Origin of the sequence: Pseudomonas fragi (assembly GCF_025426255.1) — a bacterium.
GTDB lineage: Bacteria > Pseudomonadota > Gammaproteobacteria > Pseudomonadales > Pseudomonadaceae > Aquipseudomonas > Aquipseudomonas kulmbachensis.
Genome location: NZ_CP104861.1, coordinates 1,603,016 through 1,833,701, shown reverse-complemented (window position 1 = coordinate 1,833,701; position 230,686 = coordinate 1,603,016). Strand labels below are relative to the sequence as shown.

198 protein-coding genes, 1 other RNA gene and 3 pseudogenes (1 of these 202 only partly in view) are annotated in these 230,686 nt (G+C 56.8%); 102 read left to right on the top strand and 100 right to left on the bottom strand.

Annotated features, from left to right (window positions below):
- The 3 genes in view from N7D90_RS08510 to N7D90_RS08500 are tightly spaced (each overlapping or abutting the next) and all read left to right on the top strand, a layout consistent with a single transcriptional unit that may run on beyond the window.
- Positions 1-273: the end of a metal ABC transporter ATP-binding protein gene (locus N7D90_RS08510; protein ID WP_261741741.1), read on the top strand. 480 nt of this gene lie to the left of the window's left edge; 273 of the gene's 753 nt are visible here — the last part of the coding sequence; the start codon falls outside the window, past its left edge; it ends in the stop codon at positions 271-273.
- Positions 273-1,172 carry a metal ABC transporter permease gene (locus tag N7D90_RS08505; RefSeq protein WP_086796244.1) on the top strand — a complete coding sequence of 300 codons (900 nt, stop codon included), beginning with the start codon at positions 273-275 and terminating at the stop codon, positions 1,170-1,172. The genes N7D90_RS08510 and N7D90_RS08505 overlap by 1 nt, the downstream gene beginning before the upstream one ends.
- A complete protein-coding gene (locus N7D90_RS08500; protein ID WP_261741740.1) occupies positions 1,173-2,084 on the top strand; it encodes a metal ABC transporter solute-binding protein, Zn/Mn family in 912 nt (303 codons plus the stop codon).
- Between the two features lie 61 nt (positions 2,085-2,145).
- Here N7D90_RS08500 and N7D90_RS08495 read toward each other — a convergent pair whose 3' ends face one another.
- The 5 genes from N7D90_RS08495 to N7D90_RS08475 all read right to left on the bottom strand — a co-directional run bounded on the left by N7D90_RS08495 (position 2,146) and on the right by N7D90_RS08475 (position 7,642).
- A complete protein-coding gene (locus N7D90_RS08495) occupies positions 2,146-2,367 on the bottom strand; it encodes an MbtH family protein (RefSeq protein WP_261741739.1) in 222 nt (73 codons plus the stop codon).
- Positions 2,368-2,426: 59 nt separating this feature from the next.
- Complete coding sequence (locus tag N7D90_RS08490) at positions 2,427-3,815, bottom strand: aspartate aminotransferase family protein (protein WP_261741738.1); 1,389 nt, start codon at positions 3,813-3,815, stop codon at positions 2,427-2,429.
- Between the two features lie 90 nt (positions 3,816-3,905).
- On the bottom strand, positions 3,906-5,315 hold the full coding sequence (cycA, locus tag N7D90_RS08485; protein ID WP_261741737.1) for a D-serine/D-alanine/glycine transporter: 1,410 nt from the start codon (positions 5,313-5,315) through the stop codon (positions 3,906-3,908).
- A gap of 318 nt (positions 5,316-5,633) precedes the next feature.
- Positions 5,634-6,962, bottom strand: coding sequence for an ATP-binding protein (locus N7D90_RS08480; RefSeq protein ID WP_261742403.1), 1,329 nt, complete (start codon positions 6,960-6,962; stop codon positions 5,634-5,636).
- Positions 6,962-7,642, bottom strand: a complete 681-nt coding sequence (locus tag N7D90_RS08475; RefSeq protein ID WP_261741736.1) for a response regulator — start codon at positions 7,640-7,642, stop codon at positions 6,962-6,964. Before N7D90_RS08475 ends, N7D90_RS08480 begins: the two co-directional genes overlap by 1 nt.
- A gap of 146 nt (positions 7,643-7,788) precedes the next feature.
- Between N7D90_RS08475 and dsbD the strand changes: the two genes are divergently transcribed.
- The 3 genes from dsbD to dsbG are packed head-to-tail and all read left to right on the top strand — an operon-like array spanning position 7,789 to position 11,156.
- Positions 7,789-9,531, top strand: coding sequence for a protein-disulfide reductase DsbD (dsbD, locus tag N7D90_RS08470; RefSeq protein WP_261741735.1), 1,743 nt, complete (start codon positions 7,789-7,791; stop codon positions 9,529-9,531).
- Complete coding sequence (locus tag N7D90_RS08465; protein ID WP_261741734.1) at positions 9,532-10,404, top strand: TlpA disulfide reductase family protein; 873 nt, start codon at positions 9,532-9,534, stop codon at positions 10,402-10,404.
- Entirely contained in the window at positions 10,383-11,156 is a 774-nt protein-coding gene (dsbG, locus tag N7D90_RS08460; protein ID WP_261741733.1) for a thiol:disulfide interchange protein DsbG, read from the top strand. Before N7D90_RS08465 ends, dsbG begins: the two co-directional genes overlap by 22 nt.
- Before the next feature lie 121 nt (positions 11,157-11,277).
- Here dsbG and N7D90_RS08455 read toward each other — a convergent pair whose 3' ends face one another.
- Together N7D90_RS08455 and N7D90_RS08450 are read right to left on the bottom strand one after the other, a co-directional pair.
- Positions 11,278-24,252 carry a non-ribosomal peptide synthetase gene (locus N7D90_RS08455; RefSeq protein WP_261741732.1) on the bottom strand — a complete coding sequence of 4,325 codons (12,975 nt, stop codon included), beginning with the start codon at positions 24,250-24,252 and terminating at the stop codon, positions 11,278-11,280.
- Positions 24,253-24,323: 71 nt separating this feature from the next.
- Entirely contained in the window at positions 24,324-25,073 is a 750-nt protein-coding gene (locus N7D90_RS08450) for a thioesterase II family protein (RefSeq protein WP_261741731.1), read from the bottom strand.
- A 326-nt stretch (positions 25,074-25,399) separates the two neighbouring features.
- On the opposite strand from N7D90_RS08450, the gene N7D90_RS08445 reads away from it, so the two are divergent.
- On the top strand, positions 25,400-25,948 hold the full coding sequence (locus N7D90_RS08445; RefSeq protein WP_261741730.1) for an RNA polymerase factor sigma-70: 549 nt from the start codon (positions 25,400-25,402) through the stop codon (positions 25,946-25,948).
- A 76-nt stretch (positions 25,949-26,024) separates the two neighbouring features.
- On the opposite strand, the pseudogene N7D90_RS08440 reads toward N7D90_RS08445, so the two are convergent.
- Both N7D90_RS08440 and N7D90_RS08435 read right to left on the bottom strand, forming a co-directional pair.
- Positions 26,025-26,636, bottom strand: a pseudogene (locus N7D90_RS08440) (GNAT family N-acetyltransferase); the annotation flags it as partial.
- A 101-nt stretch (positions 26,637-26,737) separates the two neighbouring features.
- Positions 26,738-27,538 (bottom strand): substrate-binding periplasmic protein, encoded by an 801-nt coding sequence (locus N7D90_RS08435; protein WP_395247246.1) that lies wholly within the window; start codon positions 27,536-27,538, stop codon positions 26,738-26,740.
- A gap of 189 nt (positions 27,539-27,727) precedes the next feature.
- On the opposite strand from N7D90_RS08435, the gene N7D90_RS08430 reads away from it, so the two are divergent.
- Both N7D90_RS08430 and N7D90_RS08425 read left to right on the top strand, forming a co-directional pair.
- A complete protein-coding gene (locus tag N7D90_RS08430) occupies positions 27,728-28,270 on the top strand; it encodes an exonuclease domain-containing protein (protein WP_261741729.1) in 543 nt (180 codons plus the stop codon).
- 79 nt (positions 28,271-28,349) lie between these two features.
- A complete protein-coding gene (locus tag N7D90_RS08425) occupies positions 28,350-28,631 on the top strand; it encodes a pyrimidine/purine nucleoside phosphorylase (RefSeq protein ID WP_261741728.1) in 282 nt (93 codons plus the stop codon).
- A gap of 102 nt (positions 28,632-28,733) precedes the next feature.
- Here the strand turns inward: N7D90_RS08425 and N7D90_RS08420 are convergent, their stop codons facing one another.
- Positions 28,734-30,491: an ABC transporter transmembrane domain-containing protein gene (locus N7D90_RS08420; RefSeq protein ID WP_261741727.1), complete on the bottom strand. Its 1,758-nt coding sequence runs from the start codon at positions 30,489-30,491 to the stop codon at positions 28,734-28,736.
- A gap of 249 nt (positions 30,492-30,740) precedes the next feature.
- Between N7D90_RS08420 and N7D90_RS08415 the strand changes: the two genes are divergently transcribed.
- Positions 30,741-30,917, top strand: a complete 177-nt coding sequence (locus N7D90_RS08415; protein ID WP_261741726.1) for a PA1571 family protein — start codon at positions 30,741-30,743, stop codon at positions 30,915-30,917.
- 92 nt (positions 30,918-31,009) lie between these two features.
- Here N7D90_RS08415 and pdxB read toward each other — a convergent pair whose 3' ends face one another.
- On the bottom strand, positions 31,010-32,152 hold the full coding sequence (pdxB, locus tag N7D90_RS08410; RefSeq protein ID WP_261741725.1) for a 4-phosphoerythronate dehydrogenase PdxB: 1,143 nt from the start codon (positions 32,150-32,152) through the stop codon (positions 31,010-31,012).
- Between the two features lie 175 nt (positions 32,153-32,327).
- Between pdxB and N7D90_RS08405 the strand changes: the two genes are divergently transcribed.
- On the top strand, positions 32,328-33,728 hold the full coding sequence (locus tag N7D90_RS08405) for an MATE family efflux transporter (protein ID WP_261741724.1): 1,401 nt from the start codon (positions 32,328-32,330) through the stop codon (positions 33,726-33,728).
- A gap of 155 nt (positions 33,729-33,883) precedes the next feature.
- Here N7D90_RS08405 and tusA read toward each other — a convergent pair whose 3' ends face one another.
- On the bottom strand, positions 33,884-34,132 hold the full coding sequence (gene tusA, locus N7D90_RS08400; protein ID WP_261741723.1) for a sulfurtransferase TusA: 249 nt from the start codon (positions 34,130-34,132) through the stop codon (positions 33,884-33,886).
- A gap of 14 nt (positions 34,133-34,146) precedes the next feature.
- On the bottom strand, positions 34,147-35,223 hold the full coding sequence (rlmM, locus tag N7D90_RS08395) for a 23S rRNA (cytidine(2498)-2'-O)-methyltransferase RlmM (RefSeq protein ID WP_261741722.1): 1,077 nt from the start codon (positions 35,221-35,223) through the stop codon (positions 34,147-34,149).
- Between the two features lie 204 nt (positions 35,224-35,427).
- Here rlmM and acnA point away from each other — a divergent pair, with 204 nt between their 5' ends.
- The 3 genes from acnA (at position 35,428) to N7D90_RS08380 (ending at position 40,878) form a co-directional block, all read left to right on the top strand.
- Positions 35,428-38,172, top strand: a complete 2,745-nt coding sequence (acnA, locus tag N7D90_RS08390; RefSeq protein WP_261741721.1) for an aconitate hydratase AcnA — start codon at positions 35,428-35,430, stop codon at positions 38,170-38,172.
- A 235-nt stretch (positions 38,173-38,407) separates the two neighbouring features.
- Positions 38,408-39,199: a CPBP family intramembrane glutamic endopeptidase gene (locus N7D90_RS08385; RefSeq protein ID WP_261741720.1), complete on the top strand. Its 792-nt coding sequence runs from the start codon at positions 38,408-38,410 to the stop codon at positions 39,197-39,199.
- A 113-nt stretch (positions 39,200-39,312) separates the two neighbouring features.
- Complete coding sequence (locus tag N7D90_RS08380; RefSeq protein WP_261741719.1) at positions 39,313-40,878, top strand: methyl-accepting chemotaxis protein; 1,566 nt, start codon at positions 39,313-39,315, stop codon at positions 40,876-40,878.
- Between the two features lie 46 nt (positions 40,879-40,924).
- Here N7D90_RS08380 and N7D90_RS08375 read toward each other — a convergent pair whose 3' ends face one another.
- Positions 40,925-43,258: an autotransporter outer membrane beta-barrel domain-containing protein gene (locus N7D90_RS08375; protein WP_261741718.1), complete on the bottom strand. Its 2,334-nt coding sequence runs from the start codon at positions 43,256-43,258 to the stop codon at positions 40,925-40,927.
- A gap of 480 nt (positions 43,259-43,738) precedes the next feature.
- Complete coding sequence (locus N7D90_RS08370) at positions 43,739-44,434, bottom strand: alpha/beta family hydrolase (protein WP_261741717.1); 696 nt, start codon at positions 44,432-44,434, stop codon at positions 43,739-43,741.
- Positions 44,435-44,507: 73 nt separating this feature from the next.
- On the opposite strand from N7D90_RS08370, the gene ccoN (N7D90_RS08365) reads away from it, so the two are divergent.
- From ccoN (N7D90_RS08365) to N7D90_RS08280, 18 genes are all read left to right on the top strand, one after another.
- Positions 44,508-45,932, top strand: a complete 1,425-nt coding sequence (gene ccoN, locus N7D90_RS08365; protein WP_019826669.1) for a cytochrome-c oxidase, cbb3-type subunit I — start codon at positions 44,508-44,510, stop codon at positions 45,930-45,932.
- A 10-nt stretch (positions 45,933-45,942) separates the two neighbouring features.
- Positions 45,943-46,551, top strand: coding sequence for a cytochrome-c oxidase, cbb3-type subunit II (gene ccoO / locus N7D90_RS08360; RefSeq protein WP_261741716.1), 609 nt, complete (start codon positions 45,943-45,945; stop codon positions 46,549-46,551).
- A 15-nt stretch (positions 46,552-46,566) separates the two neighbouring features.
- On the top strand, positions 46,567-46,758 hold the full coding sequence (locus N7D90_RS08355; protein WP_019826673.1) for a cbb3-type cytochrome oxidase subunit 3: 192 nt from the start codon (positions 46,567-46,569) through the stop codon (positions 46,756-46,758).
- Positions 46,755-47,693: a cytochrome-c oxidase, cbb3-type subunit III gene (gene ccoP, locus N7D90_RS08350; protein WP_261741715.1), complete on the top strand. Its 939-nt coding sequence runs from the start codon at positions 46,755-46,757 to the stop codon at positions 47,691-47,693. Before N7D90_RS08355 ends, ccoP (N7D90_RS08350) begins: the two co-directional genes overlap by 4 nt.
- 479 nt (positions 47,694-48,172) lie before the next feature.
- The gene (gene ccoN, locus N7D90_RS08345) at positions 48,173-49,615 is read left to right on the top strand and encodes a cytochrome-c oxidase, cbb3-type subunit I (protein WP_261741714.1); all 1,443 of its coding nucleotides are present in this window, start codon (positions 48,173-48,175) and stop codon (positions 49,613-49,615) included.
- Positions 49,615-50,226, top strand: a complete 612-nt coding sequence (gene ccoO / locus N7D90_RS08340) for a cytochrome-c oxidase, cbb3-type subunit II (RefSeq protein WP_261741713.1) — start codon at positions 49,615-49,617, stop codon at positions 50,224-50,226. Before ccoN (N7D90_RS08345) ends, ccoO (N7D90_RS08340) begins: the two co-directional genes overlap by 1 nt.
- A 5-nt stretch (positions 50,227-50,231) precedes the next feature.
- Entirely contained in the window at positions 50,232-50,423 is a 192-nt protein-coding gene (locus N7D90_RS08335; protein ID WP_003447209.1) for a CcoQ/FixQ family Cbb3-type cytochrome c oxidase assembly chaperone, read from the top strand.
- Positions 50,420-51,397, top strand: coding sequence for a cytochrome-c oxidase, cbb3-type subunit III (gene ccoP, locus N7D90_RS08330; RefSeq protein ID WP_261741712.1), 978 nt, complete (start codon positions 50,420-50,422; stop codon positions 51,395-51,397). Before N7D90_RS08335 ends, ccoP (N7D90_RS08330) begins: the two co-directional genes overlap by 4 nt.
- Positions 51,398-51,538: 141 nt before the next feature.
- Positions 51,539-51,790: a type II toxin-antitoxin system Phd/YefM family antitoxin gene (locus tag N7D90_RS08325; protein WP_261741711.1), complete on the top strand. Its 252-nt coding sequence runs from the start codon at positions 51,539-51,541 to the stop codon at positions 51,788-51,790.
- Positions 51,790-52,200 carry a type II toxin-antitoxin system VapC family toxin gene (locus tag N7D90_RS08320; protein ID WP_261741710.1) on the top strand — a complete coding sequence of 137 codons (411 nt, stop codon included), beginning with the start codon at positions 51,790-51,792 and terminating at the stop codon, positions 52,198-52,200. The genes N7D90_RS08325 and N7D90_RS08320 overlap by 1 nt, the downstream gene beginning before the upstream one ends.
- A gap of 215 nt (positions 52,201-52,415) precedes the next feature.
- Positions 52,416-53,831: a cytochrome c oxidase accessory protein CcoG gene (gene ccoG, locus N7D90_RS08315; RefSeq protein WP_261741709.1), complete on the top strand. Its 1,416-nt coding sequence runs from the start codon at positions 52,416-52,418 to the stop codon at positions 53,829-53,831.
- Positions 53,832-53,842: 11 nt separating this feature from the next.
- Positions 53,843-54,385: a FixH family protein gene (locus N7D90_RS08310; RefSeq protein ID WP_261741708.1), complete on the top strand. Its 543-nt coding sequence runs from the start codon at positions 53,843-53,845 to the stop codon at positions 54,383-54,385.
- A gap of 80 nt (positions 54,386-54,465) precedes the next feature.
- Positions 54,466-56,916: a heavy metal translocating P-type ATPase gene (locus N7D90_RS08305; RefSeq protein WP_261741707.1), complete on the top strand. Its 2,451-nt coding sequence runs from the start codon at positions 54,466-54,468 to the stop codon at positions 56,914-56,916.
- A gap of 20 nt (positions 56,917-56,936) precedes the next feature.
- Positions 56,937-57,167, top strand: a complete 231-nt coding sequence (gene ccoS, locus N7D90_RS08300; protein ID WP_261741706.1) for a cbb3-type cytochrome oxidase assembly protein CcoS — start codon at positions 56,937-56,939, stop codon at positions 57,165-57,167.
- Positions 57,160-57,843 (top strand): sulfite exporter TauE/SafE family protein, encoded by a 684-nt coding sequence (locus tag N7D90_RS08295; protein ID WP_261741705.1) that lies wholly within the window; start codon positions 57,160-57,162, stop codon positions 57,841-57,843. The genes ccoS and N7D90_RS08295 overlap by 8 nt, the downstream gene beginning before the upstream one ends.
- A gap of 190 nt (positions 57,844-58,033) precedes the next feature.
- Entirely contained in the window at positions 58,034-59,416 is a 1,383-nt protein-coding gene (gene hemN, locus N7D90_RS08290; protein ID WP_261741704.1) for an oxygen-independent coproporphyrinogen III oxidase, read from the top strand.
- Between the two features lie 119 nt (positions 59,417-59,535).
- Positions 59,536-60,270, top strand: a complete 735-nt coding sequence (gene fnr / locus N7D90_RS08285; RefSeq protein ID WP_261741703.1) for a fumarate/nitrate reduction transcriptional regulator Fnr — start codon at positions 59,536-59,538, stop codon at positions 60,268-60,270.
- A gap of 53 nt (positions 60,271-60,323) precedes the next feature.
- Positions 60,324-60,869 (top strand): adenine phosphoribosyltransferase, encoded by a 546-nt coding sequence (locus tag N7D90_RS08280; RefSeq protein WP_261741702.1) that lies wholly within the window; start codon positions 60,324-60,326, stop codon positions 60,867-60,869.
- Between the two features lie 94 nt (positions 60,870-60,963).
- On the opposite strand, the gene recR is transcribed toward N7D90_RS08280, so the two are convergent.
- From recR to N7D90_RS08240, 8 genes are all read right to left on the bottom strand, one after another.
- A complete protein-coding gene (gene recR, locus N7D90_RS08275) occupies positions 60,964-61,566 on the bottom strand; it encodes a recombination mediator RecR (RefSeq protein WP_261741701.1) in 603 nt (200 codons plus the stop codon).
- 118 nt (positions 61,567-61,684) lie between these two features.
- Positions 61,685-62,023, bottom strand: a complete 339-nt coding sequence (locus tag N7D90_RS08270) for a YbaB/EbfC family nucleoid-associated protein (RefSeq protein WP_019826710.1) — start codon at positions 62,021-62,023, stop codon at positions 61,685-61,687.
- Positions 62,024-62,103: 80 nt separating this feature from the next.
- The gene (dnaX, locus tag N7D90_RS08265) at positions 62,104-64,155 is read right to left on the bottom strand and encodes a DNA polymerase III subunit gamma/tau (protein ID WP_261741700.1); all 2,052 of its coding nucleotides are present in this window, start codon (positions 64,153-64,155) and stop codon (positions 62,104-62,106) included.
- A 224-nt stretch (positions 64,156-64,379) separates the two neighbouring features.
- Positions 64,380-64,476: signal recognition particle sRNA small type (gene ffs / locus N7D90_RS08260), an RNA gene on the bottom strand.
- Positions 64,477-64,733: 257 nt separating this feature from the next.
- Positions 64,734-67,091: an NAD-dependent DNA ligase LigA gene (ligA, locus tag N7D90_RS08255; protein ID WP_261741699.1), complete on the bottom strand. Its 2,358-nt coding sequence runs from the start codon at positions 67,089-67,091 to the stop codon at positions 64,734-64,736.
- 94 nt (positions 67,092-67,185) lie between these two features.
- The gene (gene zipA, locus N7D90_RS08250) at positions 67,186-68,064 is read right to left on the bottom strand and encodes a cell division protein ZipA (RefSeq protein WP_261741698.1); all 879 of its coding nucleotides are present in this window, start codon (positions 68,062-68,064) and stop codon (positions 67,186-67,188) included.
- 258 nt (positions 68,065-68,322) lie between these two features.
- Positions 68,323-71,811: a chromosome segregation protein SMC gene (smc, locus tag N7D90_RS08245; RefSeq protein ID WP_261741697.1), complete on the bottom strand. Its 3,489-nt coding sequence runs from the start codon at positions 71,809-71,811 to the stop codon at positions 68,323-68,325.
- A 2-nt stretch (positions 71,812-71,813) separates the two neighbouring features.
- Positions 71,814-72,473, bottom strand: a complete 660-nt coding sequence (locus tag N7D90_RS08240; protein WP_261741696.1) for a GntR family transcriptional regulator — start codon at positions 72,471-72,473, stop codon at positions 71,814-71,816.
- A 224-nt stretch (positions 72,474-72,697) separates the two neighbouring features.
- Here N7D90_RS08240 and xdhA point away from each other — a divergent pair, with 224 nt between their 5' ends.
- From xdhA to guaD, 4 genes are read left to right on the top strand one after another with little or no spacing between them, the layout of a single operon-like run.
- Entirely contained in the window at positions 72,698-74,155 is a 1,458-nt protein-coding gene (gene xdhA, locus N7D90_RS08235) for a xanthine dehydrogenase small subunit (protein WP_261741695.1), read from the top strand.
- Positions 74,148-76,598, top strand: a complete 2,451-nt coding sequence (xdhB, locus tag N7D90_RS08230) for a xanthine dehydrogenase molybdopterin binding subunit (RefSeq protein WP_261741694.1) — start codon at positions 74,148-74,150, stop codon at positions 76,596-76,598. The genes xdhA and xdhB overlap by 8 nt, the downstream gene beginning before the upstream one ends.
- Complete coding sequence (xdhC, locus tag N7D90_RS08225; RefSeq protein ID WP_261741693.1) at positions 76,591-77,448, top strand: xanthine dehydrogenase accessory protein XdhC; 858 nt, start codon at positions 76,591-76,593, stop codon at positions 77,446-77,448. The genes xdhB and xdhC overlap by 8 nt, the downstream gene beginning before the upstream one ends.
- Positions 77,449-77,456: 8 nt before the next feature.
- The gene (guaD, locus tag N7D90_RS08220; RefSeq protein ID WP_261741692.1) at positions 77,457-78,755 is read left to right on the top strand and encodes a guanine deaminase; all 1,299 of its coding nucleotides are present in this window, start codon (positions 77,457-77,459) and stop codon (positions 78,753-78,755) included.
- A gap of 197 nt (positions 78,756-78,952) precedes the next feature.
- On the opposite strand, the gene N7D90_RS08215 is transcribed toward guaD, so the two are convergent.
- Positions 78,953-79,720, bottom strand: coding sequence for a GntR family transcriptional regulator (locus N7D90_RS08215; protein WP_261741691.1), 768 nt, complete (start codon positions 79,718-79,720; stop codon positions 78,953-78,955).
- 228 nt (positions 79,721-79,948) lie between these two features.
- Between N7D90_RS08215 and N7D90_RS08210 the strand changes: the two genes are divergently transcribed.
- Complete coding sequence (locus tag N7D90_RS08210) at positions 79,949-81,139, top strand: benzoate/H(+) symporter BenE family transporter (protein WP_261741690.1); 1,191 nt, start codon at positions 79,949-79,951, stop codon at positions 81,137-81,139.
- 4 nt (positions 81,140-81,143) lie between these two features.
- On the opposite strand, the gene N7D90_RS08205 is transcribed toward N7D90_RS08210, so the two are convergent.
- On the bottom strand, positions 81,144-81,905 hold the full coding sequence (locus N7D90_RS08205; protein ID WP_261741689.1) for an SDR family oxidoreductase: 762 nt from the start codon (positions 81,903-81,905) through the stop codon (positions 81,144-81,146).
- A 195-nt stretch (positions 81,906-82,100) separates the two neighbouring features.
- On the opposite strand from N7D90_RS08205, the gene N7D90_RS08200 reads away from it, so the two are divergent.
- Positions 82,101-83,105: an NADP-dependent oxidoreductase gene (locus tag N7D90_RS08200; protein ID WP_261741688.1), complete on the top strand. Its 1,005-nt coding sequence runs from the start codon at positions 82,101-82,103 to the stop codon at positions 83,103-83,105.
- A gap of 48 nt (positions 83,106-83,153) precedes the next feature.
- Here N7D90_RS08200 and pyrF read toward each other — a convergent pair whose 3' ends face one another.
- On the bottom strand, positions 83,154-83,852 hold the full coding sequence (pyrF, locus tag N7D90_RS08195) for an orotidine-5'-phosphate decarboxylase (protein WP_261742401.1): 699 nt from the start codon (positions 83,850-83,852) through the stop codon (positions 83,154-83,156).
- A 228-nt stretch (positions 83,853-84,080) separates the two neighbouring features.
- Here pyrF and N7D90_RS08190 point away from each other — a divergent pair, with 228 nt between their 5' ends.
- Together N7D90_RS08190 and N7D90_RS08185 are read left to right on the top strand one after the other, a co-directional pair.
- Positions 84,081-84,248 (top strand): DUF2897 family protein, encoded by a 168-nt coding sequence (locus N7D90_RS08190; RefSeq protein WP_019826736.1) that lies wholly within the window; start codon positions 84,081-84,083, stop codon positions 84,246-84,248.
- 139 nt (positions 84,249-84,387) lie between these two features.
- A complete protein-coding gene (locus N7D90_RS08185; RefSeq protein ID WP_261741687.1) occupies positions 84,388-84,951 on the top strand; it encodes a TetR/AcrR family transcriptional regulator in 564 nt (187 codons plus the stop codon).
- Positions 84,952-85,018: 67 nt separating this feature from the next.
- Here N7D90_RS08185 and N7D90_RS08180 read toward each other — a convergent pair whose 3' ends face one another.
- From N7D90_RS08180 to mtnA, 24 genes are all read right to left on the bottom strand, one after another.
- A complete protein-coding gene (locus tag N7D90_RS08180; protein ID WP_261741686.1) occupies positions 85,019-85,348 on the bottom strand; it encodes a ComEA family DNA-binding protein in 330 nt (109 codons plus the stop codon).
- 109 nt (positions 85,349-85,457) lie between these two features.
- Entirely contained in the window at positions 85,458-87,449 is a 1,992-nt protein-coding gene (locus N7D90_RS08175; RefSeq protein WP_261741685.1) for a polysaccharide biosynthesis protein, read from the bottom strand.
- 120 nt (positions 87,450-87,569) lie between these two features.
- Positions 87,570-88,586, bottom strand: coding sequence for an MraY family glycosyltransferase (locus N7D90_RS08170; RefSeq protein WP_261741684.1), 1,017 nt, complete (start codon positions 88,584-88,586; stop codon positions 87,570-87,572).
- Positions 88,580-89,569, bottom strand: a complete 990-nt coding sequence (locus N7D90_RS08165) for a UDP-glucose 4-epimerase family protein (protein ID WP_261741683.1) — start codon at positions 89,567-89,569, stop codon at positions 88,580-88,582. The genes N7D90_RS08170 and N7D90_RS08165 overlap by 7 nt, the downstream gene beginning before the upstream one ends.
- A complete protein-coding gene (locus N7D90_RS08160; RefSeq protein ID WP_261741682.1) occupies positions 89,566-90,726 on the bottom strand; it encodes a glycosyltransferase family 4 protein in 1,161 nt (386 codons plus the stop codon). Before N7D90_RS08160 ends, N7D90_RS08165 begins: the two co-directional genes overlap by 4 nt.
- 2 nt (positions 90,727-90,728) lie before the next feature.
- Positions 90,729-91,943, bottom strand: coding sequence for a hypothetical protein (locus N7D90_RS08155; protein WP_261741681.1), 1,215 nt, complete (start codon positions 91,941-91,943; stop codon positions 90,729-90,731).
- A 5-nt stretch (positions 91,944-91,948) separates the two neighbouring features.
- Positions 91,949-92,857: a glycosyltransferase gene (locus N7D90_RS08150; RefSeq protein WP_261741680.1), complete on the bottom strand. Its 909-nt coding sequence runs from the start codon at positions 92,855-92,857 to the stop codon at positions 91,949-91,951.
- Entirely contained in the window at positions 92,848-94,137 is a 1,290-nt protein-coding gene (locus N7D90_RS08145) for an O-antigen translocase (protein ID WP_261741679.1), read from the bottom strand. The genes N7D90_RS08150 and N7D90_RS08145 overlap by 10 nt, the downstream gene beginning before the upstream one ends.
- Positions 94,138-94,141: 4 nt before the next feature.
- On the bottom strand, positions 94,142-95,290 hold the full coding sequence (rffA, locus tag N7D90_RS08140; RefSeq protein WP_261741678.1) for a dTDP-4-amino-4,6-dideoxygalactose transaminase: 1,149 nt from the start codon (positions 95,288-95,290) through the stop codon (positions 94,142-94,144).
- Positions 95,287-95,850: an acyltransferase gene (locus tag N7D90_RS08135; protein ID WP_261741677.1), complete on the bottom strand. Its 564-nt coding sequence runs from the start codon at positions 95,848-95,850 to the stop codon at positions 95,287-95,289. The genes rffA and N7D90_RS08135 overlap by 4 nt, the downstream gene beginning before the upstream one ends.
- A gap of 157 nt (positions 95,851-96,007) precedes the next feature.
- Positions 96,008-96,568 (bottom strand): dTDP-4-dehydrorhamnose 3,5-epimerase, encoded by a 561-nt coding sequence (rfbC, locus tag N7D90_RS08130; protein ID WP_261741676.1) that lies wholly within the window; start codon positions 96,566-96,568, stop codon positions 96,008-96,010.
- Entirely contained in the window at positions 96,565-97,461 is an 897-nt protein-coding gene (gene rfbA / locus N7D90_RS08125) for a glucose-1-phosphate thymidylyltransferase RfbA (RefSeq protein ID WP_261741675.1), read from the bottom strand. The genes rfbC and rfbA overlap by 4 nt, the downstream gene beginning before the upstream one ends.
- Before the next feature lie 161 nt (positions 97,462-97,622).
- The gene (gene rfaH / locus N7D90_RS08120; RefSeq protein ID WP_261741674.1) at positions 97,623-98,150 is read right to left on the bottom strand and encodes a transcription/translation regulatory transformer protein RfaH; all 528 of its coding nucleotides are present in this window, start codon (positions 98,148-98,150) and stop codon (positions 97,623-97,625) included.
- Between the two features lie 108 nt (positions 98,151-98,258).
- A complete protein-coding gene (locus tag N7D90_RS08115; protein ID WP_261741673.1) occupies positions 98,259-99,716 on the bottom strand; it encodes an MBL fold metallo-hydrolase in 1,458 nt (485 codons plus the stop codon).
- A 530-nt stretch (positions 99,717-100,246) separates the two neighbouring features.
- A complete protein-coding gene (locus N7D90_RS08110) occupies positions 100,247-100,498 on the bottom strand; it encodes a LapA family protein (protein WP_261741672.1) in 252 nt (83 codons plus the stop codon).
- Between the two features lie 24 nt (positions 100,499-100,522).
- The gene (gene ihfB / locus N7D90_RS08105) at positions 100,523-100,819 is read right to left on the bottom strand and encodes an integration host factor subunit beta (protein ID WP_003447108.1); all 297 of its coding nucleotides are present in this window, start codon (positions 100,817-100,819) and stop codon (positions 100,523-100,525) included.
- A 325-nt stretch (positions 100,820-101,144) separates the two neighbouring features.
- Positions 101,145-102,839, bottom strand: a complete 1,695-nt coding sequence (gene rpsA, locus N7D90_RS08100) for a 30S ribosomal protein S1 (RefSeq protein WP_019826775.1) — start codon at positions 102,837-102,839, stop codon at positions 101,145-101,147.
- 123 nt (positions 102,840-102,962) lie between these two features.
- Entirely contained in the window at positions 102,963-103,649 is a 687-nt protein-coding gene (cmk, locus tag N7D90_RS08095) for a (d)CMP kinase (protein ID WP_395247222.1), read from the bottom strand.
- Positions 103,649-105,880: a bifunctional prephenate dehydrogenase/3-phosphoshikimate 1-carboxyvinyltransferase gene (locus N7D90_RS08090; RefSeq protein WP_261741670.1), complete on the bottom strand. Its 2,232-nt coding sequence runs from the start codon at positions 105,878-105,880 to the stop codon at positions 103,649-103,651. Before N7D90_RS08090 ends, cmk begins: the two co-directional genes overlap by 1 nt.
- A gap of 4 nt (positions 105,881-105,884) precedes the next feature.
- Positions 105,885-106,997, bottom strand: a complete 1,113-nt coding sequence (gene hisC, locus N7D90_RS08085; RefSeq protein WP_261741669.1) for a histidinol-phosphate transaminase — start codon at positions 106,995-106,997, stop codon at positions 105,885-105,887.
- Positions 106,998-107,008: 11 nt separating this feature from the next.
- The gene (gene pheA / locus N7D90_RS08080) at positions 107,009-108,103 is read right to left on the bottom strand and encodes a prephenate dehydratase (RefSeq protein ID WP_016780245.1); all 1,095 of its coding nucleotides are present in this window, start codon (positions 108,101-108,103) and stop codon (positions 107,009-107,011) included.
- Entirely contained in the window at positions 108,103-109,188 is a 1,086-nt protein-coding gene (serC, locus tag N7D90_RS08075; RefSeq protein WP_261741668.1) for a 3-phosphoserine/phosphohydroxythreonine transaminase, read from the bottom strand. Before serC ends, pheA begins: the two co-directional genes overlap by 1 nt.
- 203 nt (positions 109,189-109,391) lie before the next feature.
- The gene (gyrA, locus tag N7D90_RS08070) at positions 109,392-112,055 is read right to left on the bottom strand and encodes a DNA gyrase subunit A (RefSeq protein WP_261741667.1); all 2,664 of its coding nucleotides are present in this window, start codon (positions 112,053-112,055) and stop codon (positions 109,392-109,394) included.
- A gap of 343 nt (positions 112,056-112,398) precedes the next feature.
- Positions 112,399-113,475, bottom strand: a complete 1,077-nt coding sequence (gene mtnA / locus N7D90_RS08065) for an S-methyl-5-thioribose-1-phosphate isomerase (protein ID WP_261741666.1) — start codon at positions 113,473-113,475, stop codon at positions 112,399-112,401.
- Between the two features lie 107 nt (positions 113,476-113,582).
- On the opposite strand from mtnA, the gene N7D90_RS08060 reads away from it, so the two are divergent.
- The 4 genes from N7D90_RS08060 to N7D90_RS08045 all read left to right on the top strand — a co-directional run bounded on the left by N7D90_RS08060 (position 113,583) and on the right by N7D90_RS08045 (position 117,134).
- On the top strand, positions 113,583-114,914 hold the full coding sequence (locus tag N7D90_RS08060) for a TRZ/ATZ family hydrolase (RefSeq protein WP_261741665.1): 1,332 nt from the start codon (positions 113,583-113,585) through the stop codon (positions 114,912-114,914).
- A gap of 63 nt (positions 114,915-114,977) precedes the next feature.
- Complete coding sequence (ubiG, locus tag N7D90_RS08055) at positions 114,978-115,676, top strand: bifunctional 2-polyprenyl-6-hydroxyphenol methylase/3-demethylubiquinol 3-O-methyltransferase UbiG (protein ID WP_261741664.1); 699 nt, start codon at positions 114,978-114,980, stop codon at positions 115,674-115,676.
- 3 nt (positions 115,677-115,679) lie between these two features.
- Entirely contained in the window at positions 115,680-116,351 is a 672-nt protein-coding gene (gene mupP / locus N7D90_RS08050; protein WP_261741663.1) for an N-acetylmuramic acid 6-phosphate phosphatase MupP, read from the top strand.
- A 42-nt stretch (positions 116,352-116,393) separates the two neighbouring features.
- Positions 116,394-117,134 carry a YciK family oxidoreductase gene (locus N7D90_RS08045; RefSeq protein WP_261741662.1) on the top strand — a complete coding sequence of 247 codons (741 nt, stop codon included), beginning with the start codon at positions 116,394-116,396 and terminating at the stop codon, positions 117,132-117,134.
- An 82-nt stretch (positions 117,135-117,216) separates the two neighbouring features.
- On the opposite strand, the gene N7D90_RS08040 is transcribed toward N7D90_RS08045, so the two are convergent.
- The 7 genes from N7D90_RS08040 to N7D90_RS08010 all read right to left on the bottom strand — a co-directional run bounded on the left by N7D90_RS08040 (position 117,217) and on the right by N7D90_RS08010 (position 124,969).
- A complete protein-coding gene (locus N7D90_RS08040) occupies positions 117,217-118,002 on the bottom strand; it encodes a TenA family transcriptional regulator (RefSeq protein WP_261741661.1) in 786 nt (261 codons plus the stop codon).
- Positions 118,003-118,048: 46 nt separating this feature from the next.
- Positions 118,049-120,508: an EAL domain-containing protein gene (locus tag N7D90_RS08035; RefSeq protein WP_261741660.1), complete on the bottom strand. Its 2,460-nt coding sequence runs from the start codon at positions 120,506-120,508 to the stop codon at positions 118,049-118,051.
- 155 nt (positions 120,509-120,663) lie between these two features.
- Complete coding sequence (locus N7D90_RS08030) at positions 120,664-122,460, bottom strand: ABC transporter ATP-binding protein (protein WP_261742400.1); 1,797 nt, start codon at positions 122,458-122,460, stop codon at positions 120,664-120,666.
- A gap of 10 nt (positions 122,461-122,470) precedes the next feature.
- Positions 122,471-123,106: a DsbA family protein gene (locus N7D90_RS08025; protein ID WP_261741659.1), complete on the bottom strand. Its 636-nt coding sequence runs from the start codon at positions 123,104-123,106 to the stop codon at positions 122,471-122,473.
- A gap of 1 nt (position 123,107) precedes the next feature.
- On the bottom strand, positions 123,108-124,046 hold the full coding sequence (locus tag N7D90_RS08020) for a rhodanese-related sulfurtransferase (RefSeq protein WP_261741658.1): 939 nt from the start codon (positions 124,044-124,046) through the stop codon (positions 123,108-123,110).
- A 99-nt stretch (positions 124,047-124,145) separates the two neighbouring features.
- Complete coding sequence (locus tag N7D90_RS08015; RefSeq protein WP_261741657.1) at positions 124,146-124,442, bottom strand: BolA family protein; 297 nt, start codon at positions 124,440-124,442, stop codon at positions 124,146-124,148.
- Between the two features lie 11 nt (positions 124,443-124,453).
- Positions 124,454-124,969 (bottom strand): DUF2059 domain-containing protein, encoded by a 516-nt coding sequence (locus tag N7D90_RS08010; RefSeq protein ID WP_261741656.1) that lies wholly within the window; start codon positions 124,967-124,969, stop codon positions 124,454-124,456.
- Between the two features lie 192 nt (positions 124,970-125,161).
- Between N7D90_RS08010 and N7D90_RS08005 the strand changes: the two genes are divergently transcribed.
- Positions 125,162-126,553 (top strand): class II fumarate hydratase, encoded by a 1,392-nt coding sequence (locus tag N7D90_RS08005; RefSeq protein WP_261741655.1) that lies wholly within the window; start codon positions 125,162-125,164, stop codon positions 126,551-126,553.
- 173 nt (positions 126,554-126,726) lie between these two features.
- Here N7D90_RS08005 and pap read toward each other — a convergent pair whose 3' ends face one another.
- Positions 126,727-128,232 carry a polyphosphate:AMP phosphotransferase gene (gene pap / locus N7D90_RS08000; RefSeq protein ID WP_261741654.1) on the bottom strand — a complete coding sequence of 502 codons (1,506 nt, stop codon included), beginning with the start codon at positions 128,230-128,232 and terminating at the stop codon, positions 126,727-126,729.
- A 139-nt stretch (positions 128,233-128,371) separates the two neighbouring features.
- On the opposite strand from pap, the gene mnmC reads away from it, so the two are divergent.
- Entirely contained in the window at positions 128,372-130,351 is a 1,980-nt protein-coding gene (gene mnmC / locus N7D90_RS07995) for a bifunctional tRNA (5-methylaminomethyl-2-thiouridine)(34)-methyltransferase MnmD/FAD-dependent 5-carboxymethylaminomethyl-2-thiouridine(34) oxidoreductase MnmC (protein ID WP_261741653.1), read from the top strand.
- A gap of 74 nt (positions 130,352-130,425) precedes the next feature.
- Here the strand turns inward: mnmC and N7D90_RS24680 are convergent, their stop codons facing one another.
- The 24 genes and pseudogenes from N7D90_RS24680 to N7D90_RS07890 form a co-directional block, all read right to left on the bottom strand.
- Positions 130,426-130,557 (bottom strand): hypothetical protein, encoded by a 132-nt coding sequence (locus N7D90_RS24680; protein WP_410012150.1) that lies wholly within the window; start codon positions 130,555-130,557, stop codon positions 130,426-130,428.
- The gene (locus N7D90_RS07990; protein ID WP_261741652.1) at positions 130,526-130,840 is read right to left on the bottom strand and encodes a protein phosphatase 1 regulatory subunit 42; all 315 of its coding nucleotides are present in this window, start codon (positions 130,838-130,840) and stop codon (positions 130,526-130,528) included. The genes N7D90_RS24680 and N7D90_RS07990 overlap by 32 nt, the downstream gene beginning before the upstream one ends.
- Before the next feature lie 228 nt (positions 130,841-131,068).
- A complete protein-coding gene (locus N7D90_RS07985; RefSeq protein WP_261741651.1) occupies positions 131,069-132,925 on the bottom strand; it encodes an NEL-type E3 ubiquitin ligase domain-containing protein in 1,857 nt (618 codons plus the stop codon).
- An 850-nt stretch (positions 132,926-133,775) separates the two neighbouring features.
- Positions 133,776-135,761 (bottom strand): DUF3732 domain-containing protein, encoded by a 1,986-nt coding sequence (locus N7D90_RS07980; protein WP_261741650.1) that lies wholly within the window; start codon positions 135,759-135,761, stop codon positions 133,776-133,778.
- On the bottom strand, positions 135,761-136,255 hold the full coding sequence (locus N7D90_RS07975) for a three component ABC system middle component (protein WP_261741649.1): 495 nt from the start codon (positions 136,253-136,255) through the stop codon (positions 135,761-135,763). Before N7D90_RS07975 ends, N7D90_RS07980 begins: the two co-directional genes overlap by 1 nt.
- A 41-nt stretch (positions 136,256-136,296) precedes the next feature.
- Positions 136,297-137,469 (bottom strand): ABC-three component system protein, encoded by a 1,173-nt coding sequence (locus N7D90_RS07970; protein ID WP_261741648.1) that lies wholly within the window; start codon positions 137,467-137,469, stop codon positions 136,297-136,299.
- A 302-nt stretch (positions 137,470-137,771) separates the two neighbouring features.
- Complete coding sequence (locus tag N7D90_RS24675) at positions 137,772-137,879, bottom strand: hypothetical protein (protein WP_410012149.1); 108 nt, start codon at positions 137,877-137,879, stop codon at positions 137,772-137,774.
- Between the two features lie 436 nt (positions 137,880-138,315).
- Positions 138,316-138,606 carry a hypothetical protein gene (locus tag N7D90_RS07965; protein WP_261741647.1) on the bottom strand — a complete coding sequence of 97 codons (291 nt, stop codon included), beginning with the start codon at positions 138,604-138,606 and terminating at the stop codon, positions 138,316-138,318.
- 177 nt (positions 138,607-138,783) lie between these two features.
- Complete coding sequence (locus N7D90_RS07960) at positions 138,784-139,680, bottom strand: hypothetical protein (protein WP_261741646.1); 897 nt, start codon at positions 139,678-139,680, stop codon at positions 138,784-138,786.
- Between the two features lie 73 nt (positions 139,681-139,753).
- Positions 139,754-140,278: a lysis protein gene (locus tag N7D90_RS07955; RefSeq protein WP_261741645.1), complete on the bottom strand. Its 525-nt coding sequence runs from the start codon at positions 140,276-140,278 to the stop codon at positions 139,754-139,756.
- A complete protein-coding gene (locus N7D90_RS07950; RefSeq protein WP_261741644.1) occupies positions 140,275-140,820 on the bottom strand; it encodes a glycoside hydrolase family 19 protein in 546 nt (181 codons plus the stop codon). The genes N7D90_RS07955 and N7D90_RS07950 overlap by 4 nt, the downstream gene beginning before the upstream one ends.
- Before the next feature lie 326 nt (positions 140,821-141,146).
- Positions 141,147-142,182 (bottom strand): annotated as a pseudogene (locus N7D90_RS07945) (phage late control D family protein).
- A gap of 2 nt (positions 142,183-142,184) precedes the next feature.
- Positions 142,185-142,388 carry a hypothetical protein gene (locus tag N7D90_RS07940; protein WP_261741643.1) on the bottom strand — a complete coding sequence of 68 codons (204 nt, stop codon included), beginning with the start codon at positions 142,386-142,388 and terminating at the stop codon, positions 142,185-142,187.
- Between the two features lie 110 nt (positions 142,389-142,498).
- Positions 142,499-142,684, bottom strand: coding sequence for a hypothetical protein (locus N7D90_RS24670; protein WP_410012352.1), 186 nt, complete (start codon positions 142,682-142,684; stop codon positions 142,499-142,501).
- Positions 142,685-142,796: 112 nt separating this feature from the next.
- Positions 142,797-143,555, bottom strand: a pseudogene (locus tag N7D90_RS24665) (phage portal protein); the annotation flags it as partial.
- A complete protein-coding gene (locus N7D90_RS07930; RefSeq protein WP_261742399.1) occupies positions 143,501-143,731 on the bottom strand; it encodes a hypothetical protein in 231 nt (76 codons plus the stop codon). The pseudogene N7D90_RS24665 and the gene N7D90_RS07930, both read right to left, overlap by 55 nt.
- A 279-nt stretch (positions 143,732-144,010) precedes the next feature.
- The gene (locus N7D90_RS07925; protein WP_261741642.1) at positions 144,011-144,574 is read right to left on the bottom strand and encodes a hypothetical protein; all 564 of its coding nucleotides are present in this window, start codon (positions 144,572-144,574) and stop codon (positions 144,011-144,013) included.
- Between the two features lie 57 nt (positions 144,575-144,631).
- Complete coding sequence (locus N7D90_RS07920) at positions 144,632-145,957, bottom strand: site-specific integrase (protein WP_261741641.1); 1,326 nt, start codon at positions 145,955-145,957, stop codon at positions 144,632-144,634.
- Complete coding sequence (locus tag N7D90_RS07915) at positions 145,954-146,172, bottom strand: DUF3310 domain-containing protein (RefSeq protein WP_261741640.1); 219 nt, start codon at positions 146,170-146,172, stop codon at positions 145,954-145,956. Before N7D90_RS07915 ends, N7D90_RS07920 begins: the two co-directional genes overlap by 4 nt.
- On the bottom strand, positions 146,172-146,672 hold the full coding sequence (locus N7D90_RS07910; protein WP_261741639.1) for a hypothetical protein: 501 nt from the start codon (positions 146,670-146,672) through the stop codon (positions 146,172-146,174). The genes N7D90_RS07915 and N7D90_RS07910 overlap by 1 nt, the downstream gene beginning before the upstream one ends.
- Positions 146,665-147,360, bottom strand: coding sequence for a replication protein P (locus tag N7D90_RS07905; RefSeq protein WP_261741638.1), 696 nt, complete (start codon positions 147,358-147,360; stop codon positions 146,665-146,667). The genes N7D90_RS07910 and N7D90_RS07905 overlap by 8 nt, the downstream gene beginning before the upstream one ends.
- Positions 147,357-148,130, bottom strand: coding sequence for a DnaT-like ssDNA-binding domain-containing protein (locus N7D90_RS07900; RefSeq protein ID WP_261741637.1), 774 nt, complete (start codon positions 148,128-148,130; stop codon positions 147,357-147,359). The genes N7D90_RS07905 and N7D90_RS07900 overlap by 4 nt, the downstream gene beginning before the upstream one ends.
- 154 nt (positions 148,131-148,284) lie before the next feature.
- A complete protein-coding gene (locus N7D90_RS07895; RefSeq protein WP_261741636.1) occupies positions 148,285-148,707 on the bottom strand; it encodes a phage regulatory CII family protein in 423 nt (140 codons plus the stop codon).
- Positions 148,708-148,785: 78 nt separating this feature from the next.
- Entirely contained in the window at positions 148,786-149,028 is a 243-nt protein-coding gene (locus N7D90_RS07890; RefSeq protein ID WP_261741635.1) for a transcriptional regulator, read from the bottom strand.
- Between the two features lie 98 nt (positions 149,029-149,126).
- On the opposite strand from N7D90_RS07890, the gene N7D90_RS07885 reads away from it, so the two are divergent.
- The 9 genes from N7D90_RS07885 to yejK all read left to right on the top strand — a co-directional run bounded on the left by N7D90_RS07885 (position 149,127) and on the right by yejK (position 154,403).
- A complete protein-coding gene (locus N7D90_RS07885) occupies positions 149,127-149,843 on the top strand; it encodes a LexA family transcriptional regulator (RefSeq protein ID WP_261741634.1) in 717 nt (238 codons plus the stop codon).
- Between the two features lie 364 nt (positions 149,844-150,207).
- Positions 150,208-150,435 carry a hypothetical protein gene (locus N7D90_RS07880; protein ID WP_261741633.1) on the top strand — a complete coding sequence of 76 codons (228 nt, stop codon included), beginning with the start codon at positions 150,208-150,210 and terminating at the stop codon, positions 150,433-150,435.
- A gap of 28 nt (positions 150,436-150,463) precedes the next feature.
- Entirely contained in the window at positions 150,464-150,691 is a 228-nt protein-coding gene (locus N7D90_RS07875; protein ID WP_261741632.1) for a hypothetical protein, read from the top strand.
- A 39-nt stretch (positions 150,692-150,730) separates the two neighbouring features.
- Positions 150,731-151,063 carry a hypothetical protein gene (locus N7D90_RS07870; RefSeq protein WP_261741631.1) on the top strand — a complete coding sequence of 111 codons (333 nt, stop codon included), beginning with the start codon at positions 150,731-150,733 and terminating at the stop codon, positions 151,061-151,063.
- Positions 151,056-151,397, top strand: a complete 342-nt coding sequence (locus N7D90_RS07865; RefSeq protein WP_261741630.1) for a hypothetical protein — start codon at positions 151,056-151,058, stop codon at positions 151,395-151,397. The genes N7D90_RS07870 and N7D90_RS07865 overlap by 8 nt, the downstream gene beginning before the upstream one ends.
- Positions 151,398-152,065: 668 nt before the next feature.
- Complete coding sequence (gene csrA, locus N7D90_RS07860) at positions 152,066-152,251, top strand: carbon storage regulator CsrA (RefSeq protein ID WP_261741629.1); 186 nt, start codon at positions 152,066-152,068, stop codon at positions 152,249-152,251.
- Between the two features lie 397 nt (positions 152,252-152,648).
- A complete protein-coding gene (locus N7D90_RS07855; protein WP_261741628.1) occupies positions 152,649-152,987 on the top strand; it encodes a hypothetical protein in 339 nt (112 codons plus the stop codon).
- Positions 152,988-153,068: 81 nt separating this feature from the next.
- Complete coding sequence (locus N7D90_RS07850; protein ID WP_261741627.1) at positions 153,069-153,317, top strand: hypothetical protein; 249 nt, start codon at positions 153,069-153,071, stop codon at positions 153,315-153,317.
- Between the two features lie 81 nt (positions 153,318-153,398).
- Positions 153,399-154,403: a nucleoid-associated protein YejK gene (gene yejK / locus N7D90_RS07845; protein ID WP_261741626.1), complete on the top strand. Its 1,005-nt coding sequence runs from the start codon at positions 153,399-153,401 to the stop codon at positions 154,401-154,403.
- A gap of 5 nt (positions 154,404-154,408) precedes the next feature.
- Here the strand turns inward: yejK and N7D90_RS07840 are convergent, their stop codons facing one another.
- Both N7D90_RS07840 and N7D90_RS07835 read right to left on the bottom strand, forming a co-directional pair.
- Positions 154,409-154,615 carry a hypothetical protein gene (locus N7D90_RS07840; protein WP_261741625.1) on the bottom strand — a complete coding sequence of 69 codons (207 nt, stop codon included), beginning with the start codon at positions 154,613-154,615 and terminating at the stop codon, positions 154,409-154,411.
- Between the two features lie 107 nt (positions 154,616-154,722).
- On the bottom strand, positions 154,723-155,670 hold the full coding sequence (locus tag N7D90_RS07835; protein WP_261741624.1) for a HEPN domain-containing protein: 948 nt from the start codon (positions 155,668-155,670) through the stop codon (positions 154,723-154,725).
- Between the two features lie 98 nt (positions 155,671-155,768).
- Between N7D90_RS07835 and N7D90_RS07830 the strand changes: the two genes are divergently transcribed.
- The 7 genes from N7D90_RS07830 to N7D90_RS07800 all read left to right on the top strand — a co-directional run bounded on the left by N7D90_RS07830 (position 155,769) and on the right by N7D90_RS07800 (position 163,000).
- Complete coding sequence (locus N7D90_RS07830; protein WP_261741623.1) at positions 155,769-156,158, top strand: hypothetical protein; 390 nt, start codon at positions 155,769-155,771, stop codon at positions 156,156-156,158.
- Between the two features lie 64 nt (positions 156,159-156,222).
- A complete protein-coding gene (locus N7D90_RS07825; RefSeq protein WP_261742537.1) occupies positions 156,223-156,378 on the top strand; it encodes a hypothetical protein in 156 nt (51 codons plus the stop codon).
- A gap of 22 nt (positions 156,379-156,400) precedes the next feature.
- Positions 156,401-156,793, top strand: a complete 393-nt coding sequence (locus tag N7D90_RS07820; RefSeq protein ID WP_261741622.1) for a hypothetical protein — start codon at positions 156,401-156,403, stop codon at positions 156,791-156,793.
- A 254-nt stretch (positions 156,794-157,047) separates the two neighbouring features.
- Positions 157,048-158,232 (top strand): tyrosine-type recombinase/integrase, encoded by a 1,185-nt coding sequence (locus tag N7D90_RS07815; protein ID WP_261741621.1) that lies wholly within the window; start codon positions 157,048-157,050, stop codon positions 158,230-158,232.
- A 35-nt stretch (positions 158,233-158,267) separates the two neighbouring features.
- Positions 158,268-160,040: an N-acetylglutaminylglutamine amidotransferase gene (locus N7D90_RS07810; RefSeq protein WP_261741620.1), complete on the top strand. Its 1,773-nt coding sequence runs from the start codon at positions 158,268-158,270 to the stop codon at positions 160,038-160,040.
- A 3-nt stretch (positions 160,041-160,043) separates the two neighbouring features.
- Positions 160,044-161,789, top strand: a complete 1,746-nt coding sequence (gene ngg / locus N7D90_RS07805; protein WP_261741619.1) for an N-acetylglutaminylglutamine synthetase — start codon at positions 160,044-160,046, stop codon at positions 161,787-161,789.
- Between the two features lie 23 nt (positions 161,790-161,812).
- Positions 161,813-163,000, top strand: a complete 1,188-nt coding sequence (locus N7D90_RS07800) for an osmoprotectant NAGGN system M42 family peptidase (protein WP_261741618.1) — start codon at positions 161,813-161,815, stop codon at positions 162,998-163,000.
- Between the two features lie 110 nt (positions 163,001-163,110).
- Here N7D90_RS07800 and cysG read toward each other — a convergent pair whose 3' ends face one another.
- The 6 genes from cysG to ftsK are packed head-to-tail and all read right to left on the bottom strand — an operon-like array spanning position 163,111 to position 170,643.
- Complete coding sequence (gene cysG / locus N7D90_RS07795; RefSeq protein ID WP_261741617.1) at positions 163,111-164,505, bottom strand: siroheme synthase CysG; 1,395 nt, start codon at positions 164,503-164,505, stop codon at positions 163,111-163,113.
- On the bottom strand, positions 164,506-165,786 hold the full coding sequence (gene serS, locus N7D90_RS07790; protein ID WP_261741616.1) for a serine--tRNA ligase: 1,281 nt from the start codon (positions 165,784-165,786) through the stop codon (positions 164,506-164,508). It abuts the gene before it with no gap.
- A 16-nt stretch (positions 165,787-165,802) separates the two neighbouring features.
- On the bottom strand, positions 165,803-166,177 hold the full coding sequence (crcB, locus tag N7D90_RS07785; protein WP_261741615.1) for a fluoride efflux transporter CrcB: 375 nt from the start codon (positions 166,175-166,177) through the stop codon (positions 165,803-165,805).
- Positions 166,174-167,499 (bottom strand): replication-associated recombination protein A, encoded by a 1,326-nt coding sequence (locus N7D90_RS07780; RefSeq protein WP_261741614.1) that lies wholly within the window; start codon positions 167,497-167,499, stop codon positions 166,174-166,176. The genes crcB and N7D90_RS07780 overlap by 4 nt, the downstream gene beginning before the upstream one ends.
- Before the next feature lie 28 nt (positions 167,500-167,527).
- A complete protein-coding gene (gene lolA / locus N7D90_RS07775; protein WP_133078174.1) occupies positions 167,528-168,148 on the bottom strand; it encodes an outer membrane lipoprotein chaperone LolA in 621 nt (206 codons plus the stop codon).
- A gap of 50 nt (positions 168,149-168,198) precedes the next feature.
- Positions 168,199-170,643: a DNA translocase FtsK gene (gene ftsK, locus N7D90_RS07770; RefSeq protein ID WP_410012272.1), complete on the bottom strand. Its 2,445-nt coding sequence runs from the start codon at positions 170,641-170,643 to the stop codon at positions 168,199-168,201.
- A 351-nt stretch (positions 170,644-170,994) separates the two neighbouring features.
- Here ftsK and aat point away from each other — a divergent pair, with 351 nt between their 5' ends.
- The 6 genes from aat (at position 170,995) to N7D90_RS07740 (ending at position 178,215) form a co-directional block, all read left to right on the top strand.
- Positions 170,995-171,675: a leucyl/phenylalanyl-tRNA--protein transferase gene (gene aat, locus N7D90_RS07765; RefSeq protein ID WP_261741612.1), complete on the top strand. Its 681-nt coding sequence runs from the start codon at positions 170,995-170,997 to the stop codon at positions 171,673-171,675.
- A 54-nt stretch (positions 171,676-171,729) separates the two neighbouring features.
- Entirely contained in the window at positions 171,730-172,437 is a 708-nt protein-coding gene (locus tag N7D90_RS07760; RefSeq protein WP_261741611.1) for an arginyltransferase, read from the top strand.
- A 98-nt stretch (positions 172,438-172,535) separates the two neighbouring features.
- Positions 172,536-172,754, top strand: coding sequence for a translation initiation factor IF-1 (gene infA, locus N7D90_RS07755; RefSeq protein ID WP_002553999.1), 219 nt, complete (start codon positions 172,536-172,538; stop codon positions 172,752-172,754).
- A gap of 536 nt (positions 172,755-173,290) precedes the next feature.
- Positions 173,291-173,530, top strand: coding sequence for a hypothetical protein (locus N7D90_RS07750; RefSeq protein WP_261741610.1), 240 nt, complete (start codon positions 173,291-173,293; stop codon positions 173,528-173,530).
- Positions 173,531-173,758: 228 nt separating this feature from the next.
- Positions 173,759-176,473, top strand: coding sequence for a magnesium-translocating P-type ATPase (gene mgtA / locus N7D90_RS07745; protein WP_261741609.1), 2,715 nt, complete (start codon positions 173,759-173,761; stop codon positions 176,471-176,473).
- A gap of 95 nt (positions 176,474-176,568) precedes the next feature.
- Entirely contained in the window at positions 176,569-178,215 is a 1,647-nt protein-coding gene (locus N7D90_RS07740; protein ID WP_261741608.1) for a Na/Pi cotransporter family protein, read from the top strand.
- Positions 178,216-178,267: 52 nt separating this feature from the next.
- Here N7D90_RS07740 and clpA read toward each other — a convergent pair whose 3' ends face one another.
- Complete coding sequence (gene clpA / locus N7D90_RS07735) at positions 178,268-180,538, bottom strand: ATP-dependent Clp protease ATP-binding subunit ClpA (RefSeq protein WP_261741607.1); 2,271 nt, start codon at positions 180,536-180,538, stop codon at positions 178,268-178,270.
- Between the two features lie 29 nt (positions 180,539-180,567).
- Complete coding sequence (gene clpS / locus N7D90_RS07730; RefSeq protein WP_261741606.1) at positions 180,568-180,930, bottom strand: ATP-dependent Clp protease adapter ClpS; 363 nt, start codon at positions 180,928-180,930, stop codon at positions 180,568-180,570.
- Positions 180,931-181,156: 226 nt separating this feature from the next.
- Here clpS and N7D90_RS07725 point away from each other — a divergent pair, with 226 nt between their 5' ends.
- On the top strand, positions 181,157-181,435 hold the full coding sequence (locus N7D90_RS07725; protein WP_261741605.1) for a cold shock domain-containing protein: 279 nt from the start codon (positions 181,157-181,159) through the stop codon (positions 181,433-181,435).
- 75 nt (positions 181,436-181,510) lie between these two features.
- Here the strand turns inward: N7D90_RS07725 and icd are convergent, their stop codons facing one another.
- Positions 181,511-182,767, bottom strand: a complete 1,257-nt coding sequence (icd, locus tag N7D90_RS07720; protein WP_261742398.1) for an NADP-dependent isocitrate dehydrogenase — start codon at positions 182,765-182,767, stop codon at positions 181,511-181,513.
- A 463-nt stretch (positions 182,768-183,230) separates the two neighbouring features.
- Between icd and N7D90_RS07715 the strand changes: the two genes are divergently transcribed.
- The 22 genes from N7D90_RS07715 (at position 183,231) to nuoN (ending at position 209,197) form a co-directional block, all read left to right on the top strand.
- Complete coding sequence (locus N7D90_RS07715; RefSeq protein ID WP_261741604.1) at positions 183,231-185,456, top strand: NADP-dependent isocitrate dehydrogenase; 2,226 nt, start codon at positions 183,231-183,233, stop codon at positions 185,454-185,456.
- Between the two features lie 196 nt (positions 185,457-185,652).
- Positions 185,653-186,099, top strand: a complete 447-nt coding sequence (locus N7D90_RS07710) for an NUDIX hydrolase (protein ID WP_261741603.1) — start codon at positions 185,653-185,655, stop codon at positions 186,097-186,099.
- A gap of 59 nt (positions 186,100-186,158) precedes the next feature.
- The gene (mnmA, locus tag N7D90_RS07705; protein WP_261741602.1) at positions 186,159-187,292 is read left to right on the top strand and encodes a tRNA 2-thiouridine(34) synthase MnmA; all 1,134 of its coding nucleotides are present in this window, start codon (positions 186,159-186,161) and stop codon (positions 187,290-187,292) included.
- Entirely contained in the window at positions 187,289-187,912 is a 624-nt protein-coding gene (gene hflD, locus N7D90_RS07700) for a high frequency lysogenization protein HflD (protein ID WP_261741601.1), read from the top strand. Before mnmA ends, hflD begins: the two co-directional genes overlap by 4 nt.
- Before the next feature lie 126 nt (positions 187,913-188,038).
- The gene (gene purB / locus N7D90_RS07695) at positions 188,039-189,409 is read left to right on the top strand and encodes an adenylosuccinate lyase (RefSeq protein ID WP_261741600.1); all 1,371 of its coding nucleotides are present in this window, start codon (positions 188,039-188,041) and stop codon (positions 189,407-189,409) included.
- A gap of 83 nt (positions 189,410-189,492) precedes the next feature.
- Positions 189,493-190,659 (top strand): cupin domain-containing protein, encoded by a 1,167-nt coding sequence (locus tag N7D90_RS07690; protein ID WP_261741599.1) that lies wholly within the window; start codon positions 189,493-189,495, stop codon positions 190,657-190,659.
- A complete protein-coding gene (locus tag N7D90_RS07685; RefSeq protein ID WP_261741598.1) occupies positions 190,652-191,074 on the top strand; it encodes a GNAT family N-acetyltransferase in 423 nt (140 codons plus the stop codon). Before N7D90_RS07690 ends, N7D90_RS07685 begins: the two co-directional genes overlap by 8 nt.
- A gap of 207 nt (positions 191,075-191,281) precedes the next feature.
- Entirely contained in the window at positions 191,282-192,025 is a 744-nt protein-coding gene (locus N7D90_RS07680; protein ID WP_261741597.1) for a secretin N-terminal domain-containing protein, read from the top strand.
- 231 nt (positions 192,026-192,256) lie between these two features.
- On the top strand, positions 192,257-193,582 hold the full coding sequence (gene aceA / locus N7D90_RS07675) for an isocitrate lyase (protein ID WP_003446991.1): 1,326 nt from the start codon (positions 192,257-192,259) through the stop codon (positions 193,580-193,582).
- A 673-nt stretch (positions 193,583-194,255) separates the two neighbouring features.
- Positions 194,256-194,669 (top strand): NADH-quinone oxidoreductase subunit A, encoded by a 414-nt coding sequence (locus N7D90_RS07670; protein WP_003446990.1) that lies wholly within the window; start codon positions 194,256-194,258, stop codon positions 194,667-194,669.
- 10 nt (positions 194,670-194,679) lie between these two features.
- Entirely contained in the window at positions 194,680-195,354 is a 675-nt protein-coding gene (locus tag N7D90_RS07665; RefSeq protein WP_019828514.1) for a NuoB/complex I 20 kDa subunit family protein, read from the top strand.
- A gap of 73 nt (positions 195,355-195,427) precedes the next feature.
- Positions 195,428-197,212 carry an NADH-quinone oxidoreductase subunit C/D gene (nuoC, locus tag N7D90_RS07660; protein ID WP_261741596.1) on the top strand — a complete coding sequence of 595 codons (1,785 nt, stop codon included), beginning with the start codon at positions 195,428-195,430 and terminating at the stop codon, positions 197,210-197,212.
- Positions 197,213-197,214: 2 nt separating this feature from the next.
- Positions 197,215-197,712 (top strand): NADH-quinone oxidoreductase subunit NuoE, encoded by a 498-nt coding sequence (nuoE, locus tag N7D90_RS07655; protein WP_261741595.1) that lies wholly within the window; start codon positions 197,215-197,217, stop codon positions 197,710-197,712.
- Positions 197,709-199,064: an NADH-quinone oxidoreductase subunit NuoF gene (nuoF, locus tag N7D90_RS07650; RefSeq protein WP_261741594.1), complete on the top strand. Its 1,356-nt coding sequence runs from the start codon at positions 197,709-197,711 to the stop codon at positions 199,062-199,064. The genes nuoE and nuoF overlap by 4 nt, the downstream gene beginning before the upstream one ends.
- 132 nt (positions 199,065-199,196) lie before the next feature.
- Positions 199,197-201,911: an NADH-quinone oxidoreductase subunit NuoG gene (nuoG, locus tag N7D90_RS07645; protein WP_261741593.1), complete on the top strand. Its 2,715-nt coding sequence runs from the start codon at positions 199,197-199,199 to the stop codon at positions 201,909-201,911.
- Positions 201,908-202,915 (top strand): NADH-quinone oxidoreductase subunit NuoH, encoded by a 1,008-nt coding sequence (gene nuoH / locus N7D90_RS07640; protein ID WP_060691357.1) that lies wholly within the window; start codon positions 201,908-201,910, stop codon positions 202,913-202,915. Before nuoG ends, nuoH begins: the two co-directional genes overlap by 4 nt.
- A gap of 12 nt (positions 202,916-202,927) precedes the next feature.
- On the top strand, positions 202,928-203,476 hold the full coding sequence (gene nuoI / locus N7D90_RS07635; protein ID WP_016780194.1) for an NADH-quinone oxidoreductase subunit NuoI: 549 nt from the start codon (positions 202,928-202,930) through the stop codon (positions 203,474-203,476).
- Positions 203,477-203,485: 9 nt separating this feature from the next.
- Positions 203,486-203,989 (top strand): NADH-quinone oxidoreductase subunit J, encoded by a 504-nt coding sequence (nuoJ, locus tag N7D90_RS07630; protein WP_261741592.1) that lies wholly within the window; start codon positions 203,486-203,488, stop codon positions 203,987-203,989.
- 1 nt (position 203,990) lies between these two features.
- Positions 203,991-204,299 (top strand): NADH-quinone oxidoreductase subunit NuoK, encoded by a 309-nt coding sequence (nuoK, locus tag N7D90_RS07625; protein ID WP_019412103.1) that lies wholly within the window; start codon positions 203,991-203,993, stop codon positions 204,297-204,299.
- Positions 204,296-206,149, top strand: a complete 1,854-nt coding sequence (gene nuoL / locus N7D90_RS07620; RefSeq protein ID WP_261741591.1) for an NADH-quinone oxidoreductase subunit L — start codon at positions 204,296-204,298, stop codon at positions 206,147-206,149. The genes nuoK and nuoL overlap by 4 nt, the downstream gene beginning before the upstream one ends.
- Positions 206,150-206,187: 38 nt before the next feature.
- Positions 206,188-207,720 (top strand): NADH-quinone oxidoreductase subunit M, encoded by a 1,533-nt coding sequence (nuoM, locus tag N7D90_RS07615; RefSeq protein ID WP_261741590.1) that lies wholly within the window; start codon positions 206,188-206,190, stop codon positions 207,718-207,720.
- Positions 207,721-207,727: 7 nt separating this feature from the next.
- Positions 207,728-209,197, top strand: a complete 1,470-nt coding sequence (nuoN, locus tag N7D90_RS07610) for an NADH-quinone oxidoreductase subunit NuoN (RefSeq protein WP_261741589.1) — start codon at positions 207,728-207,730, stop codon at positions 209,195-209,197.
- Between the two features lie 548 nt (positions 209,198-209,745).
- Here nuoN and N7D90_RS07605 read toward each other — a convergent pair.
- Positions 209,746-210,015 carry a short-chain dehydrogenase gene (locus N7D90_RS07605; protein ID WP_261741588.1) on the bottom strand — a complete coding sequence of 90 codons (270 nt, stop codon included), beginning with the start codon at positions 210,013-210,015 and terminating at the stop codon, positions 209,746-209,748.
- A 433-nt stretch (positions 210,016-210,448) separates the two neighbouring features.
- Between N7D90_RS07605 and N7D90_RS07600 the strand changes: the two genes are divergently transcribed.
- Positions 210,449-212,566 carry a TonB-dependent receptor family protein gene (locus N7D90_RS07600; protein ID WP_261741587.1) on the top strand — a complete coding sequence of 706 codons (2,118 nt, stop codon included), beginning with the start codon at positions 210,449-210,451 and terminating at the stop codon, positions 212,564-212,566.
- Here the strand turns inward: N7D90_RS07600 and N7D90_RS07595 are convergent.
- The gene (locus N7D90_RS07595; RefSeq protein ID WP_261741586.1) at positions 212,563-213,645 is read right to left on the bottom strand and encodes an AI-2E family transporter; all 1,083 of its coding nucleotides are present in this window, start codon (positions 213,643-213,645) and stop codon (positions 212,563-212,565) included. The two genes, N7D90_RS07600 and N7D90_RS07595, sit on opposite strands and share 4 nt — an antisense overlap.
- A 180-nt stretch (positions 213,646-213,825) precedes the next feature.
- Between N7D90_RS07595 and N7D90_RS07590 the strand changes: the two genes are divergently transcribed.
- From N7D90_RS07590 to yegQ, 9 genes are all read left to right on the top strand, one after another.
- Positions 213,826-215,121: an OprD family porin gene (locus tag N7D90_RS07590; RefSeq protein ID WP_261741585.1), complete on the top strand. Its 1,296-nt coding sequence runs from the start codon at positions 213,826-213,828 to the stop codon at positions 215,119-215,121.
- A gap of 178 nt (positions 215,122-215,299) precedes the next feature.
- Complete coding sequence (locus tag N7D90_RS07585; protein ID WP_261741584.1) at positions 215,300-216,127, top strand: NAD-dependent epimerase/dehydratase family protein; 828 nt, start codon at positions 215,300-215,302, stop codon at positions 216,125-216,127.
- A gap of 48 nt (positions 216,128-216,175) precedes the next feature.
- The gene (locus N7D90_RS07580) at positions 216,176-217,063 is read left to right on the top strand and encodes a glucurono-1,5-lactonase (protein WP_261741583.1); all 888 of its coding nucleotides are present in this window, start codon (positions 216,176-216,178) and stop codon (positions 217,061-217,063) included.
- Positions 217,064-217,126: 63 nt separating this feature from the next.
- On the top strand, positions 217,127-218,110 hold the full coding sequence (locus N7D90_RS07575; protein ID WP_261741582.1) for a TRAP transporter substrate-binding protein: 984 nt from the start codon (positions 217,127-217,129) through the stop codon (positions 218,108-218,110).
- Between the two features lie 61 nt (positions 218,111-218,171).
- Positions 218,172-218,699 carry a TRAP transporter small permease gene (locus N7D90_RS07570; RefSeq protein ID WP_261741581.1) on the top strand — a complete coding sequence of 176 codons (528 nt, stop codon included), beginning with the start codon at positions 218,172-218,174 and terminating at the stop codon, positions 218,697-218,699.
- Positions 218,700-219,980, top strand: a complete 1,281-nt coding sequence (locus N7D90_RS07565) for a TRAP transporter large permease (RefSeq protein WP_261741580.1) — start codon at positions 218,700-218,702, stop codon at positions 219,978-219,980.
- Between the two features lie 147 nt (positions 219,981-220,127).
- Positions 220,128-221,042 (top strand): EamA family transporter, encoded by a 915-nt coding sequence (locus N7D90_RS07560; protein ID WP_261741579.1) that lies wholly within the window; start codon positions 220,128-220,130, stop codon positions 221,040-221,042.
- A 26-nt stretch (positions 221,043-221,068) separates the two neighbouring features.
- Positions 221,069-221,935, top strand: a complete 867-nt coding sequence (locus N7D90_RS07555; protein ID WP_261741578.1) for an aldose 1-epimerase — start codon at positions 221,069-221,071, stop codon at positions 221,933-221,935.
- 65 nt (positions 221,936-222,000) lie between these two features.
- Entirely contained in the window at positions 222,001-223,341 is a 1,341-nt protein-coding gene (gene yegQ, locus N7D90_RS07550) for a tRNA 5-hydroxyuridine modification protein YegQ (RefSeq protein ID WP_261741577.1), read from the top strand.
- 157 nt (positions 223,342-223,498) lie between these two features.
- On the opposite strand, the gene N7D90_RS07545 is transcribed toward yegQ, so the two are convergent.
- On the bottom strand, positions 223,499-224,227 hold the full coding sequence (locus N7D90_RS07545; RefSeq protein WP_261741576.1) for a dienelactone hydrolase family protein: 729 nt from the start codon (positions 224,225-224,227) through the stop codon (positions 223,499-223,501).
- Between the two features lie 58 nt (positions 224,228-224,285).
- The gene (gene htpG, locus N7D90_RS07540; RefSeq protein ID WP_261741575.1) at positions 224,286-226,190 is read right to left on the bottom strand and encodes a molecular chaperone HtpG; all 1,905 of its coding nucleotides are present in this window, start codon (positions 226,188-226,190) and stop codon (positions 224,286-224,288) included.
- 233 nt (positions 226,191-226,423) lie between these two features.
- Here htpG and N7D90_RS07535 point away from each other — a divergent pair, with 233 nt between their 5' ends.
- Complete coding sequence (locus N7D90_RS07535) at positions 226,424-226,693, top strand: hypothetical protein (RefSeq protein ID WP_261742397.1); 270 nt, start codon at positions 226,424-226,426, stop codon at positions 226,691-226,693.
- A gap of 140 nt (positions 226,694-226,833) precedes the next feature.
- Here N7D90_RS07535 and brnQ read toward each other — a convergent pair whose 3' ends face one another.
- The 3 genes from brnQ to sucC all read right to left on the bottom strand — a co-directional run bounded on the left by brnQ (position 226,834) and on the right by sucC (position 230,562).
- Positions 226,834-228,147, bottom strand: a complete 1,314-nt coding sequence (gene brnQ, locus N7D90_RS07530; RefSeq protein WP_261741574.1) for a branched-chain amino acid transport system II carrier protein — start codon at positions 228,145-228,147, stop codon at positions 226,834-226,836.
- Positions 228,148-228,514: 367 nt separating this feature from the next.
- Positions 228,515-229,396 carry a succinate--CoA ligase subunit alpha gene (gene sucD, locus N7D90_RS07525; RefSeq protein ID WP_048358600.1) on the bottom strand — a complete coding sequence of 294 codons (882 nt, stop codon included), beginning with the start codon at positions 229,394-229,396 and terminating at the stop codon, positions 228,515-228,517.
- The gene (sucC, locus tag N7D90_RS07520) at positions 229,396-230,562 is read right to left on the bottom strand and encodes an ADP-forming succinate--CoA ligase subunit beta (protein WP_261741573.1); all 1,167 of its coding nucleotides are present in this window, start codon (positions 230,560-230,562) and stop codon (positions 229,396-229,398) included. Before sucC ends, sucD begins: the two co-directional genes overlap by 1 nt.
- Positions 230,563-230,686 lie beyond the last annotated feature (124 nt).

Below are 230,686 nucleotides of genomic sequence, written 5' to 3'. Positions count from 1 at the left end.
GCACCGCAATTGCTGGTGCTGGATGAGCCCATGTCGGCGCTGGACGAGGCCGGGGCGCGGGTATTCGAACGCTTGCTGACCGACTGGAGCCAGGCCGGGGTCACTGTGGTCTGGATCGAGCACGACCTGGCAGCCGTCAAGCGGTTGGCCGAACGCGTTACCGGGCTCAACCGTCAGGTACTGTTCGACGGCCCGCCTGAGCAGACCCTGAGTCCCGAGCGTTTGCTGACGCTGTTCTCAACCCATCCCAAGGCTCACGGGAGCGCCCTTTAATGAGTTACGAAGCGTTCCGTTTGATGGTTCAGGGCTGGGCTTCTGCGGGCTATTTGCCCGAAGTGCTGGCTTACGGTTTTGTGGTCAATGCCCTGCTCGCAGGGCTGCTGATTGGCCCGGTGCTGGGCGGGTTGGGCACGCTGGTGGTGGTCAAGCGTTTTGCGTTTTTCTCTGAAGCCGTGGGCCACGCCGCACTGACTGGCGTAGCTATCGGCATCCTGCTGGGTGAACCCTACACCGGGCCTTATGGCAGCCTCTTCGGCTATTGCTTGCTGTTCGGGATCTCGCTCAATTACCTGCGCAACCGTACCGGGCTGGCACCGGATACGTTAATCGGGGTTTTTCTGTCGGTGTCATTGGCCCTGGGTGCCAGCCTGCTGCTGATTCTGGCGGGCAAGATCAACGTGCATATCCTCGAAAACGTACTGTTCGGCTCGGTGTTGACGGTCAACGGCAACGACTTGCTGGTGCTGGCGGTGGTCGGTGCGCTGGTACTGGGCCTCAGTTTGCCGCTGTACAACCGCATCATGCTGGCCAGTTTCAATCCACAACTGGCCGCGGTCCGCGGGGTTGCGGTGAAGTCACTGGATTACCTGTTTGTAATTCTGGTTACGCTGATCACCGTGGCGGCAGTCAAGGTCATCGGTGCAATTCTGGTCGGCGCGCTGCTGGTGATTCCAGCAGCGGCGGCACGCTTGCTCAGCCAGTCACTGAAGGGCTTTTTCTGGATTTCGGTGTTGATCGCAACAGTCAGCACCTTGTGCGGCATCCTGCTGCCCATTGTGTTTGACCTGCCGATTCCGTCCGGCGCCGCAATCATTCTGATGGCCGGTATCGCCTTCGCTCTTGCCGCCATCGCCCGGGGCGTAGTCCCCAGCCTGAAAGGGAATATTGGATAAATGTTCACTCTGCGCAAACTCTCGCTAACCCTGGCCATCACCGGGCTGCTCGGCACTTCAGTACTGGCCGCCGATTCAGCAACGCAACCGGTACGCATCCTCGCCAGCCTGCCGATCACTTACGGGCTGGGCGAGTTACTGCTCAAGGACAGCAACGTGACTCTGGAGCGCGCAGCAGCCGCCAACCTGCCCGGCAGTCGGCAAAGCGCCTACTTCAGTGGCCGCGGCGCCCCGGCCCTGCATAAGCTGGCCACAAACGCAGACGCGGTGATTGGTCTGCGCTCGGTCTGGAGTGACGACCCGCTGTACCCGATGGCGCGGCGCAGCAATATCCGCATTGTTGAAGTGGACGCGGCGCGCCCCGTGGACGGCAGCCTGCCGGGGATTGCCGTGCAGCCAGGCGCGCACATCGATGGCCTGAACAGCCAGCCCTGGCTGACCAGTAACAATATGGGGCGCATGGCAGATGTAATCGCCGCCGATCTGGTACGCCTGGCGCCGCAAGCCAAGGGCACAATCGAAACCAATCTGGCGACCCTCAAACAGCGCCTGCTCAAACTCAGTGCTGACAGCGAAGCGCAGTTGGCCAAGGCTGACAACTTGAGTGTGGTCAGCTTGTCGGACCGGCTGGATTATCTGATTGGCGGGTTGAATCTGGAACGGGTCGAGGTGGATCACAAAGGTGATGAGCGCTGGACGCCCGAGTCACTGCAAGCACTGACCCAAACCCTCAAGGACAATGACGTGGCCCTGGTGCTGGACCATCGTGAACCGGCTGCGCCAGTGAAGGCAGCGATTGCCGAAGGTGGCAGTGAACTGGTGGTGATCGGTGCTGAAGGCGCCGATCCGGTGGCTGAATTGCAGGGCAATATCGACGCTATCGTCAAGGTTCTGAACAAGAGCCAAGGGTAATATCGGTCTTTATGAGAACCACAAAAAGCCAACCGAGTGTTGGCTTTTTTCTCTGTGATTGTCAGTGCGTCGTTACTGCATCCATTTTCTGACGCAGGCTCAAGGGCCGCATATCGGTCCAGACTTCTTCGATATAGGCCAGGCATTCAGGCTTGAGGCCACTTTTGCCCACGGCGCGCCAACCTTCGGGAATGGCCTTGTAATCGGGCCAGATCGAATATTGGTCTTCGTGGTTAACCACCACTTGGAAGAGGATGTCATCGCGGTCAAATACTGAACTCATGTCCGGGTCTCCGTGCAGTTAAGGAATACAAGAAACAAACGATTGGTCGCGGCCCGGAATTACAAACGGGTGATGGCTGCCGCCATGGCATTGCCGAAAATGGCCGCCACTTGATCGATTTCAGCGGCGGTGATGATCAACGGAGGCAAGAAGCGCACCACGGCGCCCTGACGTCCGCCCAGCTCCAGAATCAACCCGCGCTTTAGGCATTCGCGTTGCACCAATGGCGCCAGGCGCCCAAAGGCCGGTGGATGGCCCTGCGCATCAAGCTTGCCAGCCGGGTCAACCAGTTCCACACCCAGCATCAGCCCGCGCCCGCGAATATCGCCCAACTGCGCGAAGTCACGCTGCAGGATGTGCAGGTGTTCGCTCAGGCGCTCACCCATGGCCGTCGCGTGAGCAGCAACGTTGTGCTCCTGCAGGTAGCGCATCACCGCCGAGCCTGCGGCCATCGCCATCTGGTTGCCACGGAAGGTCCCGGCATGGGCACCCGGCAACCAGGTGTCGAGCCATTCGCGGTACACCACGACGGCCAGCGGCAAGCTGCCGCCGATGGCTTTGGACAACACCACGACATCGGGAACAATGCCAGCATGCTCAAAGGCAAACATCTTGCCGGTGCGGGCAAAGCCGCTCTGGATTTCATCGACGATCAGCGCCACACCAGCCTGTTCGGTGATGCGCCGCAAACCGCGCAACCAGTCAAGGTCGGCCGGAATCACGCCGCCCTCGCCCTGCACCACTTCAACAATCACCGCAGCCGGTAACTGCACCCCGGCTTCGGGGTCGGCGAAGAGGTTTTCCAGATAGTGCAAATTGGCCTGCACCCCCGCCTTGCCGCCCAACCCGAACGGGCAACGGTAATCGTAGGGGTACGGCATGAACTGCACGCCGTTGCCGAGCAAGGCAGCCAAGGGCTTTTTCGGCCCCAAGCTGCCCATCAGGCTCAGCGCGCCCTGGCTCATGCCGTGATAAGCGCCCGAAAACGAGATCACGGTATTGCGCCCAGTGGCGGTGCGCACCAGTTTCAAGGCGGCTTCTACCGCATCGGTGCCGGTGGGGCCGCAAAACTGGATTTTCGCTTCACAGGCCAAGGCTGGCGGCAGCAGACCGAACAGGTCCTGGACAAACTGGTCTTTGACCGGGGTGGTCAGGTCGAGGGTATGCAGCGGCAACTCATCGGCCAGCACCTGTTGAATGGCGGCAATGACCACCGGGTGGTTGTGCCCCAGCGCAAGGGTCCCGGCACCCGCCAGGCAGTCGATAAAACGGCGGCCTTCGACGTCTTCGACATACAGACCCCTGGCCCGCTTCAGGGCCAGTGGAATGCGTCGAGGGTAACTGCGGGCATTGGACTCCTGACGGCTCTGACGGGCCAGCAGCGCTGACTCTTCAAACTCGTAAAGCGCCTGGGGCTGTTGTTCGACAAGACTGATAGCAACTGACATTTCTGGGACCCTCAATACGCAGATGAGATTGACCAAAACTTCCTGCCTTGGAAACGCATCAGCGCAGTGAGGATTTACATCGAAAGCGGATTAATCTGCCTCACAGGCCAGGTTCGCCACCTCCAGTTTGTTGCGGCGCACCAAGCGATACCCCACGGCCAACAGCACAAACCAGACCGGCACCAGGTACAACGCCTGACGGGTATCGGTTTCCAGGGCCAGCAATACAAGGATAAACACGAAGAAGGTCAGGCAGACCCAGACCATGAACTTGCCACCAGGCATTTTGTATTTCGAGGCACGGTGCAGGTGATCGCGTTTCTTGCGATACGCCAGGTAGGACAGCAGGATCATGGTCCAGACAAACATGAACAAGGTCGCCGAGACCGTGGTGATCAGGGTGAATGCCTCCATCAGGTTCGGCACTACGTAAATCACCAGCGCCCCCGCCAGCAGACAGATACAGGAGAAGATCAGGCCATTGGAGGGCACTGCGCGCCGGGACAGGTTCTTGAACTTGCTCGGAGCGTCACCATCCATCGCCAATCCGAACAGCATGCGGCTGGTTGAGAACACGCCGCTGTTGGCCGAAGACGCCGCAGAGGTCAGCACCACAAAGTTGATGATGCCAGCGGCGGCGGGCAAGCCTGCGAGCATGAAGAGCTCAACGAAGGGGCTCTTGTCAGCCACCACATCGCGCCACGGGGTAACGGCCAGGATCGCAATCAGCGCGAACACGTAGAACATGATGATGCGCAACGGAATCGAGTTGATCGCCCGTGGCAGGTTACGTTCCGGGTTTTTGGTTTCTGCGGCGGTAGTGCCCACCAGCTCAATGCCGACAAAGGCAAAGACTGCAATCTGGAAACCAGCGAAGAAGCCCATCACCCCGTGGGGAAACATCCCGCCGTCATTCCACAGGTTGGTCAGCGATGCCGAGTTGCCGGTCGGGGACTGGAAAGCGGTGGTCACCATATAGAGCCCTGTACAGACCAGCGCGCAAATGGCCACGATCTTGATCATGGCAAACCAGAACTCCAGCTCGCCGAACATTTTCACCGTGATCAGGTTCAGCGACAGCAACAGCGCCACGCAACCGATTGCCGGGAGCCACAGCGGGATATCAGGGAACCAGAAGTGGGTATAACCGGAGATGGCAATCACATCGGCGATGCCGGTCACGATCCAGCAAAACCAGTAGGTCCACCCGGTAAAGTAACCGGCCATGGGACCCAGCAGGTCGGCCGCGAAATCGATAAAGGACTTGTACTTGAGGTTGGATAACAGCAGCTCGCCCATGGCGCGCATCACGAAAAACAGCATAAAACCAATGATCATGTAGACAAAAATGATCGAAGGGCCTGCCAGGCTGATGGTCTTGCCCGAGCCCATGAACAGCCCCGTACCGATGGCACCGCCAATGGCGATCAGCTGTATATGGCGATTGGAAAGGCTGCGCTTGAGTTCTGGTTCTTCTGTGACAGGTCGGTGATTTTGCATGAATCATCCTTTTATTGTTCTTGTACGGGGTCCTTAAACCAGACAAACATCATGCTCATCCGGTGCGGATCAAGGACAGCAGCACGTTCTGTGCCAGTCCCGTACAAGCGATCAAGTGGGCCGTTTATGCGCCGTGGAGTCTGTTTAACTGGAATGGAATCACTCCACAAAAAGCCTTCTGTGGGTGGTTCAATAGAGCGCGGTTACTGTAGACCATGGCCCAACTGAAGCTGTAACGAAATCAGTCCACTGGAGCGTATTCGCACCGGCTGCCGCATCGGGAACAGGTGGGAGCAGGCTTGCCCTGCTCCCACAGGGTCAGGCAACTGTGCCTTTCAACGGCATCCGCAACTCAACCCGCAAGCCATCGGGCTGGCTGTCGAAGATCAGTTCGCAGCCGCAGCGCTCGACTATCGCCTGCACAATTGCCAAGCCCAGACCACAGCCATTGCTGTTGCCATTGCGCCAGAAGCGCTGGGTCATATGCTGCAGGGTTTCAGGAGGAATGCCGGGGCCGTGGTCGCGCACCACGAAGCGTACCTGCGGACCTTCAACGGCAACCGTCAACTCGACCTGAGTGCCCGCCGGGGTATGGCGCAAGGCGTTGTCCAGCAGGTTGCGCAGAGCAGCAATGGCCAATACCGACGGGACCTCAAGCGCCGTGGCCGGCAAGTCTTCCGGCAGGTGCAAACGGATGCACTCATCAGCGTCACCGGCCGCATCATGGATCGCCAGGCGCGCCACTTGCTCGGCCGAGCAATTGACCCCGTCGTCAAACGACAGGCTGCCTTCAACCCGCGCCAGCAGCAGTAATTGTTCGAGGGTACGGTGCAAACGGTCGGCGCCGGCCTCGGCATGGGCCAGTGACTGTTCGCGGGCTTCGCCATCGGTCATGCGCGCTACTTGCAGGTGGGTTTTGATCGCGGTCAGGGGGCTGCGCAGTTCGTGTGCGGCATCACCGGTGAGCCGTCGCTCGCGCTCAATAGCCTTGGCGATGCGCGCAAACAGCTGGTTCTGCGAATCGAGCAATGGCTTCAGTTCGCTGGGCAGTGGCGCGATTTGCAGCGGTTGCAATGAGTCGGCATCACGGCGCATCAAGGCATCGCGCATCCGGTTGAGCGGCGCCAGGCCCTGGCCGATGCCCAGCCACAGCAGCAGCAAACAGACCATCAGCGCCATACCCACAGGCACCGATGCGGCTAACAATACCGAAAGGTTCAAGGCCTCGCGTTCGATCTGACGGTCAGCTGTGGTGATACGCAGATCACCACGATCCAGGGTAAAGGTGCGCCAGGCGGCGCCGTCGATGATCTGGTCGTGGAAACCCGCCGCTTGCGACTGCATCGGCTGGTCCGGATTATTGTGGCTGCGGGCCAGAATCTCACCGCGCAGCGAACTGACCTGGCAAGCCATGCCGCCGGGAATGGTCAGTTTTTCGGCACTGAAATGGGTACCCGCGCCTTTTACCGGCAATTGCGGCAATTGCTCCAGTAACCCTGCGACCATGCGCGCCGAAGCCACCAGGCGCTGATCGAGGGAAAACATCATTTGCTGACGCAAATCGCTGAGCATCCAGGCCGCAGCCAGAGCCCAGACCAGAACAAACGCCGAGCCAATGGTCAGGCTCAAGCGCAGGCGCAGGCTCATCATGCCTCGGACTCTGCGCCATCGGCATGGCCCAGGCGATACCCCAGGCCACGCACGGTTTCAACAATACCGTTGCCCAATTTACGCCGCAGGTGATGGATATGTACGTTCAGGGCATTACTCTCCAGTTCGTCGCCGAAGCCGTAGATGCTGTCCTTCAGTTGCTCACTGGACAGCACCCGCCCGCGGTTATGCAGCAAGGCTTGCAGCAGCGCCTGCTCGCGGCGGGACAAGTCGACCGGTTGGCCCGCGAGCAGAGTCACGCGACTGCTCGGGTCGTAGCTCAAGGGCCCATGTTCGATCAGGTTGACGCTGCGCCCTGCCACTCTGCGCAGCAACGTGTGCAGGCGGGCAGCGAGTTCGCGCAGGTCAAAAGGCTTGAGCAGGTAATCATCGGCACCGGCTTGCAGACCGTCGACACGGTCGGTCACCGAGTCGCGGGCAGTCAGAATCAGCACGGGCAACTCCAGCCCCTGCTGACGCAACTGTTGCAACAGTTTGAGGCCATCTTCATCGGGCAGACCCAGATCAAGCACCATCACATCGAACTCGGCGGCCTTGAGCATCGCCCGCGCCGCACTGGCCGTACCCACATGCTCGACCGTCAGGCCCTGGGCCGTCAGCCCGGCCTTGATGCCGCTGGCGATCAGTTCGTCGTCTTCGCAAACCAGTACATGCATGCTGATACCCGCGTAAATGAGCCAATTAAAAGGTCATGGGATTAAGGGCCGATTATGCCGTGTACACCGCGATATGCATCGGTTAATGATCGGTTAATCGCAGGAACACACTGTAGCGGTACTTGAACTTGCCCAAGGCTTTATCCATGCGTTTGCTGCTGTCCTTGCTATTGATGTGTTTGGTCGGTGTGGCCCAGGCCCAGACCGCGAACAATCCATTCGCACAGCCCGACTTTCTGCCGGTCAACAAGGCCTTTGTATTCAGTGCCGAGCCATTGCCCTCAGGCGAAACCCGCCTGCAGTGGAAAATAGCCGACACCTACTATCTGTATCAAAAACGTTTCAAGTTTGACGGGCTGGATCCAGCAAAAAACCCTGTATTGCCGCAAGGGCTGGAACACAGCGACGAGTTTTTTGGCGCCACCCAGGTCTACCGCGATAGCGTTGCGATAGTCATCCCGGCAGGCACCAGCGGTCAGGTCAAGGTCAGTTGGCAAGGCTGCGCCGATGCGGGGCTGTGCTACCCGCCGCAAAGCCAGACGGTTGACTTGGGCGGTGCACAGCCAATGGCCGCACAAGATCAGGCACAGGACCAGTCACTGGCCGCGAGTTTGCAGCAGCGCTCGCTGGGCTGGAGTTTGCTGCTGTTCTTCGGCCTCGGGCTGCTGCTGGCCTTTACCCCTTGCTCTCTGCCAATGTTGCCGATTCTGGCCGGGCTGGTCGTGGGCAGTGGTGCCACTGCCGGACGCGGTTTCGCCGTGGCCGGCAGTTATGTGATCAGCATGGCGCTGGTGTATGCCGGGCTGGGCGTATTGGCGGCCCTGCTGGGCGCCAACTTGCAGGCGTTGCTGCAACAACCCTGGCTGCTGGGCAGTTTTGCGGCATTGTTTGTGGTGCTGGCACTGCCGATGTTCGGTTTTTTTGAACTGCAATTGCCCGCTGGCTTGCGTGACCGCCTGGAAAGCGCCGGGCGTGGACGCAAGGGCGGCAGCCTGATCGGCGCGGGTATTCTTGGCGCCCTGTCCGGCTTGCTGGTTGGGCCCTGCATGACGGCGCCGCTGGCCGGTGCCTTGCTGTATATCGCGCAAAGCGGCAATGCGCTTGAAGGTGGCCTGGTGCTGTTTGTGATGGGCCTGGGGATCGGCGTGCCGCTGTTGCTGCTGGTTACCGTGGGCAGCCGCTTCCTGCCCAAGCCCGGCGCCTGGATGAACCTGATGAAAGGCCTGTTTGGCTTTCTGTTCCTGGGCACCGCGTTGTTGCTGGTCCGCCCGGTACTCGATGAGTCCTTGTGGATCGGTCTGTGGGGTGTCCTGCAGATCATTCTGGGATGCAGCCTGTGGCAGCAGGCGCAGACATTTCTGCGCGCCAAAGCGCTGTTCAATCCACTAAGCCTGCTGGCCGGTTTGTGGGGCTGTCTGTTACTGGTGGGTGCTGCCGGTGGCAGCACCGAGCTGTGGCAACCCTTGCAGGTGTATACCGCAAAAACAGTGGCGGGCAGCAGTTCCGCAAGCACTGCCCACGACGCCTTTATCACCATCAAGGACCCCACCAGTCTGGACCGTGAACTGGCCAGCGCCAAGGCTGACGGGCAGTGGGTCATGCTCGATTACTACGCCGACTGGTGCGTATCGTGCAAGGTTATGGAAAAGCAGGTATTCGCTAAACCCCAAGTGTTGGATGCCTTACAAGGCGTGCGCCTGTTGCGTCTTGACGTGACCGCCGATAATGTCGCCAGCCGCGAGCTGCTCAGCCGCTATCAGGTACCGGGCCCGCCCAGCTTTGTCTGGATCGGCCCCAATGGCGTTGAGCGTCGCGGGCAACGTATCACTGGCGAAGTCAACGCCCAGACCTTTTTGAATAACTGGAACGCCACCCGGGAACTCCTATAAATGCTTACCCTGACCATCGGTTCGTTTGCGCTGGCCATCAACCACTTGCTGCTGATCCTGGCCCTTGCCCTGGCGACACTGGTGGGTTGGCGCGTAGCCAAACGCGGTGGCGAAAACCCCGAGTCCGTATTGTTCACCTTGTTTTTGCTGGGTTTGCTTACCGCGCGCATCGGTTTTGTCCTCAGCTACTGGCGCTATTTCAAGGACGACCCGCTGCAGGTCCTCGATTTGCGCGACGGCGGGTTTTTGCTATGGCCGGGGCTGGCGGCGGTACTGGTCGGTGCGGTCATTTTCAGCTCGCGCCGCGTCGGGTTGCGCCGCCCATTGGGCTGGGGACTGGGTAGCGGGCTGGCGTTCTGGCTGCTGGCCAGTCTTTCGTCCAGCCTTTACGAACAGGGCACGCGCCTCCCGGAGTTGGTGTTGCGTAACGCCAACGGCGAATCAGTGCAGTTGAGCAGCTATCAGGGCGGCCCGCTGGTGATCAACCTGTGGGCCACCTGGTGCCCGCCTTGCCGACGCGAAATGCCGGTACTGCAAAACGCCCAGCATCAGCATCAGAACGTGACCTTCCTGTTCGTCAATCAGGGCGAAAGCATGCAGAGCGTCAGCACCTTTCTTGAAACCCAGGGCCTGAACCTGAGCAACGTGCTGTTCGACAGCGGCGGCCAACTGGCACAAAAAGTCGGCTCAATGGCACTGCCGACTACCCTGTTCTATAACGCTGAAGGCCGTCTGCTGGGCAGTCATCTGGGCGAGCTGTCGCAAGCCAGTCTGGCCCGGGCCATGGAGCCCTTCAATCTGAACAATTCAATGTCGGCCCAACAGGCCGACCCTGCAAGGAATCAGCAAAAATGTTTAACCGCAAACTGCTAACCCTGAGCATGACCGCCCTGCTGGGCGCGGCGCTCTTGCAATCCCCTGTGTTGCAGGCCGAAGAGTTACCACCGGCAATCAAGAAGATTGAAGCCAAGGGCGCAAAGATCATCGGCAGCTTTGACGCTCCCGGCGGTTTGCGTGGTTATGCCGCCCAGTACCAGAACCGTGGCATGGCGCTGTACCTGACCAAGGACGGCAACGTGCTGGTGGGCAATTTGTATGACGCCGACGGCAAGGACCTGAGCCTGGCCCCGTTGCAAAAGCTGGTGTACGAGCCGATGGCCAAGCAGGTCTGGACAGAGATGGAAAAGAGCAACTGGATTGCCGATGGCAAAAAGGATGCACCGCGCACCGTTTACCTGTTCAGTGACCCGAACTGCCCGTACTGCAACATGTTCTGGGAACAGGCTCGTCCTTGGGTCGACTCGGGCAAAGTGCAATTGCGCCACATCATGGTAGGGATCATCCGCGAAGACAGCCCGGCCAAATCTGCCGCCCTGCTGGGTGCCAAGAACCCGCAGCAAGCCCTGCACGAGCATGAGAAAGCCGGCAAGGCCAGCACCCTCAAGCCATTGAGCAAAATCCCGGCGGACATCCAGGCCAAACTGGATGCCAACGCGAAGTTGATGGAAGAACTGGATGTTGCCGCGACTCCGGCGATTTTCTATCTGGACGAACAAGGCAACTTGCAACAACAGCAAGGTGCTCCGTCGCCAGAAAAACTGGTGCAGATTCTGGGGCCAAAGTAGGTGACAGGCGCCAGGGGTTATTTGCGATGCTGAGACGCGGCAGCTCAGATTCACAGTGGCGCTAACAACGCGATCAAGCCCACTCCTGCATTGACTGCGGGAGCGGGCTTCACATCACCGCCTACAACCCCTCCAGCTCTGCCATCAGGTCACTCAGGCGATCGACTTTTTCTTCGTTGATTTCGCTGCTCTCCAGCCCTTCGATATACAGCGCCAGTTGTTCAACACAACTGCATTCGAACATCGCTCGCAGCGGCACGTTGCGCTGCAATACTTTTTGCACCCGTGAGGCGATTTGCGTCGCCAACAGTGAATGCCCGCCCAGTTCGAAGAAATTGTCACTCACCCCGACCTGCTCCAGGTTCAGCACCTGTGCCCAGATATCAGCCAGAGTCTGTTCCAGCTCAGTGCGCGGGGCGACGAAGTTTTCGCGCTGCAATTGACCAATTTCAATCGGCGGTAACGCCTTGCGGTCCAGTTTGCCGTTGGCGTTCAAGGGCAATCGCTCCATCCACAACCAGTGCAGCGGCACCATGTACTCGGGGAGTTCAGCGCGCAGGTGCTGTTTGATCTGCTCCAGTTGTTCGCTTTGAGCAAGGGCCGAAGGCGCCCCCACCAGGTAGCCCACCAGATACTTTCCGTTAACACCTTGCTGGACGCTGACCGCCGCGTCTCGGACATGTGCCTGTTCGTGCAGACGTGCCTCGATTTCACCCAGCTCGATACGGTAACCGCGAATTTTCACCTGATGGTCGATCCGACCCACGTACTCCAGCACGCCATCCTTGCGCCACCGTGCCAGGTCACCGGTGCGGTACAAACGCTCGCCCGGCGCGCCAAACGGGTTGGGCACAAAGACCGTCGCGGTACGCAACGGGTCACTGATATAACCGCGGCCCACTCCGGTGCCCGCCACGCACAACTCACCCACGGCGCCCAACGGAACCAGTTGCAAGGCGCCATCCAGCAGATACAGACGGTTGTTGTCGGTCGGGGTGCCAATCGGCAAATAACTGCCCTGGGTCGAAGCATGGTCGACACAAAAGAAGGCCACGTCATCCGAACATTCCGCCGGGCCATAGGCATTCACCAGGCCGATATCGGGGTAGCGCAGCAGCCATTGCAAAGCAAGCTCGGGGGGCATGGCCTCCCCGGTCGGTAGCAGCCAGCGCAGACCGTCGAGTTGCACCGGGGCCTCGGCCAGCATGCCCTGGATCAGTGACGGCACGCTTTCCAGCACCGTAATGCCCTGCGCATTGACCTGCGCCAGCAACGCCTGCGGATCATGGGCCACGGTATTGGGGACAATATCGACCCGAGCGCCAAACAGCGGCGCCGCAAGGAACTGCCACACAGAAATATCAAAGCTTTGCGAGGCGGTCTGAGCAATCACATCGTGCTCGGTCAGTTGCAGATACGGCACTTTGCTCAACTGGTTATTGAGCATGCCGCGCTGCTCCACCATCACGCCCTTGGGCAGTCCGGTAGAGCCCGAGGTGTAAATCACATAGGCCAGGTTATCCGGCTGGCTGTACACCTGCGGGTCATGTTCTGCCAACCCGGCCGCTTGCACCGACTCCCAAACCAGCAGGCGCGGACGCACTGCGCACCCGGCGGCGTCGAGCAACGCCTCGGCTTGCTCGCGGCAAGCTTCGGTACACACCAGCAACGGCGTGCGGCTCAGTTCGATAATGCGCAGCAGACGTGAGCCGGGCAGCTCCGGGTCCAGCGGCAGGTAACCTGCCCCAGCCTTGAAGCTGCCGATAATCATGCCCAGCAAGTCCAGCCCGCGCCCGGCCAGCAACGCCACCGGTTGATCTGGCCCCACACCTGCCGCGATCAGAGCATGCCCCAGGCGGTTGCTGCGCTGGTTGAGTTCACTGTAAGTCCAGCGCTGTTCGAGGCAACTGGCGGCGATGCGCTGCGGATGCGCTGCAACCTGCGCTTCAAACAGCTCGGCGTAGCTCTGTTGCAGCGGGTATTGGCGCTGGCTGCGGTTGCAGTTGTCGAGCAAAAATTGCTGTTCCAATTCGCCCAACAACGGTAACTCGCTCATGTCGCCATCGAGGCCGTCCATCAAGGCCAACAGCAGGCGCTTGAACTCCCCAAGCATCTGTTCAACGCTGCCATGCTCGAAAAAGCGCTGGTCATAGGACAGGTGCAAGCCCAGGTCATCACCTGGATAACACACCGCAGTCAGCGGAAAGTTGGTGTGAGTACGGCCCGAATCGGAGGTCGCATTAAGGTGCTGGGCGCGGGTCATGACCGACATATCCACTGGCGCGTTTTCGAACACGAACAGGCTGTCGAACAGTGGCTGGCCCTTGGGCAGTTCACTGCGCTCCTGGATCGTCACCAGCGGCAGGTATTCGTATTCGCGCAGTTCGATATTGTGTTCAAGCAAGGCTCTGAGCCATTGAGCAACCCCCAGCGGCTGGCCGTCCTGGGGCATTTGCACACGCAGCGCCACACTGTTGATAAACAGCCCGACGGTCTGTTGCATATGCGCCAGCTCCACCGGCCGCCCGGCCACAGTGACCCCAAATACCAGGTCGCGCTCACCGCTGAAGCGACGCAGCACCAGAGCCCACGCCGCCTGGGCGAAGGTGTTGATGGTCAGTTGGTGCTGCTGCGCCAGTTCACGCAAACGCACACCATCGCGTGCCTCAAGGCGAGTGTAACAGTCACCCACCAGCATGCCGCCGCTTTGGCCCGCATGCTCACGCAGGAACGGACGATCACTGGGGATATGGGTGGTCTGCTCAAAGCCTTGCAGGTTGCGTTGCCACCAGTTTTTGGCCTGTTCCAGATTTTGCTGTTGCAGCCAGCCGATATAGTCGCGATAACGGGGTGCCGCGCTCAGTAGCGGGGTTCGGGCCTCGCCCAGGGCGCTGTAGATTTCAAAAAAGTCGCTCATCAGCAGTGAGCGGCACCAGGCATCGATCAGAATGTGGTGGTTGCTCATCATGAACCAGTAACGGGCCTCGCCCAAGCGGATCAGGCGCAGGTGGAACGGTGCCCGATTGAGCAAATCAAAGCCGGTTTCGCGCTCGCGTTTGTGCAGTGCCTGCAAGCGCGCTTCATGGTCGTCTTCGGGCTCGGCGCTCCAGTCCAGATAGTCGATTGGCGCAGCACCGGGACGATGGATAATTTGCAGCATCTGCTCGCCGACGTTCCAGCAGAACGAGGCACGCAGTGCTTCGTGGCGAGCAATCACCGCCTGCCAGGCATCGGCAAAACGCTGCGGGTCAAGGGCACTGTTGATCCGATAACGGTCCTGCATGTAGTACAAGCCGGTGCCCGGTTCCAGCAGCGTATGCAGCAACATGCCCTCTTGCATCGGAGTCATCGGGTACAGATCTTCAATCAGCTCGGCAGCAACCGGCAAGGCATCAAGCTGGACCTGATCGAGCCTGGCCAGGGGGAAATCCGACGGCGTAAAACCGCCCGCGGGGGTACTCAGGCAATGGCCAATCAGGTCTTGCAGTTCGCTGACATAGGCATGCGCCAATTGCTCGATGATCTGCGGGGTATAACGCTCGGCGCTGAAGGTCCAGCGCAGCAATAATTCACCGCCATACACCTGGCTGTCGATACTCAGCTCGTTCGCCAACGGTGCCAGCGGGTCATGGGCCGCACCCGTCGGCTCGTCCAGAGGGTGGAACAGCGCATCATCGGCAAAGCTCTGGTCGAACTGACCGAGGTAGTTGAAGGTGACCGCAGCCTCAGGCAAGGCGGCCAATGCCTCACGGGTCGCGCTATCGGTCAGATAGCGCAGCACGCCATAGCCCAGCCCCTTGTGCGGCACGCTGCGCAGTTGCTCCTTGATCGCCTTGATCGAGGCGCCCGGCCCTGCGCTGGAGGGTGTCAGCCGAAGTGGATAGGCACTGGTGAACCAACCCACGGTGCGGCTCAGGTCGATCTCGTCAAACAGGGTTTCGCGACCGTGGCCTTCGAGCTGTACCAGGGCCGAGGGTTGCCCGGTCCATCGGCACAGTACGCGTGCCAGAGCGGTCAAGAGCAGGTCGTTGACCTGGGTCCGATAGGCACTCGGTGCCTGTTGCAGCAGTTGGCGGGTGTGCTCGCAACCGAGGCCCACGCTGACGGTATGGGCGTGCAGATTTTGCCGCCCGCCCTGCGGGTTGGCACACGGTAATTCGACCCGCGGGCCGTTCAGTTGCCGTTGCCACAGGCTCAGTTCTTCGCGCAGCGAATCGCTACCAGCATAGGCTTGCAGACGTGCCGCCCAGGCACTTGAGGCGCTGGTTTTGCCCGGCAATTGCAGCGCTTGTTGCGCAGCTGCTTGCCGATAGAGGGTTTGCAGGTCTTCGAGCAGAACGCGCCAGGACACGCCATCCACCGCCAGGTGATGGATCACCAGCAGCAAGCGTTGCTCGCCATCCGGACCATCTACCAGTACCGCACGCAGCAGCGGGCCCTGTTGCAGATCGAGACTGCGCTGGGCATCAGCGAACAGCCCAATGCATTGCTGCATATGCGCAACTGTCTCGTGCCACAGCAACGGCTGATCGAACTCGGTGCGGTATTCGGCCCGCCATTGCCCGGCCCTTTCACCAAAGCTCAAACGCAAGGCGTCATGCTGTTCCAACAATGCAGCCAGCGCGCGGGCCAGTGGCTGCGGCTCAAGACGAAGGGTTGGCGCCAGCAGCAGCGACTGGTTCCAGTGCTCGCGGTTGGGCATGTCGGTGTCGAAGAACCAGTGCTGGATCGGCGTCAACGCCGACTCGCCGCGAAGCAGTCCTTGCTCGGCGCGATTCTGTTCAGTACGCGAGGCGACATTGGCCAGCGCCTGCACGGTCTGATGCTGGAACAGGTCCCGGGGGCTGAAGTGAATCCCCAATTGCCGGGCGCGGCTGACCACTTGAATCGACAGAATCGAGTCGCCGCCCAGCTCAAAAAAGTTATCGTCCAGGCCCACCTGTTTCAGGTTCAGTACGTCGCACCAGACCGCCGCCAGGCTTTGTTGCAGCGGGTCGCTCGGGGCCACGTATTGCTGGCGCTCAAGCTCAGGGTCCGGGCTTGGCAAGGCACGGCGGTCGAGCTTGCCGTTGGCCGTCAGCGGCATGCTGGCCAGCAGGATAAAGTGGCTGGGCACCATGTAGTCCGGTAGTTGCGCCTTGAGTGCTGCGCGCAATTGCGCCCGATCCTGCTTCGCGGTATCTACTACCAGATACGCTGCCAGTTGCTTGCCAGCGGGCAGATCCAGCGCCAGAACCACGGCTTCACGCACGCCGGGCTGTTGCAGCAGGCGAGTTTCGATTTCCCCCAGTTCGATACGGAAACCGCGGATTTTCACTTGCTGGTCGATACGCCCCAGGTACTCGACCAGACCATCGACGCGCTGGCGCACCAGATCGCCGGTGCGGTACAGGCGCCCACCGTTGCATGCAAACGGATCGGCGACAAAGCGCTCGGCCGTCATGCCCGGACGCCGGTGATAACCCTGCGCCAGCCCCGCCCCGCCAATGTACAACTCGCCGGTGGCACCTTGCGGCACCAAGGCCAGTCCAGCGTCGAGGATATACCCCAGCCGTGCGCCAATTACCTGGCCAATGGGTACGCTGGCTGCGCCCTCTTCGAGATGTTGCGGAGCCAGACAGGCCAGCGGCATAACCACGGTTTCGGTCGGGCCATAGGCATTGAAAAACACATCCGGCTGGAATGCATCGCGAATGCGTTGCAGATGCTCGCCCGTCAGTGCCTCGCCACCGGTGATACACATGCGCACTGGCAGGGTCCGCTGTTGGGTCTCCAGCCATTGCGCCAATTGGCTGCCATAACTGGGGGTAAAGCCCAGAATACTGACCTGCTGCTGTGCTATCAGTTGGCAGATTTCCTGCGCATCCCACTGCCCTTGGGCGCGTAACACCACCCGCGCGCCGCACAGCAGGGGTGCCAGCAAGCGCTCGGTGGCGGCGTCGAAGTTGATCGAATAAAAATGCAACTCGCAGTCATCCGGACGCATGCCAAAACGCTCGATAACCGCGCGGCAATGCATGGCAATTTCACCGTGGGACACCACCACGCCCTTGGGCTGGCCGGTAGAGCCCGAGGTGTAGATCAGGTACGCCTGATGCTGCGCCATGGTGATGAACGGCAGTTCGCTGCACGGATAAGCCGCCAGTTGCGGGCTGTCGTCTTCCAGGCTCCAGCGAGCCACGCCCTCGGGCAACTCGCCCAGTTCGGCAAATAGGGTGCGGTGACTCAACAGCAAACCAATGCCACTGTCTTCAATCATGTAGTGCAGGCGCTCCAGCGGGTACTCCGGGTCCAGTGGCACGTAGGCGCCACCAGCCTTGAGAATCGCCAGCAGGCCGATCACCATCTCCAGTGAGCGCTCCAGCGCCAGCCCTACACGCACCTGCGGACCGACCCCAAGTTCGCGCAGCCGCCAGGCCAACCGGTTGGCGCGGCCATTGAGCTGGGCATAGCTCAAGTGCTCCCCGCCAAAAGTCAGGGCAATGGCATCGGGACGTACCAGCGCCTGTTCGGTGAACAGGCTGTGGATGCACGACTCAAGGTTGTACTCGGCCTCTGGCGGCGCCATGCCAGCCAGCAGCCGCTGTTGTTCCAGGGCGTGCAACAGCGGCAATTCGCTCAGACGCTGCTCGGGATCGCCCAACAGTGCCTCCAGCAGGTTGCGCCAGTGCCCGGCCATGCTCGCGATACGCGGTTCGTCGAACAGGTCCGTGCTGTAAGTCAGGCAGCAGCCCAGGCGGTGGTCCAGGTCAGTGACTTCCAGGTTGAGGTCGAACTTGGTCGCCCTGGCATCATTGGCCAGGTACTCGACCGTCATGCCCGCCAGCTCGCGGCTTTGCTGGAATTCCCAGCGCTGCACGTTGCACATCACCTGAAACAGCGGGTTGTAGGCTGCACTGCGTGGCGGTTGCAGCGCTTCGACCAGATGGTCGAACGGCAAGTCCTGGTGCGACTGGCCTTCGATCACGGTCTGGCGCACTTGTTCGATCAATTCTCCAACGCGCATCGCCCCGTCCAGTTGGCAGCGCAGCACCTGGGTATTGAGAAACGCACCAATCAGCCCTTCGCTTTCCGGGCGAATGCGGTTGGCCACCGGTGCGCCGATGCGCAGGTCGGTCTGGCTGCTGTAGCGATAGAGCAACACCGCCAGGGTTGCGGTCATGGTCATAAACAGGGTCAAACCGTGCTCTGCATTGAACGCCCGCACCCGTGCCGCCAGTTCGGCGCTGAGATCAAAACGGTACAGCTCGCCCCGATGGCTTTGCACCGAAGGCCGCACACGGTCGGCGGGGAGCTCCAGCAGCGGGTGTTCGTTGCCGAGCTTGGCGGTCCAGTAATCGAGCTGGCGCTGGCGCTCGCCTGACTCCAGCCACTGGCGCTGCCATACGCTGTAGTCGAGGTATTGCACGGCCAGCGGCGTCAGTGGCGACAAACGATCATCGACAAACGCTTCGTACAGCACGCCCAGTTCACGGGCAAAAATATCCATCGCCCAGCCTTCGGTAACGATGTGATGCAAGGTCAGTACAAAGTAGTGTTCGCGGTCAGCGGCCTTGACCATGCACGCGCGCAGCAGCGGGCCGCGTTCAAGATCAAACGGTCGATGCGCTTCACTGTCGGCCAGCGCTTGCAGACGCTGCTGGCGGGTGGCTTCGTCCAGCAGACTGAGGTCCAGCCAGGCCATGTTCAGCAGGGTTTCACGGTGGACTTGCTGACAGGCCACGCCATCCACACTGGGGAAGCGGGTGCGCAGGGTTTCGTGGCGCTGGATCAGGGCCTGCAAAGCGGCTTCGAAGCGCTCGACATCCAGCACGCCTTTAAGTCGCGCCATGCCACCGACGTTGTACGCCGGGCTGTCAGGCTCCATTTGCCAGAGGAACCACATGCGCTGTTGCGAATACGACAGTGCCACCGGCTGGTTACGGTCGACCAGGGCGATGGGCAATTGCGTGTTGCGCTGGCCTGCCGCCTGAATCGCCTGCACCTGGGCGACAAACTCACCCAGTTCACTGGCTTCAAACAGAGTGCGCAAGGCCAGTTCCACATCACAGGCCTGACGCACCCGCGAGACAATCTGCGTGGCCAGCAGCGAGTGCCCGCCCAGGGCGAAGAAATCATCGCGCAAACCAATGCGCTCCAGCCCCAGGACTGCACTCCAGATTGCCGCTATTTGCTGCTCAAGTTCGGTCTGCGGTGCGATGTGTTCACGGGCTTGCCACACGGGCTCGGGCAAGGCCCGGCGATCCAGTTTGCCGCTGGGGCTCAAGGGCATGGCGTCCAGCCGCAGCAGTTGCGCAGGTACCATGTACTCCGGTAATTGCTCAGCCAGTGCGGCCTTGAGCTGGTCTTCGCACGCCGCCCCCGGCAGCGCCGTGTAGTAGCCGATCAACTGCGGCCCGGCGGCCGTCTCGCGGATCATTACCGCCGCTTGCGCCACAGCGGGTTGGGCCAGCAAGCAGGCCTCGATTTCCTGCGGTTCGACGCGAAAGCCACGCAGCTTGACCTGCTGGTCGAAACGCCCGAGGTATTCCAGCACCCCGTGCGCGTTCCAGCGCACCTGATCACCGGTGCGATACAGACGGGCACCCGGCTCGCCCAGGGGGTCGGCAACAAAGCGTTCTGCGGTCAACCCAGGCCGGTCGAGATAACCCCGCGCCAGACCGCTACCGCCAATACACAGCTCGCCTGGCACTCCAGCCGGCAGCGGGTTGAGTTCGCTGTCGAGTACCCGGCACAGCACGTTGGCCAATGGCCGACCGATGGGCGAACGCTCGCCATCTGCCAGGTTGCATTGCCAATGGGTGACGTTGATCGCGGTTTCGGTCGGGCCATAGCGGTTGTGCAACTGCACCGCAGGCAACTGTTGCAACACATGATTGCGCAACTCGGCGGGCAAGGCCTCGCCGCCCGCAAACAGCCGGCGCAAACTGCTGCACTGCCGGGTTTGCGGCTCGTCGACAAACAGGCGCAACAGCGCGGGCACAAAGTGCAGGGTGGTGACGCCAAATTGCTCCACCAACTGTGCAATACGTTGCGGGTCGCGGTGCTCGCCGGGCCCTGCCAGGACCAGACGGCAACCGGTTATCAGCGGCCAGAAGCACTCCCACACCGACACATCGAAGCTGATCGGAGCTTTTTGCATCAGTACATCGTCGACCTGCAACGCGTAGGTGGCCTGCATCCACTGCAAACGCTCGGCGAGTGCCGCATGGGTATTGCCCACGCCCTTGGGCTGGCCGGTGGAGCCGGATGTGTAGATCACATAGGCGAGGTTATCACCGTGCAAATGCAAGCCCGGCGCATGGCTTGGCCAGTTGTCCAGCTTGAGGCTGTCCATGGCAATCACGCTGAGGGTTTTACCAGCGGGTAGCCTGCCCAGCAGATGGCTCTGGCTGAGCAGGATTGTCGCGCCGCAATCTTGCAGCATGTAGGCCAGACGCTCCGGCGGGTAGTCCGGATCCAGTGGCACATAGGCGCCACCGGCCTTGATAATCGCCAGCAAACCGATCAGCAACTGCGGCGAACGCTCGACAGCAATCGCCACCGGTACATCCGGGCCAACGCCTTTGTCGCGCAGGTAATGCGCCAGGCGATTGGCCTGGGCATGCAAGCTGGCCAGGTCGAGGCTACCACCGTCCCACATCAAGGCGATGGCGTCCGGCGCCTGCTGAACCTGCTGCTCCAGCAACTCGGGCAACCAGCGTTCGGCAGGGGCACAGGGGGCGGCGCTCCACTGCTGCTGCTCGCGCACCTGCTGTGCATTGAGCAGTTGCAGATCGCCGAGGGGCCGGGTGCTGCAGGCGGTGACCTGCTCCAGCAGGCTGACATAGTGCTCGGCCAACCGCGCAATGGTGCCAGCGTCAAACAGTTCATCAGCGTAGTCGAACGCCAGAGTCAGGCGCCCATGACGGTCCTCTTCACTGTGCAATTGCAGGTCGAACTTGGCTTCGCGGCTGTGCCATTGCAGCTCTTCGGCAAGCAAGCCCGGCAGACGGCGCAAGGCGCCAAGATCACGCTGCTGGTGGTTGAACATGATCTGAAACAGGCCCTGCTCACGGGCTTGCGGGAAGGCTTCGAGCAGTTGCTCGAACGGCAGGTCCTGATGCCCCTGGGCATCGAGGGTAGCTTGACGGGTCTGATGCAGCAGGTCAGCAAATGCCAGGCGCCCATCCAGCTCGGCGCGCAGCACCAGGGTGTTGATAAAGAAGCCGATCAGACCGTGGGTTTCCTGTCGCGGGCGATTGGCACTGGGGACGCCGATGCGAATATCACGCTGGCCGGTGTAACGATGAAGCAGAGTCTGCAAGCTCGCCAGCAACAGCATAAATGGCGTGCACTCGTGGGCCTGCGCCGTTTGCCGGATGGCGCTGCCAAGGGCCGCATCGAGCTTCAGACTGTAACGCGCAGCGCTGTGTTTACGCTGCGCCGAGCGCGGGTGATCGGTACTCAGGCTGAGGCTCGGGTGCTGATCGCCCAACTGCTGCTTCCAGTAGTTGAGCTGACGCTCGGCCTCGCCTTGCGCCAGCCATTGGCGCTGCCAACTGCCGTAGTCGGCGTATTGCAGTGTCAGCGGCGCCAGCTCCAGCGGCTGGCCCAGGCATGCTGCCGCGTAGAACCGGGAAAATTCGTCGATCAACAGGTTCAACGACCAGCCGTCCGCGATGATGTGGTGCAATGTCAGTAACAGCTGATGCTCTTGATCATCGAGCTTGACCAGCGTGACCTGAAATAGCGGGCCGTGCTCCAGGTCGAATCGGGTGCGGGCTTGCTCCTCACGAACTTGCTGTGCCCGGGCTTCACGCTCAGGGCTCGCCAAGGTGCTGAGGTCGACCACTTGCAGAGCAAAGTCGCTCGCGGCATCAACGCACTGCAAGGCCTGGCCATCGCGTTCATAAAAACGTGTACGCAAAGCTTCATGACGTTCGATCAAGCGCGCAAAGCTGCTGCGCAACGCCGCTTCGTCCAGTTCACCGCGCAAACGCAAGCCACCCGGGATGGTATAGGCGCTGCTCTGCGGGTCGAGCTGCCACATAAACCACAGACGGTTCTGCGCCAGCGACTGGGGCAATTCCTGATCGCGGGGCAAGGTTGCAATTGCGCCCTGGGCCAGCCCGCCATCCTGCTGCAAGGCGCCTACCCCGGCTGCGAAAGCGCTCAGGGTCGGGGACTCGAACAACAGGCGCAGATTCAGCTCAAGCTTGAGTTCCTGGCGCAGATGGGCGATGACTTGGGTGGCTAGAATCGAGTTGCCGCCCAACAGAAAAAAGTGATCGTCTGGCGCCACTTGCTCAACCTGCAAATGCTCACACCAGACCCAGGCGATCAGGGCCTCCAGCTCGCTCCCACGCTGCACCGCATCGGCCGAGGCTGGCGCGCCGTGCTCAGGGGGGAACTGCGCATAGCTATCGAGGCTGCCAGCGGCCAACCGGCTACGACAGGCCGAACGCTGCAGTTTGCCACTGGAGGTTTTCGGCAGTGCTCCAGGATTGAGCAGTACCACCAGGCTCGGGGCTTGCTGAGTAGCTTCAGCCACCGCCTGGCGAATCCTGTTGATCAACGTTTCCGGGGGCAGGACTTTTTGCACGCTGCGGCTGATTTCAGCGGCAACGCCTATCCCCTCCTCGCCTTTGGCGTTGACCGCGAATACCGCGACCCGGCCTTTGCGCACCACTTCGACCTCACGCTCGATGGTTTTTTCGATGTCCTGTGGGTAGAGGTTGTGGCCGCGGACGATCAGCAGGTCCTTCAGCCGACCTGTGATAAACAGCTCGCCGTCACGCATAAAGCCCAGGTCGCCGGTACGCAGCCAGATACCGCCTTGAAAATCGACAAAGGTGCTGGCGCTGGCCTCGGGGTTGCGCCAGTAACCGTGGGCGATGCTCGGGCCGCTGGCCCAGACTTCACCAACGCAATTGTCAGGCAGAACCTCAAGGCTTTTCGGGTCGACAATAAGCACTGCGTGTTCGGGTTGACTGAAGCCACAACTCATCACCGGACTACCGTCGCCCGCCACGATCCGGTTGTTGGCCAATGCCAGGTCATCCAGGCACAGAGCCGGGATGCCTTGACCGCGCTGACTGCCAGTGACAAACAGCGTGGCTTCGGCCAAACCGTAGGAAGCAAAGTAGCTGTCTGGGCTGAAGCCACAAGGCGCAAATTTATCCGCAAAGTGCTCAAGGGTGTCTTGCCGAATCGGCTCGGACCCCGAATAGGCGACGCGCCAGCGGCTCAGGTCCAGCGCAGCCAAGGCCGTGTCGCTGACCCGCTCACTGCATAGCCGATAGGCGAAGTCCGGCCCGCCGCTGATGGTGCCACCGTACTCACTGATGGCCTCCAGCCAACGCAACGGTCGGGTCAAAAAATAGGCCGGTGACATCAGCACACAGGGCACGCCGCTGAACACCGGTTGCAGCAAACCACCAATCAGGCCCATGTCGTGATACAGCGGCAACCAGCTGACAATCACGTCATCCGGGTTGAGGTCGATACCAAATCCGCGGCGGATCAACATCTCATTGGCAACCAGATTGCCGTGGGTCACCTGCACGCCTTTGGGCAACGCAGTGGAGCCTGAGGTGTACTGCAAAAAGGCAATATCGTCGGCCTGCAAGGCAACCGGCTGCCAAGCGCTGGCCTGGTGCGGGTCGAGACTGTCGACGCAGAGCAATTGCGGCGCATCAGCGCCAACCAGTTCGCTCATTTGCAGCAAGGGCTCGCGCAGAGCGCCGCTGGTCAATAGCAGGCGCGGCTCGGCATCGGCCAGAATCGACAACAAGCGTTCTTGATGATGACGGCGTGCCGACTCCGGTGGATAGGCCGGCACGGCAATCACCCCGGCATACAAACAGCCAAAAAATGCCGCGACGTAATCCGGGCCACTGGGGAACAGCAAGACCGCTCGCTCGCCCACGCCAGCATTGGCCTGCAAGGCGGCGGCAATGGTGCGCGCACGCAGATCCAGCTCACCATAACTGAGCACCACCGCGTCCAGCGGGTCGTCGGCGAGGAACCGTAGCGCCAGTCGATCCGGGGTCTTTGCTGCACGCAGTTGAAGGGCTTGGGCCAAGTTACCGGGGAGTTCGAACGCGTCCATCATGGGGTTTCCTGCCTGGGGTCGGCTTGAAAGAAAATCGGTGTGCTTGAAATACGAGGCAACAGCGCGCGGCTTTACCCGCCAGGCTGTCGGGCCTGCTGATTGCGCCAGCGTGTCAGATGCTCTTCGGCGTAACGGCGAACGCTGCGCAACAACTCAACTTCCTGCTGCACCAGAAAGAAGTGATGGCCCTCAAACATGTCGAGGGAAAACCTGTTGCAGGTATCGGTTTGCCAATCGAGCAGTTGTTCGGTGCGTACACTGTCCTGCTTGCCGCCGAACACGTGGATGGGAATGGGCAACGGCGAACGCTGGCCATAGCTGAAACTGCCACATAACAGGAAATCGGCGCGCAGGATCGGCAGCATCAACTGCATCAGTTCGGTATTGGCCAGCAGCTCTTCGCCGGTGCCTTTAAGCTCGCGCAAACGGGCAATCAACTGTTCATCGGTTTTCGCCACGGTGTATTCGCTGACATCGCGCCGGGCAGGCCCGGCCGTGGCCGAAGCAAATAACGCGAGCGGTGCAGGCAGGCCGCGCTCACGCAGGGCATGGGCCAGCTCGAAAGCCAGCAGCCCGCCCAGGCTGTGCCCAAACAAGGCATAAGGACGGTCGAGTTCGGCACTGATTTCATCGGCCAACTGGCAGGCCAGACGGCGTATATCGCTTTGCAGCGGTTCGTCCATCCGCATGCCGCGCCCCGGCAGTTCCAGTGGGCGCACTTGCAACCATTCGGGCATGGAACGGCGCCAGCGGCTATAGCTCATTGCACTGGCGCCCGAGTAAGGCAGGCAGAACAGACGCAACTTGATCACGTCGCTCATGCCAGGCTGCCATTGCGTAGAAATAACGACGGTTTACGCTCAAAAAACATCTCGCCCTCCTGCCTCAAACCATTCATTGCCGGCCTCTGTATCCGGCGTTCATGCATTGAAAACGGTTGAGCCAGGCAATTAATTAGCCATTGCAGTGATGGCCTTTTAAAGTCATTCGCGGGCGTTGTGAGACATGTCTCAGTCTGTCGTCTGAATCGGTATTAATTCTGTTTCTCAATTGACAATCATTATCATTAAGCCTAATTTGTGACCAGCTGTGTAGGTCGCCTCCCTTGCCGTGGCCCTCACTCATTCAATCGCATCAGGTGATCTCCATGACGGAACAAATGTCCACAAGCAAGTGCGACTCACCCTTACTTCAAGCTTTCGTCGATAACCGACTTATCCTGGTCAAGATCGCAGCACGCATCACCGGTTGTCGATCCAGGGCTGAAGATGTGGTGCAGGATGCCTACTTCCGCTTGCAGTCCGCGCCGCAGATCACCTCTTCATTCAAGGCGCAGCTGAGTTATCTGTTCCAGATCGTGCGCAACCTGGCAATCGATCACTACCGCAAGCAGGCGCTCGAGCAGAAGTACTCGGGCACGGAAGAGGAAGGCTTGAATGTGGTCATTCACGGCGCGTCTCCGGAAACCTCGCATATCAATTTCTCGACCCTGGAACACATCGCTACGGCGCTGACTGAGCTGCCGAGCCGTACCCGCTATGCGTTTGAGATGTATCGCCTGCACGGCGTGCAGCAAAAGGACATTGCCAAGGAGTTGGGCGTGTCGCCAACCCTGGTCAACTTCATGATTCGCGATGCGCTGGTGCATTGCCGCAAGGTATCGGGAACGCAAGCCGATACCTTTGCCCGACGCTGAGCTCGCACGACCTCTGGGGGCGGCGCTGATGCCATCGCGAGCGGGCTCGCTCCAACAAAGATTTGCTTAGCGTGCGTCAGACCAACTCCCGCCCTGCAAAAAACTGCTCCCGGCTCTGCATCATCAGGGCCGCTCGCTTGTGCGGAAAGTCGAACTCTTTCAAGCGGTGATAGCCCTGACTCTGCATGTAGCCGATCATTTTCGCGTTGTCGGCCCGGGGTTCAGCCACTACGCGCTGAGTGCGCGGATCATCCAGAAACAGGTAATGGGTCAGCGCTGCCAGCCAGCTGGCAACCTTGTGCGGCCCACGATGCGCCTGCTCTCCCACCAGCATGTGAATCCCACGATCGTAGTCATCCACGTCGTAGAACGGCGCAATTCGGTCTTCCCTGGCCCAGTAGGCCTCGAAATAGGCAAATGGCTGATCATCGAAGCAACCGATCAGGGTCAGGGTATGCGGGTCTGCCGCGAGTTTCTCCAGGTACTGGCGATGCTTTTCCAGGGTGCCGCCCTCTTCCCAGAAATCCATCACCCGCGGAGTGTTTTGCCAGCGGCTGAAACGCTCAAGGTCGATTTCGATGTCCAGCGCCCGCAATGAAATCCAGGCGCCAAGCTGCGCATCGAAACGTCGATAGACTTCACCTTGGGGTTTTGGCGCTCGCAGCGGATGGCGAGTGCCTGCGGTGATGGTCATCGCCGGTGGAGTCGGGGTAATTGCAGTCATGGTTCGGGCTCACGTTTATCGTCAACAGTTACGCAGAGAACGTGAACCGTGGCGAAAAATTTAGCCTAGGAAGGCTCGACCGCGACTACTGCAATTTTGTAAGGTGCAAAAATAGCCATCAACTGACCATTGTCACGAAGCTTTTGCATCATTTGGGCAAAATGCTGACTCTGGATCGGTGCTTGCGGGCGCAGCAGCGCGTAGTGACGATAGGTCTGATCGATACGCTGGGACACGATCAGCTCCGACTTGGCCTGCGGGGCGTAGCGCAGCATGTCGATAAGATTGGAGCGGGTCATCAATGCAATATCTGCCCGCCCGCGCAAGACCATCAACAGGTTGCTCTCGTGGGAGTAGGTCAGCATTGCGTTGTACGATTCGGTGAGAAATTTGGGCGTGGGGTTGAACCCGGCAAAGGCGTAGTGATAACCGCTGAATAGCGCCAGACGTTTACCCTTGAGGTCGTCGAAATAGTTTTGTTGGCGATCAGGGTACTGCTTGGCGACAAACACTTCAGCGTCTTCAAGGCCCATGTCGACAGCAATGTAAGAGAGCCCCTGCCAACCCCAGGCGGGGTTTTCAAACATCATCATGTCCACCCGCCCGCGCTCGAAATCGCGCACCCGGCGCGGTATGGAGCTAGGCACGAGGACAAAACGGTAGTCGCTCTGCAACTGGTTGAGGGCGTTGAGCAATTGTGACAACAGGCCAATATCGGCGCCGCGTTCCGGGCGCACGGTATACGGCGGAAAGTGTGCGGCACCGACCCTGATTTCCTGGACGGCCCAAACCGGTGTCAACCAGACCATGCCAAGGACCAGCAGCAGGCTGTGGACCACCTGCATTGGCAAACACTTCAAAACCATACACATCTGGCGGCGCCCATGGCTGGAACTTATTGATCGACACACGACCTGAGATCGAGCACGCACACAATTAAAGCGTATATAGACTAGCAAGCAAGCAGTTGACTGGCCCACTACAAATTTAGTCTCAGGGCCTGTGCTTTAGCTACGCTGCAACCTCAACGCCGATGCTGTTCAAGGAAGCTGCACATGCCTCACTGGCTGGTAATTGACCTGGAAGCCACGACCGATGATGGCGGCTGGCCTCTGGAAGAAATGGAAGTGATTGAAATCGGCGCCAGTGTGGTCACCCGCACGGGCCGCGAAGTGGGCCATTTTCAGCGTTTTATTCGCCCGCAACGGCGCCCGTTGTTGACGCCTTTTTGTCGGCAGCTAACCCGGATCACCCAGGCCAATATTGATGCCGGGGCGCCCATGGTGCAGGTCTGGGAACAGTTCGAACGCTGGTTGGGCCAGCATCTGCCCAGGCTTGAAGGCTGGGCCAGTTGGGGCGACTACGACCGCAAACAGCTGGAGCAGGAGTGGCGCCAAAACCAGCTGGACAGTGCCCTGCTGCAATTGCCGCACATGAACCTCAAGCAGCAATTCGCCCAGGCCCGCCAGCTAAAGCGTCCGCTGGGGCTTAACAGCGCGCTGCAACTGGCCGGGATGCAGTTCAACGGGCAACAACACCGGGCCCTGGAAGATGCGCGAAATACAGCCCGTTTATTGCCGCTGGTGTTGAAGGGTTAGCGCCCATAAAAGGGCGTGACGGGATAAAACCGCTTCTGCATACTGGCCAGCCATTTTTAGCCCACTCCGAGGAATCGCCATGTTTAAAGTCAACGAATACTTCGACGGCACCGTCAAGTCGATTGCCTTCACACAAACCGAAGGCAAGGCCACCATTGGCGTCATGGCTGCGGGTGAATACGAGTTCGGTACGGCCGAGCGTGAAATCATGCACGTGGTGTCGGGTGAGCTGAGCGTCAAACTGCCGGGCAGTAGCGAGTATGAAACCTTCAAGACCGGTAGCCAGTTCAATGTACCGGCCAACAGCAAGTTCCAGCTCAAGGTTGCAGTAGATACTGCTTACCTGTGTGAGTACCGCTAAATCCGGCACCCCTGCTCTGTAGCCGCGGAGGAGCGGAGCGAGGCTGCGAGGTGTTTGAGTCGCAGCCTTCGTTCCTCATCAGCGGCTACAGAACATCAGACCTCACCCCCCCACATTGAACTGCAACGCCGCCAACCGCGCATACAGCGGATTGCTGGCGATCAACTGGGCGTGGGTGCCGATGGCAACCAACTTGCCCTGATCCATCACCGCAATCCGATCGGCGTTTTGTACGGTGGCCAGGCGGTGGGCAATCACCAGCGTCGTGCGACCTTGCATCAGGCTGGGCAAGGCCTGCTGGATCAAATACTCGCTCTGGGCATCAAGCGCACTGGTGGCTTCATCCAGCAACAGGATCGGCGCATCGACCAGCAACGCCCGGGCAATCGCCAAACGCTGGCGCTGACCGCCCGATAACCCCAGACCGCCGTCCCCCAAATGGGTTTTATAGCCCTCGGGCATTTGCAGGATAAAGTCGTGGGCATGGGCAATGCGCGCCGCAGCTTCAACTTGCGCATCACTAGCCTGGGCATTGCCATAACGGATGTTGTCTTCGATGGTGCCGAAAAACAGTGCCGGGGTTTGCGACACCAGGGCAAAGCAACGGCGCAGGTCTTGCGGGTCAAGCTGAGTGATCGGCTGCCCCTCAAGCAGAATCTGCCCTTGCTGCGGATCGTAAAAGCGCAGTAACAAGTCAAACAATGTCGACTTGCCCGCCCCTGATGGCCCCACCAGGGCCAGGGTCTCGCCCGCCTTGACCGACAGGCTCAGGCCGTCAATTGCATAGCTTTCAGGCCGTGACGGGTAGGAAAAATGCAGGTTTTCAAGCTGCAAATTACCCTCAACCCGCGTAGGCAACACGCGCAACCCCGTGCTCGGCGCCAAAATCAGGCTTTTCGCCTGCAGCAGTTCGGCAATACGCTCTGCCGCACCCGCTGCCTGTTGCAACTCGCCAATCACTTCACTCAGGGTGCCAAACGCGCTGCCGACGACGAGGCTGTAAAACACAAACGCCGCCAACTCGCCGCCGGTGATACGCCCTGCGATCACGTCCATGCCGCCAACCCACAGCATCACCCCCACTGCCCCTAGAACCAGCAAGATAACCAAGGTAATCAGCCAGGCCCGTTGCAGGATGCGTTTGCGCGCGGTAGCAAAGGCCTGCTCCACAGTGCTGGCAAAGCGCTGCTGATCTTGCTGTTGATGGTTGTAGGCCTGAACCGTTTTGATCTGCCCCAAGGCTTCGGCGACATAACTGCCAACATCGGCGATTCGGTCCTGGCTCTGACGCGACAAACTGCGCACCCGGCGACCAAAGAACAGGATGGGCACCAGCACCAGTGGCAGGGCAACCACCACGATACTGGTGAGCTTGGGGTTGGTGACAAACAACAACACCACACCGCCAATCACCATCAGGCTGTTGCGCAAGAACAAGGACAGCGAAGAGCCGATGACCGATTGCAGCAAAGTGGTGTCGGTGGTCAGGCGTGACTGGATTTCCGAGCTGCGGTTGTTTTCATAAAACCCCGGATGCAAGCCGATCAGGTGATTGAACACCTGGCGCCGAATGTCGGCGACCACCCGCTCACCGATCCATGACACCAGGTAAAAACGCACAAAGGTGCCCACTGACAATCCCAGCACCAGCACCAGAAAAAAACCGATCGACTGGTTGAGCAAATGCGGTGACTGAGTCATGAAGCCCTTGTCGACCAACAGGCGAATGCCCTGCCCCATCGACAAGGTGATGCCCGCCGTAACAATCAGCGCCAGCAGTGCACCAAAGGCCTGCCAACGATATGGCGCAAGAAAATGGGTGGCCAAACGAATGGCCCGACGGTGCCGGGAAGAAAGCATGCGAGGGTATCCAGAAAGAGGACAAGGGTGAAAAGCCACCAGCCTACAACGAAGTTCGGTTTAAACCGGTAAACCTTTCTCAGTCGTTTTGAATATGACCAAGATCTACAAGGCCTAGGCTGTAAAGTTCTAAAGTGAGGCTGGAAGTTTCAGAATATTTCTGTTGGACTGGGATGGACACTGTGTTTGTAACAGCTCAGTCATTAAACGGATCTACAGTAGCGCTACCCCCTGATGAGGAGACAGGCCATGGATTTGCAACAGAACGCTCAAGCCGTACCCGTAATTCGCACCCAGACACACCAGTCTCTGGGGTGCGCAATCATCGATGAAAATGGTCAGGAAATTTCGATCACCGAAGAGATGATTCAGGACGCTTGCCACGAGCTGGAGCAACGTCTGGTCAAACCTTCACGCAAGGACTGATCCCTGCATACAAGACTTTCCCGATGATCAAACAGCTTTCGCTTCACTGACCGGCCTTACTGCGTAAGGCCGGTTTTTTTATCTGCGCAGGCTTATACCAGCACAGCGCCCAGGGCCTTTACCAGTTGCTTCAAAGCTACGGACTCGCCTTCGATGTGGACCGGCAAACCTTCGATTTCGCGGCGCAGCGGGTAATGCTTGCGCAAACCGTCGAATGCCAGCTTCTGCTCCTGGACACTGCCAATCAGGCTGCGGCGAAAGTCAGCATCGTCACGGCGCGGGTCGTACACACCACGACAAAGCATGCCCAGGGCCCAGGCGGGATCGGTGTCGGCACTCAATTCGACCTTCGCCAGCCAAGGCGCCGGCAGCAGGTCGGCGAGCTGCACCTGCGGGGTATGGCCAAGAAAATCACACAGCGCCTGATAAATCTGCGCGGTGCCCCGCTGTTTGCCATCCAGGCTGTAGCCAGCGATATGCGGGGTGGCCAGCACGCACAAGTCAGCCAGCTCAACGTCCACTTGCGGCTCGCCTTCCCACACATCCAGCACTGCTTGCAGGTCATCGCGACGGGTCAGCACGTCGCGCAGTGCGGCATTGTCGATCACCGGGCCACGGCTGGCGTTGATCAGCCAGGTGCCCGATTGCAGTTGCTCCAGGCGCTGCTGATCGAGCAGGTGCCAAGTCGGGAAGTCGCCGGTCTTGCTCAGCGGGGTGTGCAGGCTGAGTACATCGCACTGCTCGATGATCTGCTCGAGGCTGACGTAATCGCCACCTTCTGACGCTTCACGCACGGGGTCGCAAACCAGCACATTGAAGCCCAGCGAGCGCAGCACGTTAATCAGTCGCCCGCCCACTTCACCGGCGCCAATCACGCCATAGGTGCGCTGCGTCAGATCGGCACCTTCAATTTCGGCCAGGGTCAGCAGGCTGCCGAGCACGTAATCGACCACACCCCTGGCATTGCAGCCGGGGGCGCTGGACCACTGGATACCGGCTTGCTGAAAGTAGTCCAGCGCCAGGTGATCGGTGCCGATGGTGCATGTACCGACAAACCGCACCGCGCTGCCCTCGAGCAAGTCGCGGTCTACTTTAGTCACCGAGCGTACCAGCAGGATATCGGCGTCATGTACGTCTGCGCGGTTGATCTGGCGCCCCGGCAAGCGGCGTATTTCACCGAAGTCAGCAAAAAATTCTTCGATCAACGGAATATTTTCGTCAGCAACAATCAACATGGCAGGCTCCTTTCGCGGAGAGGCAGTGTAGGCGTTGTTGCGATGAATGGGCCAGCCGGGTGTGGAAGGTACTCACAGTCACGCTTACAAACATCCTACAACTCAGTGTTTTCTGACCATTTGGTCAGGCGTACAATCTCCGGCTTTGCGCGTTAAACACTGTGGATGCACGACTGTGAACTCTGTAACTCATGACTCTCCCCCTATCGCTGTCAGCCGCCCGGCCCGGGTTCGCACAGAAGTTCGCGCGCTGCTGACGCTGGCGTTTCCGATCATCATTTCGCAGATCGCCACCACGGCCATGGGTTTTGTCGATGCGGTGATGGCTGGGCGCGTCGGGCCGCGAGACCTGGCTGCCGTGGCGCTGGGCAACTCGATCTGGGTGCCGGTGTTTTTGCTGATGTCAGGCATTTTGTTGGCAACCACGCCCAAAGTCGCACAACGCTTTGGCGCAGATGCTCACGCCGAAATCGGCCCCATCGTTCGCCAGGCGCTGTGGCTGGCACTGATAACCGGCGTGTGTGCGGCCCTGATCCTGATCGCTGCCGAACCGCTGCTGTATTTGATGAAAGTCGATCCTGACCTGATCGAACCGAGCATGGGGTACTTGCACGGGATCGCCAGTGGCATGCCTGCTGTAGGGCTGTATTGCGTATTGCGCAATTTCAGCGATGGCCTGGGCAAAACCCGGCCAAGCATGGTGCTGGGGCTGTGCGCCCTGGCGCTCAATATCCCGATCAACTACATCTTCATTTACGGCCACTTTGGCGTTCCGGCCATGGGCGGCGTGGGCTGTGGCTGGGCCACGGCGATTGTGATGTGGTTTATGGCCCTCGGCATGGTGGTCTGGACCTATCGCGGGGCGATCTACCGGTCGAGCAAGGTCTACAGCCATTTTGAATGGCCACAATGGGCGATTCTCAAGCGTTTGCTCAGCGTGGGTTTGCCCATCGGGATCGCGGTATTTGCCGAGTCGAGCATTTTTGCGGTGATTGCCCTGTTGATTGGCAGCCTGGGCGCAACCGTGGTGGCGGGTCATCAAATTGCCCTGAACTTCAGCTCGCTGGTGTTCATGATCCCGTATTCGCTGGGTATGGCGATTACCGTACGCGTGGGGCAGGCACTGGGCCGTCAGCAACCAAGGGAAGCACGGTTTGTGGCGGGCGTTGGGATGGGCACCGCACTGATTTGGGCCGCGATTTCCGCCAGCCTGATCCTGCTGCTGCGCGAGCAGATCGCGACCGTCTACACCGCAGACCCAATGGTGATCGAGGTGGCGACCATGTTGCTGATGTTTGCCGCGCTGTATCAGTTTTCGGATGTGATCCAGGTGACTGCAGCCGGTGCACTGCGCGGCTATCAGGACACGCGGGTGACGATGATTCTGACCTTGTTTGCTTACTGGGGGATTGGTTTGCCGGTGGGTTATGCCTTGGGGCTGACCGACTGGTTCGGCGCAGCCAATGGCCCGAGCGGGCTATGGCAAGGTTTGATCGTGGGCTTGACCTGCGCCGCGCTGATGCTCGGCGTACGGCTGGCGCGTAGTGCGAAAAAGCATATTCGCCGCGCCGGGTAACCTGTAGCAGCTGCCGAAGGAACGAGGCTGCGTTCGGCGGCGCAGCCGTCGTAAAACCTGAGTCCGCAGTTTAACTGACAGACCGTGGACTCAGGTTTTACGATCGCTTCGCAATCGAACGCAGCCTCGCTCCTTCGGCAGCGGCTACACAAATTTCAATCCAGCTTTTTACGGATCCAGTACAGGTACTTGCCCGCCTCTTCCTGCTGCCCCACCAGTTCATGGTCCAGAAACACGCAGAACTTGGGAATGTCGCGGCGGGTCGAAGGGTCTGTGGCAATGACTTTCAGCAAGCCGCCCGGCGCCAGGTCGCGAATGTGCTGGTGCAACATCATCACCGGCTCAGGGCAGTTGAGGCCGGTGGCGTCCAGAGTGCCGTCAACCGGCAGGTCAGTAAAACTCATCAGTAACTCCCGAATCAGCGAGATTTAGGTTTTTTAACGTCCAGTCGACGCAGATGACAGGTCACTTCTTCACGGTCGTGGTACAGCTGCTTACAGCCGATTTCAACCTGGATGCCCCGCGCCTTGAAGCCGTCAGCGATGCGATCAAGCAAACGTCGCACTTCGGCATAGCGCTGTTTCATCGGCAATTTCAAGTTAACCACCGCTTCACGGCAATGGCCTTCGCCGATCCACTCTTCCAGCATCGCCGCATTGCGCGCCGGTTTCTCGACGATATCGCAGACCATCCAGTCCACTGGCTGCTTGGGCTTGAAGGTAAAGCCGTCGGCCATCAAGTGCTGCACCAGACCAGTATCCATCAGGCTTTCAGCCATCGGGCCGTTGTCGATGGCGGTCACGATCATGCCGCGATTGACCAACTGCCAGGTCCAGCCACCCGGGGCGGCGCCCAGGTCAACGCCGGTCATGTCACTGTGCAAGCGCTCATCCCATTGATCACGGGGGATAAAGTGATGCCAGGCTTCTTCGAGCTTGAGGGTCGAGCGGCTCGGCGCTTCGCGCGGGAACTTCAGGCGCGGGATGCCCATGGGCCACATGGCACAGTTATCGGACTCCGCCAGGCCGAGGAACACTTCGCGGCCGCTTTTAAAGGTCAGCAGCAGACGCGGCTTGTGCGCGTCGTCTTCAACCAGTTTGCCAGCCTTGATCAACGCCTTGCGCAAATGCGCTTCGAACTTCTTGCAGAAGTTGGACAGCTCTTTGCCATCGTTGGTGTCGACGATTTCCAGCCACAGACTGCCACACACCGGAAAATCGGCCATGTGCTCAAGGATGACGCTGATCCGGTCGGTTTCCGGCAGATCGACAAAGCTGCCCCGGGCCCATTGGCGCGGAAAGATCAGCTCGGCAAATCGCAAATTGTTCATAAGGCGTGCAGTGCCGCCTTCTTCGGTGCACACAAACTCGGCGCAGGCAGTGCTCGGCTTGGCCTTGGCATAGCCAGACACGTTAAGGCGAGCGGCATGCTCGGCGATTTCCGAGCAGACTTCGCCTTCAAAACCGGGGCGGCAGTGCATAAAAAGGGTGTTCATTGAATTACTCCTGGGCAACTGGCGGGAATTGGCCTGCTGCGCAACCTTGCTTTGGAGCAAGGCGTGTCACGAAAAGGCGGGCATGATAACTGACTTCGGAACCTTGAACCCGCATAGACAGTCCAGTTATTAGCCACAGCCCGGAATCAGAGCTAGGTTAGAAGCTCTGCTTTAACCCCGTGATCCGTCTAAAGGAGTCATTTCATGTCCTCCCTCGATAGCCTGAACACTCTGGCCACACTAAAAGTCGACGATAAGACTTATCACTATTTCAGCCTGCCGCTCGCCGCCAAGTCACTGGGCGATTTGAGCAAGTTGCCGATGTCGCTCAAAGTACTGCTGGAAAACCTGCTGCGCTGGGAGGACGGTAAAACGGTCACCGAGCCCGACCTAAAGGCCCTGGCCGCTTGGCTCAAGGAACGGAGCAGCGACCGGGAAATCCAGTACCGCCCGGCCCGGGTACTGATGCAGGATTTTACCGGAGTACCGGCCGTGGTCGACCTGGCGGCCATGCGCGCCGCGATGGCCAAGGCAGGCGGCGACCCGCAGCGGATTAACCCGCTGTCCCCCGTGGATCTGGTGATTGACCACTCGGTGATGGTCGACCGGTTCGGCAGCGCCAGCGCTTTTGAACAAAACGTCGATATCGAGATGGAACGCAACGGCGAACGCTATGCGTTCTTGCGTTGGGGGCAGAATGCCTTCGACAACTTCAGCGTCGTACCGCCCGGCACCGGGATTTGCCATCAGGTAAACCTGGAATACCTGGGCCGTACGGTCTGGACCAAGGATGAAGACGGCCGCACCTATGCCTTCCCCGACACTCTGGTAGGCACCGACTCCCACACCACCATGATCAATGGTCTTGGTGTATTGGGCTGGGGCGTGGGTGGGATTGAAGCCGAAGCCGCAATGCTCGGCCAGCCGGTGTCGATGCTGATCCCGGAAGTCGTGGGGTTCAAACTCAGCGGCAAGCTTAAAGAAGGCATTACCGCCACAGACCTGGTGCTGACGGTCACGCAAATGCTGCGCAGCAAGGGGGTAGTCGGCAAGTTCGTTGAGTTTTATGGCGATGGTCTCGCGGATTTGCCGCTGGCAGACCGTGCCACGATTGCCAACATGGCTCCGGAATATGGCGCGACCTGCGGCTTTTTCCCAGTTGATGACATCACCCTGGACTACCTGCGTTTGTCCGGGCGCCCTGACGCCACCGTGAAACTGGTCGAGGCCTATTGCAAAGCCCAGGGCCTGTGGCGCAACGCAGGCCAGGAGCCGATCTTTACCGAAACCCTGGCACTCGACATGGGCACGGTCGAAGCCAGTCTGGCCGGACCAAAACGTCCGCAGGACCGAGTTTCGCTACCCAACGTGGCGCAAGCCTTCGAAGACTTTCTCAGTTTGCAGTTCCAGCCGAGCAACAAGAAAGAAGTAGGCCGACTTGAGAGTGAAGGCGGTGGCGGCGTGGCCGTGGGCAATGCGGACTTGATCGGCGAAGCGGACTACAGTTTTGAAGGCCATACCTATCGCCTGAAAAACGGTGCGGTGGTCATTGCTGCCATCACCTCGTGCACCAACACTTCCAACCCCAGCGTGATGATGGCCGCCGGACTGGTGGCAAAAAAAGCCGTCGAGAAGGGCCTTACGCGCCAGCCTTGGGTCAAGACCTCACTGGCACCGGGCTCCAAGGTGGTGACTGATTATTACAAGGCCGCAGGTCTGACCCAGTACCTCGACCAATTGGGCTTTGCCCTGGTGGGCTACGGTTGCACCACGTGCATCGGCAACTCGGGGCCACTGCCTGAGCCGATTGAAAAGGCCATTACCCAATCCGACCTGACCGTGGCTTCAGTGCTGTCGGGCAACCGCAACTTTGAAGGTCGCGTACACCCCCTGGTGAAAACCAACTGGCTGGCCTCCCCGCCGCTGGTGGTGGCCTATGCCTTGGCTGGCACGGTACGCATTGATATCAGCCGAGATCCGCTGGGCACAGGTAAAGACGGACAGCCTGTATACCTGCGTGATATCTGGCCAAGCCAGAAAGAGATCGCCGACGCCGTGGCACAAGTCACCACCGGAATGTTCCACAAGGAATACGCCGAAGTGTTTGCCGGTGACGAACAGTGGCAAGCCATCGAGGTGCCGCAAGCTGCAACCTATGTCTGGCAGGAAGACTCGACCTACATCCAGCATCCGCCGTTCTTTGATCAAATCAGCGGGCCGCTGCCGGTGATTGCTGACGTTAAAGGCGCGAATATTCTGGCGCTGTTGGGCGACTCGGTGACCACAGACCACATCTCCCCGGCCGGCAACATCAAGGCCGACAGCCCTGCCGGGCGCTACCTGCGCGAAAAAGGCGTCGAACCACGGGATTTCAACTCTTACGGCTCACGTCGCGGCAACCATGAAGTAATGATGCGGGGCACCTTTGCCAATATCCGCATTCGCAACGAAATGCTCGGCGGCGAAGAAGGCGGCAATACGATCTACATCCCTAGTGGCGAAAAACTGCCGATTTACGATGCGGCCATGCGCTATCAGGCATCCGGTACGCCACTGGTGGTGATTGCCGGTCAGGAATACGGCACCGGTTCAAGCCGTGACTGGGCGGCCAAAGGCACCAATCTGCTGGGGGTCAAGGCAGTGATTGCCGAGAGCTTCGAGCGCATCCACCGTTCAAACCTGGTGGGCATGGGCGTTCTGCCATTGCAGTTCAAGCTGGATCAGAACCGCAAGAGCCTGAACCTTACAGGCAAGGAAACCCTGGGTATCCTCGGGTTAACGGATGCCGAGCTGCAACCACGGATGAATCTGACACTGGTGATCACTCGCGAGAATGGCAGCCAGGAGAAAGTCGAGGTGCTGTGCAGGATCGACACTCTCAACGAGGTGGAATACTTCAAGGCGGGGGGAATTTTGCACTATGTGTTGCGTCAGCTGATTGCTTCTTAGCCATAAGCTGTTTTTTGTAGCCGCTGCCGCAGGCTGCGATGGGGTGCGAAGCAGCCCCGAACCTTGACCGGGAGCGAAGGTCCTGCGGCCCTTATCGCAGCCTTCGGCAGCGGCTACAGGTTGCAGGATGAAGACAACCGTCGTTCCCACAAGAACCCGTGGATTCATTCGAATCGTTATACTTGCGCACCCTGGACTGAATCCGGGGTGCTTTTTAACGATTCAAAGGATTTTCATGATTGCTTTGCCATGGCCTTATTTGGCACTTCTGACCCTCGGCTACGGCCTTGCCCTGAGTTACGGGCAATTGGGCCTGCAAACCCTGATCGCGCTCGCCCTGCTGACTGTCAGCGGGCTCGCCGTACTCCAGCGTAAAACCCATTACCTGCGTTATGCCGGCCACGGATTGTTTGTACTGCTGGCCCTCGCACTTGCACTGCATTGGCTACCCGGTTTCCATAACGGTCGAGCCATCAGTCCTACCTGGCTGACACCGGATGCCGTGCCGTTCTCTATGTACTTCAACCTGGACAAGCCGCTGATTGGTTTTTGGCTGCTGCTGGTGTGCCCGTGGATCGCCCCCCGGTTTGCCTGGCGCGCATCGCTTGGTGCCACTGTAATGGGGCTGGGACTGGCCGCCATTGTGGCGCTGGGCGGGGCGATGCTGCTGGGCATGATTGCCTGGGCGCCGAAATGGCCGCACCAGAGCACAATCTGGTTGTTGAATAATCTGCTGCTGGTGACCCTGGTTGAAGAAGCACTGTTTCGCGGCTATATCCAGGGCGGCCTGAGTCGCAGGCTCAAGTTATTGCCCTATGGCCAGACCATTGCGCTGGTGACCGCCTCGCTGCTGTTCGGCCTGGCCCATGCCGCAGCGGGCTGGCAATGGATGTTGCTGGCCGGGTTGGCGGGGGTCGGCTATGGCCTGGCGTACCGCTTTGGCGGTCTAGGTGCGGCAATTGCCACACACTTTGGGCTCAACGTGCTGCACTTCGTGTTCTTCACCTATCCGATGCTCGCCCCCTAAAGCGCTACATCTCTTCGCCGGGCTGTGCAGTGCCAGCCCGGCATCTGAAATATAAATTAAACAATTCCTTACGTGTGCCGAAAGCCTGTCAAAGTCTTGCGGATTGAAACGACATGCGTAATAACCAGCCCATCACTCAACGCGAACGCACATTTCCTGCGCAACAACGGTTGATTTCCACAACCGATGCCAAAGGCGTTATTTCCTACTGCAACGATGCTTTTATCGAAATCAGCGGGTTCTCGGGTGAGGAGCTGATACGCGCACCGCACAACCTTGTGCGCCATCCTGATGTGCCGTCCGCAGTGTTTGAGCACATGTGGAGCACCCTGAAAAAGGGCGCGCCATGGATGGGTATCGTGAAAAACCGCTGCAAGAACGGCGACCATTATTGGGTCAATGCGTACGTAACCCCGATCTTCGAGAACGAGCGCGTGGTGGGGTATGAGTCGGTACGGGTCAAACCGACCGCTGAACAAATCCGTCGTGCCGAAGCCCTGTACTCACGCATCAATAGCGGCAAATCGCCAGTGCCTCAGCGGGACAAGTGGCTGCCGGTGATGCAGGATTGGCTGCCCTTTATTCTGGTCAGCCAGTTGAGCTTCACCATTGGCGCCCTGCTCAATTCCAGCTGGGGTTTTGCCCTCGCCGCCTTGCTGTCGGTTCCGCTGGGGCTGCTTGGCTTGAGCTGGCAACAACGCGGAATCAAGCGCCTGTTGCGCCTGGCCGAGCAAACCACCTCCGACCCGTTGATCGCACAGATGTACACCGACAGTCGTGGCCCGCAAGCGCGTCTGGAAATGTCCATCCTCAGTCAGGAAGCCCGCCTGAAAACCTGCCTGACACGCCTGCAGGACACCGCTGAGCACCTGAGCGAACAGGCTCGTCAATCGGACATCCTGGCGCACAAGAGTTCTACCGGGCTGGAACGCCAGCGCGTCGAAACCGAGCAGGTGGCAACTGCGGTCAACCAGATGGCCGCGACCACTCAAGAAGTTGCCAGCCATGTGCAACGCACTGCGGACGCCACCCAAGAGGCCAATCGCCTGACCAGCCGTGGTCGCGATATTGCCGGGGAAACCCGTGAAGCCATTGAACGCCTGTCGGTGGTGGTAGGAGAAACCGGGGCCACGGTTACGCAACTGGCCAAGGACAGTGATGAGATCGGCGGCGTGGTTGATGTGATCAAGGGCATTGCCGATCAGACCAACCTTCTGGCCCTGAACGCGGCGATCGAAGCGGCGCGGGCCGGTGAAATGGGCCGTGGCTTCGCCGTGGTGGCTGATGAAGTGCGCCAACTGGCACAACGCACCAGCACCTCGACCGGGCAGATTCACAGCCTGATTGCCAAGCTGCAACAGACTGCCGCCACTGCCGTGCAGACCATGAACGCCGGGCACCGTCAGGCCGAAGAAGGTGTGGCGCGCGTACTGGAAGCCGATCAGGCGCTGGTGGGCATCAGCGAAGCGGTGGCCAACATTACCGACATGACCACCCAGATCGCAGCGGCGACCGAAGAGCAAAGTGCGGTGGCAGAAGAAGTCAGCCGTAACATCAGCACCATCGCCGACCTGGCGGACCAAACCTCGGAACAGGCGCAGCACTCCGCGCAGTTGAGCGAAGAACTGACCCAGACCGTGAATATCCAGTACTCGTTGGTGGAGCGGTTTAACCGCTGATGTAAAAAAGCCAGCGAGCAACTCGCTGGCTTTTTAGTTTTATCCTTCAGTCAAACGCGTATCGAAGACCGACATTTGCGCCCCAAGGCTGTTCAATACTTTGACCATTCATGTATTCGAAGTCAGCGTGTAATTGCAAATTACTAGCAACTGACAGGGCCAGGCCAACACCCAACTCACCCCGAGTACCATGCAGGTCATTCTTGAAGCGGTTGCCATTGACCTTGATTTCATTGTCACGGGCAAATTCCTGGGCCAGCGCAACCTTGATGTAAGGGCTCGCCCATTCGTTACGATGCTCAAGGGTCATGCCCACTTTGCCGAGCAAAGAGCGGGTCATCGCATTCTCGGCCTGCAGTTCGGAGTCCAGACTGAAAGACTTGCCTTGCACCGCGACTACGGAAGCTTGAGCGAAAGGCTCGACGAACAGGTGTTCTGTCAGCTGAATAGTGCGACCCACCTCCAGCGAAGCACCTACACCATAATTGCGATAATTGCCTCTGGCCTTGCTGAAGTCGCTCATCACGACGTGCGCCCGGTTCTGGAATTGGTTAAGTTTGAGCACGCCATCGACGTAGTAGCCGTCGTCACGCATCCAGGTGCCGTAAGTCCCGACATAAAAGCTATCGACAGTGCCCGACGAACCTCGCGACTGCGACAAGTCAGATTTGCTGTAGCCCGCGAGCAGGCCGACCAAAAGCACGCCATCGGCACTCACCAGCGGCGCATCAACGCCCAGTGACAGACCTGTTTGATTTTGCCGATAGCCCAGCCCGTCGCTGCCCGAAACCTGATATTTGTTACCGTAACTGCGCATCCAGCTTCCGCCCTGCCCACTGCTACGTACCTCGCCCATTCGGCTGCGCAACGTGCTCATCTCGCCATACCATACGGTCGGCGCACTATTGAACAAAGCTTGAACGCTTCGGGTTGCCGGGCTTACTTCACGGTTTGAGCTGGTCAGGAACCAGTCGTCGCCCTCGCGTTCCATCGCATAAGAAAACGCACCAAGGTCAACACGCCCTCCCAACAGGGCAAAGTTCGCATTGCCACCTTCGGTATGGATAACCTGCAAAGGATCAAAACCCGGCGCTGGCTCAGCGCCTGTATTTTGAACACGAACAATATGGCTGCCACTGGCTTGACCATTTACATCCAGGAAGTCGATCTGGCGGTTGTTTATGTCGAGCTTCAAACCAAACGAACCATTGCCCGACAACTCGCCCATGGCTAGCCGATGAAAGTATTCGGAACCAGCGAAATCGACCGTGCCACCATTGAGCACCAGTGAGCCGGCACTGCTGTCGCCAGTGATGTTCCAGTTAACGTCCGAATCGAGCTGCAATTTCTCGATATCAGTCATCTGGCCAGTAAAGGAAGTGCCATTTTGCAAGCGGACATTCACCAGACCGCCCTCAGGAACAGTCAGGCTACCGTGCAGAAAACTGCCATCAATCACCAGATCCAGCACGCTGTCAGACTGCACATCAAGCAACTCGCCCTTACCGTCGCCAGCTGACAGGGTAGAGCCGTTGCTCACGGCAATGATTGCCTCGGCACCGGCATCTACCTTGATCGCGGGTCCATTGGTGCTCCCGATGTAAGCGCCGTCGATGTCGACTGTGTTGCCTGAGCCACTGATACTCAATGCCGCCGCATCGTGAGATTGTATTGAGCCGCCAGTGATAGCCAGGCTACCGCCGCTAAGCAGCGCCCCGACAGCACCCGCGCCATGGGCTTTTACGTGGGAATCCTTAAGCTCGATTTGGCCCTTGCCTCCTGCCTGTATCCCCGCCGCCCCTGCCCCGTAAGTGTTAATCGAGCTGGCGCGCAGATCAATCGCCGAGCCACTGACGGCCAAGATACCAATAGCGCCTGCGCCCTCGGTTCGAATCGCCAGATCATTGCCGTTGACAATGCCATTCCAACCTCGAATGCCATAGCTTTTATCTCCCGTGGTGGTGATTGATCCTCCACCCAGGTTGATCGTTACCAGGCTATCCGCGTCGACCCCATGGGCCGTTTGACCACTCGTGGCAATCTTGACTTTTTCCACACTGGCCTTGCCATCAATATGCACCTTGAGTCCGGCCGCGCCTTCGCCTGATGTCGTCACAGTTAGCTCATCGGTACCGTTGAACTGCGAACCGAAACCGTAGACCAACACCCCGTGGGCAAGTTTACCGGAGGTCGTTGCACTCACCCCCGAGGCCTCGATTTTACCGCCGGAATCAGCATTCATTGCCGCTACACCGTCACCGGTGGTTTCGATATGTCTGTCACTGATCGTGATATTTGCGCTCTGTGCGATCACGGCATCTGCGTCTGCCGCTTGTACTTGCACGCACGAGAAGAGCAACGCCTGACTGACAGCCAGCATAAGAGCTGACTGACGCGATAAAGGGAAATGTGGCATCAAGATGAGAACTCTGCTGTTGAATTCTGAAGCTGAACTCAACCCCATTGCTGAGCCCATCTACGGAAAATGGCACTCATCTTGAAAGTAACCATCACAGGAAAATATCGAAAAAGTCATCCGTATACGTAGGAATAAACTTACGTTGACGCCAGAAAAATTACCGGTGCTTTCTGGTGACGAACACTGCAGTTAAGCGAAGAACTGACCCAGGCTGTGAATTTCCAGTACTCACTGGTTGAGCGGTTTAACCGCTAAGCAGAACCAAATAATGGCCCCTGTAGCAGCTGCCGAAGGAACGAGGCTGCGTTCGGCGGCGAAGCCGTCGTAAATCCTGAGAGCCGGGTTTAACTGGCACACCGTAGTGGCTGACTTTGCGACGACTACGTCGCCGAACGCAGCCTCGTCCCTTCGGCAGCTGCGGAGCTTCTTAAGCACCAAGGGTCAGTGTTGTAACAACCACCCCGCAATCCTGTCCGCCGCCGCCTCCAGATGCTGCTCATGGGTAAACCCCGATACCTTGAGCGGCTTGAGGTCATGATCCCCTGATACCAGCCAGAACACCTCAATGCCCGGCGCCAGCGTGTAGGCTTCTACCGCTTCGCGGTTGCCCAGAGCATCGCGTTCGCCTTGCACGATCAAGGTCGGAGTTTGCAGTTCAGCCAAGTGCGCCACACGGGGCTTTTCCGGTTTACCGGACGCGTAGAACGGATAACCCAGGCACACCAGTGCATCAGCCCCCAGTTCATCAGCCAGCAAGCTGGCCATGCGCCCACCCATTGATTTGCCACCAATGGCCAATGGCCCAGCGACATAGCGTCGCACCTCAGTAAACACTTCACCCCAGCAATCGAGCAATTTGGCCTGTTGATTTGGCGGCCTTTTGCCACCATCCAATCGCCGTTGAGCCATGTATGGGAACTCGAAGCGCAACACGCTCACCCCGCGTGTCGCAAGGCGCTCAGCCATGCCTGTCATCCAGTGACTGTCCATGGGAGCACCGGCACCGTGGGCCAGTATCAGGGTGCACGCTTGATCGCCCTGGGCCCCGCTGGTGGCAGGATTCCACAGCCAGCCCCGTGCCTGCACGCACTGCGCCCATTGATCCCTGTCAATACCGACACTGCCTGTTACACCCATGCTTGCCTCGCTTTTAGTCTGCCTATAACTCCAGGCGTGCATGTGTATGCGCCTGAACCGTGGATGGGGAACCATGAACACTTCTACAAGTACCGCCTACAACTACAAGGTGGTCCGCCAATTTGCCATTATGACGGTGGTTTGGGGCATCGTCGGCATGGGGCTCGGCGTTTTTCTCGCCGCGCAGTTGGTCTGGCCAGAACTCAACTTCAATTTGCCTTGGACCAGTTTCGGGCGCCTGCGCCCATTGCACACCAACGCCGTGATTTTCGCCTTCGGCGGCTGCGCTCTGTTCGCCGCCTCGTTCTACTCGGTGCAACGCACCTGCCAGGCCACACTGTTTTCGCCGAAAATCGCGGCGTTTACCTTCTGGGGCTGGCAACTGGTGATTGTGCTGGCGGCCATCAGCCTGCCGCTGGGCTACACCAGCTCCAAGGAGTACGCCGAGCTGGAATGGCCGATCGACATTTTGATCACCATCGTCTGGGTCGCATACGCCATCGTGTTCTTCGGCACGATCATGAAGCGCAAGACCAAGCACATTTACGTGGGCAACTGGTTCTTCGGCGCATTTATCGTGACCGTGGCCATTTTGCACATCGTCAACAACCTGGAAATCCCGGTCAGCTTCACCAAGTCGTACTCACTCTACGGTGGCGCCACTGACGCCATGGTCCAGTGGTGGTACGGACATAACGCTGTGGGCTTTTTCCTGACGGCGGGCTTTTTGGGGATGATGTACTACTTCGTGCCGAAACAGGCCGAACGTCCGATCTACTCCTATCGCCTGTCCATCGTGCACTTCTGGGCGCTGATCACCCTGTACATCTGGGCCGGCCCTCACCACTTGCACTACACCGCACTGCCGGACTGGGCTCAGTCGCTGGGCATGGTGATGTCACTGATTCTGCTGGCGCCAAGCTGGGGCGGCATGATCAACGGCATGATGACGCTCTCGGGCGCCTGGCATAAGTTGCGCAGCGACCCGATTCTGCGCTTCCTCGTGGTGTCCCTGGCTTTCTACGGCATGTCGACCTTCGAAGGCCCGATGATGGCGATCAAGACCGTGAACGCCCTCTCCCACTACACCGACTGGACCATCGGCCACGTACACGCCGGGGCGCTGGGTTGGGTAGCGATGATTTCGATTGGTGCGCTGTACCACATGATCCCGAAAATTTTCGGCCGCCCGCAGATGTACAGCCTGGGCCTGATCAACGCGCACTTCTGGCTGGCCACCATTGGCACCGTGCTTTACATCGCCTCGATGTGGGTCAACGGCATCGCTCAAGGCCTGATGTGGCGCGCAGTCAACGAAGACGGCACGCTGACCTACTCCTTCGTCGAAACCTTGGTGGCTAGCCATCCAGGCTATGTCGTGCGACTGGTTGGTGGTGCGATCTTCTTCAGCGGCATGTTGCTGATGGCTTACAACACTTGGCGCACCGTGCGTAACGCCGAGCCCGCTGAAGTCGTAGCCGCCGCGCAGATGGCCTGAGGAGTTGGCAATGAAACACGAAGTCGTTGAAAAAAATATCGGCCTGATGCTGTTGCTGATGATTCTGTGCGTGAGTGTTGGCGGCCTGACGCAAATCGTCCCGCTGTTCTTTGAAGACGTGACCAACACTCCGGTAGAGGGCATGAAGCCTTACACCGCGCTGCAACTGGAAGGTCGCGACATCTACATTCGGGAAGGCTGCGTGCAGTGTCACTCGCAGATGATCCGCCCATTCCGCGCCGAGACCGAGCGTTATGGTCACTACTCGGTAGCCGGTGAAAGCGTGTGGGATCACCCGTTTCTGTGGGGTTCCAAGCGTACCGGGCCAGACCTGGCCCGCGTCGGTGGTCGCTACTCGGATGACTGGCACCGTGCGCACTTGTACAACCCGCGCAACGTAGTGCCCGAGTCAAAAATGCCAGCGTATCCATGGCTGGTTGCAACCCCGGTAGATGACAGCCACACCGTGAAAAAACTCGAGGTGATGCGCACCCTGGGCGTGCCGTACACCGACGAAGACATCGCCAACGCCAAGCAGTCGGTACAAGGCAAGACCGAAATGGACGCGCTGGTGGCCTACCTGCAAGTGCTGGGCACTGCCATCAAGAGCAAGAGGTGAGTCATGGTCTTCGAGATGAGTAGTGGAATGATTCGCGGCCTGGGCACCGTGGTGGTGGCCGTGGCGTTTATCGGTCTGGCGCTGTGGGTGTTCAGCCCACGGCGCAAGTCGGAATTTGAAGACGCGACCTTACTGCCATTCAAGGACGATCCAGAGGCGATTCAACACGTCGAGCAAGAACAAGCGTCTAGGAGTAACAAAGCATGACCACCTTCTGGAGTCTCTATATATGCGTGCTGACCATTGGCACGCTGATCGGCCTGACCTGGCTGCTGGTCGGTACGCGCAAGGGTGAAACCAAGAGCGACACCGTCGAGACCATGGGCCACAGCTTCGATGGCATCGAGGAGTACGACAACCCGCTGCCACAGTGGTGGTTCATGCTGTTCGTTGGCACGCTGGTGTTTTCGGTGGGGTACTTGATCCTTTACCCGGGTTTGGGCAACTGGAAAGGCCTGCTGCCCGGCTATGAAAATGGCTGGACCGGGGTTCATGAGTGGGAAAAGGAGATGGACAAGGCTGACGCCAAGTTCGGACCGATCTTCGCCAAATATGCCGCCATGCCTGTGGAACAAGTAGCGCAAGACCCGGCCGCACTGAAAATGGGCGGTCGCCTGTTTGCCTCCAACTGCTCGGTGTGCCACGGCTCGGATGCCAAGGGTGCTTTCGGCTTCCCGAACCTCGCCGACAACACCTGGCGTTGGGGCGGTGATGCCGACACCATCAAGACCACCATCATGGGCGGCCGCATCGCGGCAATGCCAGCCTGGGGTGAGGTGCTGGGCGAAGCCGGGGTCAAAAACGTCGCAGCTTATGTGCGTCATGGCCTAGCGGGACTGCCATTGCCACAGGACACCACGGTGGATCTGGCTGCTGGCAAGCAAGCCTTTGATACCACCTGCGTGGCGTGCCACGGCGCCGAAGGTAAAGGCATGCCCATGATGGGCGCGCCGGATCTGACGCAACCTGCCGGTTTTATCTACGGCACCAGCCTGGCCCAATTGCAGCAAACCATCCGCCATGGTCGCCAGGGCCATATGCCTGCGCAAAACGAGTTGCTGGGCAACGACAAGGTGCAACTGCTTGCGGCCTACGTGTTCAGCTTGTCGCACGGTAATCAAGAGGAAAACACAACCGAATAATTACCGGACATTTCCTGCCGCATCATTTTGGTGCGGCAGTTCCCGCCTCAAAGCGCGACCAAGTGTCGCACCTCTTTTTAGTCCCTCATTGCTCTCCCGCTATTCAGGGCTAAGCTCTTCTCTTGCGCGATCCGGATTTTCTCGGGCTCACGTCAAGTGAAATTAATCGGTAAGTTGAAGGGCACTGTTACGGGCCACACTAGTGGGTTTACACCGGCTATCGTCCATTGCGATCTTCGCCATGCTCTTGCCATGCCTTGCCCCCACCTGAATTTGCCCGCATCACCCCCTCCGGTTTTGCCCCCCATGCGGCATTTTTGTCGAGGTCACTTTGACCTTACTTCCCGCATGGAAAGGCCGCAGAATAAGCCTTGGAAAGCATTGACCGGGGTCATGCTTCGTTGCAATAGCCCTACGCTTTATACATACTTGCGACCGATTTTTATCCTAATAAAACACCTAAACCGTGGAACCTTAGAATGAGCACAGCAATCAGTCCGACTGCTTATAACTATAAGGTAGTCCGCCAGTTCGCCATCATGACGGTGGTCTGGGGGATCCTTGGCATGGGGCTCGGGGTTTTCATCGCGTCACAGCTTGTGTGGCCTGAATTGAACCTTGGCCTTGAATGGACGACCTTCGGCCGTCTGCGCCCCTTGCATACCAACCTTGTGATCTTTGCCTTTGGTGGCTGTGCATTGTTTGGCACCTCTTATTACGTCGTACAGCGCACCTGCCAAACGCGACTGATCTCCGACACGTTGGCCTCGTTTACCTTTTGGGGTTGGCAGGCCGTCATCGTCGGCGCGATCATCACGTTGCCGCTGGGCTACACCACGACCAAAGAATACGCAGAGCTGGAATGGCCTTTGGCTATTCTGCTGGCCATCGTCTGGGTGACCTACGGCATTGTGTTCTTCGGGACCATTACCAAGCGTAAAACCAAGCACATCTATGTAGGTAACTGGTTCTACGGTGCGTTCATTGTCGTGACGGCAATGCTGCACATCGTCAACCACGCGTCCCTGCCGGTGAGCTTCTTCAAGTCCTACTCGGCTTACGCCGGTGCGACAGATGCCATGATTCAGTGGTGGTACGGCCACAACGCGGTAGGTTTCTTCCTGACTACTGGCTTCCTGGGCATGATGTACTACTTCGTACCCAAGCAGGCCGAGCGTCCGATCTACTCGTATCGCCTGTCTATCGTGCACTTCTGGGCGCTGATCACCCTGTATATCTGGGCCGGTCCGCACCACTTGCACTACACCGCTCTGCCGGACTGGGCTCAGTCGCTGGGCATGGCAATGTCGATCATCCTGCTGGCTCCAAGCTGGGGCGGCATGATCAACGGCATGATGACCCTGTCGGGCGCCTGGCATAAATTGCGCACCGACCCGATCCTGCGCTTCCTCGTTGTGTCTCTGGCCTTCTACGGCATGTCGACCTTCGAAGGCCCGATGATGGCAATCAAGACCGTCAACTCGCTGTCGCACTACACCGACTGGACCATCGGCCACGTACACGCCGGTGCACTGGGTTGGGTTGCGATGATTTCGATCGGCGCCATGTACCACATGATCCCGAAAGTCTATGGCCAAAAGCAGATGTACAGCACCAGCCTGATCAACGTGCACTTCTGGCTGGCGACTATTGGTACTGTGCTTTATATCGCTTCGATGTGGGTCAACGGCATCACCCAGGGCCTGATGTGGCGTGCAATCAACGACGACGGCACTCTGACCTACTCGTTCGTGGAAGCTCTGCAAGCCAGCCACCCGGGCTTTATCGTTCGCGCCCTTGGCGGTGCAATTTTCGCCAGCGGCATGCTGTTCATGGCCTACAACGTGTTCCGCACCGTGCGTGCCTCGAACCCGGTAGAAGCTGAAGCGGCGACCAAGATCGCTGTAGTTGGAGCCCACTGATGATCAAGCACGAAACAATCGAGAAGAATATTGGCCTCATGGCCTTCTTCATGGTGATCGCCGTCAGTATTGGCGGCCTGACTCAAATCGTTCCGCTGTTCTTCCAGGACGTGACCAACACCCCGGTCGAAGGCATGAAGCCGCGTAACGCGCTGGAACTGGAAGGCCGTGACATCTACATCGCCAATGGCTGTGTGCAATGCCACTCGCAGATGATCCGTCCGTTCCGCGCCGAAACCGAACGCTATGGCCACTACTCGGTCGCCGGTGAAAGCGTGTGGGACCACCCGTTCCTGTGGGGTTCCAAGCGTACCGGCCCGGATCTGGCCCGTGTTGGCGGCCGTTACTCCGATGACTGGCACCGTGCGCACCTATACAACCCGCGCAACGTGGTTCCCGAGTCGATCATGCCAGCGTACCCGTTCCTCGTAGAGCGCAAGCTGGACGGCAAGGACACCGCGAAAAAAATGGAAGTCTTGCGCGTGCTCGGCGTCCCTTATACCGACGAAGACATCGCCGGTGCCAAGGATGCTGTGAAGGGCAAAACTGAAATGGACGCACTGGTGGCTTACCTCCAGGGCTTGGGCACCATCATCAAAAGCAAACGGTGATCTGGATGGATATCGGGATGATTCGTGGCCTGGGCACTGTCGTCGTGATGGTGGCTTTTATCGGTTTGGCATTGTGGGTATTCAGCCCGCGACGCAAGTCAGAATTTGACGACGCTACCTTGTTGCCATTCAAGGATGATCCCGAAGCCATCAAGCACGTCGAGCAAGAGCAAGCTTCTAGGAGTAACAAAGAATGACTACGTTCTGGAGTCTGTACGTTACAGTCCTCACTCTGGGTACCATCTTCGCCTTGACCTGGCTGTTGCTGGCCACCCGCAAGGGCCAGCGCAGCGAGCAGACCGACCAAACAGTCGGTCACGCTTTCGACGGGATCGAAGAGTACGACAACCCAATGCCGAAATGGTGGTTCATGCTGTTTGTGGGCACCGTCATTTTCGCCCTCGGCTACCTGGTTCTGTACCCGGGCCTGGGCAACTGGAAAGGCCTGCTGCCGGGCTACCAGTACCTGGACACCAAAGAGCAAACCCCGTTTGCCAATGGCCAGACAGGCTGGACCGGGGTTCACGAGTGGGAAAAGGAAATGGCCAAATCGGACGCCAAGTTTGGTCCGATCTTCGCCAAATTCGCAGCCATGCCGATTGAAGAAGTAGCCAAGGACCCGCAAGCACTGAAAATGGGTGGCCGTCTGTTCGCGTCCAACTGTTCGGTGTGCCACGGTTCCGACGCCAAGGGCGCTTACGGCTTCCCGAACCTGACCGACGCCGACTGGCGCTGGGGTGGTACGCCAGCAGACATCAAGACCACCATCATGGCCGGCCGTCACGCCGTCATGCCGGGCTGGTCTGAAGTGATCGGCGAGCAAGGTGTCAGCGACGTAGCTGCCTACGTACTGACCAGTCTCGATGGCCGTAAATTGCCGGAAGGCGCAAAGGCCGACCCTGCCAAGGGCAAGGAGCTTTTCGCTACCAACTGTGCGGTTTGCCACGGGCCTGAAGGTAAGGGTAACCCGCTGATGGGCGCACCGAACCTGACTCACCCGGGAGCGTTCATCTACGGATCGAGCTTCGCTCAACTGCAGCAGACCATCCGCTACGGCCGTCAGGGCCAGATGCCTGCACAGGCCGACCTGCAAGGGAACGACAAGGTTCACTTGCTGGCCGCCTACGTTTACAGCCTGTCCCATGGCGATGACGCCAAGGCAGACGAGTAACGCAGTCGTCTGAAAGCTACAAAAAATGGCCCCGCCAACGAAAGTTGGCGGGGCCATTTTGTTTCAGTCGGTGTTTTAAATTGCCGGGAGCCAGCCAAAAGTAGTAACGTTTCTACATTGAATATCGGGAGGATCATCCCTATGACCATCACCACTATTTCCAGCCGTGAATTCAACCAGGACACAAGCGGTGCCAAAAAAGCATCGCAACAAGGGCCTGTTTACATCACTGACCGTGGCCGCCCAGCCCATGTACTGCTATGCATGGAGGAGTACCAACGGCTGACCGGCCTGAACACCAGCATTGTCGACCTGCTCGTCATGCCCGAAACAACGCCGGTTGAATTCGAACCCGAACGCGCAGTCATCACGCCGCGCCCAGTGGATTTCTAATGTTCCTGCTCGATACCAACGTGGTTTCAGAACTGCGCAAAGCCCAGGCCGACCCTGCAGTGGTAGCCTGGGCTCGCAGCGTCCCCGCCTACAGGCTGTATATCTCGGCCATTACCCTGCTTGAAATCGAAACCGGGATCCTGCGCCTTGAGCGCCGCGACCCCGAGCAAGCCTCACCACTGCGCAACTGGCTCGAAGCCCATGTGATACCCGCCTTTGCCGGGCGCGTCCTGTCAATTGACGGCGCCGTTGCCAGGCGCTGTGCCCGCCTGCATGTGCCTGACCGCAGCAATGAATGCGACGCGCTGATCGCAGCCACCGCACTGGTGCATGACATGACCGTAGTTACCCGCAATACCCGGGATTTTGCCTTTAGCGGCGCCCCTGTGCTCAATCCCTGGGAGCTTTGACTCAGGCAGAACACAACTGACCTGAGCGCTTAAGTCAATTGATCCATGTCATGAGTTGTTACAACTCTTATACCAACTTCTTCTTTTCCGGAACGCGACCAAAGGTCGCACCCTTGAGCTAGAGTCACAGGCGTATCATTACGCCACTGCTACACCTTCTGACCGCGGTCGGCATGTACTGACCGAGGCATTTTCCACTGCCGTGGGACGCACTAATGAGCAATCAGATTCCTGTACACAACGTTACGCCACCTGCCAAAAAACCCACTGAAAGTACCGATTTGTACGCAGCCCGGGAAAAAATCTACACCCGTGCCTTTACCGGACTTTTCCGCAACCTGCGTATCGCAGGCGGCGCGGTGTTGTTCCTGCTGTATTTCGGTACGGTGTGGCTCAACTGGGGCGGGCACCAGGCCGTCTGGTGGAATCTTCCCGAGCGTAAATTCTTTATTTTTGGCGCCACCTTCTGGCCACAGGATTTCATCCTGCTGTCCGGGCTGCTGATCGTGGCCGCTTTTGGCCTGTTCTTTATTACGGTGTATGCCGGGCGCGTGTGGTGCGGCTACACCTGCCCGCAAAGCGTCTGGACCTGGGTGTTCATGTGGTGCGAAAAAGTCACCGAAGGTGATCGCAACCAGCGCATCAAGCTCGACAAGGCGCCAATGAGCGCCAACAAGTTCCTGCGCAAACTCAGTAAGCACTCCTTGTGGCTATTGATCGGCTTTGTCACCGGCATGACCTTTGTCGGCTACTTTTCACCGATTCGAGAACTGGTCATCGACTTCTTTACCGGCCAGGCTGATGGCTGGGCCTATTTCTGGGTCGGCTTCTTCACCCTCGCCACTTACGGTAACGCTGGCTGGCTGCGCGAACAGGTATGCATTTACATGTGTCCGTATGCGCGCTTCCAGAGCGTGATGTTTGATAAAGACACCCTGATCGTGTCGTACGACCCGCGCCGCGGCGAAGTCCGTGGCCCGCGTAAAAAAGATGCAGACTACAAGGCTCAAGGCCTGGGCGACTGCATTGACTGCACCATGTGCGTACAAGTGTGCCCGACCGGCATTGATATCCGCGACGGCCTGCAGATCGAGTGCATTGGCTGCGCCGCATGTATCGATGCCTGCGACAGCATCATGGACAAGATGAACTACCCTCGCGGCCTGATCAGCTACACCACCGAGCACAACCTCTCGGGCCAGGTCACCCACAAACTGCGCCCGCGCCTGATTGGCTATGCGCTGGTGTTGCTGACCATGATGGGACTGCTGGCAGCCGCATTCTTTACCCGCCCCCTGGTCGGTTTCGACGTCAGCAAAGACCGCGTGCTCTACCGCGAAAACGCTGAGGGCCGGATTGAAAACGTCTACAGCCTGAAGATCATGAACAAGGACCAGCAAGACCACACCTACGTGCTGGACGCCACTGGCCTGCCGGACCTCAAGCTGCAGGGCAAACGCGAAATCAAGGTTGCAGCAGGCGATATCGTCAGCCTGCCGGTCGAGCTGTCGATTGCCCCCGAGAAGCTGCCGTCGAGCACCAACGAGGTGTTCTTTATCCTCAAGGATGCCGACAACAACGACATTAATGTTAAAGCCAAGAGCCGATTCATCGGCCCACAAATCAGATAAGAGAGCCAGCCATGCCCGCAGCAAACGCCTCCAGCCCTTGGTACAAGCATCTTTGGCCATGGATCATCATTGCTATCCTGGCCTGCTCGGTGACCTTGACCCTGTCCATGGTCACCATTGCCGTAAAGAACCCGGACAACCTGGTTAACGACAACTACTACGAGGCTGGCAAAGGTATCAACCGCGCGCTGGACCGTGAGCTGCTGGGCCAGACTCTGCAATTGAAAGCCAAGCTGCGTCTGGACGAGATGACCGGCGAAGTTGTGCTGCTGCTGGAGGGCAACAGCAAGCCGCAAGCTTTGGAGCTCAACCTGATCTCCCCGACCCAACCTGAAAAAGACCGTAAAGTCAGCCTGAGCCAAAGCGCATCGGAACCAGGGCGCTACATCGGCCAACTGGATGACAAGATCGAAGGCCGCCGCTTTGTCGAATTGCTGGGCGTTGAAGACGGCAAGACCTGGCGCCTTTTCGAAGAGGAACTGGTCGGCCACGACAAGGACCTGCTACTGGGCGACGAGCCGATTCAAGGCGCTGAAGACCACAACAAGAAGTAACCTTGTCGCGAGCAAGCCTGCTCCTCATTCGTGGGAGCGGGCTTGCTCGCGATGGCGTACTTCCATCGCGATAGATCTCCATGACCTCTCCCGTACCCTGCTATCACTGCGCCCTGCCCGTCCCGCCTGGCAGCCGGTTCACCGCCGTTGTTCTGGGCGAGGTTCGCGAGTTCTGCTGCCCAGGCTGCCAGGCGGTGGCCGAAGCCATCGTGGCCGGCGGCCTCGAAAGCTATTACCAGCATCGCAGTGAACCTTGTGCCAACCCTGAAGCACTGCCCGTGCAACTGGTTGAGGAGTTGGCGCTGTATGACCGCCCTGACGTACAAAAACCCTTTGTCCGACACGAAGGCGAACAAGCCGAAACCACCCTGTTGATCGAAGGCATCAGTTGCGCGGCCTGTGGCTGGCTGATTGAGAAAGACCTGCGCCGCCTGCCTGCCGTGAGCGAAGCACGGCTCAACCTGTCCAACCATCGCTTGCACGTGCGCTGGGACGACAGCCAGTTGCCGTTAAGCGAAATCCTCAGTGAGCTGCGCCACATCGGTTATGCCGCGCACCCCTACCAGGCCGATCGCGCCACCGAACAACTGGCCAGCGAAAACCGTCTGGCCTTGCGCCAGCTTGGAGTTGCCGGGCTGTTGTGGTTTCAGGCAATGATGGCAACCATGGCCACCTGGCCCGAATTCAATATCGACCTCAGCCCCGAGATGCACACCATCCTGCGCTGGGTCGCGCTGTTCCTGACCACCCCAATCGTGTTCTACAGTTGCGCACCCTTTTTCAAGGGCGCCATGCGCGACCTGCGCACCCGCCACCTGACCATGGACGTATCGGTGTCTCTGGCCATCGGCGGCGCTTATATTGCCGGGATCTGGACTGCCATCACTGGGATCGGCGAGCTGTACTTCGATGCTGTCGGCATGTTTGCCCTGTTTTTGCTGGCCGGGCGCTACCTCGAACGCCGCGCCCGCGAGCGCACGGCTGCAGCTACCGCGCAGTTGGTCAATCTGCTGCCTGCCTCCTGCCTGCGCCTGAGTGCCGACGGCCAAAGCGAACGTATCCTGCTGACCGAGCTTAAAGTCGGCGACCACGTGTTGGTCCACCCCGGTGCAATCCTTCCGGCGGACGGCAAGATACTTGATGGCCAGTCAAGCATCGATGAGTCCCTTTTGACCGGCGAGTATCTGCCACAACCACGCCGCATCGGCGACGCAGTAACGGCAGGCACCCTGAATGTCGAAGGCGCGCTGACCATTGAAGTCATGGCGCTGGGCCAGGATACCCGCCTGTCCGCCATCGTGCGCTTGCTCGACCGCGCGCAAACTGAAAAGCCACGCTTGGCGGAAATTGCCGACAAGGCCGCGCAATGGTTCTTGCTGTTCTCGCTGATCGCGGCCGCCGGGATCGGCTTGTTGTGGTGGCAACTTGACCCATCACGGGCGTTCTGGATTGTCCTGGCGATGTTGGTGGCCACCTGCCCTTGCGCACTGTCTCTGGCGACGCCTACCGCACTCACCGCCGCCACCGGCACCCTGCACAAGCTGGGCTTGCTTCTGACTCGCGGCCACGTGATCGAGGGCCTGAACCAGATCGACACGGTGATCTTCGACAAGACCGGCACCTTGACCGAAGGTCGTCTGGCCCTGCGCGCCATTCGCCCGTTGCGCGACCTGGACAGCGATCAGTGCCTGGCCCTCGCCGCGGCGCTCGAAAACCGCTCCGAGCACCCAATTGCCCGTGCATTTGGTCGCGCCCCACAAGCCGCAGAGGAAGTCCACAGTACTCCGGGGCTGGGCCTTGAAGGCCTGGTCGGCACGCAACGTGTGCGCATTGGTCAGCCGGGATTTGTCTGCGAGCTGAGCCAGTGTCAAATCCCCCACATGCCGGACGAACCCGGCCAATGGCTGCTATTGGGCGACACCACGGGCGTACTGGCCTGGTTTGTTCTGGATGACCGCCTTCGCGACGATGCTCCCGCGTTGCTCGCCGCCTGCAGGGCTCGCGGCTGGCGCACTCTGCTGCTCTCGGGCGACAGCTCGCCAATGGTCGCCAGCGTGGCCGCCGAACTGGGAATTGATGAAGCTCAGGGTGGCTTGCGCCCGGATGACAAACTGCGGGTCTTGCAACAATTGCACGCACAGGGGCGCAAGGTGCTGATGCTGGGTGACGGGGTCAACGATGTCCCGGTACTCGCCGCCGCCGATATCAGCGTGGCAATGGGCTCGGCCACTGACCTGGCGAAAACCAGTGCCGATGCCGTGCTGCTGTCCAATCGCCTGGATGCCCTGGTACAAGCCTTTGGCCTGGCACGCCGAACCCGGCGAGTGATCATCGAAAATCTGCTGTGGGCCGGTCTGTACAATGGCCTTATGCTGCCATTTGCCGCGCTGGGCTGGATCACGCCGATCTGGGCCGCCATCGGCATGTCGATCAGCTCATTGACCGTGGTGCTCAATGCCTTGCGCCTGACTCGCATGCCCCATCAGGCGCATACTCCAGTCATGCCACACACCCGCCCGCTGCCGGTCTGAACCGGTCGCCTGGAGCCCATATGCCAGCGCTATACGTCATGATTCCTGCGGCCCTGCTGATTGTCGCCATCTGCATTTTCATTTTCTTTTGGGCGGTCGACAGTGGCCAGTACGACGACCTGGACAGCCCTGCCCACAGCATCCTGTTCGACGATCAAGACCCACAGCACACCGCTGCCGTCGAAGAAGCCAAGAGCCAACACCCGGAGTCGATTACCGACACCGACACCAAAAACCCTCCCCATGCTTGAGCTAGCGCCACTGCTGGTTTCCGCCGTGATTTTAGGCCTGCTCGGAGGCGGGCATTGCCTGGGCATGTGTGGTGGCCTGATGGGCGCGCTGACTCTGGCCATCCCAAAAGAGCAACGCAGCCGACGCTTCAGGCTGCTGCTGGCTTACAACCTCGGCAGAATACTCAGCTATGCCACGGCGGGATTACTGCTGGGGCTGGCAGGCTGGGCCGTGGCCAACAGCCCCGGCGCCATGTACATGCGCATTCTGGCCGGGTTATTGCTAATTTGCATGGGCCTGTACCTGGCGGGCTGGTGGAGCGGTCTGACCCGTATTGAAAGCCTGGGCCGCGGGCTGTGGCGGCATATCCAGCCCGTAGCCAACCGCCTGCTGCCGGTGTCGAGCCTGCCCCGCGCCTTGCTGCTGGGCGCGCTCTGGGGCTGGCTGCCATGCGGGTTGGTGTACAGCACGCTGATCTGGTCCGCCAGCCAGGGCAGCGCCATCGACAGCGCATTGCTGATGCTGGCGTTTGGTCTTGGCACCTGGCCCGTATTGCTGGCTACCGGCCTCGCTGCCGAACGTGTCACTGCACTGCTGCGCAAACGTAGCGTGCGCATGGCCGGAGGACTGCTGGTGATCCTGTTCGGCATCTGGACCCTGCCCGGCCCGCATCAGCATTGGCTGATGGGGCATTAGACTTAATACTTAGTAGCAGCTGCCGAAGGAACGAGGCTGCTGCTACGAGGATTTGCGGACCCCGCTTGAGCGGGAACAGTGTATCTACCAAAAATGCTGCCAATCATAGCCGTTGATGCAAATCAAGATGCCACAACGCCCCACCCCCTAGACTCCTGCGCATTGCCAGCCATCCCAGGGGAATGCCCGCATGCTCGACGCCATTCGTTGGGACCCAGACTTGATCCGCCGCTACGACTTGGCCGGACCACGCTACACCTCGTATCCCACAGCGATGCAGTTCAACAGTCAGGTCAGCCCGTTCGACCTGTTGCACGCCCTGCGCGAAAGCCGCAAGGCGCAGCGTCCGTTGTCGCTATACGTCCACGTGCCGTTCTGCGCAAATATTTGCTACTACTGCGCCTGCAACAAAGTCATCACCAAAGACCGTGGCCGAGCACAGCCTTATTTGCAAAAGCTCGAGCAGGAAATCCAGATGATTGCCTGCCACCTCGATCCGAAGCAAAAGGTCGAGCAATTGCACTTCGGGGGCGGCACACCGACTTTTCTCAGTCACGATGAACTGCGCCAATTGATGGCCAAGCTGCGCCAGCACTTCAACCTGTTGGACGACGACTCAGGCGATTACGGGATCGAAATCGACCCGCGGGAAGCCGACTGGTCGACTATGGGCCTATTACGTGAACTGGGTTTCAACCGTGTCAGCATAGGCCTGCAGGACCTCGACCCAGACGTACAGCGGGCGGTCAATCGGATGCAAAGCCTGGAGGAAACTCGGGCGGTGATCGACGCGGCACGCACCCTGCAATTTCGCTCGATCAATATCGACCTGATCTACGGCTTGCCCAAGCAAACCCCGGAGGCCTTTGCGCGCACCATTGACGAAGTGATCAGCTTGCAGCCGGACCGGTTGTCAGTGTTCAACTACGCCCACTTGCCTGAACGCTTTATGCCTCAACGCCGGATCAACACCAACGAACTCCCCTCGCCTGCCGCCAAATTGCAGATGCTGGAGCGCACCATCGAACAACTGACCGGCGCGGGCTATCGCTATATCGGCATGGACCACTTCGCACTGCCGGACGACGAACTGGCGATCGCCCAGGAAGAATCCACCCTGCAACGCAATTTTCAGGGCTACACCACCCACGGCCATTGCGACCTGATCGGTCTTGGCGTCTCGGCCATCAGCCAGATTGGCGACCTGTACTGCCAGAACGACAGCGACCTGGCGAGCTACCAGCGCACCCTGGCCAGCGGCCAGCTCGCCACCGGCCGCGGCCTGTTGTGCAATCAGGACGATCGTATCCGCCGCGAGGTTATCCAGCAGATCATTTGCAATTTACATGTGCCGTTTGCATGCATAGAGCAGGCGTTCAATATCGACTTCTGCGGGTATTTTGCCCCGCAGTGGCCAATGCTCAAGACCATGGCCGCCGACGGCCTGATTGCCCTGGACGACCAGCAGTTGACCGTACTGCCTGCCGGACGGTTACTGGTGCGCTCTGTGTGCATGGTGTTCGATGCCTATCTGGAGCAACAAACCCGCCAGCGTTATTCGCGGGTAATTTAAGGCCTCAGACACGGCCTCTAGAGCATGAGATGCGTGCACTGGCGTGGTGCGGCTGGCCTAGCCCTCCGCGCTGGGTTACCCTTGCATCTTATGTGTGTTTTCTCACAAGGATTTAAGAAATGTCCGAGCCAGTAAAAGTGCGCGCTCACAATCAGGCGCAGTGCAAGGATTGCAGTCTGGCGCCTCTCTGTTTGCCACTTTCGTTGAACCTGGAAGACATGGATGCGCTGGAAGAAATCGTCAAGCGCGGTCGCCCACTGAAAAAAGGCGAGTTCCTGTTCCGTCAGGGCGACACCTTTGGCTCGGTTTACGCCGTACGCTCTGGCGCGCTGAAAACGTTCAGCCTAAGCGACAACGGTGAAGAGCAAATTACCGGTTTCCATCTGCCGAGCGAACTGGTCGGCCTCTCCGGGATGGACACAGAGACTTACCCGGTGTCAGCCCAAGCGCTGGAAACTACACCTGTGTGCGAAATTCCTTTCGAGCGTCTCGACGAACTCTCTGTGCAACTGCCACAGCTTCGCCGCCAGCTGATGCGCGTGATGAGCCGTGAAATTCGTGACGACCAACAAATGATGCTGCTGCTGTCGAAAAAAACGGCTGACGAGCGTATTGCAACTTTTCTGGTCAACCTGTCTGCACGCTTTCGCGCTCGCGGTTTTTCGGCCAATCAATACCGCCTGAGCATGTCGCGCAACGAGATCGGCAATTATCTGGGCCTGGCCGTTGAGACGGTGTCCAGGGTCTTTACCCGCCTGCAGGAAAACCAGTTGATCACAGCTGAAGGCAAGGAAGTGCATATCCTTGACCCCATCAAGTTGTGCGCCCTGGCCGGTGGTTCGCTGGAAGTCTAAGACGGCTTACCGGGTTATACTGGCGCGCTTAACGCACGCCAGGACAGCCCGATATGGTCTCCGACAATTTTTGCCTCAAATCCCTGATCCGCCCGGTCATTGACTTCCCCAAGCCGGGAGTCATCTTTCGCGATATCACCCCCCTGTATCAATCGCCCCGCGCCATGCGCGTGATCGCCGACAGCTTTATCGAGCGCTATGTCGAGGCCGACTTCAGCCACATCGGTGCCATGGATGCCCGGGGCTTTTTGATTGGCTCGGTACTGGCACATCAGCTAAACAAACCACTGATCCTGTTTCGCAAACAAGGCAAATTGCCCGCTGACGTTTTGGCCGAAGGCTATCAGACGGAATATGGCGAAGCGTTTCTGGAAGTTCACGCCGACAGCCTGTGTGAAGGTGATTCATTGCTGATCGTCGATGACTTGATCGCCACCGGCGGCACGCTGATCGCCGCGGCCAACCTGGTACGACGCATGGGCGCCCAGGTATTTGAAGCGGCTGCGATCATTGACCTGCCCGAGCTGGGTGGCTCAAAGCGCTTGCAAGACTTGGGGGTGCCTACCTTCTGCCTGACCGAGTTTTCGCTGACAGAGTAATCATCTCATTGTGTAGCCGCTGCCGCAGGCTGCGATGGACTGCGCAGCAGGCCCGCCACTTTGAAAGACCTGCGGCAGCGACTACAGACTGGGCTTACAAAATAATCGGCCGACGCCCAGAGAACGAATGAGCCAGAGTGCCACCATCGACCAGCTCCAGCTCACCCCCCAGCGGCACACCATGAGCGATCCGTGAAGCGATCAGGCCTTTATTGCTGAGCAGTTGAGCAATGTAATGCGCAGTGGCCTCACCCTCAACCGTAGGGTTGGTCGCCAAGATCACCTCTGTAAAAGTGCCCTGTTCGGCAATACGCGTCATCAATTGCGGAATGCCAATCGCCTCAGGCCCCAGACCATCAAGCGGCGACAAGTGCCCCTTGAGCACGAAATAACGCCCGCGATAGCCCGTCTGCTCGACGGCATACACATCCATCGGCCCCTCGACCACACAGAGCAAGGTGTCATCACGGCGCACGTCGGCACACTGCGGGCACAAGTCGTCTTCCGTCAGGGTTCTGCACAGACGGCAATGTCCCACGCCCTCCATCGCCTGAGTCAAGGCCAAAGCCAAGCGCGAACCGCCACTGCGATCACGTTCAAGCAGTTGCAGAGCCATGCGCTGCGCGGTCTTTTGACCCACACCCGGCAAGGTACGCAAGGCATCGATCAGTTGGCGAATCAGGGGGCTGAAGCTCATAGGGAAAGGTCCGACAAAACAACGAGACGCGGTTTATACCCGCGGTGTGGGGTGGCGTCAAATGCCCGTAAAACAGGCAAAAAAATGCCAGGCTCAAGGCCTGGCATTTTTGAGCGCCTTAGAACGGCAGCTTCATGCCCGGCGGCAGTTGCATGCCGGCAGTCACGCCCGACATTTTGTCCTGGCTGTTGGCTTCGATCTTGCGAACGGCGTCGTTGACAGCAGCGGCAAACAGATCTTCCAGCACTTCGCGGTCATCTTCACTGACGCCTTCAAGCAGAGCCGGATCAATGCTCACACGCTTGATGTCGTGACGGCCAGTCATGACCACGGTGACCATATCGCCACCCGCCTTGCCGGTGACTTCTGCATTGGCCAGTTCTTCCTGCATCTTGGCCATTTTTTCCTGCATCTGCTGCGCCTGCTTCATCAGGCCGGCCATGCCACCTTTCATCATGGGAATCACCTCAAACGTTATTTGGACAATGCTCCCGGGATCAAAACGGCCCCGGACTGTAAGTTTCTATCCTGGCGCTGCTAAGCCTGGGCTTCAACAACGTCTACAGGTTGAATCGAATCTTCGCGGACTGCCGCGCCGAACTGCTCGATCATGTGCTGGATCAGCGGATCAGCATGGATCGACTCCTCGGCCAGCCGCTGGCGCTCTGCACGAAAGCGCGAAGCAGCCTGGGCCGGGGTTTCCTGTTCCGGCTTGACCAGCTCAATGGTTACTTTGAGTGTGCGCTGAGTGTACTGGTTCAGTGCATCGTTGAGTCGGCGCTGCTGGGTCAGGTTAAACAGTGCGCTGTGCGCCGGGTCCAGGTGCAACAGCCAGTCATCACCGTCAACCGCAATCAAGGTGCAGTTGGCACCAATACTGGCGGTCATGCCCGATACCGGTAATTTGGGGAACATGTTCAGCCATTCAAGGGCTAACCCGGTCGCCGGCATTGCAGCAGGCAACGGCTCGGGTTCCGGAGCAGGCTCGGCCGCATGCTCACTGGCCAGCTCGTCGAGGTAGCTGTAGGCCGCCGAGTCCATGTCCGGTTCGATGTAGTCTTCATCCAGCGGCGGCTCGTCATCGCGATCCATGCCCGACAAAGCGGCATCCACCTGTTCAACGGTAGGCTCGGGGATTGGCGCCGCTGCCCACTGCGGTGCATCCGGCACAACGCTGTCTGGCGTCGGCAAAGGCATCGGCGGCAGCTCGGGCGGCTCGCCAACGGTATCCAGCACCGGCTCAGGTACAGCCTCGTCCTCGATTACCGGGACAGACGGCGCATTCCAGGGCAAGTCCTTTTCTGGCACTGCAGGCGCCTTGGGGGCCTCTACAGGCGCAGGGACAGCCTCGACTACCGGTTCTTCAACAACCGGAACCGGTACGGCAACAGGTGCAACTACTACTGGCGCTACAGAAGCAGCGTCAGCCACGGTTGGGGCGGAATCAACTGTGGCCTGGCTGATCCCCACTGGCTTTAGCGGCTGACTCGGTGCGTTAACGGTATCTGCCGGGCGGAAAGCCAGCATTCGCAGCATGACCATTTCAAAGCCACCACGCGGGTCTGGCGCTAGCGGCAAGTCGCGCCGGCCAATCAGGCCCATCTGGTAATAAAACTGTACGTCTTCGGCGGGCAACGCCTTGGCCAGGGCCAACACGCGGTCGCGGTCACCGTGACCGTTGTCGACACCATCCGGCAACGCCTGGGCAATGGCAACCCGGTGAAACACATTGAGGATCTCGGACAGCACGCCGCTCCAGTCCGGACCTTGCTCGGCCAGATGGCGCACCGCTTCAAGCAGCGCACGGGCATCGCCTTCGATCAAGGCGTGCAACAGGTCAAACACCTGGCCATGGTCGAGGGTGCCGAGCATCGCCCGCACGTCGCCAGCCAGCACCTTGCCTTCGCCGAAAGCGATCGCCTGATCGGTGAGGCTCATGGCATCACGCATCGAACCATCGGCCGCACGGCCCAACAGCCACAGTGCGTCGTCTTCAAACGGCACGTTCTCGACACTGAGCACATGGCTCAAATGCTCGACCACACGCTCAGGTGTCATGTTTTTCAGCGAAAACTGCAGGCAGCGCGACAGGATCGTGGCCGGCAATTTCTGCGGATCAGTGGTTGCCAGGATGAATTTGACGTAGGGCGGCGGCTCTTCGAGGGTCTTGAGCAGCGCATTGAACGAATGGCTGGAGAGCATGTGCACTTCGTCGATCAGGTAGACCTTGAAGCGCCCACGGCTCGGGGCGTACTGCACGTTGTCGAGCAGTTCACGGGTGTCCTCGACCTTGGTACGGCTGGCGGCGTCGATCTCGATCAGGTCGACAAAACGCCCTTCATCGATTTCGCGACACACCGAACACTCGCCGCACGGGGTCGAGGTGATACCTGTTTCACAGTTCAGGCATTTGGCGATGATCCGCGCGATGGTGGTCTTGCCGACGCCACGAGTACCGGTAAACAGGTAGGCGTGGTGCAGGCGCTGACTGTCCAGGGCATTGATCAGAGCCTTGAGCACATGGGTCTGGCCGACCATTTCGCGGAACGAGCGCGGACGCCATTTACGTGCAAGAACCTGATAACTCATTGATAACCGTCGCGTCTGAAAAGCGGAAGGGGCTAATGCTAGCGGAGCAAGGCCAAAATTGCATCCGATGCGCACTTTAAACTGCTCGGCACCGCTGCAATCCAGGTTTTATCCAGGCACGGCGATACGCCGACAGTTCAGTTGAACGTCGAAAAACGATTTGAACACTGGATTTTGATTTTGACTAAACCCGACAGAACTGCGGGTTTTAAAAATGGAGGCAACCCCACCAGCCACACCCCGGCACACAATGTTCCCGCTGTGGCTGCTTCCTTCCGGATCTGACCAGGTTAACGGGTAATCGTTGCGGAGGGACCGATAGGGTCACCATAACAACATCCGCCTAGCAGCGAACGGCGCCATTGTACCTGTCTGAGAAAAACTTACAACCGCTGTTGCAAGAATAAAAAAATGAATGGGCTCAAGCACTTGGATTGAGAAGAACAATAACGCCCGCTAGCCGCTACTGCGGGCTGCAGAGATACTTCAGCCGTGGGAGCGAGCCTGCTCGCGAAGATTATTCGCGAGTAGGCTCGCTCCCACCAGGGGCTGACCTGGAACAGAGTATCTACAGGGAACTAGATCAAAATGCCCTGCTCTTTCAAAAACACCACAAAGGCTTCTTCATCCAGCACCTTGAGCCCCAGCTCATTGGCCTTGACCAACTTGGAACCCGCTCCCGGCCCCGCCACCACGCAATGGGTCTTGCCGGAAACCGAGCCCGAGACCTTGGCTCCCAGGCTCTCCAGCTTGTCCTTGGCGACATCGCGGCTCATCAACTCCAGCGACCCGGTCAGCACCCAGGTCTGACCAGCCAGTGGCAAGCCTTCGACAGCCTTTTTCTCGCTCTGCCAGTGCATGCCGAAGTCGCGTAGCTGGGCTTCGATTTCCAGCGCTATACGGGCATTTTCAGAACTGTCGAAAAATTCGCGCACCGCCTTGGCCTGCTTCTCGGGCAAGGCCTGGCGCATATCGAGCCAGTCTGCATCGATCACGCCTGCAAGCGAGCCAAATTTCTCGGCCAGCTTCTGCGCCCCGCCCGGCCCTACCGACGGGATGTGCAACTTGTCGATCAGCCCGCCCAATGTGGTGCTGGCCGCAAACTCGGCACCCAGCTCGCCCTGATCCTGCAACTCCAGGCCACGCTCCAGCAGTTGTGCAATCACCTGCTGGTTGTGCGCATCACTAAAGAAGCTGTGAATCTCGTGCGCCACTTCCAGCCCGACGTCAGGCAAGTAGGTGAGCACTTGCGGCAAGGCACGCTGCACGCGCTCCAGCGAGGCCAGGGAACGCGCCAGCACCTTGGCAGTCTCTTCGCCTACATCAGGAATCCCCAATGCATAGATAAAACGGGCCAAGGTCGGACGCTTGCTGTCGGCAATAGCCTGCAGCAGGTTCTTGCTCGACAGTTCGGCAAAGCCTTCGAGGTCGACGATCTGCTCAAACGCCAGGGTATAAAGATCGGCTGGTGAACTCACCAGGCCCTCGTCCACCAGCTGTTCGACGCTTTTCTCGCCCAGGCCTTCAATGTCCATCGCTCGGCGCGACACAAAATGAATAATCGCCTGTTTAAGCTGGGCTCCGCAGGCCAAACGCCCGACACAGCGATACACCGCGCCTTCGGTGATGGTTTCGCGGCCCTTGCTGCGCTTGATCAGTTGCGTGCGCTCGACATGGGAGCCGCACACCGGACAGTTTTGCGGGATCTGCACCGGGCGCGCATCTGCAGGACGGCGCTCCAGCACTACTTGCACCACTTGCGGAATTACATCGCCAGCACGACGAATAATCACCGTATCGCCAATCATCAGGCCCAGACGCGCCACTTCGTCCATGTTGTGCAAGGTCGCGTTGGACACGGTCACACCGGCTACCTTGACCGGCTTAAGGCGCGCCACAGGGGTTACTGCACCGGTACGTCCGACCTGAAACTCGACATCCAGCAGCTCGGTCAGCTCTTCCATCGCCGGAAACTTGTGAGCGATGGCCCAGCGCGGCTCGCGAGCCCGAAAGCCCAACTCGCGCTGCGAAGCCAGGTTATTAACCTTGAACACTACGCCGTCGATTTCATACGGCAGCGAGGCTCGGCGCTCGCCAATATCACGGTAGTAGTCCAGGCATTCGGCAATCCCCTTGGCCAGTTTCAGCTCGTGACTGATCGGCATGCCCCATTGCTGCAGCTGCTTGAGATTGCCGATATGGGTATCCGAGAATTCCTCGGATACCTGCCCCAGGCCGTAGCAGCAAAACTCCAGCGGGCGGCTGGCGGTAATCTTCGAATCCAACTGGCGTAAGCTGCCCGCAGCCGCGTTTCGCGGATTTGCAAAGGTCTTGCCACCGGCGGCAAGCTGAGTCTCATTGAGACGCTCAAAACCGGCCTTGGACATAAACACCTCGCCGCGCACTTCCAGCACGGCGGGCCAGCCGCTGCCATGCAGCTTGAGCGGGATATTGCGCACGGTACGCACGTTGACGCTGATGTCTTCGCCCGTGGTGCCATCACCTCGGGTAGCGCCACGCACCAAATTACCGTCCTGATACAGCAAACTCACCGCCAGCCCATCGAGCTTGGGCTCGCAGCTGTATTCAACTTCGGCGCCGCCACCGAACAGATCACCTGCGGGCAAATCCAGACCCTCACTGACACGGCGATCAAACTCGCGCATATCGGTTTCGTCGAAAGCATTACCCAGGCTCAGCATGGGTACTTCGTGACGCACCTGGGTGAAGGCTGACAACGCCGCGCTACCAACGCGCTGGGTCGGTGAATCAGCAGTAACCAGCTCTGGATGTTCGGCTTCGAGCGCTTTCAACTCGTGAAACAGGCGGTCGTACTCGGCGTCCGGAATACTCGGCTCGTCGAGTACGTGGTAGCGATAGTTATGCTGATCCAGTTCAGCGCGCAGCTCTAGAATGCGGGTATTGGCGGCGGTCATGGGGTGTTCTCTCACAAAGCAAAAGAGCAGCCGTGGCTGCTCAATGTGTTAAATCGTTTTGCACTGCGCGGGAGCAAGCCTGCTCCCGGCATTTTTAACGTTTTTGGGTCAGGGCACGACGCTCGAACTCAACGATGCGCTGACGGTAGTGTTCGATGGTCTGGGCCGTCAAAACACTGCGCTGATCATCCTTGAGCTCGCCATTGAGTTCCTGGGACAGCTTGCGTGCAGCGGCAACCATCACATCGAAAGCCTGCTTGGGATAACGCGGGCCCGGCAAACCAAGGAAGAAGCTGACGGCAGGGGTGCTGAACAGGTCAATATCGTCCAGATCAAACACACCCGGCTTGACCGCGTTGGCCATGGAAAACAGGACTTCGCCATTGCCGGCCATGCTTTCGTGGCGATGGAAAATATCCATCTCGCCAAAACGCAAACCGCTTTCCAGGATGTTCTGCAACAGTGCCGGGCCTTTGAACCCGGCCGGGTCACGACAAATTACGCTGATCACCAGGACTTCTTCAGCGGCCGGTTGTGGTTGCTGCTCTTTCACCTCAACCGCAGCCACGCTCGCAGCTGAACGCCCACGCGGCTTGGCTTGCGCTACAAAATCATCATCACGGGCGCTGATGCTCGGGCCGTCATCCAGATCAAGATTGAGATTCAGGTCGCCCTGACTTGGCTCACCACCACGCTTGCCGCGCTTGGAGCCCTTGTCACGTGCCGGCATGCTCACGGATGGCAGGTCCTGCTCATCAAGCTGGGGCTCTTTATGGGTTGGCGTATCCAGTACCCGTGAAGGGCCCAGCAACTCAGGGCTGCTTTCGTCGTCAGGGGCGTTGGAAAAGCTGCGATCAAGACGAAACTTGAGCTTGCCTTTACCACCGCGCATGCGGCGCCAGCCATCAAAAAGAATACCGGCGATGACCACTATGCCGATGACGATCAGCCACTCGCGCAGACCGATTTCCATGTAATCCCGTGCCCCTAAAAAATGATTCTATGAAGAAGAGCCTAAAGCCCTTTAAAACGTGGCGCCAACTCTATGTTCTGAATGGCGTTTTACCCACGTACAAAAAAATTAGACGTTAAATTAACACGACCAAAGATAACTTTACACCGTCTGTCGCATTGAGTTATGCCCATGTAGCCTTCGACCTACGTGTGATATCGGTCAAATCCTAGATATTTTTCTTACAAGAAGAAAAAACTAGCCCTACATGCTTATAGCTCAAGCATCGACCATTGCCATTGCCTCCTCAACATCAACCGCCACCAGACGTGAACAACCGGGCTCATGCATCGTCACGCCCATCAACTGATCCGCCATCTCCATGGCGATTTTGTTGTGGGTGATGTAGATAAACTGCACAGTTTGCGACATCTCTTTAACCAAGCGCGCATAGCGGCCTACGTTGGCATCATCCAGCGGCGCATCGACTTCATCGAGCATGCAAAACGGCGCAGGATTGAGTTTGAAAATGGCAAAAACCAATGCCAGAGCCGTCAATGCTTTCTCGCCACCGGACAGCAAATGAATGGTGCTGTTCTTCTTGCCCGGCGGCCGCGCCATAATTGTTACTCCTGTATCGAGTAAATCTTCGCCCGTCAGTTCCAGGTAAGCGCTGCCTCCACCGAAAACTTTTGGGAAAAGTGCCTGTAATCCACCATTTATCTGATCAAAGGTGTCTTTAAAGCGGCTGCGGGTCTCTTTGTCGATCTTGCGAATAACGTTTTCCAGGGTATCGAGCGCTTCGACCAGATCAGCATCCTGAGCATCCAGATAACGCTTGCGCTCAGATTGCTGCTGATACTCATCGATAGCCGCGAGGTTGATCGCGCCCAGACGTTGAATCCGCGCCGCAATACGCTCCAGTTCCTCTTCGGCCTGCTGCTCATTGACCTCGGTGCTCAAGGTGGCAAGCACCCCGTGCAAGTCATAGCCGTCTGCCAGCAATTGATCCTGTAATGCCGTACGACGCACGGTCAGCGCTTGCCACTCCATGCGCTGCTGTTCCAGTTGACCGCGAATCAGCTGCGATTGTTGCTCAGCCTGATTACGCCGCTTTTCAGCCTCACGCAATTCGCGATCTGCATCTTCAAGTGCGGTCTGGGCAATCTTGAGCTCCTCGTCCACGCTCAGGCGCTTGTCGAGCAGCTCTTCGAGCTTCAGGCGCAGCTCTTCAAGAGGGGCTTCACCCTCCTCCAGATTGAGATTCAATTGCTCGCGTTTTTCAGCCAGCCGCTCGGCCTGCATTTCAAGACGCTCAAGCGCCTGACGAGTCGAGTCGTGCTGCGCTTTAAGCGAGCCCAGACGAACCGCCAACTGGTGTGCGTGATCCTTGTGCTGGCGAGCATCCTGGCGGACCCGGTCCAGTTGCTCACGCAAATTGTCGCGCCGAGCCAATAGCAACTCACGCTGCTCGGTGTCGGTGGCCATGGTGTCCAGCGCATCTTGCAAGAGCAGGCGTGCTTCGCCCACTTGCTCATGCTCAAGCGCACGCTGTTCGCCCAACTCGGCCAGCTCTTCATCCAGGCGCCGACGGCGCAGGGTCAATTGCTCGACCTTGGCCTTGCTGGCAGATAGTTTGGCCTTGATCTCGCCCTGCTGACGGGCTTCGTCTTGCAAGCGACGTCGAACCTGCTCACGCGAGTCTTCTTGGGTAAGCTGTTGCTCGCGCAGACGTTGCAGTTGTTCTTCCAGCGTCGCAAGGGTGGCCTCACGCTCTTCGCGCTCAAGCCCAAGGCGCTGGATTTCCTGACCACGGGCCAGAACGCCACTTTCAGCTTCACTGGCGCGGCGAACACGCAAGAAGTTGCGCCCGACCCAATAGCCATCACGGCTGATCAGGCTTTGGCCATCCACCAGTTGCCCGCGCAAGGCCAGCGCCTGCTCCAGAGTCTCTACCGGTTTGACCTGACCCAGCCAGGGCGCCAGGTCAAAGTCGGCCTCGACCTTGTCGAGCAGGCTGCCCGCCAAACGGGATCCCTGGGCTGCGCCACTGAACAGGCGCAAATCGCCCTGGGCAAAACCGGCCAGGTCCAGCTGTGAAAAATCGTCGACCAATACCGCCTGTAAATCGGCGCCCAGCACGGTCTCGACGGCCAACTCCCAGCCTGCTTCAACGCGCAGGCCTTCGGCCAGCCGCGGCTGCTCGGCAAGTTGCTGTTCGCGCAACCATTCGCCTGCACCGGTGCCAGGATCGAGCGCAGCCTGTTGCAAGGCCTCAAGCGAGGCCAGACGACCGTTAAGTCGCTGCAGTTCGCCCTGGGCCTGCTGCTGGTTCTGCGTCGCCTGTTGCAAGTCATGACGCACCTGCTCCAGGCGCTCGACCAGTAGTTCTTCGCTGGCCTGCAGTTCTTCCTGGGTCAACTCGCTGGTGGCCAACTGCTCACTCAGCTCGAGAATGGCCGCGTCTTCAGGGTCCGCCGCCAACAAGGCGCGTTCTTCAGCCAAACGCCGCTGACGCTCGGCCACGCGTTCCATGCTGGTTTCCAGCTGTTGGATACGGGCCTGCAAGACTTCGGACTGGCGCTGCGGCTCGGCCGAGCGCTGGTTGAAACTGTCCCACTGCTCTTGCCAGCCGTGCATGGTGTGCTCGGAAGTCTCAAGCGCGGCGCCCGCCTCTTCGGCGGAGGCGCTGGCCAGCTCCTGCTCTGGCTCAAGCATTTGCAGCTCTTCGCCCAAGGTCGCAAGCATGGTGCGGTCATGGCCCAGGTGCGACTCGGTTTCGAGACGCGAGCGCTCGGCCTCGCGCAGGTCATCCTGCAACTGCCGCAAACGCTGCTGGCCGTGCTGAATGCTCTGCTCGACGCGGGCAATATCACCGCCTACGGAGTAGAAACGACCTTGCTCCAAATTGAAGCGTTCTGACAGATCATGGTGCCCGTCACGCAAGCGTTCGATGCTGGCATCGGCGTTTCGCTGCTCGGCCACCAGGGCTTCGAAGCTGACTTCCTGGTTGCCAATGACCGCTTCGCGCTGGCCCACCTGTTCGTTCAGCGCCTGCCAGCGCAAGGCCGACAGCTGGGCCTTGAGCTGACGCTCCTCAGCCTTGTATTCCTGATACTTTTCAGCGGCCTGAGCCTGGCGGTGCAAGCGTTCAAGCTGGCGCCCCAACTCGTCTCGCAAGTCCGTCAGGCGGGCGAGGTTTTCGTGAGTCCGGCGAATTCGGTTTTCGGTCTCGCGGCGCCGCTCCTTGTACTTGGAGATGCCCGCCGCTTCCTCGATAAAGTTACGCAGGTCTTCAGGCTTGGATTCAATCAGCTTGGAGATCATGCCCTGCTCGATAATCGAGTAGCTGCGTGGTCCAAGGCCAGTGCCGAGGAAGATATCGGTAATGTCACGCCGACGGCACTTGGTGCCGTTGAGGTAATAGGTGGTCTGGCTGTCACGGGTGACTTTACGGCGGATGGAGATCTCGGCGTAGGCCGCGTACTCACCCAGCAGCGTGCCGTCAGAGTTGTCGAAAACCAGCTCGATGCTGGCCTGGCTCACTGGCTTGCGCGTGGTGGAGCCATTAAAGATGACGTCTGTCATCGATTCGCCGCGCAGGTTTTTCGCCGAACTTTCGCCCATTACCCAGCGCACGGCGTCGATGATATTGGACTTTCCGCAGCCGTTAGGGCCTACAACCGCCGCCATATTGCTCGGAAAGTTAACCGTGGTCGGATCGACGAAAGACTTGAAGCCAGCCAGCTTGATGCACGTCAGGCGCACGCTCAGGCAACCGTCAAGGCAGATAGCACCAGAGCACAACTGCGCTGGGCATAACTGCTCAGCACTACACGAATTTGCGCCAGGTCTCGCGCCAGCACGGCTTCGAGCAACTGCGCAAACAGGGCCAGAAATTCGCTCATCTCAGTCTTGCGCTGATCCAGCGCCAGGTAATAGGCACGGCTCATGGACGGATGCAGGTTCTCGACGGTTTCCTGCAAATACGGATTGTCGGCAAACGGGTACGCCGCACGCATCACATTGAAGCTGTCTTCAACGAAGGTGCTGATGTCCTGTCGCTCGAAGCTTGCGATCAGGCGCTGCTGGATTTGCAGGAACGGCCCCAGATCGGCCGGCACAGCCCAACGCTGCGCAACCGCATTGCCAAGCAGGATGTACATCTCGCTCATCAGCGTGCACAGGCTCTGCACCTTGTGCGGCGTGAGCTCGGTCACATGGGCGCCACGGCGCGGCAGGATGGCGATCAGATGTCGGCGCTCAAGGATCAACAACGCTTCGCGCACAGAGCCGCGACTGACATTTAGCGCCAGCGTCACTTTCTGTTCTTGAATGCGTTCCCCAGGCTTTAGCTCGCCGCGAATGATGCGTTCGGCGAGGTGGTGAGCGATTTGCTCGGCGAGGCTGTCCGGCGCCTTGAACGTCATGTTTTACCTTCAAAATCTTTGATCAGTACAAGCGGCGCAGTGTAACGCACTTGATGTGCGCTCGCGCAGAGCCCAGAGAGCTGAATATGGCACGAAATAAGCAAATAAATCCCTCGAAGATCAATCACAGGGATGGCTGATCTCTATTTCTTGACCCCAAGGTCAGCTTTAGCTAAATTCAGTACATCCCGCGTTACAACAATAATGATTATGCGAGGCCTTCCGTGATCCAGTTTCTACTCAATCAGACGCTACGCAGCGAGCACACGCTGGACCCGAATTTGACTGTGCTCAATTATTTGCGCGAACACCTGCACAAACCCGGCACCAAAGAAGGTTGCGCCAGTGGCGACTGTGGCGCCTGCACGGTGGTGGTCGGTGAACTGCACACGGACGATCAAGGCGTTGAACGCCTGCGCTATCGCAGCATCAACTCGTGCCTGACCTTTGTTTCTGCGCTGCACGGCAAACAGCTGATCAGTATCGAAGACTTGAAGCACCAGGGCCAATTGCACAGCGTGCAGCGCGCAATGGTCGATTGCCACGGCTCACAGTGCGGCTTCTGCACCCCGGGTTTTGTGATGTCGCTGTTTGCCTTGCAAAAAAACAGCACAGGGTCGCATAACGGCCATCAGGCCCATGAAGCGCTGGCGGGCAACCTGTGTCGTTGCACCGGTTACCGACCGATTCTGGCCGCCGCCGAACAAGCTTGCGGCGCCCCCCGGCAAGATCAGTTTGATGCGCTCCAGGGTGAGACCATCGCCCTGCTCAAAGCTATCGCTCCAACGCAGACCGGTGAACTCAACAGCGGCGACAAGCGTTGCTTGCTGCCCTTGACCATCAGCGATCTGGCCGAAATATATGAGTCCCATCCCCAGGCCCGCCTGCTGGCTGGCGGCACCGACCTGGCGCTGGAAGTCACCCAATTTCACCGCCCATTGCCGGTCATGATCTACGTCGGCAACGTGGCCGAAATGAAGCGTATAGAACACTTCGATGATCGACTTGAAATAGGCGCAGCGGTTTCACTGACAGACGCCTACGGCACACTCAAGGCTGAGTACCCGGACTTCGGCGAATTGCTGCAACGCTTCGCCTCGCTGCAAATCCGCAATCAGGGAACCCTGGGCGGCAATATTGGCAATGCATCGCCAATCGGTGACTCGCCGCCGCTGCTGATTGCCCTCGGTGCACAGCTGGTCCTGCGTAAGGGCGAAACCCGCCGTACGTTGGCGATTGAGGACTACTTCATCGATTACCGGGTGACGGCTCGCCAGGAAGGCGAATTTATCGAAAAGATCCTCATCCCCCGAGCGGACGCCAAGCATTTATTTCGCGCCTATAAAATCTCCAAGCGCCTGGATGACGACATCAGCGCCGTGTGTGCGGCGTTCAATCTGCGCATTGACAACGCCGTAGTGACCGAGGCACGCGTGGCATTCGGCGGCATGGCAGCTACCTCCAAACGCGCCAAGGCGTGCGAAACCGCCCTGCTCGGCTCCGACTGGAACAGCGCCAGCATTGAGCGTGCCTGTGCGGCATTGGCGGCAGACTTCACACCGCTCTCGGATTTTCGTGCCAGCAAGGAATACCGCCTGCTGAGTGCGCAAAACCTGCTGCGCAAATATTTCATTGAACTGCAAACGCCACACCTTGAGACGCGGGTAACTGCTTATGTCTAACCATCACAAGATTGAGCCGACCCAGGCCGAGCTGACCGCCCTCTTCCAGCAAGACCTGAAGACCGGAGTGGGTCGCAGCGTCAAGCATGACAGTGCCGAAAAGCACGTCTCGGGCGAAGCGCAGTACATCGATGACCGACTGGAATTCCCCAACCAGCTGCATCTTTATGCACGCCTGTCCGACCGCGCCCATGCCAAAATCATCCGGGTCGACACCGCGCCCTGCTACGCCTTTGAGGGCGTGCGTCTGGTCATCACCCACAAAGACATTCCTGGCCTCAAGGATATCGGCCCATTGCTGCCCGGCGACCCGCTGCTGGCCATCGACAAGGTCGAGTTTGTCGGCCAACCGGTGCTGGCCGTTGCCGCCCGTGACCTGGACACCGCGCGCAAGGCGGCGATGGCCGCTATTATCGAATACGAAGATCTGGAGCCGGTGCTGGACGTGGTTCAGGCACTGCGCCAAAAACACTTTGTGCTCGACACCCATACCCATCAACGCGGCGACTCGACCGGCGCGCTGGCCGGCGCCGAGCATCGCCTGCAAGGTAGCCTGCATATCGGCGGCCAAGAGCACTTCTATCTGGAAACCCAGATTTCATCGGTAATGCCCACCGAAGATGGCGGGATGATCGTTTACTGCTCCACGCAGAACCCCACCGAAGTGCAGAAACTGGTGGCTGAAGTGCTCGATGTGTCGATGAACAAAATCGTCGTCGATATGCGTCGCATGGGGGGTGGCTTTGGCGGCAAGGAGACCCAGGCCGCAAGCCCCGCGTGCATGTGTGCAGTGGTGGCGCGCCTGACCGGGCAACCGACCAAGATGCGCCTGCCACGGGTCGAAGACATGTTGATGACCGGCAAGCGCCACCCGTTTTACATCGAGTACGACGTCGGCTTCGATGCCAGTGGCCGACTGCAGGGCATCCAGTTGGACCTGGCGGGCAACTGCGGCTGCTCGCCGGACTTGTCCAACTCCATCGTCGACCGAGCCATGTTCCATGCCGACAACGCCTATTACCTGGGCGATGCAACGATCAATGGCTATCGCTGCAAAACCAACACCGCGTCGAATACCGCCTATCGCGGTTTCGGCGGCCCGCAAGGCATGGTCGCCATCGAAGAAGTCATGGACCATATCGCCCGCCACTTGGGCCTCGACCCGCTGGCTGTGCGCAAGGCCAACTACTACGGCAAAACCGAACGCAACGTGACCCACTATTACCAGACCGTGGAGCACAACCTACTGGAAGAAATGACTGCCGACCTGGAACTCAGCAGCCAGTACGCCGAGCGCCGCGAAGCGATCAAGGTATTCAACTCCACGAGCCCGATCCTGAAGAAAGGCCTGGCGCTGACCCCGGTCAAATTCGGTATTTCCTTTACCGCCAGCTTCCTCAATCAGGCCGGAGCACTGATTCACATCTACACCGATGGCAGCATCCACCTTAACCACGGCGGCACCGAGATGGGCCAGGGCTTGAACATCAAGGTCGCGCAAGTGGTGGCCGAAGTGTTTCAGGTTGAAATCAGCCGGGTACAGATCACTGCCACCAACACCGACAAGGTGCCCAACACCTCACCTACCGCGGCCTCCAGCGGAGCGGATCTGAATGGCAAGGCTGCACAAAACGCGGCTGAAACCATCAAGCAACGACTTGTGGAGTTCGCTGCCGACAAGTATCAGGTCGAACCACAGAGCGTGGTTTTCCATAACGGCCAAGTGCGGGTGGGCGAACAGATCATCAGTTTTGAAAGCCTGATCCAGCAGGCGTATTTCGGCCAGGTTTCACTGTCGAGTACCGGTTACTACAAAACCCCGAAAATCTTTTATGACCGCACTCAGGCACGCGGACGGCCGTTCTACTACTTTGCCTTTGGCGCTGCTTGCGCCGAGGTCATCGTCGACACCTTGACCGGTGAATACAAGATGCTGCGCACAGACATCCTCCATGACGTCGGCGCCTCATTGAACCCGGCCATTGATATCGGACAGGTCGAGGGCGGTTATATCCAAGGTGCCGGGTGGCTGACCATGGAAGAACTGGTGTGGAATGCCAAAGGCAAGCTGATGACCAACGGCCCGGCCAGCTACAAAATTCCGGCGGTGGCTGACATGCCACTGGATCTGCGCGTGACCTTGGTGGAAAACCGCAAAAACCCCGAAGACACCGTGTTCCACTCCAAGGCAGTCGGCGAGCCACCGTTTATGCTCGGCATTGCCGCCTGGTGCGCGATCAAGGACGCTGTGGCGAGTTTGGCCGACTACCGCGTGCAACCTGCCATCGACGCACCGGCCACTCCGGAACGAGTGCTGTGGGGCTGTGAGCAAATGCGCAAACTCTCTGTAGCCGTTGCCACAGACTGCGATGAATTGCGCAGCAACCCGTTATTTGAAGGCCTGGCCGCGGTTACAAAAAACCTGGGGCACAGCCATGAATAACTGGATCAGCGCCCTGGCCGAGTTGCAGCAACAAGGACAACCTTGCGTGCTGGTCACCATCATCGAAGAGCAAGGTTCAACTCCACGCAATGCTGGCTCAAAGATGGTGATCTGCGCCGACCAAATATTCGACACTATCGGCGGCGGTCACCTGGAATACAAAGCGATGGAGATTGCCCGACAGATGCTCAGCAGCGGCAAACACGACACTCATCTGCAACGCTTCAGCCTCGGCGCCAGCCTGGGCCAGTGCTGCGGCGGCGTGGCCGTGTTGCTGTTTGAACCCATGGGCCAGGTGCAGGCGCAAATCGCCGTATTTGGCGCCGGGCATGTGGCCCGGGCCCTGGTGCCGCTGCTCGCCAGCCTGCCGTGTCGCGTGCGCTGGATCGACTCACGGGAACAGGAGTTTCCCGCGCTCATGCCCCAAGGCGTGCAAAAAATCGTCACCGATGAACCCGTCGACGAGGTAGATGCACTGCCCGTGGGTTGCTACTGCATCGTCATGACGCATAATCACGCCCTGGACCTTGAACTCAGCGCTGCCCTGCTCAAACGCAACGACTTCACTTACTTCGGCTTGATTGGCTCAAAAACCAAACGCGTGAAGTTCGAACATCGTCTGCGTGAGCGGGGTATCAGTGCGTCACATTTACAGCGCATGCGCTGCCCGATGGGCTTGAGCGAAGTCAAAGGCAAACTGCCTGTCGAAATCGCGATTTCCATCGCAGGCGAAATTATCGCCACTTACAACACCCACTTCGGCCAGCACATCGCCGGTGCCGAAAGCGCCTCATCTGACACCATTAAACAATTGCTGCCGTCTTCACGACGCAGCCATGCCACACATTGAGAATTGCCATGACCTGTAAAGCCTATCGCGCCGCCATTTTGCACAGCATCGCCGACCCCGCCGAAGTCGGGATCGAGGCTTCCTATGAGTATTTCGAAGACGGCTTGCTGGTCGTCGACAACGGCCAGATCAAAGCCGTGGGGCCTGCCAGCGAACTGCTCGCAACACTGGCCACCGACATTGAAGTCACCGAGTACCAGAATGCGCTGATCACCCCCGGGTTTATCGATACGCACATCCACTTTCCGCAAACCGGGATGATTGGTGCCTACGGCGAGCAACTGCTCGACTGGCTCAACACCTACACCTTCCCGTGTGAAAACCAGTTCGCCGACAAGGCCCATGCGGACGAAGTCGCCGATATTTTCCTGAAAGAACTGCTACGCAATGGCACCACCACTGCCCTGGTGTTTGGCAGCGTGCACCCGCAATCGGTTGATGCCTTGTTCGAAGCCGCACAGCGCCTGGACCTGCGCCTGATCGCCGGCAAGGTAATGATGGACCGCAACGCACCCGATTATCTGACAGACACCGCCGAAACCGGCTACAGCGAGAGCAAGGCGCTGATTGAACGCTGGCACGGCAAAGGTCGCTTGCATTACGCCGTCACCCCGCGCTTCGCACCGACCAGCACCCCGGAACAATTGACTCTGGCGGGCAAGTTGCTGGGCGAATACCCGGATGTGTATCTGCATACCCATATCAGCGAGAACCTTCAGGAAATCGAGTGGGTCAAGTCGCTGTTCCCAGAGCGCAAAGGCTATCTGGATGTGTACGACCACTACCAGTTACTGGGCGAACGCTCAGTGTTTGCCCACGGTGTGCATCTGTGTGACGAGGAATGTGCGCGACTGGCTGAGACAGGCTCGGCAGTAGCATTCTGCCCGACTTCCAACCTGTTCCTGGGTAGCGGCCTGTTTAACCTGCCGATGGCCGAGAAACACAAACTCAATGTCGGCCTGGGAACGGACGTTGGCGCGGGGACCAGCTTCTCGCTGCTTAACACCCTGAACGAAGCCTACAAGGTCATGCAGTTGCAAGGCGCACGCCTTGATCCGTTCAAGTCGTTGTATCTGGCCACATTGGGCGGCGCGCGGGCACTGCGTCTGGAAGACAAAATCGGCAATCTGCAGCCGGGCAGCGACGCAGACTTCCTGGTGCTTGATTACAACGCCACACCGCTGATGAGCTATCGCCTCAAACAGTCAAAAAACATCGCCGAAACGTTGTTTGTCTTGATGACTCTGGGCGATGACCGAACCGTTCAGCAGACCTATGCGGCGGGCAATCTGGTGCACCAGCGCTGAGAAAATCTCGTAGCAGCTGCCGAAGGAACGAGGCTGCGTTCGACGATGCAATCGTCGTAAACCCGGTAAGCGTGTTGTATCTGAAACACCCAGGCTGAATGGTTTTACGACTGCTGCGCAGCCGGACGCAGCCTCGCGCTGCTCCTCAGCTGCTACAGGGATTTGGCTCGCCTTGCAGCCACATGACCACGCAAATGTTAAAGCTTGGCTGAAGGCCGAGTGCTTTTGCCTTTGGTTTGCAGCAAGTGCGAAAACACTGCGTGCAAATCATCTGAGGCGCTTTCTTCGTCGAGGTTGAGCTTGCTGTCGATGTGATCCATGTGATGCATCATCAAGTGCACCGCCTGGGTCGCATCACGCGCTTCAATGGCATCGATCAACTGCATGTGTTCGTCATAGGAGCAATGCGAACGGTTGCCGCTCTCGTACTGGGCAATGATCAACGAAGTTTGCGACACCAGACTGCGCTGAAAACTGATCAACGGCGCATTTTTTGCCGCCTCAGCCAGCTTCAGGTGGAACTCGCCTGATAGCCGGATCCCGGCACCACGATCACCGCGCGAAAAGCTGTCGCGCTCGTCCTGCACCATCTTGCGCAACTGCAGCAAGTCTTCAGCCGTGGCATGCACCACCGCCAACTCGGTAATGGCTTTTTCAACCAATCGCCGGGCCAGGAATACCTGGCGCGCTTCTTCTACGCTCGGACTCGCAACCACGGCACCACGATTGGGGCGCAACAGCACAACCCCTTCGTGGGCCAGGCGCGACAATGCACGACGAATGATGGTGCGACTCACACCGAAAATTTCGCCCAGAGCCTCTTCACTCAACTTTGTGCCCGGCGCCAGACGCTGTTCGAGGATCGCCTCAAAAATATGCGCGTAGACGATATCGTCCTGGGTCCCACTGCGGCCGGCCTTGCCTGCGCGGGTTTGTTTCTTGAGAGGCTGCAACTGTTCGTTCATGGGCACTCGTGTGGGAAGCGGCGGCGAATAAGGCGTTACGTAAATACGTAAACGGGCGTCGCTGACTGGTAATTAAAGCAAAAAAACAGGTCGCATTGTACACAAGCCAGAGTGCCAGTACGACTGTACGGTCATATACGAGCCCGTCTGTATCGCAATGAAATGTAACCTTTCCGTTTAGGCTTGCGCCTTGCTCGAACTCTTATCAAAACCAAGGAAGACCATTCCATGACCGACGCCACGCAGACGCGCTTGCACCCACTGGCAGACACCTCTCCCTCAGCTGTAGTCGCAGGCTTTATCGCCATGATGACCGGCTATACCAGCTCCCTGGTCCTGATGTTTCAGGCGGGCCAGGCTGCAGGGCTTACCAACGGGCAGATTTCTTCGTGGATTTGGGCGCTGTCGATCGGCATGGCTGTTTGCAGCATAGGCTTGTCTTTACGTTACCGCACACCGATTACCATCGCCTGGTCAACACCTGGCGCCGCGCTGCTGATTACAAGCCTGGGCGGTGTCAGCTACGGCGAGGCCATTGGTGCCTATATCACCTGTGCGGTACTGGTGATTATCTGCGGCGTGACCGGCAGTTTTGAACGTCTGGTCAAACGCATCCCCTCGTCACTGGCTGCCGCCTTGCTGGCGGGCATCCTGTTCAAGATCGGCAGCGAAATCTTCGTCGCCGCGCAGCATCGTACCGGCTTGGTCCTCGGGATGTTTTTCACCTACCTGATCGTCAAACGCCTGTTGCCACGCTATGCCGTACTGGCGGCGTTACTGATTGGCACTCTGCTTTCAGGCATGCTCGGGTTATTGGACTTCAGCGGTTTCGCCCTTGAACTGGCCGTCCCGGTGTGGACTACGCCTTCATTCTCACTGGCTGCGACCATCAGCATCGGCATCCCTCTGTTTGTGGTCGCCATGACCTCGCAGAACATGCCGGGAATCGCCGTACTGCGCGCCGATGGCTATAACGTCCCGGCTTCGCCACTGATCACCACCACCGGCGTGGCCTCATTGCTGCTGGCCCCTTTCGGATCCCACGGGATTAACCTTGCCGCGATCAGTGCCGCCATCTGCACCGGCCCGCATGCTCACGAAGATCCGAAGAAACGCTACACCGCAGCTATGTGGTGCGGGATTTTCTATGGTATTGCCGGGGTTTTTGGCGCCACCTTGGCCGCGTTGTTTGCAGCCTTGCCCAAAGAACTGGTGCTGTCGATTGCGGCACTGGCACTGTTCGGCTCGATCATGAACGGCTTGAGCATTGCCATGAGCGAAGCCAAGGAGCGTGAAGCAGCCTTGGTCACCTTTATGGTCACCGCATCGGGCATGACCCTGTTCTCGATTGGCTCGGCCTTTTGGGGAATTGTGGCCGGCGTGCTCACCTTGATGATCTTGAATTTCAAAGCACGCTAACCGATCAAATCGCCAGCGCCCCTCCATCCACAGCCAGCGCATGGCCGGTGGTAAACGCGGCGCCGTCCGAGCACAGGTACAGGACGGCGCTGGCTACTTCTTCGACCTTACCGATACGCCCCACAGGGTGCATCGCTGCGGCAAACTCGGCCTTGCGCGGATCGGCCTCATAGGCTCGGCGAAACATATCGGTATCGATCACCCCAGGGCATACGGCATTCACCCGAATATGCTTCTTGGCATATTCAATGGCAGCAGATTTAGTCAGTCCAATCACCGCATGCTTGGACGCCGAATAAATACTCATCTTCGGCGCGGCGCCCAGCCCCGCTACGGACGCCGTATTGACGATCGCCCCGCCACCCTGGGCCAGCATCAATGGCAACTGATACTTCATACATAACCAGACGCCTTTGACGTTTACCCCCATGATCGCGTCAAACTCGTCTTGCGTGCCGTCAGCCAGTCGACCTTGTTCGATTTCTATCCCAGCATTATTGAAGGCATAGTCCAGACGACCGTAGGTGCTGATCGTCATCTCCATCAGATGTTTTACCTGAGTTTCAATAGTGACATCGCAGCGTACGAAAACTGCGGATCCACCTGCTGCTTCAATTTGTTCAACGGTGCCTTCGCCGCTTGTCACATCCAGATCAGCCACCACCACTTTCAAGCCCTCGCCAGCAAACGCCAGAGCCGTGGCCCGGCCGATCCCTGCACCAGCACCCGTGACCACTGCCACTTGCCCAGCAAACGTGATGCCCATTGTTGTAATCCTCAGGTGAGTGCAACTGCGCCCGGAACAGTTCAGGCACGGCATTCTGCTTATTTATCGCAGTGATAAAAGACTGCCTACAACCATCACCAAAAATGATAAAAGCCTATTCGTGAAGGCTCATTCACTTGCTCTAAAACGCAAGAAGGACTATCAACAGTCATCCATTTGAAAAGAGTTACTGCAATGACTGACCAGACAAACCGCCAATTCCTGCTCGCTAAACGTCCAGTCGGCGCAGCAACCCGCGACGCCTTTACCTTTCAGCAAGTCCCGGTCGTACAACCGGAAGACGGCCAAATCCTGGTCAAGAACGAGTACCTGTCCCTCGACCCGGCTATGCGTGGCTGGATGAATGAAGGCAAATCCTACATCCCGCCAGTGGCGCTTGGCGAGGTGATGCGCGCCTTGGGTGTCGGCAAAGTCATAGCGTCTGCTCACCCAGGCTTTGCTGTCGGTGATTACGTGAACGGTGCACTGGGTGTACAGGATTACTTCGTCGGTGAACCACGCGGTTTCTACAAGGTAGATCCGAAACTGGTGCCTTTGCCTGTGTATTTATCCGCGCTGGGCATGACCGGCATGACCGCCTACTTCGCATTGCTGGAAGTAGGCGCACCGAAAGCCGGTGATACCGTAGTGATTTCGGGTGCAGCCGGAGCGGTGGGCAGCATTGCCGGTCAAATTGCCAAGCTTAAAGGTTGTCGTGTTGTCGGTATTGCAGGCGGGAAAGAGAAGTGCGCATTGCTCACCGAAGAGCTGGGCTTTGACGGCGCGATTGACTACAAAAGCGAGGATGTAATCGCGGGGCTTAAACGTGAATGCCCTAAAGGCGTGGATGTGTTTTTCGACAACGTTGGCGGCGATATTCTCGACGCAGTACTTAGCCGTCTAAATTTTAAAGCCCGGGTCATTATTTGCGGTGCAATTAGCCAGTACAACAACAAGGAAGCCGTGAAAGGCCCATCCAACTACTTGTCACTGCTGGTCAATCGCGCACGTATGGAAGGTTTTGTAGTGATGGACTATGCCGATCGCTATGCAGCGGCAGGTCAAGAAATGGCGGGATGGCTGGCCAAAGGCCAACTCAAAAGCAAAGAGCATATTGTCGAAGGGCTTGAAACTTTCCCGGAAAGCTTGATGAAACTGTTTAACGGGGAAAACCACGGCAAGCTGGTTTTGAAGGTCTAACACTTGAACATTCTGTGGGAGCTGACAGAGCAGCTCCCACAGATCGCTTTAAGCCAGCTCAGCGACCACAGCAGCCAGGGCTTTGGCCGGATCAGCCGCTTGGCTGATTGGACGACCGATCACCAGATAATCAGAACCCGCATCCAACGCCTGGCGCGGAGTCAAAATACGGCGCTGGTCATCCAGAGCGCTGCCGGCTGGACGAATACCCGGGGTTACCAATTTCAGAGTCGGGTGGGCCGCTTTCAGCGCTTGCGCCTCCAGAGCGGAACACACTAACCCATCCATCCCGGCCTTCTGCGCCAAGGCTGCCAGGCGCAACACCTGCTCCTGGGGCTCGATATCCAGGCCAATGGCGGCAAGGTCTTCGCGCTCCATGCTGGTCAACACAGTGACGCCAATCAGCAGCGGCTGCGGGCCACTACGCTTGTCGAGCACTTCGCGGCAGGCAGCCATCATGCGCAAACCGCCCGAACAGTGAACGTTAACCATCCACACGCCCATTTCAGCAGCAGCTTTAACCGCCATTGCTGTGGTATTGGGAATATCGTGGAACTTGAGATCCAGGAACACCTCGAAGCCTTTGTCACGCAGAGTGCCGACAATTTCCGAAGCACAGCTGGTGAACAGCTCTTTGCCCACTTTCACGCGGCACAACTTGGGGTCCAACTGATCAGCCAGTTTCAGTGCGGCGTCACGCGTTGGGAAATCCAGGGCGACGATAATAGGAGTCTGGCAGTCGGACATTAGCGGGTTCTCAGGCTGGTCGAAATCGGCGCGCATTGTAGCGGAACCAGCCGCTCACCGGCACCCGATGATCGTAAATTCACGTTTTTAGTCAATCCCAAGGGAATAACGCGCGCTACGGGATAACCGTCCTACAATGGAAGCAATGAAACAGACTCACTCAATATGATTCACGGCAACCCACTACGCAAATCCTGCCCCGTGAGTTTCCAAGTTCAGGAGAACACTATGCCCTGGTATGCCTGGTTAATTCTTATCGTCGCTATTGGCGCCATCGTGGGTGGGCTGATGACCCTGCGCGACACGGCTAACAAGGTTGAGCTGACCGACGAGCAACGTAAACGCGTAGCCGAGCGCAACGCAGAAATGGACGCCAAGGAATCCAAGGACAGGTAATCAGCTCAGCAGTTGGGGCCAGCGTTCCGAAAGGATGAGTTCCCAAGGGTAAATGCCTACACGTTTTTGAACAAATCACCCCATGCATATCCTTGGAACTCACCGTTATGATGGCCCATTACACATAGAGACACCTGCCATGCGCTACTCACAAGATCATAAAGCCAATACCCATCAGCGCATCGTTAAAGAAGCATCCGGGCTGTTTAGACGGGATGGCATTGGCGCAACGGGCCTACAGCCCCTGATGAAATCCCTGGGCCTGACACACGGTGGTTTCTACGCTCATTTCTCATCCAAGAACGACTTGGTAGAAAAGGCACTGCAACACGCCGCAGGCGAAGTTGACGGCCTCTGCGCAGAACTGTTCAGTCAGCCACAACCGCTGCATGCCTTTATTGACGCCTACTTATCTGACTGGCACCTCAATTCTCCCCATGAAGGCTGTCCCTTGCCGACCATGTCTAGCGAGATGGCGCAACAAGGGCAAGCCAGCGCGACCACTGACTACGTAATCGATGCCAGGCTCAAACAGATCCAGGCCACACTAGAAGGGCCAGACGCAGACGACCAAAGTGTTGTGATATTCGCAACCCTGGTTGGGGCACTGGTTCTTGCGCGTGCAGCAGAAAGCACAGAACTCAAAGAAAAAATACTCAACGCAACGCGTGACGTTTTAAAGCAAGCGGCAGTAGAGGCTTGAATATTCCCGCTGGATAAAAAACAAAAAAGCCAGTCAATGACTGGCTTTTTGCGCTCAACTGCTCGGCTTAGTTAACCGCTAACTTATTCCGATTTTTCTCAAAAATAACTTTCCCTATGCCTTTGACCTCAAGCAGTTCATCGGCCGAAGTGAAGCTACCATTGGCTTCACGGTACGCCACAATCGCCTTGGCTTTAGCCGCACCGACTCCAGAGAGTTCACGCTGAAGCGTCGCCTCATCTGCAGTATTGAGGTTGATTGTCATCACCGGCACATCTGGCGCAACCTGCGCAGCCACCACCGGTGCAGCTGGTGTGGTTGAGGGCGCAGCGTGAGCCACGCTGGAAACACCTGCCATCAAAGCCAAAAAAATCGAAGAAAGAAAGGCAATACGCATAAGTGACACTCCAATACATCGTTAAGTGGAAACAGCTTTCCTGAGCTGTATTCCAAACGTAGGCGATGGGTATCGAGTGTCAAAAATCAGTACATTGCAGCGTGTGTAGTCAAGATGGCTCAGCACGACGTTGTTGATAGATCCAGTCCACAATTTCGCCCTCGGGGGCATAGCCACTGACCGTCTCGCGTAGCAATTGGCGAACCCGGACGTAATCGTCCTTATCAACGGCATCAAGCAGTTGCGACAACCGCTGCTTAAGTTCATCCCAAGACAACATGTCTTCATTCGCACACATGATCATCGGGTGTTGCGTAGCCACTACGTTGTCACCAATCAGCAACTCTTCGTAAAGCTTTTCGCCGGGCCGCAAGCCCGTAAATTCGATCTCAATATCACCATGCAGGTTTTTTTCGGAGCGAACACTCAAGCCGGAGAGGTGGATCATCTTCTCTGCCAACTCGACAATGCGCACAGGCTCCCCCATATCGAGAACAAACACATCGCCGCCCTGCCCCATCGACCCGGCCTGAATCACTAGCTGAGCCGCCTCAGGAATAGTCATGAAGTAACGGGTGATCTTGGGATGAGTCACTGTCAGCGGCCCACCGGCCTTGATCTGTTTGTGAAACAACGGAATCACAGACCCGGAAGAACCCAGTACATTGCCAAAACGAACCATGGTGAATCGGGTTTTATTAACCCGCGACACATTGGCTGCATCATCAAACAGTACTGGCGCTACTTCGCGACTGAGAGCTTGAAGCGTCATCTCGGCCAGACGTTTAGTGCTGCCCATTACATTGGTCGGCCGCACAGCCTTGTCGGTGGAAATCAGAACGAAGTTTGCGACACCCGCCTGCAACGCGGCCTGAGCGGTATTGAGCGTGCCTATAACGTTGTTCAGCACACCTTCGGCAACATTGTGCTCAACCATGGGGACGTGCTTATAGGCTGCCGCGTGGTACACCGTGTTGACATGCCAGGTCTTCATCACATCCAGCAATTTGTGTGAATTACGCACCGAACCCAAAATCGGCAAGACCTTCACCGAAAGCGACTCGCGATTAACTCGCTGCTCCAGCTCACCAAGAATGTTGTAAAGATTAAATTCGCTATGTTCGAACAGCAGTAACGTAGTCGGTCTCAGAGCCAGGATCTGACGGCACAGTTCTGAACCAATAGACCCACCTGCCCCCGTCACCAGCACACACTGGCCTTTAATGCAGTGCTCCAGCAACTCACCTTGCGCAGGTACCGGATCACGGCCTAACAAATCGGCAATATCCACTTCCTGAATATCGTCAACCTTGACCCGGCCACTGGCCAAATCCATAAAGCCTGGAACACTGCGAACGTGGAGCGGATAACCTTCAAGCAAACCCAGGATTTCACGACGACGGCCACGGGACGAGGAAGGAATCGCCAACAGTACTTCCTGCGCGCCCGTACGACCAATCATCTGCTGAATGTGTTCGGGCTTGAATACCTGCAAGCCAGAGATGATGCGATCAGAAATATTTTCATCATCATCAATAAACGCCACAGGCCGCATGACGCGCCCCATGCGCAAGGCTGCGACCAACTGATTACCTGCGGCGCCGGCACCGTATATGGCAACGCGCGGCAAGCCATCGTCGCGACTGGTAAAGGGCACATGCTGAACGGCGGTAAACCAGTCGCCCAAAAAGTATTGACGCATGGCAAGCCGCAAACCACCGAGCATGACCAGGCTCAACCACCAGTAATTGAAAATGATCGAGCGCGGGACGACATTCGCAGGCGTGCTGTACCAGTACATCACCACGGCCAAAACCAACGAAGAAAGGCTAACGGCCTTGATAATTGCGATCAGCGCATCGTTGCCAAAATACCGCATCACCGCGCGGTACATGCCGAAACGGATGAAAAAGGGGATGGCTACTATTGGAGCTGCTACAAATAGCCAAAAGTGCTGTTTAACGAGGCCCAGCACATCGTCAATGCCCAGGCGCACCACGAACGCCAGCCACAGGGCAGCCCAGACCAGCACTACATCCGTTGCAACCTGTATCAGCCTTTTTTGCCGCCGAGGAAGTTGGAGTAACCATTGGCGAAGCATTTAAATATCCTTTTCAAATAAAGCGAGCAACGCGTTCAAAACTTAAGCGTTGCATACCAAAAACCTTAAAGAACGCATTTATCTCCATAGCAACATAAAAATGGAGTGAGAACGCGCTGATTAACTCTCGCGTTGACCGGCCTTGAAACGCAACGCCAAGAGAATCAGCGGTACATAGGCTACCAATAAACCGGTAAAGCCATCGATTTTCCCCAAAGCCACCACGACAGCAATCGGTAACAGCCAAACCACATTTATACCCGTCACTGCCCAACTGACAACTGAATGGCTACGGTATTGACGTGACGCAAACTGGTATGCATGGCTGCGATGAGCCTCGTAAACCCTGTCACCTTTGAACAATCGGACAAGCAAGGTACAGGTTGCGTCGACAATGAACACACCCAACAAAATCAACCAGCCCCAGAGCAATTCAGGGCTGACCCACGCGGCTTGTAACGACAGAAAACCCAGAGTGATGCCCAGAAAGCCACTGCCTGCGTCTCCCATAAAAATACGGGCTGGCGGGAAGTTCCAATACAGGAAACCAGCAACTGCGAAGGCCAGAGTGACAGGTCCCCATACAAAACTGGTGTACCCGCAAAGAGCGTAAAGAAGCGCACCACCAAGGCAAACAAAAATTGCCTGCATACTGGCAAGCCCGTCGATCCCGTCCATGAAATTATACAAGTTCAACAACCAGACCAGATACACGCTGCCCAGCAAGTAACCCGCCCAGCCGAAATCGACAGCCATACCGAAGAAATGAATCGCCGGTAACCCATTGAGGAGGCTCATGGCGATTATCGCAGCAGTAAAATGCCCTAATAACCGCCAGCGTGCGGGAATATGACCATGATCATCGAGAAAGCCAACTACTGCCACCAGTGCACCCGGAACAACAATACCCCAGGTTACGCGCCATTCAACAAACCCCATCAAGGCCAAGACGAGCACGCCAAACAGGTATGAAAAAACAATGGCAACGCCTCCCCCCCTTGGGGTGGGAAGTACATGGGAGCTTCGAGCATTGGGAATATCAATCAAACTATTGGACAGAGCATACCGTCGCAATCCCGCAGTGCCGATCAGAGCCCCCAGCAAAACTAATGGTAAAAACCAATACAAACTCAACATGAGTGACATCCCAGGAATTCTTCGGCGGTTCTATTCAAAGCATCGTCTACTGAGACTGGAGGAGACCAACCGAGAACTGACTGAGTCTTTTGAGGGTCAACTTGTAATGAACCACACAGCCTTTGTGACAATGAGCGACGCCCGGTAATAATCGCACAGGCAATCAATAATCGAGCAGGAACGGGGATCAAACGGCTTTTCACACCTAGCGCTGCAGCCGTTTTCCTTAGCAGTTCCGTGGTCGATAGATCAACACCGTCGCTGGCCAGAAAAACTTCACCGGCCGCTTTGGGGTGGCTCAAACAAACAGTGATCAAACTGACAAGATTATCGATGGCTACCAGACTGCGCTTGTTATGAATAGCTCCAAAAGGCAGGGGAACACCTTTCTTGATCCAGCCCATCATGCTTCGAAAATTTGCCTTCACACCGGGTCCGTATACCAACGTCGGGCGTATTATGACGACTTCCATCCCCGTTTCAGCTGAAACAACTCGCAGGGCTTCTTCTGCCTCTTGTTTGGAAACACCGTACGGGTCAGAGGGAGCAGGCAAATCTTCCGCGGTGAAAGGGCGGCCGCCGTCAGTGCTCTCACCATTCACTTTTACAGAGCTGATAAATACGAAACGCCGGACCCCGGCTTCAGCGGCCTGACGCGCAAGGCGAAGAGTGCCGGCAACATTAACCTTTCGGAATTCGGCCAACGCATCCGAAGCAACCTCGTTCATGACATGAACTCGTGCGGCAGTGTGGACGACCACAGCACAATCCTTTAAACCATCACGCCAGTCGGTTGTAGAGGATAAATCCGAAATATAAAAAGTCCCTGCACTGGACTCACAGCCCTGTGCTTTTGACCGCACCACTGAAAGCGGGACATAGCGCACATCATTATCCAGGGCCTTGACCAATGCAGAGCCTACAAAACCCGTAGCTCCGGTAATCAGGACACGCAGAGCCTCAGGACTTGTTTCGATAGTCAATTAAAAAACCTCTTGTATTCTTTGATCAGCAATTCAGAACAGATGTTCGATCCAAAATCGCGAATTGCACGATCTCGAGCAGCAGCACCCATTGCAGAAAGCCGTTGGGCGTCGCTCAACACTGCAAGAATTCCTGCTTTAAGCGCGGCAGAATCTTTCACGGGTACTAAAACCCCCGTTTCACCATTCACAATCGCATCGGACAACCCATAAATATCGGTACCTATCGCAGGGGTTCCCATTGCCGCGGCTTCAATAACTACAGTGCCGAATCCTTCGCGATAGCTGGGCAGGCAAAGCAAGTCCGCAAGTGCCATATACTTCTCCGGCTCGCTGGAGAAACCCACTGTTTTTATCCTGTCACGCACTTGAGCATCATTGACCTGATTGACAATACTTTCCCCTACAGACTCAAAGGGACCGACCAGAACCAGAAAAACCTCATGATTCTCCTTGACGATGGCACTGAACGCCGAGATCAGTTCGTGGACACCTTTATCAGGTGTAATTCGCCCGACAAATAACAATATTTTTCCAGTCTCTGGAATATTCAAATCAGCCCGCAGTGTCTGTAACTCATCCGCGCTGTATCGCTGTGGATCGAATCGCTCAAGGTCAATCCCCGCCAATGAACCTGCACCGATAACGGATATCTTCTCAGCCTTGATAATCCCACTGGACACCAAAAACTCTCTCTGACTCGCACTGTCTGCATAACAATGCGTGTTCAAGCGGGCAATAACTTTGTCGCAGAACTTCAAGATGGAGCGTTTAACCCCGGTTGTTGTCACCCAGGGCTGGCCCGTAAATGTGTGTAGCCTGACAGGTGTCCTTGCAACACAACCGGCTATTGCACTAAGCAGTCCGGCCTTGGGCGTTGTTGAATGGACAATATCAAATTTGCATTTTTTAAAAACACGACTCAACGCCAGCAAGCTGAAAAAGTCTTTTGATAAGTTGATGGCGCGTTCAATATTAACAGGGCGGTACGTGAAACTTTTATCCAACGCTAATTTATCACTCATCTCATCAAGGCTGGTTATTACAGTCACAGCCATACCAGACGAACTCAGCGCTTCGATTTGCGCTTTCAACTGAGTCAAAACAAAAAACGGAACAGTTGAAACTCGAGCAATTTTAAGCTTATCGATCTGCACCCTCAATCTCCCTGAAGACATGTATTGGATTTTTGAGCGGAAGCATAAAAATAGAACACAAACCCAAAAATCGGCATCACTTGCAAACCTTTAAAATTAACCACTAGAAAAATACAGACGAGCGCCAAGGCAAAGGCTCTTATATTATAGCTACCGGGATAGCGATGAGAAATCATGAGCCCTACAAGCCCAAATATATTAAGAGCCATAAAAACAAAAACAGATCCCACACCAGAATAATACAGCAACCGCAAGTATCCTACATCGGTCCCCATATAATACCTTAATCCGGATACGCCAGAGTCAAAATACTGCCCCACACCCAGCACATAGACTTTCAGACTATCAGGAAGCACATACATACTTGCCAATGCGTCGACGCTGGCACTATGAAAACTGCCACGACTTAAAAAATTTCGAAAAATCTCAGTTGCTTCATAGAGTGGTCCACTGTTGACAAGCACACTCAACACACACATAACCAACATCGAAATAGCAAGATATATTTTTGACTTCACCCCTTGCTTTAACACACCCAACACCAAATACGGAATAATGGCGCTTCTGGCCACAGCCATTGATATGGGCAATATCAGCAAGAGCAGTAACATTCTAGAAAACGAATTCTGCACAATCAGTAAATAATAAAAAGTGGCAGTGACAAGCGTCAGCGCGCCACCAACATGAAACAGCCCAAACCCTATAGCTCTGAGTCCAAAAATATGCTGGAACACATCCGCTGATCGTGGCGAGATAAAGCCAAGTAAAAAACTGTAAATATCAGCACTCAGCATTGAAGCGCAGATAATTAAAAGCTGGACCAACAACCATAGAAGCAATGCAGCACTTTGCTCCCTTACGACCACATACACCACATAGCCAAAAAAAACATTAAGCAAAATTTTAGCAGAAACAATAAAATGGAAAGCAAGATCCTTTGTTGTCCCGTCCCCCATTAAAAATGCAACTACTCCACCTAGCAACCAACAACTGAACAGCGTTACAAAAACCAAGGAAAAAAATAAATTCTTCGCTTGAAATCGCAAGAACCCCATCAAGTAGAATGGTACAAGCAGTATCGCCATCGGTACTTCAGTCGCATAGATGCGCGGAAAACCTATTACGACGAGCAATACAAAAACTGCTACTAGAGTGGCGCTGCCTTTAGCACGTGTATCAGACGCCCCTAGGTCGACCTCGACACTAACACTTTTCAATATTATTACCTTATGCTTTCCTTGGGACCGACCTTTACTCTAACTTTAAAAGTCTCGATAAAGATTTTCGGCCTAAAGTATTTAACGTTTTTGAAAAGAAAACAGGCTACACTCCACGGTAAAGTGCGCACAGACTTACACATTGCAAGTGCTGTCACTAAAAAATTGGCATACAAGTCCTTTCGCAAGCTTTTATCATCATCAAAATACTCACAAACATCAGAAAAATATAAGTTATACGCTTTGATTTTCCCATTTCGGCTTGAAAGATATGATGCCCCATTAGCATTGCACCTGTATTTAACATATGCCTTGTTCAAAAATACGCCTCTACCACCTCCTATCAATGAGTCCATAGCAAAAAACCATTCCATGAACTCACGATCGATCATAGCTTTACGAGAGGATCGTCGATATGCATATGAGCCATGCACAGCAATAGTCCCCCATCGCGCCAATTCAGAAAGACCAAAGAAAAATAATTCATTAACAGGTTTATCTGGAAACTGTGTTTCCGAGTAGTATTGTCCATCATCGGAAAAATAAATAGCTTTATGCATTACTATATTGACGTCAGGATAGCCCACAAAAACATCAAACTGTTTCTGCAATTTACCAGGCAACATTACATCATCACCATCGAAGTGAAAAACGATATCTCCTTTGGCCATCTTATGGAGCCCATGATAATTTGCCGCAGCCCCTACGTTTTCAGTCCTCAATAAAAGATTGACTTTAGAGTCATTAATATAACGATAGTCTTGCAACGCTTTCTGCGTGCCGTCAGTGGAGCAATCATCAGATATAATTAACTCATAGAGAAAATCAACTTCTTGAGACAAAATACTATCCAAACATTCGACAATGTAATCTTTCTGATTATAACAAGAGACCACAACACTAACTAATTGCACTTCCCACTCCCTACACGATAATTTAAATACACAAAAAAGCCTACCATGGACATAACAAAATAAATCACATTCATTATGATGTGAGCCATGAAGACCCCTTTCAAAGACATGCCTTGACTCAAGAACAAGCTACTCAAGCTCATGAACAGCAATCCTTGAACCACCTCAGAAAACAGATATACCTTCAAGGAAGATCTTGCGATAACAACAAACCCTATTACATAAGAAGAAACCCTGAAAAAATCCCCTACCAATTGATATTTGATCAATTCCTCCAGCGCGGAAAAGTTACTCGATAGCAGTAAAGGAATAAATGTTACCCTACATAAATAAAGCGCTGACGCTCCAACCAAGAAGACCGTCATAACAATTGCTATAAATCTAATAACCGTAGAGGATATTTCTTTTTTTCCATCCAGCTTTACAATAAGCGGCATGAAGTAGACAGCTAAGAAAACAGTGAAAAAACCCATGTAAGCGCTGGATAACTTGATAGAACCCTGCCAAATACCCGCAGCGTCCAAACCAGCATTACTTATCAACTGCGCCCTAACTATAATTTCAACCAGCGGCACACTGACAGCCCCAACACAAGCCATTATTGTATATATAGACAGGCGACTTACATTCGCACGCAAGGAACTGAAGAGCAGTGTCCTGTTAAAAAATACGGACTTTCTATAAAAATAATAGGCTGGCAATGTGTACGAAAAATAAAACAATACAATTGACAGCGCCGCTCCCGCAAAATGTAACTTTGACACCAACACCCAGGCAATTGGAAGCACTAGCAAGTTTCCGCTTACTTGGATAAGTGCATAGCTTCTGGTGTCCATCAAACCATTTGCGACACCTGTCACCAGATTTGTAAATCCAAACCCCATCTGGGCCAAAGCCAAAACAATGATCAACCAATATTTTGAAGAATCACCGAATATATAGAACGCTATTTTTTCAGATAAAAGACAACCCGCCACCGCAATAAAAAAACTAAAAACAAAGGAATAAACCTTGACCGAAGATACAAATATCAGCAGCTTTTTTCTTTCATTTTTTAGTGCAGCTACATATTTTATCACACCATTTACAACGCCTCCTCCCGCAATCAAGGAAAGAATTGTAACCACACTCATAAAATTACCAATCTGACCCAGACCTTCTGGACCTAAATACACCGCAATCAACTTTAAAAGTAAAAAACCTCCCCCTATTTTTGATAACTGCGCAGCCGTTGTAAGTACGGCGCCATAAAAAATATTACGCCCGCTAAAACTGGCCACACATTCAATCCTTCTTACAGTAGGTTTCACGTATTGCAGTGCGAACACAGCCAACAACGCGCTGTACTTCTTCTATTGTCATGCCAAACCAGATAGGAAGTCTAATCAACCTTTCGCTATCCCTCGTCGTGAATGTGTCTACTCCATTAAAACGACCTAAGCTTTTACCCGCCGGCGAAGAGTGCAAGGGAATATAATGAAAGACCGCACCTATTTTTACAGAACTCAAGTATTCAAGCACGGCAGTACGTATTTTTATATCAGGCAACTTCAGATAAAACATATGAGCATTTCCGGTGCAGGACTCCGGAATAAATGGCAGTTCAATATACTCTGGAGCAAGATCCTTCAAACTTTCAAAATAGGTGTCCCAAATTTTGTTTCTAGCGACATTAATCTCGTCCACTCGCTCGAGTTGGCCGTATAAATATGCTGCTTGGAGTTCACTTGGCAGATAGCTGCTACCAATATCGACCCACGTATACTTATCAATCATGCCTCTGAAGAACTGACTTCTATTAGTCCCCTTCTCCCTTACTATTTCTGCGCGACTGACAAATTGCGAATCATTTATAATCAAAAGCCCGCCTTCACCCCCGCTGGTATAATTCTTGGTTTCATGAAAACTATAAGCTGCCATGTGCCCTATAGAACCCAGCGGCTTTCCTTTATAAAAAGACTGCATGCCTTGGGCAGCATCCTCAATCACAAAGATATTTTTCCGCTGCGCAACGTCCATTATTTTATCCATCTCGCAGGAAATACCCGCATAATGTACCACGACAATAGCTACAGTTTTATCCGTTATTGCAGCTTCAACAAGTTCCTCATTCATGTTCATCGTATCAGGGCGAACATCGACAAAAACAACTTTAGCTCCTCGCAACACAAAAGCATTGGCAGTACTTACAAATGTAAAACTAGGCATTATTACTTCATCGCCCTCTTTCACATCTAGAAGAATTGCTGCCATTTCTAAAGCCTGTGTACAGGAAGGGGTTAGAAGAGCTTTTGCACACGACAGTTTACTTTCGAACCATGCTTGACACTTAAGTGTAAACTCCCCATCTCCTGACATTTTATGGCTGCGCATGGCTGCCAGAACATATTGATCTTCATTACCTGTATAAGGTGGCTTATTAAAAGGAATCATGACATTTGCTCATTTAAAAATTCGGCCTCTAATACTAAAAGATCTTTTTTCCGGTCTTTGATACGCTTTGCCGGGACACCAACGTATATCCCCCACGGCTCAGTACTTACAGTAACCAATGCCATCGCACCAATCGAACATCCCTCGGCAACTGTCACACCAGGAAAGATAACGGAATTCGCACCCACAATCACATGACGTTCAAGATTGACTGCGGAGAAATATTCATTCTTGAACTTTTTGGGTACCAAAGAATTAGTCAACGTTTCGCCTGTATAGTCATCAGACTGCGCAAACACTTTTACACCATAAGCCAAGGTGCAAAAATCTCCGAAAACAATACCTGGAAGACCTCCTGCGACCAGACACATGGGGGTAATATGATTATATCTACCAATCACCACGCGGCCCGAAATAATGCAAAAGTCATCAATGCGTGAATAATCTCCTACCTCAATTTTCTCTGCATCATATATGCTAGCTTTATCGCTAATTTTCACTCCCCTACCAAGCTTTTTAAAGCCTACCCCCTGAAGCTCAGCATCTGTCAAATATGACATTTTTACTCCACAACAATAATAATGAACACTTCAAATACCTTGACAGGCTTGAGGGCACTTCCAGCACCTTGCAACCAACCCTTTAACAATAACCAAAATATTGCATACTTAACACAACACAACTATCTACTTTTTATATCCAAACAACACCAAAAGCCTACTCAACAAAACCCACTGACAACCGTGGCGCCTCCAGATCTTTAGTGCTGATATAATATTTATCTGAACTTGGCCACTCAACCCCAATTACTGGGTCATTCCAAAACAAACTACGCTCCGAATCTTTATTGTAGAAATCAGTAGTTTTATAACTAAAGTACGTTTTATCTTCCAACGCAAGAAATCCATGCGCAAACCCCGCAGGAATCCACAACATTTTTTTATTTGTAGCGTTTAACTCAATACCCAACCATTTGCCAAATGTAGGAGAGCCAGTTCTGAGATCCACCGCAACATCAAAAGCTGCACCCTGACTCACACTGACAAGCTTGCCTTGCGCGAAAGGCTCCAGTTGATAGTGCAACCCCCGGAGTACCCCTTTTTTTGAACACGACTGGTTATCTTGTACAAAGGGCTTCGGAATGGGCTGTCCAAGGCTCTGTAATCCCTCCTCAAATCGCTTTTGATTAAAGCTTTCCATGAACCAGCCACGTTCATCTTCATAAACGTCCGGCTCAATGATCACGACACCTGGAAGTTGAGCTTCAGTAAATTTCATGGTCCGACTCGCTCAGTCGACAACAGCTTGGCAAGGTATTGCCCATACCCTGTTTTCTTCAACTTTTCAGCCTGCTCTCCCAAGATCTCAGGTGAAATCCAGCCGCTGTTAAAAGCTATTTCTTCCAGGCAAGCCACTTTCAAGCCTTGGCGCTGCTCGATGGTATGCACAAAATGACTGGCTTCCAGCAAGGACTCATGGGTGCCTGTGTCCAGCCAGGCAAAACCGCGGCCCAACATTTCAACAGTTAGAGTCTTTTGCTCAAGATAGGCTCGATTGACATCGGTGATTTCAAGTTCTCCTCGATCGGATGGCTTGATATTTTTTGCAATTTCAACCACCTGATTGTCATAGAAATACAAACCGGTCACTGCATAGTTGGATTTTGGCTTTGCGGGTTTTTCTTCAATACTCAACGCGCGCCCACTGCCATCGAACTCAACCACACCAAAACGCTCAGGGTCTGAGACGTGATAACCAAAAACAGTGGCACCTTTCTCTTGAGACATGGCTGAGCGCAAGTTGTCCGAGAAGTGTTGACCATAAAAGATGTTGTCGCCAAGGATCAGGCAGACCGGGTCTTTGCCAATGAACTCTTCGCCAATGATAAAGGCTTGCGCCAGTCCATCGGGGCTAGGCTGTTCAGCGTAGCTCAACTCAATGCCGTACTGGCTGCCGTCACCCAGCAGTTTTTTGAAGCAAGGCAAGTCTTCTGGCGTTGAGATAATCAAAATTTCGCGCATCCCCGCCAGCATCAATACTGACAGCGGGTAGAAGATCATGGGCTTGTCGTAGATTGGCAGCATCTGCTTGGATACGCCCAGCGTGAGGGGATGCAAGCGTGTTCCCGAACCGCCAGCGAGGATGATGCCTTTACGTTTGAAGGGGGTCATGTTTCAAGCACTTCCTTAACTATTGGGGTGCATCACCCACAACGTCGGCCGGTGATGGCTGAATTCTATTTTAATCAGACACGCTACCGCCCCAGGATTCATCGTCAATTTCCTGAGAACGCGGTTTGCTTTTGTCGCTCTGGCCGTGACCAGAGTTTTACTTAACGATTGGTGATACTCGCCAAAGGCAAACTGATCTCTTGCTGGCGATTCATTAAATTGATAAGCAGAATGACTCTTTCTTCGCCGTCCATGGTCATGAAAATGGACTCAATACCTGCGAAGCCTTGATCAAGGATGGTGACTTTTTCGCCGGGCTTAAACGCAGTGACGATGTGGGTGTCAGCACGAGCCTGGAGTTGCGCTACCAGTTCATGACTGACTGCCAGTGGACGCCCCCCAAAGGCCACAACCCTTGCTACGCCACGAGTTGAGCGCAAAGGAGCCCAATTGGCACCTTGTGGCATGTGTATAAACAGATAGCCCGGAAACAGGGATTCCTGTACATGCTGCATCTGGCCGCGCAGCAGTCGCTCGCGTCGACACGCTGGCCGTGCGCACTCATAACCCTGGCGCAGGAGGTTTTCCTCTGCACGCTCGTCCTGTCTTGGCTTGCATTGCACCAAGTACCAGTCACCGGACTTCGATGCGCCTGGTTCCTGGGTGTCTGAGCCGCTTGTTATGTGCATGGGTAGTTCATTTATAGGTTCGTCCGTGTTTTGCCATCGCGCTACGCATGCGCCAATGGCAGCAATTGGGTTCGATCGTAGCTGCTATATAGAGTCGCAGCGGGGCTATTAGTCCGCAGGTATTAGTACCTCGACAGATCTATTGTGTGCTTGATACAGCCCCAGTAGCTTTTTCGCTAATACTCGTTTCGCCTCTATATCGCCATGCACCAAACATATTTGTTCAGGCCAGTGCGCCATACCCGAAACGAAGTTGAGCAAGTCCTGTTGATCAGCATGGGCCGAATAACCGCCCAAAGTGCTAACGCCAGCGCGAATGATACAGCGCTCCCCCTCCATTTCAACAAAACCGCCTTGCGGACCGTACTTTTGTATTGCCGCGCCCGGCGTTCCTCGGGCCTGATAACCGGTAAAAAGCACATTATGCCTTCGGTCACCCAGCAGGGCCTTGAGGTAGTTGACTATGCGACCACTGGCGCACATCCCACCGGCAGCAATTACAATCGCAGGACGGCCTGTACTGGCGAGATAACGTACCGTTTGCATGTGTTGCACATGACTGTCTATGGTGATCATCTGCTTGAAGTGCAGTGGCTTGCGCCCACCTTGAAGGCGACTTTGCGCTGGAGCATCCCAGTAGTCATCCAGTTCACGATAGACACCGGTGAGTCTGCCGGCCAAGGGAGAGTCCAGGATAATCGGCAACTGCGGCCAGTTAACCGGCAACACCTGATCCTTGACGGACAGACCAGGTGGAGGACCCGCAAGCGCCTTGCGATGAAGAATGTCTTCGATTTCGTAGAGCAATTCCTGGGTTCTACCAATGCTGAAGGCTGGAATCAGCAGCGTGCCGTGATCCGCCAGTGCTTTATCAATGGCGTGCTCAAGCCGTGCCTGACGGGTCGTGCGATCTTCATGCACACGATCACCATAGGTGCTTTCAAGGATCAGTACATCGGCACGCTCAGGAGAAACAGGGGCTGGCAACAAGGGCGTATGTGGAGCGCCCAGATCCCCCGAGAAAACGATTCGGCGGTTCAAGCCCTTTTGCGGGTAGTCAAGATCGCACTCCACATATGCGCTACCCAGTATGTGCCCTGCCCTTTGCAAGCGGACGCGTGCATGCAGCGTTTCGGTTTGCTCAATACGAAACCAATGATCAAACGGTAGCGCAATCAGCTGCCGCTTTAAACGCTGCAAGTAGAGTTCGATATGTTTCTTCTCGCGGCTTAACTCAAGCTTGAATGCATCCTCCAGCACCAACGGCAATAACTTTGCAGTCGGCTCACTGCATAAGATCGGCCCTTTAAAGCCAGCAGCAAGCAAATAGGGAATACGGCCAACATGATCCGCATGGGAATGAGTGACGAGCAGAGCTTTAATGCCGCCAAGCGAAAAGTTGATTTCAGGATGCAGGGCGCCAATGGTGCCTTTAGCCGTCAGCTCACTGCCCTGAAACAGTCCACAATCGATTAAAAGGCTGCTATGGGCATTCATCTGTAATTGATGGCATGAACCAGTGACGCCGCTCACGGCGCCATGGTGAATGATGCGGGGATAAGACACCGCCAACTCTCGCTACAGCTCCGTGAGGAAGCTATTAGCCCATAACTCTGGACAGGACAGCACCCCATCATTCGTCAAATTGGCGCCGATTACTTTGCAAGGTTTTTCCGCACTATCTCAGAGCTATCACCCTGTGCGACCCCAACCGCGACACATGGCCAAATACAATCAGAACTACAGCACCGTAATCGCAATATATTTCGGCGTGAACATGAGCGTTACTGCTTGGTAAGCGGGCATGTCTTATAAAGAAGCACAGAAATCTACTTACACAGGCACCTGTTGATTCCAGCCATTAGACGTTACATCAATACACACCCGAAAAAGCACTAAATAACGGGCAAAGCAAATTGCCAGCTTTATGCCATCACGGTAAAAAATCCAAGCTTTCAACTTGTGGGAATTATCCTGAATCACAAGTAAATTTTGATAGCGTACTTTGATTTATCTAGAACACGCATCGCAATCTGGCTGCGCTCTCGTATGGACAGAGGAGGCCTTTCAAATAAACCCAAGAAAGGCCGCCTATCTTAAGACTCGGCCAGCAACTTACGCTTGAGCCTGGCTGCTTTGCGCCTGTAGGCCACAAAACCCATGACAGGTCCAATCGCCATGCCAACCAATAAAGCAGCTATGAGAAACAACGATTCCGGCAGTTCGGGGGAGCGCCAGCCCAAAAATATCAATGCGGTGGGCTGCTGGTTTTCGAGGATAAAAATCACGATCCCGAAAATGACGATCAGAGCAAACACCACTAACACTGCACGTTTGATGCTATGCATCGGCAACTCCTGTTCCCTGAAGGATTAAATGTCGTCTTCCTCATCTTCATTCACTCGGTCCCGCAGCTCTTTGCCCGGTTTGAAATGAGGAACGAATTTTCCATCAAGACTGACCGACTGGCCTGTCTTGGGATTGCGACCTACCCGAGGGGCACGGTAATGCAGCGAGAAACTGCCAAAACCACGGATTTCGATTCGATCTCCGGTCGCCAGACATTGAGACATTTGTTCAAGCATAGTCTTGATGGCCAACTCTACATCCTTGGATGAAAGTAGCCCTTGATGGGTGACAATTCGTTCGATCAACTCCGACTTCGTCATATTTTTCCCTTCTTTTTCAAGCAGCTAGATCAGCGCTCCAAAGGTTTTAGCATGATCGAAAGAATTTGAACAGCCCAGGGATTGACTTATATTTACGAGTCTCCCTACCAGGCAATACACCGTAGAGACGTGATGATAATCACGACCAGCAGGCAGCAGGCATCCACGAGCTCGCTCAGAGATAATGAGCGCTCTGGCGCAGGCTTGGTATCTCGCAACATGAAGCACAAGCAAGCGCGCAACACAGGCGCTTTGCCGCCCCACTCAAATTGCAGGCACAAAAAAGGGCGACCGAAGTCGCCCTTTTTCTATGGTCAATCAGAACTTAGTTCTGTTTTTCCATTTGTGCACGCAGCAGGTCGCCCAAAGTGGTCGGACCAGCAGCGATCTCAGAGGTAGCTGGCTTGTCGCGCAGGCTCTGGATTGCTTCTTTCTCGTCTTCAACGTCTTTCGACTTGATGGACAATTGGATTACGCGGCTTTTACGATCAACGCTGATGATCTTGGCTTCTACTTCTTCGCCTTCTTTCAGAACGTTACGTGCATCTTCGATGCGGTCACGGCTGATTTCGGACGCTTTCAGAGTAGCTTCGATATCGTTGGCCAGAGTGATGATGGCGCCTTTAGCGTCAACTTCTTTCACGATGCCCTTAACGATTGCGCCTTTGTCGTTCTCTTGTACGTACTCGGAGAACGGATCGCTTTCCAGCTGCTTGATACCCAGGGAGATGCGCTCACGCTCTGGATCAACAGACAGGATAACGGTGTCAAGCTCGTCGCCCTTCTTGAAACGACGTACGGCTTCTTCGCCAACTTCGTTCCAGGAAATGTCGGACAGGTGAACCAGGCCGTCGATGCCGCCGTCCAGACCAATGAAGATACCGAAATCGGTGATCGACTTGATGGTGCCGGAGATTTTATCGCCCTTGTTGAACTGGCCAGAGAAATCTTCCCATGGGTTAGATTTGCACTGCTTGATGCCCAGGGAGATACGACGACGCTCTTCGTCGATGTCCAGAACCATAACTTCCACTTCGTCGCCGACTTGTACGACTTTCGAAGGGTGGATGTTTTTGTTGGTCCAGTCCATTTCGGAAACGTGTACCAAACCTTCAACGCCTTCTTCCAGCTCAGCGAAGCAGCCGTAGTCGGTCAGGTTGGTTACACGAGCGGTAACGCGAGTGCTTTCTGGGTAACGGGCTTTGATAGCAACCCATGGATCTTCGCCCAGTTGCTTGAGGCCCAGGGAAACACGATTGCGTTCGCGATCGTACTTCAGAACCTTGACATCGATCTCGTCGCCAACGTTGACGATTTCGGAAGGATGCTTGATACGCTTCCAAGCCATGTCGGTAATGTGCAGCAGGCCATCGACGCCACCCAGATCGACGAATGCGCCGTAATCGGTGAGGTTTTTGACGATACCTTTGACTTGCTGGCCTTCTTGCAGGGATTCCAGCAGAGCTTCACGCTCAGCCGAGTTCTCTGCTTCAAGAACGCTGCGACGCGAAACAACAACGTTGTTGCGCTTCTGGTCAAGTTTGATGACCTTGAATTCCAGCTCTTTGCCTTCCAGGTGCGTGGTGTCGCGCACTGGACGAACGTCAACCAGAGAACCTGGCAGGAACGCACGGATGCCGTTAACGTCGACAGTGAAGCCGCCTTTAACCTTACCGTTGATAACGCCCTTGACCACTTCTTCTGCTGCGAAGGCTGCTTCCAGAACGATCCAGCATTCAGCGCGCTTGGCTTTTTCACGGGACAGTTTGGTTTCGCCAAAGCCGTCTTCGACCGCGTCCAGCGCAACGTGAACTTCATCACCGATGTTGATGTTCAGTTCGCCAGCGTCGTTGTGGAACTGCTCCAGCGGGATGAGGCCTTCAGACTTCAAACCAGCGTGAACGGTAACCCAACCAGCTTGGTAATCGATATCAACGATGATCGCGGTGATGATCGAGCCAGCCTGAAGATTCAGGGTTTTTAGGCTTTCTTCAAAGAGTTCTGCAAAGCTTTCGCTCATTTTAATTCCTGTTAATCAAGGGCGAAGGAATACGCCCATCTGCCACATTCCAGACAATGTGGGTTACGTTCATATAAAAGAAGGCATGCAGGACTATTTCTGGTCTCCTGCACGCTTTCTTGGTCATCCAGCAATATCGCGAAGCGCGATTTCACTCATGATGCGTTCAAGCACCTGGTCGATGGACAACTCCGTAGAGTCCAGCTGTATGGCATCAGCCGCCGGTTTGAGCGGGGCTATTGCACGCTGCGTGTCACGTTCATCACGGGCACGAATCTCATCTAGCAGACCCGAGAGACTAACATCATCGCCCTTGGCCTTCAACTGCAAGTAACGGCGGCGGGCCCTTTCCTCGGCGCTAGCCGTCAGAAATACCTTCAACGGAGCCTCAGGAAATACCACCGTGCCCATATCACGACCGTCCGCAACCAGGCCCGGCGACTCCTGAAATGCACGCTGACGCTGCAGCAAAGCATCACGAACAGCTGGCAAAGCCGCGACTTTCGAGGCTCCAGCAGCCACACCCTCACTGCGGATGGCGTGAGTCACTTCGTCGCCTTCCAGAATAATGCGCGCAGACTTGCCATCCGTCGCCCCGATGAACTGCACATCAAGATGCGCAGCCAATTTTGCCAGCAAGGCTTCGTTATCCAGAGCAACACCATGGTTAACCGCCGCGAAAGCCAGCAAACGGTACAAAGCACCGGAGTCCAGCAAATTCCATCCCAGACTCTTGGCCAGGATGCCCGCAACGGTGCCTTTCCCGGAACCGCTAGGACCATCGATGGTAATAACCGGCGCTGAAATCATCACGAGTTAACCTCTTGAGCAACGCGCATGCCCACTTGCTTGCACAATGCCAGGAAGTTCGGAAACGATGTCGCTACGTTGGCGCAATCGTGAATACGGATCGGAGCAGTTGCCCGCAACGAAGCCACACTGAAAGCCATCGCAATACGGTGGTCGCCGTGCCCATGGACTTCACCACCGCCAATCGTGCCGCCATCAATGATGATGCCGTCCGGTGTCGGCTCGCACTTGACGCCAAGTGCCAACAAGCCGTCAGCCATCACCTGAATCCGGTCAGACTCCTTCACACGCAGCTCTTCTGCACCACGCAGGATCGTACGACCCTCAGCCACAGCTGCCGCCACGAACAGTACCGGGAACTCGTCAATTGCCAATGGCACCAGCTCTTCGGGAATCTCGATACCCTTGAGTTTGGCAGCCCGCACACGCAAGTCAGCCACCGGCTCGCCGCCCACTTCGCGCTGGTTCTCAAGGGTGATATCCGCCCCCATCAAACGCAAAATATCGATAACGCCAGTACGGGTCGGGTTGATACCCACATGCTCAAGCAGCAGATCCGAACCTTCAGCGATCGAAGCCGCGACCAGGAAGAACGCCGACGAAGAAATATCGCCCGGCACTTCAATATGAGTCGCAGTCAGCTTGTGACCCGACTCAACCGAAGCTGTAGGCCCCTCAACTGTAACCGGGTAGCCAAAGCCTTGCAGCATGCGCTCGGTGTGATCGCGGGTCGGTGCAGGCTCGGTGACCGAGGTCTTGCCTTGTGCATACAAGCCCGCCAGCAACAGACAGGACTTAACCTGAGCACTGGCCATCGGCAAGGTGTAGCTCATGCCTTTAAGCGTGTGACCACCGCGAATGGTCATCGGCGGGCGACCTTCAGCAGCGGTCTCAATCACAGCACCCATTTCGCGTAGCGGATTGGCCACACGATTCATCGGGCGCTTGGTCAGGGAAGCGTCGCCGGTCAACGTGGTATCGAAGCTCTGCGCGGCCAACAGGCCAGACAACAGACGCATCGAAGTCCCCGAGTTACCCAGGTAAATAGGACCCGGTGGCGCCTTCAAACCATGCAAACCAACACCATGAATGGTCACGCGACCATGATGCGGGCCTTCAATCACAACGCCCATATCACGGAATGCTTGCAAGGTTGCCAGAGCGTCTTCGCCCTCAAGGAAACCTTCCACCTCGGTCGTGCCTTCGGCCAATGACCCCAGCATGATCGAACGGTGAGAAATGGATTTGTCGCCTGGTACGCGAATTCGGCCAGTTACTTGACCACCAGGATTTGCCAAAAAAATCAGATCGTTGGAATTCATAGTGTCCACATATGCCCGGCGGGCCAGGATTTTACTGAAATGCTCGCGGGCAACCCGGGCGCGCGTAAAGACGCCCAGCAATTGATGCCCATCCCCTGCATCGACCGCGTCGCGCAAAGCGTCGAGATCGCTGCGAAATGTATCCAATGTGCGCAGCACCGCCTCACGATTCGCAAGAAAAATGTCATGCCACATTACCGGGTCGCTGCCAGCGATTCTTGTGAAATCACGGAAGCCACCCGCAGCGTAACGGAAGATATCCAGATTCTCGTTGCGCTTGGCAAGAGAGTCCACCAACCCGAAAGCCAGCAGATGAGGCAAATGGCTGGTTGCAGCCAACACCTCGTCATGGCGTTCGACCTGCATGTGCTCGACGTCTGCGCCCAGGGCGCGCCACATCGCATCAACCAGGGCCAACGCGTCGGCATCAGTTTCAGCCACCGGGGTCAAAATGACCTTGTGCCGTTCGAACAAACTGGCATTCGATGCCTCGACACCGCTTTGCTCAGATCCGGCAATGGGATGCCCCGGCACAAAGCGCGCGGGCATACCACCAAAGGCCTGCGCCGCAGCACGCACGACATTGCCTTTGGCGCTACCCACATCCGTCAACACTGCCGAGCCAAGAGCCATGCCCGCCAGAAGGCCGAGCATTTTCTCCATGGCCAGAATCGGCACTGCCAACTGAATCAAATCAGCGCCTTCACAGGCCACTGCCAGATCGGCTTCGCAGCGATCAACCACACCCAATTCCACAGCCAAAGCACAGGAATCGGGATCAAGGTCAACACCTACCACTTCCGCACACAGACCGCTTTGGCGCATCCCCTTGGCGAAAGAGCCGCCAATCAGGCCCAGCCCGACAACGACCAAACGACCGATAACCGGTTTTACAGAGTGCACAGACATCACATCAACCACGAGCAAGAACCTTGGTCAGCGCCTCAAGCAGGCGAGTATTTTCCGCCGGCAAACCAATAGTGATACGCAGATGGTTCGGCATCCCGTAGTTGGCCACCGGACGCACGATTACGCCTTCACGCAACAACCCCTGATAGACCGGAGCCGCCACTTGACCGAGGTCCAGCGCAATAAAGTTGCCCTTGGACGCAATCCAGCCCAGGCCCAACTCTCGAAAGCCGTCCTGCAACTGCTGCATCCCGACCTCATTAAGGCGCCGGCTTTGAGCCAGGTAATCCGTATCTTTCAGCGCCGCACAAGCAGCAGCCAAGGCCAGGCTGTTGACGTTGAATGGCTGGCGAACACGATTCAACACATCCGCAACCACTGCCGTCGACAGGCCGTAACCCACGCGCAAGGCCGCTAAGCCGTAGGCCTTGGAGAACGTGCGCGAAACCAGCAGATTAGGATAAGCCGACAGGAACTCCAGCCCATCGGGCAGCTCACCGCCCTCGGCATACTCGATATAGGCTTCATCCAGCACGACCAGCACGTGCTCCGGAACATCCTGCAAGAACTCGTTCAGCGCATCGACGCCAAACCAGGTCCCGGTAGGATTGTTTGGGTTAGCAATGAAAACCACACGAGTATTGCTGTCGATGGCCTCAAGCATGGCAGGCAGGTCATGCCCCCAGTCCTTGGCCGGCACTACCCGCGCCTGCGCGCCCACAGCCTGGGTGACAATCGGATAAACCGCAAACGCATGCTCACTGAACACGGCATTCAGGCCTGGCGCCAGATAGGCACGCGCCACCAGTTCCAGAATGTCGTTAGAACCGTTACCCAACGTCACCTGATCCAGCTGCACAGCGCACTGTTCAGCCAGCAGACTTTTAAGCGCGAAACCATTGCCGTCCGGATAGCGCGTCAGCTCAGCCAGCTCGGCACGAATGGCTTCCAGCGCCTTGGGGCTCGCACCCAAAGGGTTTTCGTTGCTGGCCAGCTTCACGATCATGGCCGGATCCAGATCCAGCTCGCGCGCCAGTTCGTCCACAGGCTTGCCCGGGACGTAAGGCGAAAGTTGTTGCACGCCCGGCTGCGCCAGGGCGAGAAAGTCACCGCTCATGTTTTATCGCCTCAGAGAACCGCTTTCGGGTATGAGCCCAATACTTTAAGTGCTACGGCTTCTTGACTGATTTGCTCCAGGACACTTTTGACCAACGGGTCGCGGTGATGGCCAGCAAAGTCGATGAAAAACACATAGGTCCATTTACCGCTACGCGAGGGACGCGTCTCGATGCGCGTCAGATCGATCCCGTTTTCATGGAACGGCACCAGCAACTCATGCAATGCACCAGGACGGTTGCTCATGGAAACAATGATCGAGGTCTTGTCATCACCGGTCGGCGGCACTTCCTGGCTGCCAATCATCAAGAACCGCGTGGAGTTGTCCGGACGGTCTTCAATTTTCTCGGCCAGTCGGGTCAAACCGTACAAGCCTGCAGCCATATCACCGGCAATGGCGGCAGAGTTCCACTCACCCTTGACCCGCTTGGCGGCCTCGGCATTGCTCGATACGGCAATACGCTCGACGTTCGGGTAATGCGCATCCAGCCACTTGCGGCACTGGGCCAGCGACTGCGCGTGGGAGTAGATACGGCTGATACTGTCAGTCTTGGTGTTTTCACCCACCAGCAGGTGATGGTGGATACGCAGCTCAACTTCGCCACAGATCACCATGTCATGCTCGAGGAAGCTGTCGAGCGTATGGTTGACCGCGCCTTCGGTGGAGTTCTCCACTGGCACCACACCAAAATTCACCGCACCCGCTGCAACTTCACGGAACACTTCGTCAATCGCAGCCATTGGCTTGCTGATGACGGCGTGACCGAAGTGCTTCATGGCAGCCGCTTGGGTGAAGGTGCCTTCCGGGCCGAGGTAAGCCACTTTCAGCGGCTGCTCCAGCGCCAGGCAGGAAGACATGATTTCGCGGAACAACCGCGCCATCTCTTCGTTCCCCAACGGGCCTTTATTGCGCTCCATAACGCGCTTGAGCACCTGAGCCTCACGCTCAGGCCGGTAAAATACCGGCACTTCGCCTTCAGCCAGCGAAGCCATTTTGACTCGCGCCACTTCCTGGGCGCAGCGCGCCCGCTCACTGATCAGCTCCAGGACCTTTTCGTCCAGACTGTCGATACGCAGACGCAGCGCCTTGAGCTCTTGTTCGGACATTAGCCGTGTTCCTTTTCGAACTCTGCCATGTAAGCCACCAGCGCGTTGACCGCATTGATGTCTACCGCGTTATAGATCGAAGCCCGCATGCCGCCCACCGAGCGATGCCCTTTGAGGTTCAGCAGCCCACGCGCTTCGGCTCCTGCCAGGAATGGCTTGTCGAGACGATCGTCCGCCAGACGGAACGGTACGTTCATCCAGGAGCGGTCAGAAATATTGATCGGGTTGCTGTACAAGCCGCTGGCGTCAATAAAGTCGTACAAGGTACGTTTCTTGACTTCATTGAGCTTGCCAATAGCCTCAACGCCGCCCTGCTCTTTCAGCCACTCGAACACCAGGCCAGACAAATACCAGGCCAGCGTCGGCGGCGTGTTGTACATCGAGCCATTATCGGCCGCGACTTTGTAATCCAGCATGGTCGGGCAAATCGAACGTGCCCGGCCCAGCAGGTCTTCACGAATGATGTTGACCACGATACCGCTCGGACCGATGTTTTTCTGGGCGCCGGCGTAGATCATGCCGAAGCGGGAAACATCAACCGGACGCGACAGAATGTCCGAGGACATGTCAGCGATCAGCGGCACATCGCCAGTTTGCGGAATCCAGTCGAACTCCAGGCCACCGATGGTTTCATTTGGCGCGTAATGAACGTAGGCCGCATCTTTCGACAGGTTCCACTCATTCTGACCAGGAATTGCAAAGTAATCGTAGGGCTTGGCGGTAGCTGCCACGTTGATGTGACCGAAACGCGAACCTTCTTCAATAGCCTTCTGCGACCAGATACCGGTATCGATGTAATCCGCCTTGCCATTTTCAGGCAGCAGATTCAGCGGGATCTGAGCAAATTGCTGGCTTGCGCCGCCTTGCAGAAACAGGACTTTGTAGTTCGAGGGAATAGACAGCAGGTCACGCAAATCCTGCTCAGCCTTGGTCGCTATGGACACGAACTCATCGCTGCGATGGCTCATCTCCATGACCGAGAGGCCCTTGCCATGCCAGTCGAGCAACTCGGACTGGGCACGCAACAGGACAGCTTCAGGTAGCGCAGCAGGACCTGCGCAGAAGTTATAGGCTCGTTTGCTCACTTCCACTCTCACTCTGATTTGGTGGTCACGCAATAAAACAACACTCGACACGTTCTTGGCTTGCATCGCAATGCGGGCAGCAAGGTCTATCTGATATACCGTGCTGACGCCATCGCGAGCAGGCTCGCTCCCACAGTGTCGCAAACTTTCATACCGGACATACAACAAGGGGGCGAATTCTCATCCGCCCCCTCTGTGTCCGCTTATTCCTGCGGTTCTTCTTCGTCAGCGCCAGCCTCTAGCGGTTGCTCGCCGTCGCCACCATCAATGATGGCCTCGTCGTTGAGCTCTGCACCGCCTTCGCCCTCACCTTCGAGTTCCTCGCCTTCAACTTCCGAAGGCTCCTGAACCCGCTCAAGTCCGACCAGCGTTTCATCGCTGGCAAGCTTGATCAAGGTAACGCCCTGGGTGTTACGGCCCAAGCTCGAGACTTCGTCGACACGGGTACGCACCAGAGTGCCCTGATCCGAAATCAACATGATCTCTTCGCCGTCCTGCACCTGGACTGCTCCGACCAGACGACCGTTACGCTCGTTGCTGACCATGGCGATAACGCCCTGACCGCCACGCTTGTACTCAGGGAACTCACTGATTGCCGTACGCTTGCCATATCCACGCGCCGAAGCGGTAAGGATCTCGCTGCCTTCTTCAGGGATCAGCATCGAAATCAGCTTCTGACCTTCTGGCAGACGCATGCCGCGCACGCCGCGAGCAGTACGACCCATGGCACGCACATCGGACTCTTTAAAGCGGGTTACTTTGCCGCCATCGGAGAACAACATCACTTCGCGTTCGCCATCGGTGATCGCGGCGCTGATCAATACGTCGCCTTCGTCCAGCTCCAGCGCGATCAAACCTACGCTGCGCTGACGACTGAAGGATTCCAGCGGGGTCTTCTTCACGGTGCCGTTGGCAGTTGCCATGAAGATGAAGTGACCTTCGGTGTATTCCTCGACCGGCAGCATGGTGGTGATGTATTCACCCTCACCCAGCGGCAACAGGTTCACCAGTGGGCGACCACGGGCAGCGCGGGACGCTTCAGGGATTTCATAAGTCTTGAGCCAGTACACCTTGCCCTTGCTGGAGAACAGCAGCAGCGTGGTGTGGCTGTTGGCAACCAGCAGGTGAGCAATGTAGTCCTCATCCTTGACGCCAGTAGCCGATTTACCTTTACCACCACGACGCTGGGCCTGGTACGCAGCCAAAGGCTGGGTCTTGGCATAGCCACCGTGGGAGATGGTCACAACGCGTTCTTCTTCCGGGATCATGTCACCCAGCGTCAGATCAAGGCGGTGATCCAGGATTTCAGTACGACGCACATCACCGTATTCGGCACGAATGACTTCCAGTTCCTCGCGGATCACTTCCATCAAGCGCTCAGCGCTGTTGAGGATGCGGATCAGCTCACCAATCTGGTTGAGGATTTCCTGGTACTCGGCCAGCAGCTTCTCGTGCTCAAGACCGGTCAAACGGTGCAAGCGCAATTCAAGAATGGCTTGCGCCTGTTCTGGCGACAGGAAGTACTTGCCCTCGCGCAGACCGTACTGCGGATCAAGGTTGTCCGGGCGGCACGAATCGGCACCGGCACGTTCAACCATCGCCACTACTGCACTGGACTCCCAAGGGGTGCTGATCAGCGCTTCCTTGGCTTCCGACGGCGTTGGCGAGGCCTTGATCAACGCGATAACCGGGTCGATGTTGGACAGGGCAACTGCCTGGCCTTCAAGGATGTGACCACGTTCACGGGCTTTACGCAGTTCGAAAACGGTGCGACGGGTAACCACTTCACGGCGGTGACGAACGAAGGCTTCCAGCAGATCCTTGAGGTTCAGGATACGTGGACGACCGTCGATCAACGCAACGATGTTGATACCGAAAACGCTTTGCAGCTGGGTCTGGGCGTACAGGTTATTAAGAATAACCTCCGGCACTTCACCACGGCGCAGTTCGATCACCACGCGCATACCGTCTTTATCAGACTCGTCGCGCAGTTCAGTGATGCCTTCGAGCTTCTTCTCTTTAACCAGCTCGGCGATCTTTTCGATCAGACGCGCCTTGTTCAACTGGTAAGGAAGCTCGGTGATGACGATCTGCTGACGACCACCGACCTTGTCGATGTCTTCGATCATGGAGCGGGCGCGCATGTAAATACGGCCACGACCGGTACGATAGGCTTCGATGATGCCTGCGCGACCGTTGATGATCGCAGCAGTAGGGAAGTCCGGGCCCGGGATGAACTGCATCAGTTCATCGATGCTCAGCTCCGGGTTTTCGATCAGCGCCAGGCAACCATCGATGACTTCACCCAGGTTGTGCGGCGGGATATTGGTGGCCATGCCCACAGCGATACCGCTGGAGCCGTTGACCAACAAGTTGGGAATTCGTGTCGGCATGACGGCCGGGATCATTTCCGTGCCGTCGTAGTTCGGCACCCAGTCCACGGTCTCTTTGTGCAAGTCGGCCAGCAGTTCGTGGGCCAGCTTGGTCATGCGAACTTCGGTGTATCGCATGGCAGCAGCGTTGTCGCCGTCGACCGAACCGAAGTTACCCTGACCGTCTACCAGCAGGTAGCGCAGAGAGAATGGCTGAGCCATTCGAACGATGGTGTCGTAAACAGCGGTATCACCATGCGGGTGATACTTACCGATTACGTCACCGACCACACGGGCAGATTTCTTGTACGGCTTGTTCCAGTCGTTGTTCAGTTCGCTCATCGCAAACAGCACACGCCGGTGCACGGGCTTCAAGCCATCGCGTGCATCAGGCAGTGCCCGCCCGACAATTACGCTCATCGCGTAGTCGAGGTAGGACTGTTTCAGCTCGTCTTCGATATTGACCGGGAGGATTTCTTTGGCCAGTTCGCCCATGAGAAGCCTGATTCCTTTTTCGGGTGAAACTTCGCCACATCCATTCGGGACGAACGAAGCTCGTCGCCGCTGGCCACGTGCCATGCAACGACTTACGACAAATCAACAAGTTATGTCACGGATTTGCGCAGTAAGGGCAACCTTTGCGGGCCACCCTGGAAACCGCCGAATGTTATCACAATCGCCGCCACGCACCTATCCCTCAGATGCGCAAGGCACATAGTAATTGGGTCAGTGATCGGCCTGAGCGTGTTCAGGAGGGCTCTGAGCGCAAATCGAGGACTGCAGGACAGACTGAATCCGGCATAAAACCTGCGCGATCCGAGTCAGCGCAGCACAACTTTTAATGCAATCGCTTGCGACACATCAATTGAGCCAGTTTTGCCGCATCCGGACGTTCAATCACACCCTTCTCGGTCACGATTACGTCAATCAGGTCGGCCGGGGTTACATCAAAGACCGGATTAAACACCTGCACATCGGCACCCACCCGCTTGCCGCCCACTTCCAGTAACTCGCGACCGTCGCGCTCTTCAATCGGAATGTCATCGCCCGTGGCCAAGTCCATATCAATGGTCGAACTCGGGGCCACCACCATAAAGCGCACGCCGTGGTGCATGGCGTTTACCGCCAACTGGTACGTCCCGATCTTGTTCGCCACATCGCCATTGGCGGTGATTCGGTCAGCCCCCACGATCACCCAGGTCACGCCCTTAGTTTTCATGATGTGTGCCGCTGCCGAGTCGACATTAAGCACCACCGGGATACCTTCATTGGCCAGCTCCCACGCAGTCAGGCGCGAGCCCTGCAGCCAAGGACGGGTTTCGTCGACATAGACTTGCTCGATCATGCCCTCCAGCCAGGCGGCACGAATAACGCCCAACGCCGTACCAAAGCCACCTGTGGCCAGCGCTCCAGTGTTGCAGTGGGTCAGTACGGCCTGAGCGTTGCCCTGGTGGCGGCGGATTACATCAACCCCCAATTGCGCCATCGTCATATTGGCCTCACGATCACTCTCATGAATAGCCACAGCCTCAGCTTCAAGCACCTGTAAAACATCAGCCCGAGTCTTGCTTCGGGCCAATCGATCTCGCATGCGATTCAAAGCCCAAAACAGATTCACCGCCGTTGGGCGCGAACCTGCCAGCAGGGTGAAGTCCTCCTCCAGCGCCGCTACCCAGTCGCCGCCAACAGCTTTGCGCGCACGTGCGGCCAGCACCACACCATAAGCCGCCGTGATACCGATCGCCGGAGCACCCCGCACGACCATATCGCGGATCGCTTGAGCCACATCTTCGGCGCGGGTGTAAGCCAGCCATGTTTCCTCAAGGGGCAAGCTGCGCTGATCCAGCAGGTATAGGGCGTCATCCCGCCAATCGATGGCCTTAACTTTTTCCGCAGCCAACAGTCGATCGCGCATGCCTTCCCCTATTACCCAGAAACAAAGCTGCCGATTATAGCGAGCCCACCCTTAAGACGCTCGGGTATACTTCGCCTCCTTTTAAAACGCACTGGAAACTGTTTTCGATGCCGATCCCGACCGTGCCCCTGGACTTATTGCTGCTACCCACCTGGCTGGTGCCTGTCGAACCGGCCGGTGTCGTACTCAAGGATCATGGGGTTGGCATTCGCGACGGTCGCATTGTATTCATTGGGTCTCGCCAGCAAGCCCTGAAGCTGGCTGCCAGCGAAACCCGCGAGTTGCCAGACATGCTGCTCAGCCCCGGGCTGATCAATGCCCACGGCCATGCTGCGATGACATTGTTCCGCGGCATGGCCGATGATCTGCCATTGATGACCTGGCTGGAGCAGCACATCTGGCCCGCTGAGGCCAAGTGGGTCGATGAAGACTTCGTGCGCGACGGCACCAATCTGGCGATCGCCGAACAGCTCAAGGGCGGCATCACCTGTTTCAGCGACATGTACTTCTTCCCCAAGGTCGCCAGTGAGTGCGTCCACAACAGCGGCATTCGCGCTCAGATCGCGATTCCCGTTCTCGACTTTCCGATTCCCGGCGCCAGCAGCGCAGATGAATCCCTGCGTCAGGCCATCGAGCTTTTCGCTGATCTGAAGTACCACCCGCGGATCAAAATCGCCTTTGGGCCCCATGCGCCTTACACTGTCGGCGACGATAACCTGGAAAAAATCCGGGTAATCGCCGATGAGTTAGATGCAGCTATTCATATGCACGTACACGAAACCGCTTTCGAGGTGCATCAGGCTGTCGAGCAACATGGCGAGCGGCCCGTCGCCCGTCTCGCGCGCCTGGGCCTGCTAGGCCCGCGTTTCCAGGCCGTGCACATGACCCAGATCAGCGATGACGACCTGACAATGCTGGTAGAAAGCAACTCCAGCGTGATTCATTGCCCGGAGTCCAACCTGAAACTGGCCAGCGGTTTCTGCCCGGTGGAGCGTTTGTGGCAAGCCGGAGTCAATGTAGCGGTCGGCACCGACGGTGCCGCCAGCAACAATGACCTCGACCTGCTAGGCGAAACCCGCACCGCAGCCTTGCTGGCCAAAGCCGTTGCTGGCTCTGCCACCGCGCTGGACGCCCACCGCGCGCTGCGCATGGCAACGCTCAATGGCGCCCGCGCCCTGGGCATTGAAAGTGACACCGGCTCGATTGAAATCGGTAAAGCCGCCGACATGGTTGCATTTGACCTCAGCGGACTGGCCCAGCAACCGGTCTACGACCCCGTCTCACAGCTGATCTACGCCACCGGCCGCGATTGCGTGAAGCACCTGTGGGTTGCAGGCAAGCAACTGCTCGATGATCGATGCCTGACCCGCATGGACGAGCAACAGCTCAGCGCCACAGCCAAGGCCTGGGGTGAACGCATAAGCGGCCATACTCATTGATTCAGCACCTTCGGGCCTGAGCCCGGAGTTTCACCAGATTATTAAGCTTTAGAGGATTTACCCATGAGCAACGTTGACCACGCCGAGATCGCTAAATTCGAAGCGCTAGCCCATCGCTGGTGGGACCGTGAAAGCGAATTCAAGCCGCTACACGACATCAACCCACTGCGCGTCAACTGGATTGACGAGCGCGTGCAACTGGCTGGCAAAAAAGTCCTCGACGTCGGATGCGGCGGCGGCATTCTCAGCGAGTCAATGGCTCAACGCGGCGCCACCGTCATGGGCATCGACATGGGCGAAGCACCGCTGGCCGTGGCACAACTGCATCAGCTTGAGTCCGGCGTGAGTGTTGAATACCGCCAGATCACCGCCGAAGACCTGGCAGACGAAATGCCCGAGCAATTCGATGTGGTGACCTGTCTTGAGATGCTGGAGCACGTACCTGATCCAGCTTCCGTGATTCGCGCCTGCTATCGCATGGTCAAACCCGGCGGCCAGGTGTTCTTCTCGACCATCAACCGCAACCCAAAATCCTATCTGTTCGCGATTATCGGCGCTGAATACATCATGAAGCTGATCCCGCGCGGGACCCATGACTTCAAGAAGTTCATCCGCCCTTCCGAACTCGGTGCCTGGAGCCGCCAGGCCGGTCTGAGCGTTAAAGACATCATCGGCCTGACTTACAACCCGCTGACCAAACACTACAAACTGGCCAGCGATGTAGACGTCAATTACATGATCCAGACCCTTCGCGAGGAGTAACGCATGCGTTTAAGAGCAGTTCTTTTTGACATGGACGGCACCCTGCTCGATACCGCGCCGGACTTTATTGCCATCTGCCAGGCCATGCGCGCCGATCGTGATCTGCCGCCCATTGGCGACAAACTGATCCGCGATGAAATTTCCGGCGGTGCCCGCGCCATGGTGGCCGCGACTTTCAGCATGGACCCGGACGCACCCGGCTTTGAAGAACTGCGCCAGGAGTTCCTGGAGCGCTACCAGCGTGATTGCGCAGTACACACCAAGCTGTTTGATGGCATGGAAGAGTTGCTGGCCGATATCGAAAAAGCCCATCTGGTATGGGGCGTCGTCACCAACAAGCCAGTGCGCTTCGCACAGCCGATCATGGAGCGCCTGGGCCTGGCCGAACGCTCGGCGCTGCTGATCTGCCCGGACCACGTAACCAACAGCAAGCCTGATCCCGAGCCGTTGATTCTGGCCTGCAAGATGCTTGACCTGGACCCGGCCAGCGTCCTGTTTGTAGGCGATGACCTGCGCGACATCGAGTCCGGCCGAGACGCCGGGACTAAAACCGCAGCCGTGCGTTTTGGCTACATACACCCCGACGACAACCCTGATCACTGGGGTGCCGACGTGGTGGTCGATCACCCGGGCGAACTGCGCAAAGTGCTGGATAACGCAATGTGCAGCTGCTGACAAACGTCCGCTAACGATCTTCGATTTTTGTTGAGGTTTTTTATGTTTGATTATTCCGCCCGCCCCAACCTGCTTCAGGACCGGGTCATTCTGGTCACCGGCGCCGGTCGCGGCATCGGCGCTGCGGCTGCCAAGACCTATGCCGCCCACGGCGCAACCGTACTGCTGCTGGGCAAGACCGAGGCCAACCTGAGCCAGGTTTACGACGAAATCGAAGCCGCCGGTCATCCGCAACCGGCCGTCATCCCGTTCAATCTCGAGACCGCCCTGCCGCATCAATACGATGAACTGGCTGCCATGATCGAAACCGAGTTCGGCCATCTTGACGGACTGCTGCACAACGCCTCGATCATTGGCCCGCGTACGCCTCTGGAGCAGTTGTCAGGCGAGAATTTCATGCGCGTGATGCAGATCAACGTCAATGCCACGTTCATGCTCACCAGCACCCTGCTGCCCCTGCTCAAACTGTCGCAGGACGCCTCGGTGATCTTCACCTCCAGCAGCGTCGGACGCAAAGGTCGCGCCTACTGGGGCGCTTATGGCGTATCGAAATTCGCAACCGAAGGCCTGATGCAAACCCTGGCCGATGAAGTCGACAGCGTCTCTGCAGTACGCTCCAACAGCATCAACCCAGGCGCGACTCGCACCAGCATGCGCGCCCTGGCATATCCGGGTGAAAACCCCGAGAGCAATCCAGAGCCGGACGCGATCATGCCGGTTTACCTGTACCTGATGGGCCCGGACAGCACCGGAATTAACGGCCAAGCCTTCGACGCCCAGTAACATAGCGACAAACAAAAACCGCAGCCTGCATGTGAATGCAGCCTGCGGTTTTTTATGCGCTCAAAAAACGGCTAGCGGCGCTTCAGCTCTCAACCAGCTCCCTGCGCTCACGCACAACGGGGGCCTTGTCGAGCTGCAAGCAGCTTTGTAAAAACAAGTACATGTAATCGTAGCTCTTGCAAATTGCCTTGCGCAGCTCGGCAATCAGCTCCTGGCTCGGGTTCATCCCCGCCAGGGTACACACGATTTCCAGCGCTTCCCAAGGATGCTCATCATCATACTGAGCATGCATCTTCAGCCACTTCATCGTGCGTTTACGCCCCTCCAGCGGGAACGACTCTTCGTAGACAGTTTTTGAACACACCGCAGCCGCCCACTCACCCACGGCACCTTCAATCGCGTAGTTGGTAGCTGCCATGGCCACAGCCAGTGAGTCCGTCGCACAGGTATGCCAGCACCAATCGTTCAATGCCTGAAATTCCGCAGGTATGTCCTGTGCGTTCAACTCTTCAAGGCTCACGCCATGTGCCCGGGCCCAATATACCCAGTAGTCGGCATGGTTAAGTTCAACCCGGATATTGCGAATCAGCCAGCGGCGCGCCATGTCTTCACCCGGATGTTGCCCATAACGGGTTTTGCCAAGGTTACGACCCATATACAGCGAAAACTGCTCAACCACCGGCCAGCCGCCAATCAGGTACGCTCGCATGGCTCTGGGGCTTAGCGTGTTATCCCGCATGCGCCTGTAAATTTCGTGCCCGACTGCCCGGCGCTTGCTCTCGCTGCAGTCGCGAATCAGTTGCTGAGCCCACTGCGGGTAACTCGTCTCCTCCATTAGAGGCCCAGTACGGTTAAATACATCAATCACAATCCAAGTCCTTTTCGAGAGATGACTTTAAAGAATATGTAACCTGTCAACGCAGATTACCCGGCGACCTCAACGTCAAGGCTCTGGACCGTTTGGGCCGGTGCAACAAACTATCAAAGGTAAACGGCTGTGGGCGTTGAACTATATAGCCTTGCGCATAATCAACCCCGATCTCGATCAATGCCTGTTCAATTTGTATCGTTTCCACAAACTCGGCAATTGTGCGTTTTCCCATCACATGGCCAATATGATTAATAACTTCAACCATAGCCCGATTGATCGGGTCGTCCAGCATATCCTTGACGAAGCTCCCATCAATCTTCAAAAAATCGACAGGAAGATGTTTTAAGTATGCAAACGAAGACATGCCGGCACAAAAGTCATCCAAAGAGAACATACAACCCAATGACTTGAGATCATTGATAAACCGAATAGCACTGCCCAGGTTAGCGATCGCGCTGGTTTCGGTAATTTCAAAGCAGATCAGTTTGGGCGAGACGCCATAACACTTGAACTGCTCATGCAAAAATTCCAGGAAATCATCATCACCAATGGTCGATCCTGACAAGTTGATGGCACACATGGCCATCGGCTGCGCCCCTACCTGGGCCGTACACTCAGAAATGATTTTGAACACGTTTTCGACCACCCAGCGGTCTATCGAACTCATCAACCCATACCGCTCAGCAGCCGGAATAAAGCTGTCTGGATAAACCATTCGCCCGCTCTCATCCTGCAACCGCAACAGAATTTCGATGTGCCCGCCCCCCTCCGGCTCAGCCCCCAAGGGGGTGATTTCCTGCGAGTAGAGACAAAAACGGTTTTCTTCCAGCGCTACATGCAGACGCTGCACCCAAGCCATTTCACCAAATCTCAATGACAGTTCCGTGTCATCCAGATGATAGACCTGCACCCGGTTGCGCCCCTTTTCCTTGGCCATATAGCAGGCCATGTCCGCTGCACGCATCAGCGACTCAAGGGTTACCGGGGTTTGATGGATATGTACAAGACCAATACTGATGGTGCTCATGAACGGCCGCCCTTTCCAGGCGAAATGCAGGTTTTGCACCGCCTGACGCAGGCCTCCGGCGATTCTCTCGGCCATATCCACCGGGCAGTTTTCCAGCAGGATTCCGAACTCATCGCCTCCCAGGCGAGCTAACGTATCGCCTTCGCGCAACCCGGTTCGCAGCAGCACACAAACATGGCGCAACAGCTCATCACCCGCCGCGTGACCGCAAGTGTCATTCACCAGTTTGAACTGATCCAGATCGAGGAACATCAATGCATGCCGACCCTGTTGTCGCCCCAGGTTCTTCAGCACTGTCTCCAGGCGATATTCAAATTCGCGACGATTGGCCAGGCCCGTCAGTGCATCATGGGTCGCCTGCCAGGACAGATTGGCAATGTACCGGCGCTCTTGGGTCATGTCATGCAGCACCAACACCGCCCCACTCACCTCTCCAGCATGGACAATCGGCGCGCCCACCAACGTGACAGCAACCGTACTGCCATCCATGCGCTGGATCTGTCGTGAGTGATCGCGGCTATTACCCAATTGGCCACTGAGAAGCCGATCAATCAGTTTGAAGCCATCATCCTGGTCATTGTCGTCGAGCAACTTGAACAACGCCGCCAGAGTAACGCCGTGGGCCTGCTCGGACTTCCATTGAGTCAGTTGCTCGGCCGCCGGGTTCATGTAAGCAATCGCGCCCTTCTCGTCGGTCGTTATAACGCCGTCGCCAATAGACGCAAGAGTGATTTGTGCCCGTTCTTTTTCCAACTGCAAGGCTTGGGCAAATGCACGACTCTGGGCCAGAACTTTATGAGTACGCTTGAGCACCAGAAGAATCAGCCCCAGCGCCGTGACCAGGTTGATAACAACCAGTAACCGCCAAACAAAGCGTGAGCCTTCTCCCAGGGCATCACTGAAGGCCTTGGCTGCAGGCGCAATACCTTCATTGATGGCAAAAATACCGTCCGCCCAGCGTTTTGAGTCCGCATCAGTGACGTGACCGCCAAGCAGTGTACGGTGCATCTCTTGAGCCAGATTATCGAGCTGAACCAGGTAAGCATCGCCCACGGACCACTTCTCAATGGCCGTTTCCATATAACTTACGTGACGAAAGTAGCGATAAAACCAAATAATGCTGTCGGCATCTTCCGGGCTGTTGCCGCCTTGCAAAATACCTTCGCGAGCAGCTACCTCATCAGAGGGGGACTGATCCATCGCCAGACGCAACTTGTGATCGCCCTGAGGGATGCTTCTAGCCTGCTGATATTTATCGAAATAAGCTGGATCATGCGTATCGGAATACACATAGAGGAAGTAGATAGCGTCTTTTTGGGCCTTGGACCACAAACTTTCGCCCCCGACATAACTTCTTACTGCCGAGAGCATATACAGACTCACGCACCCCAATAACGCCTGGAAAAGCACGACTGCAATAAAGGGCCAAACAATACCCAACAAGCGTGGTGTCCCGTGGGGGTGTTTTGATTTCATGAGTTTCCTTGCTTCATGGCGTCAGATGAAAACCAGAGAGAAAATCTCACTACAGCTCAGCCTAGGCCAATTTTCGACGGCTTGAGCAACCACACATGCTCAACATCGTCAAAAAGCCTTCGCCCGAGCAATTCACCTCACTTAATACAAACCCATCAAGTTTGCTGAAGGTGCCCGTAGAGTTTGGCGTAAAGCCCGCCGTCTGCAATCAACTGCTGGTGATCACCCTCTTCGGCAATACGCCCGCCATCAAACACCAACACTCTGTCTGCCTGTTTTACCGCAGACAAGCGGTGGGCAATGATTAAAGTTGTACGCCCGCTCAAAAATTTTCCCAAAGCGTGATGCAGGTTGTATTCGGTGGCTGCATCCAGGGCACTGGTGGCCTCGTCGAGGATCACTACCTTGGGTTCGGCCAGTACCATCCGCGCAATTGCCAGGCGCTGACGCTGGCCACCCGACAAACGCACACCTGAACGTCCGACAATACTGTCCAGGCCCTGCGCCAGCGCACGAATGGTGCCATCCAGCTGTGCGATTTCCAGAGCATGCCAGCACGCTTCATCGGTCCGCTCACGGCCCATGGTCAAGTTAGCGCGCACGGTATCGTTGAACAGCGCCGGGTGCTGCAGCACCACCGCAACATGCTCGCGTATGGTTTGCAGGCCAATCTCGGGCTGGCTCGCGCCGGCAAAGCGGATGCTTCCCGACTGGGGCGTATACAACCCCAGCAGAAGTTGCACCAGCGTGCTTTTACCGCCGCCACTGGTGCCCACAATGGCCACTTTTTCCCCCGGCGCAATGGTCAGGTTCAAATGATCCAGGACCTTTTCCTCACCATAACTGAAGCTCAGGTCACGCACTTCAATACCGACTGTCTGGTTCCCGACAAACGGATTGGCTCCACCGGGATATTGCGGCTCGTCGCTTCGCGCCAATAGTTGGTTGATCCGGGTCACGGCACCATCGGCGGCATAGAAGGCATATTGCAAATTAAGCAACTGCTCGACCGGTCCAATCATGAACCACAGGTAACTGAACACCGCGAGCATTTGGCCAATCGACAGGTCCGAAAACAGCACTGTCAGCATCGCCGCAGCGCGAAAAATATCGATACCGAACTGGAACAACAAACCGCTGGCACGATTTGATGCATCGGTCTTCCATTGCGAGGCCACAGCAAAGTCTCGAACTTCTCGCGCCCGCAGCCCCAAACGACCAAGGAAAAAACCCTGGCGATTACCTGCACGAACTTCCTGAATCGCGTCCAGGGTCTCGGTCAGGGCTTGGGTAAAACGCGCAGTGCTATCGTTTTCGAGTTTTTTAAGGTGTTTGACCCGCTTGCCCAGTTGCACCGTGGCGTAGATCACCAGCGGGTTAAACAGCAAGATCAACAGTGCCAACTGCCAGTGCATCCACAGCAAAATCGCCGAAGTCCCCACCAGTGTCAGCATCGCCACCAAAAACCGGCTCAGGGTTTCACCGACAAACTTGTCCAGCGTTTCGAGATCGGTGACCAGATGCGTGGTCACGGTGCCGCTGCCAAGGTTTTCATACTCGGCCAGCGAAATTCGCTTCAAGCGCTCAATCAAGCGCAAGCGGATGCGAAACACAATGTCCTTGGCCAACCGCGAGAACAGCCGAGCTTGCAGCACGTTAAACAACAGCGCCCCGCAACGCAGCATCAAGGTAATCACCAACATCAGGCCAATGTAGCCCGCTGCACTTTGCCAGGCAGCCGGTAGCCAGTGATTCATGATTTTCAGCGCGGCATCACCGTTGCCCAGCAACACTTCGTCCACCAGCAAGGGCAGGAGCAGGGGAATAGGGACACTGCACAGCGTAGCCAGCACGGCCACGCCGTTGGCAATCCACAGGGCTTTTTTATGACGCAGGGCCAGGCGACGTATCTCGGCCCACGTCAGACGGTCCGCCTTGGGGCCGGGCGGCACAGCAGCAGGATCAAACACGCGTGGCGCGTTCTAGCCAGCGAGCGAGCAGGTCAGATAACGGCTCAAGCGGCTGATAGCCATTAGTCAGCAACGCCAGTTGACCATTGCGCTCGGCGAGCAAGGTCGGAAACCCGGCAATCCCCAGGTCTTGCACCCAGGTAAAGTCGGCGGCGGTCGCTGCATGCTGCTGCGCCGTGTCAAACACGGCAGAAAACTCGATACGCGGTAACCCTGCTGTCTCAGCCAGTTCAACCAGCACACTGGCTTGGGTGACATCACGCCCCTGCTCATAGAAAGCCTGTTGAATCAGCTTCACCAGCTTCCAGGCGCAATCGGGGGCCAAGCTGCGAGCCGCCACCACGGCCCGACAGGCGGGCTCGGTGTCATAGACAAAACCGTCAGGCAAGGCGCCGTCGAACTTGAATGGCTGCCCGGTGGCTTCTGTAACTGCCTGCCAGTGTTCGAGGATATAGCGCCGGGTAGCAGGCTCAAGCGCCGAGCCACTGCCGGTGCGCAAACCGCCCACCACCAGATGCAACTCAACGCCTGCGGCCTGCGCCTGCTCAACCAGCGCCTCGGCGATGGGCGAGAAACCCCAGCACCATGAGCACATCGGATCCATCACATAGAGCAGACGTGCACTCATCTCAAACCTCGGCAGGTTTACGGTAGTTGTGGCCAATCGGGTGCGGCTGGTTACGCGCCTTGGCCAGATCGATCTGCTTTTGACGATCAATGGCGCTGCGACGGGTTTTTTCGCTCAAGGTGTCCCAGCAATGCGGACAGCTGATACCGGCCTGATAGTGTTCCGACTCGCGGTCCGCGATGCTGATCGGGGTGCGGCACGCATGGCACTGGTCGTACTCACCGGCAGTCAGATCGTGGCGTACGGTAACCCGGTTATCGAATACAAAGCAGTCGCCCTGCCACTTGGTTTCTTCCTGCGGCACCTCCTCGAGGTACTTCAGGATGCCGCCCTTGAGGTGGTAAACCTCGTCAAAACCCTGGCTGAGCATATAGCTCGAAGCCTTTTCACAGCGAATACCGCCGGTGCAGAACATTGCGACTTTCTTGTGCTTGGCCGGGTCGAAATTGGCTTTGATGTAGTCAGGAAATTCGCGGAAGCTGGTTGTTTTCGGGTCAATAGCGCCCTCAAACGTGCCGATCGATACTTCATAGTCGTTACGGGTGTCGATCAACAACACCTCCGGATCGCTGATCAGCGCATTCCAGTTCTCGGGGTCGACATAGGTTCCGACTTTCTTGTTCGGGTCTACGCCTTCTACGCCAAGGGTAACGATTTCTTTCTTGAGCTTGACCTTGGTCCGATAGAACGGCTGGTCATCGCAGTAGGATTCTTTATGGTCGATATCAACCATGCGTGGATCGGTCTTGAGCCAGGCCATCAGCCCGTCAATGCCTTCACGGCTACCGGAAACCGTGCCGTTAATCCCCTCTTCGGCAATCAGCAACGTGCCTTTGATGCCGTTATCGACCATTGCCGCGAGCAACGGCTCACGCAGGGCTACGTAATCTTCAAGGGTGACGAATTTGTACAGTGCAGCTACAACAACAGGCGCAGTCATCGTGTTTCTCCAGGTGGCTACCCTCGTAAAGGGTGAACCGGATGCAAAAAAAAACGCGCCGACTATGCGGCGCGCTGCGGATTCTAGCAAAAAGACGACTTAGTGCCCACCGCCGGCACAGGTCGGCGAAGCCGGGGCCGTGCCGATTTTTGCCCATTCATCAGGCGTATACGTGTGCAAAGCCAGCGCATGGAACTCGCCCATCAGATCACCCAAAGTGGCGTAAACCTTCTGGTGACGCTTGACGCTGTTGAGCCCGGCAAATTGCTCGCTGACCACCACTGCCTTGAAGTGGGTCTGTAACCCGCGACTGTGCATATGGCTTTCGTCCAACACGCTCAAGTGCTCGGGTTGCAATGCGCCAAGCGCCGATTCAATACGGTGTTGCATGCTCATTCAGGCTCCGCTTACTTCTTCTTGGCCGGGGCCGCTTTTGGCTCCAGCTCGGTAGTCATGTCTTCCAGCAGCTTGTTGACCACCGGCACTGCGCTTTCCAGCTTGGCCTGGGTCATTTGCGCCGATTGCTGAGTCAGCTGCGGCATTTTTTCCAGGACTTTCTTGCCCAGTGGCGACTGGTAAAACGCTACCAGATCCTTGAGTTCGGATTCGCTGAAGTTGGTGGTGTACAGCTTGACCATATCAGGCTTCAGCTTGTCCCAGCCAATGGCTTGGTCCAGAGCAGTGTTGGCCTTGGCCTGGTAGGTTTCCAGCAGGGCTTTCTTGGAGGCTGGCGCTTTGGTTTGCTCAAAACGCTGGGCAAACATCTGCTGTACTTGCATGTAAACCGGGGTACCCAGCTTGTCGGCATGAGCCAGTTTGAGGAACGTTTCAGCACTGGCAGCGTGACTGGCGGTATCGGCGAAAACCTGGCCGCTGGCGCAAACCAGAGCAACCGCTGTACAGATGGCGCGAAGACGGGTCATCGAGTTTCCTTTTCTAGCAAGCGAGGTTGAACCCCAAGGGCGGCCATTCTGCGCCTATTAAAGTCTGTCACTCAACCCCGAGTCTGATAGACGTTCTCATCATCTGACCAAAAGCATTAAAAACACCAGATTGAACCCCGGACGCAAACCAGCGCCTAAGCTGTCTGGTCAGACCTTTAGGAGAAAGAGCCGATGAGCCGTATCGAAACCGACAGCCTGGGTGAAGTCAGCGTGGCCGACGAGGCCTATTGGGGGGCGCAAACCCAACGATCGTTGATCAACTTCGCCATCGGCAATGAAAAGATGCCGTTGGCCGTGTTGCACGCTCTGGTACTGATCAAAAAAGCTGCTGCCCGGGTCAACAACCGCAATGGTGACCTGCCCGCTGATATTGCCCGCCTGATCGAGCAGGCCGCCGATGAGGTGCTTGATGGGCAGTACGACGATCAATTTCCGCTGGTGGTATGGCAGACCGGCAGTGGCACGCAAAGCAACATGAACGCTAACGAAGTTATCGCCGGGCGCGCCAACGAACTGGCAGGCAAAGGTCGTGGCGGCAAATCGCCCGTCCACCCAAACGACCACGTCAACCGTTCACAAAGCTCCAACGACTGTTTCCCGACCGCCATGCATATCGCCGCCGCCAAAGCGGTGCATGAACACTTGCTGCCAGCAATTAGTGAGTTGGCTGGCGGATTGGCAGAGCTGTCGGCCCAGCACATGAAACTGGTCAAGACCGGCCGCACCCACATGATGGACGCGACTCCGATCACATTTGGCCAGGAACTGTCGGCCTATATCGCGCAACTCGATTACGCCGAGCAAGCCATACGCTCGGCCATACCGGCGGTATGCGAACTGGCCCAGGGCGGCACGGCCGTAGGGACCGGGCTCAACGCGCCCCACGGTTTCGCAGAAGCGATAGCGGCTGAAATCGCGGCATTGTCGGGCTTGCCATTTGTCACGGCGCCGAACAAATTTGCTGCGCTGTCAGGTCACGAACCATTGACCACCCTCTCGGGTGCACTCAAAACCCTGGCCGTTACCTTGATGAAACTGGCCAATGACTTCCGCCTGCTGGGCTCTGGCCCACGTGCCGGGTTGGCCGAAATCAAACTGCCAGCCAATGAGCCGGGCAGCTCGATCATGCCAGGCAAGGTCAACCCGACCCAATGCGAAGCGCTGTCGATGCTGGCCTGCCAGGTAATGGGCAATGATGTCGCCATCGGCTTTGCCGCAAGCCAGGGCCACTTGCAACTGAACGTCTACAAACCGGTGATCATTCATAACCTGTTGCAGTCGATCAAGTTGCTGGGCGACGGTTGCAGCAACTTCCAAAAACACTGCGTGACCGGCCTTGAGGTTGACGCCGAAAAAATGGCCGAGCACCTGGAGCGCGGCCTGATGCTGGTGACTGCACTCAACCCGCACATTGGCTACGACAAGTCTGCCGAGATCGCCAAAAAGGCTTATGCAGAAGGTCTGACCCTGCGCGAAGCCGCATTGGAACTGGGTTATCTGACCGATGCAGAATTTGATCAGTGGGTACGCCCGGAGAACATGCTGGGGCCTGGCAAGCACTAAGAAAACTGTAGCAGTTGCCGAAGGAACGAGGCTGCGTTCGGCGGCGAAGCCGTCGTAAAACCTAAACTGGCGTTCTATCGGCTAAACCGCAGACTCAGGTTTTACGATTGCTTCGCAATCGGACGCAGCCTCGTTCCTTCGGCAGCTGCTACGCAAGATGAGAAGGTCTTTGTTTACTTCTTGTGCTTTTTGTCGCTCTTCTCGAAGGCGGCTTCCAGCGCTTCGTTGATGGTGCGCAACACCTTTACCCGCGCCCAGCGTTTGTCATTGGCTTCTACCAGCGTCCAGGGTGCAATCTCGGTGCTGGTACGGTCCACCATGTCGCACACCGCCTTGCGATACACATCCCACTTTTCGCGGTTACGCCAGTCTTCTTCGGTGATTTTGAAGCGTTTGAACGGAATCTCTTCGCGTTCATGAAAGCGTTCAAGCTGTACATCTTTATCAATCGCCAGCCAGAACTTGACGACAATCACCCCCGCATCGCGCAACTGTTCCTCGAAGTCATTGATTTCACCGTAGGCGCGCATCCAGTCAGCCGGAGTACAAAAGCCTTCAACCCGCTCAACCAGCACCCGCCCGTACCATGAACGGTCAAAAATGGTGAACTTGCCGCGCCCCGGAATCTGTCGCCAGAAGCGCCACAGATAAGGCTGTGCACGCTCATCTTCAGAAGGTGCAGCAATCGGCACGATACTGTACTGACGCGGGTCGAGTGCCGCCGCCACGCGCTTGATCGAACCGCCCTTGCCTGCCGCATCATTGCCTTCAAACACCGATACCAACGCATGGCGGCGCATCCGTTTGTCGCGCATCAACCCCGACAGGCGTGCCTGCTCGGTAATCAACTGCTCCTGGTAATCGTCTTTTTCCAGCTGCTGTGTCATATCCAGACAATCGAGCAGGCTCAAACCGTCCTGGACTTCAGCCAACGGCGCGACATGAGTGGCCCGGACTTTGGTCTTGGGCTCATTCAGCGCGGCTTGCAGACCTTCGAGCAAGATCTTGCCCACTGTCAGACTGCGGTAGTACGGATCGACACCCTCCACGATGCTCCAGGGAGCGTAGTCACGGCTGGTTCGACGAATCACACGCTCGCCAAATCGCACAAAGCGATCGTAAGTTTCTGACTGCTGCCAATCCAATGGACTGATACGCCAGCTATGCAACGGGTCATCCTTGAGTGCCTTTAGCCGGGCTTTCATCTGTTTCTTGGACAAGTGGAACCAGAACTTGAAAATTACCGCCCCTTCGTTGCACAGCATCTTCTCCAGACGCTCCGCACCATTGATCGCCTGATCGAGCACGGCATCCTTGAAGCGCCCATGAACCCGACCCTGAATCATCTGGCTGTACCAGTTGCCGAAGAGCACCCCCATGCGGCCCTTGGCCGGCAATTGCCGCCAGTACCGCCATGCAGGCGGGTGCGCCAGCTCCTCATCGGTCTGGCTATCGAAAGTACGCACTTCGATCAGCCGCGGGTCCATCCACTCATTCAGCAGTTTTACCGTCTCGCCTTTACCGGCGCCCTCAATGCCATTGATCAATACGATTACGGCAGAACGCTTCTGCTGATGGAGATCGTATTGCGCTTCAAGCAAAGCTTCGCGTAAGGCGGGAACTTCTCTGTCGTAGGTTTCTTTATCGATTACATGACCGATTTCAGCAGATTCGAACATGGAAAGCTCCCTGGCAAGATTTCACAAGCCTAGCGGATTGCACCCGAACGTGTAGGAACAACACTCACAAAACTGTCTTGGATCAATCGTGTCGTGACTGATCGGCTAGAATGGCCGCCTTGCCGATGCCGAGCCACACATGAATACTGAAATGCCCAATGCCCAGATTGACTGGGATGACCAAGGCCGCCCCCGTTCGCGGGTGTTTGATGACGTGTATTTTTCGGACAAGTCGGGTCTCGAAGAAACCCGTTATGTCTTTATCGAACAAAACGCCCTCGCAGAGCGCTTCGCCGCCCTCCCCGCTAACGGCCAGATGGTTATTGGCGAAACCGGCTTCGGCACCGGCCTGAATTTTCTTTGTGCCTGGCAGTTATTCGAAGAAACGGCGCGACCCGATGCGCGCCTGCACTTCATCAGTGTCGAAAAATACCCGCTGACCCGCGAAGATCTGAAGCGCGCCTTGGCTCTCTGGCCCGAACTGACTACCTGGAGTGAACAACTACTGGCAGCCTGGTTTGCCATTCATCCGGGGTTTCAAACCCTGAGCCTGGCCGATGGCCGTGTGACGCTGACCCTGATGATCGGTGACGCGCTGGAGCAACTGCCGCAACTGGATGCACAGATTGACGCGTGGTTTCTCGACGGTTTTGCACCGGCGAAAAACCCGGACATGTGGACACCAGAGCTGTTCGCGCAATTGGCTCGATTGGCGGCCCCCGCCTCCACTATCAGTACCTTCACCAGCACCGGCTGGGTACGCCGGGCGCTGAATGAGGCTGGTTTCAAGATGCGGCGCACGCCGGGCATCGGCCACAAGTGGGAAATTCTACGCGGCGCCTTTATTGGCTTGCCTGAAAACACACCCGCCAGCACCGATACCAAACCCTGGTTTGCTCGCCCGCCTCGGCACACCGACGAGCGCAAGGCGATTGTGATTGGCGGCGGCCTGTCGGGTTGCGCCAGCGCTAACAGCCTGGCGCGACGTGGCTGGCAAGTCACGTTAATGGAGCGCCACGAGCGCCTGGCCAAAGAAGCCTCGGGCAACCCGCAAGGCATCTTGTACATGAAGCTTTCGGCTCACGGCACCACTCTGTCGCAATTGATTGTCAGTGGTTTCGGGTACACCCGTCGCTTGCTGGAGCAACTGCAACGCGGTCGTGACTGGGACGACTGCGGTGTCCTGCAGCTGGGCTTCAACGAAAAAGAGGCTGAACGCCAAGCGCAATTGGCATCCGCGTTCCCGGCAGCGCTGGTGCATTTGCTTGATCAGCCTGCGGCGCAGGCCTTGGCAGGGGTCGAACTGGCTCACGGCGGCCTGTTCTACCCCGAAGGTGGCTGGGTGCACCCGCCTGCGTTGTGCCATTACCAGGCGCTGCACGCCAACGTTCAGATCATGACTCACCATGACGTATTGCAATTGAACAAGGTTGGCGACCAATGGCACGCCTGCCAGGGCGATCAGTTGCTGGCCAGTGCGCCCGTGGTAATCCTGGCGGGTGCGGCCGAAGTCAAACGTTTCCCGGCCAGCAGCGGTCTGCCACTCAAGCGTATTCGCGGGCAAATCACTCAACTGGCCGAAACCCCAGCCAGCTCTGTGCTCAAAACCGTGGTCTGTGCCGAAGGTTATGTTGCGCCCGGTCGGCTCGGCGAACACACCTTGGGCGCCAGTTTTGACTTCCATAATGAAGACCTGTCCACCACCCCCGCCGGACATCAGAGCAACCTTGACCTGCTTGAGGAGATTTCACCGGACCTGAAGCAGCGTCTCGGCAATGAGCAGTTGGATCCTCTGACCCTGCAAGGCTGGGCCGCCTTCCGCTGCACCAGCCCGGACTACTTGCCGATTGTCGGGCCACTGTCCGACCCGGAGCAGTTTGCGAGCGCCTATGCGGTACTGCGCAAGGATGCGCGACAAACGCCCGACACGCCTTGCCCATGGTTGAGCGGTCTGTACGTCAACAGTGGCCACGGCTCACGCGGGCTGATTACCGCCCCGCTGTCGGGCGAAATACTGGCGGCGTGGATCAACAACGAAGCGCAGCCCGTTCCCCGAGCGGTTGCAGAGGCCTGTCATCCTAATCGCTTTGTGCTGCGCGCCCTCATACGCGGGCAGTGAACAAACCCGGATTCTGGCCAATGGTGGAGGGGTGCGGCGGCAATAATGCCGAAAACTCGACTTTGTTTTTTTAATCAGATAATCGCGCCAAAAGCACGACTACTGACAAAATCCGGTAATTGCACCGACCTTTCTGCCACTTCGACAAGCAGCCTGGCCGATGGCAGATCGACCTCACTGACCCCGCCCAACACATTGAAGTGCATGTTTTCCGGCTGGCTGGGCAGCCCTAGTACTCTCGCCGGCCGACCCGGCAGACCAGGTGCACATCCAATTCATCTGGCGCCGGGCCACCTTGCGCCGCAAGTGCCAGCAGGGGCCGGTCAGCAACCCCCGTGGCCACTCATCAAGCCCGGTGCGACGCAGCGATACCCGGCGCAGCTTGGGCAACCTACTTAGATCGAGCATTGGCCCCAGCAGGTTGCCATTGAGGTTCAGTACTTCGAGATTGCCCAGGTTCGCCAGTACGTTGATATTTCCGGGGTTCATATACAGCGGTTATAGCTAAGGGACAAACGCTGCAGAGCGGGCATCTGCAGCGCTGAGCGAGGTTTGCCGGGCGTTAAGGGGTTGGCGTTCTTCGGTACGCATCTGTGTGACCTTCAGGATCATGGGTAAGAAGGCCCCAAGCTAGCCGCGCAAGCGCACCGGTCTGCCGTAGATATCTATCGTCGCAAACGAAGAACGCTAAGCTGCAGCCCAACACATAGACGTTGATTACAGGGCTGTCGACCACTCTCCGGGGCTATCCTTGGCAATCAACGCCTGGGTTTTTTCCAGGTTCCAGGCATCGACAGCTGCATCCATCTCGTTGCGCACCTGCGCGACACTGCGTAAATAGCGCGCACTGTTCATCTCTGGCGATCGTCTCAATAACCCATGCAATGCCTCGAAGTAAGGCTCGGTCAAAACGGTGTACTCCGCCTTGTGGGTACTGGCCATGTAGGTTTTCCAGAACTCGAGCGTAGTGATGAATACCGCCATGGAACCCGACCTTTCAGCGTTCTGGACTTCCACCCTGGCCATGTCCAAATCCGCTTCAGTCACTCCGGCCAACCCTCGGAACGACATGCTCTTGGGCTGGCCGGGTAGTTCCAGTGTCTGAGACAAACCGATTCGGTACGCCAGGTTCACCTCAAGCTCATCTACTGTTGCCCTGCCTTGTGCCAAACGCTCCTCGCATGTCTCAGCCGCAATACTTGCCAACTTATCGAGCCGGAACAGTCCCTTGGCCAAATGCAACAACTGGGCTTGCTGAAATGAGGCGCCGCGTGAGATTTCTGCCAGCAACACCTGGATTTCCATCGCGCTGAAAGTCACCGCTACACTGTCACTGCAACTACGCGGGGAAGCGGCAATATTCAGCAAATCACTGCGCAATTGGCTGTTCTGACTGGCCGCTTCAATCATTTCCCAGACCCGCCGACTCAAATCCTGGCGAACCGTATGGGCATCCGCCGTGGTGGTCAAACGACTGATCACGATGAAAAAGTCTTCGGAAGCCGGATTGGCTCGCAAGTTATTCCATAACAACTCGCGTTGGCTGAGTTCGTTGCTGGTAATGCCCGATGTCCAAAACTCGAACGCCAGCATCTCACTGAGCAACTCCTCACTGCTGATCCCCATACTGCTGCCGCCCTGCATGACATACCGCCCTAACTGCAAACGGCTTGAGGGCGACAGCGGGTTATTGGATAACGTGATATTTCGAATGATCTTGGGCGAGGCCTGAAACACCTGTTCAGGAATTTCAAGAATCTGGTTCTCCCTGAGGTCGGCAGCTTCCAGAAATGGCCTGGAAAGCAGCCCTTCAGGCCAAACCTGGATCCAGGTGCGGCGTAAATACACGCGCCGCAAGTGCGCGTGATTATTGAAACTCAACAACGGCCCCAACAGGTTGTCATTGAGATTCAACACTTCCAGGCTGCTCAACGCGTTCAGCACCGATGCGTTGCTGGTGGTCATGTACAACAAGTTTCGCGCCAGCGATAAACGTCGCAGGTTGGGCATGCGCTCAAGTTGTACTGGCAGATGAGCCATTTCGTTGTTATCCATTTCAAGCGCAGTCAGACCGCTGAAATGCTCGAGGAAAAGGTTAGCTCGGTCCTTGCAATCCATATTGCTGAGTTTCAGCTCGCGCACATGGCTGAAGTCAGCCACTGCAGGCAACTGCGGAAGGTTGCCCACACGTAAACCCTCCAGGCTCAAGCTGTGTATGTCATCACTGCTGGCCCAAGGCACGTTGCTAGGGCTTTTACGCCATATGCGCTCGATCAGCCCGGCCGCGTGGTACCTGTTTTCGGCGTAATCGTGTATCGCGTCTTTAGTCCCCAGTTCAGGAGCGGCATCAATCCAGAACTGTAAGCTGTTGCGCAATGCCGTTCTTTCACGCTTGCGCTCGCGCAATGCTTGCAGCGGTGCCTCCCTGCGCTCGATAAAACCGTCCAGATAATCCAGGACCTGGTCTTGATCAAATTCGGGATACAGCTCACTCACACGACGCCGCAAGGCGCTGGAATGCCCGCCCGCCCGCATGCCGCACAACGGATAACCAACGCGTGCAACCGAGGCCATGACATAGATAAATATGCAGCCCTTGCGAGAGGACCATCGGTAACTTTTATTGAACGATCCGGCCCTCAGTCACTCGATAAAACACGGTCATTCATGACGGCTCGGGGGTTTTAAGACTCGCGCCGTACGGGCTGGCAAGGCCGCCAAGCGCAGCATTGCCCTTTAAAACCGGGCCCAAGCGCTACCCGGCGCCCCGCAAAGGCGCCGAGTCATACCGGTAGCAACACATGCAGAGATACCAAGGATTTACACACCATGTGCGGATTAGCTGGCGTATCCAATACGCGCCCCTGACGGGGGTTTAGCGCTATTGAAAGGCACTAAATACCCCCACTGGGAACATTGATTGGTACAGAAAGTGGTACAGGGTTCGCCCGTTGCTTAAAGCGAACGGGCGGCACCCCGGCCTCCTAGCACCCCATTCAAGCTGGGCTTACTAAGCGCCAGTAAATACGGGACTCCAGCAACAGGTGCTCGCTGCAACGACGCCCAACGCTGCTGGAAAACGAGTAACGATGTCACTCGGAAAGTCACTGGACTTTTCTCACCTATTTAGGCGTTCTGCCGGGATAACAGCCCCCAGAGCACTTAAAGCTATTCAAGGGACTTAAAATCCCCCGTTCGTAAGGACGTGCCGGTTCGGTTCCGGCTTCGACACCAAAAAAATCAGGCCGCTCCACAATTCTCGATTTTCGCCCCCTCCCCTGGCGTCCTGCCAAAGCACAAAACCCAAAGCTCATACCACTGCCAAACACCTCGTCCCCGACACTCGCAGCTGCATGCCGCACCTTGAGTTCACTCAGGGCCAAGAGTTGGTTCTCCTTCTAGTTAAGGCTCGTAGCTGCGCCTGCTAGGCTTCAAAACGAGGAGGCACTAGCTTATCGCCCTCTCGCCACTCTTCAGCCAGATTTACACCTTCAATCCCCCCCCAAACCTCACTACCGGCATGGTCGAGGACGATGATTTGCAGTCGACCTTTTGCACGGTTAACCCCCCTGGCGAGAACGCTGAATACCTTTCTAACGGCGCCACGATCCTCGTCATCCAAGACGGCTTCACTCTCTAGGCCGTCGTCTTCACCATAGGCCTTTTTGGTCGCACCTTTCACAGGGAAATAAACTTGGCTGGGCTGGTCGAAGATCAGCAGATGTGGAACCGCGTGGTCTGCTCTCTTCAAGAAGTAGAGCTGAAGCGCGAGCAACATCGCTATGTGGTACGCCAACCAGTTGGCTCCACTGCCGACCTCCCATAGGAAATCATCGCGCCCATCATGTTTCACCTTGATCGCCAGATCGGGTATGGAAAGCGTGATTCGGGCATCAGCCCATTCTGCGTCGAGATGTGGAGTGATCAGCGCACAAATCTTGCTGATTTCTTCCAAGATTTGGGATGTCTTCTGTTTGACCGTTGCATCTGAGACTTGGGGCTCCAAGATCTTGATACGGTCTTCGAGGTTTTTCACCCGTTCTGTGAGCGTCGAATCGGAGCGCGCCTCGGTGTAAGTTCTGATCGACTGATGCAGACTTCCTATAAAACGATCTATCTGTGACATTCGGAGCGCATGCTTTGCAGCGAGTTCGTCACGCGCCTCCAATCCTTTGATCTCTACCCTGATAGCAGCCAGTGTCTCGCTGTCTTGGCGGATGAGGTTTCGGATCCGAACTATCTCACTCTCAACCGATGCTGATACCTCTGGGGTTGAACTTGCTAGCTGTTCGATTTCGACGAGGGCATTGCATAGCTCTTCTAGTTGAGTTGAAGGGCTGAGTGTCGGAAACGCCAGCGGATTCGCGTCAGGGTTATTTTCGGCGAGTTCTCTGAGCCAGCTGGACAGCGAGAGACGCTCACCGATTTTTTCCAGAGAAGAGGAGTACTGGCTAGCCTCTGATTTGATCTCCCTAAGATCCTCCAGCTTCTGTTTGGCAATAAATATGTTTTCGCCCATCAGCGTTTCGCGGGCGCGCAGCGTTTGCAAAGCTGCAGCGGATGATTCAATGGCGGCAGGAGTGATGACAGCATCGGCGGACGATTTGTAGGCGATACCGCGAAGTTGCTCCAAGAGGATATGCCATTCAGCGTGGGGCTGCGCCTCTGGCGCAACCAGGCCATACTCTCGGGAGCGGTAGAACCAGACGTTTGCCTCGGATTGCCACCGCTTCGATACCGCTTCAATCGCCATTAGCTCGCCCTGGAGGGTCTTGAGCTGTTTCCTCAACTCCTTGAGCTCCCAGACGACTAGCAATGACTTAGAGTCAATCGCCCCAAGGATGAATGGGAAAATGCTCTTCAGCTTTTCGCGGTTGCCGTAGCTATCGGCTTTGTAAAACAAGACATCGGGGTTAGCCACAATATTCTGTGGCTGAAAAGTGAAAGCCATCAGGTCGCGGAAACTTGGTCGGTTTTTGAAACCAAATTCTTCTGGGGTATCGCCATAACCTATGTTTGGAAGCCCCGAAAGCCGGTTAAGGATTTCTTTCACGTTGTCGCGATTCGTATTTTTGCCGTAGATCGCTTCGGGAATTTCGATGGACTGCCCCTCGACGATGAACATGTCATTCGTGGACTTTTGATTGCCTGGCTCAGCCCTAGCGAGAAGTTTTTGGCCCTCATCGGTCTCGATCAGTATGCCGAACCATTCACAGGTTTTGCGTATGGTGCCTACAGGGATGGCGCAGCGCTCAGAGCCTAGACAATAGTCAATGATTGGAATTACGGCTGATTTACCCGCCTTTGAGGAGCCACTGATGATGTTGACCTTGCCTAGTTTGAACTCAAGCTCTCTGGGAACGCCGCCATTTTTCGGCCAAAGGATGAGTTTGCGAATCTGTAGTTTCATTAGAGCTTAATCCTTAGAATGGCTTGTACTTCCTGTATGGTCAGAGTTTTGCACCATTGGCCAAGCTTCTCAGCAGACCTAAGCATGTCTTTAATTTTTTCATCAAGTCCTGAGGGAGCTTTGCTACGTAAGCTTTCAACCTCGGCTGTGACGGTGTTGATTGATATTAAGCCGCACTGTATTGCAATGGAGGTGGACGCCAGGCTGATATTTCTTAGCTTGAGCATTCGACTCTGTATCCCATACAAGATTTCTTGTTGCGATTTAAATTTCCCGGCAAAAACTCTTAGCCCTGATGATTGATTAGTTGTTTTGGCCGCATCACGGAGTTGCGCGTGATACAAAATGGGTAGCACTATAAAAATCAGGGGCATACTTGGCAGCAGACCGTAGCCTTTAGGAGCATAACCTTCAGCAAACCTCCAAAGTAATGAGGCACCTAATGCAGGATTCTGCATTAGATAGATTTCGTCGAGATCCTGATTCGGGCGCATGCAAACTTCCGTAATATATTGTTAGCGAGGCAATGCGTATATTATGAGTTGCTTCTAAATCTATTCATCAATAGCGTCTTATATGAAGGATGCCAACCGATTATCTGCTTGTCCGCCAAGTCTTGGAAAGTGCCCCGAGAAATATAATCCGGAGTATCCTTTCCATTGATTTTCGTCTTTAGAGAATAGCATTTCAGAAATAAAGACTCACCCTGTTCGATGGGAGTCAAGTTCACAGCTGAGCCCTTAATATCTAGGCGATTGCTTTTCCAAAGTTTTTCTAAATCGTCCATGAAGTCCTCGAACTGAGATTCTACAATAAACCCTACTTCTCCCCAGCGCGTTTTACCCGTTTTCGAACGCATGAAATCTGCCATAGCTTTGAGCTTATCTCTCTCACCAATCTCAATTAGATCAAGCTGATGCATCATGACCGGATGGTTTGAAATATTGGCCTCTACTTCTGATGGAGACGGTTTGGGAACAGAGTAGGTAAGTAAATAGTCGTATGAGAGTTTAGAACAGTGAGTTGATAACCAGTCTGCAAATGCATTTTTTTCGATGCACGCAGGCATACGTGCTGCAATCAGTTCATCTGATCGTATCTTCACCCAGCCGATCAATGCGCAGCAGACATCATCAAGTGCTTTCTCGGAAACTGTGTTTCGAAGTATGTCCTTGATGGGTTTGACAGGGTCACTGTCCCCACATTCATACGTAAACCTGACAATTAATTCAGCAAGTTTTTCTTGATCATATTCGAGGAGTTTAGTGATGTACTGTCTGCAGCCTGATGGCTTTTCTCTTTTGTAAGCTTTGCGGATAATCTTGACGGCATCGAGTGCAAGTGTGTGGGTGTGCGCGTATTTTAGTGAGTCAACGAATTCACCATTCTTAGGCTGAACGACGTACAAGTGAAACTGAGTGTGAGTCAGGTTTATGTAGCCTGCTTCAATGGCGTCTATCCAATTAGAAAAAGTCTTCCATAAATCTACCGACCAATTGGAAATAGGGTTCGTGACTAGTCCGCTTTTCGCCTGCTCAACCTTGGTCTTATCGTCTGGCTGCACAACATCAGTGTCATCCAGAACCTCTAGAGCAACGACAGAGCCTGCAGGAGCCAGCAGTAGATGCAGGCATTGCCGTGTTGGTTGAATTGAAAACCCGTAATACTGACCAGGTGCCGATGTTGGATTCGATGGAGGGTTTTGCATACCTCTGTGCTCTTCCTTGGCAAGTCGCGCTGTGTCTAGGGAGCTTATTCAGCTCAATAAGTGGCATCGTGCGGGGGATGGTATCAGATGGCTACTGGCGCGGCTTGTTTACCCTAGCCCCTCAAGCCGCTGATGGGGCATGAGAAAATATCCATTGCCAAAGGCGCAGCGGGGCGGACTATAACCACTCCATGAAGTCTTCCAGGTTCAGTGCTTCTGCCCAGGAGCGAAGCATCTGGGGAAAAAGAACGTCGTAATAGTCGTTCAAACGGTTTTCTCGAATGTTCACATAGACAAATTCCTCATCTGGAGATTTGATGCGAATAATGTTCAGATGGTCTGATCCTTCTATCGTCACCGAAGAGCACATTTTTAATTGCATCAAGAAGGGCTTTGGTCCTGTTATCCAAGTCTTTTTGCGCGCCGGTAGCTTTGACAACAAAGACAACGAGCAGGCAGATTGAGATGTGCTCAGAAAACAGGGGGGTTTTCCAGCAAAGCGATACCTGATAGCCCTCTTGAACGCTGCTCGTCGCCCCTTTTTACGGGCAGCTGGCCTGCTTGGAAATAGGGGGTATCCGTATGGACATCACTTGTGTCGGAAGTCCGCCTTCATGAATGTTGCAGAGCGGACAATTATGGGGCGAATGCGGATAATGGGCCATAGGAACCGCTGCTTTTAACACTAGCACCCCATGCTTGCATAGCTCCTAAAAGCCCAATTAAATCAGGGCTTTGCATCTAGCGCTCGCTGCAACGACGCCCCACGATGCTCTACCATGATGAGCCATTCCCCGAATTTCCCCCGACGCATAATTCTCCCCTGCCCCGGCGTCCTGCCAAAGTTCACCTACCCCTTTTTGCGAAAAAAGAAACATCGTCGGGATCAATAGAATGATCCAGGAATAGTCCGACGCCGTCAGCCTCCTCCCACTCAACTAATCCCCAAAGCCTGGCTGCGTCAGCAAGCTCGAGCATTTCAGATAGCTCATCACTGCGCACTTGGTGCCGCTCATAAGCGAGCATCGCCAGATCCACAAGCTTGAGCCAATGGCCCTCAGGGTCGGTGACCAAGTCGAATTGCTGCTTGCTCGCGGCTTGCCAATCAGCAAGCGGGTTTTCCACGTAGTGCTTCATTTTAATATACTGTGTTTATGAACAGTATTTGTATCAGCTTGGCACGAATGGTTAAAGCACCGCTCAGCGGATTTCGGCGATATTCGTGAGTAGCAGATAAGGGTTTAATGATTTCAATCCGATAATTTAAACCCATATAAACAAACAAAATCCTGATCTTGGCTGTAACGTTAAGAACTATGGATTGGACGGGAACTCGCAATCATTGACCCCTAATAATGCCTCTTTGAGATGTTGTTCTACCCATACAATATCTCTCAACATAGATGTTGGTATCCACTCCAAATTAAAGGATTTAGATTTCGGATCAGACCCGTTCTCTCCCACCGCTAAAAAACAATATTTATCATCTGGCTGCGGATCAGACAAGAAGCCACAAATCCAATCCTTGCTTGATACAACTCTAACCGACTCAAACTTCTCATAAAAAGAAAGATAAATACCTATTACTGAATCCCTATGCTCTTTCAAGAGCGGGAAAACATACAGAGGCTCCGAATCTAGCTCAAGTTCTTTCTTTAAAGCGCTCCCCCACTCCGAGTAACTGTCAAGTAGACCCTGCCTTGAAAAACGGGGAGCAATCTCTAATTCATCACCGGGAATGATATTTACAGTAATGCTAACAGGTGGCATACCGCAATGCTGCGTATAATTTCGTAACTTGTATAGGAATCGATACGAAAACAGGTTGTCAAACTGATGAGCTGTCAATTCCTTAAAGTAAAGGAACTGCTCTGAACTTTTACCATATCGGCGAGAGATAGAAGTTCCAGCATGATCAAGAAACGTCCTAACCGAACCAAGAAAGCCAAGCATCAGGCTATTTGTTTTAAAAGTAAGAGCATGCAAGTGATTTTGATTTAATAAATTAGGTTCACCCGCCATAGCGTGACCAACATCCACTAAGCCAAGTTGGAACCGCTCATATTCCTCAAGAACAAACTTTAGCAGCTCGTGATTCTTACTAAACTGCGCGACAACATTACGATGAGATCTGTATAGCTCATACTGATCTTCGGCTACTAACCTAAAACCCGATAAATTCTCCCCCTCTACTTTTGCTAGCTCCCTCAACCTACACACTCCTAATCTAGTCCAATTTAACTCATGTCCTCTTTTTATCAAAACATTGCATTTACATGCAAATCTATAAATCAGTAATTTTCTTGACAAATACCTGACAAGCGGCAAGAGCAATTAGTCCTTGATCACCGTCACCAGTGATTCCGATAATTCGTTGAGCATGCGCTGGGTCAAGTCGGGCTCTATGGGCGCCATAAACCACGCCCCCGGCGCCGGTGGCGGTTTGCACTCCGTCACAACCAGTTGTGGCTGTGGTGTCGAGTTGGACTGACAACCGCAGATCAGCAGTAGCAAGGCGATCACGCAGGCGTGCCTGTTTCGTTTTCTCATCGGTCAGGGCTCGGTAATGGGATTGGTCGCTGGCTGCCAGCCACTGCTCCAGGGCGAAGCGCTTGCCCTGCTCTGCCAGGATTTGCGCGGAGTTGGCATTGGCCAGATTGGTGCGCTCGGTTTGGTAGGCAGCTTCCTTGGCGGCCAGCTGCTGGCTGTAGGCGTTGGCCTGCCACGCCCATGCGGCCCACGCGCTGCCCGCCATAAGGGCTAGGCCCACCAGCAGCACCCCGCCCCACTTCACCGCATCGATCTTCACGCCAATACCTTAAGCGCACGGGCATACAGCTCCTGCCGATCAGTCGCGCCGTTCTGGCCACCATTGATACGTTGGGTGATCTTGTCGAACTGGCCCGCATCAGCCAAGGTATTAAGGCCCTTGGTCGCCCAGAACCATGCCGCTGACATACAAGCATGCTGCGGTGCTTCTAGCAGTTCGGGCTGTTTGACCAGGTCAAGGTCCAGCGCTTCTCCGCATGCAATGTAATTGGACCGGCCGGTGATCTGGATCAGGCCACGACCACGATACCTTTGGCCGTCACCATCAGCTTCTGGCGTATTACCCAAGCGCTTGGCGAGTGAGCCGGTGTCGTACTTGCTCAGGTACTGTTCGCTTCCCTGTTCGCGCACATAACGGAACTGACCTGACTCATGTCCGACCTGAGCGATAAAAGCTGCCTGGCGCAATATACCTACGATCTGGTAACGCACCATTGCGGTGTTCAGCACAGCAATAAAAACGCCGGCTGATTGGCCGGCTTTAGGGAGAATTCGCAGCAGTTGCTGCTTTGAAATAGGCATAAGGCCTCCAATTTTTACGAAAAATTTAATGTTTAGGGCTATATCGCTCGCTAGTGGCTACTTGATATTGTTCCAGCTCATATAATTACTTCGCGGAAGCAACGTCATGAGTACAGTCTCTAAACGTGGATGGCTGTGGGCGTATAGCAAGATACGCGCCCTACACTGCTCTCGATCAACTGCCATCTACAGAGCGACTCTGTATGCAATTCGAGGCGATACGGGTACTTTTCCCAGTACGTTAACTCAGCGAAAAATCCATATTCGCCGCTGACGAGTGGGCTTATCACCACCTTGAAAGAGTCCAAGATGTGTAGGTCGTCGGGTTAGAGCTGAACGATTTTCAGAGTCTTCCCAGGCTTTTTGCCTTTGACCTTGGCCTTGCCCTTCTTGCCAGCGTTGCACTCGATCGTCGTCGACCAGCCCGACTGGGTGAATACCTGCTCCCGGGAGTCCACCAGATACTCACCATCGAGCCCGTCCTTGAAACCCTGTGCGTTGATCATCCGTTCTGCGAACAGATCCGAGCGCCCGGGCATCTCCAGCCGTACACCGGCCGTGGAGCGGTTGAACGCGGCCAAACGCGCTTTTGCGGCCTGCTCGGCGGCGGTCTTGTTCGGGTGGATATGCCGATCGGTATGCACCGGCGGCAGGCCGTCCGGGGCGTCGTCGTTGTTCAAATTCACCACCGCCAGTTTGCCGGTAGCCTTGTCCTGGTACTTGGTGCTCACAGCCTTGTGGGTCGAGCGATCGCCCAACCGAAAGCTGTAGCGGCTGACGTCCGTTTTGTTGATGGTCACGACGCCCAGCGTCTTGCCGCTGGCCGTGACACCGCCCTGACGCGGCATAACGATCAATTTGCCGTCAGCGACCTTGGCCGTGCAGTCATGCAGCCGGGCCAAGCGGGTAATAAAGTTAAAGTCTGATTCACCCAACTGGTCAGCCCGGGGTACGATCGTGGCCACCGTACAGGCCGGCTCCCAGCCGTTACGCCGGGCCACGGTGCTGACGATGGTGGCCAAGTGTCACCCTCCCAACTGCCGCTTCGGGTGGTCTTGCCGCTGCCGCGCATGTCGCTGGCCTTGCCGCGTATCACCAGCGTGTCCGGCGGGCCGGAGACTTCGACCTCATCGACCACATAGCGGCCCTCCCGGGACAAGGTCGACCCGGCATAGCCCAGATAGATTTCGATGCTGGCACCCGAGACGGCAACGTCACGGCGCTGTCGCGGTCGTCAATGCGCAACTCAAACTCGTCCGACTCCATCCCGGGTTTGTCCGAGGTGCGCAGCAACAACAGCCGGTCGTTGATCATGCGGGTGATGTCGCTGCCATCGGCGACGATGCGAAACATGGGTGTCATATCTAGCTCCAAAAAAGCCCCGCACACAGGCGGGGCTCAGGTTTTAAAGGCGCGTTACCCCAGGTGCCGATCTCGCCGTAGACATAGACTTCGATCGTGCGCGTCTCGGCCTCCCCGCTGGCCTTCAGGCTGTACCAGTGTTTGCTTTGCGGCGCCGGTGGGTCACCGGCCTTGTTGAAAATGCGTAGCGGTTGCTGCTTGATCATGGTGTCTCCTTGTCAGCAGCCGGTTCAGGCTGGTCGACGAGCGTTTTGTAGTTGAGGCCAGGTGGGCGCGAGCCTGATCGGCAGCATTTTCAGCGTCCACGGTTTCAGCGTCATAAGCCCGAACGCAGGACCATTTCGCTGCGGGAGTTAAAGCCCGCATTGACTTCCATCATCCGCGCCTGAATGTCCTGCACCGGCTGGATATAGGCCCAGCCTGCGGTACCCAGCGGGTGCGCAGGTATTCGCGGCGCGTTGCGCGTATCGTCCAGTTTGAGGCGACCGGCCAACACCGCCATGTCCATCCAGGCGCCCGCACCGGGCGGCACAACTGGTGCACGTACACCCGAATTGCAGTTGCTCCAGGCGACGGCGGAATTCGTTGAGCACAACCCGCAGCGCCCGGTCGTTGACCTCGCGCATATCACCGGTGAGGATTTCGTAAGGGTGTGCCGGTACCGGCGCAGCGGCCATCAATTGCTGCCGCATAAAGTCCGGGTAGTTGTTGCCGGCGTCCGGGGCTTGGAGAAATTCAACCTCTTCCCGGCCCCAGCTCCTGCATGGTTCCAGGCTCCAGCGCGACCATCGGGTGAAGCCGTCGCGGTCTTCACTCAACAACTGGCCGGTGACCGGATCACGGGTTGCTGTGAGGCTTCGGGGGGGTCTGCTGATAAACCCGGCAAACAGGTTGGCTACTCCTGACGGAACAGAACCGCATCGTCGTAGTTGTCCAGGCTGCGCAAGCGCTTGAGCACGGCGCCAATCGCGGCACACCCGCGTAACTGCCAGGCTCACTGGCTCGAAGATGTGAAGTACCTGCGCTGCGGGATGCGAACCAGTTGGTTGTAACCGGCATTCAGTGACGAGGCATCGCGGTGAACACGGTACATCCAGTAGCACGCGCTGGTGAGCCGGGTTGAACTCGATGCCGGCACGGATGTTGTTGCCATTTTTAGCCGGCTCAAACTTATCGTGCGGCACAAATTCGGGGCCAGTACCTGAGCTGAAGCGGTACCGCAAGATTTCGTCCAGGCTGCGTGGGCGCAGACGCACAAAGCATTCACCGGCGGTTTCGACCGTGCGGGCTATCAATGCTTGCTGCCCGTAGAAGTCGGTCAGGCCATCGGCATCCGACTCATCCACCCAGTCCTCCCACAACTCCTGCTGCACTTTGCGCAGGGCGTCGTCCTCAATCTTGGGTCGTGGGGTAGGGCCATTGCGAGCAGCAGCGTCGCCATACCCAGCAGGCCTGACGCGAGAAAACGTAGAGCAACACGCTGCAGAATCTGCCGAAGGCCAAGGTCAGAGCCTGAAGCTCTCAGCATTTCCCCGGACAAGCCCGCCATGCTCAGCAGTATCAGCAACCAAAGGGGCACATCGGTTAGTGCTTGATGCTCAGTGTTCATCTGTGGTCCTCAATAAATCCGGCCTCCATGACTCTGTCATCCGCTTGGAGCAAAGAGATAGGCATGGGGCCGAAAACGAAAAAGCCCCGGCAAATGCCGAGGCTCAGTGAACTGTAGAAAGCAAAAAGCCCCGCTCAGTGGCAGGGCTTTGGCGTGTCGATTCTCATAACGCGTAAAATCGACATGATGGGGCTAATTTACGGCCACTCTGACACTGCGTCAAGCAGCATCGATAAAGATTTCTTCGCGATCAAATAGCTCTGTTGCGTGTATCACGGCCGCCTCCTCCAAAGTTTCAAGGCGCTTATGGATACCTGATTTCCACCGGTGACGTGTGCGTTCGGGGGAGGCTTCTGGATCCCACGTATTCATATCGTAGAACTCCGCAGGCAAGACGATCATGTCCGTGGAGCGCTTACCCGTTTGGACACCCCTCAGCTTCGGAATAGCCCAGGCTGTGAGCGCTTTGTAGATAAATAGCTGCGGCGCCGGAGACGTCATGCGAGCGACTAAGCGGCCTATGGCTGCCACTTTATTGGCTTTATGAGTCGAGAACTTCGCGACGAGAACATCCCACTGAACCGGCGCCAACTCACGGTGCAGTAACGCGTACAGGCAGCAGTCATAGTCGAATTTATCTCGCACTGATATGCCAGCACCCTGCCCGCCCGAGCTCAACTCAGCATCAATCAGCTTTTGCCAGCTCTGCTTGGTTGAGTTGTCGATGTTGTCTGCCGCAAGCACACGAACCAATGTGCCCATCACGTCTTTGTAAATCGCCATGCCATCCCCTTAATCCACGGTATGTTTCGACTCGCCGGTAATACCTTTTTCGCGTTTTTAATCCTCGCCTATGGTTGATTTCTGAGTAGCGCTGCAAGCCACGCCGTTAGCGGCCTCCAGCGTATTACCGGATTCTCCAAATCTAACGCCTGTCTGCCCGTGAATCTGCTTAAAGCCTCGGCTGTCTAACAGGTGGTGCCACTTTTCCAGCGCATCACGCTTGCGACTCATCACGTCCGACTGGATGTATACCTTCACGTTGTGGCCCATCGCGTGATTGATCAGCAGCTCACCGATCAGATGGTCAATACCCAGATCTGCCCAGCCGGTACGGGCCACCTTGCGCAGGTCATGGCTGGTCCACTCGCCCTTACCCAGACGAGTAAACACAGCAAAGCCCTGGCCCTCGCTCAAAGCCTTGCCATTGCGGGCAGGGAACAGATACAGACCGTCATAGCCTCGGGCGGTCTGAGTGTCGCGATAGCGGATCAGCAGCGCCCGTACTTGGTCGGTCAGTGGCAGACGGTGCTCCACGCCGGTCTTGGCGTGTTCAGCAGGAATAAACCACTCACCCTCGGCCAGGCTGATATGTGACCAGCGTGCTTGTCGGGTCTCCCCGATGCGCGTCCCGTGGCACAGCATCATCAGAGCCAGCATGGCGTCAGACGGACTGCCCTCCATAGCCTGTATCAGCTCGCGCAGCAGATCCTGCAACTGAACACCACGCAGGCGCGACGGCTTGACCCTAACCTTGGCCTTGGAGAAGTCACTGAACTTGATGCCCGCCATTGGATTGGACGATATCTTGTCCAGCTTCAACGCCTGCCGAAATGCCAAAGCCAGCAACTGGAACGCCAGACGCACGTAGTCGATTGAGAGAGACCCTTGCAGAGGCCACATGAACAGACTATCGAGGTTCGCTTTGTTGACCTCTACCAGCGGCAACCCACCCAGGCGTGGCAGCAGGTGACGCCTCATGACGGATGCGCCAGTGTCCTTACGCTTGGCCGACAGACTTCGGTCGAGGCCCATGCGGGCGGCATACCAACTGAGCAGCTCGCCCGTGGTGACCCATTGCGAAATGCTTGATCCTGCATCAGCAGCCACCCGCAGGCGCACTGCCGGTAGCTCGGCCAATACTTGCTTGGCACTCAAGGCCGGGAAGGCACCGATGCGGTGCCAGCGGCGTTTGTTGACCAAGTACCAGGAGCCGCGGGTGCGGTTCTTGGAGAAGCGAAAGTGCAACGCTGGATGACCGGCATCCCGTAGGTCGCGCACATGCTCGAGCTTGGCATTGCGGCCAATCTCGGCGTCGGACAGCTTCACGGTCAGGGTTTTGATTTGGGTGTTCGATGCCCGTTTTTCGGTGGCTGAGTGACTCATTCGGTGGCCACCTTGCGCTCAAGCTCGATTAGGATTTCCAGAAAGTGTTTGGCCTTCTCCAGATCGGCCAGCCCGCCCTTGTCACGCCACCGCGTCACGTACTTGATAACGTTGCCCTCGGCAAACGGAATGCCGTTGGCGTGAATGAATTCAATGGGCTGAATTTTCAGTGATTTGTAGTGGTCGCCCGACACCTGCTTTCCCAAGGCGCTCACTATGCGAACTCCTTCAGGGCTTCCTGTAGTCGTTTGGCCTTTGTGATGGTCAATGCATTGCTTTCCCGCTCAGCCTCAACCGACAACGCCACCTCTTCAATGCGTCCGGCCAATACCTTCATGCGCTTACTGAACTCATCAGAAAGACTCACCACTTCGCCAGACAGTGCGGCCAAAACATCCAAGGCACCTTCGGGCTTCTTGATCGATACAACAGTTTGTTTGGCTGGCTGGATCATGGCTTTCTCAGTCTTGGGTTTTAGGGTCGCTGCGTCACGCTGAAACTTACCGCCGACAGGTTCGCGAATAAGGCCCGCGTCCTTGAGCTCGCCCAGGGCTCGGCGTATTGCATGGTCCGCAGCAGTCGTCGCACTGGCAGCCATCGCGGCCCCGCGAATCTCATGCGTGCTCCAGCTATCTTGAATAGGCACGAAGCCGAAGACCTTCTGGGCGATTGAAGACTGACCAGCGAGACGCTGTTGTTGGCGTAATTCATTCATGAGCAAATCCTCCTGCTCTCATAGCTCGCAGCGCTTCCAAAGCCTTGTTTCCGACTTCGGGGGCGCTGCGTTCGATGGTGCGTGGTGGCAAAGCTCGCGGCATTTTCTGCAGCGGCAGGCCCGCCAGAATGCGGCGCACTGTGATCGTGTAGTTGCGCTCAAACATCTTGATACTCAAGTCATGGCTCAGCCGGTTAAGGTTTTCGAAGCCGCATTCTTTGGCCGTGTGCCACACCGCGTCATGGGACCAAATGGCCTGGCCAGCCATCGATGGATGCGCGTTACGGCAAGCCTCACGGTGGGCGGCAGCAAGCCTAGGCAGGCCAAGCATTTCCGCCGTAGGCGTGCACCAACCTATGAACACGCCCACGTTTGGCACGAAGTCCTTCGCTGCCTGACGGGCACGCATCACACCGAAACGCAGTTGCTCGGCGCTGCAAATCCCTGCTTCGAGAAAACCCTGCAGCCACTGCTGCTTGGCCGCTTTGTAGGTCGCTATGTCCGGCCACGCCTGCTTCCACGCCGGGAAGATCGAGCGCAGTTCACGGAACAGACCGTTGATGACCTTAGCCGTGGCCTGGGACAGCTCGAGGGCGGGCTGGATGTTTTCACTTTCACCGGCCGCGATAAACTCGCCACTCTGAACCTTGGCCCAAAGGCCTGTGGCAATTACTGAAACTTGATTCATTGGGTCGCCTCCTGATACAGCCAGTCGGTATCTTCGTCGTCAAAGGATTCGTCAGTGCGGGGCTTACCTGGGAAGCGGCTGACGTTGGTTCCGGCAGCCTTGACCTGATCACGCTGCACCCACTTGACCAGCATGCTCACCCACTCAGCCTGCGTGTTGACCACGCCCTTTGGCTCGTAGTGGCAGGTGAACAAGGCAATCACGGCTGGAGTGAACAGTGCGCCAGGCAGGCCAACGTGAACGGCATAGGTTTTTAGGGTTTCTGGATCGGGCAACCAGTCCAGGGTCATGGCGACCATTTCGCGTGAGTCGAACGGCTCGTGCGCGTTGGGTGGGTTTTCTCCCTTACCTTCCCCTTCCCTTCCGGGGGTGAGGGCTCGTCTAGGCACTTGCGATTCCTCGGCGAGGGCTCGTCGAGCGTTCTCCGAGTCAGCGTCGATAGTCAGTCGATATGTAGGGTGTTTAATCGTCGGTCGGTCGATCTTCTGATGCTTCCAGCCGTTGACGTGTAGGTACTCTTTGCCCGACACCTCGTAGAGGTCGATCAGCCCATTCGTTGACAGCTCGGCGAGCAGTTCACCGACCTTCGCCGAGGTGATGTCATCGCCTGGGAAAACCAGTGCCTTTAGGGTTTTGGCCGACATGGGATGGTTGCCCGCGTCATCGCAGAAATTCCACACACCGATAAACAACAGGCGCGCCAAAGGGCTGCATTCCATAACTTGTTCACTGGTCCAGAACTCGGGTTTGATCGTGCGGATGCGGGCCATTACACGGCCTCCTGTGCGGTGGTCGTGACAAGTAATGGTGCAAGGGGAGGTATCACGTCAGCGGTGTTGCGTGATGAGCAAGTGGTGCACATAATGGCCCCCGAAATATGTTGTGAAGAAGCCGGTCTAGTCACCGGCTTTTTTTATCTGCGAATCAGGCGACCTTCACTGACGCCTCCATCACATTGAGGCTTGTCCGCACATGATTAATTTCCTGTCGGATAAAGGACTTCTCAAAACTGTTTACGTGGTTATCCTCCAGCGCTGCATGCACAGCGATAGTCAACTCTGCGACTTCTTTACCGACGCTGATCAATGACGAAGTAAGCGCTTGGGCTTTTGGTGGGCTATTGGGCTTCAAATCAAAACCGAACCCATTTGCCAGCGCCGCAAGCGGTCGCATGTCGCCGGTGTGAAGCAAAATCCCGAACAGATGCTCGATAGTCAGGTGATGAGCATCGTTGTCAGGGTTGGCGCGCTGAAGCAGGCTTACGTGTGGCACCCCCATCTTGGCTGCCAGTGCTTTCGCCTCGTTATCCAGAACAGCGCTCTGACAGGCCCGCAGAAAACCTTCCATCCGTAAAACCTCAAATCTGTTTCCGTGGCGCCCTGCAGTTGGGCGGGCGAGAATTTTCCCAGCGGGCCAACAAACTTGTTATGCGGCCCGGCTAGAGCTTCTTGACGTGCTTCGCAGGTAAGCCCAGTCGATGTCTGGGCGCAGCTGTTCGCAAACAACAGAACCTTTCGACTCTCGTTCAATGCAGATAGAAAGCCCGGCGCTCGGACGGCGGTAGCCATAAGCAACCTGCTTTAGCTGCCCCGCACTCGTTCCGCAGCGAGCGGCAAAGCTATCTAGATCGTCTTTCTCAAGCGGCTTGATGTATTCGTGCAGGTTCATATGTGCCTCCTAGAAGGCGCAAGATTAGCAACTGCTAATACAACAAACAATAGCAAACAGTAATTTACTGAATGCTAACGGAAAGCGATTATTGGCCAATGGATATCAATGAACTCAGAATCAAAGCTCTGCGCCGCGTCATGGGCCGGGCAAGCCAGAAAGATTTTGCGAATGAGTACGGCCTAGACGCCTCGTACCTTTCGCAACTTTTGAATGGGCATAGGAAACTAGGCGAAAAGGCCGCCGCCACGCTTGAAGGTAAAATCGGATTGGTCTCCGGAGCCCTTGTTTCTCCGTCTGCACATCTGGCGGACGAACAAACTATCGAAGCAGAGAAAAATGACGGCAGCGTGGTTGCTGTCGACTTCTCAAGGGCTAGACAGGGCGACATACACATCCCTCAGTATGACGTTCGAGCGTCTATGGGCCCTGGACAGGTAGTTCCGAAGGAATACGTTGAAACGGTGAGGAATATCACTGTTCGGAGTGAATACTTGCGCGAGCAAGGCATTATTTATACTCGCCCCGAAAACCTTGCTGTCATTACAGGATTCGGCGAAAGCATGGGGGCTACGTTTTCAAGCGGAGACCCGTTGATTGTCGACAAAGGCGTCACTGAGGTTGTGGTTGATGGGGTATATGCCTTCACGCTCGATGGAATGCTCTACATCAAGCGATTGCAGCGACTACCTAAAATGATTCGTATGATTTCAGATAACGAAGCCTTTCCGCCCTACGACATCAAGGGTGCGGAGCTAGAGTCCCTGGTCGTGCATGCGAGAGTCCTACTTGCTTGGAATGCCCGCAGGCTTTAAAGGGCCAAGCACCACGTCCTAAGTCGAGTCATCTGGCGCGGCGGGGATCTATAGACTTGACGGTGATAATCGAAATTAACTGAGCAGATATCAGAATGAACGAGACAATCAAGTAGATAACTGAAGCGCTCGATCAGCAAATGGAACTGAATTTTTTATGGCGGGGAAGCTGATAGAGCTCTCGCCTGCAGAGAACCGAAAGCAGCTTAAAAAAGACCTGCATGCAAAACTCAGCTTGCTCAGGGGGCGTACTCAAAAGGCGACAATTGCTCTGGAAGACTTAGTTGGTAAAGGCCCGCCTCAACGAAGCTCGCCAATATCCAGACTTTGCGCGTGGCTCAAGCGAAATACTTAGGAGGCCGTAATGCCCCTCACCCAGCCCAACCAAGAGCTGCGCCACGAACTCAAGGTCCTAGGGCTTGATATCGAGCAGGCAGCAGACGAAGTGCTCAGAATCACCAAGGATTGCCAGGATATCGAGGTGGCAGCCGTCCTGACGCTGATTGCGAAGATGTATGAGCGTGCAGATCGGATTGCAGCACTGGCGGATGAGGTCCGGGATGGCGCGGTGACGCGAGTCAAGATTGAGTAGGCTCAACACGGATTCGAGAAGAGGCCGCATGGCACTTACCAAGCCCAACCAGCAACTGCGCCGCGACCTGAAGGCTACAGCGTTCGCCTTGGAGACTGCCGCCTTGGAGATGTTCCACAAAGCCCAGGCCGGGGGCGAGGCTGAATTCCTGGAGGCGATGAAACTTGTCGGCGAACTGCATGAGCTCGCCGACAAGCTGGCGGGGTATGCGGAAGAGGTGAAGGCGGGGAGGATTGTGCGGGGAAAGGCTGAGTAGGTGAGACACGAATTGAAACTTTGAACGGGAAATGCATTTATGAGCGACTCCAGTGATAACTATAAGCGATCAACCGTAGAGCCAATTCTACTATACGACGAAGCTGTTCGTTTTTTGATTGTAAAAACACCTAATGGAAAGTGCTTTGCTTGTGGAACAGATATGTGGAATATTTCCACAAAAGAAGAGAGCACTGATCACTGCTTCTTAAGAAAAGCTGGCGGAACCATTAGTGGAGCTCCTGCGTATAATCTAGAGCTCGAGTGCAATAATTGCGGACTTATCAGAACTCATCGATCGGAAGTTATGCTGGCTTGGCTAGCCATGAATCCAAAGACGGAAGATGCTTCTCGGGCTCCCGAAAATGAGTAAGTTTGAGCCGAAAGTCCACCAAGGCGGTAATACCACTCCTTACCAGAAGCGTGACAATGGCGGGGGCCCGGGCAATACTGGCGGCGTAAACCCACCGGGAGGCGGTGAATTGGAAGCTCGCATAGCGGCACTCGAAAAAGCCATTCCTGATATCAAGGAGAAGCTTGTCGGCATATCGGGGAAAGTAGAATCAATTGAAAAGCACTCAGCCACTAAGGCTGACTTGGCCACCTTGGAACTGAACGTAATCAAGTGGTACGTGGCGACAGCCTTCGCCATGACCGGCCTAGCTAGTGCGATAACCTTTGGCCTGACAAAGTTGCTCGCTCACTAGCTAGAATGAGAGCCCGACCAAGCGTCGGGCTTTTTGTTCCTGGCGCAATACCCAGGCTCTCCACCCGCCATGCGACCGCCCTACCCTGGCCGCAAACCGACTTACAGCCAGGGCATCCGAGCATTACCCCCTACCCCTCGCAGGCATTGACCTGCACCACCTGCACATAACGCGTCGACCTGCTGGTTTGTGATCGACCTACGCAACGGAGCCCGCCACTGAGCGGGATTTTTTGTGGGCGCTGCAAATTATTTAGCATATGCTATTGCGTAAATATTTAGCAGTTGCTAATTTACATCCATCGCAGCCTCACACCGCAGCGACCCGCTCTTTACCACCGCCAAGATCCTCGCCATCAGCTACCCCGGGATTCATCTGGTAAGCGCGAGCAACAAATAGCCGATGCCATGCCAGCTCTGGAACTGGCCGGACTCCCATATGGAGTACGCAAAGCTGCACAGCCACCCGTAACAGCATCGAACACGAAATGTGCGACGACGGGCAGTGGTGGGGAGACCTGGCAGACGTGTAGCGAGATCGAACTACCGAGGAATCCTCGGGTGTTCAGCCAAGGAAACCGTGGCAGAACACGAAGCCCAGCAAGATCCACAGATTTACTGATGCCGCTTCACTGAGGCGGCATTGGAAATCAAACAAGGAGAAGGACCATGTTGATACTCACCCGCCGCGTAGGCGAAATCATCCGCATCAACGACGACATCAGCATCCAGGTGCTAAGCGTTAGTGGACAGCAGGTCAAGCTCGGAATCGTCGCACCGGATGATGTGGCTGTTCATAGGGAAGAGATTTATCTGCGAATTCAGGCGGGCCGCGAGAAAGATATCGCGGTTTAAGCAGTAACGAACAACCAGCGCCACGACAGCCTGTCGTTAACTGCCCGATCCCCTGGTACTCCCCAGCCCCAGGATGCATCGGTCTGATCTTCGGCATTTACAGGCCTGAGTACAGACCAATGCGGACGCCAACCCAGCAGACGCTGGACACCTGCATCAGCCCTTGCCTGCTGCAACCCAAAACGGAGGACTCGACCATGAAAACCTAAACAGTGATGGGCGCGCCCATACAGCCAGGCTCTTACATACGGTGGCGTTTTAAGAGTGCAACACAGCCCGGTTTCGACTGGGCTTTTTCATACCTGCGTTTATCCGTCAGCACTCCATTGCGCGCCCATCGGCAAACAGCGCGGACCTGAGTGCTGACGAATAACCGTAACCCTGTTGAGGATCGACCATGACTCCACCTATCTCAGAGCGCATATCCCGTCTTGAAGGGTTGCGCAGACTTACACGCAGGGCCACGGCCGAGCTTTACCAGAAACCCGGCATGACAGATCGCTTCAGGGTTAAAGCTTCTGGCTTCAACTGCTTTGAAGTAGTCGAGCGCACCACCGGTAAGGTCGTCACCCCAACCCCGTGTTTCGGCTATGGCAACGCGTATCGCCAACGGCAGGAACTGGAAGCTAAAGAGACGCGGTTCAGCATCAAAGAACTCGGGAAGGTCATGCGTAACTGGGCATTACGCGTCGGCGCAATACTGGCCGTATTTGCCTTCTTCGGCAGTCATCTGTGAGGCGTATCAATTCCTCAGTGCAACGCCGCCTTCGTCAGCCCCAACACCACCTGCCACCAAGCGGACTTGAAGAGATAGATCATGGCCAAATCTGCAACCGAACGGAAACGCGATCAGCGCGCCCGGGACAAGTTGAGTACACAGGAAAAAGAAGCTCTCCTGCTGTCCAGAAAGATTGTCACAGCTCTTTATCACAACGATGATGCCGCGCTGAAACGAACCATGGCGCGCACTGGGATCGATGAGGAGCAGGATCTGATATCGCGCTTCATTCGCGGCGCCGACCGCATGACCGATCCTCAATTGGCGGAGCTTGTCCGTCTCCCGTGATTGTCACGATTGCATGTCACTAACGATAAATAACCTCGCTGCATCCGGTCACGGAGGGCAGCGCCATCCCGAGGTAAGCCCATGCCTATCCGTCATAGCATCATCCACCAGATCGACAAAAAACCAGATGGCACACCTGCCGTGCTGTACGTCAGCGGCACCGAGCTGACCGAATCTCAGGCCACCGAAAATCTGCTGCGCGACCTGAACGTCGCCTACAACGCCAAGACCAGCAAGGCTTGGGGTTTCTTTCATGCCCAGTCCGGCGGCTTCCCTTTCAGCGGCTGGTTGCAGACCTACATCGAAGGCGGCGACTTTATCGAGTTCAGCCACACCGCTGTCGAGCACCTACAAAAGCTCATGGAAGAATCAAACCTGAGTGTTGGCGGGCATGTGCTGCTGGCCCACTACCAGCAAGGCCTGACCGACTACCTGATAGTTGCCCTGCTCCAGAACAGCGAAGGGGTCACCGTGAATGCTGACCTCAGTGTCACTCCTTCCAAGCACCTGGACTTTAGCAACATCAGCCTGGCAGCCAGGATCAATATCTCGGAATGGCGCAGCAAACCGAAGTCGCGGCAGTACATTTCATACCTCAAAGGTGCGAAGGGTCGTAAAGCAACCGACTACTTCCGTGACTTCATCGGTTGCCAGGAAGGTGTTGATGGTCCAGGTGAGACTCGCACGCTACTCAAGGCATTCAGCGACTTTGTCACGGCAGAGGACATGCACGAAGACAGCGCCCGCGAGAAGACTCAGACGCTGGTCAGCTACTCAATGGCCCAGGCCAAGATTGGCGAGCCGATCACCCTCGACGAACTGTCAGAGCTGATCGACGAAGACCGCCCGAAAGCCTTCTATGACTTCATCCGCAACAAGGACTACGGCCTGTCGCCGGAGATTCCAGCCGATAAGCGCACGCTGAACCAGTTCCGTCGCTTCACGGGGCGCGCGGAGGGTCTTTCGATTAGCTTCGAACAGCACCTGCTGGGCTCAAAGATTGAGTTCGATCAGGAAGCCGGAACACTGACGGTGCGCGGGCTGCCAACGCAGCTTACTAACCAGCTCAAGCGCGCTTCTAACTGATACTCCTATCGAGACATGCTGTCGATAATCCCTCTGGCCTTCGCGACACCTGCGTCAATAGCTTCATCGCGAGTTTTCCAAAGGTTGTCGCTGTCTTTATGTACGGGCAGCCCGCTGATTTGAAGCTCTGTCGTGAATCCGTTTTCGTGGGTTGAAATACGGATGATGAATTTGCGGCCTTTATGGGCATCTTCGAAGTTTGAATGTCTCATTGATCTCTCCTTGATCCGGCTCCATGCCGGTCACTCGTAGCACATGAATTTTTACTAAATTACAAACATGACATTACTGCGCTAATTTAAGTTCCGGCAGCATCACATCAACTAAATAGCTCTTTTCTAAAATAATCTTCAATAAACTCATTCATCCCATAAACAACCGCCTGTTTTGTCGAATCTCGCAGAACCATAAATACAATTTCCCTACAAATATCTTGCAATCCTTTGCTTATCAAAGGTGACGCATCAATATCTGACTGCTTTATATGAGAACCGTGAGTGACTTGAGAACGAATCCCATAGGCCTTCTTCATGAATTGGTATCGAGCCTCCATATCCTTTGCTGAACCACCTAAAAAGTGAGCTACTCGCTCAGAAAGTCTATGGGTTAACTCACCTGTGCTTGTTGAAAAGAGACTCTCTAGTGCACTACATATTTGTGCAATTTTCAGGGAAGGGTAAGGAGTTTTTCGCGATGATGTTATGAAGTTGAGGAAGCGGTCAAAACGCGTGCTTTTTTTCGACACGGGTGACTGGAACATGGTAAAGCCCCTGTCATGGAGATGAGTCCTAAGCTCAAGACTGACTTCCCGCCACTGATTAATTTCTAACGCGCTGAAAGTCGTATGCACCAAAGCGTGGCCATCGGCCTTTGACAGCGTTGAATATAATCCGTTACTGGTCCAAAAATCCTGACCATTATTGTGAAAGTGACAGTGTGCTAGCTCACATCCAATAGCATTGTCTTTCACCAACCATGAGTCCTCAATAATCATCGAAAGCCATATTAACCATGTAAGAAGCAAGGGTTCACTGTGATCATACCCTTCCCAAATACAAACTTCTTCTGGCCTACATACTACTAAGTGGTCAGTACGAGTTAAGTGATCATGCTCAATATGTCCGACAAAATACTTAAAAGGGGCGTCAAGGACATTTCTTATCAGCTCTCGATCATTAACAATAGAGACCCCAGGCATCATTTCGTACACACCCGGCTCAGCCTCTACATTAAGCCAACGCAATGTAGAAATTATATTTACGTGCATTTCTAAGCACCCGCAGTAACCGATTTTGTATTCAGCATATCACTCATATCAATGAATCACGCCAGCCGGCGAGGCAGGCGCACGCTTGGAGATAACCCATGAGCACATTTGCCGTATTTGGAATGACCCGCGACGTTGCGCTGGCCGAGGCCAAGAAGCGCACCAAAGGCACTCGCAAGAACGTAAAAGCCCCTGGTGGTGTCGAGCCTGTTCCGCTTGCTGAATGGCTGGAACTCGTCGAGAAGAAGACAGAGCAGATTATGGGGGGGGGTACGCTTCGCCAGCTATCACCGTTATTTGATGCCCCGCAGTACGCTGAGCAGTTCATTGAGCTGGCTCGCAAGACCATTCAATGCAGGGATCTGCGCATCAGGGCGAAGCGCATTATGACGGATACAGAAGGCCGACCAATCATCAACCCAAAGACGAAAGCGCAACGGGTTGGGTTCTGTGAGTGGCAGCCTGATGCCCGGACTAAAGCCGCTTAGCTCTCCTCCCTCCGCTTAAACCAGCCTTTCCATTACAAATCACGCCACCTGGCGAGGCCTACTTATGTTCGCAAACCAGAAGAAATACCCCTTCGATTTCAAAACCCAGTACTACCTTGGCTTCAACCAGCAGGACGACGAGATCGTCGTGGACTTCTTCTGCGGCGGTGGCGGCGCCGGTACCCGTAACCCCCTCCCACCCTTAAATGCCTGCCAGTAATCGGCGGGCAAGGTGCGCGCGCATGAGCAAGAAAGCCGTGAAAGATATTCTCGATGGGATGACAAAGGATGACCTAGTGGCCTGGATCAGGAACCAGCATTTCTACCAGCCCAAACTAAGCGATGTTCTGTACATCCGCTGGCAAAGGCAATCGGCTGAAGTACTCGAGGAAATGCAAAAAGAAAATCGGGCGCTCGATGGTGTTGATTTTAAAGAGCGTGATCGGCTAGCCGTTAGGTTCAACGAAACGAAAAACGCTGCTGAAAAACTGCGGCTTCTTGAGCTGATGCAGCCCTATAACAAGGCAATGCAAGATCACATCAAGCGATCCCAGGCTCTCGACAGGAAAAGCAAAAGGGTCGATGCCCTGTATGAGCAGATCGATGTGGCGCGCCAGAAAGAGCGCAGCTTCTGATCCGCATCGCGACACATCCCACAAGATAACTCACCTTCTGCCGCCAAACGCGGCATCCAGAGGTCCGCCATGGCAGCAGCACAACTTCTGTCCGATGACTCCGGGCACGACAAAATCACCGAAAAAAGACTGGCCGAACTCATTGGCACAACCGCAAAAGCCCTTCAGCGCAAGCGCGAGCGGAACATTATCCCGCTTGGGGTGTGGTCAAAGATCGATGGGCGAATTATGTACAGCAAGTGGAGATACGACGAATGGCTAGAAAGCCAATGGGACTCCCCGCTGGGGTTGAGTTCATCGGTAAGTCGATCCGAATCCGGTTCACTTGGAACAAGAAGCGGTGTTGCGAAACCCTCCCTTTCCCGCAGACCACCAAGGGAATCGCGGCAGCTGAGGGTCTACGTTCTCAAGTAAAGCAACTCGACCGACTGGGCGCCCTCACCACTGAAAAGTACATTGAGCTGTTTCCGACCACTCGCAGCGGGGCGGTCAGCCAGATGCCGATTTTCTTTGATTATGCTCAGGAGTGGCTAAACAGCCTCCAGATTGTGGAGAGCACCCGGAAAAACTACCGCAGCACCATGCAAAACTACTGGGTACCGCACCTGGCGCACTTGCCAATTGATGCGATCTCTCCGGTACTGATGCGCAAGATTGTGAACGGCATTGAGTGGACTTCCCCTGTCCGCCGAAAGAATGCTGTAAGGCTAGTGACCAGTCTTTTCAATCAGGCCGTCAGCGATGAGCTGATTCAGAGAAACCCGGCACGCTCAATCCCCGCAACGAGAGTCGTAAAGCGTGAGCTGGATCCTTTTTCGCGAGCCGAAGCCGATGCTGTCATTGCCAAGCTTTACGAAGTGACGAGCGGGCTTCAGGCCATTTATGCATGCTTTTTTGAGTTTTCTTTCTATACAGGAATGCGTCCAGGCGAGGCTATGGCCCTGCGCTGGAGCGAAGTGGACACGCGCAATCGAACTGCACGTGTTTGCCGTATCAGGCTTTACGGGAAGATCCAGGAAAGGACTAAAACCAAAACCTCTCGTGAAGTTTTATTGAACGATCAAGCTTTGCAGGCACTCGAAAAAGCCAGGTCACTTACAGCGGCGCGCTCTGACTATGTATTCGCGCCGGAAGGATCGGGAGACAGGTCAGAGCTTTATGTCCGATCCGAAACGGGGCCTAAGCGCTACTGGTTGTTAGCATTACGAAAGCTGGGGATGAGGCATCGCAGGATGTACGACACCAGGCACACCTATGCAACGATGTGCCTGATGTCCGGCATGAACCCTGCGTTTATTGCGGCTCAGCTCGGACACAGCATTCAGATACTGCTTTCGACCTATGCCCGGTGGATCAGCTCACCCAATGATTGGAGCGAGCTTGAGAAGCTGAATACGCTGCAAAACGGTACAAATTTGGTACTTGAAAAGCAGGCGTAGCGCGAAAGGCCCGGATTCAATAGGGTTTAAGCACCATGTGCGGATTAGCTGGCGAGTTACGTTTTGATCAACAACCTGCCGACCTGGCAGCCATCGAACGCATCACCCACCACCTCGCTCCACGTGGCCCCGATGCCTGGGGTTTTCACAGTCAGGGCCCCGTCGCCCTCGGCCATCGGCGCCTGAAAATCATGGACTTGTCCGATGGTTCCGCCCAGCCAATGGTCGACGGCCAACTTGGCCTGTCGCTGGCCTTCAATGGCGCGATCTATAACTTCCCCGAACTACGTACCGAACTTGAAGCCCTGGGCTACAGCTTTTATTCCGATGGCGACACCGAAGTGCTGCTCAAGGGTTATCACGCCTGGGGCGAAGCACTGCTGCCCAAGCTCAATGGCATGTTTGCCTTTGCCATCTGGGAGCGCGATACCCAGCGCCTGTTTATCGCCCGCGACCGTTTGGGGGTTAAACCGCTGTACCTGTCGCGTACCGATGCCCGCCTACGCTTTGCCTCGACCTTGCCAGCGTTGCTCAAGGGCGGTGATATCAACCCGATGCTCGACCCGGTGGCGCTCAACCATTACCTCAACTTCCATGCCGTAGTGCCCGCGCCCCGCACGTTGATTGCCGGGATCGAAAAGCTGCCACCGGCGACATGGATGCGCATCGACGCCAACGGGCGTACCGAACAGAAAACCTGGTGGACTCTGCCCTACGGCCCCCATGCCGACGAGGTCAATTTGACCCTCGAAGACTGGCGCGACCGTGTACTCGACAGTACCCGCGAGGCTGTGGCCATTCGCCAACGGGCGGCGGTGGATGTCGGTGTACTGCTTTCGGGCGGCGTTGATTCAAGCTTGCTGGTGGGGTTGCTGCGGGATGTGGGCGTACAGGATCTGTCGACCTTTTCCATCGGTTTTGAGGACGCAGGTGGCGAGCGCGGTGATGAATTCCAGTACTCGGACTTGATCGCCAAGCACTACGGCACGCGCCATCACCAACTGCGCATTGGCGAACACGAAATCATCGAGCAATTGCCAGCGGCCATGCGCGCCATGAGCGAACCGATGGTCAGCCACGACTGTATTGCGTTTTACCTGCTGTCACGGGAAGTGGCCAAGCATTGCAAGGTGGTGCAAAGCGGCCAGGGCGCGGATGAACTGTTTGCCGGTTATCACTGGTACCCGCAGGTCGACGGCGCCAGCGACCCATATGCCGCTTACCGCGAAGCGTTCTTCGATCGCAGCTATGACGAATACAAGGCGACGGTGCAACCGCAGTGGCTGACGGCCAATGATGCGGCCGGAGATTATGTCCGTGAGCATTTTTCCCAGCCGGGCGCTAGCGCAGGGGTGGACAAGGCCTTGCGCCTGGACAGTACGGTGATGCTGGTGGATGACCCGGTAAAACGGGTCGACAACATGACCATGGCCTGGGGCCTTGAAGCGCGCACACCGTTCCTCGACTACCGGCTGGCCGAGCTCTCGGCGCGGATTCCGGCCCGTTTCAAACTGCCGGACGGCGGCAAGCAAGTGCTCAAGGAAGCCGCCCGACTGGTAATCCCCAGCGAAGTGATCGACCGCAAAAAAGGCTACTTCCCGGTCCCTGGCCTCAAGCACTTGCAGGGCAACACCCTCAATTGGGTGCGCGACCTGCTGCTGGACCCCAGCCAGGATCGCGGCCTGTTTCAACCGGCGATGCTGGATCGATTGCTGAGTAACCCGCAAGGCCAACTGACGCCCCTGAACGGTTCCAAGCTGTGGCAATTGGCAACCTTGAACATGTGGCTGAGCGAACAAGGAATCTGACCGATGAAACCCCTCGCTACGGCTTATAGCCAACGTTTGTTACGTGGCCAGACGCCTTCATATGAACGCCTGCAGGCACGCTTTGCCGAAGACGGCAGCGAACTCGACGCCCAGCCCGTCGCCGTGCATTGCGGCTGGGGCCGGTTGCTGATCGGGCATACGTTCCCCGACCCTGGCAGCCTGGCCGATGAGCTGCTCAACGAGCAGCCCGGCGAGCGCGATATTGCGCTGTACGTCGCCGCACCTCAGCGCGTACTGGCGCAATCTCCGCAACAACTGTTTCTCGATCCGTCGGACACCTTGCGCCTGTGGTTTACCGATTACCGCCAGGCCACCCGCGTATTTCGCGGCTTTCGCATCCGCCGAGCACAAAGCGAGGCAGACTGGACCGCGATCAACACGCTGTACCAGGCGCGCTCAATGCTGCCCATCGACCCGGCATTGCTCACCGCCCGTGATCAAGGCGGTCCGGTGTACTGGATGGCCGAAGATGAGGACAGCGGCGCGGTGATTGGCAGCGTCATGGGCTTGAATCATCACACCGCCTTTCACGACCCCGAAAACGGTAGCAGCCTCTGGTGCCTGGCGGTCGACCCGCAGTGTTCGCGTCCCGGCGTCGGTGAAGTGTTGGTAAGGCATTTGATCGAGCACTTTATGAGCCGAGGCCTGAGCTATCTCGATCTATCGGTGCTGCACGACAATGCCTCGGCCAAAAATCTCTACGCCAAGTTGGGTTTCCGTACCCTGTCGACTTTTGCCATCAAGCGTAAAAACGGCATCAACCAACCCCTGTTTCTGGGGCCAGGCCCTGAAGCCGGGCTCAACCCCTATGCCCGGATAGTGGTCGAAGAGGCTTACCGGCGCGGAATCGATGTGCAAATCGATGATGCGCCTGCCGGGCTGTTCACCCTCAGCCACGGCGGGCGGCGGATTCGCTGCCGCGAATCACTGAGCGACTTGACCAGCGCCATCAGCATGAGCCTGTGCCAGGACAAATGCCTGACCCACAAGGTCTTGAGCCAGGCAGGTTTGAACGTGCCCAGCCAGCAACTGGCCGGTAATGCCGATGACAATTTGGGTTTTCTTGAGCAGCACACCCGGGTGGTGGTCAAACCTGTGGATGGCGAGCAAGGCAATGGCGTGGCGGTGGACCTCGACAACATCGAACAGGTGCAACAGGCCATCGAGGCAGCACGGGCGTTCGATAGCCGGGTGCTGCTCGAAAGCTTCCACGAAGGGCTCGACCTGCGGGTGGTAGTAATCGGCTTTGAAGTGGTGGCTGCGGCCATCCGCCGACCCGCGCAGGTGATGGGCGATGGACTACACAATATCCAGCGCCTGATAGAAGCCCAAAGCCGCCGCCGTCAAGCCGCCACCGAAGGCGAAAGCCGTATCCCGCTGGATGCTGAAACCCTGCGCACCGTGCAGGCCGCAGGCTACGAGTACGACAGTATCTTGCCAGCAGGGCAGATACTTGCGGTGCGCCGCACCGCCAATCTGCATACCGGCGGTTGCCTCGAAGATGTAACCGACGTGCTGCACCCGGTGCTGGCCGACGCGGCCATTCGCGCAGCCCGGGCGCTGGATATTCCTGTGGTCGGGCTGGACCTGATGGTGCCTGCTGCCGACCAACCGGACTATGTGTTTATCGAAGCCAATGAACGCTGCGGCTTGGCCAATCATGAGCCACAGCCCACTGCCGAACGTTTTGTCGATTTGCTGTTTCCCCACAGTCAGCCTGCCCTGTAGCTGACTGCCCCTCAGGAGTTTTTATGAATCGTACCCTCCCTGAACCTGACCTCGACTACCTGCAACGGGTATTGCTGGAAATGCTCGCCATCCCCAGCCCCACCGGTTTTACCGACACCATCGTGCGCTATGTCGCCGAACGCCTGGACGAGTTGGGCATTCCCTTTGAGCTGACCCGGCGCGGCACCTTGCGCGCCACCCTCAAGGGCCAGCAAAGCAGCCCGGATCGCGCGGTCTCTGCACACCTGGACACCATTGGCGCCAGCGTGCGGGGGATCAAGGACAATGGCCGACTGATACTGGCCCCGGTCGGTTGCTGGTCCAGCCGCTTCGCCGAAGGCAGTCGCGTTAGCCTGTTTACCGACAATGGAGTGATTCGCGGCAGTGTGTTGCCGTTAATGGCCTCAGGTCATGCATTCAATACCGGGGTGGATGAACTGCCGATCAGCTGGGACCATATCGAGTTACGCCTGGACGCTTACTGCGCCACGCGGGCCGACTGCGACTCGCTGGGGATCAATATTGGCGATTTCGTGGCATTTGACCCGCTGCCCGAGTTCACCGAAAGCGGTCATATCAGTGCCCGGCATCTGGACGACAAAGCCGGGGTCGCGGCCCTGCTCGCAGCCTTGAAAGCCATCGTTGAAAGCGGCGAACAACCACAGATCGATTGTCATCCGCTGTTCACCATCACCGAGGAAACCGGCAATGGCGCGGCAGCCGCCTTGCCCTGGGATGTCAGTGAGTTTGTGGGCATTGATATTGCCCCGGTGGCACCGGGCCAACATTCCAACGAGCACGCGGTGAGTGTGGCGATGCAGGATTCGGGCGGGCCGTACGACTATCACTTGTCGCGGCATTTGCTGCGCCTGGCCAGCGAAAACGAACTGCCGGTACGACGTGACATGTTCCGTTATTACTTCAGCGATGCTCATTCTGCGGTAACGGCCGGGTACGATGTTCGGTGCGCCCTGCTGGCATTCGGCTGTGATGCGACCCACGGTTATGAGCGTACCCATATCGACAGCCTGGCGGCGTTGAGCCGTTTACTGGGCGCCTACATCCTCAGCCCGCCGGTCTTTGCCAGCGATGCGCAGCCCGCACAAGGGTCACTGGATCGCTTCAGTCATCAGATCGAGCACGATGCACAGATGGAGAGCGACACGCGGGTGCCGTCGGTGGAGAGTCTGGTGGGGGATAATCGGGGCTAAAAAGGACCCTGAGACAAATGTGGGAGCGGGCTTGCTCGCGATGCTGGCGACGCGGTCTGTCAGGCAAACCGCAGTGCTACCATCGCGAGCAAGCCCGCTCCCACAAAACCCTAGTCCTGCGACTGAGCGCCTTCGAACCACTTCAGCTTCTCACGCAGCAGCACTACCTCACCCACGATCACCAGTGTCGGCGCATGAACTTCATGCTCCGCCACCAACGTCGGCAAGTCCTTCAAAGTGCCAGTGAAGACACGCTGATTGGATGTAGTACCTTGCTGGATCAACGCCGCCGGGGTGTCTGCTGAACGACCGTGCTTGATCAGTTGCTCACAGATGATCGGCAAACCTACCAGGCCCATGTAAAACACCAGCGTCTGCGCCGGTGCCACCAGGTCATTCCAGGGCAGATTGCTGGTGCCGTCTTTCAAATGGCCCGTCACGAAACGCACAGACTGCGCGTAATCACGATGGGTCAGCGGAATCCCGGCATAGGCCGCGCAACCACTGGCAGCGGTAATCCCTGGCACCACCTGGAACGGAATCCCGTGGGCAGCCAGTTCTTCGATCTCTTCGCCGCCACGGCCAAAGATAAACGGATCGCCACCCTTGAGCCGCACCACGCGTTTGCCTTGCTTGGCCAGGTCGACCAGTTGCTGGTTGATCTGGTCTTGCGGCACCGCATGCTCGGCACGACGCTTGCCCACATACACCCGCTCGGCATCACGACGGCACAGTTCAAGAATCGCCGGGGCCACCAAGCGGTCGTAGAGCACCACGTCAGCTTGTTGCATCAGGCGCAGCGCGCGGAACGTCAGCAAATCCGGATCACCCGGCCCGGCACCTACCAGATAAACCTCACCGGTGGTTTCAGCCGCCTGACCATTGATCTTGGCCAACAGCAAACGCTCGGCTTCAGCGCCCTGCCCGGCCAGTTGACGGTCGGCAATCGGGCCCTGGAACACGTCTTCCCAGAACCCGCGACGCTGCTGCACATCAGGGAACAGGCCTTTGACCTGGCTACGAAAGCGCGCCGCGAGGCCCGCCAACTGACCGTAGGTCGAAGGGATCCAGGTTTCAATCTTGGCCCGGATCAACCGCGCCAGCACCGGCGCATCGCCGCCACTGGATACGGCAATGATCAACGGCGAACGGTCGACAATCGCGGGGAAAATCACGCTGCACAGCGCAGGCGCATCCACCACATTGACCGGCACACAGCGGCGACGGGCGTCGGCGGAGACCTGGGCGTTGAGTGGCTCATCGTCGGTGGCGGCGATGATCAGCACACAACCTTCAAGGTCAGCTTCAACATAGCCGCGCAGCACCTGTTCGCCACCGCTGCTGTTTATCAACTCGCACAACTGGGGCTCTATGGCGGGTGCGACCACCCGCAGCACCGCACCGGCATCGGCCAGCAGCCGGGATTTGCGCAAGGCAATCTCCCCACCACCGACCACCAGTACACGGCTGCCACGCAGGTTATGAAACAGCGGCAGAAACTCCATTTAGCCGATGACCTCAATGCCGCCCATGTAAGGCTTGAGCACTTCAGGCACACGGATCGAGCCGTCAGCCTGCTGGTAGTTTTCCAACACGGCTACCAGGGTGCGGCCTACAGCCAGACCGGAACCGTTAAGGGTGTGAACCAGCTCTGGTTTGCCGGTTTCCGGGTTACGGAAACGCGCTTGCATGCGGCGGGCCTGGAAGTCACCGCAGTTGGAGCACGACGAAATCTCGCGGTACTTGTCCTGGCTCGGAATCCACACTTCCAGATCGTAGGTTTTGACCGCGCTGAAACCCATGTCGCCGGTGCACAGCGCCAGGGTACGGTATGGCAGTTCAAGCAGCTGCAAAACCTTCTCGGCGTTGCCAACCAGGCCTTCCAATGCATCCATCGAGGTGGAAGGCTCAACGATCTGCACCATTTCAACCTTGTCGAACTGGTGCTGACGGATCATGCCGCGGGTATCACGGCCCGACGCACCGGCTTCACTGCGGAAGCACGGCGTGTGCGCCACAAACTTGATCGGCAGGGCTTTGTGCTCAACGATTTCGCCGGCGACGATGTTGGTCAGCGACACTTCGGCAGTCGGGATCAGGTACAGATCGGCTTCGCCTTCACGGCTGATCTTGAACAGGTCTTCCTCGAACTTCGGCAATTGGCCAGTGCCCTGCAGCGCTGGCGCCTGAACCAGATAAGGCGTGTAAGCCTCTTCGTAGCCGTGCTCGTTGATGTGCAGGTTGATCATGAACTGCGCCAGTGCACGGTGCAGGCGTGCGATTGGCCCACGCAGCAAGGCAAAGCGGGCACCGGACAATTTGGCGGCGGTTTCGAAATCCAGCCAGCCGTATTGTTCACCCAGCGCAACGTGGTCCTTGATTTCAAAATCGAAGGCAGTAGGCGTGCCCCAGCGACGGATCTCGACGTTGTCGTCTTCGTCAGCGCCAACCGGCACGGAAGCATCCGGCAGGTTCGGCAGGCTCAACAGGATCGAGTCCAGTTCAGTCTGGATGGTTTCCAGCTCAACCTTGCCATTGGCCAGATCGCTGCCCATGGTTTCGACACTGGCCATCAGTGGCGCGATGTCTTCACCGCGAGCCTTGGCCTGGCCAATGCTTTTGGAGATGGCATTGCGCTCGGCCTGCAGCTTCTCGGTCAGGGTCTGAACTTCTTTACGCTTGGCTTCCAGCGCGTCGATGCGTGCCACATCCAGCGTGTAGCCACGGGATGCCAGGCGATCCGCTACGTCCTGCAGGTTGCCACGTAACAGTTTGGAATCGAGCATGTCGGTTTCTCGTTTATCAAAGTTTGGTCAGGGACAGGCCAGCCCAGGTTGCGAGCAGCCCGCCGAATACGCTGAGGGCCGCATAGCCCAGTGCCAATGGCACTTGCCCGGTTTCAAGCAGGCGCACCGTATCCAGTGAAAAGGATGAAAAAGTAGTCAAACCACCCAGAAAACCGACCATTAGTCCGGCTCGGACTTCAATCGGTACTTCCGGGCGCATCAAAAAAAGTCCGTAAAGGAGGCCAATCAGCAGGCAGCCCACGATATTAACGGCCAATGTCGCGGTATAAAAGTGCCGCGGCCAATTGGCGTTGATCCAGTTTCCCGTGGCGAAGCGCAACAATGTGCCTGCAACACCGCCCACTGATACAGCAACGATCACTGGGATCACGGTTTTCTCCGCTGTTTGGGGCTGGCACGATCCAGTGCAGCAAGATGTTTGAGCTTCTCGCCGATCTTAAGCTCCAACCCCCGCGGAACTGGCTGATACAGCTGTAACGGCTCCAGCTCATCCGGATAGTAGTCTTCGCCAGCAGCATAGGCGTCAGGTTCGTCATGGGCGTAGCGGTATTCGTCGCCATAACCCAGTTGTTTCATCAGCTTGGTCGGCGCGTTGCGCAAATGCAGCGGCACTTCAAGCGAGCCGTATTCGGCGGCGCTGCGCAGTGCGGCCTTGAAGCCCATATACACCGCGTTGCTTTTTGGCGCACACGCCAGATAGGTGATGGCCTGGGCCACCGCCAACTCGCCCTCCGGGCTGCCGAGACGTTCTTGCACATCCCAGGCCGACAGGCACAGGCTCAGCGCGCGCGGGTCGGCGTTGCCGATGTCTTCGCTGGCCATGCGCACCACCCGCCGGGCGATATACAGCGGGTCGCAGCCACCGTCGATCATTCGCGCGAACCAGTACAGGGCACCGTCCGGGTTGGAGCCACGCACCGACTTGTGCAGAGCCGAGATCTGGTCGTAAAAGGCTTCGCCACCCTTGTCGAAGCGCCGCTGGGTATCGCCCAGCAGGTTATGCAGCAGGTCGGTGCCGATTTCGCTGTGATCTTCGGCCAGGTCAGAGGCGTTTTCCAGCAGGTTGAGCAGGCGCCGACCATCACCGTCAGCCGCCCGCAGCAAAATCTGGAAGCCTTCATCGCTCAGGCTCAGGCAGCGCTTGCCCAGCCCCTTGTCTTCCGTGAGGGCTCGTTGCACCAGCTTGTGCAGGGCCGCCTCATCGAGGCTTTTGAGCACATAGACACGCGCCCGCGACAGCAGTGCGTTGTTCAGCTCAAAGGAAGGGTTTTCAGTGGTGGCACCGATAAAAATCAGGGTGCCATCTTCGACATAGGGCAAAAATGCATCCTGCTGCGACTTGTTGAAGCGATGCACTTCGTCAACAAACAGGATGGTGCGGCGCCCGTACTGGCCCGCCTGCTGCTTGGCAATTTCGACCGCCTGACGGATCTCCTTGACCCCGGCCAGTACCGCCGAAACGGTTTCAAAGTGTGCATCCGAGACTTCTGCCAGCAACCGCGCCAGGGTGGTTTTACCCACGCCCGGCGGCCCCCAGAAAATCATCGAATGCAGCGCGCCCTGCTCCAGCGCTTCACGCAAGGGCTTGCCGCGAGCGAGCAGGTGTTCCTGACCGACGTACTCATCCAGATTGGCTGCACGTAAACGGGCAGCCAGGGGCTGGGCAATCGGGGCACTTCGAAACAGATCCATGGGCAGCGTTTGAAACCTCTTCCAGGGCTTATTCCTGGATGACATCAGCCCCTTTCGGGATATCGAACTTGAACTTGGAAGCAGGAATCGGCTCGTTGACCTTGACCCCGGTGAACAGGATGTTGGTGCGTTGGCCCACGCTGTCGATCAACTGCATATCGTTGATCTTGCCACCGCGAAACGACAGGCGCAGGGAGTCGAACAGCGTGTCCTTGGTCTTGGGCTTCAAGGTGAAGTCCATCACATCACCGGCCTGCTTGGAGGTGATATCGAAACTGTCGCTGATTTTCGACACATCACCCGACAGCAACAGGGCCGGGGTCTGGGTCAGGCGCTGATCAAGCTTTTTGATCGTGACCTGCTCCAGATCCGGGTCCCACAGCGAAACCTTCTGGCCATCGGAGACCATCAGTTGCTCTTGTGGCGCATCGGTGTGCCAGTAGAACAGGCCCGGACGTTTAACCGACATTTCACCGGCAGTTTCCTGCAATTGAGTGCCACTGCCATCGAGCGTCAGCTGTGAAAAGCGCGCCGTGATGGTGTCGGAGCCGAGCAATTGACCAAGACGTTTCACACTCTCGGCATCGGCATGGGCCGACAGCGAAGAAAAAGCCAGTACCGGTAGCAACAGCATGCTGACAAAACGCATGGACATCCTCATTGATTAGTTAGAACCCGCCCGATACAGCCCTGGGCAGATCAATCGCGCATCGGGGCCGGCGCCAGTACTTCGCGCGAGCCATTAGTGTTCATCGAGGTGACAACCCCGGCCATTTCCATGGATTCGATCATTCGGGCAGCGCGGTTGTAACCAATCTTCAATTTGCGTTGAACCGCAGAGATCGAGGCACGACGGCTCTCAAGTACAAACTGTACGGCCTCGTCGTAGAGCGCATCGGTTTCAGCGTCATCACCGCCATCGCTGCTGCCGCCGTCAAAGCCGCTGCCAGGTTCTTCAACCCCGGCAAGGATGTCTTCGTTGTAGTCCGGCGAGCCGCGCAGCTTCCAGGCTTCGACCACACGGTGAACTTCATCGTCTGAAACAAACGCACCGTGTACCCGGATTGGCAGGCTGGTGCCGGGCGGCATGTACAACATGTCACCGTGGCCCAGCAGTTGCTCGGCGCCACCCTGATCGATGATGGTGCGCGAATCGATCTTGCTCGACACCTGGAACGCCATACGGGTCGGGATGTTGGCCTTGATCAGACCCGTGATCACGTCCACCGACGGACGCTGGGTCGCGAGGATCAAGTGAATCCCTGCGGCCCGTGCTTTCTGGGCAATACGGGCAATCAGCTCTTCGACCTTCTTGCCGACGATCATCATCATGTCGGCGAATTCGTCGACCACCACCACGATGGTTGGCAACTTCACCAGCAGCGGCGCTTCGTCGTGAATGCTTTCACGCTTGTACAGCGGGTCGACCAGTGGCTCGCCAGCGTCCTGGGCGTCCTTGACCTTCTGGTTGAAGCCGGCGAGGTTACGCACGCCCATCTTGGCCATCAACTTGTAACGGCGCTCCATCTCGGCAACGCTCCAGCGCAGGGCGTTGGCAGCGTCTTTCATGTCCGTAACCACCGGGCACAGCAAATGCGGGATGCCTTCGTAGATCGACAGTTCAAGCATCTTCGGGTCGATCATGATCAATTTGGCGTCTTCGGGGCCAGACTTGAACAGAATCGACAGGATCATGGCGTTCACGCCCACGGACTTACCGGAACCGGTTGTACCGGCTACCAGCAAGTGCGGCATTTTCGCCAGATCGGTGATCACCGGTCGCCCACCGATGTCATGGCCCAAGGCCAGAGTCACGGGAGACTTGGCGTTGTCGTACTCAGGGGTCGACAGCACCTCGGAGAACCGCACGATCTGCCGGTCTTCGTTAGGAATTTCGATACCGACCGTGGTTTTGCCCGGGATAACTTCAACCACCCGCACACTGGTCACAGCCAGCGAACGCGCCAGGTCTTTGGCCAGGTTGGAAATACGGCTGACCTTGACCCCGGCTGCAGGCTGGATTTCGTAGCGGGTAATCACCGGTCCCGGATGAATCGAGTCCACCGACACTTCTACGCCGAACTCCTTGAGCTTGATTTCAAGCAGGTGACCAACGGCCGCCAGAGATTCAGGGGAGTAATTGAGCTGTTTTTTCTCGGCCGGATCCAGAATCGAGATCGGCGGCAGCGTGCCTTCAACCGCGCTGTCCACAAACAACGGGGCCTGCTTCTCTTTCTGCACTCGCTTGCTCGGCTCAGGCGCCTTGGGCGGTGCCGGAGCGATAACTGCCGGTACGTGCTTTTCACGCTCGGACATGTGTTTGGTCAACGCCTGCTCACGCTCGATCAGGCGCTCTTTGGCCTTGGCCTGCTCACGCTTGTCGGAAACGCTTGGCGCGACCACGTCATTGACCCGGTTATCAACCTCTCGCAGTTGGGCCAAAAGCTGCTTGCGCTCGTTGCGCTCTGACCACCAGCGATTGGCCGCCCCCTGGATCAGCTCAAACAGGTCAAGGGTGATTTTGCCCGTCACGTCCATGACCTTGAACCATGACAGGTCAGTGAATACGGTGAGGCCAAACAGGAACAACGCAATCAGCAACAGGGTACTGCCCTGGATATTCAGCGCATTCTTGGCCAGATCACCTAGGCTTTCGCCCAGAGCACCGCCCGCGCCTGCCGGCAGGCCCACGGCGGAGTGAAAGTGGATATGGGCCAGTGCCGCCCCCGAAATCACCAGAAACACCAGGCCTACCAGGCGCCATGAGAACAACCAGCCACTCCACTGCCAGGGCTGATGCCGTTCGCGGAAGATCTGGTACGCCTTGACCGCCAGCAGCAACGGGAAAATATAGGCAAAGTAACCGAGCACCATAAACAGGATGTCAGCACTGTAGGAGCCCGCAGGGCCGCCGAAGTTCTGCACATCCACGACACGGCTGTTATGGCTCCAGCCGGGATCGTCCTTGCCATAGGTCAACAGGGCCATGATCAGGAACAGGCATAGGGCGCCGATAGCGATCAATGCACCTTCCTTGAGCCGGTAGTGCAACTGTTGACGCCAGAGAGGAACTGCTTTGGGTGCTACTGTGGATTTCTTCAAAACGGGTCTTTTCCTGCGCCTGTGGCGCGCCCAACTATTAATTGACTAAGGTGACTGCAAAATACTGCTCATATCGAGCAGGCGACAAATTCAGACTTTAAATGAAACCAGCCTTGTATTATTCCCTGCAGCAACGTTGGTGCAGTCTAGATCAGCGTAAACAGGCAGGCCATTGTACGGGTTTAAGCCGTTGATGCCACGCTGGCTCAAGCGACGATCAGATTCCACTTGCGCCTGGCTGAGAAGCGCCAATTTGAGCATGTATTACCTTTTGTGACAAAGACTTATACCGCCGTTAAAACAGAGCTTACATTTCGCTGGCAGATCGACTGAGACCGCATTTGCGTGACAGAGTTGCAGCCGCCCTCCCCTTCTTCTGTAAGACCCAAAGCCATGCTGACCTGGTTAAAACGCGACACTCTGACATTCCCGCCCCTGGCAAAAGCCATGCGCGAGCCCAACGGGCTCCTGGCCGCAGGCGGCGACCTGTCGGCAGACCGGCTGATCCAGGCCTATCGCCACGGCTGCTTTCCGTGGTTCAGCGAAGGCCAGCCGATCCTCTGGTGGTCGCCCGACCCGCGCACAGTGCTGTTCCCCGAAGAGCTGCACGTGTCCCGCAGCCTGGGCAAACTGTTACGCCAGCAACGCTATCAGGTCAGTTTTGACCGCGACTTTGCAGCCGTGATTCAGGCATGCGCAGCACCGCGCGATTATGCGGACGGCACGTGGATTACCGACAACATGCAAAACGCCTACATCGAACTGCATGCTCGCGGCCATGCCCATTCGGTTGAAGTCTGGGATAACGGCGAACTGGTGGGTGGACTGTATGGCCTGGCAATGGGGCAGCTGTTTTTTGGCGAGTCGATGTTCAGCCGCGCCGACAACGCTTCAAAGTTCGGCTTTGTCACATTAGTCAGACAGCTGCAGGCTTGGGGTTTTGTACTGATTGACTGTCAAATGCCTACTGACCACCTCGAGAGCCTCGGCGCCCGCTCAATCCCGCGAACGCAATTTGCCGAGTATTTGCGCAATCATCTCGACCAGCCCACACCTGCACAGTGGGTTTTGTAGGCGCACTTTTGCACGCTGGCTTACACTTAATTTAAAGATTTGCGAGGGCCCATCATGACCGAGCTGGCGCGTTTGAAGTTTTATGCCACTCAACCTCACGCTTGCAGCTACTTGCCTGACGAACAGGCCACTACGCTGTTCCTCGACCCCAGTCAGCCGATGGATGTGCAGGTGTATGCCGATTTGTCCGAGATGGGTTTCCGGCGCAGTGGCGACCATCTCTATCGCCCGCATTGCCTGAAGTGCGATGCCTGCACCCCGGCGCGCATTCCTGTTGCGCGCTTTATGCCCAATCGTCAGCAAAAACGCATTTTCAAGCGCAACGCCGATTTACAGGTACAGCCTGTCAAACCAGGGTTCAGCGAAGAAAATTTTGACCTTTATCAACGTTATATCGAGCAACGCCATGCCGATGGCGACATGTATCCGCCCAGCCGCGATCAATTCTCGACGTTTCTGGTACGCGATCTGGCGTTCTCGAGATTCTACGAGTTCCGCCTCGATGGCCGCTTGCTGGCGGTCGCCGTCACTGACGTGCTGCCCAATGGTCTGTCTGCGGTGTACACCTTCTACGACCCTGACGAGGAACGCCGCAGTCTGGGGCGCTACGGGATTCTCTGGCAAATTGCCGAGGCCCGGCGCATGGGGCTGGATGCCCTGTACCTGGGATACTGGATCAAGAACTGCAAAAAGATGAATTACAAGACCGAATACCGGCCCATTGAGCTGCTGATTAATCAGAGATGGAGCTCTCTTGATTGAACCCTTGGCTTAAACCCCATTTTTCGGGCACAATGCACGCCGCTTTTGCCTGGCGCAGTTGCACCGGGCCATTCATTGGACACCGAGGGCTTTACTGCATGTCGAAAGAAGACAGCTTCGAAATGGAAGGCACTGTCGTCGACACCCTGCCCAACACCATGTTTCGTGTGGAGTTGGAAAATGGGCACGTCGTAACCGCGCATATTTCCGGCAAGATGCGCAAGAACTACATTCGTATTCTTACCGGTGACAAAGTGCGCGTCGAGCTGACGCCCTATGACTTGAGCAAAGGGCGTATCACTTACCGCGCTCGCTAATCAAGTCAATACAAAACGCCCGGCTCTGCCGGGCGTTTTTGTTTGCCCGGGATTTGCCTGACACCCACAACATCAGTGGGAGCGAGCCTGCTCGCGATACAGGCGACACCGTCTGCCAAACGAACCGCAGTAATGCCATCGTGAGCAGGCTCACTCCCACGGATTTAGCTGCACTACTAAACTTTGCTCGCCTGTAACTTTTTTGTCTTATTCATTACATATCAAACACTGCACTTTCATAACTTCCAAACTTCCTGAACCGTTGCTGTACCACCGTCACTTGCCAGGCGTTAACATTGACTTACCCCTGCAGTCTAAGTAGATTGCACAGGCCGGTCATTCAGGCCGCCTATAAACTTCACAAAAGAAGCCAATGGACACAGTATCTAGTCGCTGTCCGGTCACCGTAATTACGGAGATCCGGGCGCTAAACCCAGACATTGACGGGACTCGCCTGCACGGCGGGGTCAACTGCGCTAGAGCCTGATGCTCCAACGTAACGACCTCACCGGCGCCGTCCGGTCACGAGGTGTGTTATGACCTTTCAAACCCCTGTACTACCCGGCGTTCGCGCCTTTACCTCGAGCATGCGTGTGAAACTGTCCCGCGAGCCCACTTATGCTCGCTCGACCAAATCACCCTTCTCCACTCCGGCTCCCGGCATAAAACCTGCGCACCGCCAGGTGCATTGGCGCGTCAATCCTGCCACAGGCCAACTGGAGCAGCGCTGGAGCATGGCCGACTCTCAGGACCCGCAGAGTCGCGCTTGGCGCTGATTACCCATTAACTGAAAACAACTTTAATTCACTGGAGTTCCCCATGGAAGAAGCCAGTAGTTACCCGCTGCGTGGGCATTAACAACTTAATTGCAGCGGGACTTTAAAGCGCACTTAACACTTCATTAAAACCGATTGCGAAGTTTGCGACTCGGCATACATTGGCTCGCCTTTAAATAGGTAAGCCAACGTATGTTTGGTCAAGAGTTGGCGACAGGAGTTCTCATCATGAGCGCCGTAAAAAACACTAAAGTTCGAGACAAGAACAGCACCAGCGACAGCAACAAACTGTCCATGCGTGCCGCTCGGGAAGCACAAAACGGTCTCTCGGCCACTCTGGCCAATGTCCGCGCCACAACTGCCGGCCTGACCGAGCAAGACGCCGCCGAACGCCTTCAGACAGATGGCTACAACGAGGTGGCTCACGACAAACCGCCTCACGCCATCGTGCAGTTCATGCTGGCCCTGCATAACCCGTTCATCTATGTACTGCTGACCCTGGCCGTTATCAGCTTTTTCACCGACTACTGGCTGCCAGAGCGCGATGGCGAAGAAAGCGACCTGACCAAAGTCATCATCATTGGTTTGATGGTTGGCCTCAGCAGCTTGCTGCGGTTCTGGCAGGAACATCGCTCGGCCAAGTCCGCCGAAGCCCTCAAAGCCATGGTCCGCACCACCGCCACCGTTGTACGGCGGGATAAAACCGGCGGCAAGACTTCGGTGCATGAAGTGCCGATGCGCGAGCTGGTGGCCGGGGATATCGTTCAGCTGTCGGCTGGCGACATGATCCCGGCGGATATTCGCCTGATCGAATCCCGCGACTTGTTTATCAGCCAGGCAGTCCTCACCGGCGAAGCCTTGCCCGTGGAGAAATACGACACCTTGGGGGATGTCACACAAAAGTCCGCCTCCAGCACCGCTGCCGATCAGAGCAACCTGCTGGACTTGCCCAACATCTGCTTTATGGGCACCAACGTGGTCAGCGGCACCGCCCGCGCCGTAGTGGTCGCCACCGGCCCGCGCACCTACTTTGGCTCACTGGCCAAGGCAATCGTCGGCTCTCGCACGCAAACCGCGTTCGACCGTGGGGTCAACAGCGTCAGCTGGCTGCTGATCCGCTTCATGCTGGTCATGGTGCCGATCGTGTTTTTCCTCAACGGCTTTTCCAAGGGCGATTGGGGCGATGCCTTTATGTTTGCCCTGGCAGTGGCGGTCGGCCTGACCCCGGAAATGCTGCCAATGATTGTCAGCGCCAACCTGGCCAAGGGCGCAACCGCCATGGCCAAGCGCAAAGTGGTGGTCAAGCGCCTGAATGCGATCCAGAACCTGGGCTCCATGGATGTGCTGTGCACCGACAAGACCGGCACCCTGACCCAGGATCACATCATCCTTGAGCATCACGTCAACCCCAGCGGCAAGCGTGATGAATCGGTACTGGCTCTGGCCTGGCTCAACAGCCACTTCCAAAGCGGCATCCGCAACCTGATGGATCAGGCGGTGGTGCAATTTGCCCAACAGGACTCCAGGTTCAACGCTCCGCTCAACTACAGCAAGGTGGATGAGCTGCCCTTTGACTTCGTCCGTCGGCGCCTGTCGATCATCGTCAAGGACACCCAAGGCGACCACCTGTTGGTGTGCAAGGGCGCTGTTGAAGAAATGCTCGGCATTGCCACCCATGTGATGGAGGGTGATACCACCGTCGCCCTGGACCCTGCACGCCGCGAGCAACTGCTGGCACTGGCCACCGAATACAATGAGGACGGTTTCCGGGTATTGCTGGTCGCCACCCGCGACATCCCCAAGGCCCAGGCGCACAAGCAATACAACACCGCTGACGAGCGGGATCTGGTAATCCGCGGCATGCTCACCTTCCTTGATCCGCCAAAAGAAACCGCAGGCCCGGCGATTGCAGCCCTGCGGGACATCGGCGTAGCGGTCAAGGTGCTGACCGGCGACAACGCCGTGGTCACCAGCAAGATTTGCCGTCAGGTCGGCCTGGAACCAGGCGCGCCATTACTCGGCCCGGAAATCGAGGCGATGGACGACGCCGCGCTGCAACTGGAGGTCGAGCAACGCACCGTATTCGCCAAGCTCACCCCGCTGCAGAAGTCCCGTGTACTCAAAGCACTGCAAGCCAACGGCCACACCGTAGGCTTCCTTGGCGACGGCATTAACGATGCCCCAGCCCTACGTGATGCCGACGTGGGTATCTCGGTGGACAGCGGCACGGACATTGCCAAGGAATCGGCCGACATCATCCTGCTGGAAAAGAGCCTGATGGTTCTGGAAGAGGGTGTGCTCAAAGGTCGCGAGACATTCGGCAACATCATGAAGTACCTCAACATGACCGCCAGCTCCAACTTCGGCAACGTGTTCTCGGTACTGGTGGCCAGCGCCTTTATTCCTTTCCTGCCGATGCTGTCGATTCACCTGCTGCTGCAAAACCTGATGTACGACATCTCCCAGTTGGCATTGCCGTGGGACAAGATGGACAAGGAATACCTGCAAAAACCACGTAAGTGGGACGCGAAAAATATCGGGCGTTTCATGATCTGGATCGGGCCAACTTCGTCGATCTTCGACATCACCACATTTGCCCTGATGTGGTACGTGTTCTCGGCCAACAGCGTGGAAATGCAGACCCTGTTCCAGTCCGGCTGGTTTATCGAGGGGCTGCTCTCGCAAACCCTGGTCGTACACATGCTGCGAACCCGCAAGATCCCGTTCATCCAGAGCACCGCCGCATGGCCGGTGACCATGATGACCATCATTGTGATCGTGCTGGGGATCTACGTGCCGTTCTCGCCGCTGGGTACATTGGTTGGCCTGGAGCCGCTACCGCTGTCGTACTTCCCTTGGCTGGTAGCCACCCTGTTCAGCTACTGCTGCGTCGCGCAACTGATGAAGACCATCTACATCCGCCGTTTCAAGCAGTGGTACTGACTTGAATCGCCATGGGCTGGCGCCTTATCGCGCCAGCCCATGCCTTCGTATTACGACCTCGTAAGACATGAATGCTTGTTTTGTGGAGATTCCTTATGTCGGGAACCACTCTGTTACTCAACCTCGCGGGCGCCATCGCACTTTTGCTCTGGGGCACCCATATGATTTCCACAGCCCTGCTGCGCGGATTTGGCACCCAACTGCGCAACTGGATGGGGCGCAACCTGAATAACCGCTGGATGGCACTGATTTCCGGAATCGGTATTACCGGCGTATTGCAAAGCAGTACGGCGGTCAGCCTGATGGCAACCTCGTTTACCGCAGCTGGCACCCTGAGCCTGGCACCCGCCCTGGCGGTGATGCTGGGGGCCAATATCGGCTCGACTCTGGTGGTGCAACTGCTGAGCTTCGATACCTCGCTGGCGATGCCGATCATCCTGCTGGTGGGCTTTATTGTGTATCGCTTGCGCGATGATTCGCGCTACGAAAGCGTCGGCTGCGCACTGATCGGCCTGGGCCTGATGTTGCTGGCCCTGAGTTTGCTCAGTGCTACCTTGGCCCACATGGAGGCGACTTCGGTGTTTCGCGCCATCATGCAAAGCCTGGAAGGCGACTTGATCATAGCGGTGATCGCCGCAGTACTACTGACCTGGATCTGCCACTCCAGCGTCGCAGTGGTGCTGCTGATCGCCTCTTTGGCAGGCGCAGGCATGATGACACCCGTGACCGCCATTGCCCTGATGCTCGGTGCCAATATCGGCGGCGCCTTGCCATCGGTGTTCAGCGCCAGCTCGCCTGTTGCACGCCGCCTGCCTGTGGGCAACCTGCTGATCCGCCTGCTGGGCACCGTGGTGTTGCTGCCATGCCTGGCGCTGATTGCCAACTATCTGGCCCGAACTGATATCGGCCCGGCGCACATGGTGGTGTACCTGCACACCGCGTTCAATCTGGTGCTGGCAGTGGTGTTTATCGGTTTGACCGAGCCCTGCGCACGCCTGCTGACCCGCATGTTTCCTCAGCAAGATCCGCCAGCGGACCCTGGCATGCCACAGTATCTGGACGAAGCCGGGCTGGAAGTGGCCAATATAGGCCTGTCCAATACCGTGCGCGAAGCCTTGCGCCTGGCGGACATGACTTCACTGATGCTCAATCAGGTCCTGCAACTGTTTGAGAAGGTCGATCAGCAGACCATGAACGAGGTGCGGCAACTGGATCACTCCATCGACCTGCTAAGTGCAGCGATCCGCGCTTATCTTGCCGATATCGGCCACGACGGCCTGAGCGATGACGATGCCGATCGCGCCCAGGAAATCCTGATGTTCGTAATCAACCTGGAACATGCCGGGGACATTCTCAACAACCTGGCGCAACTGGCCGTACGCAGGACACGCCGAGGGGAGCGCTTTTCTTCTTTCGAGCTGATGCATATCCAGGCCATGCACCTGGCCCTGCTGGAGAGCCTGAACCTGGCCATTACCGCGTTTTTAAGCGAAAACGCAGCCGCAGCCGAGGCCTTGATCAACCACAAGGAAACCGTACGCAAGCTGGAGGCCAGGGCTAGCCGCGAGCACTTTCGCAAGTTGCAGAATGACAAGACGGCCTGGGCCGAGTCCGGGGATATTTTCCAGCGGGTGCTGCGCGACTACCGTCGTGTCCATCACCATATTGCCGCTTTGGGCTACCCGGTGCTGGAGCGCCACACCGAGCACAACCCAGCGGCGAGCCTGAGCCCGACCAGCTAGCTGCAGACAGCAAAAAGGCGCCCGAGGGCGCCTTTTTTACTGCCGTGTTACATCAAGCCATTTCGACTGCGGTTTCATACTCGAAGGTCAACTCGCCATTCTCCAGGTCGATGTGTACCACACCGCCATGGTCGGCCAGTTCGCCAAAGAGGATTTCCTCGGCCAGCGGACGCTTGATCTTGTCCTGAATCAAACGCGCCATCGGACGAGCCCCCATCAGTGCGTCATAGCCACCCGCGGCCAACCAGCCACGCGCCGCGTCCGACACCTCAAGCTGCACGTGCTTGTCTTCCAGCTGCGCCTGCAGTTCGGTAAGGAACTTGTCCACCACATGTTTGATGACCTCGTGACTGAGGCGACCAAACTGAATGATGGTGTCCAGGCGGTTGCGGAACTCGGGAGTGAAGCTCTTCTTGATCGCTTCCATCGCATCGGAAGCATGATCCTGATGAGTAAACCCGATCGAAGCCCGAGAAGCTGTTTCAGCACCCGCGTTGGTGGTCATGATGACGATCACGTTGCGGAAGTCAGCCTTGCGCCCGTTGTTATCGGTCAGCGTGCCGTGGTCCATGACCTGCAACAGCAGGTTAAAGACCTCGGGGTGCGCCTTTTCGATTTCATCGAGCAACAACACACAATGCGGCTGCTTGGTGATGGCTTCAGTCAGCAAACCACCCTGATCGAAACCGACATAGCCCGGAGGTGCACCGATCAGACGCGATACGGTGTGGCGCTCCATGTACTCGGACATGTCGAAACGGATCAGTTCGATGCCCAGGGCCTTGGCCAATTGGCGCGCAGCCTCGGTTTTACCGACACCGGTCGGCCCTGCGAACAGGAACGAACCCACAGGCTTGTCTGGCGACTTGAGCCCGGCACGGGACAACTTGATCGCGGTGGACAACGAATCAATCGCAGCATCCTGACCGAACACGGTCAAACGCAGGTCGCGCTCAAGGTTGCGCAACAGTTCCTTGTCCGAGACAGAGACGTGTTTTGGCGGAATACGGGCGATTTTCGCAACGATGTCTTCAACTTGAGCGACTTCGATGCGTTTGACCCGTTTCTCGACCGGCTGCAGACGCTGATAAGCACCCGCCTCGTCGATCACATCAATGGCCTTGTCCGGCATGTGCCGGTCGTTGATGTAGCGCGACGCCAGCTCAGCCGCCGCACGCAGGGCCTCATCGCTGTACTCGATGCCGTGATGCTGTTCAAAGCGACCTTTAAGCCCGCGCAGAATGCCAATGGTGTCTTCAACCGAAGGCTCGGACACATCGACTTTCTGAAAGCGGCGCGCCAAGGCGCGGTCCTTCTCGAAAATTCCGCGAAATTCCTGGAACGTAGTGGAGCCGATGCAGCGAATGTCGCCCGAAGACAACAAAGGCTTGAGCAGGTTGGAGGCATCCATCACGCCGCCAGACGCAGCGCCCGCACCAATAATGGTGTGGATTTCATCGATAAACAGAATCGCCTGCGGGCGTTTTTTCAGCTCACCGAGCAGCGCCTTGAAACGTTTCTCGAAATCGCCGCGGTACTTGGTACCCGCCAGCAAAGCGCCGAGATCAAGGGAGTAGACGATGCTGTTCGCCAGCAGGTCAGGCACCTGATTGTCGACGATGCGCTTGGCCAGGCCTTCGGCAATTGCGGTTTTACCCACACCGGCCTCACCGACCAGCAACGGGTTATTTTTACGCCGACGCGCCAGAATCTGAGCAACGCGCTCAACTTCCATTTCGCGCCCTACCAGCGGATCGATGCGACCCTGGCGGGCCAACTCGTTCAGGTTGCTGGCGTAGGCGTCCAGAGGATTGCTTGAAGATGACGATTCGCCGCCCTCTTCATCCTGCATTTCATGTTCGCCATCAGAGTGATCACCATGCCCCGGTACCTTGGAGATGCCGTGGGCAATAAAGTTGACCACATCAATACGGGCAACGCTCTGCTGCTTGAGCAGAAAGACGGCCTGGCTTTCCTGCTCGCTGAAAATCGCAACCAGCACATTGGCGCCAGTCACTTCACGCTTGCCGGAGCTTTGCACGTGGAATACAGCACGCTGCAAGACCCGCTGAAAACCCAGGGTTGGCTGAGTTTCGCGGTCTTCGTCGTGGACGGGAATCAGGGGAGTCGTGGAATCAATAAACTCTTGCAGGTCATGCTTGAGTTTGTCGAGGTTTGCGCCACAGGCGCGTAGAACGGTTGCGGCTGCCTCATTATCCAAAAGCGCTAAAAGGAGGTGCTCAACCGTCATGAACTCATGACGTTTGGAGCGCGCTTCCTTGAAGGCAAGATTGAGGGTGACTTCGAGCTCGCGATTTAACATGGCTTCACCTCATACCCAAGTGGTCGGCGTTAACCGTCCTTCTCGATTTCACAGAGTAGCGGATGCTGGCTTTCACGCGCGTACTGGTTTACCTGCATGGCCTTGGTCTCGGCGATATCGCGGGTAAAAATGCCGCACACGGCCCGTCCTTCTGTATGGACGGCCAGCATGACCTTGGTCGCCAATTCGCGATTCAAGTTAAAAAACACCTCAAGTATTTCGACAACGAAATCCATGGGTGTGTAGTCATCGTTAAACAAAACCACCTTGTACATCGGCGGCGCCTGAAGCGCAGGCTTAGCCTCTTGCACAGCCAAGCCAGCGGAGTCTTCGTGATCAAAATCGGACTGATCCTGATTGAATGTTAGTCGAGTCTGGCTGATTGCATGCATGGAAAAAAAGGTTCGTCGTAGGTTGTGCAAATACAGTGATGGAGGCGAAGGTGTCAAATTGCAACAGCGCCGCCGCGTGACCTTGACTATCGGTAAAACGGTGTTACAACCATTAATGCCCACAGTGGGAAAAATGGTCCGCACAGTCAACCATATTTACTGGTTTCTGTGCGAGTGAACTGGATGATACTCCAGTGATGGAGTTTTGCAGCAGAGGGATATGAGTATGCAAGGCAAGGTCAAGTGGTTCAACAACGCCAAGGGCTTCGGCTTCATTAATACGCAGGCCAAGGAAGGCATCGATGAACACGGAAACCCGATTGACTTTTTTGCGCATTTTTCGGCAATCCAGATGGACGGTTACAAGACGCTCAAGGCTGGCCAGCCCGTGAGCTTCGAAATAATCCAGGGCCCCAAAGGCCTGCATGCCGTTGAGATCACTAACGCCCAGGGCCCCGTCACCGCCCTTGCGAATGCGCCAGAGGTAACCAGCCTCTCAGTCTGACCCCCCGGACTCGCCGCAAAAAAAACCGGCCGATTCAAACACTCGAATCGGCCGGTTTTTTTATGCCTGCTCAGTTCACATATGAGCGATCAGCGCATCGCCGAAGCCCGACGACGAAACCAGCGTTGCACCTTCCATCAATCGTTCAAAATCGTAGGTCACGGTTTTGGCCGAAATCGCGCCATTAGTCCCCTTGATGATCAGGTCGGCAGCCTCGATCCAGCCCATATGCCGCAGCATCATTTCCGCAGACAGGATCAAGGAACCCGGGTTGACCTGATTCTTGCCCGCGTACTTGGGTGCCGTGCCGTGGGTGGCCTCGAACATGGCAATGGTGTCCGACAGGTTGGCGCCCGGCGCAATACCAATACCGCCCACTTCGGCGGCCAAAGCGTCGGACAGGTAATCACCGTTCAGGTTGAGCGTCGCAATCACGTCATATTCCGCAGGACGCAACAGGATTTGCTGGAGCATGGCATCAGCAATCGCATCCTTGACGATTACATTGCGTCCGGTTTTAGGGTTCTTGAACTGCATCCACGGCCCGCCATCGAGCAAGGTCGCGCCGAATTCTTCAGCCGCCACTTCATAGGCCCACTCCTTGAAGGCACCTTCGGTGAACTTCATGATGTTGCCTTTATGCACGATGGTCAGCGACTCACGGTCGTTATCAACCACGTATTGCAACGCCTTGCGCGCCAGGCGCCGGGTGCCTTCCCTGGATACCGGCTTGACCCCGATCCCGCAGTCCTGGTCAAAACGGATCTTGGTCACGCCCATTTCTTCTTTCAGAAACTTGATCACCTTGATTGCTTCAGGCGAGCCAGCCTTCCATTCGATTCCGGCATAAATGTCTTCGGAGTTTTCGCGAAAGATCGTCATGTCGACGTCGCCCGGCTTTTTAACCGGGCTAGGCACACCTTCAAACCAGCGCACCGGGCGCAAGCACACATACAGATCGAGCTGTTGGCGCAGGGCCACGTTCAGCGAGCGAATGCCTCCGCCCACAGGGGTTGTCAGCGGGCCTTTGATCGAGACCACGTAATCCTTTACCGCATCCAGGGTTTCCTGAGGCAGCCAGGTGTCCTGGTCGTAGACCTGGGTGGCTTTCTCCCCTGCATAGACTTCCATCCAGGAAATCTTGCGCTTGCCGGCGTAGGCCTTGTTCACTGCCGCATCGACCACCTTGATCATCACCGGACTGATGTCGACACCGATGCCATCCCCTTCGATATAGGGAATGATGGGGTTGTCGGGAACATTGAGCGAGTGATCGGCGTTGACGGTGATTTTTTCACCTGCGGCTGGAACCTTGATCTTGTTGTATCCCATGCTGAACTCCATTTGTGGGTGGAACATCATGCCGATCCCGAGCGTAACCCAGTTAAATCAGCACGCAAACCGAATGTTCAGAACGCATGATTGCAACCTCGACCGCCCCCCTTTGCAACCCCGTAAACATTGGGTAAAACGCCAAAAACAAGGGCATTTTGACGCAGGGTCTTAGACCAATGGATGATTCGTGATAGGCCGCACCCCTCGCAGGAACATTAGTGACCTATGTATACTGCGTCGGTGACCACGGAGTCACTGTGAAACACCTACTGGAATGAGTCTTTCAGGCCTAGAAAGGCTGAGCCGTTACCCCGGCTCGACCGCTTGACGCTCTACTGATGCATTCACATCACCGCGAAGAACCTCGACTTTCGGCTCATTGTTCACTGTGAACGAAAGCGCCTACCCTGCGCATCTCGAGAATCTGAGCACGCTCAGCAAAGAAGAGAGTTAATCCGAAATGCCCAACCGTTCGAAGATCATCTATACCTTCACCGACGAAGCTCCGGCGCTCGCCACCTATTCACTGCTGCCTATCATCGAAGCCTTCACTGCGCCCGCTGATATTGCTGTTGAGACGCGTGACATCTCTCTTGCAGGTCGCATCCTTGCCAGCTTCCCCGAGCAATTGGGTGCCAAGGCTGTAGCTGACCACCTCGCCGAACTGGGCGCTCTGGCCGTTACTCCTGAAGCCAACATCATCAAGCTGCCTAACATCAGCGCCTCGGTCCCGCAATTGCAGGCCGCGATCAAGGAACTGCAAGCGCAGGGCTTTGATATCCCGGACTACCCGGAAACCGTGACCACTGACGCTGACAAAGAAGTCAAAGCGCGTTACAGCAAAGTCATGGGCAGCGCCGTAAACCCGGTTCTGCGCGAAGGCAACTCTGACCGCCGCGCACCGCTGTCGGTCAAGAACTACGCTCGCAAGCACCCGCACAAAATGGGCGCCTGGGCTGCCGACTCCAAGTCGCACGTTGCTCACATGAGCGAAGGCGACTTCTACGGCAGCGAAAAAGCCGCCCTGATCGAAGCACCGGGCAGCGTTAAAATCGAACTGATCGCTCAAGACGGCACCACTACCGTCCTGAAAGAAAAAACCGCCGTTCAGGCCGGTGAGATCATCGATTGCTCGGTCATGAGCAAAAAAGCCCTGCGCGAGTTCGTAGCGGCCGAAATCGAAGACGCCAAAAAACAGGGCGTGCTGTTCTCGGTTCACTTGAAAGCCACCATGATGAAGGTCTCCGACCCGATCATGTTTGGCCAGATCGTGGCCGAGTTCTACAAGGATGCGCTGGAAAAACACGCAGACATCCTGAAAGAAATCGGTTTCAACCTGAACAACGGTATCGGCGATCTGTACGCTCGCATCAAGGCGCTGCCAGCCGAGAAGCAAGCTGAAATCGAAGCCGACATCGAAGCCGTATACGCCAACCGCCCTGCACTGGCGATGGTCAACTCGGACAAGGGCATCACCAACCTGCACGTGCCGAGCGACGTTATCGTCGACGCCTCGATGCCAGCCATGATCCGTGACTCCGGCAAAATGTGGAACACGCAAGGCCAGCTGCAAGACACCAAGGCCCTGATCCCGGATCGCTGCTACGCCACGATCTACCAGGCGACCATCGAACACTGCCAGAAGCACGGCGCGTTCGATCCGACCACCATGGGCAGCGTGCCAAACGTTGGCCTGATGGCGCAAAAAGCCGAAGAGTACGGTTCCCACGACAAGACCTTCCAGATCAAGGCCCCTGGCGTTGTTCGCGTAACAGACAGCAACGGCAACGTGCTGATGGAACAGAAGGTTGAAGAAGGCGATATCTGGCGCATGTGCCAGGCCAAAGACGCGCCGATCCGCGACTGGGTCAAACTGGCCGTCAACCGTGCTCGCGCCAGCAACACCCCGGCCATATTCTGGCTGGACCCACAGCGCAGCCACGACGCCGAAATGATCAAAAAGGTAGAAACCTACCTGAAGGACCACGACACCAGCGGTCTGGACATTCGCATCATGGCGCCAGTAGATGCCATGAACTTCACCCTGGAACGCACCCGTGCGGGCCTGGACACCATCTCGGTGACCGGCAACGTACTGCGCGACTACCTGACCGACCTGTTCCCGATCATGGAACTGGGCACTAGCGCCAAGATGCTGTCGATCGTTCCGCTGATGAATGGCGGCGGTCTGTTTGAAACCGGCGCAGGCGGTTCGGCTCCAAAGCACGTGCAACAACTGCTGGAAGAAAACTTCCTGCGTTGGGACTCGCTGGGTGAATTCCTGGCACTGGCTGCTTCCCTGGAGCACTTGGGCACGACCTACAACAACCCGAAAGCGTTGGTGTTGGCCAAGACTCTGGACCAGGCCACCGGCCAGTTCCTCGACAACAACAAATCGCCATCGCGCAAAGTCGGCAACATCGACAACCGCGGTAGCCACTTCTACCTGGCGCTGTACTGGGCTCAGGCCCTGGCTGCCCAGACTGAAGACAAAGAACTGCAAGCCCAATTTGCTCCTGTAGCAAAAGCCATGGCCGAGAACGAGGCAAAAATCGTTGCCGAACTCAACGCCGTGCAGGGCAAGCCGGTCGACATCGGTGGTTACTACCACGCCGACGCCGACAAGGTGAGCAAAGTAATGCGCCCTAGCGCCACGCTGAACGCGATCATCGCCTCACTGGTGTAAGAGCAACAGAGCAACACCACAGACCCCGGCCCACGATGCCGGGGTTTGTGTTTTTACGGCCCACACAAACCCTGTGGGAGCGAGCCTGCTCGCGAATGTCGTGAACGACCGAGTATTTAGTGGATAATCGCAGCGCTCTTGAAAATTTCGCGAGCAGGCTCGCTCCCACAGATTAATCACCCTCGAGACCCACCCCATGGAATGGAAACCCCACATCACCGTCGCCACAGTCGTTGAAGACAATGGCCGCTTTCTGATGGTTGAAGAGTTAAAACGCGAACAGGTCGTACTTAACCAACCGGCCGGGCATCTGGACCCGAACGAGAGCCTGATCGACGCCGCCATCCGCGAAACCCTCGAAGAAACCGGCTATGACGTGGAACTGACCGGCGTAATCGGCATTTATTTGTACACCGCCCCCAGCAACGGCGTGACCTACCAGCGCATCTGCTTTGCCGGCAAGGCCGTCAAGCACCACCCGGAATACCAACTGGACACCGGCATCATCGGCCCGCTCTGGCTAACCCGTGACGAGCTGCTGGAGCAGCGCGAACGCTGGCGCAGCGAGATGACCCTGCAGTGCATCGACGATTATCTGAGCGGTAAATTGTTCGACCTGTCGTTAATCCGCCCTTCGGTTTAGCCTTGAGCGCCTGGGCCTGCTAGAATCGCGTCCTTTTTCAAGACACTCATTGAAACCTTATGCGTGATCCAGCCTTAGTCGCCCCCGAAAAGCAGCGCGTCATTGTCGGTATGTCCGGCGGTGTCGATTCTTCCGTGTCCGCCGTTCTGCTCATGGAGCAGGGCTACCAGGTGGAAGGCCTGTTCATGAAGAACTGGGAGGAAGACGACGGAACGGATTACTGCACCGCCATGGATGATCTGGCAGACGCCCAGGCCGTGTGCGACAAAATTGGCATCAAGCTGCACACTGCCAATTTTGCCGCCGAGTACTGGGATAACGTGTTCGAGCACTTCCTGGCCGAATACAAGGCCGGTCGTACGCCGAACCCGGACATCCTGTGCAACCGTGAAATCAAGTTCAAGGCGTTCCTCGACTACGCCCTGATGCTCGGCGCCGATCTGATCGCCACCGGCCATTACGTGCGCCGTCGGGACATTGATGGCCGTACCGAGCTGCTCAAGGGCCTGGATCCGAACAAGGACCAAAGCTACTTCCTGCATGCCGTCGGCGGCGAGCAAATCGCCAAGACCCTGTTCCCGGTCGGCGAGCTGGAAAAACCCGAAGTGCGCAGGATCGCTGAAAAACACGATCTGGCCACGGCGAAGAAAAAAGACTCCACCGGAATCTGCTTTATCGGCGAGCGCCGCTTCAGCGACTTCCTCAAGCAATACCTGCCGGCACAGCCCGGTGAAATCAAAAACACCGAAGGCGAAGTCATCGGTCGCCACCACGGCCTGATGTACCACACCATCGGTCAGCGTCAGGGCCTGGGCATTGGCGGCTTGAAAGACGCCAGCGACGAGCCGTGGTACGTGCTGATCAAAGACCTGGAGCACAACGAGCTGATCGTCGGCCAAGGCAATGATCACCCGTGGCTGTTCTCCGGCGCCCTGCTCGCCTCCGAGATTTACTGGGTCAACCCGATTGATCTGAGCACCCCGCTGCGCCTGACAGCCAAGGTTCGCTATCGCCAAGGCGATCAGCCCTGCACCCTGGAAAAAACCGCCACCGGCTATCGCGCAACTTTCGATGACCCGCAGCGCGCAGTCACTCCTGGCCAGTCCGTGGTGTTTTACGATGGCGAAGTCTGCCTGGGTGGCGGCGTGATCGAAGTGGCCGAGCCCTGGTCCAGCAAGGGCAAGCGCCCATGAACCCGACTCAGGAGCAACTGGTAGCCCTGGGCGGCGTGTTTCTCGCAGCCGTACTGGTGGACAAGATTGCCAAGACCGGACAGGTCAGCGAAGCCGATCTGAGCTGCATGCTGGGCAGTCTGCTGGTGCGCGACCCTAAAGACACCCTGGAAGTGTTTGGCGGTGACGACATCAACCTGCGCGAAGGCTATCGTGCCCTGATCGGCGCCCTTGAGCGCGATCCCAACACCTTGCAGCGCGAGCCTTTACGCTATGCGCTGTCGATGCTCGGCCTTGAACGTCAACTGGCCAAGCGCAACGACATGCTGGAACTGATCGGCAAACGCTTGCCGCAGATCCAGTCCCAGGTCGAGCATTTCGGCCCGGCCCACGAAAACGTGGTCGCTGCCTGCGGCGCACTGTATCAGGACACCCTGAGCACCTTGCGCCAGCGGATCCAGGTGCATGGCGACATGCGCAACCTGCAGCAACCGAACAACGCCTCAAAAATTCGCGCTCTGCTGCTGGCCGGTATCCGCTCAGCACGGCTTTGGCGCCAATTGGGTGGCCACCGCTGGCAGCTGGTCATCAGCCGCCGCAAGCTGCTCAAAGAGCTTTACCCGATGCTGCGCGGCAACTGAAGCACGCAGCAGGCACAGGTTTAAATTCGATACGCGTATGACGCCGGTCACTTGGCAACGGACCGGCCGTTTTTTTCATGTATGATACGCGCCCCATTTCGTTGCCCGACTGTCCGAGAACACCCCATGAAGCTCTCTTCGCTCACTGCGGTTTCCCCTGTTGACGGCCGCTACGCCGGCAAAACCCAGGCCCTGCGCCCAATTTTCAGCGAATACGGCTTGATCCGTGCTCGCGTTCTGGTTGAAGTTCGCTGGCTCCAGCGCCTGGCTGCTCACGCTGCCATCCCTGAAGTCCCGGCCTTCTCCGCCGAAGCTAACGCCGTTCTCAACGAACTGGCAGAAAACTTCGCTCTGGAGCACGCCGAGCGCGTCAAAGAGATCGAGCGCACCACCAACCACGACGTAAAAGCCATTGAGTATCTGCTCAAGGAACAGGCCGCCAAGCTGCCTGAACTGGCCAACGTCAGCGAATTCATCCACTTTGCATGCACCAGCGAGGACATCAACAACCTGTCCCACGCCCTGATGCTGCGCGAAGGCCGTGATGACGTGATGCTGCCGCTGATGCGTCAAACCAGCAACGCCATCCGCGAGCTGGCAATCAAGTTCGCCGACGTGCCAATGCTGTCGCGCACCCACGGTCAGCCGGCTTCGCCGACCACTTTGGGCAAGGAACTGGCCAACGTGGTTTACCGTCTTGAGCGTCAAATCGCTCAAGTGGCTGCTGTACCACTGCTGGGCAAAATCAACGGCGCCGTGGGCAACTACAACGCCCACCTGTCGGCCTACCCCGATATCGACTGGGAAGAAAACGCCCGCGCCTTTATCGAAGACGAACTGGGCCTGGGTTTCAACCCGTACACCACCCAGATCGAGCCGCACGACTACATCGCCGAACTGTTCGACGCCATCGCCCGTTTCAACACCATCCTGATCGACTTCGATCGCGATATCTGGGGCTACATCTCCCTGGGCTATTTCAAGCAGCGCACCATCGCTGGCGAAATCGGTTCCTCGACCATGCCGCACAAGGTCAACCCGATCGACTTCGAAAACTCCGAAGGCAACCTGGGTATCGCCAACGCCCTGTTCCAGCATTTGGCCAGCAAGCTGCCAATCTCTCGCTGGCAGCGCGACCTGACCGACTCCACCGTACTGCGCAACCTCGGCGTGGGCTTTGCTCACAGCGTGATCGCGTACGAGGCAAGCCTCAAAGGCATCAGCAAACTTGAGCTGAACGCTCAGAAAATCGCTGCCGACCTGGATGCTTGCTGGGAAGTCCTGGCTGAGCCGATTCAGACCGTAATGCGCCGCTACAACATTGAAAACCCGTACGAAAAGCTCAAAGAGCTGACCCGCGGCAAGGGCATCAGCCCTCAAGCGCTGCAAACTTTCATCGACGGCCTTGAAATGCCGGAAGCGGCCAAAGCCGAGCTGAAACTGCTGACCCCTGCCAACTATATTGGCAACGCGGTCGAGCAAGCCAAGCGCATCTGATCGCTGCAACGACCTATTAACGCCCGGCCGTGCCGGGCGTTTTTATTCCCGATTACAAAGTGCATTTTTTCAATAGGTTACACATGAATCCTGATATTCCTCTTCAACTTCTGGGCGGCATCACTGCACGCGAGTTCATGCGCGACTACTGGCAGAAGAAGCCATTGCTGGTCCGTCAGGCCATTCCTGACTTCGAAAGCCCGATCGACGCCGACGAGCTGGCCGGTCTGGCACTGGAAGAAGAAGTCGAATCGCGCCTGATCATCGAACACGGCGAGCGCCCATGGGAATTGCGCCGCGGCCCGTTCGCCGAAGACGAGTTCGGCAAACTGCCAGAGCGCGAGTGGACCCTGCTGGTGCAAGCGGTTGACCAGTTCGTGCCGGAAGTCGGCGAGCTACTGGAAAACTTCCGCTTCCTGCCAAGCTGGCGCATCGACGACGTGATGATCAGCTACGCCGCCCCCGGTGGCAGCGTGGGTCCGCACTTCGACAACTACGATGTGTTCCTGCTGCAAGGCCACGGCCAGCGCCACTGGCAGATCGGCCAGATGTGCGACTCCGAAAGCAAGCTGCTGGAACACGCCGACCTGCGCATCCTGGCCGACTTCCAGGCCACCGACGAGTGGACCCTGGAGCCTGGCGACATGCTTTACCTGCCACCGCGCCTGGCTCACTGCGGCGTTGCCGTGGACGACTGCCTGACGTACTCGGTAGGTTTCCGCGCCCCGAGCGCCGCCGAAGTGCTGACCCACTTCACCGACTTCCTCAGCCAGTACCTGCCGGATGAAGATCGCTACACCGACGCCGATGCACAGCCGGTAAGCGACCCGCACCAAATCCAGCATGACGCCCTTGGCCGCCTCAAGAGCCTGCTGACCGAGCACATGAGCGACGAGCGCATGCTGCTGACCTGGTTCGGCCAGTTCATGACCGAGCCGCGCTACCCGGAACTCGTGGTCGGCCCTGAACTCGAAGAAGAAGACCTGCTGGGCAGCCTGGAACAGGGCGCCATCCTGATTCGCAACCCGAGCGCACGCCTGGCCTGGTCTGAAGTGGATGAAGACCTGCTGTTGTTCGCCAGCGGTCAAAGCCGCCTGCTGCCAGGCAAACTGCGCGAGCTGCTGAAAATGATCTGCGCCGCTGACGCGCTGCACACCGACAACCTCGGCGCATGGCTGGCCGATGAAGACGGACGCAACCTGCTCTGTGAGCTGGTCAAACAAGGAAGCCTGGGGTTCGCTGATGAATAGCATTCACGTACGTGTCGCCGACTGGCAAAAGGACAACGCCGAACTTCGACGCATTCGTGAGGCGGTGTTTATTGCCGAACAATCTGTACCTCCAGAACTGGAGTGGGATGCAGACGATGCCGATGCTGTGCATTTTCTGGCTTATGAAGGCGACTTTCCGATTGGTACTGCCCGGCTGTTGCCGGACGGCCATATCGGTCGTGTATCGGTCCTCAAGGACTGGCGCGGCCTGAAAGTCGGCGATGCGCTGATGCAAGCCACGATCGAAGAGGCTGAAAAGCGCGGCCTGAAGCAGCAAATGCTCAGTGCACAAGTGCATGCCACGCCGTTCTACGAGCGCTTGGGCTTCAAGATCGTCAGCGCAGAATTCCTCGAAGCAGGGATTCCCCATGTTGATATGGTGCGTGCGAGCTGATTTGCGCAAACCTGTGTAGCTGCTGCCGCAGGCTGCGATGGGTTGCGAAGCGACCCTGATGTTGAAGGGCCTTCAGCCTTTATCGCAGCCTTCGGCAGCGGCTACAAAAGCCTATTCCAAAACGCCCTGCCATCCCCGGATCGCAGGGCGTTTTGCTATCTGGCACACTCACGCTCAGTTCTTTCAAGCATTGCGGAGATAACGGACATGTCCCTACGCCCCTTCATCGCGGGCCTGCTGATGCTGGCAAGCCTTGGCGCCCTTGCCGACACTCAAGTGATTACCCTGCAAAACCGTACCAGCACCGATCTGCTACCCATCGCGCAGAACTTTATTGGCAAAAACGGCAAAGTCAGCGCCTACGGCAACCAACTGATCGTCGAGGCATCCACCTCAAAGATTCAAAACCTCGAAGACCTGCTCGCACAACTCGACAAACCTGCCAAACGCCTGCTGATCACTGTCGACACCCGCGACAGCAACCTGTCGAACACCGCCCCGAACACCCGCGTCATCAGCACCGCCAGCCGCGACGGCGGCGTTCAGCAAATCCAGACCACCGAAGGCACTCCGGCATTTATCCAGACCGGGCACAGCGTGCCGCTCACCAGCGCCCAGACAGACGCCTACGGCCGGGTCCTGACACAGACCGACTATCGCAACGTCACTCGGGGTTTTTATGTCACCGCCAGCGTCACAGGTGAAACGGTACACCTGGCGATAAGCACGACCCGTGACCGTATGAGCCAGGAGCAGCCGGATGTAGTGAACACACAGAGTACCGACACACAGGTCAGCGGCCCTCTCGGCCAGTGGATCACCCTGGCAGGCATCAACGGCCAAAACCAGACCGATAATCAGGCGCAAACCCGCAGCTACTCTACTCAAGGCCGGGATGACCTGACGCTGCGGGTTAAAGTCGACGCACTCGACCAAAAGGGCCAAAACTGACCGGCAAGTCGTTTTTACGCAATTATGTAGTGTTATAAAAAAAGCACTACAAAACATTTGACGCCTCAAAAATGCAAAGGCATGATGGCCCCGCTCCCGCTGATCAGAGACCCCGCAAAGGCTCTGGAGCCTGTACCGGCAGCGAGTAGCCATTCACGCCAAACAACATTGTTGTGTGCCTGGTGGAGCAAATATTTTTCAACCCAGACCTATGCGACGAGGTTTATCTCCATGGCACTGACACGCGAACAGCAAATTGCAGCCCTTGAAAAAGACTGGGCCGAAAACCCACGCTGGAAAGGCGTGACTCGCGATTATTCCGCTGCTGACGTGGTCCGCCTGCGCGGCTCGGTTCAACCCGAGCACACCTTTGCAAAAATGGGCGCTGACAAGCTGTGGAAACTGGTGACACAGGGCGCACACCCGTCCTTCCGTCCTGAGAAAGATTTCGTCAACTGCATGGGCGCCCTGACCGGGGGCCAGGCAGTACAACAGGTAAAAGCCGGTATCCAGGCTATCTACCTGTCGGGTTGGCAAGTGGCGGCAGACAATAACTCTGCCGAATCCATGTACCCGGATCAGTCGCTGTACCCGGTGGACTCCGTTCCAACCGTGGTCAAGCGCATCAACAACTCGTTCCGCCGTGCTGACCAGATCCAGTGGAAAGCCGGTAAAAACCCGGGCGACCAGGGTTACATCGACTACTTCGCCCCAATCGTGGCTGACGCTGAAGCCGGCTTCGGCGGCGTACTGAACGCTTACGAGCTGATGAAAAGCATGATCGAAGCAGGCGCCGCTGGCGTTCACTTCGAAGACCAGCTGGCATCGGTTAAAAAATGCGGGCATATGGGCGGCAAAGTACTGGTCCCTACCCAGGAAGCCGTACAAAAGCTGACCGCTGCTCGTCTGGCAGCTGACGTTGCAGGCACACCGACCATCATCCTGGCCCGCACCGACGCCAACGCGGCTGATCTGCTGACCTCTGACTGCGACCCGTACGATCAGCCGTTCGTCACTGGCGAACGCACCAAGGAAGGGTTCTACAAAGTGCGCGCTGGCCTGGATCAAGCCATCGCTCGCGGCCTGGCCTACGCTCCATATGCCGACCTGATCTGGTGCGAAACTGCCAAGCCGGATCTGGACGAAGCCCGCCGATTTGCTGAAGCGATCAAAAAGGAATACCCGGACCAACTGCTGTCGTACAACTGCTCGCCTTCCTTCAACTGGAAGAAAAACCTGGACGACGCGACCATCGCCAAGTTCCAGCGCGAACTGTCGGCAATGGGCTACAAGCACCAGTTCATCACCCTGGCTGGCATCCACAATATGTGGCACAGCATGTTCAACCTGGCGCACGACTACGCCCGCAACGACATGACTGCCTACGTAAAACTGCAAGAGCAGGAATTTGCTGACGCCGCCAAAGGCTACACCTTTGTTGCGCACCAGCAGGAAGTGGGCACTGGCTACTTCGACGACATGACCACCGTAATCCAGGGTGGCTCGTCTTCGGTAACCGCCCTGACCGGCTCGACTGAAGAAGAACAGTTCCACTGATAGTGGAACCACGGCCATTGCCCAGCCCGTAAAGCAAAAACGCAATGCCTTTTACATGACGCCCCGACTGGTTCGGGGCGTTTTTTTGCCTGCGGCGTGACTTACATCCCTGCGTAGCAGCTGCCGTAGGAACGAGGCTGCGTTCGGTTGCGCAGCGACCGTAAATCCTTCGTCCCGGGTTTGTCTGACCCACTGCGGTATCAGGTTTTACGACGGCTCCGCCGCCGAACGCAGCCTCGTTCCTTCGCCAGCTGCTACAGAACCTCCTCACCTTCGACAAAAACTTGACCCAGATCCATGCCTCAAAATAAAAACCGCGCTACAAAGCCAAGTTCAAAACTTGCTAACTGCGCATATATAAGCCAACTTCAACCAACCCGACGCAAGGCAACACACTTAAACAGTATTGATTATCATTTAGAGTTGCTGTTGTTGATTACCAGCCCTGTAAAAGATATTCCCTGAAACACGCTGTAATGCCCGGACCACAAGGCCTACAGCACATTCAAGGAAGGCCATACCACTAAAGGACTGAATTAATTCATCTTAGAAAATTTACTTGCTGGGTGTTTAGCCATAAAATCCCGGCAATCAATAGCACTGCGACATAACGTCACTGCTTTATTACCTTTTCAAGCTCAGAGACCTTTGCTCTCTGTTAAGGATTTCCAGCATGCCCGAAGCGACAGGACTCATAGCCCACAACTGGGGCTTTGCCATTTTCCTTCTCGGTGTTGTCGGCCTTTGTGCCTTCATGCTCGGTGTTTCCAGCCTCCTCGGGTCAAAAGCCTGGGGGCGCAGTAAAAACGAACCGTTCGAGTCCGGCATGCTACCTACCGGTGGCGCCCGCTTGCGGCTCTCAGCCAAATTCTATCTGGTCGCGATGCTGTTCGTGATCTTCGATATCGAAGCCCTCTTTCTCTTTGCATGGTCTGTGTCTGTTCGCGAAAGCGGCTGGACCGGATTCGTCGAAGCTCTCGTTTTCATAGCAATTCTGTTGGCAGGCCTTGTCTACCTATTTCGGGTGGGTGCTCTTGATTGGGCACCGGAAGCTCGTCGTAAGCGGCAGGCCAAGCTGAAACAATGAGGCTTTGGCAATGCAATACGAACTCACCAGGATCGACCCGGATGCTCCTAACGAGCAATACCCGATCGGCACACGGGAAACCGTTGCCGATCCGTTAGAAGATCAAGTCCACAAAAACATTTTCATGGGCAAACTCGAAGACGTGCTGAACGGCACGGTCAACTGGGGGCGTAAAAACTCCCTGTGGCCGTACAACTTCGGCCTTTCGTGCTGCTACGTGGAAATGACCACCGCCTTCACGGCGCCCCACGACATCGCGCGCTTTGGCGCCGAAGTTATCCGGGCATCGCCGCGTCAGGCGGATTTCATGGTTATTGCCGGTACTTGCTTCATCAAGATGGCGCCGATCATTCAGCGTCTGTATGAGCAAATGCTTGAGCCTAAATGGGTTATCTCCATGGGTTCTTGCGCCAACTCCGGCGGCATGTACGACATCTACTCCGTGGTTCAAGGGGTCGACAAGTTCCTGCCCGTGGACGTTTACGTGCCAGGCTGCCCACCCCGCCCAGAGGCTTTTCTGCAAGGCTTAATGCTCTTGCAAGAGTCGATTGGCCAGGAGCGTCGCCCACTTTCCTGGGTTGTCGGTGACCAAGGCGTTTACCGCGCCGAGATGCCGTCCCAAAAGGAACAGCGCCGCGAACAGCGTATTCAGGTAACCAACCTGCGCAGCCCCGACGAAGTTTGATCCAGCGCCGTTTCTATCCATAGAACGAAACCCTGGCTTCATTCTTTACGTTGACCGAAAGCGATAAAAAACCATGACTACAGGCTCCGCTCTGTACATCCCGCCTTACAAGGCTGACGACCAAGATGTGGTTGTCGAACTGAACACCCGTTTTGGCCCTGAAGCGTTCACCGCCCAGGCCACACGCACCGGCATGCCGGTGCTTTGGGTTACCCGCGCAAAACTGGTTGAAGTCCTGACCTTCCTGCGTAACCTGCCAAAACCTTACGTCATGCTCTATGACTTGCACGGTGTAGACGAACGTCTGCGCACCAAGCGTCAGGGCCTGCCATCGGGTGCAGACTTCACCGTCTTCTATCACCTGATGTCGCTTGAGCGTAATAGTGACGTAATGATCAAGGTCGCCTTGTCCGAGAGCGACCTCAGCGTACCGACCGTGACCGGTATCTGGCCGAACGCCAACTGGTACGAGCGCGAAGTCTGGGACATGTTCGGCATCGACTTCAAAGGCCACCCGCACCTGTCGCGCATCATGATGCCGCCGACCTGGGAAGGTCACCCGCTGCGCAAGGACTTCCCGGCCCGTGCCACCGAGTTCGACCCATACAGCCTGACCCTGGCCAAAGTGCAACTGGAAGAGGAAGCTGCGCGCTTCCGTCCTGAAGACTGGGGCATGAAGCGTTCCGGCGAGAACGAGGACTACATGTTCCTCAACCTGGGTCCGAACCACCCTTCGGCTCACGGCGCCTTCCGTATCATCCTGCAGCTGGACGGTGAAGAAATCGTCGACTGCGTGCCAGACGTCGGCTACCACCACCGTGGCGCCGAGAAAATGGCCGAACGCCAGTCCTGGCACAGCTTCATCCCGTACACCGACCGTATCGACTACCTCGGCGGCGTGATGAACAACCTGCCGTACGTGCTCTCGGTTGAGAAACTCGCCGGGATCAAGGTGCCGGACCGGGTCGATACCATCCGCATCATGATGGCCGAGTTCTTCCGTATCACCAGCCACCTGCTGTTCCTGGGGACTTACATCCAGGACGTGGGCGCCATGACTCCGGTGTTCTTCACCTTCACCGACCGTCAGCGCGCTTACAAAGTGATCGAAGCCATCACCGGCTTCCGTCTGCACCCGGCCTGGTACCGCATCGGCGGCGTTGCACACGACCTGCCGAACGGCTGGGAACGCCTGGTCAAGGAATTCATCGACTGGATGCCAAAGCGTCTGGACGAGTACCAAAAAGCCGCTTTGGATAACAGCATCCTGCGTGGTCGTACCATCGGCGTTGCCGCCTACAACACCAAAGAGGCCCTGGAATGGGGCGTCACCGGTGCTGGCCTGCGTTCGACCGGTTGCGATTTCGACATCCGTAAAGCACGCCCGTACTCCGGCTACGAGAACTTCGAATTCGAAGTCCCGCTGGCGGCCAACGGCGATGCCTACGATCGCTGCATCGTGCGTGTCGAAGAAATGCGCCAGAGCCTGAAAATCATCGAGCAGTGCATGCGCAACATGCCAGCTGGCCCGTACAAGGCGGATCACCCGCTGACCACGCCGCCACCTAAAGAGCGCACGCTGCAGCACATCGAGACCTTGATCACGCACTTCCTGCAAGTTTCGTGGGGCCCGGTAATGCCGGCCAACGAATCCTTCCAGATGATTGAAGCGACCAAGGGTATCAACAGTTATTACCTGACGAGCGATGGCGGCACCATGAGCTACCGCACCCGGATTCGTACTCCAAGCTTCCCGCACCTGCAGCAGATCCCTTCGGTGATCAAAGGTGAAATGGTCGCGGACTTGATTGCGTACCTGGGTAGTATCGATTTCGTTATGGCCGACGTGGACCGCTAAGCATGAACAGCACGCTTATCCAGACAGACCGTTTCGCCCTGAGCGAAACCGAGCGCTCGGCCATCGAGCACGAGATGCATCACTACGAAGATCCACGCGCAGCGTCGATCGAAGCCCTGAAGATCGTTCAGAAGGAACGCGGCTGGGTGCCGGACGGTGCCATTTACGCCATCGGCGAACTGCTGGGCATCCCTGCCAGCGACGTTGAAGGCGTGGCCACGTTCTACAGCCAGATCTTCCGCCAGCCCGTTGGCCGCCACGTCATTCGTGTGTGCGACAGCATGGTCTGCTACATCGGCGGCCACGAATCAGTGGTCGGCGAAATCCAGAACAAGCTGGGCATCGGCCTGGGCCAGACCACTGCTGACGGCCGCTTCACGCTGCTGCCAGTGTGCTGCCTGGGCAACTGCGACAAGGCGCCGGCGTTGATGATCGACGACGACACATTCGGTGATGTGCAGCCTGCTGGCGTCGCCACGTTGCTGGAGGCCTACCCATGAGTCTGACTTCTTTCGGCCCTGCCAACCTGATCAAGCGTTCGGCAGAAACCCACCCCCTGACCTGGCGTCTGCGTGACGACGGCGAGGCCGTTTGGCTCGACGAGTACCAGGCCAAGGACGGTTACACAGCCGCTCGCAAAGCCTTCGCTGACATGTCTCAGGACGATATCGTCCAGACCGTGAAAGACGGGGGCCTAAAGGGTCGCGGCGGCGCGGGCTTCCCCACGGGCGTGAAGTGGGGGCTGATGCCTAAAGACGAATCCATCAACATCCGTTACCTGCTGTGTAACGCTGATGAAATGGAACCCAATACCTGGAAAGACCGCATGCTGATGGAGCAACTGCCCCATCTGCTGATCGAAGGCATGCTGATCAGTGCCCGTGCACTGAAAACCTACCGCGGCTATATCTTCCTGCGTGGCGAATACACCACCGCTGCCGTGCACCTGCGCCGTGCTGTCGAAGAAGCCAAGGCGGCAGGCCTGCTGGGCAAGAACATCCTCGGTTCGGGCTTTGACTTCGAACTGATCGTTCACACCGGCGCCGGGCGTTACATCTGCGGTGAAGAAACCGCACTGATCAACTCCCTCGAAGGCCGTCGCGCCAACCCGCGTTCCAAGCCGCCTTTCCCGGCCGCTGTGGGCGTATGGGGCAAGCCGACCTGCGTGAACAACGTTGAAACCCTGTGCAACGTACCGGCCATCATTGGCAACGGCGTTGACTGGTACAAATCCCTCGCCCGCGAAGGCAGCGAAGACCACGGCACCAAGCTGATGGGCTTCTCCGGCAAAGTGAAGAACCCTGGCCTGTGGGAACTGCCGTTCGGCGTCACCGCTCGCGAGCTGTTCGAAGACTACGCCGGTGGCATGCGTGACGGCTTCAAGCTCAAGTGCTGGCAGCCAGGCGGCGCCGGTACGGGCTTCCTGCTGCCGGAGCACCTGGACGCACAAATGTACGCCGGTGGCATCGCCAAGGTCGGCACCCGTATGGGTACTGGTCTGGCCATGGCCGTCGACGACAGCGTCAACATGGTGTCTTTGCTGCGCAACATGGAACAGTTCTTTGCTCGCGAATCGTGCGGTTTCTGCACCCCTTGCCGTGATGGTCTGCCATGGAGCGTCAAGCTCCTGATGGCGATCGAACACGGCGAAGGTCAGCCCGGCGATATCGAGACCCTGCTGGGTCTGGTCGGTTTCCTCGGCCCTGGCAAGACGTTCTGTGCTCACGCACCGGGTGCCGTGGAGCCATTGGGCAGCGCGATCAAGTATTTCCGTCCAGAGTTCGAAGCCGGTATTGCGCAAGCAAAACCTGGGGTTCCACCTCTGGCACGCCCGATTGTTATCGGCGCGTAACGTTCTGAAGGAGAGCGGTCCGTGCCGCTCTCTGATCGTTCGATAACGCCGTAAGGCTGAGTTGTTTCGAACACATAACAAGATTCCATTAGCCACGCCCGCTGACACCGGGCCAACGAAGACCTTTGAACCATGGCCACTATCCACGTAGACGGCAAAGATCTCGAAGTCGATGGGGCAGACAACCTGTTACAGGCGTGTCTGTCGCTAGGCCTCGATATCCCGTATTTCTGCTGGCACCCTGCCTTGGGCAGTGTTGGCGCTTGCCGCCAATGCGCCGTCAAGCAGTACACCGACGAGAACGACAAGCGTGGTCGGATCGTCATGTCGTGCATGACCCCGGCCACCGACGGTAGCTGGATCTCCATTGACGACGAAGAAGCGAAAGTGTTTCGCGCCAGCGTCGTTGAATGGCTGATGACCAACCACCCGCACGACTGCCCCGTGTGCGAAGAAGGCGGTCACTGCCACCTGCAAGACATGACCGTGATGACCGGCCACAACGAGCGCCGTTATCGCTTCACCAAGCGTACCCACCAGAACCAGCAACTGGGCCCGTTCATTTCCCACGAAATGAACCGCTGCATCGCCTGCTATCGCTGCGTACGCTTCTATAAAGACTACGCTGGCGGCACTGACCTCGGTGTATTTGGCGCCCATGACAACGTGTACTTCGGTCGCGTTGAAGACGGCGTGCTTGAAAGCGAGTTCTCGGGCAACCTCACCGAAGTCTGCCCGACTGGCGTGTTTACTGACAAAACCCACTCCGAGCGGTACAACCGCAAGTGGGACATGCAGTTCTCGCCAAGCATCTGCCACGGTTGCTCCAGCGGCTGCAACATCAGCCCGGGCGAGCGTTATGGCGAGCTGCGCCGTATCGAAAACCGCTTCAACGGTTCGGTTAACCAGTACTTCCTGTGTGACCGTGGCCGTTTCGGCTATGGCTATGTCAACCGCACAGATCGCCCACGTCAGCCATTGCTGGCAGACGGCACCAAGCTGAGCCTCGACGCTGCACTGGATAAAGCCGCTGACCTGCTGCGCGGTCGCAACATCGTCGGTATCGGTTCGCCACGCGCCAGCCTCGAAAGCAACTATGCGTTGCGCGAACTGGTCGGCGCCGAGCACTTCTACTCCGGCATCGAAGCCGGTGAGTTGGAGCGCATCCGTCTGGTGCTGCAAGTTCTCAAAGACAGCCCACTGCCAGTGCCGAACATGCGCGAGATCGAAGATCACGACGCTATTTTCGTCCTCGGTGAAGACCTGACCCAGACCGCTGCCCGTATGGCGCTGTCGCTGCGTCAATCGGTCAAGGGCAAGGCTGAAGACATGGCTGACGCCATGCGCGTTCAGCCTTGGCTAGACGCCGCGGTGAAAAACATCGGCCAGCACGCGCTGAACCCGCTGTTTATCGCCAGCCTGGCTGAAACCAAGCTCGACGACGTGGCTGAAGAATGCGTTCACGCCGCTCCAGACGACCTGGCCCGCATCGGTTTCGCCGTGGCCCACGCCATTGATGCCAGCGCACCTGCCGTTACCGGTCTGGATGCTGAAGCACTGGAACTGGCCAAGCGTATCGCTGACGCGTTGCTCGCGGCCAAGCGCCCACTGATCATTGCCGGTACTTCGCTGGGCTCCAAAGCCCTGATCGAAGCCGCAGGCAATATCGCCAAGGCCCTGCACCTGCGCGAGAAAGCCGGTTCCATCAGCCTGGTCGTGCCGGAAGCCAACAGCCTCGGCCTGGCCATGCTCGGCGGCGACTCGGTAGACGCCGCCCTGCAAGCGGTGATCGACGGTAAAGCCGACGCCATCGTGGTACTGGAAAACGACCTGTTCACTCGCGTTGACGCCGTCAAGGTCAATGCTGCTCTGGACGCTGCCAAAGTAGTCATCGTTGCTGACCACCAGAAGACTGCCACCACCGACCGTGCCGATCTGGTGCTGCCGGCTGCCAGCTTCGCTGAAGGCGACGGTACTCTGGTCAGCCAGGAAGGCCGCGCCCAGCGCTTCTTCCAGGTGTTCGACCCGACTTACCTGGACGCCAGCATCCTGGTTCACGAAGGCTGGCGCTGGTTGCATGCCCTGCGCAGCACCCTGCTGAACAAGCCGGTTGACTGGACTCTGCTCGACCACGTGACTCAAGCCACTGCTGCGAGCACACCTGCACTCGCCCGCATCGTTGATGCCGCGCCGTCTGCTGCGTTCCGTATCAAAGGCATGAAGCTGGCTCGCGAACCGCTGCGTTACAGTGGCCGTACCGCAATGCGCGCCAATATCAGCGTGCACGAGCCACGCACCCCACAAGATCCGGACACCGCGTTCGCCTACTCCATGGAAGGTTACTCAGGCTCCGTCGAACCGCGCCAACAAGTGCCGTTCGCCTGGTCGCCGGGCTGGAACTCGCCACAAGCGTGGAACAAGTTCCAGGACGAAGTCGGTGGTCATATCCGCGCTGGCGACCCAGGCACCCGCCTGATCGAAAGCAAAGGTGATTCGCTGAACTGGTCCGCCAACATTCCGGGCGCTTTCAACCCGGCACGCGGCACCTGGCAAGTCGTGCCGTTCTTCCACCTGCTGGGCAGCGAAGAGAACTCTTCCAAGGCCGCGCCGGTTCAGGAACGCATTCCAGCCGCTTACATCGCATTGGCCAAAGCCGAAGCCGACCGCCTGGGTGTGAATGATGGCGCCCTGCTCAGCCTCAACGTTGCCGGTGTGACCCTGCGTCTGCCGCTGCGCATCAATGAAGAGCTGGGTTCAGGCCTGGTGGCATTGCCTGCTGGCCTGGCAGGTATTCCGCCTGCGATCTTTGGCCTTACCGTTGACGGTTTGCAGGAGGCAGCCCAATGACCTGGTTTACGCCTGAAGTGATCGACGTGATTATCTCGGTGCTCAAAGCCGTGGTAATCCTGCTCGCCGTAGTGGTTTGCGGCGCGCTGCTGAGCTGGGTTGAACGTCGCCTGCTGGCCCTGTGGCAAGACCGTTACGGTCCGAACCGCGTGGGCCCGTTTGGCGCGTTCCAGATCGCAGCCGACATGATCAAGATGTTCTTCAAGGAAGACTGGACCCCGCCGTTTGCCGACAAGGTGATTTTCACCCTGGCACCGGTCGTGGCCATGAGCGCTTTGCTGATCGCCTTCGCGATTATCCCGATCACCCCGACCTGGGGCGTGGCGGATCTGAACATCGGCATCCTGTTCTTCTTCGCCATGGCCGGTCTGTCGGTCTATGCGGTGCTGTTCGCAGGCTGGTCGAGCAACAACAAGTTCGCGTTGCTGGGTGCCTTGCGTGCCTCGGCGCAAACCGTGTCCTACGAAGTGTTCATGGGCCTGGCGCTGATGGGCATCGTGGTGCAGGTTGGCTCGTTCAACATGCGCGACATCGTTGAATATCAAGCGCAGAACCTGTGGTTCATCATTCCGCAGATCTTCGGTTTCCTGACCTTCTTCATCGCTGGCGTCGCCGTGACTCACCGTCACCCGTTCGACCAGCCGGAAGCAGAACAGGAACTGGCCGATGGTTACCACATTGAATACGCCGGCATGAAATGGGGCATGTTCTTCGTCGGTGAATACATCGGGATCGTGTTGATCTCGGCGTTGCTGGTGACTTTGTTCTTCGGTGGCTGGCACGGGCCTTTCGGCATCCTGCCGCAGATCCCGTTTATCTGGTTCGCCCTGAAGACCGCGTTTTTCATCATGATCTTCATCCTGCTGCGCGCTTCTATTCCGCGCCCACGGTATGACCAAGTGATGGACTTCAGCTGGAAGTTCTGCCTGCCGCTGACCCTGATCAATTTGCTGGTGACCGCCGCAGTCGTGTTGTTAAACACGCCTGCCGGCGCGGTTCAGTGAGGATAGAGACCCATGTTCAAGTACCTGTTTGACATCGTGCATGGCACCTACACCCAGCTTCGCAGCTTGGTGATGGTGTTTGGCCATGCCTTCCGCAAGCGTGACACGCTGCAATACCCGGAAGAACCGGTCTATCTGCCACCGCGTTACCGTGGCCGAATTGTCCTGACCCGCGACCCGGACGGTGAAGAGCGTTGTGTAGCCTGTAACCTGTGCGCCGTAGCGTGCCCGGTTGGCTGCATCTCGCTGCAAAAAGCCGAAACCGAAGATGGCCGTTGGTACCCGGAGTTCTTCCGCATCAACTTCTCACGCTGCATTTTTTGCGGTTTGTGTGAGGAAGCCTGCCCGACCACCGCAATCCAGCTGACTCCGGATTTCGAGATGGCCGAGTTCAAACGTCAGGATCTGGTGTACGAGAAAGAAGATCTGCTGATCTCCGGTCCCGGTAAGAACCCTGATTACAACTTCTATCGTGTTGCTGGTATGGCCGTTGAAGGCAAGCCGAAAGGCGCTGCCCAGAACGAAGCCGAGCCGATCAACGTGAAGAGCTTGCTGCCTTAAGGAAGAACGATGGAATTCGCTTTCTATTTCGCATCGGGTGTCGCTGTCGTGTCCACGCTACGCGTGATCACCAACACCAACCCTGTGCACGCCCTGCTCTACCTGATTATTTCGCTGATTGCCGTGGCGATGACGTTCTTTAGCCTGGGCGCACCGTTTGCCGGTGTGCTCGAAGTGATCGCCTACGCCGGTGCCATCATGGTGCTGTTTGTGTTCGTGGTGATGATGCTCAACCAAGGCCCTGCCTCGGTGACGCAAGAACGCCATTGGCTCAAGCCGGGGATCTGGATCGGGCCAACCATTTTGTCCGCCCTGCTGCTGGCCGAACTGCTGTACGTGCTGTTCGCTCACCAGAGCGGTGCTGCAATCGGTCAAACCACCATCGATGCTAAAGCCGTGGGCATCAGCCTGTTCGGTCCGTATCTGCTGGTGGTCGAACTCGCCTCGATGCTGCTGCTTGCTGCAGCTGTGACGGCGTTCCACTTGGGCCGTACTGAGGCGAAGGAGCAATAAGATGCCAGGAATACCTCTCGAACATGGACTGGCAGTGGCCGGCATCCTGTTCTGCCTCGGTCTGGTTGGCCTGATGGTACGTCGCAACATTCTCTTCGTATTGATGAGTCTGGAAATCATGATGAACGCCGCTGCACTGGCCTTCATCGTTGCCGGTGCACGCTGGGCGCAGCCGGATGGGCAAGTCATGTTCATCCTGGTGATCACCCTGGCAGCCGCTGAGGCCAGTATTGGCCTGGCGATCCTGCTGCAGCTGTATCGCCGCTTCCATACGCTTGATATCGATGCTGCCAGTGAGATGCGCGGATGAACCTTCTCTTTCTGACTTTCGTATTCCCCCTGCTCGGCTTTTTGCTGCTGTCGTTCTCCCGTGGACGCTTCAGCGAAAACCTCTCGGCCGTGATCGGCGTCGGCTCCATTGGCCTGTCGGCCATCGTGGCCGCGTTTGTGATTTGGCAATTCAACGTGTCGCCGCCTGAAGGCGGTCAGTTCACGCAAGTGCTGTGGCAGTGGATGTCGGTGGGTGATTTCAAACCCAACTTCGCCCTGCACCTGGACGGCTTGTCGGTGACCATGCTGGGTGTGGTCGTCGGTGTGGGCTTTCTGATCCACGTATTTGCCTCCTGGTACATGCGCGGTGAAGACGGCTACTCGCGTTTCTTCGCCTACACCAACCTGTTTATCGCCAGCATGCTGTTCCTGATCCTGGCCGATAACCTGTTGTTCGTGTACTTCGGCTGGGAAGGCGTGGGCCTGTGCTCGTATCTGTTGATCGGTTTCTACTACAGCAACCGCAACAACGGTAACGCCGCACTTAAAGCCTTTATCGTGACCCGTGTCGGCGACGTGTTCCTGGCCATCGGCCTGTTTATCCTGTTCCAGCAACTGGGCACGCTGAATATTCAAGAGCTGCTGGTTCTGGCACCGCAGAAGTTCCAGGCCGGTGATTTCTGGATCGTGCTGGCCACCCTGATGCTGCTGGGCGGCGCTGTGGGTAAATCTGCGCAACTGCCGCTGCAAACCTGGCTGGCAGATGCAATGGCCGGTCCTACACCGGTTTCGGCACTGATCCACGCCGCGACCATGGTAACGGCCGGTGTTTACCTGATTGCACGTACCCACGGCCTGTTCACTCTGGCGCCTGACGTACTGCACCTGGTCGGCATCGTCGGCGGTGTGACCCTGGTACTGGCCGGTTTTGCCGCACTGGTACAAACCGACATCAAACGTATCCTTGCCTACTCGACCATGAGCCAGATTGGCTACATGTTCCTGGCATTGGGCGTGGGTGCCTGGGACGGCGCGATCTTCCACCTGATGACCCACGCCTTCTTCAAGGCCCTGCTGTTCCTTGCTTCCGGTGCGGTGATTGTTGCCTGCCATCACGAGCAGAACATCTTCAAGATGGGCGGCCTGTGGAAAAAACTGCCATTGGCCTACGCCAGCTTTATCGTCGGTGGCGCGGCACTGTCTGCCTTGCCATTGCTGACGGCCGGTTTCTACTCCAAGGACGAAATTCTTTGGGAAGCCTTCGCCAGCGGTAACAACGAACTGCTGTATGCCGGTCTGGTCGGTGCGTTCATGACCTCGCTGTACACCTTCCGCCTGATCTTCATCACGTTCCACGGTGAAGCCAAGACTGAAGCCCACGCGGGCCACGGCGTTACCTACTGGCTGCCACTGAGCGTGCTGATCGTACTGTCGACCTTTATCGGCGCCATGATCACTCCGCCACTGGCTGGTGTTCTGCCACAAAGCGTTGGCCATGCTGGCGGTGAAGCCAAGCACAGCCTGGAAATCGCCTCGGGTGCCATCGCCCTGGCCGGTATCCTGCTCGCCGCCCTGCTGTACCTGGGCAAGCGTCGCTTTGTAACCGCAGTCGCCAACAGCGGCATCGGTCGCTTCCTGTCGGCCTGGTGGTTCGCTGCCTGGGGCTTCGACTGGCTGTACGACAAACTGTTCGTCAAACCGTATCTGTTGATCTGCCGCTTGCTGGCCAAAGATCCTCTGGACCAGACCATTGGTTTGATCCCGAAGATGGCCAAGGCCGGGCATAACGCCCTGAGCCGCAGCGAAACCGGTCAACTGCGTTGGTACGCTGCATCCATGGCCGCCGGTGCTGTACTGGTCATGGGCGCCATCGTACTGGTAGCGGTCTGATATGAACCTTCGACTTTGCGAAAGGAATTGAGCCCGTCATGATTCTGCCTTGGCTAATCCTGATCCCCTTTATCGGCGGCCTCCTGTGCTGGCTGGGTGAGCGTTTCGGCTCCACCCTGCCCCGCTGGATTGCATTGCTGACCATGTCCCTTGAGCTTGCCCTCGGCCTTTGGCTGTGGTCTCAGGGGAACTACTCATTTGCGCCACAGCCTGGCGCCGATCCGACCTGGGCGCTTGAGTTCCAGCACACCTGGATTGCACGCTTCGGTATCAGCGTGCACCTGGCGCTGGACGGCCTGTCGCTGCTGATGATCCTGCTGACCGGCTTGCTCGGTGTGCTGTCGGTCCTGTGTTCCTGGAAAGAAATTCAGCGTCACGTGGGCTTCTTCCACTTGAACCTGATGTGGATCCTGGGCGGCGTGGTTGGCGTGTTCCTCGCCATCGACCTGTTCATGTTCTTCTTCTTCTGGGAAATGATGCTGGTGCCGATGTACTTCCTCATCGCGCTCTGGGGTCACAGTTCGTCTGACGGCAAGAAAACACGTATCTACGCCGCGACCAAGTTCTTCATCTTCACTCAGGCTTCCGGCCTGATCATGCTGGTGGCGATCCTGGGTCTGGTGCTAGTCAACTTCAACAGCACCGGCGTGATTACCTTCAGCTACGCCGAGTTGCTGAAAACCAAGATGTCACTCACCACCGAGTACATCCTGATGCTGGGCTTCTTCATTGCCTTTGCCGTGAAGCTGCCGGTTGTACCGTTCCACTCCTGGTTGCCGGATGCTCACGCACAGGCACCGACCGCAGGTTCGGTCGATTTGGCCGGTATCCTGTTGAAGACCGCTGCTTATGGTCTGCTGCGTTTCGCCCTGCCGCTGTTCCCGAATGCATCGGCCGAGTTTGCGCCGATTGCCATGACCCTGGGTCTGATCGGGATTTTCTACGGCGCGTTCCTGGCCTTCGCACAAACCGATATCAAGCGTCTGATCGCATTCTCCAGCGTTTCGCACATGGGCTTCGTGCTGATCGGTATCTACTCCGGCAGCCAGCTTGCACTGCAAGGTGCGGTGATGCAGATGCTGGCTCACGGTGTTTCGGCAGCGGCGCTGTTTATCCTTAGCGGCCAACTGTACGAACGCCTGCATACCCGTGACATGCGTGAAATGGGTGGCTTGTGGTCCAAGATTGCTTACCTGCCGGCCATCAGCCTGTTCTTTGCTGCCGCGTCGCTAGGCTTGCCGGGCACCGGTAACTTTGTCGGCGAATTCCTGATCCTGATGGGCTCGTTCGCCAGCTTCCCTTGGGTTACGGCGATTGCAACGACCGGTCTGGTGTTTGGTTCGGTCTACTCGCTGATCATGATTCACCGCGCCTATTTCGGCCCATCCAAGTCCGACGCTGTACTGGCCGGCATGGATGCACGTGAACTGATCATGGTGCTCGGTCTGGCGGTATTGCTGGTGTTTATCGGCGTGTACCCACAACCGTTCCTCGATACCTCCGCTGCGACCATGCATGGTGTGCAGCAATGGCTCGGCACCGCCTTCACTCAACTCGCTTCGGCCCGGTAAGAGCGCTATGGAATTCACGATCCAACACTTTATCGCGCTTGCTCCACTGCTGATTACCAGCCTCACCGTTGTTGTGGTGATGCTGGCAATCGCGTGGCGCCGCAACCACTCACAGACCTTCCTGCTTTCGGTGGCGGGTCTTAACCTGGCACTGCTGTCAATCTTCCCGGCGTTGAAAGTTGCTCCACTGGCTGTCACCCCGCTGTTGATGATGGACAACTTCGCCTATCTGTATATCGGGCTGATCCTGGCTTCCACCCTGGCTTGCGTCACCCTGGCTCACGCCTATCTGGGTGAAGGCGGCACGGGTTACCCCGGTAACCGTGAAGAGCTGTACCTGCTGATGCTACTGGCTGCGACCGGCGGTATCGTGCTGGTCAGCGCGCAACACCTGGCTGGCTTGTTTATCGGTCTGGAGCTGCTCTCTGTACCGGTTTACGGTCTGGTGGCATATGCCTTCTTCAACAAGCGTTCGCTGGAAGCCGGCATCAAGTACATGGTGCTGTCGGCCGCTGGCTCTGCGTTCCTGTTGTTCGGTATGGCGCTGCTGTACGCCGAAGCTGGCAGCCTGAGCTTCAGCGGTATCGGTCACGCCCTGGCAGCCACTGGCGTACCTGCGCCACTGGCACAGCTGGGTCTGGGCATGATGTTCGTCGGCCTGGCATTCAAACTGTCGCTGGTGCCTTTCCACCTCTGGACTCCAGACGTGTACGAAGGTGCTCCGGCGCCGGTTGCCGCGTTCCTGGCTACTGCGTCAAAAGTAGCGGTGTTTGCGGTGATGGTGCGTCTGTTCCAGATCACGCCTTCGGCGACTACCGGCGTGATGAGCGACGTACTGAGCGTGATCGCGATTGCCTCGATCCTGTTCGGTAACTTGCTGGCCCTGACCCAGAACAACCTCAAGCGTCTGCTGGGTTACTCGTCCATCGCCCACTTCGGCTACCTGCTGATCGCCCTGGTGGCGAGCAAAGGCATGGCCATGGAAGCGATTGGCGTGTACCTGATCACCTACGTGCTGACCAGCCTGGGTGCATTTGGTGTGATCACTCTGATGTCCTCGCCGTACAAAGGCCGTGACGCTGATGCGCTGTACGAGTACCGCGGCCTGTTCTGGCGTCGTCCGTACCTGACGGCGGTGATGACCGTGATGATGCTGTCGCTGGCGGGTATCCCGCTGACCGCTGGCTTTATCGGCAAGTTCTACATCATTGCGACCGGTGTTGAAGCTCATCAATGGTGGCTGGTTGGTTCCCTGATCCTGGGTAGCGCCATTGGCGTGTTCTACTACCTGCGTGTGATGGTGACCCTGTACCTGGTTGAGCCGAAACTGCATCGCCACGATGCTCCGCTGAACTGGGAACAAAAAGCCGGCGGCGTAATGTTGCTGGCGGTTTCGGTAATGGTGTTCTTCCTGGGTGTCTACCCGCAGCCAATGCTGGAACTGGTACAACGTGCAACGCTGGGCCTGGTTGGCTAAGCGCTAGTTGCTGTACCCAAAACCCCGTGAAGGCCTGGCCTTCACGGGGTTTTTTGTTGATCCTTCGCCCGGTGTTACAGACGTAAAACAACTGGCCCACCGCGTACATATCCGGCATTTGTGTCTAACTGAAATATTGGTTTCGGCCTTATGTGAGGGGCATTCGCGTTGTTTGGACAACCGTGTGGCTACAGCAAAAGCAAAAACCACAGAACCTTGCGCAAAACCCTGTAGCAGCTGCCGAAGGAACGAGGCTGCGTTCGGCGGCGCAGCCGTCGTCAAAGCCGGACACTGCGCTCATTCAGGTAAATCCCGGACTCAGGTTTTACGGTCGCTTCGCAACCGAACGCAGCCTCGTTCCTTCGGCAGCTGCTACAGGAGATTGCGCAGTACACGTGAACAAAACAGGGAGGCCGTACACCGGGGCAAGCCTTTTTGGGTACTTTTTCGGCGTCTGGAAAAAGTGCCTCGCCGTAAGGGCGAAACCGATATTCCAGTTAAACGCGAATGCCGGATATGTACTCAACACATCTGTTAAACAGACAAGATCAAGCAGGCCGCAAACGCCAACCCAGTACATCCAACAGGTCACACCCATCACGCAGCAATTGCGCCGCAACCGTGGCCAGATGCTTGAGGTCAATAGAGTCGGCCTGCTGCATTTCGCGGCTGGAGAACATTTCCATCAGTTGGGTCACAGCCAGAACACGGGCGGCTGCGTTGGCATGAAGTACATCGAGTGGGGCATTACGATCAATCAATAAGGCGGGGATGGTGCAGTCGATGGCTGTGAGCGGAATAAACGATGAACCAGTCATTAATCAAACTCCTAAATGTCGAATTTGAACCAACTGTTTTCGTCGCCAAACAAAAAAAGGTGGCCACTGTACGCGGGTTGGCGAACCGGTAACATTTAGGAAAACCCGGCAGACTCGAAGATCTCCCACGTACAGCTGCCATATAGCAACGAGAGCAAAATACACGCTCTGCCATATATAACAACCGCATGCTAACTAAATGCTATTCCAGGTCGCCAAACCCGGTCGCCTTATCGGCGAGCACCGACTATAGGCCCCGCACCAGGCCCCAGCAATTGCCAAACATGTGCGAAAAATCCCGAAAAAACGTGAGCTTGTAGCATCGCGAGCAGGCTCGCTCCCACAACTGGATTGCAGCCCGTGACAGTTGCGAGTGATTCCGGGCTTGTATAGGCTGGCGCGCCGCCCGCCCATCGATCTGGAAGTTCCATTAATGCGTCCTGCCCTTTCTTCACTTTTACCTTTGGCGCTGATCTGCACCGCCCCCGCCTACGGCAGTACCCTGGAGCTGGGCGAAGTGCAGGTGCGCAGCGAAGAAAGCAGCGAGCTGCAAGCCGCTCAAAACGCGCTCAATGAGATCCCAGGCGCCAGCAACCTGATCGACATGACCCGCGTCGAGAGCGGCCGCACTGCCAGCAATGCCGATGTCCTGGCTTACCAGCCGGGGATCTATGCGCAATCAGCAGGCAATGACGGGGCCAAGGTCTCGGTGCGCGGCTCGGGTATCAATCGTGCCCCCAGCGCCCACGGCTCCGGGCTGTATGTGATGTTCGACGGCCTGCCGCTCACCGGCCCCGGCGGCACCCCATACGAGCTGTTCGAACCCTTGTGGCTGAGCCGCGCCGAAGTACTGCGCGGTGCCAACGGTTTTGAAACCGGCTCGCTGGCCCTGGGCGGGTCAATCAACTACGTCACTCACACCGGCTACGACGCAGCACCGCTGCAAGTGCGCTACGAAGCAGGTAGTTACGGCTATCAAAAGCGTCAGATCAGTTCCGGGCAAGTGTTGGGCGACCTCGACTACTACGTGTCGTTGACGGACTCTGACACCGATGGCTATCAGGATCACACCCGAGGCAGCAGCAAAGGCATCGCCGCCAACGTCGGTTATCGCTTCAGCCCGCAATTGGAAACCCGCTTCTACCTGCGCTATCGCGAAACGGACAACGAACTGGCCGGGCGCGTGACCAAAGAACAGATCAAGCATCACCCACGCGCAGCCAACCCGGCCTATGTAAGCGGTGACTACACCCGCCCGCAACCCGGCAGTACATGGCTGGGCAACAAGACCACGATGTACCTGGATGACGACTCACAACTGGAAGTGGGCCTGGTCTATCACGACTACCCGATGGATCTGCGCGAAGGTCCGAATCGTCTCAAAGTGGCTTATACCGATGTCAGCGGCACGCTGAACTACAAGCGCCGCGACACCCTGTTCGGCCTCGAAAGCAAAACCACGGTGGGGCTGCGCAATACCAAACACCTGCCCAATAGCGGGGCATCAGAGTATGTGCGTATACCTCGGGGCAATACAGCCGCGTATGCCCCCGGCACCAAGATGCGCGACTTCAGCTACCAGGGTTCGGACACCGTGCTGCACGCCAGCAATGATCTGGAGCTGATCCCCGACTTGTGGCTGACTACGGGCATGGCGCTGATCTACACCCGCCGCGAAAGCGATGTGAGTTACCCCGAGAGCGGCGGCAAGGTCAGTCAGCATGATTGGGACTATGCGCCTCGGGTCGGTCTACGCTATGAGTTCAATCCGAACCTGCAGGTGTATGGCAACCTCAGTCGCTCGGTAGAGCCGCCGCACCCTTGGTCGATGATATGGAGTTCGCCTTTTGTGTTCCCGGTCGGCAGCGGTGCAGCAACCGGCCGCCAGAGCACGCCCATCTCTCTGCAAAATCAGACCGCCACAACCCTGGAGTTGGGCACCCGTGGCGATTCATGGATTGGGCAATGGGATCTGGCCTGGTATTACTCGGCCGTGCGCCATGAACTGCTGACCGTTGAACTGCAAGCGGCAACGCAAAACCTGGGACCGATCGTGGGCGAGTCCAACGCCAGCCCGACCGTGCACCAAGGTTTCGAAGCGGGCCTGAACAGCCTGCTGTGGGAGCGTGACGCAATCGGTAAAGTCTCGCTGCGCCAGGCCTATACCTTCAGCGATTTCCATTACCGCGATGACGCGCGCTTTGGTGATAACAAACTACCGGGCATCCCGCAGCACTACTACCAGGGGCAAATCCGTTACGACCATCCGCAAGGCTTCTATGCCGGGGTAAACACCCAGGTGGCTTCGCGCATGGCGGTGGATTACGCCAACTCGTACTACGCCTCGTCCTACATGCTGTTTGGCGCAACGTTGGGCTACAACTCCCCCAAGCAGGATTGGCAAACCTGGCTCGACCTGCGCAACCTGACTAATCAGCACTACGCAGCTACGGTGACACCGGGTTATGACGACGCTGGCAAAGATGCTGCACGCTCTACACCCGGCGAAGGCATGGGTGCCTACGTCGGGGTCTCGTACAGTTTCCGTTAATCGCCGGGCTGGATATCGGTAGGCAATCGCACCTTGCGGCGAGTGCCGCTGAACAATCCCCAACTGGACAGGAACAGGGCGGCAATCAATGGCCCGATCACAAAGCCATTGAGGCCGAAGATCGCCATGCCGCCCAAGGTCGAGATCAAAATCAGGAAATCCGGCATTTTGGTGTCTTTGCCAACCATGATCGGGCGCAGCACGTTATCCACCATCCCAATCACAAAGACTCCGTACAGCGCCAGCACCACCCCTTCCCAAACCATACCCGTGATCAGGAAGTAAACCGCCACCGGCGCCCAGACGATGCCTGCACCCACGGCTGGCAGCAAGGACAGGAACATCATCAGCACCGCCCAGAACAGCGCGCTATGGATGCCCAGCAGCCAGAAGATCAGCCCGCCCAACGCACCTTGTGTGACGGCTACTGCCAGGTTGCCTTTGACCGAAGCCCTGACCACGCGCCGCAATGTGACTTGCAACAAGCGCTTGTGCTGCTCGGCCATTGGTATGGCATTGCGGATCATGCGCACCATGGACTGACCGTCGCGGATAAAGAAGTACAGCAGGTAGAGCATGATGAAAAAACTGACCACCAGCTCAAAGGTACTCTGCCCAAAGTTGAATACCTGAGTAGCAAAGAACTGACTGCCCTCCAACGCGCCTTTGGCGATTTTCTCGCTGAGCCCGTCAATGCTGCTCAGGCCAAAGCGGTCAAGCCACTCCTGCAGATGAACCGGCAGAATATTTTCGAACTGCATGACATAGCTGGCGACGTTGATCTTGCCACTCTGAACATCGCTGTAGAGCATCGCCACCTCTTGCACCAGCAAGGCGGTGGTGACGATCACAGGCAAGATTGCAATCAGCGTACAGACACTCAAGGTGGTAAAGGTGGCCAGATTTCGCCGCCCCTTGAACTTGAGCAGTACCTTGCGTTGCATGGGGGCAAACAGAATTCCCAGCGCTACTGCCCAAAAAATCGCGCCGTAAAACGGCAGCAAAATCCAGATAAAGGCAATCGTGACCAAGGTCAGCAACAGCAGCAGGGTTTTGCGTTGAAGACTTGTTTCGTTCATGTGCCGTCCATGTCAGTAAGCCGCGAGTGCCTGGAATGGACGCAGTGTAGCTGTCTACGCCCGTGGCCACCAAAAACGCAGTGCCTGCAGCATTGACAACCCTGTGCACACTCTGTAAAAAATCCATGCAGTTGTATGACAACAGATAACAAAAATAATAATGTCCAAGGAGCTCCACGGATGATCACACCTACCTGCGCCCCCGACCTTCACGTTCGCCAAAAAAATCCTAGAAACACCCGATCGCTGGTTTTGCTCGGACTCGGCAGCATGGGCCTGGCCCTGCCGCTAAGCGGTATGGCCGAAGGTTTTGTGGATGACACCAAAGCCACGCTGACCCTGCGTAACGCCTACATCAATCGCAACTACACCAACCCGGACTATCCGCAAAGCAAAGCTGAAGAGTGGACACAAAACTTCATTCTCGACGTCAAGTCCGGGTTTACCCAGGGCACCGTCGGTTTCGGGGTGGATGTGCTGGGGCTCTACTCGCAGAAGCTGGACGGCGGTAAAGGCACTGTCGGTACACAGTTGTTGCCGACCCACAGCGATGGCGAACCGGCCGATAACTTTGGCCGCCTGGGCGTCGCGGCCAAAGCCAAAATCTCCAATACGGAGCTTAAAATCGGCGAATGGATGCCAGTACTGCCGATTCTGCGCTCGGACGATGGTCGTTCCTTGCCGCAAACCTTTCGTGGTGGTCAGATCACCTCCAAAGAGTTCGCCGGTCTGAACCTCTATGGCGGCCAGTTCCGCGCCAACAGCCCGCGTAACGACGCGAGCATGGAAGACATGTCGCTCAACGGCAAAGGCGCCTTTACCTCCGACCGCTTCAACTTTGCTGGCGGTGATTACAGCTTCAACGAAAAGCGCACACAAGTCGGTGTGTGGTACGCCCAGCTGGAAGATATCTACCAGCAGCAATTCCTCAACGTCCTGCACAGCCAGCCCATCGGCGATGTGACCCTGGGCGCGAACCTGGGTTATTTCTGGGGCAAGGAAGACGGCAACAAACTGGCCGGCGATCTGGACAACAAAACCGCCTACGCCCTGCTTTCGGCCAAATACAAAGGCAACACCCTGTATGTCGGCCTGCAGAAAATCAGCGGCGACGATGGCTGGTTCCGCGTCAACGGCACCAGCGGCGGCACCTTGGCCAACGATAGCTACAACTCCAGCTACGACCTGGCCAAGGAACGCTCCTGGCAAGTGCGCCACGATCTGGACTTTGCAGTGCTTGGGGTGCCTGGCCTGACCATGATGAACCGCTACATCAGCGGCAGTAACATCCACACCGGCACCATCACGGACGGCAAGGAATGGGGCCGCGAATCAGAACTGGCCTACACCGTGCAAAGCGGCACATTCAAAGACCTGAACATGCGCTGGCGTAACGCGAGCATCCGTCGCGACTACAGCGCTCACGAGTTTGACGAAAACCGCATTTTCATCAGCTATCCGTTGTCGTTGCTTTAAGCGGCCCTCTCGGACTGTGGGAGCGAGCCTGCTCGCGATGGCATCACTGATTGAAACCATCGCGAGCAGGCTTGCTCCCACAGCGGATTTTGCATTGACAAGCACCGCAATGGCTGTGAATAATCCAATCAAGTCATACGACAACAGATGACAATAACAAGAAAGACAGGGATATCTGATGCCAACTACTCGCACCGCCCAAATTCCCTTTAATCGCCTTCTTCTCACCGGTGCCGCTGGCGGTCTGGGGAAGGTACTACGCGAAAGCCTGAAGCCCTATGCCAAGGTTTTGCGCCTCTCTGATATCGCCCAAATGGCACCTGCTGTCGACAGCCATGAAGAAATACAGCTCTGCGACCTCTCAGACAAACACGCTGTTCACCAACTGGTTGAAGGCGTAGACGCAATTTTGCACTTCGGCGGGGTCTCGGTAGAACGTCCGTTCGAAGAAATCCTCGGCCCGAATATCAGCGGCATCTTCCATATCTACGAAGCGGCACGCCGGCATGGCGTCAAGCGCGTGATCTTCGCCAGTTCCAACCATGTGATCGGGTTCTATAAACAGGATCAAACCCTGGATGCCCACTCCCCGCGTCGCCCGGACGGCTATTACGGGCTGTCCAAGTCCTATGGCGAAGACATGGCCACCTTTTATTTCGATCGCTATGGCATCCAGACCGTCAGTATCCGCATCGGCTCCTCGTTCCCCGAGCCGCAGAACCGCCGAATGATGAGTACCTGGCTGAGCTTTGCCGACCTTACGCAATTGATCGAGCGCTCGCTGTACACGCCGAATGTTGGTCATACCGTGGTCTATGGCGCCTCAAACAACCTGAAGGTGTGGTGGGACAACCGTTTCGCCGCGCACCTGGGCTTTGCGCCCAACGACACCTCAGAAGTATTCCGCGAAAAGGTCGAGGCCCAGCCGATGCCTGCGGCCAATGATCCGAGCATGGTTTACCAGGGCGGAGCCTTCGTTGCGGCAGGTCCGTTCGGGGACGAGTAAACCGCGCCCCCGCTCATAACACTGAATACGGACAAGGATCGAGACGCCATGACTGCTGAACTGATTCTCGATGCACGCAACGCCACCGGCGAAAGCCCGGTCTGGAGCACTGCGCAGCAGGCACTTTACTGGGTGGATATCCCGGCAAAACGCTTGCATCGCTGGTGCCCCGCCGATGGCAAAAGCCAAAGCTGGCAAACCTCGCAAATGCTCGCGTGCATTGCTCAGGCAGGTAATGGCAGCTGGGTCGCCGCGATGGAGAACGGCCTGTTTGCTATCACGCCACACGCCGATGGCAGCCTCGACAGCCGCCTGTTGGCCAGCGTGACCCACGCCCTGCCAGAGATGCGTTTTAACGATGGCCGCTGCGACCGCCAAGGGCGTTTCTGGGCGGGCACCATGCTCATGAATATGGCCGCAGGGGCACCGGTGGGCGCTATGTACCGCTACAGCGCAGGCCAGGTCGAACCGCTCAAAGCGCAACTTGATGGTTTTATTGTGCCCAACGGCCTTGCCTTTAGCCCTGACGGCAAAACCATGTACCTCTCGGACTCACACCCCGATGTACAGAAAATCTGGGCCTTCGACTATGACACCGATACCGGTACCCCCCATGACCGCCGCCTGTTTGTCGACATGACCGAACACCCGGGTCGCCCCGACGGCGCTGCTGTCGACGCCGATGGCTGTTACTGGATTTGCGGCAACGATGCCGGGTTGATCCACCGCTTTACGCCGGACGGCAAACTTGATCGCTCACTGTCCGTCCCCGTGAAAAAACCTGCGATGTGTGCCTTTGGCGGCGCAGATCTGGACACCCTGTTTGTCACCTCGATTCGTCCTGTGGGCGATACCAGCGACCAACCGCTGGCTGGGGGCGTGTTCGCTCTCAGCCCGGGGGTCAAGGGGCTGCCGGAGCCCGAATTCAACAATTGACTGCCTTGCCGACACTGCTGATCCAACACCTTGATATAAAAAAAACAATATTTGGAGTGACCCATGGATTTCAAACGCACCCTGCTTATTGCTGCACTCCCGCTGGCCTTCTGCTTGTCAGGCGTAGCCCAGGCCGAAATCAAAATCAAATTTGCCGAAGTACACCCCACAGGCTACCCGCCTGTGGTGGCTGAGCAGGAAATGGGCAAGAAGCTTCAAGCCCAGAGTAACGGCGATATCTCCTTCAAGATGTTTGCCGGAGGGGTACTGGGTTCAGAGAAAGAAGTGGTCGAACAGCTCCAGTCCGGTGCCGTGCAGATGACCCGTGTCAGCCTCGGCATCCTCGGCCCCGTGGTGCCGGAAACCAACGCCTTCAACCTGCCGTTCGTGTTCCGCGATCAGGCCCATATGCGCAAAGTCATCGACGGTGAAATCGGCCAGGAGATGCTGGATAAAATCACCAACTCCGAATTCAACATGGTCGCACTCGCCTGGATGGATGGCGGCACCCGCAACCTGTACACCAAGAAACCAGTACGCGCGATCGGCGACCTCAAGGGCATGAAAATTCGCGTCCAAGGCAACCCGGTATTTATTCAAACCATTAACGACATGGGCGGTAATGGCATCGGCATGGCGACCGGCGAAATCTTCAGCGCCTTGCAGACAGGCGTCATCGATGGCGCAGAGAACAACCCGCCCACCTTTCTTGAACACAACCACTACCAGAACGCCAAATACTTCACCTGGACCGATCACCTGATCCTGCCCGAGCCCATCGTGATGGCCAAGTCCACCTGGGCAAAGCTGACCCCGGAGCAGCAAGCCCTGGTGCAGAAACTGGCCCGAGAAGCGCAGTTTGAAGAACGCGTGCTTTGGGACAAGAAAACCGCCGACAGCATCACCAAGCTCAAGGCCGGTGGAGTTGAGTTCATCACCCTCACCCCAGAACAGAAAAAAGCCTTCTACGACGCGACTCAGCCAGTGCGTGACAAATATGGTGCGGACTACAAAGACCTGATCTCGCGTATTGAAGCCGTTCAATAAGTCAGCCCGATAATGCCGCGGTGACGGGCTCCAGCCCGTTTTCCGCCGCGTGGTGAGCCCCATGAAAAATACCGTACTGCGCTTGAACGACATGTTGTACCGGGTTTGTATCGGGATTGCCGGCCTGTCGGTACTGACCATGACCCTGATCATTCCATGGGGCATTTTTGCCCGCTACGTGCTGGGTACTGGCTCCAGCTGGCCCGAGCCCACCGCCATTTTGTTGATGGTGGTATTTACCTTCTTTGGTGCCGCCGCCAGTTACCGTGCCGGGGCCCACATGGCCGTAGCGATGGCCGTGGAGCGCATGCCCAAACACCTGCGCTCCAAGGTTGCTGTGCTGGTGCAAATACTGATGGTGATCGTCTGCCTGTTCATGACCGTGAAGGGTTTTAAATTGTGTGCGACCACCTGGAATCAATTCATCGGTGAGATGCCGTCCGTGAGGGTAGGCATCTCCTATTTACCGATCCCTATAGGCGGTCTGGTGACTCTTTCCTTCGTCCTGGAAAAACTCTTCCTGGGTGACCAAAGCCACCGCCGTGCCGTGCGGTTCGACATCGTAGAAGCCAGCGAAGAGGCCGTATAAATGGACGCTTTCGTACTGTTGGGCAGCTTTATCGCCCTGATCCTTATTGGCATGCCGGTCGCCTATGCGCTGGGCCTGTCGGCATTGGTCGGGGCCTGGTGGATCGATATCCCGTTCGATGCCCTGATGATTCAGGTCGCGGGCGGCGTAAACAAATTCTCCCTGCTGGCGATACCGTTTTTCGTACTGGCGGGTGCGATCATGGCCGAGGGCGGCATGTCGCGCAGGCTGGTGGCATTCGCCGGGGTACTGGTGGGTTTTGTGCGCGGCGGCCTGTCGCTGGTCAACATTGTGGCCTCGACCTTCTTCGGCGCGATTTCCGGTTCATCGGTGGCCGACACCGCCTCTGTAGGTTCGGTACTGATTCCAGAAATGGAACGTGCAGGCTACCCCCGCGAGTTCTCTACGGCGGTGACGGTCAGCGGCTCGGTACAAGCGTTGCTCACCCCTCCGAGCCACAACTCGGTGCTGTACTCCCTGGCTGCTGGCGGCACGGTGTCGATTGCTTCGCTGTTCATGGCCGGGATCATGCCCGGGCTGCTACTCAGTGCGGTAATGATGGGCCTGTGCATGATCTTCGCGCGCAAGCGCAATTACCCCAAGGGCGAAGTGATCCCGCTGCGTCAGGCACTGAAAATCGCCGGTGACGCGATGTGGGGCCTGATGGCCATGGTCATCATCCTCGGCGGTATTCTGTCGGGCATTTTCACCGCCACCGAGTCGGCCGCCATCGCCGTGCTCTGGTCGTTCTTCGTCACCATGTTTATCTACCGCGACTACAAATGGCGCGACCTGCCCAAGCTGATGCACCGGGCGGTACGGACCATTTCCATCGTGATGATCCTGATCGGTTTCGCCGCCAGCTTCGGTTACATCCTGACGCTGATGGAAATCCCGATGAAGATCACCACAGCGTTCCTGACGCTGTCGGATAACCGTTACGTGATCCTGATGTGCATCAACGTCATGTTGCTGCTGCTGGGCACCGTGATGGACATGGCACCGCTGATTCTGATCCTGACCCCGATCCTGCTGCCCGTGATCATCGGCATCGGTGTCGACCCGGTGCACTTTGGCATGATCATGCTGGTCAACCTGGGGATCGGCCTGATTACACCGCCGGTGGGCGCAGTGCTGTTTGTGGGGGCTGCCGTGGGCAAGGTGTCCATCGAAAGCACCGTCAAGGCACTGCTGCCGTTCTACGTGGCGCTGTTTATGGTGCTGATGCTGGTGACCTACGTTCCGGCCATCTCTCTGTGGCTGCCAAGCATGGTGCTGTAAACCACACCCTGCCCGTGGGAGCGGGCTTGCTCGCGATGCAAACGACGCGGTGTCACTGAAACACCGCAGCGATTCCATCGCGAGCAAGCCCACTCCCACAAAGGTTATCCAAGAGGTTTTATTTCCAGCCAAGGAGGCTGGTTGCTTATGTCTGCTCCTGCTTTGTTCCCCCGTCATATCGCGGTATTGATCCTGGTACTGTTGGCCTGTGCATTTGCGGGCAACCATATCGCCGCCCGGATTGCCTTCGACCACGACACCGGCCTGTTATTGGCAATTCTGTGCCGCGCCGGCGTGACCTTGCTGGTATTGACCAGCCTGGTGTTGTGGCAGCGCGAACGTCCTCGCTTGACCCCCGCCAACTGGCGTTGGCAATTGCTGCTGGGGCTGCTGATCGCGGCGCAAAGCTTCTTTATCTATTCGGCGGTGGCGCGGATTCCCGTGGCACTGGCGCTGTTGATTGCCAACGTGGCGCCCATTCTGCTGGTGCTCCTGACTTGGGCTCTGGGCGGCGCCGCACCTACCCGGCGGGCTGCGCTGCTGATGGGGCTGATCATGTGCGGTCTGGTATTTGCCCTGGATGTGCCCGAACGCCTGTCCAGCCAGGGCACTACCGAAGCGCAATGGCTTGAAGGGATCCTCTTCGGCTTTGCCGCCGCCTCTGTATTCGCCTGTGCGCTCTGGATCACCGATCACAAACTCTCGAGCCTACGCGGCACGGTGCGCAGCATGCTGACCATGCTGATTGTGTTTTGTGCCGCAGCCCTGGCCGGGGTCAGTGGCGTGCTACCGGGCGGCGTGTCGCTACCCGCCTCGTCCACCGGCTGGACGGCTCTGGCCTGTCTGGTTGCGCTGTATGGTCTAGGGTTCTGCCTGCTGTTTATCTGCATGACGCGCCTGAACATGGCCCGCAACGCACCGGTAATGAACGTTGAGCCCGTGGCGAGCCTGCTGTTTGGCTGGCTGATCCTGGATCAACTGCTCAGCAGCGGCCAAATAATCGGCGGCCTGATCGTGGTCGCGGGTATTGTGATGCTCACCTGGCGCCGTACCGCCGATTGAACTGTCCTCCTTAACGGTAGAGTCCCATGCCCCAAGTGCTATTGACCCTTGAAGACGACCTGACCCGGCTGACCCTGGCTCCGCAAGTGGGTGGCAGCATCCTGGACTGGAGCATCATCGCCAGCGGCTTGCCACTGTTGCGCCCAAGTGCCAGCGACGCCCTCAGCACCCACTCGGCCAACGCATTGGCCTGTTATCCGCTGGTGCCCTGGTCGAACCGGATAGGGAGTGGAGGCTTCGATGGCGCCGGCCATTGGTTTGCCTTGGAGCCCAACAACCCTCCCGGCCCCCTGCCCATTCATGGCAGCGCCTGGCAGCAGTCCTGGAGCGTGATCGAGCACAGCCCGCGGCATGCCTGCTTGCAACTGGACAGTTCCAGCCCTTTTGCGTACCGCGCCCAGTTGCGCTACACCCTGAGTGACGGCCAGCTATGTATCGAACTGAGCGTTACCCATCAGGACGAGCGCGCCGCCTGGCATGGCCTGGGTCTGCACCCGTATCTGCCACGCACCGCCAACACCCGGTTGCAGGCAAAGACCGCACAAGTCTGGCTGTGCGATACCCAGGGCCTGCCCACGGAGCTTGCAGCGCTGCCAGCGCAATGGGATTTCAACCAGAGCAACCGCTTGCCGCAAACCCGACTCGATAACTGCTTTACCGAGTGGGATGGCAGTGCACTGATCAGTCAGCCGGATCTGGGTTACTCGCTGGAGTGTCAAGCAACAGATAGCCGTTACTGCCTGGTGTATTGCCCGCCGGGAGAGGACTTCTTCTGCTTCGAACCCGTCAGCCATCCGGTCAATGCCCACCACCTGCCGGGCCACCCAGGGCTTACGCTGCTGCATAAGGGACAGTCCACCCGCATGAGTGTCAGCTTCAAGCTCAACCTATAGACCCAGGTCAATAATCAGGCAGTCAGGCTCGACTACCATCGCGCCTTTTTGCGAACGACCTGACTATGCACCTTGCCCCGCCCGAACTTCTCGCCCCAGCCGGCACCCTGAAAAACATGCGTTATGCCTTCGCTTATGGTGCCGACGCGGTGTACGCAGGCCAACCACGCTATAGCCTGCGGGTGCGTAACAACGAATTCGACCACGCCAACCTGGCTATTGGGATCGCCGAGGCCCACGCCCAAGGCAAGCGCTTTTACGTAGTGGTCAATATTGCCCCGCACAACGCCAAGCTGCGCACCTTCCTCAAGGATCTGGAACCGGTAATTGCCATGGCCCCGGACGCGCTGATCATGTCTGACCCGGGCCTGATCATGCTGGTGCGCAAAAACTTCCCGCAGGTGCCGATTCATTTGTCGGTCCAGGCCAATACGGTGAACTGGGCCAGTGTCGAGTTCTGGCAGCAGCAGGGTTTGAGCCGGATCATCCTGTCGCGCGAACTGTCGCTGGAAGAGATCGAAGAGATTCGCCAGCAAGTACCGGACATGGAGCTGGAGATTTTCGTGCATGGCGCGCTGTGCATGGCCTACTCCGGGCGCTGCCTGTTGTCCGGCTACATGAACAAGCGCGACGCCAATCAGGGCAGTTGCACCAATGCCTGCCGCTGGAAGTACGACACCAAACCGGCCACGGAAAACGAGCTGGGCAATATCGTCAATGTGGTTGAGCCAACCCTGGGTGTAGGCGCACCCACCGATGAAGTGTTTGTGCTGCACGAATCCCAACGCCCGGATGAACCGATGACCGCGTTCGAAGACGAGCACGGCACCTACATCATGAACTCCAAGGATCTGCGTGCCGTGCAGCACGTGGCGCGGCTGACCGAGATGGGCGTGCACTCGCTGAAAATCGAAGGCCGGACCAAGTCCCACTTCTACTGCGCACGGGCCACTCAGGTGTATCGCAAGGCGATTGATGATGCAGTGGCGGGCCGTGAGTTTGACCGCAGCTTGATGACGGATCTGGAGTCACTGGCACAGCGTGGCTATACCGAGGGCTTTTTACGTCGGCATGTACACGATGAGTACCAGAACTACCTGCATGGCAGTTCGTTATCGCATCGCCAGCAGTTTGTCGGGGAGTTGACCGGCGAGCGGCGCAACGGTCTGGCCGAGGTCAAGGTGAAAAACCGTTTTGCCCTGGGCGACCATCTGGAGCTGATGACACCCAAAGGCAACTACCACTTTGATCTGGACCGACTGCACAACAGCGCAGGCTTGCCGACCCAGGTGGCACCGGGTGACGGTCACACGGTGTACCTGCCGATTCCCGAGCAGGTGGATTTGCAGTATGGGTTGCTGATGCGGGATTTGACCGTGAGCGAAACCATGACGCGATCCCTGTAGATACTCTGTTCCAGTTCAAGCCCCAGTGGGAGCGAGCAGGCTCGCTCCCACGCTTGAAGTATCTCTGTAGCCGCTGACGAGCAGCGCGAGGCTGCGCAGCAGTCGTCAAGGTTAACGACCTCGTGCCTCGACAGCGGCTACATGAACAGCCCTGATATCAATCGCGAAACACTTCATCCAGCAGGTTGTGCATGGCGGTAAACGCCCGGCTGGAGGTTTTGGCGTCGTACATCATCTTGCCCGGCACGTTGGCGTGCGGGTCGGTGAAGGAATGCACTGCGCCGCCGTAGCTGGTCAATTGCCAGTCCACACCCGCTGCATTCATCTCGGCCTCAAACACCGGTAGCTGTTCGCTTGGCACCAATGGATCAGATGCGCCGTGCAATACCAGCACCGAACCCTTGATGCTCTTCGCATCGACAGCGTTAGGCGTATCGAGCGAGCCGTGGAAAGACACAGTAGCCTGCAGCGGTGCACCGCTACGTGCCAGCTCCAGCGAGCAGCAGCCGCCAAAACAGAAGCCAAAGGTTGCCAGCTTGCTGCTGTCGACCTGGGCCAGTCCCTGATTTTTCAGCATGTCATAGGCGGCCCACATCCGTTTGCGCAGCAAGGCACGGTCATTCTTGAGCGGCATCATTGCAGCGCCCGCCTCGTCAGCGTTGGTTGGGCGGATGGCCTGGCCGTACAGGTCGGCGATCAACACCACATAGCCTTGCTCGGCTACCGACTTGGCGATCTCTTCGGCGCCCTCGCTGATGCCCATCCAGTTGGGCGCCATCAGCAAACCCGGCAGCGGATCTTCTCGGCTCGGGTCAAAAGCGAGGCGGCCTTCGTAAGGTTGGCCGTCGATTTGATAGGCCACTGAACTGACCGTAATTGATTTCATTAAAAACTCCTGAACTCAAAACAAAAAAAACCCGCCGAAGCGGGTTTTTATAGCGCGGTTAGACCGACAACTCTACTAACAATTTGTTAAGCCGACGGACATAAGCCGCAGGGTCTTTCAAGCTGTCACCGGCTGCCAGGGCTGCCTGATCAAAGAGGATGTGCGACAGGTCGCCAAAGCGCTCTTCACTCTGCTCTGCATCGAGTTTCTCGATCAGCGGGTGAGCCGGATTGAATTCGAAGATCGGCTTCGATTCAGGCACTTTCTGACCGCTGGCTTCGAGGATCTGGCGCATTTGCATGCCTAGGTCCTGCTCACCGATAGCCAGAATCGCTGGAGAGTCGGTCAGACGGTGCGATACACGCACTTCGCTGACGCTTTCGCCCAAGGCTGCCTTGATCCGCTCAACCAGACCTTCTTTGGCCTTGGCCACTTCTTCTGCGGCTTTCTTGTCCTCTTCGGAGTCCAGGTTGCCCAGATCGAGGTCGCCACGAGCCACGTCGACAAAGCTCTTGGCGTCGAAGTCGCTGAGGTAGCTCATCAGCCACTCGTCGATACGGTCGGTCAACAGCAGTACTTCGATGCCTTTCTTGCGGAAGACTTCGAGGTGCGGGCTGTTCTTGACCTGTGCGTAGGTTTCGCCGGTCAGGTAGTAAATCTTGTCCTGACCTTCCTTGGCGCGAGCCAGGTATTCGGTCAGTGAAACGTTTTGCTCACCGTCGTCACCGTGGGTCGAAGCGAAACGCAGCAGACCGGCGATTTTTTCCTTGTTGGCGAAATCTTCAGCCGGGCCTTCTTTCATCACCTGGCCGAAGTTTTTCCAGAAGCCCTGGTATTTCTCAGGGTCGTTCTTCGCCAGTTTTTCCAGCATGTCGAGCACACGCTTGGTCAGCGCCGTTTTCATCGAGTCGATGATCGGGTCTTTTTGCAGGATTTCCCGCGACACGTTCAACGACAAATCGTTGGAGTCGATCACGCCTTTGATAAAGCGCAGGTACAGCGGCAGGAACGACTCGGCCTGATCCATGACAAATACACGCTGTACATACAGCTTCAGGCCTTTAGGCGCTTCACGCTGGTACAGGTCGAACGGAGCGCGGGCCGGTACGTAGAGCAAGGAGCTGTACTCGAGCTTGCCTTCAACCTTGTTGTGGCTCCAGGCCAGCGGGTTCTCGTAGTCATGGGCAATGTGCTTGTAGAACTCCTGGTATTCCTCGTCCTTGACTTCAGTACGAGGACGGGTCCACAGAGCACTTGCACGGTTAACGGTTTCCCACTCCAGTGCCGGTGCTTCTTCGCCTTCGGCAGCGGCCTGCTCTTTAGGCAACTCGATCGGCAAGGCGATATGGTCGGAGTACTTTTTAATGATGTTGCGCAGGCGCCAGCCGTCAGCGAACTCGGATTCGCCGGACTTCAGATGCAGCACGATTTTGGTGCCGCGATCGGCTTTTTCAACGGTCGCGACTTCAAACTCGCCTTCGCCCTTGGAGGACCAGTGCACGCCTTCGCTTGCAGGGCTTCCGGCACGGCGGCTGTAGACGTCAACCTTGTCGGCGACGATAAAGGCCGAGTAGAAGCCCACGCCGAACTGACCGATCAGGTGCGAATCCTTTTTCTGGTCGCCAGAAAGGTTTTTCATAAAGTCAGCAGTACCGGACTTGGCAATCGTACCCAGGTGGGTGATCACGTCGTCACGGTTCATGCCGATACCGTTGTCTTCGAGGGTGACGGTGTTGGCGTCCTTGTCGAAGCTCACACGGATTTTCAGATCCGAGCCGCCTTCGAGCAGCTCAGGCTTGGACAGTGCTTCAAAACGTAATTTGTCGACAGCATCAGAGGCGTTCGAGATCAATTCGCGAAGGAAGATTTCCTTGTTGGAGTACAGCGAATGGATCATGAGGTGCAGCAGTTGCTTGACCTCGGTCTGGAAGCCCAGGGTTTCCTTTTGAGTTTCCACGCTCATTGTTATCAAACTCCGATTAGATGGCATGAGCCACGCCCTGATGGGTTGGTGGCGGGATGTGATGAAAGTTGGGGCCCTAGGTTAAGATTTCAAGGCCTGTTGAGGTTGCATCGGTTTTTTACCAATACTTTCAACGGACGATGCCTTACTTATATATGTGTACGAGCATGGAACTTAAGCTATCGGACAACGCTCAAACGCCCCGTAGATCTACTCATAAGGAGAAACACCCCATGCGTAATACTTTTGCTGTTGCCTTGATGCTGGCTGCTTCGCTTGGCCTCGCTGCCTGCGATAAAAAATCCGAAGACAAAGCTCAGGACGCTACTCAGCACGCTGAGCAAGCTCAAGAAAAAATGTCTGAAGCCCAGGACAAAGTGAACGACGCGGCGAAAGAAAATGCCGAAGCGGCCAAAGCTCAGGCCGAGTCCAACAAAGCTGCTGCTGAAGAAGCCGCTCCAGCTGTTCCTGCAGCTCCAGTGGCAACTCCAGAAAGCAAGTAACAGCGCTTTTTGTGATGCAAAACAAAGCCCGCGCTATGCGGGCTTTGTTGTGTTTGAACACACAGCCATAAAAAAAGCCCTGCATCCGTTAGATGCAGGGCTTTTTTATGTATCCGGTAACGCTTTTGGCGATCCGGATATTACGCGAGTGCTTCTTGACGCTTGCCCAGCAGACGGTCGCAGACAACTGCGCCCAGCAGGGTCACAAGGCACGGCACCAACCACGCCAGGCCCTGATCGCTGAATGGCATGTTAGCCAGTTGGGCCGGAATCCAACCGCCCAGGCCAGCGCCTTTAAGCGCATCGATCGAACCGAAAAGGAACGAAACCAGCATTACCGGGCCAACGATGCGCGCCTGCGCATGCCACAGGCCTTTGCAGAAGCTCAAGGCCACCAGCACGATGCACGGCGGGTAAATCGCCGTCAGCAGCGGGATGGAGAACGCGATCAACTGCGTCAAACCGAGGTTCGACACGGCCAGCGAGAACACGGCAAGGATAATCACCAGCGTCTTGTAAGACAGTGGCAATACCTTACTGAAGTATTCAGCGCAGGCACACGTCAGGCCAACAGCCGTTACCAGGCAGGCCAGAGCGATCAGCACCGCCAGGAAACCGCTGCCCAGCGAACCGAAGGTGTGCTGTACGTAGGCATGCAGTACTGCCGCGCCATTGGTTGCGCCCGCTGCCACTTCATGGCTGCCCGCGCCCAGGCGGAACAGGCTGATGTACACCAGCGCCAAACCAACCCCGGCGATCAGGCCGGCAATGATTGCGTAACGGGTAATCAGCTTCGGCGACTCAACCCCACGGGAACGAATGGCGTTCACGATCACAATGCCGAACACCAGTGCACCCAGTGTATCCATGGTCAGGTAACCATTGATAAAACCTTGGGAGAACGGTGCAGCGACGTATTCAGGGGTCGCAACGCCAACATCACCTGCAGGCAAGGCAACGGCAGCAATGCCGAGAATGGCCAGCGCGATGATTTTCAGCGGAGCAAGGAAGCGCCCTACCGTGTCCAGCAAACGACCCGGGTACAGCGAAACGAAGAACACAATCAGGAAGTACACCGAGCTGTACAAGAACAGCGCCAGCGGGCTCTCACCGGTCAACGGTGCCAGGCCGACTTCAAAGGATACAGTGGCGGTACGCGGGGTCGCGAACAGCGGGCCAACAGCCAGATAGGCCACAGCCGCCAGCAAGCCACCAGCCACTTTGCCGATCGGGCTGCTCAGTGCATCCATGCCGCCGCCAACTTTGGCCAGCGCAATAACAGTCACCACCGGCAGACCTACTGCGGTGATCAGGAAGCCCAATGCGGCCATCCAGACATTAGGCCCGGCTTGCAGGCCAACGATTGGCGGGAAAATGATGTTACCCGCCCCAACGAACAGGGCAAAAGTCATAAACCCAAGTGCCAGAATGTCCTGGCCTTTCAATACTTTCATTACGGAAATACCACACTACTGAATCGGAATTTAGAGGGGAATTTCCCGTACGGATGTGGGAAATGCTGTCGGTCTGTATAAGTCCAACCCGTCTAGCGCGCGGCTTCCTTTTGGGATGCTCACGCAGAACTGCGGAATGGCGGCAAGATTACCGATTTTTTTCCTACAACGCACTGTTAGAGGGCGGACTGTCCGATGAACGAACGCAGTTGTCGCATGAATGACATCGAAAAATGGTTTGGTGTGGTTTTTCTTCGCTGGGATAGGCATTACTTCGTAGCAGCTGCCGTAGGTGCATACCCCAGAACGCACAAAGGCCACCCGAAGGTGGCCTTTGCCTGGTGTAGCAGTCAGTTAAGCGCGAGGCTTATTTGACAGCCCAGCCAGTCAGCTCAGACAGAGCCTTGCCGATATCTGCCAGCGAACGCACGGTTTTAACGCCTGCGTCTTCCAGGGCAGCAAACTTCTCGTCTGCAGTACCCTTGCCGCCAGAGATGATTGCGCCAGCATGGCCCATGCGCTTGCCTGCAGGGGCAGTCACACCAGCGATGTAGGAAACAACTGGCTTGGTCACGTGTGCCTTGATGTAGGCAGCCGCTTCTTCTTCAGCCGAACCGCCGATCTCACCGATCATTACGATCGCTTCGGTCTTCGGGTCTTCCTGGAACAACTTCAGGATGTCGATGAAGTTGGAACCAGGGATCGGGTCACCGCCGATGCCTACGCAAGTCGACTGACCGAAACCGGCATCAGTAGTTTGCTTCACAGCTTCGTAAGTCAGGGTGCCGGAACGCGACACGATGCCTACTTTGCCTGGCAAGTGAATGTGACCTGGCATGATGCCGATCTTGCATTCGCCTGGGGTGATAACGCCTGGGCAGTTAGGGCCGATCAGGATTACACCCAGCTCGTCGCACTTAACTTTAGCGTCCAGCATGTCCAGGGTAGGAATGCCTTCAGTGATGCAAACGATCAGCTTGATGCCGCCGAAAGCTGCTTCAAGGATGGAATCCTTGCAGAAAGGAGCTGGTACGTAGATAACGCTGGCGGTTGCGCCAGTGGCAGCTACAGCTTCTTTCACGGTGTTGAAAACAGGCAGGTCCAGGTGAGTGGTACCGCCTTTGCCCGGAGTAACGCCACCAACCATCTTGGTGCCGTATTCAATGGCTTGCTGGGTGTGGAAGCTACCCTGCGAACCAGTGATGCCCTGGCAGATAACTTTGGTGTCTTTATTGATCAGGACGCTCATTACTTGCCCTCCGCAGCTTTAACAACTTGTTGAGCAGCGTCGGTCAAGCTGGTAGCAGCGATGATGTTCAAGCCGCTTTCTGCCAGTACTTTAGCGCCCAGTTCAGCGTTGTTGCCTTCAAGGCGAACAACCACCGGGATTTTCACGCCGACTTCTTTCACTGCACCGATGATGCCTTCGGCAATCATGTCGCAACGAACGATGCCGCCGAAGATGTTGACCAATACTGCAGCGACATTGCTGTCGGACAGGATGATCTTGAACGCTTCGGTTACGCGTTCTTTGGTAGCACCGCCGCCAACGTCGAGGAAGTTGGCTGGCTTGCCGCCATGCAGGTTAACGATGTCCATGGTGCCCATCGCCAGACCAGCGCCGTTTACCATGCAGCCGATGTTGCCTTCCAGTGCTACGTAGTTCAGTTCGAACTTGGCAGCGTGCGCTTCGCGCGGATCGTCTTGCGACGGATCGTGGAAAGTTTTCAGCTTGGCCTGACGGTACATGGCGTTTGCGTCGATGTTGATTTTCGCATCGAGGCAGTGCAGATCGCCGTCAGTCTTGATAACCAGCGGGTTCACTTCCAGCAGAGCCAGGTCGTGATCCTTGAACAGCTTGGCCAGACCTACGAAGATCTTGGCGAACTGAGTAACTTGCTTGCCTTCCAGACCCAACTGGAAAGCCAACTCGCGACCCTGGAATGGCTGAGCGCCAACCAGTGGATCGATAGTTGCTTTCAGAATTTTTTCTGGAGTGTCGTGAGCGATTTTCTCGATGTCCACGCCACCTTCGGTGGAAGCCATGAACACGATACGGCGGCTCGAACGGTCAACGACAGCGCCCAGGTACAGCTCTTTAGCGATATCAGTGCACGATTCAACCAGGATCTTGGTGACCGGCTGACCAGCGGCATCAGTCTGGTAAGTCACCAGACGCTTGCCCAACCACTGTTGTGCGAATGCTTTAGCGTCTTCTTTGCTGCGAACCAGCTTTACGCCGCCCGCTTTACCGCGACCACCTGCGTGAACCTGGGCTTTAACAACCCATTCAGTTCCGCCGATTTTGTCGCAAGCTTCTGCGGCTGCTTCCGGGGTATCTACTGCATAACCCTTGGATACTGGCAGGCCGTATTCAGCGAACAGCTGCTTACCCTGATACTCGTGAAGATTCATGCTTTTTACCGTCTTCGTTAGGTACTGCGCATTCGGCGCTGCACTTTTATTAGTGCCGCACCACCTGTGACTGCTGCTTGTGCTGCTTCAACAAACCCGACACACGCGTGAGCGGAGTCGGGCC

Coding starts and splice junctions, on each gene's coding strand:
- mnmA (WP_261741602.1), top strand. CDS start 186,159: ATGCGTGATCCAGCCTTAGTCGCCCCCGAAAAGCAGCGCGTCATTGTC.
- N7D90_RS07905 (WP_261741638.1), bottom strand. CDS start 147,360: ATGAATCAAGTTTCAGTAATTGCCACAGGCCTTTGGGCCAAGGTTCAG.
- N7D90_RS08480 (WP_261742403.1), bottom strand. CDS start 6,962: ATGAGCCTGCGCCTGCGCTTGAGCCTGACCATTGGCTCGGCGTTTGTT.
- gyrA (WP_261741667.1), bottom strand. CDS start 112,055: ATGGGCGAACTGGCCAAAGAAATCCTCCCGGTCAATATCGAAGACGAG.
- hisC (WP_261741669.1), bottom strand. CDS start 106,997: ATGAGCGGTGACTTTCTCGCCCTGGCGCAGCCGGGCGTGCAACAACTT.
- N7D90_RS08240 (WP_261741696.1), bottom strand. CDS start 72,473: ATGACGTTCAAGGCGCCGGACAGCCTCGCCGAGCAAATCGCTCACCAC.
- N7D90_RS07925 (WP_261741642.1), bottom strand. CDS start 144,574: ATGGCGATTTACAAAGACGTGATGGGCACATTGGTTCGTGTGCTTGCG.
- dnaX (WP_261741700.1), bottom strand. CDS start 64,155: ATGAGTTATCAGGTTCTTGCACGTAAATGGCGTCCGCGCTCGTTCCGC.
- N7D90_RS08425 (WP_261741728.1), top strand. CDS start 28,350: ATGTTTAAAGTCAACGAATACTTCGACGGCACCGTCAAGTCGATTGCC.
- purB (WP_261741600.1), top strand. CDS start 188,039: ATGAAGCTCTCTTCGCTCACTGCGGTTTCCCCTGTTGACGGCCGCTAC.
- N7D90_RS07815 (WP_261741621.1), top strand. CDS start 157,048: ATGGCTAGAAAGCCAATGGGACTCCCCGCTGGGGTTGAGTTCATCGGT.
- nuoJ (WP_261741592.1), top strand. CDS start 203,486: ATGGAATTCGCTTTCTATTTCGCATCGGGTGTCGCTGTCGTGTCCACG.
- pap (WP_261741654.1), bottom strand. CDS start 128,232: ATGTTCGAATCTGCTGAAATCGGTCATGTAATCGATAAAGAAACCTAC.
- dsbG (WP_261741733.1), top strand. CDS start 10,383: ATGTTTAACCGCAAACTGCTAACCCTGAGCATGACCGCCCTGCTGGGC.
- yejK (WP_261741626.1), top strand. CDS start 153,399: ATGCCTATCCGTCATAGCATCATCCACCAGATCGACAAAAAACCAGAT.
- N7D90_RS08110 (WP_261741672.1), bottom strand. CDS start 100,498: ATGCATAGCATCAAACGTGCAGTGTTAGTGGTGTTTGCTCTGATCGTC.
- N7D90_RS08445 (WP_261741730.1), top strand. CDS start 25,400: ATGACGGAACAAATGTCCACAAGCAAGTGCGACTCACCCTTACTTCAA.
- mgtA (WP_261741609.1), top strand. CDS start 173,759: ATGAGCGCCGTAAAAAACACTAAAGTTCGAGACAAGAACAGCACCAGC.
- N7D90_RS07940 (WP_261741643.1), bottom strand. CDS start 142,388: ATGATCAAGCAGCAACCGCTACGCATTTTCAACAAGGCCGGTGACCCA.
- N7D90_RS07875 (WP_261741632.1), top strand. CDS start 150,464: ATGGCACTTACCAAGCCCAACCAGCAACTGCGCCGCGACCTGAAGGCT.
- N7D90_RS07965 (WP_261741647.1), bottom strand. CDS start 138,606: ATGAAGCACTACGTGGAAAACCCGCTTGCTGATTGGCAAGCCGCGAGC.
- zipA (WP_261741698.1), bottom strand. CDS start 68,064: ATGGAAATCGGTCTGCGCGAGTGGCTGATCGTCATCGGCATAGTGGTC.
- N7D90_RS08500 (WP_261741740.1), top strand. CDS start 1,173: ATGTTCACTCTGCGCAAACTCTCGCTAACCCTGGCCATCACCGGGCTG.
- N7D90_RS07910 (WP_261741639.1), bottom strand. CDS start 146,672: ATGAATGAATTACGCCAACAACAGCGTCTCGCTGGTCAGTCTTCAATC.
- dsbD (WP_261741735.1), top strand. CDS start 7,789: ATGCGTTTGCTGCTGTCCTTGCTATTGATGTGTTTGGTCGGTGTGGCC.
- N7D90_RS07855 (WP_261741628.1), top strand. CDS start 152,649: ATGACTCCACCTATCTCAGAGCGCATATCCCGTCTTGAAGGGTTGCGC.
- cmk (WP_395247222.1), bottom strand. CDS start 103,649: ATGATTTCAGCGCCGGTTATTACCATCGATGGTCCTAGCGGTTCCGGG.
- hflD (WP_261741601.1), top strand. CDS start 187,289: ATGAACCCGACTCAGGAGCAACTGGTAGCCCTGGGCGGCGTGTTTCTC.
- N7D90_RS08205 (WP_261741689.1), bottom strand. CDS start 81,905: ATGGGCATCACGTTTGCTGGGCAAGTGGCAGTGGTCACGGGTGCTGGT.
- N7D90_RS07870 (WP_261741631.1), top strand. CDS start 150,731: ATGAGCGACTCCAGTGATAACTATAAGCGATCAACCGTAGAGCCAATT.
- N7D90_RS07585 (WP_261741584.1), top strand. CDS start 215,300: ATGCCAACTACTCGCACCGCCCAAATTCCCTTTAATCGCCTTCTTCTC.
- N7D90_RS08495 (WP_261741739.1), bottom strand. CDS start 2,367: ATGAGTTCAGTATTTGACCGCGATGACATCCTCTTCCAAGTGGTGGTT.
- nuoM (WP_261741590.1), top strand. CDS start 206,188: ATGATTCTGCCTTGGCTAATCCTGATCCCCTTTATCGGCGGCCTCCTG.
- mtnA (WP_261741666.1), bottom strand. CDS start 113,475: ATGCGCGATCGACTGTTGGCTGCGGAAAAAGTTAAGGCCATCGATTGG.
- N7D90_RS07600 (WP_261741587.1), top strand. CDS start 210,449: ATGCGTCCTGCCCTTTCTTCACTTTTACCTTTGGCGCTGATCTGCACC.
- N7D90_RS08190 (WP_019826736.1), top strand. CDS start 84,081: ATGCCCTGGTATGCCTGGTTAATTCTTATCGTCGCTATTGGCGCCATC.
- N7D90_RS07760 (WP_261741611.1), top strand. CDS start 171,730: ATGACCGAGCTGGCGCGTTTGAAGTTTTATGCCACTCAACCTCACGCT.
- pyrF (WP_261742401.1), bottom strand. CDS start 83,852: ATGTCCGACTGCCAGACTCCTATTATCGTCGCCCTGGATTTCCCAACG.
- xdhB (WP_261741694.1), top strand. CDS start 74,148: ATGTCTAACCATCACAAGATTGAGCCGACCCAGGCCGAGCTGACCGCC.
- N7D90_RS07560 (WP_261741579.1), top strand. CDS start 220,128: ATGTCTGCTCCTGCTTTGTTCCCCCGTCATATCGCGGTATTGATCCTG.
- N7D90_RS07605 (WP_261741588.1), bottom strand. CDS start 210,015: ATGACTGGTTCATCGTTTATTCCGCTCACAGCCATCGACTGCACCATC.
- N7D90_RS07565 (WP_261741580.1), top strand. CDS start 218,700: ATGGACGCTTTCGTACTGTTGGGCAGCTTTATCGCCCTGATCCTTATT.
- N7D90_RS07885 (WP_261741634.1), top strand. CDS start 149,127: ATGGATATCAATGAACTCAGAATCAAAGCTCTGCGCCGCGTCATGGGC.
- serS (WP_261741616.1), bottom strand. CDS start 165,786: ATGCTCGATTCCAAACTGTTACGTGGCAACCTGCAGGACGTAGCGGAT.
- N7D90_RS08025 (WP_261741659.1), bottom strand. CDS start 123,106: ATGAGTGCACGTCTGCTCTATGTGATGGATCCGATGTGCTCATGGTGC.
- aceA (WP_003446991.1), top strand. CDS start 192,257: ATGGCACTGACACGCGAACAGCAAATTGCAGCCCTTGAAAAAGACTGG.
- N7D90_RS08320 (WP_261741710.1), top strand. CDS start 51,790: ATGTTCCTGCTCGATACCAACGTGGTTTCAGAACTGCGCAAAGCCCAG.
- N7D90_RS08045 (WP_261741662.1), top strand. CDS start 116,394: ATGTTTGATTATTCCGCCCGCCCCAACCTGCTTCAGGACCGGGTCATT.
- lolA (WP_133078174.1), bottom strand. CDS start 168,148: ATGCGTTTTGTCAGCATGCTGTTGCTACCGGTACTGGCTTTTTCTTCG.
- N7D90_RS08450 (WP_261741731.1), bottom strand. CDS start 25,073: ATGAGCGACGTGATCAAGTTGCGTCTGTTCTGCCTGCCTTACTCGGGC.
- ngg (WP_261741619.1), top strand. CDS start 160,044: ATGAAACCCCTCGCTACGGCTTATAGCCAACGTTTGTTACGTGGCCAG.
- N7D90_RS08170 (WP_261741684.1), bottom strand. CDS start 88,586: ATGTTGAGTTTGTATTGGTTTTTACCATTAGTTTTGCTGGGGGCTCTG.
- ccoP (WP_261741712.1), top strand. CDS start 50,420: ATGACTACGTTCTGGAGTCTGTACGTTACAGTCCTCACTCTGGGTACC.
- rffA (WP_261741678.1), bottom strand. CDS start 95,290: ATGATTCCTTTTAATAAGCCACCTTATACAGGTAATGAAGATCAATAT.
- ccoO (WP_261741716.1), top strand. CDS start 45,943: ATGAAACACGAAGTCGTTGAAAAAAATATCGGCCTGATGCTGTTGCTG.
- N7D90_RS08415 (WP_261741726.1), top strand. CDS start 30,741: ATGGATTTGCAACAGAACGCTCAAGCCGTACCCGTAATTCGCACCCAG.
- N7D90_RS08270 (WP_019826710.1), bottom strand. CDS start 62,023: ATGATGAAAGGTGGCATGGCCGGCCTGATGAAGCAGGCGCAGCAGATG.
- nuoE (WP_261741595.1), top strand. CDS start 197,215: ATGAACAGCACGCTTATCCAGACAGACCGTTTCGCCCTGAGCGAAACC.
- N7D90_RS08215 (WP_261741691.1), bottom strand. CDS start 79,720: ATGAACGAACAGTTGCAGCCTCTCAAGAAACAAACCCGCGCAGGCAAG.
- N7D90_RS07800 (WP_261741618.1), top strand. CDS start 161,813: ATGAATCGTACCCTCCCTGAACCTGACCTCGACTACCTGCAACGGGTA.
- N7D90_RS07840 (WP_261741625.1), bottom strand. CDS start 154,615: ATGAGACATTCAAACTTCGAAGATGCCCATAAAGGCCGCAAATTCATC.
- fnr (WP_261741703.1), top strand. CDS start 59,536: ATGTCCGAGCCAGTAAAAGTGCGCGCTCACAATCAGGCGCAGTGCAAG.
- ccoO (WP_261741713.1), top strand. CDS start 49,615: ATGATCAAGCACGAAACAATCGAGAAGAATATTGGCCTCATGGCCTTC.
- N7D90_RS08435 (WP_395247246.1), bottom strand. CDS start 27,538: ATGGTTTTGAAGTGTTTGCCAATGCAGGTGGTCCACAGCCTGCTGCTG.
- N7D90_RS08465 (WP_261741734.1), top strand. CDS start 9,532: ATGCTTACCCTGACCATCGGTTCGTTTGCGCTGGCCATCAACCACTTG.
- N7D90_RS08310 (WP_261741708.1), top strand. CDS start 53,843: ATGCCCGCAGCAAACGCCTCCAGCCCTTGGTACAAGCATCTTTGGCCA.
- N7D90_RS07810 (WP_261741620.1), top strand. CDS start 158,268: ATGTGCGGATTAGCTGGCGAGTTACGTTTTGATCAACAACCTGCCGAC.
- acnA (WP_261741721.1), top strand. CDS start 35,428: ATGTCCTCCCTCGATAGCCTGAACACTCTGGCCACACTAAAAGTCGAC.
- cysG (WP_261741617.1), bottom strand. CDS start 164,505: ATGGAGTTTCTGCCGCTGTTTCATAACCTGCGTGGCAGCCGTGTACTG.
- N7D90_RS08380 (WP_261741719.1), top strand. CDS start 39,313: ATGCGTAATAACCAGCCCATCACTCAACGCGAACGCACATTTCCTGCG.
- N7D90_RS07590 (WP_261741585.1), top strand. CDS start 213,826: ATGATCACACCTACCTGCGCCCCCGACCTTCACGTTCGCCAAAAAAAT.
- nuoN (WP_261741589.1), top strand. CDS start 207,728: ATGGAATTCACGATCCAACACTTTATCGCGCTTGCTCCACTGCTGATT.
- N7D90_RS08505 (WP_086796244.1), top strand. CDS start 273: ATGAGTTACGAAGCGTTCCGTTTGATGGTTCAGGGCTGGGCTTCTGCG.
- sucD (WP_048358600.1), bottom strand. CDS start 229,396: ATGAGCGTCCTGATCAATAAAGACACCAAAGTTATCTGCCAGGGCATC.
- N7D90_RS08355 (WP_019826673.1), top strand. CDS start 46,567: ATGAGTAGTGGAATGATTCGCGGCCTGGGCACCGTGGTGGTGGCCGTG.
- N7D90_RS07575 (WP_261741582.1), top strand. CDS start 217,127: ATGGATTTCAAACGCACCCTGCTTATTGCTGCACTCCCGCTGGCCTTC.
- N7D90_RS07985 (WP_261741651.1), bottom strand. CDS start 132,925: ATGGCCTCGGTTGCACGCGTTGGTTATCCGTTGTGCGGCATGCGGGCG.
- N7D90_RS07685 (WP_261741598.1), top strand. CDS start 190,652: ATGAATAGCATTCACGTACGTGTCGCCGACTGGCAAAAGGACAACGCC.
- N7D90_RS07880 (WP_261741633.1), top strand. CDS start 150,208: ATGCCCCTCACCCAGCCCAACCAAGAGCTGCGCCACGAACTCAAGGTC.
- N7D90_RS07890 (WP_261741635.1), bottom strand. CDS start 149,028: ATGAACCTGCACGAATACATCAAGCCGCTTGAGAAAGACGATCTAGAT.
- mnmC (WP_261741653.1), top strand. CDS start 128,372: ATGAATACTGAAATGCCCAATGCCCAGATTGACTGGGATGACCAAGGC.
- recR (WP_261741701.1), bottom strand. CDS start 61,566: ATGAGCTTCAGCCCCCTGATTCGCCAACTGATCGATGCCTTGCGTACC.
- infA (WP_002553999.1), top strand. CDS start 172,536: ATGTCGAAAGAAGACAGCTTCGAAATGGAAGGCACTGTCGTCGACACC.
- N7D90_RS08475 (WP_261741736.1), bottom strand. CDS start 7,642: ATGCATGTACTGGTTTGCGAAGACGACGAACTGATCGCCAGCGGCATC.
- icd (WP_261742398.1), bottom strand. CDS start 182,767: ATGGGATACAACAAGATCAAGGTTCCAGCCGCAGGTGAAAAAATCACC.
- N7D90_RS08370 (WP_261741717.1), bottom strand. CDS start 44,434: ATGGGTGTAACAGGCAGTGTCGGTATTGACAGGGATCAATGGGCGCAG.
- N7D90_RS08295 (WP_261741705.1), top strand. CDS start 57,160: ATGCTTGAGCTAGCGCCACTGCTGGTTTCCGCCGTGATTTTAGGCCTG.
- N7D90_RS24670 (WP_410012352.1), bottom strand. CDS start 142,684: ATGGCGGTGTTGGCCGGTCGCCTCAAACTGGACGATACGCGCAACGCG.
- N7D90_RS07570 (WP_261741581.1), top strand. CDS start 218,172: ATGAAAAATACCGTACTGCGCTTGAACGACATGTTGTACCGGGTTTGT.
- N7D90_RS07930 (WP_261742399.1), bottom strand. CDS start 143,731: ATGGCGGGCTTGTCCGGGGAAATGCTGAGAGCTTCAGGCTCTGACCTT.
- N7D90_RS07725 (WP_261741605.1), top strand. CDS start 181,157: ATGCAAGGCAAGGTCAAGTGGTTCAACAACGCCAAGGGCTTCGGCTTC.
- N7D90_RS08325 (WP_261741711.1), top strand. CDS start 51,539: ATGACCATCACCACTATTTCCAGCCGTGAATTCAACCAGGACACAAGC.
- pheA (WP_016780245.1), bottom strand. CDS start 108,103: ATGTCCGAACAAGAGCTCAAGGCGCTGCGTCTGCGTATCGACAGTCTG.
- N7D90_RS07900 (WP_261741637.1), bottom strand. CDS start 148,130: ATGGCCCGCATCCGCACGATCAAACCCGAGTTCTGGACCAGTGAACAA.
- nuoC (WP_261741596.1), top strand. CDS start 195,428: ATGACTACAGGCTCCGCTCTGTACATCCCGCCTTACAAGGCTGACGAC.
- aat (WP_261741612.1), top strand. CDS start 170,995: ATGCTGACCTGGTTAAAACGCGACACTCTGACATTCCCGCCCCTGGCA.
- ihfB (WP_003447108.1), bottom strand. CDS start 100,819: ATGACGAAGTCGGAGTTGATCGAACGAATTGTCACCCATCAAGGGCTA.
- N7D90_RS08005 (WP_261741655.1), top strand. CDS start 125,162: ATGAGCCGTATCGAAACCGACAGCCTGGGTGAAGTCAGCGTGGCCGAC.
- N7D90_RS07750 (WP_261741610.1), top strand. CDS start 173,291: ATGACCTTTCAAACCCCTGTACTACCCGGCGTTCGCGCCTTTACCTCG.
- N7D90_RS07980 (WP_261741650.1), bottom strand. CDS start 135,761: ATGAAACTACAGATTCGCAAACTCATCCTTTGGCCGAAAAATGGCGGC.
- pdxB (WP_261741725.1), bottom strand. CDS start 32,152: ATGTTGATTGTTGCTGACGAAAATATTCCGTTGATCGAAGAATTTTTT.
- N7D90_RS07740 (WP_261741608.1), top strand. CDS start 176,569: ATGTCGGGAACCACTCTGTTACTCAACCTCGCGGGCGCCATCGCACTT.
- N7D90_RS07950 (WP_261741644.1), bottom strand. CDS start 140,820: ATGCCTATTTCAAAGCAGCAACTGCTGCGAATTCTCCCTAAAGCCGGC.
- rfbC (WP_261741676.1), bottom strand. CDS start 96,568: ATGAAATTTACTGAAGCTCAACTTCCAGGTGTCGTGATCATTGAGCCG.
- N7D90_RS08035 (WP_261741660.1), bottom strand. CDS start 120,508: ATGAAATCAAAACACCCCCACGGGACACCACGCTTGTTGGGTATTGTT.
- N7D90_RS08375 (WP_261741718.1), bottom strand. CDS start 43,258: ATGCTGGCTGTCAGTCAGGCGTTGCTCTTCTCGTGCGTGCAAGTACAA.
- ccoN (WP_019826669.1), top strand. CDS start 44,508: ATGAACACTTCTACAAGTACCGCCTACAACTACAAGGTGGTCCGCCAA.
- rlmM (WP_261741722.1), bottom strand. CDS start 35,223: ATGAACACCCTTTTTATGCACTGCCGCCCCGGTTTTGAAGGCGAAGTC.
- N7D90_RS07545 (WP_261741576.1), bottom strand. CDS start 224,227: ATGAAATCAATTACGGTCAGTTCAGTGGCCTATCAAATCGACGGCCAA.
- N7D90_RS07830 (WP_261741623.1), top strand. CDS start 155,769: ATGAGCACATTTGCCGTATTTGGAATGACCCGCGACGTTGCGCTGGCC.
- N7D90_RS07680 (WP_261741597.1), top strand. CDS start 191,282: ATGTCCCTACGCCCCTTCATCGCGGGCCTGCTGATGCTGGCAAGCCTT.
- N7D90_RS08010 (WP_261741656.1), bottom strand. CDS start 124,969: ATGACCCGTCTTCGCGCCATCTGTACAGCGGTTGCTCTGGTTTGCGCC.
- N7D90_RS07850 (WP_261741627.1), top strand. CDS start 153,069: ATGGCCAAATCTGCAACCGAACGGAAACGCGATCAGCGCGCCCGGGAC.
- rfaH (WP_261741674.1), bottom strand. CDS start 98,150: ATGCACATAACAAGCGGCTCAGACACCCAGGAACCAGGCGCATCGAAG.
- N7D90_RS08305 (WP_261741707.1), top strand. CDS start 54,466: ATGACCTCTCCCGTACCCTGCTATCACTGCGCCCTGCCCGTCCCGCCT.
- N7D90_RS08490 (WP_261741738.1), bottom strand. CDS start 3,815: ATGTCAGTTGCTATCAGTCTTGTCGAACAACAGCCCCAGGCGCTTTAC.
- N7D90_RS08210 (WP_261741690.1), top strand. CDS start 79,949: ATGACCGACGCCACGCAGACGCGCTTGCACCCACTGGCAGACACCTCT.
- N7D90_RS07820 (WP_261741622.1), top strand. CDS start 156,401: ATGAGCAAGAAAGCCGTGAAAGATATTCTCGATGGGATGACAAAGGAT.
- N7D90_RS08015 (WP_261741657.1), bottom strand. CDS start 124,442: ATGAGCATGCAACACCGTATTGAATCGGCGCTTGGCGCATTGCAACCC.
- rfbA (WP_261741675.1), bottom strand. CDS start 97,461: ATGACCCCCTTCAAACGTAAAGGCATCATCCTCGCTGGCGGTTCGGGA.
- N7D90_RS07970 (WP_261741648.1), bottom strand. CDS start 137,469: ATGCAAAACCCTCCATCGAATCCAACATCGGCACCTGGTCAGTATTAC.
- N7D90_RS08280 (WP_261741702.1), top strand. CDS start 60,324: ATGGTCTCCGACAATTTTTGCCTCAAATCCCTGATCCGCCCGGTCATT.
- guaD (WP_261741692.1), top strand. CDS start 77,457: ATGACCTGTAAAGCCTATCGCGCCGCCATTTTGCACAGCATCGCCGAC.
- N7D90_RS07665 (WP_019828514.1), top strand. CDS start 194,680: ATGCAATACGAACTCACCAGGATCGACCCGGATGCTCCTAACGAGCAA.
- N7D90_RS07895 (WP_261741636.1), bottom strand. CDS start 148,707: ATGGAAGGTTTTCTGCGGGCCTGTCAGAGCGCTGTTCTGGATAACGAG.
- N7D90_RS08060 (WP_261741665.1), top strand. CDS start 113,583: ATGCCGATCCCGACCGTGCCCCTGGACTTATTGCTGCTACCCACCTGG.
- ccoS (WP_261741706.1), top strand. CDS start 56,937: ATGCCAGCGCTATACGTCATGATTCCTGCGGCCCTGCTGATTGTCGCC.
- brnQ (WP_261741574.1), bottom strand. CDS start 228,147: ATGAAAGTATTGAAAGGCCAGGACATTCTGGCACTTGGGTTTATGACT.
- N7D90_RS07555 (WP_261741578.1), top strand. CDS start 221,069: ATGCCCCAAGTGCTATTGACCCTTGAAGACGACCTGACCCGGCTGACC.
- N7D90_RS08175 (WP_261741685.1), bottom strand. CDS start 87,449: ATGCTTCGCCAATGGTTACTCCAACTTCCTCGGCGGCAAAAAAGGCTG.
- N7D90_RS08090 (WP_261741670.1), bottom strand. CDS start 105,880: ATGTCTGTGCACTCTGTAAAACCGGTTATCGGTCGTTTGGTCGTTGTC.
- N7D90_RS08430 (WP_261741729.1), top strand. CDS start 27,728: ATGCCTCACTGGCTGGTAATTGACCTGGAAGCCACGACCGATGATGGC.
- nuoL (WP_261741591.1), top strand. CDS start 204,296: ATGAACCTTCTCTTTCTGACTTTCGTATTCCCCCTGCTCGGCTTTTTG.
- N7D90_RS24680 (WP_410012150.1), bottom strand. CDS start 130,557: ATGCACTTCAATGTGTTGGGCGGGGTCAGTGAGGTCGATCTGCCATCG.
- nuoK (WP_019412103.1), top strand. CDS start 203,991: ATGCCAGGAATACCTCTCGAACATGGACTGGCAGTGGCCGGCATCCTG.
- N7D90_RS08185 (WP_261741687.1), top strand. CDS start 84,388: ATGCGCTACTCACAAGATCATAAAGCCAATACCCATCAGCGCATCGTT.
- ubiG (WP_261741664.1), top strand. CDS start 114,978: ATGAGCAACGTTGACCACGCCGAGATCGCTAAATTCGAAGCGCTAGCC.
- N7D90_RS07825 (WP_261742537.1), top strand. CDS start 156,223: ATGTTCGCAAACCAGAAGAAATACCCCTTCGATTTCAAAACCCAGTAC.
- hemN (WP_261741704.1), top strand. CDS start 58,034: ATGCTCGACGCCATTCGTTGGGACCCAGACTTGATCCGCCGCTACGAC.
- rpsA (WP_019826775.1), bottom strand. CDS start 102,839: ATGAGCGAAAGCTTTGCAGAACTCTTTGAAGAAAGCCTAAAAACCCTG.
- N7D90_RS08335 (WP_003447209.1), top strand. CDS start 50,232: ATGGATATCGGGATGATTCGTGGCCTGGGCACTGTCGTCGTGATGGTG.
- tusA (WP_261741723.1), bottom strand. CDS start 34,132: ATGAGTTTTACTGACCTGCCGGTTGACGGCACTCTGGACGCCACCGGC.
- nuoF (WP_261741594.1), top strand. CDS start 197,709: ATGAGTCTGACTTCTTTCGGCCCTGCCAACCTGATCAAGCGTTCGGCA.
- N7D90_RS07715 (WP_261741604.1), top strand. CDS start 183,231: ATGCCCAACCGTTCGAAGATCATCTATACCTTCACCGACGAAGCTCCG.
- htpG (WP_261741575.1), bottom strand. CDS start 226,190: ATGAGCGTGGAAACTCAAAAGGAAACCCTGGGCTTCCAGACCGAGGTC.
- clpS (WP_261741606.1), bottom strand. CDS start 180,930: ATGCATGCAATCAGCCAGACTCGACTAACATTCAATCAGGATCAGTCC.
- ccoN (WP_261741714.1), top strand. CDS start 48,173: ATGAGCACAGCAATCAGTCCGACTGCTTATAACTATAAGGTAGTCCGC.
- N7D90_RS08455 (WP_261741732.1), bottom strand. CDS start 24,252: ATGATGGACGCGTTCGAACTCCCCGGTAACTTGGCCCAAGCCCTTCAA.
- N7D90_RS07580 (WP_261741583.1), top strand. CDS start 216,176: ATGACTGCTGAACTGATTCTCGATGCACGCAACGCCACCGGCGAAAGC.
- yegQ (WP_261741577.1), top strand. CDS start 222,001: ATGCACCTTGCCCCGCCCGAACTTCTCGCCCCAGCCGGCACCCTGAAA.
- N7D90_RS08020 (WP_261741658.1), bottom strand. CDS start 124,046: ATGACTGCGCCTGTTGTTGTAGCTGCACTGTACAAATTCGTCACCCTT.
- N7D90_RS08385 (WP_261741720.1), top strand. CDS start 38,408: ATGATTGCTTTGCCATGGCCTTATTTGGCACTTCTGACCCTCGGCTAC.
- N7D90_RS07535 (WP_261742397.1), top strand. CDS start 226,424: ATGCGTAATACTTTTGCTGTTGCCTTGATGCTGGCTGCTTCGCTTGGC.
- N7D90_RS07975 (WP_261741649.1), bottom strand. CDS start 136,255: ATGCGCCCGAATCAGGATCTCGACGAAATCTATCTAATGCAGAATCCT.
- N7D90_RS07835 (WP_261741624.1), bottom strand. CDS start 155,670: ATGCACGTAAATATAATTTCTACATTGCGTTGGCTTAATGTAGAGGCT.
- ccoG (WP_261741709.1), top strand. CDS start 52,416: ATGAGCAATCAGATTCCTGTACACAACGTTACGCCACCTGCCAAAAAA.
- N7D90_RS08420 (WP_261741727.1), bottom strand. CDS start 30,491: ATGCTTTCTTCCCGGCACCGTCGGGCCATTCGTTTGGCCACCCATTTT.
- mupP (WP_261741663.1), top strand. CDS start 115,680: ATGCGTTTAAGAGCAGTTCTTTTTGACATGGACGGCACCCTGCTCGAT.
- ccoP (WP_261741715.1), top strand. CDS start 46,755: ATGACCACCTTCTGGAGTCTCTATATATGCGTGCTGACCATTGGCACG.
- N7D90_RS07690 (WP_261741599.1), top strand. CDS start 189,493: ATGAATCCTGATATTCCTCTTCAACTTCTGGGCGGCATCACTGCACGC.
- N7D90_RS08135 (WP_261741677.1), bottom strand. CDS start 95,850: ATGTCATATTTGACAGATGCTGAGCTTCAGGGGGTAGGCTTTAAAAAG.
- clpA (WP_261741607.1), bottom strand. CDS start 180,538: ATGTTAAATCGCGAGCTCGAAGTCACCCTCAATCTTGCCTTCAAGGAA.
- nuoI (WP_016780194.1), top strand. CDS start 202,928: ATGTTCAAGTACCTGTTTGACATCGTGCATGGCACCTACACCCAGCTT.
- nuoG (WP_261741593.1), top strand. CDS start 199,197: ATGGCCACTATCCACGTAGACGGCAAAGATCTCGAAGTCGATGGGGCA.
- sucC (WP_261741573.1), bottom strand. CDS start 230,562: ATGAATCTTCACGAGTATCAGGGTAAGCAGCTGTTCGCTGAATACGGC.
- csrA (WP_261741629.1), top strand. CDS start 152,066: ATGTTGATACTCACCCGCCGCGTAGGCGAAATCATCCGCATCAACGAC.
- N7D90_RS07920 (WP_261741641.1), bottom strand. CDS start 145,957: ATGAGTCACTCAGCCACCGAAAAACGGGCATCGAACACCCAAATCAAA.
- N7D90_RS07990 (WP_261741652.1), bottom strand. CDS start 130,840: ATGAACCCCGGAAATATCAACGTACTGGCGAACCTGGGCAATCTCGAA.
- N7D90_RS07710 (WP_261741603.1), top strand. CDS start 185,653: ATGGAATGGAAACCCCACATCACCGTCGCCACAGTCGTTGAAGACAAT.
- N7D90_RS07595 (WP_261741586.1), bottom strand. CDS start 213,645: ATGAACGAAACAAGTCTTCAACGCAAAACCCTGCTGCTGTTGCTGACC.
- xdhC (WP_261741693.1), top strand. CDS start 76,591: ATGAATAACTGGATCAGCGCCCTGGCCGAGTTGCAGCAACAAGGACAA.
- cycA (WP_261741737.1), bottom strand. CDS start 5,315: ATGCAAAATCACCGACCTGTCACAGAAGAACCAGAACTCAAGCGCAGC.
- N7D90_RS07865 (WP_261741630.1), top strand. CDS start 151,056: ATGAGTAAGTTTGAGCCGAAAGTCCACCAAGGCGGTAATACCACTCCT.
- ligA (WP_261741699.1), bottom strand. CDS start 67,091: ATGACCGCCGCCAATACCCGCATTCTAGAGCTGCGCGCTGAACTGGAT.
- nuoH (WP_060691357.1), top strand. CDS start 201,908: ATGACCTGGTTTACGCCTGAAGTGATCGACGTGATTATCTCGGTGCTC.
- N7D90_RS08180 (WP_261741686.1), bottom strand. CDS start 85,348: ATGCGTATTGCCTTTCTTTCTTCGATTTTTTTGGCTTTGATGGCAGGT.
- N7D90_RS07670 (WP_003446990.1), top strand. CDS start 194,256: ATGCCCGAAGCGACAGGACTCATAGCCCACAACTGGGGCTTTGCCATT.
- N7D90_RS08200 (WP_261741688.1), top strand. CDS start 82,101: ATGACTGACCAGACAAACCGCCAATTCCTGCTCGCTAAACGTCCAGTC.
- N7D90_RS07780 (WP_261741614.1), bottom strand. CDS start 167,499: ATGGATCTGTTTCGAAGTGCCCCGATTGCCCAGCCCCTGGCTGCCCGT.